This is a genomic window from Telmatobacter bradus (genome assembly GCF_048629425.1).
Taxonomy (GTDB): Bacteria; Acidobacteriota; Terriglobia; order Terriglobales; family Acidobacteriaceae; genus Telmatobacter; species Telmatobacter bradus.
Map to the genome: position 1 here is coordinate 344,211 of NZ_CP184532.1, position 228,443 is coordinate 572,653.

The 228,443-nt window shown below is 55.7% G+C and carries 210 protein-coding genes, 1 tRNA gene, 1 other RNA gene, 7 pseudogenes and 1 riboswitch (1 of these 220 only partly in view); of the genes and pseudogenes, 94 read left to right on the forward strand and 125 right to left on the reverse strand.

The genetic code is table 11. The features are described 5' to 3' along the window. Positions 1 to 171: 171 nt before the first annotated feature. Positions 172 to 1,977, forward strand: a complete 1,806-nt coding sequence (locus ACOBR2_RS01415; protein ID WP_420238299.1) for a L,D-transpeptidase family protein — start codon at positions 172 to 174, stop codon at positions 1,975 to 1,977. Between the two features lie 14 nt (positions 1,978 to 1,991). Here the strand turns inward: ACOBR2_RS01415 and ACOBR2_RS01420 are convergent, their stop codons facing one another. From ACOBR2_RS01420 to ACOBR2_RS01430, 3 genes are all read right to left on the reverse strand, one after another. After that, complete coding sequence (locus ACOBR2_RS01420) at positions 1,992 to 2,537, reverse strand: YcbK family protein (protein ID WP_420238300.1); 546 nt, start codon at positions 2,535 to 2,537, stop codon at positions 1,992 to 1,994. A gap of 144 nt (positions 2,538 to 2,681) precedes the next feature. After that, positions 2,682 to 3,686, reverse strand: coding sequence for a slipin family protein (locus ACOBR2_RS01425; RefSeq protein ID WP_420238301.1), 1,005 nt, complete (start codon positions 3,684 to 3,686; stop codon positions 2,682 to 2,684). Between the two features lie 87 nt (positions 3,687 to 3,773). After that, positions 3,774 to 4,301 carry a general stress protein gene (locus tag ACOBR2_RS01430; protein ID WP_420238302.1) on the reverse strand — a complete coding sequence of 176 codons (528 nt, stop codon included), beginning with the start codon at positions 4,299 to 4,301 and terminating at the stop codon, positions 3,774 to 3,776. A gap of 210 nt (positions 4,302 to 4,511) precedes the next feature. Here ACOBR2_RS01430 and ACOBR2_RS01435 point away from each other — a divergent pair, with 210 nt between their 5' ends. From ACOBR2_RS01435 to ACOBR2_RS01445, 3 genes are all read left to right on the forward strand, one after another. Next, a complete protein-coding gene (locus tag ACOBR2_RS01435) occupies positions 4,512 to 5,024 on the forward strand; it encodes a universal stress protein (protein WP_420238303.1) in 513 nt (170 codons plus the stop codon). 27 nt (positions 5,025 to 5,051) lie between these two features. Next, positions 5,052 to 7,409 carry an HAD-IC family P-type ATPase gene (locus ACOBR2_RS01440; protein ID WP_420238304.1) on the forward strand — a complete coding sequence of 786 codons (2,358 nt, stop codon included), beginning with the start codon at positions 5,052 to 5,054 and terminating at the stop codon, positions 7,407 to 7,409. Between the two features lie 126 nt (positions 7,410 to 7,535). Continuing rightward, positions 7,536 to 8,741, forward strand: a complete 1,206-nt coding sequence (locus tag ACOBR2_RS01445) for a VIT1/CCC1 transporter family protein (RefSeq protein WP_420238305.1) — start codon at positions 7,536 to 7,538, stop codon at positions 8,739 to 8,741. Positions 8,742 to 8,821: 80 nt separating this feature from the next. On the opposite strand, the gene ACOBR2_RS01450 is transcribed toward ACOBR2_RS01445, so the two are convergent. The 9 genes from ACOBR2_RS01450 to pgi all read right to left on the reverse strand — a co-directional run bounded on the left by ACOBR2_RS01450 (position 8,822) and on the right by pgi (position 18,293). Further along, complete coding sequence (locus ACOBR2_RS01450; RefSeq protein ID WP_420238306.1) at positions 8,822 to 9,676, reverse strand: transaldolase family protein; 855 nt, start codon at positions 9,674 to 9,676, stop codon at positions 8,822 to 8,824. A 6-nt stretch (positions 9,677 to 9,682) separates the two neighbouring features. After that, the gene (locus ACOBR2_RS01455) at positions 9,683 to 10,270 is read right to left on the reverse strand and encodes an IS630 family transposase (RefSeq protein ID WP_420238307.1); all 588 of its coding nucleotides are present in this window, start codon (positions 10,268 to 10,270) and stop codon (positions 9,683 to 9,685) included. Next, on the reverse strand, positions 10,168 to 10,716 hold the full coding sequence (locus tag ACOBR2_RS01460; protein ID WP_420236305.1) for a winged helix-turn-helix domain-containing protein: 549 nt from the start codon (positions 10,714 to 10,716) through the stop codon (positions 10,168 to 10,170). The genes ACOBR2_RS01455 and ACOBR2_RS01460 overlap by 103 nt, the downstream gene beginning before the upstream one ends. Positions 10,717 to 10,752: 36 nt before the next feature. After that, positions 10,753 to 11,028 carry a transaldolase family protein gene (locus tag ACOBR2_RS01465; RefSeq protein ID WP_420238308.1) on the reverse strand — a complete coding sequence of 92 codons (276 nt, stop codon included), beginning with the start codon at positions 11,026 to 11,028 and terminating at the stop codon, positions 10,753 to 10,755. A gap of 16 nt (positions 11,029 to 11,044) precedes the next feature. Next, entirely contained in the window at positions 11,045 to 11,503 is a 459-nt protein-coding gene (locus ACOBR2_RS01470; protein WP_420238309.1) for an RpiB/LacA/LacB family sugar-phosphate isomerase, read from the reverse strand. Beyond that, the gene (tkt, locus tag ACOBR2_RS01475) at positions 11,494 to 13,560 is read right to left on the reverse strand and encodes a transketolase (protein ID WP_420238310.1); all 2,067 of its coding nucleotides are present in this window, start codon (positions 13,558 to 13,560) and stop codon (positions 11,494 to 11,496) included. The genes ACOBR2_RS01470 and tkt overlap by 10 nt, the downstream gene beginning before the upstream one ends. Before the next feature lie 293 nt (positions 13,561 to 13,853). Then, positions 13,854 to 15,164: a carbohydrate porin gene (locus ACOBR2_RS01480; protein WP_420238311.1), complete on the reverse strand. Its 1,311-nt coding sequence runs from the start codon at positions 15,162 to 15,164 to the stop codon at positions 13,854 to 13,856. A gap of 82 nt (positions 15,165 to 15,246) precedes the next feature. Then, positions 15,247 to 16,650, reverse strand: a complete 1,404-nt coding sequence (locus ACOBR2_RS01485; protein WP_420238312.1) for a sugar porter family MFS transporter — start codon at positions 16,648 to 16,650, stop codon at positions 15,247 to 15,249. Further along, entirely contained in the window at positions 16,647 to 18,293 is a 1,647-nt protein-coding gene (gene pgi, locus ACOBR2_RS01490; protein ID WP_420240050.1) for a glucose-6-phosphate isomerase, read from the reverse strand. The genes ACOBR2_RS01485 and pgi overlap by 4 nt, the downstream gene beginning before the upstream one ends. A gap of 357 nt (positions 18,294 to 18,650) precedes the next feature. Between pgi and ACOBR2_RS01495 the strand changes: the two genes are divergently transcribed. From ACOBR2_RS01495 to glgP, 15 genes and pseudogenes are all read left to right on the forward strand, one after another. Continuing rightward, positions 18,651 to 19,163, forward strand: coding sequence for a universal stress protein (locus ACOBR2_RS01495; RefSeq protein WP_420238313.1), 513 nt, complete (start codon positions 18,651 to 18,653; stop codon positions 19,161 to 19,163). 154 nt (positions 19,164 to 19,317) lie between these two features. Continuing rightward, on the forward strand, positions 19,318 to 19,482 hold the full coding sequence (locus ACOBR2_RS01500) for a hypothetical protein (protein ID WP_420238314.1): 165 nt from the start codon (positions 19,318 to 19,320) through the stop codon (positions 19,480 to 19,482). A 21-nt stretch (positions 19,483 to 19,503) separates the two neighbouring features. After that, complete coding sequence (locus tag ACOBR2_RS01505; protein ID WP_420238315.1) at positions 19,504 to 20,016, forward strand: universal stress protein; 513 nt, start codon at positions 19,504 to 19,506, stop codon at positions 20,014 to 20,016. A gap of 57 nt (positions 20,017 to 20,073) precedes the next feature. Beyond that, a pseudogene (gene atpD / locus ACOBR2_RS01510) lies at positions 20,074 to 21,462 on the forward strand (F0F1 ATP synthase subunit beta); the annotation flags it as partial. A gap of 148 nt (positions 21,463 to 21,610) precedes the next feature. Continuing rightward, the gene (locus ACOBR2_RS01515; protein WP_420238316.1) at positions 21,611 to 22,003 is read left to right on the forward strand and encodes a F0F1 ATP synthase subunit epsilon; all 393 of its coding nucleotides are present in this window, start codon (positions 21,611 to 21,613) and stop codon (positions 22,001 to 22,003) included. Beyond that, complete coding sequence (locus ACOBR2_RS01520) at positions 21,993 to 22,328, forward strand: AtpZ/AtpI family protein (RefSeq protein ID WP_420238317.1); 336 nt, start codon at positions 21,993 to 21,995, stop codon at positions 22,326 to 22,328. Before ACOBR2_RS01515 ends, ACOBR2_RS01520 begins: the two co-directional genes overlap by 11 nt. After that, on the forward strand, positions 22,321 to 22,629 hold the full coding sequence (locus ACOBR2_RS01525; RefSeq protein WP_420238318.1) for an ATP synthase subunit I: 309 nt from the start codon (positions 22,321 to 22,323) through the stop codon (positions 22,627 to 22,629). Before ACOBR2_RS01520 ends, ACOBR2_RS01525 begins: the two co-directional genes overlap by 8 nt. After that, positions 22,626 to 23,351: a F0F1 ATP synthase subunit A gene (locus tag ACOBR2_RS01530; protein ID WP_420238319.1), complete on the forward strand. Its 726-nt coding sequence runs from the start codon at positions 22,626 to 22,628 to the stop codon at positions 23,349 to 23,351. Before ACOBR2_RS01525 ends, ACOBR2_RS01530 begins: the two co-directional genes overlap by 4 nt. A gap of 27 nt (positions 23,352 to 23,378) precedes the next feature. Further along, positions 23,379 to 23,660 carry a F0F1 ATP synthase subunit C gene (locus tag ACOBR2_RS01535; RefSeq protein ID WP_420238320.1) on the forward strand — a complete coding sequence of 94 codons (282 nt, stop codon included), beginning with the start codon at positions 23,379 to 23,381 and terminating at the stop codon, positions 23,658 to 23,660. A gap of 3 nt (positions 23,661 to 23,663) precedes the next feature. Beyond that, entirely contained in the window at positions 23,664 to 24,506 is an 843-nt protein-coding gene (locus ACOBR2_RS01540) for a F0F1 ATP synthase subunit delta (protein ID WP_420238321.1), read from the forward strand. Then, complete coding sequence (locus ACOBR2_RS01545) at positions 24,503 to 26,068, forward strand: alternate F1F0 ATPase, F1 subunit alpha (RefSeq protein ID WP_420238322.1); 1,566 nt, start codon at positions 24,503 to 24,505, stop codon at positions 26,066 to 26,068. Before ACOBR2_RS01540 ends, ACOBR2_RS01545 begins: the two co-directional genes overlap by 4 nt. Continuing rightward, positions 26,065 to 26,967 (forward strand): F0F1 ATP synthase subunit gamma, encoded by a 903-nt coding sequence (locus ACOBR2_RS01550; protein WP_420238323.1) that lies wholly within the window; start codon positions 26,065 to 26,067, stop codon positions 26,965 to 26,967. Before ACOBR2_RS01545 ends, ACOBR2_RS01550 begins: the two co-directional genes overlap by 4 nt. A gap of 177 nt (positions 26,968 to 27,144) precedes the next feature. After that, positions 27,145 to 28,014 (forward strand): ADP-polyphosphate phosphotransferase, encoded by an 870-nt coding sequence (locus ACOBR2_RS01555; protein ID WP_420238324.1) that lies wholly within the window; start codon positions 27,145 to 27,147, stop codon positions 28,012 to 28,014. Between the two features lie 94 nt (positions 28,015 to 28,108). Next, positions 28,109 to 30,700 (forward strand): phosphoketolase, encoded by a 2,592-nt coding sequence (locus ACOBR2_RS01560; protein ID WP_420238325.1) that lies wholly within the window; start codon positions 28,109 to 28,111, stop codon positions 30,698 to 30,700. A gap of 152 nt (positions 30,701 to 30,852) precedes the next feature. Beyond that, a pseudogene (gene glgP, locus ACOBR2_RS01565) lies at positions 30,853 to 33,312 on the forward strand (alpha-glucan family phosphorylase). 47 nt (positions 33,313 to 33,359) lie between these two features. Here the strand turns inward: glgP and ACOBR2_RS01570 are convergent. The 6 genes from ACOBR2_RS01570 to ACOBR2_RS01595 form a co-directional block, all read right to left on the reverse strand. Beyond that, positions 33,360 to 33,983, reverse strand: coding sequence for an HAD-IA family hydrolase (locus tag ACOBR2_RS01570; protein WP_420238326.1), 624 nt, complete (start codon positions 33,981 to 33,983; stop codon positions 33,360 to 33,362). Positions 33,984 to 34,050: 67 nt separating this feature from the next. Further along, positions 34,051 to 35,157, reverse strand: a complete 1,107-nt coding sequence (locus tag ACOBR2_RS01575; RefSeq protein ID WP_420238327.1) for a hypothetical protein — start codon at positions 35,155 to 35,157, stop codon at positions 34,051 to 34,053. A 34-nt stretch (positions 35,158 to 35,191) separates the two neighbouring features. Next, positions 35,192 to 35,941, reverse strand: coding sequence for an HAD-IIB family hydrolase (locus ACOBR2_RS01580; protein ID WP_420238328.1), 750 nt, complete (start codon positions 35,939 to 35,941; stop codon positions 35,192 to 35,194). Positions 35,942 to 35,987: 46 nt separating this feature from the next. Next, positions 35,988 to 36,977 (reverse strand): type I phosphomannose isomerase catalytic subunit, encoded by a 990-nt coding sequence (locus ACOBR2_RS01585; RefSeq protein ID WP_420238329.1) that lies wholly within the window; start codon positions 36,975 to 36,977, stop codon positions 35,988 to 35,990. Between the two features lie 33 nt (positions 36,978 to 37,010). Further along, positions 37,011 to 37,226 (reverse strand): hypothetical protein, encoded by a 216-nt coding sequence (locus ACOBR2_RS01590; RefSeq protein WP_420238330.1) that lies wholly within the window; start codon positions 37,224 to 37,226, stop codon positions 37,011 to 37,013. Further along, on the reverse strand, positions 37,223 to 38,245 hold the full coding sequence (locus ACOBR2_RS01595) for a class I fructose-bisphosphate aldolase (protein ID WP_420238331.1): 1,023 nt from the start codon (positions 38,243 to 38,245) through the stop codon (positions 37,223 to 37,225). The genes ACOBR2_RS01590 and ACOBR2_RS01595 overlap by 4 nt, the downstream gene beginning before the upstream one ends. 734 nt (positions 38,246 to 38,979) lie before the next feature. Between ACOBR2_RS01595 and ACOBR2_RS01600 the strand changes: the two genes are divergently transcribed. From ACOBR2_RS01600 to ACOBR2_RS01635, 8 genes are all read left to right on the forward strand, one after another. Further along, positions 38,980 to 40,251 carry an HlyD family secretion protein gene (locus tag ACOBR2_RS01600; RefSeq protein WP_420238332.1) on the forward strand — a complete coding sequence of 424 codons (1,272 nt, stop codon included), beginning with the start codon at positions 38,980 to 38,982 and terminating at the stop codon, positions 40,249 to 40,251. Between the two features lie 20 nt (positions 40,252 to 40,271). Continuing rightward, a complete protein-coding gene (rbbA, locus tag ACOBR2_RS01605) occupies positions 40,272 to 43,004 on the forward strand; it encodes a ribosome-associated ATPase/putative transporter RbbA (RefSeq protein ID WP_420238333.1) in 2,733 nt (910 codons plus the stop codon). A 4-nt stretch (positions 43,005 to 43,008) separates the two neighbouring features. Continuing rightward, positions 43,009 to 44,136, forward strand: a complete 1,128-nt coding sequence (locus tag ACOBR2_RS01610) for an ABC-2 transporter permease (RefSeq protein WP_420238334.1) — start codon at positions 43,009 to 43,011, stop codon at positions 44,134 to 44,136. After that, positions 44,040 to 45,620 carry an efflux transporter outer membrane subunit gene (locus ACOBR2_RS01615; RefSeq protein WP_420238335.1) on the forward strand — a complete coding sequence of 527 codons (1,581 nt, stop codon included), beginning with the start codon at positions 44,040 to 44,042 and terminating at the stop codon, positions 45,618 to 45,620. The genes ACOBR2_RS01610 and ACOBR2_RS01615 overlap by 97 nt, the downstream gene beginning before the upstream one ends. Before the next feature lie 570 nt (positions 45,621 to 46,190). Further along, on the forward strand, positions 46,191 to 47,528 hold the full coding sequence (locus ACOBR2_RS01620; protein WP_420238336.1) for a glycosyltransferase family 4 protein: 1,338 nt from the start codon (positions 46,191 to 46,193) through the stop codon (positions 47,526 to 47,528). Positions 47,529 to 47,561: 33 nt separating this feature from the next. Beyond that, entirely contained in the window at positions 47,562 to 48,230 is a 669-nt protein-coding gene (locus ACOBR2_RS01625; protein WP_420238337.1) for a PIG-L deacetylase family protein, read from the forward strand. Further along, complete coding sequence (locus ACOBR2_RS01630; RefSeq protein ID WP_420238338.1) at positions 48,227 to 49,369, forward strand: glycosyltransferase family 4 protein; 1,143 nt, start codon at positions 48,227 to 48,229, stop codon at positions 49,367 to 49,369. The genes ACOBR2_RS01625 and ACOBR2_RS01630 overlap by 4 nt, the downstream gene beginning before the upstream one ends. 203 nt (positions 49,370 to 49,572) lie before the next feature. Next, positions 49,573 to 50,613, forward strand: coding sequence for a glycoside hydrolase 100 family protein (locus tag ACOBR2_RS01635; protein ID WP_420238339.1), 1,041 nt, complete (start codon positions 49,573 to 49,575; stop codon positions 50,611 to 50,613). A 36-nt stretch (positions 50,614 to 50,649) separates the two neighbouring features. Here the strand turns inward: ACOBR2_RS01635 and ACOBR2_RS01640 are convergent, their stop codons facing one another. Together ACOBR2_RS01640 and ACOBR2_RS01645 are read right to left on the reverse strand one after the other, a co-directional pair. Continuing rightward, positions 50,650 to 51,774, reverse strand: coding sequence for an SIS domain-containing protein (locus ACOBR2_RS01640; protein ID WP_420238340.1), 1,125 nt, complete (start codon positions 51,772 to 51,774; stop codon positions 50,650 to 50,652). A gap of 751 nt (positions 51,775 to 52,525) precedes the next feature. Continuing rightward, positions 52,526 to 52,927, reverse strand: a complete 402-nt coding sequence (locus ACOBR2_RS01645) for a hypothetical protein (RefSeq protein WP_420238341.1) — start codon at positions 52,925 to 52,927, stop codon at positions 52,526 to 52,528. Positions 52,928 to 53,154: 227 nt separating this feature from the next. On the opposite strand from ACOBR2_RS01645, the gene ACOBR2_RS01650 reads away from it, so the two are divergent. The 11 genes and pseudogenes from ACOBR2_RS01650 to ACOBR2_RS01700 all read left to right on the forward strand — a co-directional run bounded on the left by ACOBR2_RS01650 (position 53,155) and on the right by ACOBR2_RS01700 (position 64,260). Then, a complete protein-coding gene (locus ACOBR2_RS01650; RefSeq protein WP_420238342.1) occupies positions 53,155 to 53,337 on the forward strand; it encodes a CsbD family protein in 183 nt (60 codons plus the stop codon). A gap of 67 nt (positions 53,338 to 53,404) precedes the next feature. After that, positions 53,405 to 53,662 (forward strand): hypothetical protein, encoded by a 258-nt coding sequence (locus ACOBR2_RS01655; protein WP_420238343.1) that lies wholly within the window; start codon positions 53,405 to 53,407, stop codon positions 53,660 to 53,662. Positions 53,663 to 53,815: 153 nt separating this feature from the next. Continuing rightward, entirely contained in the window at positions 53,816 to 56,509 is a 2,694-nt protein-coding gene (gene mgtA, locus ACOBR2_RS01660) for a magnesium-translocating P-type ATPase (RefSeq protein WP_420238344.1), read from the forward strand. 110 nt (positions 56,510 to 56,619) lie between these two features. Further along, positions 56,620 to 57,318 carry a VIT1/CCC1 transporter family protein gene (locus ACOBR2_RS01665; protein WP_420240051.1) on the forward strand — a complete coding sequence of 233 codons (699 nt, stop codon included), beginning with the start codon at positions 56,620 to 56,622 and terminating at the stop codon, positions 57,316 to 57,318. A 537-nt stretch (positions 57,319 to 57,855) separates the two neighbouring features. Then, entirely contained in the window at positions 57,856 to 59,646 is a 1,791-nt protein-coding gene (locus ACOBR2_RS01670) for an OmpA family protein (protein ID WP_420238345.1), read from the forward strand. 349 nt (positions 59,647 to 59,995) lie between these two features. Next, positions 59,996 to 60,544: a winged helix-turn-helix domain-containing protein gene (locus ACOBR2_RS01675; RefSeq protein WP_420236305.1), complete on the forward strand. Its 549-nt coding sequence runs from the start codon at positions 59,996 to 59,998 to the stop codon at positions 60,542 to 60,544. Further along, the gene (locus ACOBR2_RS01680; RefSeq protein WP_420236306.1) at positions 60,457 to 61,029 is read left to right on the forward strand and encodes an IS630 family transposase; all 573 of its coding nucleotides are present in this window, start codon (positions 60,457 to 60,459) and stop codon (positions 61,027 to 61,029) included. The genes ACOBR2_RS01675 and ACOBR2_RS01680 overlap by 88 nt, the downstream gene beginning before the upstream one ends. A 601-nt stretch (positions 61,030 to 61,630) precedes the next feature. Further along, entirely contained in the window at positions 61,631 to 62,272 is a 642-nt protein-coding gene (locus tag ACOBR2_RS01685) for a response regulator (RefSeq protein WP_420238346.1), read from the forward strand. Between the two features lie 8 nt (positions 62,273 to 62,280). Then, positions 62,281 to 62,724 carry a low affinity iron permease family protein gene (locus ACOBR2_RS01690; protein WP_420238347.1) on the forward strand — a complete coding sequence of 148 codons (444 nt, stop codon included), beginning with the start codon at positions 62,281 to 62,283 and terminating at the stop codon, positions 62,722 to 62,724. 187 nt (positions 62,725 to 62,911) lie between these two features. Further along, positions 62,912 to 63,391: a ferritin-like domain-containing protein gene (locus ACOBR2_RS01695; protein WP_420238348.1), complete on the forward strand. Its 480-nt coding sequence runs from the start codon at positions 62,912 to 62,914 to the stop codon at positions 63,389 to 63,391. A gap of 38 nt (positions 63,392 to 63,429) precedes the next feature. Then, positions 63,430 to 64,260: pseudogene (locus tag ACOBR2_RS01700) on the forward strand (alpha/beta fold hydrolase). 111 nt (positions 64,261 to 64,371) lie between these two features. On the opposite strand, the gene ACOBR2_RS01705 reads toward ACOBR2_RS01700, so the two are convergent. The 4 genes from ACOBR2_RS01705 to ACOBR2_RS01720 form a co-directional block, all read right to left on the reverse strand. Next, the gene (locus ACOBR2_RS01705) at positions 64,372 to 64,518 is read right to left on the reverse strand and encodes a hypothetical protein (protein ID WP_420238349.1); all 147 of its coding nucleotides are present in this window, start codon (positions 64,516 to 64,518) and stop codon (positions 64,372 to 64,374) included. A 50-nt stretch (positions 64,519 to 64,568) separates the two neighbouring features. Next, positions 64,569 to 64,829 (reverse strand): hypothetical protein, encoded by a 261-nt coding sequence (locus ACOBR2_RS01710; RefSeq protein WP_420238350.1) that lies wholly within the window; start codon positions 64,827 to 64,829, stop codon positions 64,569 to 64,571. A 172-nt stretch (positions 64,830 to 65,001) separates the two neighbouring features. Beyond that, entirely contained in the window at positions 65,002 to 65,643 is a 642-nt protein-coding gene (locus tag ACOBR2_RS01715) for a flavin reductase family protein (RefSeq protein ID WP_420238351.1), read from the reverse strand. 999 nt (positions 65,644 to 66,642) lie between these two features. Beyond that, positions 66,643 to 67,230 (reverse strand): hypothetical protein, encoded by a 588-nt coding sequence (locus ACOBR2_RS01720; RefSeq protein WP_420238352.1) that lies wholly within the window; start codon positions 67,228 to 67,230, stop codon positions 66,643 to 66,645. A 667-nt stretch (positions 67,231 to 67,897) separates the two neighbouring features. Here ACOBR2_RS01720 and ACOBR2_RS01725 point away from each other — a divergent pair. Next, positions 67,898 to 68,464: a hypothetical protein gene (locus ACOBR2_RS01725; RefSeq protein WP_420238353.1), complete on the forward strand. Its 567-nt coding sequence runs from the start codon at positions 67,898 to 67,900 to the stop codon at positions 68,462 to 68,464. Further along, the gene (locus tag ACOBR2_RS01730; RefSeq protein WP_420238354.1) at positions 68,458 to 69,174 is read left to right on the forward strand and encodes a hypothetical protein; all 717 of its coding nucleotides are present in this window, start codon (positions 68,458 to 68,460) and stop codon (positions 69,172 to 69,174) included. The genes ACOBR2_RS01725 and ACOBR2_RS01730 overlap by 7 nt, the downstream gene beginning before the upstream one ends. A gap of 230 nt (positions 69,175 to 69,404) precedes the next feature. Here the strand turns inward: ACOBR2_RS01730 and ACOBR2_RS01735 are convergent, their stop codons facing one another. After that, on the reverse strand, positions 69,405 to 70,379 hold the full coding sequence (locus ACOBR2_RS01735) for an IS5 family transposase (protein WP_420238355.1): 975 nt from the start codon (positions 70,377 to 70,379) through the stop codon (positions 69,405 to 69,407). A 236-nt stretch (positions 70,380 to 70,615) separates the two neighbouring features. On the opposite strand from ACOBR2_RS01735, the gene ACOBR2_RS01740 reads away from it, so the two are divergent. Both ACOBR2_RS01740 and ACOBR2_RS01745 read left to right on the forward strand, forming a co-directional pair. Beyond that, positions 70,616 to 72,349 carry an SIR2 family protein gene (locus ACOBR2_RS01740; RefSeq protein WP_420238356.1) on the forward strand — a complete coding sequence of 578 codons (1,734 nt, stop codon included), beginning with the start codon at positions 70,616 to 70,618 and terminating at the stop codon, positions 72,347 to 72,349. Next, the gene (locus ACOBR2_RS01745) at positions 72,346 to 73,767 is read left to right on the forward strand and encodes an argonaute/piwi family protein (RefSeq protein ID WP_420238357.1); all 1,422 of its coding nucleotides are present in this window, start codon (positions 72,346 to 72,348) and stop codon (positions 73,765 to 73,767) included. Before ACOBR2_RS01740 ends, ACOBR2_RS01745 begins: the two co-directional genes overlap by 4 nt. A 142-nt stretch (positions 73,768 to 73,909) precedes the next feature. Here the strand turns inward: ACOBR2_RS01745 and ACOBR2_RS01750 are convergent, their stop codons facing one another. From ACOBR2_RS01750 to ACOBR2_RS01765, 4 genes are all read right to left on the reverse strand, one after another. Next, on the reverse strand, positions 73,910 to 75,124 hold the full coding sequence (locus ACOBR2_RS01750) for a S41 family peptidase (protein ID WP_420238358.1): 1,215 nt from the start codon (positions 75,122 to 75,124) through the stop codon (positions 73,910 to 73,912). After that, positions 75,079 to 76,758: a hypothetical protein gene (locus ACOBR2_RS01755; protein WP_420238359.1), complete on the reverse strand. Its 1,680-nt coding sequence runs from the start codon at positions 76,756 to 76,758 to the stop codon at positions 75,079 to 75,081. Before ACOBR2_RS01755 ends, ACOBR2_RS01750 begins: the two co-directional genes overlap by 46 nt. A 213-nt stretch (positions 76,759 to 76,971) precedes the next feature. Further along, positions 76,972 to 77,553: a DUF6036 family nucleotidyltransferase gene (locus ACOBR2_RS01760; protein WP_420238360.1), complete on the reverse strand. Its 582-nt coding sequence runs from the start codon at positions 77,551 to 77,553 to the stop codon at positions 76,972 to 76,974. Continuing rightward, positions 77,540 to 78,226: a helix-turn-helix domain-containing protein gene (locus ACOBR2_RS01765; protein ID WP_420238361.1), complete on the reverse strand. Its 687-nt coding sequence runs from the start codon at positions 78,224 to 78,226 to the stop codon at positions 77,540 to 77,542. The genes ACOBR2_RS01760 and ACOBR2_RS01765 overlap by 14 nt, the downstream gene beginning before the upstream one ends. Positions 78,227 to 78,322: 96 nt before the next feature. Between ACOBR2_RS01765 and ACOBR2_RS01770 the strand changes: the two genes are divergently transcribed. The 5 genes and pseudogenes from ACOBR2_RS01770 to ACOBR2_RS01790 all read left to right on the forward strand — a co-directional run. Continuing rightward, complete coding sequence (locus ACOBR2_RS01770) at positions 78,323 to 79,864, forward strand: type I restriction endonuclease subunit R (protein WP_420238362.1); 1,542 nt, start codon at positions 78,323 to 78,325, stop codon at positions 79,862 to 79,864. A gap of 112 nt (positions 79,865 to 79,976) precedes the next feature. Next, entirely contained in the window at positions 79,977 to 81,557 is a 1,581-nt protein-coding gene (gene istA, locus ACOBR2_RS01775) for an IS21 family transposase (protein WP_420236272.1), read from the forward strand. Beyond that, entirely contained in the window at positions 81,554 to 82,324 is a 771-nt protein-coding gene (gene istB / locus ACOBR2_RS01780) for an IS21-like element helper ATPase IstB (RefSeq protein ID WP_420236273.1), read from the forward strand. Before istA ends, istB begins: the two co-directional genes overlap by 4 nt. Continuing rightward, complete coding sequence (locus ACOBR2_RS01785) at positions 82,321 to 82,662, forward strand: hypothetical protein (RefSeq protein ID WP_420236274.1); 342 nt, start codon at positions 82,321 to 82,323, stop codon at positions 82,660 to 82,662. The genes istB and ACOBR2_RS01785 overlap by 4 nt, the downstream gene beginning before the upstream one ends. Positions 82,663 to 82,832: 170 nt before the next feature. Further along, positions 82,833 to 83,300, forward strand: a pseudogene (locus ACOBR2_RS01790) (DUF3387 domain-containing protein); the annotation flags it as partial. Positions 83,301 to 83,406: 106 nt separating this feature from the next. On the opposite strand, the gene ACOBR2_RS01795 reads toward ACOBR2_RS01790, so the two are convergent. The 3 genes from ACOBR2_RS01795 to ACOBR2_RS01805 are packed head-to-tail and all read right to left on the reverse strand — an operon-like array spanning position 83,407 to position 85,532. Further along, a complete protein-coding gene (locus ACOBR2_RS01795) occupies positions 83,407 to 84,375 on the reverse strand; it encodes an IS1595 family transposase (RefSeq protein WP_420238363.1) in 969 nt (322 codons plus the stop codon). Between the two features lie 57 nt (positions 84,376 to 84,432). Continuing rightward, positions 84,433 to 85,029: a siphovirus Gp157 family protein gene (locus tag ACOBR2_RS01800; RefSeq protein WP_420238364.1), complete on the reverse strand. Its 597-nt coding sequence runs from the start codon at positions 85,027 to 85,029 to the stop codon at positions 84,433 to 84,435. Positions 85,030 to 85,073: 44 nt separating this feature from the next. Further along, positions 85,074 to 85,532, reverse strand: a complete 459-nt coding sequence (locus tag ACOBR2_RS01805; protein WP_420238365.1) for a ribonuclease H family protein — start codon at positions 85,530 to 85,532, stop codon at positions 85,074 to 85,076. 79 nt (positions 85,533 to 85,611) lie between these two features. On the opposite strand from ACOBR2_RS01805, the gene ACOBR2_RS01810 reads away from it, so the two are divergent. Beyond that, positions 85,612 to 86,403, forward strand: a complete 792-nt coding sequence (locus tag ACOBR2_RS01810) for an MBL fold metallo-hydrolase (RefSeq protein WP_420238366.1) — start codon at positions 85,612 to 85,614, stop codon at positions 86,401 to 86,403. A gap of 20 nt (positions 86,404 to 86,423) precedes the next feature. Here ACOBR2_RS01810 and ACOBR2_RS01815 read toward each other — a convergent pair whose 3' ends face one another. From ACOBR2_RS01815 to ACOBR2_RS01825, 3 genes are read right to left on the reverse strand one after another with little or no spacing between them, the layout of a single operon-like run. Then, positions 86,424 to 87,632 carry a DUF2201 family putative metallopeptidase gene (locus ACOBR2_RS01815; protein WP_420238367.1) on the reverse strand — a complete coding sequence of 403 codons (1,209 nt, stop codon included), beginning with the start codon at positions 87,630 to 87,632 and terminating at the stop codon, positions 86,424 to 86,426. Continuing rightward, the gene (locus tag ACOBR2_RS01820; RefSeq protein ID WP_420238368.1) at positions 87,629 to 88,573 is read right to left on the reverse strand and encodes a hypothetical protein; all 945 of its coding nucleotides are present in this window, start codon (positions 88,571 to 88,573) and stop codon (positions 87,629 to 87,631) included. The genes ACOBR2_RS01815 and ACOBR2_RS01820 overlap by 4 nt, the downstream gene beginning before the upstream one ends. Next, complete coding sequence (locus ACOBR2_RS01825; RefSeq protein WP_420238369.1) at positions 88,570 to 89,580, reverse strand: AAA family ATPase; 1,011 nt, start codon at positions 89,578 to 89,580, stop codon at positions 88,570 to 88,572. The genes ACOBR2_RS01820 and ACOBR2_RS01825 overlap by 4 nt, the downstream gene beginning before the upstream one ends. A gap of 133 nt (positions 89,581 to 89,713) precedes the next feature. Here ACOBR2_RS01825 and ACOBR2_RS01830 point away from each other — a divergent pair, with 133 nt between their 5' ends. Beyond that, on the forward strand, positions 89,714 to 89,983 hold the full coding sequence (locus ACOBR2_RS01830; RefSeq protein ID WP_420238370.1) for a hypothetical protein: 270 nt from the start codon (positions 89,714 to 89,716) through the stop codon (positions 89,981 to 89,983). After that, a complete protein-coding gene (locus ACOBR2_RS01835; RefSeq protein WP_420238371.1) occupies positions 89,980 to 90,222 on the forward strand; it encodes a hypothetical protein in 243 nt (80 codons plus the stop codon). The genes ACOBR2_RS01830 and ACOBR2_RS01835 overlap by 4 nt, the downstream gene beginning before the upstream one ends. Before the next feature lie 260 nt (positions 90,223 to 90,482). Here ACOBR2_RS01835 and ACOBR2_RS01840 read toward each other — a convergent pair whose 3' ends face one another. The 4 genes and pseudogenes from ACOBR2_RS01840 to ACOBR2_RS01855 form a co-directional block, all read right to left on the reverse strand. Further along, complete coding sequence (locus ACOBR2_RS01840) at positions 90,483 to 91,463, reverse strand: DUF362 domain-containing protein (protein WP_420238372.1); 981 nt, start codon at positions 91,461 to 91,463, stop codon at positions 90,483 to 90,485. Positions 91,464 to 91,653: 190 nt separating this feature from the next. Further along, positions 91,654 to 91,899: pseudogene (locus tag ACOBR2_RS01845) on the reverse strand (SDR family oxidoreductase); the annotation flags it as partial. 418 nt (positions 91,900 to 92,317) lie between these two features. Further along, on the reverse strand, positions 92,318 to 93,145 hold the full coding sequence (locus ACOBR2_RS01850; RefSeq protein WP_420238373.1) for a DUF1003 domain-containing protein: 828 nt from the start codon (positions 93,143 to 93,145) through the stop codon (positions 92,318 to 92,320). A gap of 138 nt (positions 93,146 to 93,283) precedes the next feature. Further along, positions 93,284 to 93,577, reverse strand: coding sequence for a hypothetical protein (locus tag ACOBR2_RS01855; protein WP_420238374.1), 294 nt, complete (start codon positions 93,575 to 93,577; stop codon positions 93,284 to 93,286). A 497-nt stretch (positions 93,578 to 94,074) separates the two neighbouring features. Here ACOBR2_RS01855 and ACOBR2_RS01860 point away from each other — a divergent pair, with 497 nt between their 5' ends. The 3 genes from ACOBR2_RS01860 (at position 94,075) to ACOBR2_RS01870 (ending at position 95,528) form a co-directional block, all read left to right on the forward strand. Continuing rightward, complete coding sequence (locus tag ACOBR2_RS01860; protein ID WP_420238375.1) at positions 94,075 to 94,560, forward strand: hypothetical protein; 486 nt, start codon at positions 94,075 to 94,077, stop codon at positions 94,558 to 94,560. Positions 94,561 to 94,688: 128 nt separating this feature from the next. Beyond that, complete coding sequence (locus tag ACOBR2_RS01865) at positions 94,689 to 94,997, forward strand: hypothetical protein (RefSeq protein ID WP_420238376.1); 309 nt, start codon at positions 94,689 to 94,691, stop codon at positions 94,995 to 94,997. Between the two features lie 192 nt (positions 94,998 to 95,189). Continuing rightward, positions 95,190 to 95,528 (forward strand): ferritin family protein, encoded by a 339-nt coding sequence (locus tag ACOBR2_RS01870; protein WP_420238377.1) that lies wholly within the window; start codon positions 95,190 to 95,192, stop codon positions 95,526 to 95,528. Positions 95,529 to 95,565: 37 nt separating this feature from the next. Here the strand turns inward: ACOBR2_RS01870 and ACOBR2_RS01875 are convergent, their stop codons facing one another. From ACOBR2_RS01875 to ACOBR2_RS01910, 8 genes are all read right to left on the reverse strand, one after another. Then, positions 95,566 to 96,102 (reverse strand): PRTRC system protein E, encoded by a 537-nt coding sequence (locus tag ACOBR2_RS01875; RefSeq protein WP_420238378.1) that lies wholly within the window; start codon positions 96,100 to 96,102, stop codon positions 95,566 to 95,568. A 14-nt stretch (positions 96,103 to 96,116) separates the two neighbouring features. Continuing rightward, positions 96,117 to 96,452 (reverse strand): hypothetical protein, encoded by a 336-nt coding sequence (locus tag ACOBR2_RS01880; protein ID WP_420238379.1) that lies wholly within the window; start codon positions 96,450 to 96,452, stop codon positions 96,117 to 96,119. Positions 96,453 to 96,501: 49 nt separating this feature from the next. Beyond that, on the reverse strand, positions 96,502 to 97,323 hold the full coding sequence (locus ACOBR2_RS01885; protein ID WP_420238380.1) for a PRTRC system ThiF family protein: 822 nt from the start codon (positions 97,321 to 97,323) through the stop codon (positions 96,502 to 96,504). Position 97,324: 1 nt separating this feature from the next. Beyond that, positions 97,325 to 98,032 (reverse strand): PRTRC system protein B, encoded by a 708-nt coding sequence (locus tag ACOBR2_RS01890; RefSeq protein WP_420238381.1) that lies wholly within the window; start codon positions 98,030 to 98,032, stop codon positions 97,325 to 97,327. Beyond that, entirely contained in the window at positions 97,983 to 99,239 is a 1,257-nt protein-coding gene (locus ACOBR2_RS01895; protein WP_420238382.1) for a hypothetical protein, read from the reverse strand. The genes ACOBR2_RS01890 and ACOBR2_RS01895 overlap by 50 nt, the downstream gene beginning before the upstream one ends. Beyond that, the gene (locus ACOBR2_RS01900; RefSeq protein ID WP_420238383.1) at positions 99,236 to 99,448 is read right to left on the reverse strand and encodes a PRTRC system protein C; all 213 of its coding nucleotides are present in this window, start codon (positions 99,446 to 99,448) and stop codon (positions 99,236 to 99,238) included. Before ACOBR2_RS01900 ends, ACOBR2_RS01895 begins: the two co-directional genes overlap by 4 nt. Positions 99,449 to 99,496: 48 nt before the next feature. Continuing rightward, complete coding sequence (locus ACOBR2_RS01905) at positions 99,497 to 100,024, reverse strand: hypothetical protein (protein ID WP_420238384.1); 528 nt, start codon at positions 100,022 to 100,024, stop codon at positions 99,497 to 99,499. 161 nt (positions 100,025 to 100,185) lie between these two features. Further along, positions 100,186 to 101,592, reverse strand: a complete 1,407-nt coding sequence (locus tag ACOBR2_RS01910; RefSeq protein ID WP_420238385.1) for a helicase-related protein — start codon at positions 101,590 to 101,592, stop codon at positions 100,186 to 100,188. 189 nt (positions 101,593 to 101,781) lie between these two features. Here ACOBR2_RS01910 and ACOBR2_RS01915 point away from each other — a divergent pair, with 189 nt between their 5' ends. From ACOBR2_RS01915 to ACOBR2_RS01925, 3 genes are read left to right on the forward strand one after another with little or no spacing between them, the layout of a single operon-like run. Further along, positions 101,782 to 103,041 carry a site-specific integrase gene (locus ACOBR2_RS01915; protein ID WP_420236854.1) on the forward strand — a complete coding sequence of 420 codons (1,260 nt, stop codon included), beginning with the start codon at positions 101,782 to 101,784 and terminating at the stop codon, positions 103,039 to 103,041. Then, positions 103,038 to 104,414 (forward strand): tyrosine-type recombinase/integrase, encoded by a 1,377-nt coding sequence (locus ACOBR2_RS01920; protein ID WP_420236855.1) that lies wholly within the window; start codon positions 103,038 to 103,040, stop codon positions 104,412 to 104,414. The genes ACOBR2_RS01915 and ACOBR2_RS01920 overlap by 4 nt, the downstream gene beginning before the upstream one ends. Continuing rightward, complete coding sequence (locus ACOBR2_RS01925) at positions 104,405 to 105,409, forward strand: tyrosine-type recombinase/integrase (protein ID WP_420236856.1); 1,005 nt, start codon at positions 104,405 to 104,407, stop codon at positions 105,407 to 105,409. The genes ACOBR2_RS01920 and ACOBR2_RS01925 overlap by 10 nt, the downstream gene beginning before the upstream one ends. A gap of 50 nt (positions 105,410 to 105,459) precedes the next feature. Here ACOBR2_RS01925 and ACOBR2_RS01930 read toward each other — a convergent pair whose 3' ends face one another. Then, on the reverse strand, positions 105,460 to 106,404 hold the full coding sequence (locus ACOBR2_RS01930; protein ID WP_420238386.1) for a DEAD/DEAH box helicase family protein: 945 nt from the start codon (positions 106,402 to 106,404) through the stop codon (positions 105,460 to 105,462). A gap of 401 nt (positions 106,405 to 106,805) precedes the next feature. On the opposite strand from ACOBR2_RS01930, the gene ACOBR2_RS01935 reads away from it, so the two are divergent. Then, complete coding sequence (locus ACOBR2_RS01935) at positions 106,806 to 107,057, forward strand: hypothetical protein (RefSeq protein WP_420238387.1); 252 nt, start codon at positions 106,806 to 106,808, stop codon at positions 107,055 to 107,057. A gap of 62 nt (positions 107,058 to 107,119) precedes the next feature. On the opposite strand, the gene ACOBR2_RS01940 is transcribed toward ACOBR2_RS01935, so the two are convergent. From ACOBR2_RS01940 to ACOBR2_RS01975, 8 genes and pseudogenes are all read right to left on the reverse strand, one after another. Next, on the reverse strand, positions 107,120 to 107,545 hold the full coding sequence (locus ACOBR2_RS01940; protein ID WP_420238388.1) for a Crp/Fnr family transcriptional regulator: 426 nt from the start codon (positions 107,543 to 107,545) through the stop codon (positions 107,120 to 107,122). A gap of 1 nt (position 107,546) precedes the next feature. Continuing rightward, complete coding sequence (locus tag ACOBR2_RS01945) at positions 107,547 to 107,873, reverse strand: Crp/Fnr family transcriptional regulator (RefSeq protein WP_420238389.1); 327 nt, start codon at positions 107,871 to 107,873, stop codon at positions 107,547 to 107,549. Between the two features lie 394 nt (positions 107,874 to 108,267). Beyond that, on the reverse strand, positions 108,268 to 108,933 hold the full coding sequence (locus tag ACOBR2_RS01950; RefSeq protein WP_420238390.1) for a hypothetical protein: 666 nt from the start codon (positions 108,931 to 108,933) through the stop codon (positions 108,268 to 108,270). Continuing rightward, positions 108,899 to 109,975, reverse strand: a complete 1,077-nt coding sequence (locus ACOBR2_RS01955; protein WP_420238391.1) for a DUF6094 domain-containing protein — start codon at positions 109,973 to 109,975, stop codon at positions 108,899 to 108,901. Before ACOBR2_RS01955 ends, ACOBR2_RS01950 begins: the two co-directional genes overlap by 35 nt. A gap of 66 nt (positions 109,976 to 110,041) precedes the next feature. Next, a complete protein-coding gene (locus tag ACOBR2_RS01960) occupies positions 110,042 to 110,356 on the reverse strand; it encodes a hypothetical protein (protein WP_420238392.1) in 315 nt (104 codons plus the stop codon). A gap of 64 nt (positions 110,357 to 110,420) precedes the next feature. After that, positions 110,421 to 111,071 carry an RES family NAD+ phosphorylase gene (locus ACOBR2_RS01965; RefSeq protein WP_420238393.1) on the reverse strand — a complete coding sequence of 217 codons (651 nt, stop codon included), beginning with the start codon at positions 111,069 to 111,071 and terminating at the stop codon, positions 110,421 to 110,423. Positions 111,072 to 111,075: 4 nt separating this feature from the next. Next, a complete protein-coding gene (locus ACOBR2_RS01970; RefSeq protein WP_420238394.1) occupies positions 111,076 to 111,468 on the reverse strand; it encodes a DUF2384 domain-containing protein in 393 nt (130 codons plus the stop codon). Positions 111,469 to 111,602: 134 nt separating this feature from the next. Beyond that, positions 111,603 to 112,376: pseudogene (locus ACOBR2_RS01975) on the reverse strand (IS5 family transposase). Positions 112,377 to 112,471: 95 nt separating this feature from the next. On the opposite strand from ACOBR2_RS01975, the pseudogene ACOBR2_RS01980 reads away from it, so the two are divergent. Then, positions 112,472 to 113,223 (forward strand): annotated as a pseudogene (locus ACOBR2_RS01980) (IS5 family transposase). Between the two features lie 13 nt (positions 113,224 to 113,236). Here ACOBR2_RS01980 and ACOBR2_RS01985 read toward each other — a convergent pair. The 34 genes from ACOBR2_RS01985 to ACOBR2_RS02150 all read right to left on the reverse strand — a co-directional run bounded on the left by ACOBR2_RS01985 (position 113,237) and on the right by ACOBR2_RS02150 (position 143,342). Next, on the reverse strand, positions 113,237 to 115,435 hold the full coding sequence (locus ACOBR2_RS01985) for an AAA family ATPase (protein ID WP_420238395.1): 2,199 nt from the start codon (positions 115,433 to 115,435) through the stop codon (positions 113,237 to 113,239). Positions 115,436 to 115,752: 317 nt separating this feature from the next. Then, the gene (locus tag ACOBR2_RS01990; RefSeq protein WP_420238396.1) at positions 115,753 to 116,643 is read right to left on the reverse strand and encodes a Rad52/Rad22 family DNA repair protein; all 891 of its coding nucleotides are present in this window, start codon (positions 116,641 to 116,643) and stop codon (positions 115,753 to 115,755) included. Between the two features lie 113 nt (positions 116,644 to 116,756). Continuing rightward, a complete protein-coding gene (gene ssb / locus ACOBR2_RS01995; protein ID WP_420238397.1) occupies positions 116,757 to 117,200 on the reverse strand; it encodes a single-stranded DNA-binding protein in 444 nt (147 codons plus the stop codon). Positions 117,201 to 117,216: 16 nt separating this feature from the next. Continuing rightward, on the reverse strand, positions 117,217 to 117,468 hold the full coding sequence (locus ACOBR2_RS02000; RefSeq protein ID WP_420238398.1) for a hypothetical protein: 252 nt from the start codon (positions 117,466 to 117,468) through the stop codon (positions 117,217 to 117,219). Beyond that, positions 117,465 to 118,133 (reverse strand): hypothetical protein, encoded by a 669-nt coding sequence (locus ACOBR2_RS02005; protein WP_420238399.1) that lies wholly within the window; start codon positions 118,131 to 118,133, stop codon positions 117,465 to 117,467. The genes ACOBR2_RS02000 and ACOBR2_RS02005 overlap by 4 nt, the downstream gene beginning before the upstream one ends. 14 nt (positions 118,134 to 118,147) lie before the next feature. Next, complete coding sequence (locus ACOBR2_RS02010; RefSeq protein WP_420238400.1) at positions 118,148 to 119,113, reverse strand: TOTE conflict system archaeo-eukaryotic primase domain-containing protein; 966 nt, start codon at positions 119,111 to 119,113, stop codon at positions 118,148 to 118,150. Between the two features lie 155 nt (positions 119,114 to 119,268). Next, complete coding sequence (locus tag ACOBR2_RS02015) at positions 119,269 to 119,433, reverse strand: hypothetical protein (protein ID WP_420236834.1); 165 nt, start codon at positions 119,431 to 119,433, stop codon at positions 119,269 to 119,271. A gap of 63 nt (positions 119,434 to 119,496) precedes the next feature. After that, positions 119,497 to 119,856, reverse strand: a complete 360-nt coding sequence (locus tag ACOBR2_RS02020; protein WP_420238401.1) for a hypothetical protein — start codon at positions 119,854 to 119,856, stop codon at positions 119,497 to 119,499. Between the two features lie 47 nt (positions 119,857 to 119,903). Then, positions 119,904 to 120,158, reverse strand: a complete 255-nt coding sequence (locus ACOBR2_RS02025; protein WP_420238402.1) for a hypothetical protein — start codon at positions 120,156 to 120,158, stop codon at positions 119,904 to 119,906. Between the two features lie 685 nt (positions 120,159 to 120,843). Then, on the reverse strand, positions 120,844 to 121,614 hold the full coding sequence (locus tag ACOBR2_RS02030; protein ID WP_420238403.1) for a hypothetical protein: 771 nt from the start codon (positions 121,612 to 121,614) through the stop codon (positions 120,844 to 120,846). After that, positions 121,611 to 122,147, reverse strand: coding sequence for a hypothetical protein (locus tag ACOBR2_RS02035; RefSeq protein WP_420238404.1), 537 nt, complete (start codon positions 122,145 to 122,147; stop codon positions 121,611 to 121,613). Before ACOBR2_RS02035 ends, ACOBR2_RS02030 begins: the two co-directional genes overlap by 4 nt. Beyond that, positions 122,132 to 122,782, reverse strand: a complete 651-nt coding sequence (locus ACOBR2_RS02040) for a hypothetical protein (RefSeq protein ID WP_420238405.1) — start codon at positions 122,780 to 122,782, stop codon at positions 122,132 to 122,134. The genes ACOBR2_RS02035 and ACOBR2_RS02040 overlap by 16 nt, the downstream gene beginning before the upstream one ends. 34 nt (positions 122,783 to 122,816) lie before the next feature. Beyond that, positions 122,817 to 123,581, reverse strand: a complete 765-nt coding sequence (locus ACOBR2_RS02045) for a hypothetical protein (protein WP_420238406.1) — start codon at positions 123,579 to 123,581, stop codon at positions 122,817 to 122,819. Beyond that, positions 123,578 to 125,374 (reverse strand): type IV secretory system conjugative DNA transfer family protein, encoded by a 1,797-nt coding sequence (locus ACOBR2_RS02050; protein WP_420238407.1) that lies wholly within the window; start codon positions 125,372 to 125,374, stop codon positions 123,578 to 123,580. The genes ACOBR2_RS02045 and ACOBR2_RS02050 overlap by 4 nt, the downstream gene beginning before the upstream one ends. Then, the gene (locus ACOBR2_RS02055; protein ID WP_420238408.1) at positions 125,371 to 125,613 is read right to left on the reverse strand and encodes a hypothetical protein; all 243 of its coding nucleotides are present in this window, start codon (positions 125,611 to 125,613) and stop codon (positions 125,371 to 125,373) included. The genes ACOBR2_RS02050 and ACOBR2_RS02055 overlap by 4 nt, the downstream gene beginning before the upstream one ends. Then, entirely contained in the window at positions 125,610 to 126,464 is an 855-nt protein-coding gene (locus ACOBR2_RS02060) for a TrbG/VirB9 family P-type conjugative transfer protein (protein ID WP_420238409.1), read from the reverse strand. The genes ACOBR2_RS02055 and ACOBR2_RS02060 overlap by 4 nt, the downstream gene beginning before the upstream one ends. Positions 126,465 to 126,564: 100 nt before the next feature. Next, on the reverse strand, positions 126,565 to 129,105 hold the full coding sequence (locus ACOBR2_RS02065; RefSeq protein ID WP_420238410.1) for a hypothetical protein: 2,541 nt from the start codon (positions 129,103 to 129,105) through the stop codon (positions 126,565 to 126,567). 261 nt (positions 129,106 to 129,366) lie between these two features. Continuing rightward, positions 129,367 to 129,678, reverse strand: a complete 312-nt coding sequence (locus tag ACOBR2_RS02070; RefSeq protein WP_420238411.1) for a hypothetical protein — start codon at positions 129,676 to 129,678, stop codon at positions 129,367 to 129,369. Between the two features lie 12 nt (positions 129,679 to 129,690). Next, positions 129,691 to 130,410, reverse strand: coding sequence for a hypothetical protein (locus tag ACOBR2_RS02075; RefSeq protein ID WP_420238412.1), 720 nt, complete (start codon positions 130,408 to 130,410; stop codon positions 129,691 to 129,693). A 25-nt stretch (positions 130,411 to 130,435) separates the two neighbouring features. Then, complete coding sequence (locus ACOBR2_RS02080) at positions 130,436 to 131,935, reverse strand: hypothetical protein (protein WP_420238413.1); 1,500 nt, start codon at positions 131,933 to 131,935, stop codon at positions 130,436 to 130,438. A gap of 5 nt (positions 131,936 to 131,940) precedes the next feature. Further along, positions 131,941 to 132,846 (reverse strand): hypothetical protein, encoded by a 906-nt coding sequence (locus tag ACOBR2_RS02085; protein WP_420238414.1) that lies wholly within the window; start codon positions 132,844 to 132,846, stop codon positions 131,941 to 131,943. A 12-nt stretch (positions 132,847 to 132,858) separates the two neighbouring features. Then, positions 132,859 to 133,698 (reverse strand): hypothetical protein, encoded by an 840-nt coding sequence (locus ACOBR2_RS02090; RefSeq protein WP_420238415.1) that lies wholly within the window; start codon positions 133,696 to 133,698, stop codon positions 132,859 to 132,861. Further along, complete coding sequence (locus ACOBR2_RS02095) at positions 133,695 to 136,343, reverse strand: VirB4 family type IV secretion system protein (RefSeq protein WP_420238416.1); 2,649 nt, start codon at positions 136,341 to 136,343, stop codon at positions 133,695 to 133,697. Before ACOBR2_RS02095 ends, ACOBR2_RS02090 begins: the two co-directional genes overlap by 4 nt. After that, positions 136,334 to 136,516, reverse strand: a complete 183-nt coding sequence (locus ACOBR2_RS02100; RefSeq protein ID WP_420238417.1) for a hypothetical protein — start codon at positions 136,514 to 136,516, stop codon at positions 136,334 to 136,336. The genes ACOBR2_RS02095 and ACOBR2_RS02100 overlap by 10 nt, the downstream gene beginning before the upstream one ends. A 21-nt stretch (positions 136,517 to 136,537) precedes the next feature. Further along, a complete protein-coding gene (locus tag ACOBR2_RS02105; protein WP_420238418.1) occupies positions 136,538 to 136,882 on the reverse strand; it encodes a hypothetical protein in 345 nt (114 codons plus the stop codon). A gap of 26 nt (positions 136,883 to 136,908) precedes the next feature. After that, positions 136,909 to 137,358: a hypothetical protein gene (locus ACOBR2_RS02110; RefSeq protein ID WP_420236816.1), complete on the reverse strand. Its 450-nt coding sequence runs from the start codon at positions 137,356 to 137,358 to the stop codon at positions 136,909 to 136,911. A gap of 10 nt (positions 137,359 to 137,368) precedes the next feature. Next, positions 137,369 to 138,025 (reverse strand): hypothetical protein, encoded by a 657-nt coding sequence (locus tag ACOBR2_RS02115; RefSeq protein ID WP_420238419.1) that lies wholly within the window; start codon positions 138,023 to 138,025, stop codon positions 137,369 to 137,371. Between the two features lie 21 nt (positions 138,026 to 138,046). Then, on the reverse strand, positions 138,047 to 138,478 hold the full coding sequence (locus tag ACOBR2_RS02120; RefSeq protein ID WP_420238420.1) for a hypothetical protein: 432 nt from the start codon (positions 138,476 to 138,478) through the stop codon (positions 138,047 to 138,049). A gap of 668 nt (positions 138,479 to 139,146) precedes the next feature. Then, positions 139,147 to 140,439: a TrbI/VirB10 family protein gene (locus ACOBR2_RS02125; RefSeq protein ID WP_420238421.1), complete on the reverse strand. Its 1,293-nt coding sequence runs from the start codon at positions 140,437 to 140,439 to the stop codon at positions 139,147 to 139,149. 26 nt (positions 140,440 to 140,465) lie between these two features. Next, on the reverse strand, positions 140,466 to 141,410 hold the full coding sequence (locus ACOBR2_RS02130; RefSeq protein ID WP_420238422.1) for a hypothetical protein: 945 nt from the start codon (positions 141,408 to 141,410) through the stop codon (positions 140,466 to 140,468). A gap of 6 nt (positions 141,411 to 141,416) precedes the next feature. Then, positions 141,417 to 141,887 carry a lytic transglycosylase domain-containing protein gene (locus ACOBR2_RS02135; protein ID WP_420238423.1) on the reverse strand — a complete coding sequence of 157 codons (471 nt, stop codon included), beginning with the start codon at positions 141,885 to 141,887 and terminating at the stop codon, positions 141,417 to 141,419. Next, on the reverse strand, positions 141,884 to 142,789 hold the full coding sequence (locus tag ACOBR2_RS02140) for an AAA family ATPase (RefSeq protein ID WP_420238424.1): 906 nt from the start codon (positions 142,787 to 142,789) through the stop codon (positions 141,884 to 141,886). The genes ACOBR2_RS02135 and ACOBR2_RS02140 overlap by 4 nt, the downstream gene beginning before the upstream one ends. 93 nt (positions 142,790 to 142,882) lie before the next feature. Next, entirely contained in the window at positions 142,883 to 143,035 is a 153-nt protein-coding gene (locus ACOBR2_RS02145; protein ID WP_420238425.1) for a hypothetical protein, read from the reverse strand. Positions 143,036 to 143,066: 31 nt separating this feature from the next. Further along, positions 143,067 to 143,342 (reverse strand): hypothetical protein, encoded by a 276-nt coding sequence (locus tag ACOBR2_RS02150; RefSeq protein ID WP_420238426.1) that lies wholly within the window; start codon positions 143,340 to 143,342, stop codon positions 143,067 to 143,069. Positions 143,343 to 143,546: 204 nt separating this feature from the next. Here ACOBR2_RS02150 and ACOBR2_RS02155 point away from each other — a divergent pair, with 204 nt between their 5' ends. After that, positions 143,547 to 144,485, forward strand: coding sequence for a hypothetical protein (locus tag ACOBR2_RS02155; RefSeq protein ID WP_420238427.1), 939 nt, complete (start codon positions 143,547 to 143,549; stop codon positions 144,483 to 144,485). Here the strand turns inward: ACOBR2_RS02155 and ACOBR2_RS02160 are convergent. The 10 genes from ACOBR2_RS02160 to ybeY form a co-directional block, all read right to left on the reverse strand. Further along, positions 144,373 to 145,836 carry a tyrosine-type recombinase/integrase gene (locus ACOBR2_RS02160; protein WP_420238428.1) on the reverse strand — a complete coding sequence of 488 codons (1,464 nt, stop codon included), beginning with the start codon at positions 145,834 to 145,836 and terminating at the stop codon, positions 144,373 to 144,375. The genes ACOBR2_RS02155 and ACOBR2_RS02160 overlap by 113 nt on opposite strands. Positions 145,837 to 145,979: 143 nt before the next feature. Then, positions 145,980 to 146,333, reverse strand: a transfer-messenger RNA (tmRNA) gene (gene ssrA / locus ACOBR2_RS02165). 174 nt (positions 146,334 to 146,507) lie between these two features. After that, a complete protein-coding gene (locus tag ACOBR2_RS02170) occupies positions 146,508 to 146,960 on the reverse strand; it encodes a PCYCGC motif-containing (lipo)protein (RefSeq protein WP_420238429.1) in 453 nt (150 codons plus the stop codon). A gap of 658 nt (positions 146,961 to 147,618) precedes the next feature. Then, positions 147,619 to 148,833 carry an HD domain-containing phosphohydrolase gene (locus ACOBR2_RS02175; protein WP_420238430.1) on the reverse strand — a complete coding sequence of 405 codons (1,215 nt, stop codon included), beginning with the start codon at positions 148,831 to 148,833 and terminating at the stop codon, positions 147,619 to 147,621. 718 nt (positions 148,834 to 149,551) lie between these two features. Beyond that, on the reverse strand, positions 149,552 to 150,265 hold the full coding sequence (locus ACOBR2_RS02180) for a DapH/DapD/GlmU-related protein (RefSeq protein WP_420238431.1): 714 nt from the start codon (positions 150,263 to 150,265) through the stop codon (positions 149,552 to 149,554). 281 nt (positions 150,266 to 150,546) lie between these two features. Beyond that, positions 150,547 to 152,022 carry a M16 family metallopeptidase gene (locus ACOBR2_RS02185; protein WP_420238432.1) on the reverse strand — a complete coding sequence of 492 codons (1,476 nt, stop codon included), beginning with the start codon at positions 152,020 to 152,022 and terminating at the stop codon, positions 150,547 to 150,549. Continuing rightward, positions 152,019 to 153,563: a M16 family metallopeptidase gene (locus ACOBR2_RS02190; RefSeq protein ID WP_420238433.1), complete on the reverse strand. Its 1,545-nt coding sequence runs from the start codon at positions 153,561 to 153,563 to the stop codon at positions 152,019 to 152,021. The genes ACOBR2_RS02185 and ACOBR2_RS02190 overlap by 4 nt, the downstream gene beginning before the upstream one ends. 150 nt (positions 153,564 to 153,713) lie before the next feature. Beyond that, positions 153,714 to 154,910, reverse strand: a complete 1,197-nt coding sequence (era, locus tag ACOBR2_RS02195) for a GTPase Era (RefSeq protein ID WP_420238434.1) — start codon at positions 154,908 to 154,910, stop codon at positions 153,714 to 153,716. Between the two features lie 24 nt (positions 154,911 to 154,934). Next, positions 154,935 to 156,233 carry a hemolysin family protein gene (locus ACOBR2_RS02200; RefSeq protein ID WP_420238435.1) on the reverse strand — a complete coding sequence of 433 codons (1,299 nt, stop codon included), beginning with the start codon at positions 156,231 to 156,233 and terminating at the stop codon, positions 154,935 to 154,937. Beyond that, a complete protein-coding gene (gene ybeY, locus ACOBR2_RS02205; protein WP_420238436.1) occupies positions 156,230 to 156,874 on the reverse strand; it encodes an rRNA maturation RNase YbeY in 645 nt (214 codons plus the stop codon). The genes ACOBR2_RS02200 and ybeY overlap by 4 nt, the downstream gene beginning before the upstream one ends. Before the next feature lie 149 nt (positions 156,875 to 157,023). Between ybeY and ACOBR2_RS02210 the strand changes: the two genes are divergently transcribed. Both ACOBR2_RS02210 and ACOBR2_RS02215 read left to right on the forward strand, forming a co-directional pair. Beyond that, positions 157,024 to 157,563 (forward strand): AAA family ATPase, encoded by a 540-nt coding sequence (locus ACOBR2_RS02210; RefSeq protein ID WP_420238437.1) that lies wholly within the window; start codon positions 157,024 to 157,026, stop codon positions 157,561 to 157,563. Between the two features lie 322 nt (positions 157,564 to 157,885). Then, entirely contained in the window at positions 157,886 to 159,088 is a 1,203-nt protein-coding gene (locus ACOBR2_RS02215; protein WP_420238438.1) for an FprA family A-type flavoprotein, read from the forward strand. Between the two features lie 153 nt (positions 159,089 to 159,241). On the opposite strand, the gene ACOBR2_RS02220 is transcribed toward ACOBR2_RS02215, so the two are convergent. Beyond that, positions 159,242 to 160,018 (reverse strand): PilZ domain-containing protein, encoded by a 777-nt coding sequence (locus tag ACOBR2_RS02220; RefSeq protein ID WP_420238439.1) that lies wholly within the window; start codon positions 160,016 to 160,018, stop codon positions 159,242 to 159,244. On the opposite strand from ACOBR2_RS02220, the gene ACOBR2_RS02225 reads away from it, so the two are divergent. Next, positions 160,008 to 160,331 (forward strand): hypothetical protein, encoded by a 324-nt coding sequence (locus ACOBR2_RS02225; protein WP_420238440.1) that lies wholly within the window; start codon positions 160,008 to 160,010, stop codon positions 160,329 to 160,331. The two genes, ACOBR2_RS02220 and ACOBR2_RS02225, sit on opposite strands and share 11 nt — an antisense overlap. Positions 160,332 to 160,403: 72 nt before the next feature. On the opposite strand, the gene ACOBR2_RS02230 is transcribed toward ACOBR2_RS02225, so the two are convergent. Beyond that, complete coding sequence (locus ACOBR2_RS02230; RefSeq protein ID WP_420238441.1) at positions 160,404 to 161,453, reverse strand: PhoH family protein; 1,050 nt, start codon at positions 161,451 to 161,453, stop codon at positions 160,404 to 160,406. A gap of 281 nt (positions 161,454 to 161,734) precedes the next feature. On the opposite strand from ACOBR2_RS02230, the gene ACOBR2_RS02235 reads away from it, so the two are divergent. From ACOBR2_RS02235 to ACOBR2_RS02255, 5 genes are all read left to right on the forward strand, one after another. Continuing rightward, positions 161,735 to 162,085 carry a hypothetical protein gene (locus ACOBR2_RS02235; RefSeq protein WP_420238442.1) on the forward strand — a complete coding sequence of 117 codons (351 nt, stop codon included), beginning with the start codon at positions 161,735 to 161,737 and terminating at the stop codon, positions 162,083 to 162,085. Continuing rightward, positions 162,078 to 163,196, forward strand: a complete 1,119-nt coding sequence (locus ACOBR2_RS02240; RefSeq protein ID WP_420238443.1) for a glycoside hydrolase family 28 protein — start codon at positions 162,078 to 162,080, stop codon at positions 163,194 to 163,196. The genes ACOBR2_RS02235 and ACOBR2_RS02240 overlap by 8 nt, the downstream gene beginning before the upstream one ends. A 267-nt stretch (positions 163,197 to 163,463) precedes the next feature. Next, a complete protein-coding gene (gene cysS / locus ACOBR2_RS02245; protein ID WP_420238444.1) occupies positions 163,464 to 164,942 on the forward strand; it encodes a cysteine--tRNA ligase in 1,479 nt (492 codons plus the stop codon). An 81-nt stretch (positions 164,943 to 165,023) separates the two neighbouring features. Further along, complete coding sequence (locus ACOBR2_RS02250; protein WP_420238445.1) at positions 165,024 to 165,569, forward strand: DUF4337 domain-containing protein; 546 nt, start codon at positions 165,024 to 165,026, stop codon at positions 165,567 to 165,569. 199 nt (positions 165,570 to 165,768) lie between these two features. Then, entirely contained in the window at positions 165,769 to 166,254 is a 486-nt protein-coding gene (locus ACOBR2_RS02255) for a YraN family protein (RefSeq protein WP_420238446.1), read from the forward strand. Positions 166,255 to 166,285: 31 nt separating this feature from the next. Here the strand turns inward: ACOBR2_RS02255 and iscX are convergent, their stop codons facing one another. The 10 genes from iscX to ACOBR2_RS02305 form a co-directional block, all read right to left on the reverse strand. Next, on the reverse strand, positions 166,286 to 166,504 hold the full coding sequence (gene iscX / locus ACOBR2_RS02260; protein WP_420238447.1) for a Fe-S cluster assembly protein IscX: 219 nt from the start codon (positions 166,502 to 166,504) through the stop codon (positions 166,286 to 166,288). Between the two features lie 22 nt (positions 166,505 to 166,526). Further along, positions 166,527 to 166,928, reverse strand: coding sequence for a 2Fe-2S iron-sulfur cluster-binding protein (locus tag ACOBR2_RS02265; protein ID WP_420238448.1), 402 nt, complete (start codon positions 166,926 to 166,928; stop codon positions 166,527 to 166,529). A 37-nt stretch (positions 166,929 to 166,965) separates the two neighbouring features. Beyond that, positions 166,966 to 168,909, reverse strand: a complete 1,944-nt coding sequence (gene hscA, locus ACOBR2_RS02270) for a Fe-S protein assembly chaperone HscA (protein ID WP_420238449.1) — start codon at positions 168,907 to 168,909, stop codon at positions 166,966 to 166,968. A gap of 6 nt (positions 168,910 to 168,915) precedes the next feature. Next, complete coding sequence (gene hscB, locus ACOBR2_RS02275) at positions 168,916 to 169,608, reverse strand: Fe-S protein assembly co-chaperone HscB (protein ID WP_420238450.1); 693 nt, start codon at positions 169,606 to 169,608, stop codon at positions 168,916 to 168,918. A gap of 21 nt (positions 169,609 to 169,629) precedes the next feature. Next, entirely contained in the window at positions 169,630 to 169,995 is a 366-nt protein-coding gene (locus ACOBR2_RS02280; RefSeq protein ID WP_420238451.1) for a HesB/IscA family protein, read from the reverse strand. Between the two features lie 114 nt (positions 169,996 to 170,109). Further along, positions 170,110 to 170,502: a Fe-S cluster assembly scaffold IscU gene (gene iscU, locus ACOBR2_RS02285; protein WP_420238452.1), complete on the reverse strand. Its 393-nt coding sequence runs from the start codon at positions 170,500 to 170,502 to the stop codon at positions 170,110 to 170,112. Positions 170,503 to 170,705: 203 nt separating this feature from the next. After that, positions 170,706 to 171,959, reverse strand: coding sequence for an IscS subfamily cysteine desulfurase (locus ACOBR2_RS02290; RefSeq protein WP_420238453.1), 1,254 nt, complete (start codon positions 171,957 to 171,959; stop codon positions 170,706 to 170,708). A 69-nt stretch (positions 171,960 to 172,028) separates the two neighbouring features. Continuing rightward, entirely contained in the window at positions 172,029 to 172,478 is a 450-nt protein-coding gene (locus ACOBR2_RS02295) for an RrF2 family transcriptional regulator (protein ID WP_420238454.1), read from the reverse strand. A gap of 169 nt (positions 172,479 to 172,647) precedes the next feature. Next, on the reverse strand, positions 172,648 to 172,914 hold the full coding sequence (locus ACOBR2_RS02300) for a hypothetical protein (protein WP_420238455.1): 267 nt from the start codon (positions 172,912 to 172,914) through the stop codon (positions 172,648 to 172,650). Continuing rightward, a complete protein-coding gene (locus tag ACOBR2_RS02305) occupies positions 172,911 to 173,531 on the reverse strand; it encodes a CDP-alcohol phosphatidyltransferase family protein (RefSeq protein ID WP_420238456.1) in 621 nt (206 codons plus the stop codon). The genes ACOBR2_RS02300 and ACOBR2_RS02305 overlap by 4 nt, the downstream gene beginning before the upstream one ends. A 225-nt stretch (positions 173,532 to 173,756) precedes the next feature. Here ACOBR2_RS02305 and ACOBR2_RS02310 point away from each other — a divergent pair. After that, positions 173,757 to 173,833: transfer RNA gene (locus ACOBR2_RS02310), tRNA-Val, on the forward strand. A 182-nt stretch (positions 173,834 to 174,015) separates the two neighbouring features. Here the strand turns inward: ACOBR2_RS02310 and ACOBR2_RS02315 are convergent. Then, positions 174,016 to 176,226 (reverse strand): alpha-galactosidase, encoded by a 2,211-nt coding sequence (locus ACOBR2_RS02315; protein ID WP_420238457.1) that lies wholly within the window; start codon positions 176,224 to 176,226, stop codon positions 174,016 to 174,018. Between the two features lie 220 nt (positions 176,227 to 176,446). Here ACOBR2_RS02315 and ACOBR2_RS02320 point away from each other — a divergent pair, with 220 nt between their 5' ends. Continuing rightward, positions 176,447 to 178,072 (forward strand): DUF5597 domain-containing protein, encoded by a 1,626-nt coding sequence (locus ACOBR2_RS02320; RefSeq protein ID WP_420238458.1) that lies wholly within the window; start codon positions 176,447 to 176,449, stop codon positions 178,070 to 178,072. A 105-nt stretch (positions 178,073 to 178,177) separates the two neighbouring features. Here ACOBR2_RS02320 and ACOBR2_RS02325 read toward each other — a convergent pair whose 3' ends face one another. From ACOBR2_RS02325 to ACOBR2_RS02335, 3 genes are all read right to left on the reverse strand, one after another. After that, entirely contained in the window at positions 178,178 to 179,419 is a 1,242-nt protein-coding gene (locus ACOBR2_RS02325; RefSeq protein WP_420238459.1) for a hypothetical protein, read from the reverse strand. A gap of 2 nt (positions 179,420 to 179,421) precedes the next feature. Then, positions 179,422 to 180,582, reverse strand: a complete 1,161-nt coding sequence (locus ACOBR2_RS02330; protein WP_420238460.1) for a hypothetical protein — start codon at positions 180,580 to 180,582, stop codon at positions 179,422 to 179,424. 190 nt (positions 180,583 to 180,772) lie between these two features. Further along, positions 180,773 to 184,459 (reverse strand): carboxypeptidase regulatory-like domain-containing protein, encoded by a 3,687-nt coding sequence (locus tag ACOBR2_RS02335; protein WP_420238461.1) that lies wholly within the window; start codon positions 184,457 to 184,459, stop codon positions 180,773 to 180,775. Between the two features lie 242 nt (positions 184,460 to 184,701). Between ACOBR2_RS02335 and ACOBR2_RS02340 the strand changes: the two genes are divergently transcribed. Next, the gene (locus ACOBR2_RS02340) at positions 184,702 to 185,757 is read left to right on the forward strand and encodes a LacI family DNA-binding transcriptional regulator (RefSeq protein WP_420238462.1); all 1,056 of its coding nucleotides are present in this window, start codon (positions 184,702 to 184,704) and stop codon (positions 185,755 to 185,757) included. Here the strand turns inward: ACOBR2_RS02340 and ACOBR2_RS02345 are convergent. Both ACOBR2_RS02345 and ACOBR2_RS02350 read right to left on the reverse strand, forming a co-directional pair. Continuing rightward, positions 185,738 to 187,318 carry a sodium:solute symporter family transporter gene (locus ACOBR2_RS02345; protein WP_420238463.1) on the reverse strand — a complete coding sequence of 527 codons (1,581 nt, stop codon included), beginning with the start codon at positions 187,316 to 187,318 and terminating at the stop codon, positions 185,738 to 185,740. The genes ACOBR2_RS02340 and ACOBR2_RS02345 overlap by 20 nt on opposite strands. Before the next feature lie 1,522 nt (positions 187,319 to 188,840). Continuing rightward, positions 188,841 to 190,244, reverse strand: a complete 1,404-nt coding sequence (locus ACOBR2_RS02350; protein ID WP_420238464.1) for a glycoside hydrolase family 28 protein — start codon at positions 190,242 to 190,244, stop codon at positions 188,841 to 188,843. 671 nt (positions 190,245 to 190,915) lie between these two features. Between ACOBR2_RS02350 and ACOBR2_RS02355 the strand changes: the two genes are divergently transcribed. From ACOBR2_RS02355 to ACOBR2_RS02370, 4 genes are read left to right on the forward strand one after another with little or no spacing between them, the layout of a single operon-like run. Next, positions 190,916 to 193,066: a putative bifunctional diguanylate cyclase/phosphodiesterase gene (locus ACOBR2_RS02355; protein ID WP_420238465.1), complete on the forward strand. Its 2,151-nt coding sequence runs from the start codon at positions 190,916 to 190,918 to the stop codon at positions 193,064 to 193,066. Then, entirely contained in the window at positions 193,063 to 195,078 is a 2,016-nt protein-coding gene (locus ACOBR2_RS02360) for a TonB-dependent receptor plug domain-containing protein (protein WP_420238466.1), read from the forward strand. Before ACOBR2_RS02355 ends, ACOBR2_RS02360 begins: the two co-directional genes overlap by 4 nt. An 8-nt stretch (positions 195,079 to 195,086) precedes the next feature. Next, positions 195,087 to 195,635 (forward strand): YfiR family protein, encoded by a 549-nt coding sequence (locus ACOBR2_RS02365; RefSeq protein WP_420238467.1) that lies wholly within the window; start codon positions 195,087 to 195,089, stop codon positions 195,633 to 195,635. 12 nt (positions 195,636 to 195,647) lie between these two features. Beyond that, a complete protein-coding gene (locus ACOBR2_RS02370) occupies positions 195,648 to 197,225 on the forward strand; it encodes an ATP-binding protein (RefSeq protein WP_420238468.1) in 1,578 nt (525 codons plus the stop codon). Between the two features lie 82 nt (positions 197,226 to 197,307). On the opposite strand, the gene ACOBR2_RS02375 is transcribed toward ACOBR2_RS02370, so the two are convergent. Further along, positions 197,308 to 198,165, reverse strand: a complete 858-nt coding sequence (locus tag ACOBR2_RS02375; RefSeq protein WP_420238469.1) for an HDOD domain-containing protein — start codon at positions 198,163 to 198,165, stop codon at positions 197,308 to 197,310. Between the two features lie 342 nt (positions 198,166 to 198,507). Between ACOBR2_RS02375 and ACOBR2_RS02380 the strand changes: the two genes are divergently transcribed. The 4 genes from ACOBR2_RS02380 (at position 198,508) to ACOBR2_RS02395 (ending at position 201,877) form a co-directional block, all read left to right on the forward strand. Next, positions 198,508 to 199,422 carry a bifunctional 5,10-methylenetetrahydrofolate dehydrogenase/5,10-methenyltetrahydrofolate cyclohydrolase gene (locus ACOBR2_RS02380; protein ID WP_420238470.1) on the forward strand — a complete coding sequence of 305 codons (915 nt, stop codon included), beginning with the start codon at positions 198,508 to 198,510 and terminating at the stop codon, positions 199,420 to 199,422. Between the two features lie 85 nt (positions 199,423 to 199,507). Next, positions 199,508 to 199,936 carry a DinB family protein gene (locus tag ACOBR2_RS02385; RefSeq protein ID WP_420238471.1) on the forward strand — a complete coding sequence of 143 codons (429 nt, stop codon included), beginning with the start codon at positions 199,508 to 199,510 and terminating at the stop codon, positions 199,934 to 199,936. Further along, positions 199,937 to 200,632, forward strand: a complete 696-nt coding sequence (coaE, locus tag ACOBR2_RS02390; RefSeq protein WP_420238472.1) for a dephospho-CoA kinase — start codon at positions 199,937 to 199,939, stop codon at positions 200,630 to 200,632. It abuts the gene before it with no gap. Positions 200,633 to 200,722: 90 nt separating this feature from the next. After that, positions 200,723 to 201,877 carry a S1C family serine protease gene (locus ACOBR2_RS02395; protein WP_420239961.1) on the forward strand — a complete coding sequence of 385 codons (1,155 nt, stop codon included), beginning with the start codon at positions 200,723 to 200,725 and terminating at the stop codon, positions 201,875 to 201,877. A gap of 65 nt (positions 201,878 to 201,942) precedes the next feature. On the opposite strand, the gene ACOBR2_RS02400 is transcribed toward ACOBR2_RS02395, so the two are convergent. Next, a complete protein-coding gene (locus ACOBR2_RS02400; RefSeq protein ID WP_420238473.1) occupies positions 201,943 to 202,305 on the reverse strand; it encodes a ComEA family DNA-binding protein in 363 nt (120 codons plus the stop codon). Between the two features lie 230 nt (positions 202,306 to 202,535). Here ACOBR2_RS02400 and hisI point away from each other — a divergent pair, with 230 nt between their 5' ends. The 8 genes from hisI to ACOBR2_RS02440 all read left to right on the forward strand — a co-directional run bounded on the left by hisI (position 202,536) and on the right by ACOBR2_RS02440 (position 209,037). Further along, positions 202,536 to 202,886: a phosphoribosyl-AMP cyclohydrolase gene (gene hisI / locus ACOBR2_RS02405; RefSeq protein WP_420238474.1), complete on the forward strand. Its 351-nt coding sequence runs from the start codon at positions 202,536 to 202,538 to the stop codon at positions 202,884 to 202,886. After that, positions 202,879 to 203,754, forward strand: coding sequence for an ATP phosphoribosyltransferase (gene hisG / locus ACOBR2_RS02410; RefSeq protein ID WP_420238475.1), 876 nt, complete (start codon positions 202,879 to 202,881; stop codon positions 203,752 to 203,754). The genes hisI and hisG overlap by 8 nt, the downstream gene beginning before the upstream one ends. 182 nt (positions 203,755 to 203,936) lie before the next feature. Then, a complete protein-coding gene (gene hisD / locus ACOBR2_RS02415) occupies positions 203,937 to 205,229 on the forward strand; it encodes a histidinol dehydrogenase (protein WP_420238476.1) in 1,293 nt (430 codons plus the stop codon). Further along, positions 205,222 to 206,295: a pyridoxal phosphate-dependent aminotransferase gene (locus ACOBR2_RS02420; RefSeq protein ID WP_420238477.1), complete on the forward strand. Its 1,074-nt coding sequence runs from the start codon at positions 205,222 to 205,224 to the stop codon at positions 206,293 to 206,295. Before hisD ends, ACOBR2_RS02420 begins: the two co-directional genes overlap by 8 nt. A gap of 8 nt (positions 206,296 to 206,303) precedes the next feature. Beyond that, positions 206,304 to 206,957: an imidazoleglycerol-phosphate dehydratase HisB gene (gene hisB / locus ACOBR2_RS02425; protein ID WP_420238478.1), complete on the forward strand. Its 654-nt coding sequence runs from the start codon at positions 206,304 to 206,306 to the stop codon at positions 206,955 to 206,957. 15 nt (positions 206,958 to 206,972) lie between these two features. After that, on the forward strand, positions 206,973 to 207,590 hold the full coding sequence (hisH, locus tag ACOBR2_RS02430; RefSeq protein ID WP_420238479.1) for an imidazole glycerol phosphate synthase subunit HisH: 618 nt from the start codon (positions 206,973 to 206,975) through the stop codon (positions 207,588 to 207,590). Beyond that, positions 207,587 to 208,366, forward strand: a complete 780-nt coding sequence (gene hisF / locus ACOBR2_RS02435) for an imidazole glycerol phosphate synthase subunit HisF (RefSeq protein WP_420238480.1) — start codon at positions 207,587 to 207,589, stop codon at positions 208,364 to 208,366. The genes hisH and hisF overlap by 4 nt, the downstream gene beginning before the upstream one ends. Then, positions 208,360 to 209,037, forward strand: coding sequence for a HisA/HisF-related TIM barrel protein (locus ACOBR2_RS02440; RefSeq protein WP_420238481.1), 678 nt, complete (start codon positions 208,360 to 208,362; stop codon positions 209,035 to 209,037). Before hisF ends, ACOBR2_RS02440 begins: the two co-directional genes overlap by 7 nt. Here the strand turns inward: ACOBR2_RS02440 and ACOBR2_RS02445 are convergent. After that, positions 209,023 to 210,120 carry an FUSC family protein gene (locus ACOBR2_RS02445; RefSeq protein WP_420238482.1) on the reverse strand — a complete coding sequence of 366 codons (1,098 nt, stop codon included), beginning with the start codon at positions 210,118 to 210,120 and terminating at the stop codon, positions 209,023 to 209,025. The two genes, ACOBR2_RS02440 and ACOBR2_RS02445, sit on opposite strands and share 15 nt — an antisense overlap. Before the next feature lie 263 nt (positions 210,121 to 210,383). Here ACOBR2_RS02445 and ACOBR2_RS02450 point away from each other — a divergent pair, with 263 nt between their 5' ends. Continuing rightward, positions 210,384 to 211,337, forward strand: coding sequence for an NAD(P)-dependent oxidoreductase (locus ACOBR2_RS02450; RefSeq protein WP_420238483.1), 954 nt, complete (start codon positions 210,384 to 210,386; stop codon positions 211,335 to 211,337). A gap of 128 nt (positions 211,338 to 211,465) precedes the next feature. On the opposite strand, the gene pnuC is transcribed toward ACOBR2_RS02450, so the two are convergent. Genes pnuC through ACOBR2_RS02465 form a run of 3 tightly spaced genes read right to left on the reverse strand, consistent with a single transcriptional unit; the run spans position 211,466 to position 215,577 of the window. Next, on the reverse strand, positions 211,466 to 212,083 hold the full coding sequence (gene pnuC, locus ACOBR2_RS02455; protein WP_420238484.1) for a nicotinamide riboside transporter PnuC: 618 nt from the start codon (positions 212,081 to 212,083) through the stop codon (positions 211,466 to 211,468). Continuing rightward, positions 212,080 to 213,255, reverse strand: a complete 1,176-nt coding sequence (locus ACOBR2_RS02460) for a phosphotransferase enzyme family protein (protein WP_420238485.1) — start codon at positions 213,253 to 213,255, stop codon at positions 212,080 to 212,082. The genes pnuC and ACOBR2_RS02460 overlap by 4 nt, the downstream gene beginning before the upstream one ends. Further along, on the reverse strand, positions 213,256 to 215,577 hold the full coding sequence (locus ACOBR2_RS02465) for a TonB-dependent siderophore receptor (RefSeq protein ID WP_420238486.1): 2,322 nt from the start codon (positions 215,575 to 215,577) through the stop codon (positions 213,256 to 213,258). It abuts the gene before it with no gap. An 81-nt stretch (positions 215,578 to 215,658) separates the two neighbouring features. Beyond that, positions 215,659 to 215,756, reverse strand: a riboswitch (TPP riboswitch). Positions 215,757 to 216,076: 320 nt separating this feature from the next. Between ACOBR2_RS02465 and ACOBR2_RS02470 the strand changes: the two genes are divergently transcribed. From ACOBR2_RS02470 to ACOBR2_RS02490, 5 genes are all read left to right on the forward strand, one after another. Further along, positions 216,077 to 219,478: a TonB-dependent receptor domain-containing protein gene (locus ACOBR2_RS02470; protein ID WP_420238487.1), complete on the forward strand. Its 3,402-nt coding sequence runs from the start codon at positions 216,077 to 216,079 to the stop codon at positions 219,476 to 219,478. Between the two features lie 165 nt (positions 219,479 to 219,643). Next, entirely contained in the window at positions 219,644 to 220,768 is a 1,125-nt protein-coding gene (locus tag ACOBR2_RS02475; RefSeq protein ID WP_420238488.1) for a hypothetical protein, read from the forward strand. A gap of 3 nt (positions 220,769 to 220,771) precedes the next feature. Continuing rightward, a complete protein-coding gene (locus ACOBR2_RS02480) occupies positions 220,772 to 221,254 on the forward strand; it encodes a ubiquinol-cytochrome c reductase iron-sulfur subunit (RefSeq protein ID WP_420238489.1) in 483 nt (160 codons plus the stop codon). A 74-nt stretch (positions 221,255 to 221,328) separates the two neighbouring features. Then, complete coding sequence (locus tag ACOBR2_RS02485; RefSeq protein ID WP_420238490.1) at positions 221,329 to 222,423, forward strand: cytochrome b; 1,095 nt, start codon at positions 221,329 to 221,331, stop codon at positions 222,421 to 222,423. Between the two features lie 116 nt (positions 222,424 to 222,539). Then, entirely contained in the window at positions 222,540 to 223,904 is a 1,365-nt protein-coding gene (locus ACOBR2_RS02490; RefSeq protein WP_420238491.1) for a cytochrome ubiquinol oxidase subunit I, read from the forward strand. A gap of 56 nt (positions 223,905 to 223,960) precedes the next feature. On the opposite strand, the gene ACOBR2_RS02495 is transcribed toward ACOBR2_RS02490, so the two are convergent. Then, positions 223,961 to 225,262, reverse strand: coding sequence for an MFS transporter (locus tag ACOBR2_RS02495; RefSeq protein ID WP_420238492.1), 1,302 nt, complete (start codon positions 225,260 to 225,262; stop codon positions 223,961 to 223,963). A 454-nt stretch (positions 225,263 to 225,716) separates the two neighbouring features. On the opposite strand from ACOBR2_RS02495, the gene rlmB reads away from it, so the two are divergent. Both rlmB and ACOBR2_RS02505 read left to right on the forward strand, forming a co-directional pair. Continuing rightward, on the forward strand, positions 225,717 to 226,511 hold the full coding sequence (gene rlmB / locus ACOBR2_RS02500) for a 23S rRNA (guanosine(2251)-2'-O)-methyltransferase RlmB (RefSeq protein WP_420238493.1): 795 nt from the start codon (positions 225,717 to 225,719) through the stop codon (positions 226,509 to 226,511). After that, positions 226,508 to 228,443, forward strand: partial view of a hypothetical protein gene (locus ACOBR2_RS02505; RefSeq protein ID WP_420238494.1) — the 5' portion only. 23 nt of this gene lie beyond the right edge of the window; only the first 1,936 of its 1,959 coding nucleotides appear in the window; it begins with the start codon at positions 226,508 to 226,510; its stop codon lies beyond the right edge, outside the window. The genes rlmB and ACOBR2_RS02505 overlap by 4 nt, the downstream gene beginning before the upstream one ends.

The window sequence follows — 228,443 nt, forward strand, 5'->3', positions numbered from 1 at the left end:
TCCTTCATATTTTAATCATTCCGCCGACGGGTTCGAGACCTGGTTGAACAGAACTATTGCGCAGCACGCAGAAGTCGTTATACAGGCATCTGCGCTTATGCGTGCATATCGGAACGTTAGGCCGGCCGGCGAGACCCGGGTCGGACAAGCCCTTTGACCATACCTACAATCATGTTGCGCTCATCGAATGCATCATCTGCAACCACGCCAGAAACCAGCTTATCCAATCGCATTGCTCATCAGTGCGAACCCCACTCTGCCTGTCTATTTCTCAACCGTCCTGCAAATACTGCCACCGCATACGCGTTATTACTGATATTTTGCCTGTTTGCATCCGGTTGCCACTCGCTGAGAGAAGCTTTGCCTGGCATGGGAAGCAAGAACGTAGACCCTGAAGCAGTTGCTGATCGTTTGCGTACACTCACGTCCGCCGAGACGCTTGCTGTGCTCCATTGGGCGAACTTTGACGATTGTCGACAAAATGTTCAATCGATGTATGAGTCTATTCATTACACACCAGCGTGGGTCCGCGAAGGTCAAGCGACACCACAGGCACTGGCCGTTATCTCGGCTCTCGAAGACAGCCAGCATAAGGGATTGAACGCAGAAGACTACGATGCATCGCAGTGGCCGGCCCGATTGGTTGCTCTCAAAGCCGGGTCTGGAAACGCTGATACTGTGGCACAATTCGACGCAGCTTTGACGATCAGTACGATGCGGTATCTCTCTAATCTCCGCACTGGAAGATTAAATCCGAAGCCTGTTGGATTTGGGATTGATCTTAACCAGAAGCACTACGACTTGCCGCAGTTCCTTTCACAATTGGTCCTGACGGCAAGCAATGTGCAGGAAGTATTGAACGAGGTAGAACCTCAATACCTTGGCTATAAGCGCACAGAGACCGCATTGCAAACCTATCTAACCCTTGCAGCCCAGGACCATAGTCAACCGTTGCCTGTTCCGCTGCAAACCGTGCACATTGGCGATACATACAGCAGTGTGGCACAGTTAGGCCAGCGCCTTCGCCTGCTTGGCGATTTGTCACAGAACGCTGCTGTGAATTCGGATGGAACTGCCTACGACAAGCCATTGGCAGATGCGGTAAAACATTTTCAAGCCCGCCACGGATTGAACTCTGACGGCGAATTAGATAAAGAAACACTTCGCCAGTTGAATGTTCCGTTGAGCGTCCGCATAACCCAGTTGGAAGATGCTCTTGAGAGGTGGAGATGGCTGCCGCCAGATTATCCACGATTGCCCGTCACGGTGAATATTCCAGGGTTCATGTTGCGAGTGTTTTCAGACGATCACACTATCGCGATGCGCATGAATGTCGTTGTAGGGAAAGCCTTTCAACATCAGACGCCCGTCTTTGTCAAGGAGATGAAGTACATCATCTTTCGTCCGTATTGGAATCTTCCTTTAGATATTATTCGTGCTGAAATTGTGCCTAAACTTCGCAAGAATCCCGGCTATCTGGCAAGGAAGGGCTTCGAGGCTACAGATCAAAGTGGGAAGGTTGTCAGCGGCGGAACAGTAAGCGCCGCCATGCTGGCTCAGATACAATCCGGGAAGTTGTTGGTGCGGCAAAAGCCAGGACCGTCGAACGCACTTGGATTGGTCAAGTTCATGTTTCCCAATGAATTTGACGTATATCTTCACAGCACTCCGACTCCGCAGTTGTTCAACCGGTCGAGACGCGACTTCAGTCATGGATGCATTCGTGTGGAAAAGCCTGCAGAACTTGCGGCGTGGCTGCTGCATGATCAGCCGAAGTGGACGCTAGAGAAGATAGAAGCCGCCATGCAGTCGGGACCGAACAATCAACAGGTGAACCTCACCAGGCCACTGCCAGTTGTGATTGTGTATCTGACTGCAATCGTCGAGGAAAATGGCGAAGTTTATTTCTACGACGACATCTATGGGAACGATGCCCCGCTCAATGAATCGCTGTCCCATGGACAGCCCTATCATTAGATCGGCGAGCCGCACTACCAGTGGCGCACTGGACCAACATCGACATGCACAAAATCCGACTGGGCGTAATACCCTACGCCGCCTCTCTGAAGAGCGAGCGCTGCATCACGCACCAGGGCAGTTTGAATGCCGGGAATGCGGATGTCGATGGCCTTGGCTTCCATGTGCTGACTGTGTAGTGCAACGCCGCTGCTGCGCTCGCGGAGATAGGTATTACTCCACGGAGTGCGATACCCGCAGACAATGTCGATTTCGTTATCAGGATGCCCCAGTTTTACCAACAGGTCATGTAGCAGATCGAATTCACGGATGTCGTAGTCCTTCACATCGCCGGTGCGGTGGTCACGGAGGAAATGGTCCAACTCCGCAATTCCATCAGGCAGATACTGATTGCCAATGCGGTATACCACATCGAGATGTTCGCCCGTATGGAGATGATAGAGTCGCAGCCTGTAGGTTACTGAATCAGCTGGAACTGCGGCGTTTACCGCCAGCAGAGCAGGGGAAGTAGAGATCGCCAGGACAACTGCAAGACCGATCAGCAACGGTTTCTTGAGCAAGGACGTGTCTCCTTCCGAGGACACATCCATTATAGGCTCGATAGGCAATTGCTGTTGTACGATTGGATCTCGGCGGCATCTGCTTTGAGATTGCCTTCTTTCAGTCCTACGTGCAGAAAGATGCAAGGGAGCCATCTTCCCCCGCTAAAAACTTCCTGTACACGGGTTTCCCAACTGTTCTGTATGGCAAGGTGTGAGAGGAAGTGAACTATCTTCTGGGATTGGCGCAGTAGATGCATGGCTTTGCTCCAATCTCTCTTTGATTGCTCGCTCCTGGCCTAGCCCCATAGTCAACGCTGTCAGACCTGCCAAACCGCCCAATTGCATTGATTCAACTGCGGTGCTGGGGACAATCACGATGGTGGAATTCTGCTTCAATCCCTCGTACAGCATATTCATTGCACGAAGATGCAAGGCGACCGGATTGTTGGTGTAGGTCTTGGCTGCCTCTCCGAATTTTTCTGCAACCTGACGCTCGGAGTCGCCAAGGATTACACGGGCTTGACGCTCGCGCTCGGCCTGCGCCTGCATTGACATTGCGTCTTCCAACGCAGATGGAATCAACACGTCCTTCACCTCGACGGAAATAACATTAATGCCCCACGGCTCAGTACGAACGTCAATGATCTTCTGCAAGTCAACGCTTATCTTGTCTCTTCCCTCGAGCATGTCGGAGAGCATCGTCTTGCCAATCACATCGCGCAGGGCCGTTTGTGAGGCCCAGTTGATTGCGCTCTGATAATCCGCTACATCCAAGGCTGCTTTCTTGGGGTCAATGATTTTCCAAAACAAAACCGCATCCACATCCACTGGCACAGTGTCTTTCGTCAGGGTTTTCTCTGCCTTGAATGAACTTGTCAGGACGCGCGTATCGATCCAGTAAGGAATGGATTCGACAATTGGGATGATCAAGAACAAGCCCGGGCCTTCAAGAGATCTGAATTTCCCTAGCCGTAGAACAACTGCCTTGTTCCATTGGTCTGCAACCTGGATTGCCGAAGCAACAATGTAAGCCAGAACAAGCGACAGACACAGGATGACGATGGCCGCAACATCGGATGAGTTATGATGCAAGGAGAAAGCCGCGAGAGCGCCAGCAGCAAGAATTACCGCAAATATCATGGCCTGGAACGAACTGCTCTGTTTCATTGGTATTACCTTTCACACCAGTTTCGAGCAGGATGACCCGAGACCTTGTCTTGGTGCATCCCGCTCCCAATTGATAGCAAATTGATGTTAAGCAAAGACATTCTCGCTATGTACTGTGTAGTAACTATGTTCGGTCCCCGCGATGATGTCCTTTGCTTTGTCTACTGCATCCGGCGTACCATGAACAATCAGCAGAAACTTGTCAGTCTTCAGCGCCACATCGTATTTCAGAACGCTGTCCTTGGGAATGCCAATGCTCACGAGGCCTGCGCCAACAGCACTGACGCCTCCGACAACGACTGCGCCTTCAAGACCTGCGACGATCCATGCCACGAGCGGACCTGCTACCAAAATAGGTCCGAGTCCTGGTATTGCGAATGCAGCGGAGCCGAATAACAGTCCCCAGAATCCGCCCCAGAATGCTCCGACCTTGCCCCAATACTTCATACGGTCACCAGCGTTGTAATAGCCAACGACATGTTCATCGGTGTGCGTATTCCTGGCTGCAATCGAAAGGCTCTTCATATCAATGCCCGCCTCTTGCAGCTGTTTAATAGCGTTTTCGGTCTGCTCGTGGGTGTCATAAACTGCTACTACAGAGTTTGTCGTGGTCATGATCTTCTCCATTTCAGAATTGACTGTGAATGTCATCAAAATGCAGCTCGCAGCTCCGTTACTCGGCTGCACTCGGTTCAGAGTGAGTCTTCCACCTATAGACCGCAAGTTCTGAGCAATCGGGTACACGACTTGATGCTCAATAGAGAACAGTCATCGCTGAGATGAGCAACGACAATAAAGCCACACTGATTCTTAGAGGAGTGCATCATGTCAGAAGTTCGCGTATTTCCGTCAATTCCAACAAAGATTCTGTTGCCCATTGACTTCAGTCCATCATCAAAGGCTGCATTGGAGATGGCAAGTGACTTGGCACTGCACTTTCACGCCGAGTTGTTTCTCGTCAATGTCATTCCGTTTTTCCCGACCACAACCTTGCCTGATTTTGTTCCAGAAGAATCGTTTCTGAAAGAGGCAAGAACTCAAGTTGAAAAGCATTTGGCGAAGTGCCATGCGGTTCTCTCTGGAAAAGGCATTAAGGCGAAAACCATTCTCGAAATTGGAAATGATGTGGCTGGAAACATCATGGAAGTGGTGGACCGAGAGCATATCGACATGGTCGTAATCTCGACGCACGGAATCTCTGGCTGGCATCCGCTGATCTTTGGCTCGATTGCCGAGAAGGTTGTCAAGCTCGTGCAGTGCCCGCTCTTGCTTCTTCGCTCTGCAAAGCCAAACCCGGATCTGAAGACGCCTTCGACACGCTCGATGGAATGGTGGTAGCAAGATTGCACAATTCGGGGACCAACTTTGAATGCGAATAGCGTGGAAACACCAACCTCATCAGAAAAGAACTTAGCCGACCCAAAGGGCCTCACAAGCGAGGAAGCCAGGGGCCGTCTTGAAAAAGACGGCCCCAACGCAATGCCGGACACGTCGGCTCATCCACTGCGTAATGCACTGGCTAAATTCTGGGCACCTGTACCATGGCTGCTTGAAGCGTCCGTTGTGCTTGAGGTCGTCCTTCATAAGTATTACGAGGCTGCGGTCATAGCTGCTCTGCTTGTTTTCAACGCGGCTCTTGCTTACTTTCAGGAAAGCCGCGCTCAGGCAACTCTTGCCGCTCTCAAATCCCGCCTGGCTCTCAACGCTTCGGTCCAGCGGGACGGTGAATGGAAGACTGTGCCCGCAGCAGAGCTGGTATGCGACGATCTGGTAAAGCTGTCGCTTGGTGGCGTGGTTGCTGCCGATGTGCATTTAATTAGTGGATCGGTTGAACTCGATCAGTCGATGCTTACAGGTGAATCCCTTCCTATTGAGGCAGGTCCTGGCTTAGATACATTTGCTGGAGCTTTGGTTCGGCGCGGCGAGGCCACTGCCATCGTAACGGCCACCGGTACGCGCACTAAATTTGGCCGCACGGCCGAACTCATTCGCACTGCTCATGTGGTGAGCACGCAGCAGAAAGCAGTGCTCAGGATCATCCGCAACCTAGCGATCTTCAATTCTCTCGTTATCGCCGCGATAGGAGCCTACGCCTATCACCATGCGATGCCGTCGAGCGAGATGATTCCGTTGTTGCTGACCTCTGTGCTTGCCATCATACCAGTCGCATTACCGGCAACATTCACGCTCGCTGCCGCGATTGGAGCTCGCGCTCTGGCCAAGCAGGGAGTATTGCCAACTCGGCTTTCCGCTGTGGACGAAGCTGCATCGATCGATGTATTGTGCTCAGACAAGACCGGAACTCTGACACGCAATGAACTAACAGTCACGAGCGTTCGTCCACTGCCTGGATTCGACGAAGCGCACGTTCTCGGAATGGCCGCGCTGGCAAGTTCTGTAGGAGGTCAGGACCCAGTTGACGCTGCCATTCGACTCGCTGCGTCGCACAAGATAGCCACCGGTTTGCCAAACCTGACCGCTTTTGTCCCGTTCGATCCTGTCAAGAAAACCTCGGAAGCAGCAGCGACAGATCCAGAGGGGAATTCGGAACGAATGATCAAGGGAGCGTTCACTGCGGTTGTCGCACTTACCGCGCCTTCGCCTGCCGCTACTGCTATCGTAGAAGAACTCGAAAAGCAAGGTTTTCGAGTATTGGCAGTTGCTGTGGGAGCGCCATCATCAAACCAGATCATTGGATTGATAGCCCTGAGCGACCCGCCGCGGACTGACTCAGCCTCTCTTATCTCGGAGTTGAATGGTCTTGGCGTGCGCACAGTCATGGTGACAGGCGATGCTCCGGCCACTGCTGCAATCGTCGCTCAAGCGGTTGGATTGCAGGGATCAGTCTGCCCGCCCGGCAAGCTACCAGACGGCATTCAACCGCAAGATTACTCGGTCTTTGCAGGCGTTCTTCCTGAAGGCAAAATCGACCTGGTTAAAGCTTTCCAAAAGAGCGGCCACACAGTTGGGATGTGCGGCGATGGCGCAAATGACGCGCCTGCGCTGCGGCAGGCACAGATAGGCATCGCGGTATCGACCGCAACGGATGTCGCTAAGTCGGCTGCCGGCGTCGTGTTAACTGAAGCTGGGCTGGGCGGCATTGTGGCTGCTGTAAAAGAAGGCCGAATCACATTTCAACGCATCCTCACCTATACGCTCAACTCGGTTCAGAAGAAGGTATTTCAGGCGCTCTTATTGGCGGTTGGCCTGGTCATGACGGGGCACGCGGTTCTCACTCCGATGCTGATGGTCATTGTGATGATCACTGGCGACTTTCTCGCCATGTCACTGACCACGGACCGAGTGCGACCATCCAAGATGCCAAACTCCTGGCAGATCGGCCGAATCACGAGTGCGGGAGTGATGCTCGGACTCTGCTTTCTTGCCTTCTCCACGGCAGTCCTGGCAGTTGGCAAATTCAGGTTGCATCTCGGCATTGAGGAACTTCAAACGCTGACCGTGGTCAGTATCGTCTTTGGCAGCCAGGCCACAACCTATGTCATTCGCGGACGACAGCATCTCTGGGGTCTGCGCCCAAGCATTTGGCTCGTACTCTCTTCGGTAGCCGATGTCCTTATCATTTCAACTCTCGCAAGCTTTGGAATCGCAATGAAGCCATTGCCCATTGCAGTCATAGCCGCCGAGTTTGTTGCTGCGGTTGCCTTCGGTGCGGTCCTGGATGTTGTCAAATTTCCAGCTTTCGCACATCTCAATATTTCCTGAACATCCAAGTTGCATGAGCATTCTCCAGCATTCGGCAAACAGAATTGAACGCAGTCCACGATCAATCTTCCACTGACCGGGAAAATGTTAACGACAGACGAACAACCTGCAAAATAGGAGTGAGACTTGGCCAATGATGCGTTGACCGGCGGCGAACTTAAGAAAGTCCTCGATGCACTTGGTGCCAATTGGCAAGCCGAGATGGAGGGGCACTATACCTATCAGACTTTAGCGGAACGCGATAGCGACCCTGTGCGCGCCCAGGTGCTACATCACTTGTCTGACGCCGAATGGGAGCACGCAGCATTGTGGGCTGGTCGCATCCGTGAGTTGAATGGTCTGGCACCGGTTTACAAAGGTAGTGAACGAGGGGAGGCGGACTCGTTGGCCAACCGCGCCGGCGGCATACAGATGGCCTTACGCCGATTGGAGATTGACGAAAGCCGCGACATTGCAAAATACGGCGAACAACTAAAAGAATTGGGAGATGCAGGTTCTCTCGCGATCCTCGATCGTGTTATCGAGGATGAGAAGGGTCACTACCAGGAACTTGGGTCTCTGTTACGCGGACGCTATCCGGTCTTGGGCGGTTCTACTAAACTCGACATCAAAGCGGCGCTCAAAGACTTGCTGGCAAAGAGCGACCAAGGACGCAAGCGGCCTGGTTCTTGGATCGGTGATGCCATCTACGGCGTCAATGATGGTCTCGGTGCTATCTTCGGCATTGTCTCTGGTGTCTCAGGTGCCACCGCCGGCGACAGCAAATATGTTCTTCTCGCGGGTCTCTCGGGCATGATCGCAAGCGCACTCTCGATGGGTTCAGGCGCTTACCTCGCAGCCAAGAGTGAGCGCGAGATTTACCGCGCGGAGGTTGCGCGCGAACGCGAAGCCATCCATATGAACGGCCCTGAGGCACGAGAACTACTTTCCCTCTACTATCAAACCAAAGGCCTTCCAGAGGATGACGCTCAACATATGGTCAACCACATTGCCAGCGACCCTGAGCAGTTGCTGTGCGCTCTGGCGAGCGAACGCCTTGGCTCCTCTGAGGAAGCACTCTCCAACCCGTTGATTTCGGCCAGTTCCGGTGCTCTCTCCACCGCTGTCGGTGCAAGCATTCCGATCATCCCCTTCTTCTTCATGCATGGGATCGAGGCGGTCATTGCTGCGGCTATCATCTCATTGGCTGCCCACTTTGCCGTCGGCGCAGCCAAGTCTCTGATCACTACACGTTCCTTGTGGTCCTCCGGCTTTGAAATGACCATTGTCGGCGCATTGGAAGGCGCCGTGACCTTCGGCATTGGAATACTGCTTGGTAAAGGCGGTATCTGAAGAAATGGATGTGTACGCACTTTGAAGCCACAATTCTCAGAAATTGCGTACACGAGTGAAGATCCCCGCCCGCCCGAAGCTCAGGCAAGCGCTGCTTTGAGCGCTTCGCTCTTCGAAGCAATGCAATCCAAAAGATCGCTCCATGAATTGGCGAACGAAGCGATGCCTTCACTGAGCAACTGGGTAGCGATGGCATCGGTATCAATGCCAGCTATTGCAAATTCAGTGAATATTCTGTCGTTGTTTTCCGGTAGAGCTTCTACCAAATCCTGGTGAGTGGCAAGAGCATTCAAGGTTGCCTCGGGCATTGTGTTGATCGTGGAAGGCAAGGCGAGGGCCTGGACGTACAGAATCTTCGAAGCCATAGGATCCTTGGTTCCTGTGCTGGCCCATAAAAGACGCTGCGGGCGGGCTCCAGCGCTTTGAATTCGCTGCCACCGCGGCGAATCGAGCAGTGTACGATACAACTCATAAGCCTTCTTGGCGATGGCGATTCCTAATTGGTTGTGCAACATCTCAGGCACATTCTGTGCTACTGCAACATCCCAACGGCTGACAAAGAGTGAAGCGACGGAACCGACATCTGGATTCAGTCCGGCGGCTATGCGCCGCTCAATACCGCGCATGTAAGCTTCTGCAGCAGCGACATATTGCGCACCGCTGAACAACAGAGTTACATTGACGGGCACGCCCGCGAAAATTGCTTCTTCAATTGCCGAAAGTCCCTCACTGGTACCTGGAATCTTGATGAAGAGATTGGGGCGGTCAGCGCGCTTGTGGAGAGCCATGGCCGCAGCCAGCGTGCCAGCCGTGTCGCGAGCGAGCAGCGGCGATACCTCCAAGGAAACCCAGCCATCTACACCGTCGGTTCGTTCATAAATGGGCCGGAAGAGATCGGCCGCCTGCCTACTGAGTCTCGCGTAATATGGTGACACGATAGATCAAAAAAAGAGTCCCGCGTGGTGCAGGAAAGAAAACGGCAGTATGGATTGGCGCACTCTCTCCATGCCGCTGCGCACACCGTCTTCAGCCTCGCCAAGTCCGGCAACACATCGGTTGGCCAATTCCTGACCTTTGATGTTGCTCCATAAGTCCTCTACCGGATTCAGATCAGGAGAATAACCTGGCAGCGTCTCTACCTGCAGCCAACTACGCTGGCTCTCCAGATACTGCTTCATCTTCCTGCTTTTGTGTGCAGGCAGTCCATCCCAGATCAGAATCACCTTCTGCCCGCGCAAGTGTTTCTTCAGATCACGCAAAAAGACGGTCAGCCGTTCGTCGTTGTAGCTGCCTGGCCGGGTCTGAAACCACAACCGGCATCGCTTGCCGTCCCAGCGATAGCCCAGTGCCGCGCTGATCGACAGCTTCTTCCAGTTGAAGGCATAAACCAACACCGGAGTCTCTCCCTTCGGCGCCCAAGTCCGTCTTACCGGCGGCCGCTCCGAGACTCCGCTTTCGTCCTGGAAGAGAATCCAGGCTCTTCGCCGCCGGGCGTTTTTTTTATTGCCGGCCACCGCTTCGCCATCCACAGCCGCCGACCTTCGTCATTGCGTTCCCGCGCTCGCTTGGCCGGCCGTTGCAGACTCCACTCAAGAGCGGCAAGAATCTTCCATACATGGCCGGGATGATAGTGAACGCCCGTGGTCCGTTCGATTACTGCCGCCACACGGGGCAATGTCCACAGATCGGTTCCGAAACCATGGGCCTGCGCGCCTTGACGCAACGCCTTGTCCACCTGCTTGAGTTGCGCCCCATCCAGTTTCGGCCGACGACCTGCCCGCCCCGCCCCGCGAATCCAACCCGGCTTATCCTGACGCCAAGCCTCGAACCATCGGCTCACGCTTTGACGGCTGATGAGGAGTTCACGGGCGATCTCTGCCTGTGAACGCTTGCCGGCGGCAAACAGACGCGCGGCGCGGCGGCGGCGTTCTTGCAGGGCTGCGAAGTCACGTCGTGGCGCATTGGATCGTGTCATGCCTGATAGCTTACTGCTACACGACCGACATTGTCACTATATTATGCGAGGTTCAGTAAGATCCTCAAGTGCCAACTCGAAGAACAGCTTCTCGCCAGACTTTCCTTCATCCAACTTTCGCCGGATGACATCGTCATAGTCGCTGCTGTTCTTGATAGCGTGATCGAAAATGGTTGGATTTGATGTGAGGCCGGTAACGGAAAGCTCCTGAATATAACCCATAAGCGTGCCGCTTGCAAGCAGTCGATGTGTGATGTTATCAAGCCATAAGCTCTGACCGATTTCGTGCAGTTTCTGCGTGGTTCGATTCATTTCATTTCTCCTTCATTCAATGCTCGATGGGATGCGTTTCCAATGCCAGCACCTTATCTACTCTGCGCTGGTGTCGCGGTGCTCCGCTGAAGCGCGCTTTCAGAAACGTTTCAATCAACTCCCAAGCCAGAGCCGGCCCAATCACCTGTCCACCGAGCGAAAAGACATTCATGTCGTCGTCTTCAACGCCCTGGTGAGCGGAGAAGACGTCGTGAATGAGTCCGGCGCGCACACCGGCGACTTTGTTGGCGCAAATGGATGCGCCCACACCGCTACCACAGAGCACGACTCCGCGATCTACTGTGCCAGCAGCGACCGCCCTAGCCAGTGGGATAACGTAATCCGGATAATCGTCTCCGGGGTTCGGTTGAGGTGCGCCAAAGTCAATGACCTCGTGGGCAGCAGTGCGCAGCAAATCTGCGATATGCGCTTTCAATGCAAAGCCTCCATGATCTGACGCGATTCCTACACGCATGATGCCTTCTCCTTGAGTTGGTCGAGCACATGATGAGCCTGTCTGCATACGTTCTCCACGGTGAAACCGTAGTGCTCCATCACGACTGGCCCGGGGGCCGATGAGCCAAATGTGTCTATCCCAATGACCGCAACCTTGGGGCCGACAAAGGATTGCCACCCAAGTGGAGAACCAGCCTCAATGACCAGCAGCGGTACACCTGTGGGCAGAACCTTCTCCCGGTAGGCGTCAGACTGCAAAGCAAACAGGTTGGTACTTGGCATACTCACCACTCTCGCGTTCACCCCATCATTCAGCAGTAGGTTCCGTGCCTCGATTGCAAGATGCACTTCCGATCCGGTTGCGATAAGAATGATCTCCGGAGGTTGCAATTCTGGAAAATCTGCGAGAATATATCCACCCTGCGAAACTCCAGCGGAAATAGCCGGATAATAATTGAGGTCGAGAACCGGAAGACTCTGCCGTGTGAGAACCAGTGCGACAGGCCCCTGCTTTCTTCCAATCGCCACTCGCCATGCAGCGACAGTCTCATTGGCATCGGCAGGCCGAAGGACAGTCATTCCCGGAATCGATCGCAGACCGATGAGTTGTTCCACAGGTTGGTGAGTGGGACCGTCCTCGCCCATTCCGATGCTGTCATGCGTAAAAATATAGATCACCGGCAGTGCGTTCATCGCCGCAAGTCGAATGGGAGGACGCATATAGTCGCAGAAGACGAAGAAGGTTCCGCCAAATGGAATTAGGCCACGGTGCAATGCCATTCCATTCAAGATGGCACCCATCGCATTTTCGCGGATGCCAAAGTGCATATTGCGCCCCGCCGAATCTTCGGGCTCAAAGCTGCCTGCCCCGTGAATGTCTGTATGCGTGCTGGGACCAAGATCTGCTGACCCTCCCATCATCTCTGGCAAGCGAGAAACGAGGACATCTATCACATTTCCTGATGCGACCCGCGTTGCCATCGGTCCATCCAACGAAGTAAACGACGGCAGACCGGCATCCCAATTTTGCGGTAGGTGTCCGTCGATTACTCTCTGGAACTCTTCAGCTAGCTTCGGGTGTTCCAGCGCGAAGGATTTGAATTGCAATTTCCAAACCTCTTGCGCAACGCTTCCGCGATTCACCGCTTTTCGGAAATGATCGAGCGCCTCTTCGGGGATATGAAACGAAGGAGAAACTGGCCAATTCATTCCTTCTTTGGTAAGACGCACTTCCTCAACGCCTAGGGCCTCGCCGTGAGCGGCTGCGGTGTCCTGCTTATGCGGGCTGCCAAAGCCTATGTGCGTGCGTACCGCAATCAAGGATGGCCGTCCAGTTTCTTCACGGGCATTGTTGAGTGCGAGCGCCACGGCTTCAACGTCGTTGCTCTGTTCGACTCGTTGCACGTGCCAACCGAAGGCAGCGAATCGCGCCATGCGATCCTCGGTAAACGTCAGTTCTGTACTACCCTCGATGGTTATATGATTGTCGGCGTAAAGAACGATCAGCTTTCCAAGATGTTGGTGACCCGCGATCGATCCAGCTTCCGAGGATATTCCTTCCTCAAGATCGCCATCGCTGACAAGAACGTAGGTGTAGTGATCCACGATCTGGTGACCGGGTCGATTAAAACGCGCCCCGAGCGCCATCTCAGCAATGGCCATGCCAACGCCGTTCGCAAGACCCTGGCCCAATGGTCCCGTGGTAGCTTCGACACCCGGCGTCTTGCCATACTCTGGATGCCCCGGCGTGCGACTACCCCATTGACGAAAGTTTTTCAATTCTTCAAGCGGTAATTCGAACCCCGTGACGTGAAGCAGAGCATAAAGCAACGCGCAACCATGGCCTGCCGACAAAATGAATCGATCCCGATCCGGCCAGTGGGGATCGTGCGGGTTGAACTTGAGTGAGCGATCCCACAGCGCGTACGCCATGGACGCCGAACCCATGGGCAGCCCTGGGTGGCCCGAGTTGGCCTTCTGCACCATGTCCACAGCAAGGAATCGAAGCGTATTGATGCACATCTTATCCAATACGGGTGGAGCAGTTGTTGGTGCGCATGTTGCAGAAGATGCCATGGCGGGTGTTTACCTTTCATAGTTGAAATGGGTTGAAAAACAGGCAGATACTCTTGACTCACCAATGAGTCAAGAGTGATTCGCTGCTACATCTTCAAGCCTGTAGCCTTGCACTCCTTGTGCTTGCATTCGCAGGGGGTCTTTGGACTCTTTGTATCTGCGCAGGTTGTGCTGCAATGCTTCTTGCCGTTTGCGGGTTGACAGTTACAGCCTGGATGTTCGCATTTTGTTGTGGTGGTCATAGAGGCTCCTTTTGTCCGAAGATGCCTTCACACTTTTGAAGGCTCTCTCATTTAGAAAATGATCCGCATTCTCATTCCCAGCAGTGCGGTTGTATAGGTCTTGGCTGCATAGGATGGGTGGTTTGAGAGTTCCAAATCAGGCCCAAGATCGACACTCTTCGTCAAGCGAAGCCGGTAAAAGGATTCCAAGACGCTCTCGTGGTGTTTAGCTCCACTGGTCGGCTCCGAATGGCTCACAGAAATGCCGAACATATCTCCGCGCCGGCCAAATGGCTTTACCTGGTCAAGACCAAGTTCTTCAACCTGCTTGATGGAAGTTCCTTTATCCGAAGCAAAGCCAAGTCTGCCAAACGGAGTCCATCCACTGCGCAACTCATGTTCGAAACCAATGCCGCCGCCAACACCACTGCCAAGCGATTGTGTGTCATCGCGCCAGAAGTTCATGCGGTAATCTCTGAACTTCTTGCCCGGAGAACCTGAAAACCAGCCGGTCTCAATGGATTGCATATACTTTCGATCTGCAAGTGTTTTCAGGTTTCCTTGCGGTGATCCCTCGGTATCGATTGTGAGCGCATGAATGTAGACATGCGAGGTCGCCTGGTACTCGACAGCAGCGCCGCCCGCGTATGCACCATCGGAGGCGAATGTCAGGTTGCCATCGCTGCTTCCGTTCAAGAACTGCGCGCGCTCGTCGTTGTTGAACATGCTCAGGCTGATGTATTCGTTGGGGTGTATTTTTCCGAGATAAAGGGAGAGTCTTTTGTGAAGAAGATCCTGTCGCCAGTAGAGGATATTCACCATGATTGGTTCTTGCGGACCGCCGCCCTGCAAGCAGTTGAGGGTCAGCGCGGAGCCAAGACTATCACTGAGATTGAATTGCTGACTGATGCCAATATTGGTACCTGAACGAACTAGCAGGCTAAGCATGCCAGCAGTGCTGCCATGGTCATAAACTTTTAGAGCTCCCGTAAAATCCGCCCGGCCGCTGACCTGCTCGTGTCGAACGCCATCTGGCGTACTCGTTGCATACTGGCTGACGAAGGTATAGGTCTCGCCGATCTTCAAATGAGCCGATTGGTTGATTCGATCCGTCAACCTTTCAAAGGGATCAAGGAATATTCCAAATGGATCTGGTTTCAGGATTGGATCAGACGGTATCTTGGAGAGCGCAATCGCATCCGCATCGAGTTCTTGTCGAAGATCGTCTGGCTCCTGGTTCAGGTCTACGTATCGTGCAACCTGGTCAGCAGAAACAATGTTTGAAGGAGTGCCGGCGCCGCTCTTTCCATCCTGTCCAACTGCCGACATACTCAATGCAATTAAGAACAATAGCAGTCCATTTCTCACATATCTCTCTTTCATGATTCCTATCGCTCATGCCTCACAAATAGCGGAGAAAGCGGACAAAGCATAATACAGTGCCCGCACTCAATGGATGCCCCAGTCACTGTCCTGTGGGTCTCTTATGCCAGAAGCTCTCAATCTCTTCGAGAGAGCGCCCCTTGGTCTCCGGAACCAGATAATAGGAGAACAACCAAGAACCAATGGCAAGCACTCCATACATCCAAAAAGTCAGGCTAGGTCCAAGCAACTTCAAAAGCGAGAGAAATGTGAGCGAAACCGCGAAGTTTGCAAGCCAATTGGCACCCGCCGCAATTCCAGCCGCAAGGCCGCGAATCTTCAGTGGGTAAATCTCTGCAATCAGCAACCAGAATATCGGTCCCAGGCTGATGGCAAACGATGCGACGTAGAACATAAGAATTACTACGGCAACTCCGGCGAACTCTCCGCCTTTGGCGAGATGAAAGATGTATCCGAGTGCACCGAGGCTGATGATCATGCCGGCAATGCCTGTCAGCAGCAATGGCCGTCGTCCGACGCGATCAATCAACCACATTGAGACCAACGTCATTACTACATTCACTGTTCCAATTCCTGCTGTAGCCAGAATGGAGCCTTGAATCGAGTTGATTCCAGCGGTGCGAATAATGTAAGGCGCGTAATAAATAATGGTATTGATACCGGTGACTTGCTGAAAGATGGCCAGACCGATGCCAATCATCAATGCTGGCCGGAGCGCAGGTAAAAGCAAGTCGGAGACGTGACCGCGCAGCGCGGATTCCTGAGAGGCCGTCTTGATCTCCCGGAATTCCATATCCACGTCTTGAGTGCCACGAATCTTGATCAATACAGTACGGGCAAGATCGAAGTGACCATGGCGAGCAAGGTAGCGAGGAGTCTCAGGCAGGAAGAGCATACCTGCGCCAAGCAGCCCGCCCGGAATCACGGCAAGGCCCAGCATCCATCTCCACGCGGCGGTTGGAGTAAAGGCGTAGTCTGCAAGATATGCAGCCAGAATTCCTACAGTAATTGCCAATTGGAATAGCGATACCTGCCAGCCGCGCGCGTTGGCTGGTGAAATTTCAGAGATATAGAGCGGGACAACAGAGCTGGCAAGACCGATTCCCATACCCACGATGACTCGACCAAGAATGAGTATCTCGATCGACCCTGCCGCAGCACATACCAATGCACCTGCAATGAAGACAACCGAAGTGATGAGCAGCATCTTTCTGCGCCCAAACCTATCCGACAGGCTGCCGCCGGTAATGGCAAGGACTGCGGCGCCAACCAGAACCGAGCTCACGGCAAGCTCTTGCTGAAAGATGGACAGTCCAAAGCTCTGCTTGATGAAGATCAGCGCTCCAGAGATCACGCCGGTGTCGTACCCAAAGAGCAGGCCGCCGATTGCAGCATAGATAGCTGCGATGTAGACGTACCTTTGATTTGCGACTGGGGTTCTGGCTGCGGAATTGGAAACAACGGGTCTAACTGCAGTGGCATTCATTCTGCACATTCTTTCTGGACGCTACGATACTGTTTGATCAATGCGTTAGTCGAGGAATCGTGCTTGAGATCTGAATCATTTGAAGAATCCAGTTCAGGGATGATGCGTTGGGCCAAGACCTTCCCTAGCTCCACGCCCCACTGATCGAAGGAATCAATATTCCAAATCACGCCTTGGGTGAAGACACTGTGCTCGTATAGAGCAACAAGTTTACCCAAAGCCGCAGGAGTCATTCGCTTCATAAGGATAGTGTTGGACGGCCGATTGCCTTCGAAGGTGCGATGAGGTGCGAGCCATGGTGGCGTGCCATCCGCCTCGACTTCCTGCGTGGTCTTGCCAAAGGCCAGTGCCTCAGTCTGCGCGAAAACGTTGGCCAGAAGAATGTCGTGGTGGGGGCCGATCGGATTGAGCGCTTGAGCAAATGCAATGAAGTCGCAAGGGATGAGTCTGGTTCCTTGGTGGATTAGTTGATAGAAAGAATGCTGGCCGTTTGTGCCGGGCTCTCCCCAATAGATCGGCGCGGTTTGATATTCAATTGCTGTCCCATTCACTGTCACGTGCTTGCCATTGCTCTCCATCGTCAACTGTTGCAAATAGGCTGGAAATCGCTTTAGATATTGCTCGTAAGGTAGGACCGCGATGCTTTCTGCTCCAAGAAAGTTGTTGTTATAAATTGCCAGCAGGCCCATCAGAACCGGGATATTGCGCTCGAAGGGGGCCGTGCGAAAATGAACATCCATTTCGTGAAAGCCGCCGAGCATTCTGCGGAAATTGTCTGGACCGATTGCGATCATGGTTGAGAGACCAATCGCCGAATCCATCGAATATCGTCCGCCCACCCAATCCCAGAACCCGAACATATTGGCTGTATCGATACCAAACTTTTCGACTTCTTCAGTATTGGTTGAGACGGCGACAAAATGCCTGGCGATGGAGGCGGAATGCTTCAGAGTCTCAAGCGCCCAGACGCGCGCTGTGTGCGCGTTGGTCATTGTCTCAAGGGTTGTAAAGGTTTTTGACGAGATGATGAAGAGCGTCTCCTCGGCATCCAGATCGCGGGTCGCCTCGTTGATGTCTGTACCATCGACGTTTGAAACAAACCGGAAAGTCAGATCGCGCTGGGAATAGTGACGCAAAGCTTCGTACGCCATGACTGGGCCAAGATCGGAGCCACCAATGCCGATATTGACGATATTGCGGATCGACTTTCCGGTATAGCCCTTCCACTCTCCGCCGCGCACTCTGTTAGAAAAAGTGGTCATCTTGTCCAGAACGTCATGCACTAAAGGCACAACGTCCACGCCATCGACAAGAATCTCGTCTCCGAGTGGCGCGCGCAATGCCACATGGAGAACTGCTCGCTTCTCCGTGACGTTGATTTTTTCGCCTCGGAACATGGCGTCCGTGCGTTGACGTAACCCAGAATCCTCGGCAAGTTGTAAAAGCAGTTTGACAGTCTCATCGGTAATGCGGTTTTTTGAATAATCAAGGTAAATGCCCGCGGCCTCCACCTTCAGACGCTCTCCGCGTGTCGGGTCTTGAGCAAAAAGATCTCTGAGATGAAGAGAGCGGTTCTTCGCAGCATGGGTCTCAAGCGCCTTCCATGTCTCGCCTTCAATGAGTGATGCAATGCCTTTTGTCATCTTCACAACACCTTTGATTGAACTTTGCTGCGATTTTAAGTCGCATCCAACATCTGCTACGGCCAGATTGATCTCGATAGTACAATCGCATACACTTTGCGACGTGCGAAGAATGAGTGCAAACGACAACTCTCAACATTGAGCAAAATCGTTCCTGTGAACTTTGAATATTCGAGACAGATGCGAGACCAGCATCTCATTCGCACTTTTGCATATCTGCCTCTTATTGCTCATGCTGTCGCGGGTTGAGAACGATTGCAGACTTAACCATGACTGTGCAAAAGTGCTCAGCCTCTGCTTTTTCAAAAGAGAACAATCGTGGTTTAGCCGCGACAATGATCCGGCGAGGAGACTGTCATGTCTGAACGTCCTACTTTGAAGTCCATTCCGACAAAGATTCTGTTGCCTATCGACTTCAGTCCATCGTCTCAAGTGGCTTTAGAAACAGCGGCTGACCTAGCTTTACACTTCCACGCAGAACTATTCCTTGTGAATGTGATTCCTCTCTTCTCGGCTTTTACGACTGAATACGCTGCTCCTCAATTGCAGTTACAACAGGAGGAGAAGACTCATTCAAAACAGCGTTTAGCGAGGGCATGTGCAGCTCTTTCTGCTAGGGGAGTAAAGGCTAGCTCCAGCGTCGAGGTTGCAAATGACATCGTGGGAGCCATCATGAATGTAGCTGAACGCGAGCATATCGACTTTGTAGTAATCTCCACACACGGCCTATCTGGATGGCATCCACTTGTGTTTGGATCAATTGCCGAGAAGGTTGTCAAACTCGTGCAGTGTCCACTTCTACTTCTTCACTCTGCCAAGCCCGAGACCATCATTACGACTCCATCAGATCGCTCAATGGAATGGTGGTAGTGAATGAAGCAGTACAGATCACCAATAGGAGAGCGTGATACTTGATCTGAAGAGAAAGCCGATTCTTCCCATGCTGCTGAATTGAGCGATGGAGCAATACAGACCAGATGTTCGTGGGACGAGGGGGGCATTGTAGGAGGAGGAGAAATCAACCATGCCGAAACAATTTGAAAATCCCGACGCAGCACAAATCGAGAACGAAACCGTCTCCGATGTGACTGCAGAAAAACGAATTGACCGTGTTGCTGAGGAAGCTGCGGAGCAAGCATCAAAGACAGAACAACGCTACGACAGCGTTCACACGATTATCTCGCACTAAGATTTTGTTGAGGAGGCCATCGTGTCTGAACATCCAGTACTACGTTCCATTCCGAGAGAAATATTGTTGCCAATTGACTTTAGCCCTTCATCCCAGGCGGCTTTGGACACAGCGGCAGACCTCGCTCTTCACTTCGATTCAGAACTGATTCTGGTAAATATCGTTCCGTGCTTCTCCATCTTCGCTTTGACATATTCTGTTCCTGATGTCGCCCTAGAACTGAAGATGAAGGCGCGGGCCGAGCAACTTCTCACGAAGTGCTGTGCAACTCTTGCAGCCAGGGGAGTTACGTCGCGCTACTCGATCAAGGTTGGCAACAACACGGCGGAGGATATTTTGGAACTGGTCGAGCGCGAGCACATCGATCTATTGGTCATCTCGACGCATGGTATTTCAGGGTGGCATCCTCTGGTTTTTGGATCAGTTGCGGAAAAGGTTGTGAAGCTTGTTCAGTGCCCCCTCTTGCTTCTTCGCTCAGTCAGGCCTGAGACCACTGTGGCAAAGCCGACAGCACGGTCGATGGAATGGTGGTAGGGATTTGGTGCATGGCGCAAACTCTCGCCTAAAAGGATGCTGTGAATTGAGGCCATTGTGACACCGGTATTAGAGAGCAATATCGACCGTTCGAATTATGGATCGGTTGTCTCGGTGCGTGGCGGTGTAGTCGATGTGAGATTTGATCGGCATTTACCTCCAATCTTCTCCGTTCTCCATGCTGGTGCAGAAGGCAAGATTATTGTCGAAGTGATGGCCCAGCTCGACGCAAGCAGGGTTCGTGGCATTGCGTTAACGCCGACTGAGGGCTTGGCCAGAGGAATGCAGGTTGAAGATTATGGTAAGCCGCTACAAGTGCCAGTCGGCCAGGAGATCATGTCGCGGATGTTCGACGTGTTTGGATCTTCCATCGATCGCAAACCTCCGCCTCAAAATGTCCAATGGAGAACCATTCATCGCGCACCTCCGTTGCTTGCTGAGCGTTCGACAAAGTCCGAGATCTTCGAGACGGGCATCAAGGCCATTGATGTGCTCGTGCCGCTAGAACGTGGAGGCAAGGCTGGATTGTTCGGTGGCGCTGGTGTGGGCAAGACGGTGCTTCTTACCGAGATGATCCACAACATGATTGGCCATCAGCAGGGTATGAGCATTTTTTGTGGAATCGGCGAGCGTTGCCGCGAAGGTGAGGAACTTTATCGCGGCATGAAGGACGCAGGCGTCTTGAACAACATGGTGATGGTCTACGGCCAGATGAACGAACCTCCAGGAAGCAGATTTCGCGTCGGCGCAGCAGCCCTGACGATGGCCGAGTATTTTCGCGACGATGAGCATCGGGACGTTCTTCTGTTGGTCGACAACATCTTCCGCTTCATTCAAGCCGGTATGGAAGTCTCTGGCCTTCTGGGCGAAATGCCTTCAAGGCTCGGATACCAGTCAACCATGGGGACCGATCTTTCGGGCCTTGAGGAGCGCATCGCCAATACTCATGCCGGCGCCATCACTTCGATTCAGGCTGTCTATGTGCCGGCTGACGATCTGACCGACCCTGCCGCAGTGCATGTGTTTTCACATCTCTCTGCATCGATCGTCCTATCGCGCAAACGGGCAAGCGAAGGTCTATATCCAGCGATTGATCTGCTTCAGTCCAGTTCAAAGATGGCCACGCCTGGTATCGTCGGTGACCGGCATTACAACCTGGCGCAAGAAATTCGCCGCACGCTGGCGCAGTATGAATCTCTCAAGGACATTGTAGCCATGCTCGGCATGGAGCAGCTTTCACTGGAAGATCGGAACGCCGTTGCACGAGCTCGTCGGTTGGAACGCTTTCTGACGCAACCGTTCTTCACGACTGAACAATTCAGCGGAATGAAGGGAGAGCTTGTAAGCCTGAAAGACTCACTGGATGGTTGCGAACGTATTCTCCGCGATGAGTTCAAAGACTACCCGGAGAGCGGGCTCTATATGATCGGCGCAATTGGGGAGGCCAAGATACCAGAGACAAATCAGCCAACAGAAAAAACGCCTGAAGAGAAGCAACCCGATGTGACTCAGCCAAAGGCAACGAGATCCAACGGAAATAATTCGGAAACCAAGAATACCGATCCGCAACCAAGAATTGCGACTGCGAGCACGCATGAATCTTAGAATCCTGCTCCCTTTTGGTGTCTTCACCGATAAAGCTGATGTGATGCGCATCGTCGCAGAGACGAGCGATGGGTCTTATGGCCTGCTGCCGAATCGACTCGACTGCGTTGCAGCACTTATGCCCGGAATTCTCAGTTACGAAGTGAAAGACAGGGCCACGGTCTATGTCGGGATCGATCAAGGTGTGCTGGTGAAGGCGGGCGCCAACGTGACTGTCTCTGTGCGTCGCGCGATTGGCGGGGCAGATCTGGGACAGCTTAAGGATGCAGTTGAGCGCGACTTTCTGAAGCTGAACGAACAGGAGCGCAATGTTCGAGCCGCGGTCGCGAAAATGGAAAGTGGTTTAATGGGACGTCTGGCGGAGTTTGTAAATGACCGATGAAAAAGAGCGCCATAACTTAACTTCGGACAGAGAATTTATCCAACAAGTCAGCGCAAAAGCTGCCCGTAAGCTGCGTGCGCAACGCAATGGCGAAAGCGTCTGGTTCGGTCTCGGCATGTCAGGGTTGATTGGTTGGTCGGTCGCAGTGCCAACCGTTGTTGGCGCAATGATAGGTCTGTGGTGGGACAACCATCATCCAGGGGGCCATTCATGGACACTCATGTTGCTGACCATTGGCCTTTGCGTGGGTTGCGCAAATGCATGGCATTGGGTGGATCAGGAGAACAAAGCGATCAAAGACGGTCAGGAGGACAAGCATGAATGAGATGTTGATTATGACTGGGAGTCTGCTCGCCGGTGTACTGCTTGGAACATTCTTTTTTGGCGGACTCTGGTGGACAATCCGCATGGGTCCTCCATCGGAATGGTCCGGCCTTGTCTTTGCCGGCAGTCTTCTACTGCGAATGGCCGTCGCCGTCACCGGGTTCTACCTTGTGTCTCACGGCAATTGGCGAAAACTGGTTTTCTGCTTGATTGGCTTCATCCTTGCGCGTATTGCCGTTACGCGGCTAATACGTCTCCCGTCCGCAAAATGCACCCGCATCCTGCAAGAAGGTGGACAATGATTGCTTCTAGCGTGCAACTCACCTCCGACCAGCAGATATTCTGGCAGTACGGTTTTGTCAAACTCAACGAAACTATCGTGACGACTTGGGCCATGATGATCGCAATGACATTGGGATCATTCTTGATTACGCGAAGGCTTGTCACCGGGCGAACCATCTCACGCTGGCAAAGCGCGCTTGAGATCATTGTGACCGGCATCGAGGGCCAAATCAAAGAGGTCGGTCTCAACGAGCCAAGAAAGTATCTCGCATTTTTAGGAACGCTCTTTCTGTTCATTGGAAGTTGCAGCGTGTGCATTGTCTTTCCAGGTTTTACGCCGCCGACAGGTTCACTCTCTACCACGGCAGCTCTCGCATTCTGCGTGTTCATTGCAGTACCACTGTTCGGAATCCGTGAACAAGGAATTGCCGACTATCTGAGAACTTACATCAAGCCGACCCCGATCATGCTGCCGTTCAACATCATCAGCGAGCTTTCGCGCACACTGGCCTTGGCCATTCGTCTCTTCGGCAACATGATGAGCGGAGTCATGATCGTCGGGATTCTTCTGACCATCACACCTTTTATCTTCCCCATCGTCATGACGTTACTTGGTCTGCTGACCGGTTCAGTACAGGCCTACATCTTCAGCATTCTCGCCGCGGTCTATATTGCCGCCGCTACAAGCGCAACCAAACCCAAGCCTGCTGTTGAGGCACAACCGGAGCCGAGTCACGCGTAATTGCTCCACCAAAAAGAGGGACTTTCTATGGATAGCGCGACCATCGTTGCAGTAGTATCCATCGCCACCGCCGGCATCACCACAGGCTTCGGTTGCATGGGGCCGGCGCTGGGTGAAGGCCGTTCCGTCGCCTCGGCCATGACATCGCTCGCGCAACAACCGGATGCCGCGCCCACTATTACTCGCACACTATTTGTGGGCTTGGCAATGATCGAGTCCACAGCCATTTATACCTTTGTCGTCTCTATGATCCTCATCTTCGCCAATCCATTCTGGAATCACTTTCTCTCGCAAACCGTGGGGAAATAGGCGATGCTCATTGACTGGTTCACTGTCGGAGCCCAGATTGTCAACTTCCTCATCCTGGTTTGGTTGTTGAAGCACTTTCTCTACAAACCTATTCTCGATGCCATCGACGCGCGGGAAAAGAACATTGCCGCTGAACTTGCCGACGCAGACACAAAGAGGTCTGAGGCCGAAAAGGAGCGCGCCGATTTTGAAAACAAGAACAAGACATTTGACCGACAGCGGAGCGCACTGCTCGGCAAAGCTACGGATGAAGCGAAGACTGAGCACGAGCGCCTTGTCGATCAAGCCAAAAAGGATGCAGATAGCTCGCGGGCTAGCCAGATGGACGCCCTGCGCAACGATCAAATTCGGTTGGGCAGTGAGATTACCCTTTTGGCCGAGAAAGAGGTCTTTGCCATCGCGCGAAAGACGCTCACGGACCTTGCCACAGTCAGCCTCGAAGAACGCGTTGGGGAGGTGTTCACGCGCCGCCTGTGGGAGTTGGATCCTAAGGCAAAAGAGCTATTAGGCGTGGCGCTCAAGAATTCATCGCAACCGGCTTTGGTTCGCAGTGCATTTGAACTGCCCGCTGACCAGAGAGCCGCAATTCAAAATGCCCTCAACGAAACATTCACAGCAGTAGTGCGGATCAAATTCGAAGAATCGCAGGACGCAGTCTGCGGCATCGAATTAACCGCCAACGGCCAAAAGGTTGCGTGGAGCATCTCGAACTATCTCACCGAGTTGAGCAAGAAACTCAATGACCTTGTAGACACACAATCCCCAGCGACCATCAATGCCACACCAAAGCCAGAGATTGCGAAAGTGGCCGAACCCGAACCTGCTGCACTTGTTGGAGCCAAATGACAACTTCAGCCAATATTTTGCAGCCGGTCATCGAACGCGCCTTTGCACGGCTGCAACAGGGGCGCGAGGAGTTCACGGCCAAACTGACTCCTCATGAAGTGGGCATCGTCACAAAAGTCTCCACGGGGATTGCGACATTCTCAGGTCTTCCCAGCGTTGGTTACGAAGAGATCGTGGCATTCCCCGACGGTCTGCTTGGCATTGCATTCAATCTGGATGAAGATGAGGTCGGAGTTATCCTGCTCGGCGACTACCAGAATCTGCACACTGGCGACGAGGTGCAGCGGACCGGCCGAGTGATGGACGTGCCTGTGGGTGACGGTCTTCTGGGCCGAGTGATTGATCCGTTGGGAAATCCGCTGGATGGCAAGGGTTCAATCGCTGCAGAGAAACGTCTTCCCGTTGAACGTCCCGCTGCACCAATCATGGATCGCGCCGCGGTCAGTGTGCCTTTGCAGACCGGCCTGAAAGCGGTTGACGCACTTGTCCCCATCGGTCGTGGACAACGTGAATTGATTCTCGGTGATCGGCAGACCGGCAAGACAGCCATCGCCATCGACACAATCCTCAACCAGCGTGGTCAGAATGTAGTGTGCGTTTACTGTGCGATTGGCCAACGGGCTGCTGCTGTTGCAAAAGTAGTGACCAACCTCGACAAGAAAGGTGCGATGGAATATACCGTTGTGGTTGTCGTAGAAGACAACAATGCGCCCGGCCTCGTTTATATCACGCCTTATGCCGCAACCAGCATTGCAGAGTATTTCATGGAAAAGGGACGCGATGTCCTGATTGTCTACGACGATCTCACACATCATGCCCGCGCCTATCGCGAACTATCGCTGTTGCTGCGCCGCCCTCCGGGACGTGAAGCTTTTCCCGGCGACATCTTCTATATTCATTCGCGAATGCTGGAACGCTCGACCCATCTCATCAAGGAACGAGGAGGTGGGTCTCTTACGGCGCTGCCTATCATTGAAACCGAGGCACAGGACATTTCTGCCTATATCCCAACCAACCTGATCTCCATCACCGACGGACAGATCTATCTTTCGCCCACTCTGTTTCAACTTGGAATCCTACCAGCAGTTGACGTTGGCAAGTCGGTTTCGCGTGTCGGCGGAGCGGCGCAGAGGGCTGCATATCGCACAGTTGCCGGCAGTCTCAAGCTTGCTTACTCACAGTTTGAAGAACTGGAAGCCTTCGCAAAATTTGGAACCCGACTTGATGAAGCGACTCAAAAAACGATTGACCACGGACAGCGTATTCGTGCCTGCCTCAAGCAATCCGAATCTCACCCCGTTTCCATGATTGAGCAGGTTGTGGTGCTATTGGCTTTGACCGCGGGGCTCTTCGATATACTGCCAATTGACAAAGTGAATGACGCCGAGCGTGCGCTCCAGAAAGCCGCAACTGATATTCCAGCGGATGTGGCGGAGCGGCTAACCTCAGATGATAAGTTCACCGATGACGATCGGAAGACGATCCTTGCAATCGCTCAACGTGCTTTGGCTTCGCTCCAGCCAGTTCCGGTGGCCCAACCTGCTAAGAAGCCTGCACCATGAGTGGAGCGATCGAAAGCCTGACGCGGAAGATCTCCGGAGCGGCTGATCTGGAAGCCGTCGTTCGTTCCATGAAGGCGATTGCCGCATCGAGCATAGGACAGTATCAAAAAGCAGTCCACTCGCTCGATGACTATGCAATCAAGGTGGAACTCGCCTTGACAGCGTGCCTGCGTCAAGCCGGACCTGGTTACGACACGACAGAAACAGGATCACAGAAGAAGCACGGAATTGGAGCCATCGTCTTTGGTTCGGACCAGGGTCTCGTAGGAAGGTTCAATGAGGTCGTCGTTGAATACGCCGTTAATACTCTCAAAGCTCTCCCCGGCACAATCACGAGGATATGGCCCCTCGGAGAACGCATCCACGCCCTTTTGGCCGATACTGAAATGCCGACTGCTGAAATCTTGTCCGTGCCTTGTTCTGTCAATGCCATTACTGAGCTAGTTGGACAGATTCTGATCGATGTCGAAGCGACTCGAGAGCGAGGCGAGGTAGTCGAGGTGTATTTATTTCACAACCACCCAAAATCTGGATCGGTCTACGAGCCCATAAGCAAGCGGCTACTGCCTTTGGATCTCGCCTGGCAGAAACAGCTTGCCGCTGCTCCATGGCCAACCAAGTTGCCTCCGGAAGTTATCCAAGGAGACAAGTCGCCGCTACGGGCGTTCATTCGCGAATACCTCTTTGTCCTGCTCTTTCAAGCCTGCGCTGAATCGCTTGCCAGCGAAAATGCCAGCCGCCTATCAGCGATGCAGCGGGCAGAGAAGAACATTGACGGTATCCTGGAAGACTTGAACCTCAAATTGCATCGCATCCGCCAAGAGTCGATTGACGAGGAACTCTCTGATGTTATATCGGGATACAAGGCCCTGACCGCTGTCCACCGGTTACGGCCTTGAACAAATTGTTACCACTGTTGTTTTAACGGGTCTTGAGCACAACTGCTCAGATTCATGGTCATTCTAAGGCGATACTGAGTCGGAGAGTCTTAACGGCTCGCGCGACTCTTTGCCCCGCTGCCAGGTTCCGAAATAAATTGTCTGCAGCCAATCAGAATTACAGGGAATGTGAACAACATGATGATCGATTCGAAGATCTACCACGTGCCGCCAGGCAAGAAGCTTAACCTGAGCGAATGGCCCACGGCGGTTCCAGCACTGACCAAGACGAAGAAGCACTATCAAAAGCTGCTTGAAGAGCATGTGAAGGATCTCAGCGCGTTACAGCAGCTTCACTATGCATCCAACCGCCATGCGCTTCTGCTTATCTTTCAGGGCATGGATGCTGCCGGCAAGGATGGCGCCATCCGGCACGTCATGTCCGGGGTCAATCCACAGGGATGCGAAGTTACAAGCTTCAAGCAACCGAGCGCCGAAGAACTGGAACATGATTTCCTCTGGCGCACTGTGTGCCATCTACCCCAGCGCGGTCATATCGGCATCTTCAGTCGTTCTTATTATGAGGAAGTACTCGTCGTTCGAGTTCATCCGGAGGAGCTCCGCAACGAAGGGCTTTCAAAGCAGCTACACGATGATAAGTCGAAATGGGATGACCGGTATCGCTCTATTGTGGACTTCGAGAAGCACCTTGACCGAAACAGCACGCGCATCGTCAAGATATTCTTGCACATCTCGAAAGATGAGCAGCGGAAGCGGTTCCTGGAGCGCATCGATGATCCAGAGAAGAACTGGAAGTTGAGTCTTGCAGATATTCATGAAAGAAAGTTTTGGAAAGACAACGCGAAGGCTTACGAAGAGTGCCTCAGCGCGACCAGCACACATCATGCTCCCTGGTATGTTGTTCCCGCTGACGATAAGAATGACGCCCGTCTGATTGTCTCTCAAATTGTCCTTGACGCACTGAATGGATTGAAACCTTCCTATCCAGCAACAACTGAAAAGCACCGGGCCGAGTTGCAATCAATTCGCAAGATGCTTGCCAAGTGAGGCCGTGCCTTATCACGGTTGAAGTTAAACAGTCTGAAATCCGGAAGCTGTTGCCAAGTTGGAAGCAGTTGCGGAGAACGAGAAAGGAAGTGCTATGATGGCCACCACAGAACTCCCCATTAACCTTGAAAAGGACGATACGCCGAAACCTTCCAGCAAGAACTTCGATCAGTTTGGCAATTCCTCCGGATTCATCTTTGACGTGAGTCTGTCAACCGCGATTGCAGCAGATGGAAGACTTGAAGCGAGAGCGCCGGTTCCAAAGGGCCCGCTCTCTTCTGAGATGCTTGACAAGATGAATCGCTATTGGCGTGCAGCGAACTACTTATGTATTGGCCAGATCTACTTATTTGATAATCCATTGCTTCGTTCGCCGCTAAAGGCAGAACAAATCAAGCCAAGGTTGCTCGGTCACTGGGGTACCTCGCCGGGACAGAACTTTATTTATATTCATTTGAACCGGCTGATCAAAGAGCATGATGCGGACATCATCTATATCTCTGGCCCAGGGCACGGCGGCCCTTCGCTCAATGCCTGCTCGTATCTGGAAGGCTCCTACACAGAGGTTCATCCCGAGATCACGCGCGATGAAGACGGCTTGCGGCTCATGTTTCGCAAGTTCTCCACACCGGGTGGCGTGCCCAGTCATTGCGGACCGCACGTTCCCAACTCTCTGCATGAGGGAGGTGAACTTGGCTACTCGCTGGTGCACGCTTTCGGTGCGGCCTTTGACAATCCGGACCTGATTGTCGCCTGCGTCATCGGGGATGGCGAGTCAGAGACCTGCCCGCTGGAGGGAAGCTGGAAGTCGGTCAACTTCGTCAATCCCGTACGCGACGGGGCGGTACTGCCGATTCTTCATCTCAACGGATATAAAATATCGGGGCCAACTGCTCAGGGACGCACCAGCGATGCAGACTTGACAGCCCTTTATGTGGGACGTGGTTACAAGCCATATTTCGTTGAAGGCGACGATCCCGAAGTTGTGCATCAACTCCTCGCTCAAACGCTTGAGGATTGTTATGCAGAGATTCGTGGAATTCAGCAGGAGGCTCGCAAGAACGGATTCAAAAAGCAGCCCGTCTGGCCTATGATTATCTTCCGTACACCGAAGGGATGGACCTGCCCCAAGGAAGTGGATGGCATTCCCATCGAGGGCACCTTCCGCGCACATCAGGTGCCTCTCGCAACAGTGCGTGAGAATCCCGAGCACCTTAAGATTCTTGAATCCTGGATGAAGAGTTATAAGGCTGATGAACTATTCGACAAAGACGGCAAGTTCATTGATGAACTCGCTGCGCTCTCGCCCGCGGGTAATCGACGTATGGGAGGCAATCCGCATGTGAATGGCGGAAGATCTCTGATCACGCTGGCCCTGCCCGACTTTACCGATTACGCGCTCGAAATACCGGGACCAGGACAAGTTCTTGCCGAAGCTCCGCGTAAACTAGGTGATTTTTTCCGCGACATCTTCAGAATGAACCTGACTAACTTCCGTATGTTCTGCCCCGATGAATCAAACTCCAATCGCTTGAACTCCATCTTCGAGGCCACCAAGCGCTGTTCGATGGCAGAGATTGTCTCGATCGACGATGAACTCGGCCCGGATGGCCGCGTCATGGAGGTGTTGAGCGAGCATCTCTGTCAGGGATGGCTTGAAGGCTATCTGCTTACGGGCCGTCATGGAATGTGGTCCTCTTATGAAGCCTTCGCGCAGGTGGTTGACTCTATGACCACTCAACACGCAAAGTGGCTGGAGCAATGCCGCGAGTACCCCTGGCGCAGGCCGCTCGCGTCTCTCAATGTCCTGCTTACAAGTCATGCATGGCGCAACGACCACAATGGCTTCAGCCATCAGGCGACCGGGTATGTTGACAATGCGCTGGCGCGGAGAAGTGAAGTCATTCGCGTGTACTATCCACCCGACTCCAACTGCCTGCTGAGCGTTTTCGACCACTGCCTTCGCAGTCGCGATTACGTGAATGTTGTCACCTGCGGCAAACAGCCACAGCTTCAGTGGTTGAACATGGACGAAGCTTTAGAGCACTGCTCAAAAGGCGCATCCACTTGGAAGTTTGCCACTAACGATGAAGGTGGCGAGCCGGATGTTGTGCTGGCCTGCGCCGGCGATGTGCCCACTATTGAGACCTGCGCGGCTTCGTGGCTGTTGCAGAAGCACGTCCCGGGCATCAAGGTGCGTGTCGTCAATGTTGTCGATCTGATGACGATGATGTTTCCGGACAAACACACGCACGGCATGGACGAAATGTCGTTCAACGCACTGTTCACTGAAGATGCGCCGGTGATCTTCGCCTTCCACAACAACCGTTGGCTTATTCACACATTGGTTCACGGACGCTCCAATGAAGCTCGCTTCCACGTGCATGGTTATATGGATCAAGGCACGACGACTACTCCATTCGACATGGTCGTGCTGAACGAGATGAGCCGCTTCCACCTTGCTCTGGATGCATTGAAGCACATTCCTCGTCTTCGTTTGCAAGCGGAGAATGCCATCAACTTCTTCAATCAAGAATTGCAACGCCACCACGACTATATCCGCGAGCACCTCGAAGATATGCCGGAAATCAGGAACTGGCAGTGGACGAAGGACTTCAGTGATTCCACCGTCCCAGCTCCGCTCGCCAAGGGGCATCCACAAAAGGCCATGTTCACGGATAGTTAAACTTCATCTTGTTAAAATCAACGCGGAGGCCGCTGTCGCCTATAAATTGCGATTGTGGCCTCCACTGATTTGATCCGGCGTACAGGAGACAATATTTGAACGATCCGAAGGCACCATCTGAATGGTTCGCGGTTGATGGAGTTGACACGCTGATGGAGTTGGCGCTAAATCTCCACTGGTCCTGGAATCACGCTGCCGATGAGTTATGGGAAAAGCTTGACAAGGATCTCTGGGAAACTACGCAAAACCCGTGGGTCATTTTGCGAACAGTCTCCCATGAAAAGATCAAGGCTGCATTGGACGATGTGGAGTTTCGCCGCAAGCTCAACAATCTACTTCAGCGCAATCGTGATTCCTATCGTGATGACGCATGGTTCCAGCACAAGCATTCAAATACAAAACTCACGACAGTCGCCTACTTCAGCATGGAGTTCATGCTAACCGAAGCATTACCAATCTATTCGGGCGGCTTGGGGAACGTTGCCGGCGACCAGATGAAGGCCACCAGCGACCTGGGTGTTCCAGTCATTGGAGTTGGGCTGCTCTATGGTCAGGGATATTTTCGTCAGGACTTCGATTCGGAGGGCCGCCAGCAGGCACTTTATCCGGTCAATGATCCGGGCCAGTTGCCCATCCGACCTCTGCGACAAGGGAACGGTGAGTGGCTGCGGTTACAGATTCACCTGTCGGGAGCAATGATCTGGCTTCGCTGCTGGGAAGTTTCGGTTGGAAGAACGAAGCTGTACTTGCTCGATACAAACGACTTTGCAAACACGGCCGCACATCGAGGAATCACCAGTGAACTTTATGGTGGTGATGCGGAGATGCGGTTGAAGCAGGAAATCATTCTCGGAATTGGCGGATGGCGCTTGCTGCGCGCGCTTGATCTGGAACCTGAAGTCTGCCATCTCAATGAAGGCCATGCAGCGTTTGCGGTGCTTGAACGAGCGCGCTTCTATATGGAAGATCACAAGAAGCCGTTTGATCTCGCCCTGGCCGTTACGCGGGCTGGAAATGTCTTCACGACACATACGGCAGTTGCAGCAGGATTCGATCGCTTCGAACCGCAACTGATCCGGCAGTATCTCGATCACTATGCGCAGGATGAACTGCATATTTCACTGGATGAATTGCTGAAGATGGGCAGACAGAATTCTGCTGACAATACAGAACCTTTCAATATGGCTTATCTCGCTCTTCGAAGCAGCGGTCGTGTGAATGGAGTGAGCAAATTGCACGGCGAAGTGAGCCGACATATATTCCAGCCGCTCTTTCCGAACTGGCCTCAGGCAGAAGTGCCGATTGGCTCAGTAACCAATGGCATCCATGTGCCAACCTGGGATTCGGTTCAGGCCGATACTCTATGGACCACAACCTGTGGTAAAAAACGTTGGTGCGAAGATCGCGCAGTTGAAGATGACATCCGTCGCTTATCCGATGAGCAGATCTGGAAGATGCGATCCACGGAGCGAAAGACGTTGATTGATCGGTTGCGGAAACGCTACGCCCGCCAGCTCGCTTCAGAAGGCGGAGACCCATCAAATGCGACTCATATCTTCGATGAAAATACACTGACTCTTGGTTTTGCGCGGCGCTTTGCCACCTATAAGCGTCCTGATCTTCTCCTGCTGGATTCAGAGCGGTTGGTTCGCGTACTCACAGACCCTCAAAGGGCAGTTCAACTGATTCTGGCCGGCAAAGCACACCCACAGGATTTACCCGGACAGGCATTGATTAAAAAGTGGAAGGATTTTATCAGGCGTCTGGAAGTTCGTTAGAGAGTCATCTTTCTAACCGACTATGACATGATGCTGGCGCAGCACATGGTTCACGGTGTCGATTTATGGATCAATACACCGCGACGCCCTTGGGAGGCTTGCGGAACCAGTGGGATGAAGGTTCTCGTGAATGGCGGTTTGAACTTATCGGAGTTGGACGGATGGTGGGCTGAGGCTTACTCCCCCGAAGTGGGATGGGCCATCGGTGACGGCAAAGAGCATGGAGACGATCCTGCCTGGGATCGCACAGAAGCTGAAGCTCTATATGCAGCATTAGAGAACGAAGCCATTCCAGAGTTTTATGAGCGGAATGAAAACTGCCTTCCACTGAAATGGTTAGCGCGAGTTCGCGAGAGTATGGCGCGTCTGACCCCAGAATTCTCAGCAACACGCTCAATTCGCGAGTATACGGAAGATTATTATCTTCCAGCCGCGTCGGGCTATTGTGAGCGTGCTGCGGATGACAACGCGCTTGGCGCAAATCTGCTTCATTGGCAGCAGGAGATCGATAGGCATTGGAGCACAGTGCGATTTGGCTCAGTGGAAATAGAGACGCATGGCGGCCAGCATTATTTTCAAGTCGGAGTTTTCCTGGGACCCCTCACACAGAATCAACTGCAAGTAGAACTCTACGCAGACTCCGTTCAGGGAGGTAAACCTGCTCGCGAAGTGATGGTCGCCGCCACAGCCCACGCGGATTCACAAGATACGATCGTCTATTCGGCCCATGTGTCAGCAGCGCGCCCAGCGAGCGACTATACCGTGCGCATCATTCCCCACCATCCCAATGCTTTTGTGCCGCTTGAGGCAGGTCAGATCAGTTGGCAACGTTGACGACCAAACTCGAATTCATGAAGCGAGCCAGAAGAATTATGAATCACTCATCTCGCATTCAGACCGATTGCGGATAGCTTTGTGCACGTAGTTTTGTAGTCCCTATGGAGAATACCCTGAATACCAAGGCTTTTTGCGATCTGAACAAACATCGGTGTATTGTCGATATAGATCGAGTTCTCAGGCCGCACCTGAGCCAAGTCCAGAGCAAGCTTGAAAATTGCCACGTCGGGTTTGCGCAGGCGAACGAAGCTTGAAGATACAAAGCAATCCGACAGTTTGTCCAAGCCGAACTTGTTGCTTCGAAATGCATTCAGTTCACGAGATTCATTGCTTACAAACACAATCTTCAACCCAAGATTCTGCTTGAGATTCGTAACTAATTCAATCATCTTCGGGAAGGGCTTTGACTGCGCAAACATGAACTGCCGAAACTGATCGTGAGTGAAACATCGCTTTTTATGGAAGACAACCAGATTCAAATATTCTTCGAGAGTTAGTCTTCCCATTTCGAAGACCTCAAAGGTCAGGTGATGACGATCCTCCATCTCAGCCCACTCTAGTCTGAAGTGCTTCACAGCCCGCTTGCGAGCCAGATGATCCCAGCCATCTGTGAGAAGAACATCACCAACATCTACAAATGCGCAGGTGATCTTGGTTGCTTTCTTCATCAACTTTCCTTTCGTCGTTCAATCAGGCGGTGTGATTCTGGAAACTCATTCCGCAGCCACCAGAGGTCTAAACCTTTGCCTCAGGCGCATCAGCGAAAGATTCTGACGGAACTGTCTCAGGCAAGTCAAGGCGCGCAACACCTATCCGGTTGTCTGCCATTCCGTAGTAGACGTCGAAGCGATCTGGAGTTCCAAGATCGTCGCGCCGGTCGATGCCTGTTGGAAAGACAACATTGGCGACGGTCCCGTCGCGTTCCTCGGGAAGCAGTGGCGTCAATACCGGCTGAAGCGAGCGATAGCGAATGACTCGCGGATGCAGCTTTGAAAGCACCATCACTCCCGCCGAATAGCACAACGGATGACCACTACCGACTCTCGGCACCTCGCACACGCCGTGGTACACAATTAGCCAACCATGCCTGGTCAGAATGGGCGGTGTCCCCGCGCCGATCTTAAGCCGCTCCCAGGGTGACACCGGAGTCGCAAGCCTGTGATGAGAAGTAAACCTACCCGGGTGGTCCGCAACACCGCCCTTCAAGGCCGATGTGCAATATGAAATCCAGATACTCTCCCGGTCAAGATCCACATCACGCACTCCAACGTGGCGCGCGGTCTCCTTTGGCTGTGTGCCTGCAAATAGAGGCCTGTGGAGCATACCCAATTCCAGTCTTCCCGTCGAGTTAGGAATTGCAACGGGAAATAGGCTTGCATCCTTGTCGTCCACGTTCGCCAAATCAACGCCGTGCCAATGAGCATAAGTTGCGAGTCCCAACCGCGTCCAGTGGAAGAGATCCTTGGATTCAGCCATCGCAATTCTCGGCCCCAGCTGCGAGAACGCCGTGTACGTCATGATGTAGCGATTGAGCGGTTCAACAAAGGTGACGCGGGGATCCTCGCAACCACCGCTGCCATCGAGCCGATGCTCATAATCAGCTTCAGGCTCTAATGCGACACCAAGTCGCTCCACGCCAGACGGATTGCCGACTTCATTAAAACGCACACGAACTATCCCGATGCGCGAATAGTTTCCCTTCGCAACCAGCCGCGGAAAGAGATATAGTTCGCCATCAGTTCCGCGTACGGCCCCAGGGTTGAGGACCCCTTCCACTTCATGCGGATTACCGGATTCTGGCTCCATGATCATGCCCAGGCGTTGCAACTTGAAGCTGCTCATCGAATCTCCTCGCCCGATTTCTCCATTGCCAGAGTCACTTGTTGCCAAGGCAAGCAAGGATCGTCTTGATGACCACGTTGGTATCGTCAGGCCCATTTACAGGGATCGACACGACACCGGCTTGTTCAGCAGGATAATCGTTCCCGCCTGTAAACAATGCATCCCCGACATAAACCATCTCTTTCAATGAAAGCTGGAGAGTGTCTCGTAACTTACCTATGCCATAAGCTTTGTCAATGCCCGGTTTGGTTACATCAATTGAGGTTGCACCGCCCAGACGAATTGAAAACTCTGGGATAAGAGTCTCCAGGATGGCTGCAATCTTCTTGCGCTTGGCAAAGTCAGTATCCCACTTTTCTTTCTCTGCCAAAGGTGCTTGCTGACCCAGTGCGGAATACGTCACCTGGCTTCCCCGGTCCTCGATCACTTCTCCCCACAACGGTCTAGGACAATAACCTGCCCCTTTCGCTGCCTTATCCAGAGAATCGAAAATCTTCTTTTTCTGCTCAGCTGTAAGATCCTCTGAGTAAAGTTCTGTCCACTTGCCGTCGAATTGAAAGAATTTTGTTCCGCAGGTTGGTAGCAGAGACAGATTTGCACAGAGACTATCTTTGGGCAAATCGGCAAGAAGCTGCTTTTCAAACTGCGCCCAAGCTCCTCCAGAGATAACTGCCACTTTGATGATCCCAAGGAGGTCACGCAACAGTTCTGCAGTTTCTGGGGCGAGCGATGACTTGCTAGGTGCGAGGGTTCCGTCCAGATCAAACACAATGAGCTTTTTCATCCGTCTCCCAGTCTGCGATTCAGTTGCATAATGATTCTCAGCACCATCAAGGGATCGCGATGTCCAGCAGAGTTATCTCTCCTTGGGGTTGAAAGACGCACCTTCCAATCTCCGCCGGCAAGAGCCAAACATCTCCCTTCCCAACCGCGTAAGGATTGCCATCGCACACGATCTGGCCTGAACCCGCAATGCAAGCCAACACGTGCGGCTCCGCCGTTACTCCAACTGGGAACGGATCATGGCCAAGCAATCTCCATAATTGGAATGCATCACAATCGAAGAGTCTCTCGCGCTCAACAGGGACGGTGGTCTCTACGCGGGCCGCGACCAGACAACTATCGCTTGCGTCGAAATTGATGCAGGTAAATGCCTGATCAACTTGTAGCGGCCGCGGTTCTTTGGTCTTCGGGTCAATATGGCCCCAATCGTAAAGTCGAAATGTCACATCGCTATTTTGTTGCACCTCAAAAACCACGACATCATTGCCCAGCGTGTGAACGGTTCCTGCAGGGATGAATACTGCATCTCCGGGCTCCGGAACGATGCTCACGAGGCAATCCGCAATGGAGTCATCTTTGAGAGAATGCCGCAGTTTACTGGCAGTTGTTCCCGGTTTCAGACCAGCATAGATATGGCTTGCCTTTTCAGCTTCGATAACCACCCACGCTTCGATCTTTGCCGCATCGCCACCCGGAGTCAGTTCAGAGCGATGATCGCTGGGATGCACTTGCACAGAGAGCATCTCGTGCGCATCCAGAAACTTGAGCAGAAGTGGGAAGCGCCTGAAGCGTGAAGACAGTTTGCCCATCATCTGCTCCTGATACTGCTCTATGACTCGTCCAAGTGTCTGGCCTTTTAGTGATCCATTCGCAACCACACTTTGATGGTCGGTGCGATCACTCAGCACCCACGCTTCACCGATAGGTCCATCGCCTGGAAGCGGCGTGGAGAGTAATTGTCCCAAGCGCCGACCGCCCCATAACCGATATTGATAGATCGGGTCGAAGCGAAGAGGATACAACTGTCTCAGAGGCATTTGTGCCGCCGTCTGTCTATCTTCATAGAACTCTCAATTCACGGCACTTGCTGGTATTGCAGGCTGCCGATGACCATTTGGAACCCACGCCAGATCGCCACTCAGAACATAGATAGCGAGCGCGCCAGCCATAAAGACGGCACCTACCCAGAACTTCCAGTCGCGATGCATACGTCGCCAATACGGGCCAGGATCCGGTTCACCATTGTCGCTGCTGTTTCCTTCAGGATTGTGCTTGCTTCCGGTCATTGCTTCTCCATATCCGATGAATATTCACCATTGCGTGCGGCCATGTTGCAGTGGGTGCGATGATACAAAGCCTTCTGTGCCGCCCACACGTTTGTTTCCTCTCCGTGCCATATCTCCAATGCCGGCTGCTGTATGGCGCGGGCAAACGAAAATGCCAGCGCCCAGGGAAGCCGCGATTTGAATCTAACATTCATTGCGTTCAAATGAGTAGATGCCAACTCTACGGATTGTCCGCCGGAAAGAAATGCAACGGCAGGAACAGCTGCGGGGACTGCTCGCAGCAGGCATGAGACAGTTGCCTCGGCAACTTCCTCTATCTCCGCTTGCTTGCTGCAATCCGCCCCCGGCAGAACCATGTTTGGCTTTAGAATGATTCCTTCCAGCAAAACCCTCTGCGCAACCAGTGCATTAAAGACTGTTCGCAGTACTTCCTCTGTGACCTTGCGGCAATGCTCCAGCGTATGATCGCCACCCATCAGAACCTCCGGCTCAACAATAGGAACCAGACCCGCCTCCTGACAAAGCGCTGCATAGCGGGCGAGCGCATGAGCATTGGCATCCACGCAACCCAAGCTGGGAATTCCTCGGCCAATCGCGATGACCGCACGCCATTTAGCAAAGCGCGCGCCCATCTGAGAATATTCCGCCAGGCGTTCTCGCAATCCATCCAGTCCCTCGGTGACTGTTTCTCCTGGATGCCCAGCCAACTCTTTTGCTCCTATATCGACCTTGATCCCAGGAATGATTCCCGCATTAATCAGGACTTTGATAAAGGGCGTGCCGTCGCTCTGCTCTTGACGGATCGTTTCGTCGTATAGGATTGCTCCACTGATGCACTCACTGAGTCCAGGAGTGCGGATAATCATCTCCCGATAATCGCGCCGCATTGCAACGGTCTGCGGAATCCCAAGCTTGGCAAATCGCTTGTTGCAGGTTCCGTTGCTCTCATCCATGGCAAGCAGACCCTTGCTGTCAGCAAAAAGAATATTTGCGGTGTCTCTCAGCGTTTGCGTATTCATTTGAACTTGCTCGTTTCTCGTTCCATTTCACGTATCTTGGGCGTACCTCTGAAAAGCATTTCGTCAGCAAGGAATATTATGGCGGAATTGTTACGCGCAGTTTCAGCCAGATATCGCGAGGCCACCATCTGTACTATCAAAGAGAACGCAACGGAGAGTCCGGTCAATTATGACCAGAAGGCTTGGCTGAGCCGAGCTGTGGGAATTGCGCATACAGAGGTTTTAAGACTGAGATTAGCGAAGTGTTCACTATTGAGCAGATTGGGTCTTGCTAACTGCGCCAGTCTTATCTTAGATCGTTCAGGAAACAGTCATATGCAATATCCAACGCATGTTTGAGGTGAGCCAGATGGAAGAGACTCGATGCAGAGTGGCGACATCTGCAACCGAAGATTGTCGTTGCAAAAACCTTCTCGATAGTGGAATCACAGAGTCTCAAGACCCCAGGTACAAGAGCCTCCACCGTCAAGTAGGGTTCGAGATAGAAGACCCTCGGTTCAATCCTGCTGTGATGAATATGGAAGACCCGCGGTGCAGTGGAATTTCCTCGATGTGGTAATTGAAGCGATAAATGCCAGTTATGAAATTCAGCACATCTAGAAGATGCTCTGCAAAGGCGCAAGCATAACGACGTGCGATCTCTTCCATTGACTGGCCGACAAGGTACTTGAGGCTTCCCACCCTTTTCCAGTCCTATCAAAACCACATGGACAGGAATTCCCGTAGCAGACATAGTGCTTGAAGATGCCCGGCTGTCGCCAACTGACAGGCACGAATACCGCAAGGATGGCGCAATGGTCACTGCAACAACCAGCAAAGACGCAACCAAGCAAATGTCCCCCAAGAATGTACCCGGAGATCAGAAAACGAGGGAGGGTCAGGATCCCGCGCGGGTAAAAACCGGTACGACTAACTATTTCAACGTTAGAGACAAGGTACGCCGGTATCTCAAACCTGCCATCGGTACAGCTATACTCGCGATCATCGCCCTTGCTACCTATTTCATCTGGCAGCATTATCGGGCGAAAGGACTGGGAGCAGGTTTTGCCAGCGGGAACGGTCGCATTGAAGCTGTCGAGCTGGATATTGCAGCAAAGGCTCCGGGGCGTATCAGTGAAATGTACGCGGATGAAGGCGACGTGGTTATCGCCGGGCAGGTCGTAGCCAGAATGGACACGCCGGTACTCCATGCACAACTGAGGCAGGCTCAGGCTGAGGAGTTTCAGGCCCGCAATGCAACGAACACGGCCATGGCAATGGTTGCACAGCATGAGAGCGAACAGTCCGCAGAGGCTGCGATGGTCACGCAACGCGAGGCTGAGTTAGCCGTGGCCGAAAAGACTGAGGAACGGACCCATATCTTGTCTGGACAACACGCCGCCTCTATTCAGGAACTCGACGAAGAGATGGCGCGCCGACAAGAGGCTACCGCAGCAGTTGTCGCTGCAAAGGCGCAACTACAAGCATTCCAATCCACAATCAAAGCTGCCAACTATCAGGTTCTTGGAGCGCAGTCGAATGTTGCTGCAATACAGGCATCCGAAAGCCAGATTCAAGCACAAATTGATGACACTGTATTGAAAGCGGTACGAAGTGGAAGGGTTCAATACCGCATTGCTCAGCCCGGTGAAGTTGTCGGAGACGGCGGCAAAGTACTCAGCATGATCGATCTGAGCGATGTGACGATAACGTTCTTCCTTCCGGAATTGTCTGCTGGACGGGTGTCCATTGGGTCCGAGGTTCATATCGTTCTTGATGCAACTCCCGACGATGTGATTCCGGCAACAGTAACTTTTGTTGAGAGTGTTGCACAATTCACGCCTAAGTCTGTGGAGACCCAGAGTGAACGGGAAAAGCTGGTATTTCGAGTGAAAGCAAGAATAAGTCCCGAAATCCTGCATAAGCGTGCCTCGCAAATCAAGTCAGGTGTGCCGGGAATGGCTTACGTTCGTCTTGATCCTACCTTGGCCTGGCCCACTAAATTGGCTGTAAGGTCCCAGCAGTGACTGGCCCTTCAGTCTCAGTTGTGCGCTTGCAGAATGCAGCCCACTCCTATGGTGCAACGGTCGCAGTCGACAATGTAAGTCTGGATATTCCTGTAGGAAAGATGGTTGGTTTTATCGGCCCTGACGGCACGGGAAAGTCTACCCTTCTGGGCCTCATATCCGGTGCTGTAAAGATACAAAAGGGAACAATCGAAGTTCTTGGCGGCTATATGGCAGATCGCTCTCATCGCGAGCGCGTGTGTCCTCGCATTGCTTATATGCCGCAAGGTCTTGGCAGGAATCTATATCCAACGCTTTCCGTCGAAGAAAACATCGATTTCTTTGGGCGACTCTTTGGGCTGACCGGCCGAGAGCGTGAAAAGCACATAGACGAATTACTTGCGGCCACCGGACTTGCTGCATTCCGCGATCGTCCAGTCGGAATGCTCTCCGGTGGAATGAAACAGAAACTGGGCATCTGCTGCTCACTGATTCACGATCCCGATCTTCTGATTCTCGATGAACCAACAACTGGAGTTGATCCACTTTCCCGGCGGCAGTTTTGGGATTTGATCAAAAACATACGCGAACGCCGCTCTGGGATGAGTGTGATCATCGCAACGGCCTACATGGAAGAGGCTGAAGGATTCGACTGGCTCATTGCCATGAATGCCGGAGATGTACTGGCGACTGGATCGGCGCATGAGCTAAAAGAGAAAACTGGCCAGAAGACGCTCGAAGCCGCATTCATCCAATTTCTGCCTGAAGATCAGCGCAAGGGACATCGTGAGCTAGTTATTCCTCCACGTAAGCCAGATGCGCAGGTCGTTATCGAAGCCCGCGGTCTGACCAAGAAGTTCGGCAAGTTCATGGCCGTTGACCATGTAACTCTAAGTGTAAGTCGCGGAGAGATATTCGGCTTTCTTGGTTCGAACGGTTGCGGAAAATCCACGACCATGAAGATGCTCACCGGTCTATTGCAGGCCTCTGAAGGTCAGGCGCTTCTCTTTGGCAAGCCTGTCAGCGCCGGAGATCTTGAAACCCGCCGTCATGTTGGCTATATGTCGCAAGCCTTCTCTCTGTATACGGAACTCACCGTTCGTCAGAATCTACTCCTTCACGCACAGCTCTATGCTGTGCCAGAAGCTGAAATCGATGCACGTGTGGAAGAGCTGACACAACGATTCGGGCTTGAAGCGGTGCTGAATCAATTGCCGGATGAACTGCCGCTGGGCATTCGCCAGCGCTTATCCCTGGCCGTTGCTGTGATCCATCGCCCCTCTATGCTGATCCTCGACGAACCAACCTCCGGTGTGGATCCAATCGCACGGGATATCTTCTGGGAATTGATGCTTGGTCTCTCCCGCAATGATGGGGTGACCATCTTCATCTCTACCCACTTTATGGACGAGGCCGCGCGCTGCGACCGCATCTCGCTGATGAATGCCGGCAAAATCCTGACCACGGGCGAACCGGCTGCGTTGGTGGCGTCCCGCGGACTCGGCACGCTCGAAGCAACTTTTATTGACTATCTCGAAAAAGCCCAAACCCCAACGGAAAAAGCCAACTCTCCCATCGCCATTTCTGCGAACGCGAACAATCCGGCTCAGCTTCCTAGCGATCCTCTGAAACAATCGCAGAGAAATCCCGTATTCAGCCTGCAACGATTATTGACCTATGCGTATCGCGAAATGATTGAACTTCGCCGCGATCCTATCCGCCTCGCGCTCGCTCTGGGCGGAACTGTCTTGCTGATGATTGTCATTGGCTATGGAATCAGTCTCGACGTGAACAACGTCTCCTACGCCATCCTCGACCGCGACCAGAGTGCGGCCAGCCAGGACTATGCGCTCAATCTTTCAGGCTCCCCTTACTTCATCGAAAAGCCCGCCATCACGGACTATGACGATCTTGATCGGCGCATTCGCGATGGCGAACTTACATTCGCTGTTGAGATACCTCCAAACTACGGTCAGGATCTCCATCGCAACGCGCGACCGGCCATCGGGCTATGGGTGGACGGCGCCATGCCACAGCGTGCGGAAACGGTGCTGGGCTACGTGCAATCGATGCACTACATATACCTCATCAATCTTGCCACACACCGCCTGGGAGTGAACGCCAGACCGATTTTCAACCTAGAGACTCGCTTCCTGTATAACCCGAACGTGTCTAGTGTCACCGCCATGGTGCCAGCGGTCATTCCACTACTGCTCATCTTTATCCCCGCCATCCTCACTGCTCTTGGTGTCGTGCGCGAAAAAGAACTCGGCTCCATTCTTAATCTCTATGTAACACCGGTAACCAAGATCGAGTTCTTGATCGGCAAGCAGTTACCCTACATTGCAGTCGGAATGGCGAACTTCGCACTCATGATCCTGTTGGCAATTTTTCTTTTTAAGGTACCTATCTCCGGCAACGTTCTTGCACTGGCAACAGGAGCACTGCTCTACGTCATTTGCGCAACCGGACTCGGCCTGCTTATGTCCACGTTTATGGATAGCCAGATTGCCGCCATCTTTGGAACTGCAATTGGTACGGTCCTCCCCGCCCTACAATTCTCCGGTCTCCTCAATCCCGTTTCCTCCTTGTCAGGCGCAGGCGCGGTGATAGGGCGTCTCTATCCCACCACATACTTCCTTGCCATCGCGCGAGGTGCGTTTTCCAAAGGCATTGGATTCTCGGAACTTTCCACCTCATTTGTCGTTCTGCTCGCAATGATTCCCTTATTGACCATTTTCAGCATTCTATTGCTCAAGAAGCAAGGAGCGTGATCGCATGACGACTCTCATGAACATCTTCCACCTCGGCATCAAGGAATTTCGCAGCTTGTACCGCGATCCGGCGATGCTCATCCTCATTGCATTCGCCTTCTCATTCGATATCTATATTGCAGCCAAAGGCCAGCCAGAAACATTGCAAAGCGCCCCCGTTGCGATTGTCGACGAAGATCGAACGCCTATGTCAATGCGCATTGCAGATAGCCTCTACCCTCCCTATTTCATGCCGCCGGTCATCACCTCACAAGACAACGCCAATAAAGGTATAAACCGGGGAACTTACAGCTTCACACTCGACATACCGCCAAACTTCCAGCGCGATGTGTTGGCCGGTCGAGAACCTGCTATGCAACTCAATGTCGATGCCACTCTGGTCAGCGAAGCCTACATCGGCTCCGTCTATATGCAAAGCATCATTGATGGTGATGTGAGCGATCTCGCGCAGGGATACAGCGCAGCTACACCTCTCCCCGTCGATCTCGATGCGCGTATGCTCTACAATCCCAATCTGATTCAGGCCTGGTATGCAGGCGTCATGGAACTCATTAACAACGTCACCATGCTCTCCATCATTCTTTCCGGAGCGGCGCTGGTGCGCGAGCGCGAGCACGGAACCATTGAACATCTGCTCGTCATGCCGCTCACGCCCTTTGAGATTGTTGCCTCTAAGGTGTGGTCAATGGGTGTTGTGGTCATGATAGCCGCAGTCTTCGGACTTGAAATTGTTGTACGTGGATTTATCGGCGTCAACATCTCCGGCTCCGTACTTCTTTTTCTTTTCGGCTTGTTGATCACTCTCTTCGCTACTACATCCATGGGAATACTCATGGGGACCATCTCTCGCTCCATGCCTCAATTCGGACTTCTTGTCATTCTTGTGCTGCTTCCTTTGGAAGTGCTCTCGGGGTCACTCACACCACAGGCAAGCATGCCCATCCTGGTTCAGAAGATCATGCTTCTGGCACCCACTTCTCACTTCGTCACCATGGCCCAGGCTATTCTCTATCGAGGTGCGGGACTGAGCATCGTATGGCCGCAGTTCCTGGCAATTTTTGGCATCGGTTCTCTATTTTTTTTCGCAGCATTAATAAGCTTTCGACGATCGATTGGCACGGTTCAACCATGAAACAGGCGTATCCAGTTGTCCTGACCCTCAAACATATTCGATGTGCATTACAAAGGATGAGTATGAATCGACTTATACTTCTGGGAAGCACGCTCACGACGGTCGGTTTTCTCTCTGGCTGCATGGTGGGTCCACACTATCAGCGGCTATCCGTAACTGCTCCGCCTGTCTTCCGTGATGCCGCGCCAGCATATGCGCCCGCAGAGAATGTCACGAAGGATTTGGCCCCATCGTTGGGCGATCTGAAATGGTCGGAAGTCTTCAAGGATGAAAAACTGAAGGCGCTCATCGCCGAAGCCCTGACCAACAATTTCGATCTGCAAATTGCCGCAAGGCGAGTGATCGAGCAGCAGGCACGGGTCGGCATCGCGCGGTCGCAGTCTTTGCCTTCAGTCAGCGGAGGCGCGGCCTACAGCACTATCGGAATCCCGACAGACGCACTGAGCGCAGGCTACCCTTCCACTTTTAATGGAGGCGGGATAACCGCAGACGCCGCATGGAACCTAGATTTCTGGGGGCTCTATCGCCGCCAAACCGAAGCTGCGCGTGCCGAGCTTCTGACCACAGAGTGGGGACGCCGGGCGACATTGAGCACTGTCGTCATCAATGTCACAACCTCCTATATTCAGCTGCTAACTCTGGATGCAGAGTTGGAGATCATACGAAATACTCTGGACGCGCAGCAAGAATCTCTTCGCCTCATTTCGCTACGTGAAAACGTCGGGTCGGCAACAATGACCAATGTTCATCAAGCCCAGCAGCTTCTCGATGGCACAAAAGCAGCGATGCCCGGACTCGAAATCCAAATACATCAGGAGGAAAACAACATCAGTCTCCTGCTTGGCCGCGCCCCCGGTCCTATTTCGCGGGGAGCGGAAGCGCTTCTGCTGGCTGACCCTCAAGAGGTTCCCCCTGGCATACCGTCACAATTATTAGAGCGTCGACCCGATATTCAGGCAGCGGAGGCGAAGATGATTGCAGCCAATGCTCGCATCGGCGTGGCGAGAGCACAGTTCTTTCCGCAAGTGAGCATTACGGGTATGGGAGGAACGGCGACCAGCCAATTCGATAAACTCTTCAATACAGATAGCCGCTTTTGGTTTGGAGCAGTCAGCGTAACCCAGCCCCTGTTCGTCGGCGGTAAATTGAAGAGCAATCTGCACCTGGCCGAGGAGACTCAGAAGGAGACGGCGATTGCTTATCGGCAAACGATTGCTGCTGCCTTCAAAGACGTTTCGAATGCCCTGATCGCCTGTCACAATTCAAGAGAGATCCGCGTGGCACAAGAGGACAAGACTAGAGAGGCCAGAGATGTCCGCAATTTGGCTCTGAATCGTTATAACAATGGACGAACGAGTTATCTGGAGGTTCTTGCAAGCGATATGACTCTTTATTCCGAGGAAATGTCTCAAGCAAAATTCCGCCAACAAGAGACGCTTTCATTGGTTCAGCTTTACAGCGCGCTTGGCGGCGGATGGAAATAGCGTGCGAGCGCATTCAAGTCGTTAGTACGCCATCTCTCCACTAAGCAATCACTTGGCATATAGCACATTTGTGAAAGGCGAGTTCGACGTTCATTTGTGACCATACACTTGCGACGTGCTTTACAGATGATGGAAGTGAAAGGCATTTGTCTCCGATTACGAAGAAAATGGGACGGCTTCTAAAAATCACTCTGATCGAAAACACGTTCGTGAGTCAGATATACAAAGTCATTGTGCGATTGTGACCATTCTTTAATATGCGTGCTACTTGATGATTTCAACTGTAAAGAGGCAAGTATCTGAGTAGGATGCCAACACTTTGTTGGCGTTCGATGTGAGCCACACCGAGCATTTATCTGGATCGGCGAACGAGATAGAAGCACTTGGAGCAATTGCCTTTCGTTCTTCCGATGGAGTAGTTTCCTGGCTCAACAGGTTGAAGATTCAAATTGGGTCATCAGTTGCCGGGAATATGAGTACTTGCTTTCATTCGGCTCCGATGTGAACTTTTTGTTTTCTTCCACACTCATGGGTCTTGTTTGACCCAGGACATAACCCAAGGAGGCAGCAATGGCCGCGTCAAATATATTTGCCAGCTCTGCACCAAGCGCTCTATTGCAACGCGAAGCACAACTTCCCGTATTCGGAAGGAATTCTGCATTGTCCATGGAGCGAAGCTCCAACCGATCGAATCCCAAAAAGATAGCGGTAATAGGAAACCATCTTCCTCGTCAGTGTGGGATTGCAACATTCACAAATGATCTGTGTAATGCGATTGCCTCTGAGTATAAGTCCTCTGAATTATCGGTTGTGGCCGTCAACGACCCATTATCGCCATATGCTTACCCTTCCAGAGTGCTATTTGAGATAACAGAGGGCGACATTTCATCCTATCGCGCAGCCGCCAACTTTCTTAACTCTAAAGATGTTGATGTTGTTTGTTTGCAGCATGAGTACGGAATTTATGGAGGGAAGGCAGGCAGCCATATTCTGGAACTGCTCAAGCATCTCAAAATGCCCGTTGTGACAACACTACATACGGTTCTTCGTGAGCCGGATGCAGATCAACGAAGCGTCCTCCAGGAAATCGCCACACGATCCGAGCGGCTTGTTGTGATGAGCGAGCATTCTTCTCAGTTTCTTCAGGACATCTTTGAAGTTTCTGAAAACAAGATCGACCTGATTCCCCATGGCATTCCGGACTTGCCCACTGCAACGCAGAACAATCACATGATCGTCCATGAGGACACAAAGAAAACTGTGTTGCTCACATTTGGCCTGTTGTCTCCCAATAAGGGATTTGAAAGTATGATTCATGCAATGCCGAGAATATTGTCGCAGCATCGCGATGTCGTCTACATCATCGCAGGTGCCACTCATCCTCATGTCCGGCTTTGCGAAGGCGATCAATACAGGTTTCAGTTGCAAGATCTGGCAAAGAAACTTGGAGTCGAAAAGAATGTGATCTTCTATAACCGCTTTGTCAGCCCTCAAGAGATGGCTTCGCTGGTGACCTCAGCCGACATTTACATTACGCCCTATCGATACGAAGCACAGGCTGTTTCCGGAACACTTGCATACGCCATGGGTGCCGGGAAGGCAATCATCTCGACCCCGTACTGGTACGCAACAGAACTTCTGGCTGATGGGCGTGGAACACTGGTTCTCTTTGACAACTCTGGTGCCTTGGCAGGAGCGACGATAGGACTTCTGGACAACGATATCGCTCGGGAGGCTATGAGCAGACGCGCTTACTATTATTCACGGCGTATGGTTTGGAATCGAGTTGCACAGTCTTATATGAGGACCCTTGTCCGTGCTCGCGCCAATTGCATTCAACCTGCTCGCCTGGGGTTTTCTGTACAACCTTTCGAAGTCAGCAATATACACCAAATTGTGAGCGCCTGAGTATTCATGCTCTTTTTGTCATTGAGGAAGCCTATGACCTCCGTTCCGCCCGATCAAGTGAGAGGAGTCGCGCGTCCTCAGGCCGCTGTTGTCGTTGCCCATCCAGATGACGAAATTCTGTGGTGTGGAGGCTACATACTCACACACCCGGAATTCGATTGGCGAATCGTGACTCTATGCAGGGAATACGATTTAGATCGCGCTCCAAAGTTTCGCCGAGTCTTGCAGCAATTGGGTGCTGAGGGTGAGATGGCAAATCTGGATGATGGTCCTGAGCAGACGCCTCTTCCGCCCGACCGAGTACAGGCGGCCATCACCAGCCTACTTAGTGACAACAGTTATCAACTGCTGTTGACTCATGGCCCAAGGGGCGAGTACACACGGCATCGCCGTCATGAAGAATGCAGCCGGAGCGTTATTGAGCTTTGGCGTGCAGCTCATGTCGACTCAAAGCGGCTATGGCTCTTTGCGTACGAAGATGGTGAGCGTGCGTATTTCCCCCGGGTCCGCACAGATGCAGACCGGCGAGACATCTTGGCTGAAAGCGTCTGGATGGAGAAATACAGGCTGATCACCAATGTTTACGGCTATAGAGCCGACAGTTGGGAAGCGCAGGCAACACCCCGAGAAGAAGGCTTCTGGTGTTTTGATTCACCGCAAGCAGCGCTCGATCGCACAGCAATATTGGAGAACAAATCGTGAAAGTACTTGTATTGAGCGAATATCCGGCACCGGCGGCAGGCTTGGCCCTGCAAGGCGAGCTGCTATGCAAAGGTCTGTACGAAATGGGCGTGGATGTCCACCCGGTACATCTGGAATCGACTTTGGAAAAGGAATGGTACTATCGTTGGTTCAAGCCGGACATCGTGGTGGGCGTAGGATTCTGGGGTCATCTCCCCAATCTGATTTTGCATCCGCACAAGTTTGGAATGAAGGCTGTGCCATGGCTTGTGGCCGATGGTTATGTTGCTGAACACCGTGATGTGCTGAATGCTCTGCCGTTGATCCTTGTGACTTCCAACTGGGTAAAGGAGGTCTATATCAGAGACGGCATCCGCGGAGACAACATTGTGGTGTTACCAGTGGGTTGCGGCACGGACCGATACAAACCGCATAGTCAAGATGACCTGAAGGTCCAATCGATCCGAGAGGAGTTTGGAATATCGAAGGATCAGTTGATGATCCTGACCGCTGGCGGCGACGGAACATCCAAAGGCGCGCAGGAAGTAATGAAGGCGCTGGCCATGATTGATGACGAAGCACCTGACTGGAGATATGTCTGCAAGGTCTGGCCTCAACCCCGCACCGAACAACAGAACCTCATCGATCTCAAACTGGCGGCAGATCTAGGCATTGGCGAGAAGGTCATCTACTCGCCCAATGTTGTTTCGCAAAACTTCATGCCTTACTTGCTTTCTGCTTGCGACATCTATGCTGCGCCTTCGCGGTTGGAAGGTTTTGGCATGATTCAGGTCGAGGCGAACGCCTGTGAAAAGCCGGTAATTGCAATCGATGCCATGGCTTTTCGCGACACCATGGTCCACGGTGAGACGGCATTCCTCGCTAATGTAGCTGAGGAAAGAAAGATCACCGAGGCGCTCTACGGTGAAGGTCACGACTACCAGACCAGTCATCGGATTGTGTTTCCAAATCCGCGGACCGTTGAATACCGTGCCAGTGTGCCCGACATCGCAAAGTATCTTTTGCAACTCATGCAGGACAGCGCACTGCGAAAGCGCATGGGTGAAGCGGGTCGGAAACGCGTGGTCGAATTGTTCGACTATCGTCAGGTTGCCAAGCAATTTGTCAAGATAGTTTCCGACCGAATGAGAATTCAGTAGAAAGCTTGAAGGCGCGTGTGCTCGTCTTTTCAACCCAGCATGACAACGAGGCGTCCATGTCTTTCGACGACAAGTCACGAATCTCTATCGAGCAAGCAAAAGAAGCAGCTCTCAACATTCTGCTGCATAACGCACAGGGACCATTTCAAGGACTGCCTCGAACCGCCGGGTGGGGATACCCGGAACCGTATACGCGGGATCTGATGATTTCATCTCTCGGATTTCTGGCATCTGGCAATGAGACGCTGGCGGACGCTCTGGAGCGCACGCTGGTAGCATTGGCCAATAATCAGTCGCCGCATGGCCACATCCCATCTCTCGCGCACGATCCAGCCAATCGTGGCTCAAGCGATTCGACGCCCCTCTTTCTCTTCGGTCTGGCTCTATACAGAATATCCAGCAATCAACCTGAGTTTCTAATGGAGGAAGCGAACAAGGCTCTGCATTGGATGCAGTATCAGAGCCCCGATGACAGGGTGATGATTTCGCAATTACCCACCAGTGATTGGCGCGATGAGCAGTACGTGATGGGCTACGGGCTGTATGTGAACATGCTCGTCTATGCGTATCTTCGCCTTTACGGAGAAGACGACTCCGCGGATCAATTGCGCGGACTGATGAGCCGTCTTGAGGTTAGTTCCACGGAGAAGAATAGTTATGAGCAAGAGGCCCTTGTAGAACCATCTGCTCCTTACTATGCGCTCTATGCATATAAAGTCATGAGCAGCGACCGCTTTGATCTGCTTGGCAATAGTCTGGCGATTCTCACAGGAATTGCTCCACTTGACCGGTCGGTAAAGATGCTGACTTGGATCGAGGCCGAGTGCGAGGCGATGCGAGGCCGTGGAGACCTTGCTGTGGATCTGCCGCCCTGTTTGTTTCCCTACATTCTGCCCCATCATGCGGATTGGCTGCCACGATACGGGCGCTATAACCGACCCGGAGATTATCACAATGGAGGCGTGTGGCCCTTTATCTGTGGTTTCTATATTGCGGCATGCGTAGCAGCAGGGCAGATGGATATGGCAGAGCGCAAATTATTGGCGCTGACGGAACTGGTCAAGCCATGGCATGAAGACGCAGCAGAGTGGGGATTCAACGAATGGATTCACGCACAAACCGGTAAGCCAAGCGGCCGGGATTGGCAGACCTGGTCAGCAGCCATGTACCTATACGCCGCTGAATGTGTGCAGCAAAAGAGTACCCCATTCTTCGACCTGATGCGGGAAGCAATCCATTTTTAGCGGATTAACTTTTTGCTTAAATGTTCGAATGGATCTTTATTCTTCCAGCACCGCTTTGGAGAGATTCCTGGGCCGATCCGCGTCCATGCCACGCTCGATTGCCATAAAATAGGCAAACAGTTGCAGGGGCACAATCTCGACGATCGGAAGCAGATACTCGCTTGCAGACTGCACGTCGACACAATCGCTCACCAGTGTCGGCACATCGCGGTCTCCTCTGTTTATCACGGCGATCACTTTTGCTCCCTGCGTCTTCATTTCGCGCAACAGGTGAACGGTCTTCTCATAGCGCACCACTGAGGCCTCAAGTGCAGGGTCTACGGTAGCTATCACTACGAGCGGCACTTGATCACTGAGTAGTGCATTGGGTCCATGTTTTAGTTCGCCGGTGGGATAGCCCTCGGCATGAACGTACGAGGCTTCCTTAAGCTTCAGAGCGCCTTCGCGGGCAATTGCGTAGTGGATGCCACGGCCAAGGTAGAGAAAGTTGCTGACTGTGTTGTACTTGTGCGCCAGCGCGGCCATCTGATCGCGCCAACCGTCAAGCTGCTCACCGATGCTGCTGGGGAGCAATTGCAGCCGCCCGATGTGGGCCGCTATCTCTGCGGCATCCATTGCACCCAACCGCCGCGCCTCATAGAGCCCCAACAAAAACAGCACCGCCAACTCGCAGGTAAAGCTCTTGGTGGCTGGAATTGCCTTTTCGACCCCTGCTGCCAGAGGCATGGAGACGTCAGCCTCTCGCGCTATGGTGGAGTGGGCCGCGTTGGTAATGGCCAACGTCTTCAAACCCCGCCTCCGCGCCTCAGCCAGTACCGCCAGTGTATCCGAGGTTTCGCCCGATTGAGAGATCACGATCACGGCCGGGAGTCGCTGATCGCGCCCACCCCTGCTACTCAGCTCGCTTGCATATTCCACATCCACGGCCAAGCCGCAGATATCTTCCAGCAGAATTTCCCCGGCCAGGCCGCTGTGGCGACTGGATCCGCTGGCGGCAATCAGTACCTCGCCAGTCGGGTTCACCCATTCCTTCAGGCGTTCTGCCATGTCGGTTCTTAAGTTGTTTCCTTCCAGATAAAGCGCCAGCGTGCGGCCAAGCGCCGTCGGCTGCTCATAAATCTCACGCAACATTTCGTTCTGAAACTGCCGCGAATCGCTCATTCTTGTACTCGCCCGGCGGGCATCAACAACCCGGTGTCGATAATATATGAGCAAGAGCCGGTCATGAACTCTGCGTGAGCAGTCTTTCTACCTTGGTCAGCAAGAGGATAACGAAGTCCATGTAGTGAAGTTCTGCAATGATATGGGAGAGGTATTCGCAGTCCTGATCCTGGCAGCGGAAGCGCTCCAGTTGATTTCGATAGTCTGTTTGAAATCTGTCTCATCGGCGACGCACACTCATCCGTGCCGACGGATCAGTCGCGGCAAGAGCCAAAAGGATGAGTGCTGAACCTATACCCGCAACTGGACCACTGGCCAAGCTTCGAGTGCGAACAGACGCATTTGATCCGCCGTGGCCTCTTCCTTTTGCAACTAGGCGGAAGCAACGCCTCAACACGAAACACCCAACAGCGGCAAGAAATAAATTCCATAATCCTGCCCTGTAGATACGAGTGCGACTGACCATAGAAATCCTCATTGTCCAACCATATTCCAGACAATCTGGATCGAAAGTGCATTCTTGTCGCTGTGAAAGTTCATGCGGGTTCGGCAATAGTTAAAAGGCGTGGCAGCCAGTCTACCCACAACGCGACCACTGTGCGCTGCTTCAGGATGGAGAACAGATTTTCGCCACACCGATCAACACTTGACTCGGTGTGGCGTTTCATGCAATTTTGTTGTCGCAAAACCGGCATCAGCTTACCGCTAGAACAAGGCTGCTACTGCGATTGGACCGCATGCAAGCTGGTTCTTACCGTCTGCCCTTGCCTACATGCCCACGTCCATCGCGAACTTCATTTCCTTTGAAGTGATCGACTTTGTCGAGGCGTCTGGAAGGCTCCGCTCTCTCACCGTGTTGCGGCCTTGGCCCACTATAGCCATGGTCGGGGTGAAAGCGATTGTTGACATGTCCGCGGAAGTTGTCATGACCGTGGAACCATGGGCCAGCGCCAAGAAAAACACCGCCATTAAACCATTCCGACCCATAGTAGCCATAGGGAGCACAGTCATAAGGTGCGGCATCATAGTATCCGTAAGGGCATTCTGGAGCGACGCCAATCTCAATACCGATCTGAGCCGCTGCTTTCGGAGCGGTTGCCATTATGGTGCATCCTGCAATAGCTGTCAGTGCAAAAAGCTTAAATCCTGTCATGTTCCTTCCTTTCATTTTGGACCTTCGAAGGCCCATGAACTTCTCACGATAGCGAGCAGAATTGCAAACGTCTGAGCAGAAGCGATCACATGAACTTTGTGAGAATCGGTGACAGCGGTCCATTGTGACCATACGATCATGGGGAACTTTTCGGATGATAAACATGGCAAAACGACGAGTTACTCGTCTTCCACAACCGTGGTTCACGACGATATGAGGAGAATTCCATGACCAAACTGAGCACAAATGATATGGCAACAGGCAAGCTTCACGAAGTCAAAGGCGCAATCAGACAGCAGGTTGGCAAGATTACAGAGAATCCAGATCTGGAAGCTGATGGTCAGGCGGAAAAAATCGTGGGCAAAGTGCAGACCCTTGCAGGCAAAATCGAAAAGAAACTCGGCGCATAGGCAACGCTTCATCCAATCAATGAACGAGAGAGGTACCGACACAATGGCACACACAGTACTGGAGCAAATGAACGATCAAATTGACGAAACAGCACACATGGCATCACGGGCAGCATCTGCCGTTGGGGATGCACTCGAAGATGGTGTGATCGCGGCTCGGCGAGCTGCAAAGCATGGCGGTGATGTTGCCGTCGAGTTTTATGATGACACCAAGAAGCGAATCCAGCGGAATCCGATTGAAACCGTTATAGCGGCAACGGCAATAGGCATCGCAACTGGGGCAGTTATCAGTTGGATGTTAAGGCGAAAACCCTGTTGCCAATAGATTCGGTGAACAAAAACGGGTTCAGCTTGCTGAACCTGTTTTTGTCTTTCACTCAGCCAGTCATCCAGTTCACAACAATTGTTCCGGTTTTGATCGGGCTCGAATGAATCCCTGACTGGGAATATGGCACAAGCAGGAAAGGGATATTCATAGATGACAACGCCTGAATCGAATCATGAAGTCAAGACAAATTCCGCAGTGTTGAACTCCGGCGCTTCCAGCGCCACCGGCGATATTTCAGCGCCAGACAACTCGCAAATCCCCGCGAAGGCAAAAGAACATAACATTCGCGTCTCTCCAGCCGTCCTCGATGCGGCGAGCAAAGATGGCGATACGCTGCTTCTGACGTTGCGCACGGCTCTCAAGGGTCTGACTCAAGCCGAAGCTGAAGATCGGGCACGCACATCTGGTCCGAACGAGGTTGCGCAAGAGCGTCAACGCGGCTGGTTTGTCAGCCTCTTGGTTATTCTCCGAAATCCGCTGGTCATTCTGCTGGCGATTTTATCGTCCATTTCTTTTGCCACAGGCGATGCCCGAGCTGGCAGTGTCATGGCGGGCATGATCGTGCTGAGTGTGACTCTGCGATTTTTGCAGGAAGCCCGAGCAGGCGCGGCCGCAGCAAAACTGAAGGCCATGATTCATGTAACCGCCACGGTGGTTCGCGATGGTCAAGCTCGGGAGCTTCCACTTCGCGATCTTGTTCCGGGCGACATCATCAATCTCTCCGCCGGAGACATGATGCCGGGTGATGTGCGCGTCATATCTGCAAAAGATCTGTTCGTCAGCCAAGGAACACTGACGGGCGAGTCGCTTCCCGTGGAGAAGTTCCATGATGCAGACCCAAAACCTCTGAACTCACCGACAGAATTAAAAAACATATGCTTCATGGGCACTAGCGTCCAAAGCGGCACGGCAACTGCGGTCGTCGTGGTTATAGGCGTCCACACTTACCTTGGATCGATGGCATCTTCTATTACACAGGAAGGTACGCCAACCAGTTTCGACCAAGGTCTCAGTCGCTTCACCTGGCTCATGATTCAGTTAATGGCCGTCATGGTACCCCTGGTCTTCTTCATCAACGGTTTCACCAAACATGATTGGAAGGGCGCATTCTTCTTCGCAATGGCCGTGGCTGTGGGGCTGACCCCGGAGATGCTGCCGATGATTGTTTCTGTCTGCCTCTCCAAGGGCGCGCTCGCCATGAGCCGCAAAAAGGTAATAGTCAAGCGACTCAATGCCATTCAAAACTTCGGCGGCATGGACGTTCTCTGCACCGACAAGACAGGTACGCTTACCGAAGATCGCGTAGTTCTCCAGCGGCATTGCAATGTCGCTGGACGCGAAACAGATGAAGTACTCCGCGACGGATACCTCATCAGTCATTTTCAGACTGGCCTGAAAAACCTGCTTGATACGGCAATTCTGAACAGCTCCGATTTTCACGAGCAAGCACGGATTGAGAAGTTCAAGAAACTCGACGAGATTCCTTTCGACTTCACGCGACGCATGATGTCTGTGCTCGTCGAGAGTCCAGAAGGAAAAGCCATTCTTCTGACCAAAGGCGCGCCAGAAGAAATCTTCCATCAATGCTCGCAATTCGAGTTGGACGGAAAGCTTTCTCCCATGGACCCCGAGCTGATGAAAGGGTTAAAGGACCAGTATGCAAGCCTGAGCAACGATGGCTTTCGGGTTCTGGCTGTTGCTGTCAAGGAATTGCCCGGTAAAAAGCTTTGCACAAAAGAAGATGAACACGATCTCGTGCTGAAAGGATATGTCGCATTCCTTGATCCGCCCAAGCGAACTGCTGCAGCTGCGATTGAAGCGCTGCACAAACACGGCGTTGTTGTGAAGATTCTTACTGGTGACAACGACCTGATCAGTCGCAAGGTGTGTAGGGATGTGGGATTGGTCGCCGACCCGATGCTTCTCGGCGACGATGTTGAAAAGATGTCCGACGCTGAACTGGCCGATGCAGCCGAAAAGACAACGCTTTTCGCGCGCCTCTCTCCCGCACACAAACAGCGCATCGTGCGCGTACTGCGCGGCAAAGGCCATGTAGTTGGATTCATGGGAGACGGTATCAATGATTCTCCCGCGCTGCGTGCTGCGGACATCGGTATCTCAGTGGATACGGCAGCCGACATTGCCAAGGAATCGGCCGATCTGATTCTGCTCGAAAAAGACCTCATGGTGCTGGAGGGCGGCGTCATCGAGGGCCGTAAAGTATTTGCCAACATCCTCAAATACATTCGCATGGGAGCCAGTTCCAACTTCGGAAACATGTTCAGCGTGTTGGGAGCGAGTGCCTTTCTCCCATTCCTTCCCATGGCGCCAATCCAGATTCTGACCAACAACATGCTGTACGACTTTTCGCAGGTGCCAATTCCCAACGACGCCGTAGATGATGAACAAGTGGCACGGCCGCGGCCGTGGAATATCGGAGAAATCCGGCGATTCATCCTTTGCGTCGGACCTATCAGCTCGATCTTTGATTACTCCACTTTCTTTGTCATGTTATGGATATTCAAGTGCTGGGATCCGTCGCGCACCTCCCTTTTTCAGACAGGCTGGTTTGTTGAGTCGCTGATGACGCAAACACTCATCATCCATGTCATTCGCACCAACAAGATCCCCTTCCTTCAAAGCCGTGCCAGCTGGGCGTTGACCCTCACAACTCTGGCTATCATGCTCTTCGGAGCGTGGCTACCGTATTCTCCCCTGGCCTCTTCACTAGGCCTGACTCACTTGCCTGGGATGTATTGGCCAATTCTACTGGTGACACTCCTTGCTTACACAGGCCTTACGCAAGGAGTCAAGGTTTGGCTATTGAGGATGAAATGGATTTAGAACCGAACAAGCCGCACACGCCTCCTCATAGTTTCATTGCATCCAAAGTGCGTCCTGTGGACAAGCTCTCATTTCAACGCTTTCAAAAGTTATTTGTTCGAAAGCGCTTCATGAAGCCTGTACCGGGAAGGCAACTTCATCGCACCGGTGGCATAGGGCTTCTCCGGGCTGCGGTGCTGGGCGCAAACGACGGCATTCTGTCCACTTCAAGCCTGGTGCTCGGGGTGGCAGCGGCACACGGAACTCACCACAGCATCCTGGTTGCAGGAATTGCCGGCCTGGTTTCTGGAGCTATGTCTATGGCTGCGAGCGAATATGTTTCCGTACACTCGCAAGCCGACACTGAAGAAGCTGAACTGGCGCTCGAACGTACAAAGCTCAAGAAAGATAACAAAGGCGAGCGTCAGGCACTCACGGCAATTTATATGGCTCGCGGGCTTGATCCGGAACTTGCAAATCAGGTTGCACAGCAACTGATTGCCTATGACGAATTGGGCGCGTATGCACGGGACGAACTCGGCATCTCCGAAAAATTTCGTGCTCGCCCGATTCAAGCTTCTCTGGCCGCCGCTTGCAGCTTTGCTGTAGGTGCCATAATGCCGCTTCTGGTTACAGCGATCGCGCCTGGAGCACGATTAATTCCGTTTGTGTCGCTATCGTCACTAGCTGTTCTCGCGCTGATGGGCGGACTTGCGGCACACGCCGGAGGCGCAAAAGTGATCATGGGCGCAATTCGCGTCACATTCTGGGGCGGCTTGGCGATGGCAATGACCTCCGGTATCGGGTGGCTGGTGGGGGCAGTTGCGTAAAGGCATTGAACGCCGCTGACTCCAATTTCTGGATTTTTTCTATCTTCGCTCTTTTCTATAGCAATTATTTCGCGAAATTATCGCTGTTGTGTACAAGAATGCGCACTCACCATTACGCACCTTGAATATCGTCCTCACCAATGACCAAAATAGACCAGATCCTTTTGGAGACGAGTCGTACCTTTCAAGAAGGTACTTTCTTTCCCATGTGAATCAATTTAGTGCTCGCCAATCATCTGGTAAAGATGTTGCATCTTTTTGAGAAGTTCGAAAGGGCAAAGTGCCGAGTTGGTAGCCACGAAGCAACATTCATTGTTTTGTGTTGCTACCTTCGATCGATACAAGTTGTTTCTAGGAACCGGAGAGGTTAAACCCGTCCTTCTTTTCACAAAACGCAGGATGAATAGGTTTGCCTGCACGGTGGGGCGTTTTACGATTATTCAATCGTTGAAGAGTCGAGACAGCCCAAATGGTATCTACGCTTGCAAGCAGCCCTTTGTTTTTCAATGAACATGATTACGTATGGAGGAGTTACACATGAAGTCCAGTTATTTGAAATCAGTGAAACACATCCTTGCATTAGCAATTATCGGGATGGCACCCATTGCCTTGACAGCTCAGGATGCGACCAAGCCGGATGTAAAAACATACGCGAGCAGAACAGCATCTGACAATGCCGCTTCCAAGTGGGACATCTTTGCCGGATTTAGTTATCTGTCGCCACGTGTAGCATCTGACGGGTTTGACAACTTTGACGGTACTGGTATCAGATACGGTGCCATTGGCAGCGTATCGCGCTACTTCAATAGGTACGTGGGCGTGCAGTTTGAGGGAGATTATCACAACGACAATAACGAAGACCGCCCGAATTATGATTTCTCTGGAGGGTCGGGTGGCTTGATCCTGCGGTACCCTACCGCGCATTTCACGCCATTTGTTCATGCTCTGATTGGTGGCGAGAGTGCGGGCAGTAACTATTTTCAAAATCAGTGGGGCGTGGTGGTTACCGGGGGTGGCGGCTTGGACTACAACACTCCGCTATTCAACCACCATTTGGGCATTCGTTTGTTCCAGGCAGATTACCAATTCAACCACCAGGACGTTGACGATTTCAATATGCTTCGCTTGAGCGCTGGTGTCGTGTTTCACATCGGCTCCTTTGAGCCACCTGTGCCAGTGTCTCTGACCTGTTCCGTCAATCCAGAGTCAATCTATCCCGGCGCCCCAATCACAGTTACAGCAAACTCAGGAAACCTGAATCCGAAGTTGCATGCTGTTTACTCCTGGTCGGGAGATGGCGTGACGGGGGACGGTGCAACAGCAACAGTAGCGACTGCAACGCTAGCTCCCGGCACCCACACGGTAAGCGGAAAGGTAAGTGAAGGCAAGGGCGAAAGGGTCGGTCTAAAGCCCGGCGAAATTGCGAATTGCTCAGCCAGTTACACCGTAAAGGCGTTTGAGCCGCCAACGATCTCTTGCTCGGCTAGCCCCAGCACCATTCAACCAAATGAGAGCAGTACGGTAATGGCCAGCGGAATAAGTCCGCAGAACCGGCCGCTTACTTATAGCTACTCGGCCCAGTCTGGCTCCATCAACGGCAACGGTGCAACAGCAACGTTTTCCTCGGCGGGCGCTTTGGCAGGGCCTGTGGGGATCACTTGCAATGTGACCGATGACAAGGGTAACGCTGCGACTGCTGTCGCCACTTTAACAATCGCTAGCCCGCCTGTGGTTGCGGCACCCTCGCCCGAGCAGGTAAGACTTGAAGCTCGTTTGGCATTGCACAGCGTGTTCTTCCCAACCGCACAGCCGAGATCAACGCACCCTGAGGGCGGCTTGGTCGAGAGCCAGAAACTGATTCTGACAACTCTTGCAGAGGATTTCAGGAGCTATCTCGCAATCAAACCAGAAGCCCATCTTATTCTCACTGGCCATGCGGATGCGCGTGGAACGCAAGAATACAACCAAGCACTTACCGAACGTCGCGTAAATCAAGCAAAGCAGTTCCTGGTGGAAAAGGGCATTGCTGAAAACGACCTTGAGACGCGAGCGGTCGGCGAAGAACAGCAACTCAGTCAAGATCAGGTCAAGGATCTTGTTCAGAACAATCCTGAGCTTACAGAGACTGAGCGGCAAAAGGTCTTGGATAATCTGACGAAGATCGTTCTAGCTCAGAATCGTCGCGTTGATATTACGCTGACAACGACGGGACAACAATCTGTGAAGCTGTATCCATTCAATGCCCAGGATTCAATAACCCTTCTGGACGAGAAAGCCACGGCATCCAAGCACACACATAACAGCACGAAGCACGTTCACGCCAAGTAATGCACAATTCACCGGCGAAGCAGGTAATTCGGCCTGCTTCGTCAGTGAAGGGACCGACTTATATATAGAAACCTTTGATGAAAACTTGCTACGAATGTCCTGCCTCAGGTGAATTGTCGATCGTATCTGGCAACCCACGGCACATGACTCACAAACTATCAAAGACTTATCGGTGGACTTCCAGTGCACACCGGACGATCTGCCGCGCAGGAAGATGCCTTACACGACTCAGAGATCGAGAGGAGCAGTTAAGTCGTCCGGCGGGCACCTATCTGAATGCGTCGGATATTCTACTGAACCTCGCATAATATAGTGACAATGTCGGTCGTGTAGCAGTAAGCTATCAGGCATGACACGATCCAATGCGCCACGACGTGACTTCGCAGCCCTGCAAGAACGCCGCCGCCGCGCCGCGCGTCTGTTTGCCGCCGGCAAGCGTTCACAGGCAGAGATCGCCCGTGAACTCCTCATCAGCCGTCAAAGCGTGAGCCGATGGTTCGAGGCTTGGCGTCAGGATAAGCCGGGTTGGATTCGCGGGGCGGGGCGGGCAGGTCGTCGGCCGAAACTGGATGGGGCGCAACTCAAGCAGGTGGACAAGGCGTTGCGTCAAGGCGCGCAGGCCCATGGTTTCGGAACCGATCTGTGGACATTGCCCCGTGTGGCGGCAGTAATCGAACGGACCACGGGCGTTCACTATCATCCCGGCCATGTATGGAAGATTCTTGCCGCTCTTGAGTGGAGCCTGCAACGGCCGGCCAAGCGAGCGCGGGAACGCAATGACGAAGGTCGGCGGCTGTGGATGGCGAAGCGGTGGCCGGCAATAAAAAAAACGCCCGGCGGCGAAGAGCCTGGATTCTCTTCCAGGACGAAAGCGGAGTCTCGGAGCGGCCGCCGGTAAGACGGACTTGGGCGCCGAAGGGAGAGACTCCGGTGTTGGTTTATGCCTTCAACTGGAAGAAGCTGTCGATCAGCGCGGCACTGGGCTATCGCTGGGACGGCAAGCGATGCCGGTTGTGGTTTCAGACCCGGCCAGGCAGCTACAACGACGAACGGCTGACCGTCTTTTTGCGTGATCTGAAGAAACACTTGCGCGGGCAGAAGGTGATTCTGATCTGGGATGGACTGCCTGCACACAAAAGCAGGAAGATGAAGCAGTATCTGGAGAGCCAGCGTAGTTGGCTGCAGGTAGAGACGCTGCCAGGTTATTCTCCTGATCTGAATCCGGTAGAGGACTTATGGAGCAACATCAAAGGTCAGGAATTGGCCAACCGATGTGTTGCCGGACTTGGCGAGGCTGAAGACGGTGTGCGCAGCGGCATGGAGAGAGTGCGCCAATCCATACTGCCGTTTTCTTTCCTGCACCACGCGGGACTCTTTTTTTGATCTATCGTGTCACCATATTACGCGAGACTCAGTAAGTCAGGCTCAATCATCGCGCCCGATTCAGGCCCTTGCAGCGCGGATCTTCCATTTCAGTCACAGCAATCCTGCACCTGGGATCTTCCATCTCTGCTACCAGACCGAGCCACAGCCCTTTATATCGAGGATCCATCTCGACAACAACTCCAGCGATCAGTCTGTTACATCGCGAATCTTCCGTACTCAAAGCAGCGACTCTACACCTGGATTCTTCCATATCAATCACCATCCTCTATGACTTGCACTGATTCAGATTGCTCTTCCTGGCACAGAGTTGAAATCAAGTAGATAGAATGAGCCGATGTGGGCTATTCGATATTGCACACTTTGTCGAGGCATGGCTCAACTGCCTCTATGTTTCCTGGTCCCTTCGCATTGTGTGCAAGAGTGAACAGACTCTGGCTGGCAATCATAGGATGGTAGCTATACACAGGGGCGTATCATTATTTCGCCTGCGGGACAAGCATACATGAGGTCATGTCGCTCTTTGTAACAATGCTGCGCATTGATCGAACCACCACTCCAGTTATCATGAATGGCATTGCAGTTTTATGGAGGGTCCAGAATGTTTGATGATATGTTCAACTCTTCAATGAAACTGCTTGTCGTAGACGATGCTCCTGCGATTCGATCGTCAATATCCGCACTGCTTTCAGAGATAGGCTATCAAGTACGAACCGCTGCTGATGGATTCGAAGCATTGGCCGCGATTCGAATGAACATTCCCAATATTCTGCTCTCTGATCTCAATATGCCTGGAATGTCTGGATTCGAGTTGCTCTCTGTGGTTCGCCGACGATATCCTTCAATTCAAGTAGTCGCCATGAGTGGCTCGTTTTCCGGGGAAGAAGTTCCTTCCGGGGTGATCGCGGACGCATTTTTCCAAAAGGGATACAGCACTCGCTCTTTATTGAGAATCATCGAAAGCTTGGGCCACCATAAGTTGCGGCCTATGATTCACCCAGTCGCCACTGCCCCACTTCTGATCCAGCGAAATGGACTCGACTCATCCGGCAACCCATACGTCACGATTGACTGTCCAGAGTGTTTGCGGAGTTTCCACGAAACGATAGGCGGCTCTCTCGCCCCAGTCCGAGAAGCGAGTTGCAATCACTGCCGGCAATCGATTTACTACGCTATCGCCGATCCTGTCGAGTGGGATCCTGCAATATCTTCAATGATGCCTTCGAATATACAGGGGGCGTAGAGAAATACATGAACAATGGTCCAATCGAGGTAAAGGATCGAACGGTTCACGGCCACTTTGGCCGATTCGCAACAATGGCCTGCGCATGGCTGGGATCGACCTGGGCATTTGCGGGTGCGGGGCTGGTGGTCGTTGTCTGGGGGGCAACTGGCCCTGTTTTCCATTTCTCGCAAACGTGGGCACAGGTCATCAATACCGGGACGGGCATTGCGATCTTCTTGATGGTGTTCCTGATCCAAAACACGCAGAACCGCGATGCGCGCGCGATCAATCTTAAACTTAACGAGTTGATTCGCGCCATGGATAAAGCTCGAAACCAAATGATTGACATTGAAAGACTGAGCGATCTTGAACTGGACGAGATGCAGGCCACATACGAAAAAATCAAGATTGGCTGGAAAGAACGCCAAAAACGAATCCCCAGCGGACCGGTAGAGAATAGAGCAGGATGAAGACCACCTGATATTTAGCATTCAATAGTGATTTCAGCGAAAGACGACTGTGCACAATTGGTCGGTTATCTCAAGGATGCGATTGCTAGAGTAAAGTACGTTACTGCGATTGGGTAGCAATCATGTCTATAATGCCGCCCTGTTGCGACGTACGCCAGATGGTTTATCTGTTTTCAGGAGAGATGATTTGATCGAGGAATTGCTCGTTGATGGAGTGAAACAAGTTTCGAATGCGGAACTGATCGAGTTGCTGAATCAGGATCTTTCGCGCGAATATATGGCAATTATTGCGTATGTTGTCTACTCACAGGTCTTGAAGAGTGCTGAGTTCATGCATGTCGCTGGTGAACTTGAAAAGCACGTTGTACGAGAACTGAACCATGCCCTGATTCTCGGCGAGCAGATCGATTACCTGACCAATACGCTGGTGGATGAAGCAAGCACTCTCAGCACTTCAAAGAAAGCGATTGAGATGCTGCAATTGGAGTGTGATAACGAAGCGGAGATTATTCAGAACTATCGGAAACGAATATGTCAGTGCGAAGATTTGGCCGAGTATGCTGTTTGCGAACAGATTCGTGGAATTATGAACCACAAAATAATTCACCAGAATGCTCTGACGACGGCCTTAAGCAAGAATGCTTCTAGTCAGTACCAGGCTGCGTAGCAATGAGCATTCGATAACCGAAAACACGGAGGTTCTTTATGCCCGCAATTACGACCAAAGACGGCTGCAAAATCTATTACAAGGATTGGGGCACGGGACAGCCCGTGGTCTTCAGTCATGGTTGGCCGCTCAGCGCAGATGCCTGAAAGGACCAGATGGTCTTCCTTGCTGCTCATGGTTATCGCGCGATCGCACATGACCGTCGTGGTCACGGGCGGTCAAGCCAGCCATCGAATGGTAACAACATGGATACCTATGCAGACGACCTTGCTACGCTAACTGAGACGCTGGACTTGAAGAATGCGGTTCTAGTGGGCCATTCAGCGGGCGGTGGAGAGGTGGCGCGTTATATTGGCAGACATGGCACAAAGCGAGTCGCAAAGGCGGTTTTGATTGCTGCGGTTCCGCCGTTGATGCTGAAGACAGAAGCCAATCCCGGCGGCCTGCCAATAGACCTCTTCAACGAAATTCGCACTGGTGTTCTTGCCGATCGATCTCAATTTTTTCACAATCTCACTGAGACTTTCTACGGTGCAAACCGGCCTGGTTCATCCGTCTCGCGGGGTTTGCGCGACTCATTCTGGCTACAGGCAATGCAATCTGGATTCATCGGTGTTCTGGATTGCATCAAAGCTTTTTCTGAGACGGACTTCAGCGCAGATCTGAAGAAGTTCGATGTTCCGACGCTTATTCTTCATGGCGATGACGATCAGATTGTACCGAGGGTACCGATTGCAAATTCAGCCCGGTTGTCGGCCAAGCTCATCCAAGGTTCTACGCTAAAGGTTTACCCTGGCGCATCACATGGACTCTGCTCGACTCACAAGAAACAAATAAATGCGGACCTGTTGCAGTTTATTCGGGAGTAGACCGCTGCCTTTCAACGCACCTCGTCTCCAATGTTGACAGACAACATCATGTGCGTGATTGAGCTATAAAGGTAGTAGATAGCAATGAAACATCTGGCGATGGAAAGCCGATCAGGGTATTTGCGACTTCAGTATTTTCACTTGATCGGCCAAGGCATCGCTAACGCGTGCGGCGTCTTCGATTGGATCGTGGCGGGTTTCAAAGAATACGAAATCTCCATCGAGAAGATTCTTTCGGCTCGCATAGATAAGCTTCATCGCTTTGATTTCTCCTGACTTTCCAATGAAAAAGACACGGACTGGGTTGACTAAAGGGGAAGTCCCGGGCGGATCACATGTTCAGCTTTCACATTATCGCCTGTCCCTGTCTTCACTATGGCAGGTTCAGCCGTTGCCGTATCATCTCGTTCGGATCGCTTCAGGTCTTCCCGAGAAAGTTCGTGATCCAGATTACTGAGTTCGTGTGCGTTTAGATGATCTGCTTTGCCATGGGCCACTGCTGAGACGGCGTGTGCGTGGGATGCAATATTGTGATGTTCTGCGGCCGGATCGTGCGAACTCTGAGGCATGGTGTACTCCTTGTTAGTTTGATGCAAACTGTGGGGTAAAGATCGACATTTAATTGCGAATGATGTGAATGTCCATAAGTGCGGTTTTGCAATTGGGAGTCGCGTTTCGGGCAGTGTCTATGTTTTCCAGTGGCATTGCCTCCCATTGAACATACGTTCTTCGCTGGTGCCATCACTTATTGCTTGTCGCTACCCACTCTTCATATGAGATCCGTGGAATCGTCATGAACGCGTCCTGCGTGCGTACATAGTTTCCCAGCCCGTTCATACGGCCGATAGCGTGTAACTCATCGGCTTTGATGTAAGGCCCCGCTGAATCCACGTACCGGTCCTCAACATATACGGAAACAACGCGTCCAAGAATGATCCGTGAGTGGCCGATCTCTAACGTCGTATACTCGCGGCACTCCAGCGCGGCGTGAGCCTCGGCCAGTCGCGGCGGCTTCACTACCTGCGAAGAGGTTGTAGTGAAACCGGAAACTTCCACCTCGCTCATCTCGTGCGGGAAGTCAACAGCACAGAGGTTCATCTTTTCGGCGATGTCCTCAGTGACCACATTGACCACAAACTCGCCGGTACGCCGAATATTGCGGGCTGTGTCCTTTGGCACAAACGGTTGATTTGGCCGGTTAGTAACACCCACGCCAATGATGGGTGGGTCAGTGCACAGATAGTTGTATGCGCTGAACGGTGCGGCATTCAACCGTCCATCCTCATCCAAGCTGGTGATCAGTGCAATCGGTCGTGGCGCCACCAGGCCCACGAGCAGTTTGTAGGCTAGGTGGCTGGGATCAGCTTCGAGATCGAAATTCATCGGTTAAATCTCCCCTGACGGTTTGATGGTATCCGAACAGACGCAGCAGCGACCGGTCGAAATAGCTCTCAATGTCGTTTCTTTGATCGCTGGTCTAACGCTATTACCCATCAATTGGGCGGCATTGTCTGATTTGTGTTCTGATTCGAGATCAGCCGCAACCTGAGCGATGATCTGTGATCATCCGAGACTGCAAGCATCTCAGATATGTATAAGAGCGCCTTCGCCGATCAGCACGTAAGATACTTCATAGAGCTTGTGCAGTTTCAAATGGTCAAAACGGCACATTTGCGCCGGAGCCTGCCCATGTATATTGAATGGCTAACGCGATGAACTGCGGGATGCATGAAAAGAAGCGGTTTGTTGTAAAGTGCAAACGTTGCCGTCGGTATGTGTCCGCGGGAGTGAAGGATTTCCCCTTCCAATCCGTTGTCGTCTCTCGCCCTCTTTGCGATGAGAAGGAGAGGTACTTACCCTCGGAGGTATTTCTGGGAAAACCTGATTTGCTGAGTAAGTATCCACCGGCAGAGCCGGTGGCTTTACGGTTGCTGGCCCCTCAAAGGGCCCTTTTCGCAACCGTCCGAAGCAAAAGCAAGAACAAAGGCAAAAGCCTCGTGCTGCTGTCTTCACCGCCTAAGCACAGGCAATTCGAGGAAGAACATACTCCCGAAATTCTCAAAGTTCTACTGCCACCCCGGCAGAGCCGGGGGATATCCCTTTTTGATTAGTAAACAACTGAACACCGAATGTCATTCAGGCATTAAGACACCAACTACTCCTCAAGCATAGTATTCGCATAATCCAGCCACGACCAGCGAAACCGCCCTATTCAGCCAATCTGGCTTTTTCTATACACTCCGGCTGCCCCAACGGAACAGATTACTCTCTTTTTGCGGCTTCGCCACGTCGTAGATACGTGGCAGATATATTTAGTAGAGGACCTCTTGATGGAGTTGCTTCCTGTCCACCGAGCAACTCTGAAATGAAACGCAGGGTGCATTAATTGTCAATACCCTCCTCGGATTCCACACCACCGCCAAGACTGATGCGGTATCCTTCTTCGATCGCACCATCATCCTCATCAAGCTCGCTTCCTTCCTGTGTTTCCGCGAATGCCGCGCGCTCCCGCTTGTCCCTGCGAACGGTCAGAAGTTGTGTTCCAATGGTGTGCTTGGGCACGAAGCAGTAGTTGTAGAACGCCTCGAACAGCGCGACGTTCGGAACCCGCTTTTGCTCCAAGAGATCGCGGAGATGATGCGTGTAAAGGGCGCGAAACGCCTCTGGCGTGATGATGTGCGTCAGTCGCTTACCGGCGAGTTTCGCGGTTGCTTCCAGCCAGCCCGCTTCGATCCAGGCGTGGATTTCGGATTTTCTCACGTGAAGGGTCCGCGCCAGCGCCTCGACCGAAAAGCAGTCGCAACGGATTTCCTTGACCTTCAAATCATGCCTGCGCAATTTGCAGCGAATCGCATTTGGGCTGCGGCCAAGGATGTTTGCGGTCTCCTCGACCGAATGCGAGGCCAGTTGCTCGCGTAGTGACTCAACCTCTTCCTCGGTCCAGCGCCGGTGCTCGTCACGGCTGTTCAAACCAGTCTGGAGCACAAATCGCCAACACGCCTCTCTGGACCGGCCGGTTTGCCGTTGCAAGCGGCGAACCAGTTGGTCGAGTTTATGGCCTGAAAGCACACGGGCCTGGATTGCCAAAGCTGTGGCATCTGGGCCCCAAACATCAGACGACCGCAATCTGGGTTTAGCAGTCATGGGGACACCTCGGCAATGGGGAGATGCAGAGAAACCCCTATCCCTATTGATCTTTCCTGTAGCGAACAGCGAGATGCGGAGTCATGCTCCGCCTTATCTTATTTCTCCTTGAGTCAGGTTGATTGAAGGCAACAATTACATGGATTCGCCGCGCCACCGCAGTCGCAGTTAGCTTGGCAAGTCTCTATCTCCAACGGATAACTATCGTCTCCTGTTCGCAAACGAACCGCGGCGAACTCCATCGATTCCTACTTGAAATGCGCCTCCTGTTGTGGCAGAATCTGGATCATGCTTCACCGTGGCTCAACTGCGAAGCGATGTCTTGATTGCTGCGGGACGTTCTGTCGCATCTTTCCCTGTAACTACTAAAGGCACTTTCGTCGGGTGTTTGGGGCAGGCAGGTGAAGTTTTATTGCTACCGTAACAATCTGGCGCCGGTCCAAACATCTCAAGATGTGTGGTGGTTATCCCCAAGTGTGACGGACGCTCTCATATGCAGCCACAAGGCAGCAACTGGAAAGAGCCAACATGGAGCTGGGCACATTCAACCGGAAGCCCGGCTTCAAATGAACAACTGGAGGCCGCTGCAAAGGCAGCTTGGCCTTATGCGATTCGCTGCGCCTGGACATATCTCTACGATCACGCCGCCGCTTATGACCTTATGGATCACGCGGTAGAAAATGCGGCGAGCTACATCCTTCGGCATGCGGAGTGCCCGGAGATGAAGTTGACGGCGCGCATCAAGAGCGTCATCAAACGCCGTGCGCAGCAGCAATCTGCAAAGCGGCGTCTGGAGATTCCGTATGGGTCGTTGATCGATATGGAAAAGTTGTATATTGGTCAACCAGAGGCAGAGAAGAGGGTCTATGGAAGAGAGCTATTTGAACGCCTCTCGCCCCTTGCCAGGTCGATAGTAAAATGGCGCGCTCTGGGGTATTCGTGGCGGAAGATTGCTGAGGATCTCGAAATGGACCACACCGCCGTTCGGCGAGCCTATATCCGGGAGATGGAGTCGTTGCTCCATGATCTCTCCCAGCCTGGAGAATTGTCTCAATGTTGATGAAATTGCGTTGGTTCTCTCGTGCGGAAAATCGCCTTGATGCATGGGTCACAAGGCAACATCAGGAACGTGTCCTCGACGGGAGAACTGCGTCTGTCGGTCCCTGTCCTGATGAAACGTTTCTGGAAAGCGTTGCCAGACAATCCAAACAGATTGCCCTGTCGGACCCGAGAGTGGATCATGCGGCGAATTGTCCCGTCTGCATGAGACGGCTGCTCGAACTGCGGTCCCGACATCAGTCGCGCCGACGAAGACTGCTGTTCACCGCTGCTGTTGGTTGTTGTCTCCTGATTGTCGCCTCATTCGTCGTGGTGGGGTGGCACGGAAAGAACACGCCGCACCCCATCGACAATATGGCCGCAATTCCCGAGACCATAGACCTATCGAACGACGGGACGCTTCGGGGGCTTTCATCCAACTCAGCCGAACCCAGTCCGTTGCTATCGGTGTCATTACCGGCAGCTTTGGTCAGGGTGAAGATCATCCTCCCCCGCTACAGTAGGCCTGGTCAATACACGGTCGCTGTCACACGCGATCAGACGGTCAATGACCCGCTGGCACACGGCGTCGCCGCCACAAACGGTGGTGGAGACCGAGAAGAGGTCTCTGTTGATCTTGATCTGCGGAAATCGAGACCGGGGGCATATTTCCTCTCAACGACCCATGTGCAGGATCAGGCATCGTACTACTACCCGCTTCAAATCAAGTAGTAGGGAGGCCGTGATCCTGGGAACGCGAGTTGGTCTACAACAATCGAAGAATAGATCGCTTGATAAACAAATTAGGGAACCTCTGAACAACCCCCTCCAAAACAACCCACAACAACGGATGCCCAGAAATAAATACGATCAGGCGTATCCAGCGTTGAAAAGTTGCTAAAAGTCGGTTGTCGTGCGGTGTCTATCGCGTGTCCTGAGGCCATTTTCGGCCTCCAGACACACTACGCCCCCAGCGGGGCCTGATTCGGAATTAGCCGCTTGCGGTGTTGGTAGAGATTCACCAGCGCGAAGGCCGTCAGCAGCCACTCGTGATTCTTCTTGATGCCACGGTAGCGCACCTTGGTGTAATGAAATACGCGCTTCAAGATACGGAAAGGCCACTCCACCCGAGCGCGAACCTTGGACTTGGTGCGGTTCTTGCGCTTCTCTTCTTCGTCTACTTTGCCCTTGCTCTTCTTCACCCGCCGGTTGGTCATGTCCTGCGCCTGAGGAGCGGCCTCGTGGATCGCCTCGGTTTGCCCCTGATAACCGGCATCGCCCCAAACCTTTTTCTCATTGCCGTGTAGCAAGTCGGGCAGCATGTGTTTGTCGTGCACTGAGGCAGCCGACGTGCACACCGAATGCACCACATTTTCCTTGCTATCAACGCCGATATGCGCCTTGGCCCCGAAGTAATACTGACCGCCCTTCTTGGTCTGGTGCATCTCCGGGTCGCGCTCCTTCTTCTCGTTCTTGGTCGAAGAAGGTGCAGAGATGATCGTGGCATCGACGATGGTGCCAGTCGAAATACGGATGCCCTGGCTGGCCAGATACAGGTTCACCGTATCCAGAATCTTGCCGTTCAACTCGTGCTTTTCCAGTAGGTGGCGGAAGTTGAGGATGGTGGTTTCGTCTGGCGCGGCCGCGCGACCGAGGTCGATTCCGGCAAAGCCGCGCAGCACCGGAGACTCGTAAAGAGCATCCTCTGCGCCAGGGTCCGACAAGTTGAACCAATCCTGGAGAAAGTAGATTCGCAGCATGATTCCGAGGCCAACGGGCTGACGTCCCTTGCCTGCCTTTGGGTAGAAAGGAGCAATCAATGCTTCAAGTTCTGACCAAGGAACGATGGACTCCATCGAGGTGAGAAACGCCTCGCGGCGGCTCGTTCGTCCATACTTCTCAAAACTCGGCTGGCTGGCAAATGTTATCTGGCGCATCGCGTTCGCTATCCCTCTTCCATTTTATGAAAGAAGGGTGCGGATTTGCGACTTGTTCAGAGGTTCCTTAGGTTGACGCTTGACTACTTGGTAGGTTCCGATCCTGGCACTACCCAAGGACCGAAAATGTCGGCTTGCCTCTCTCGATGAACTACACTGATCAGATAAGGATTTGAGCCCAAGATTCACGGACATATCACGATTGGGTGGGCTCTTCTGATCTAACGGGAGCCGTCATGTCGTTGATGCCAACCGATGAGTTCTTGAGGCTGTTCCCAATTCGATCTTCATCTCTGGCTTGGTTTCTTGGTGCTGGGGCCTCAGCGTCGGCGCGGCTTCCTACGGCCGGGGACCTGGTTTGGCGATTCAAACGTGCCCTCTATTGCACGAGCAAGAAGGTAGACCCGAAAACGTGTCAAGACCTCGGCAATGAGGTGGTACGGGAACGCTTGCAACACTTTTTTGACTCTGCTGGAAGATATCCAGCCATCAATTCGCCGGAAGAGTACGCCACCTATTTTGAGCTGACTTATCCCGACCCCGCCGACAGACGACGTTTCCTCGAAAACATGTTGCATGGAGCCACGCCAGCCTACGGTCATCAAATTTTAGCGGCGCTGATGAAAACCGGCAATGTGCGGTTGGTATGGACGACAAACTTTGATCGGCTAGTCGAGGATGCTGCAGCGGCAGCCTTCGGATCAACGTCGGCGCTCACAGTATCCACGATTGACTCCAGCAGCATCGCGTTGCGCGCCCTGAACGAAGGACGCTGGCCTGTACTCGGGAAGTTACATGGTGACTTCCAATCGGTAGCGCTCAAGAACACAACGGAAGAGCTGAAGACACAAGAGAGCGATCTGCGCGCGACTCTCGTTGAATCATGCAAGCGTTTTGGCTTAATTGTCGCAGGATACAGTGGGCGTGATGAAAGTGTAATGAACGCTCTGGAAGAGGCGGTTTTGCAGCCAAACGCTTTTCCCGCCGGACTGTTTTGGGCCACCAAAACAGGATGGTCTGTGTATCACAGAGTAGAGACGTTGCTCGCCCGCGCAGTGAGCGCAGGTATACAGGCGTCTCTAATCGAGGTTGAGACGTTTGACGAGTTAATGGGAGATCTCGCGCAGCAAATTGAGAGTCTGCCTGTAGATCTACTGGGAACGCTCAACAAGATGCGGTCCAAAATATCGAACGTGCCGCTACCAGGGCCTGGCTCGAACTGGCCGGTCGTTCGCATGAACGCAATTCCGGTGCTCAGCTGGCCCAAGGAGTGCCGCAAATTCGACGCTAAGATCGGCGGCGCGCGGGACGTAAGGCTGCTTCTGGAAACCACTACAGCTAATTTGGTTGCCGTTCGCTCGCAGCACGGCATTCTGGCATTTGGTGCCGATAGTGAAATCCAACGTGTCTTCGCCGACCACAATCCAGAGAAGTTGAACGTACACTCTATAGAGGTTAGGCGTTTGTGGAAAGAAACTAACGAACTGAACCTACTCCGCAGCGCACTGGTCAATGGCTTGGTGGAAGGCGCACCGTTTGTGGTGTGGTCTGGGCGAGGCGTGCATGAAATTCGCCCGGATGATTCTGCCACCATGGCACCGCGCCTCGCGCCTCTCCGAGAAAAGCTGAAAACCATTGCCGGGGTGATTCCTGGAACCAACGTGAGGTGGTCCGAGGCGGTCGCAATCCGGTTGGAGTATCGCTTGGGACGACTTTGGATGCTGCTCGAACCGACAGTATGGTTTGGCAATGCCGCGTCGGACGAGGAGAGGTATGAGTGTGGCGAATTCGTCCGCGAGCGACAGGCGCGGCGGTATAACCGACTGGCCGATACCATTCTGAACGCCTGGCTCCAAGTACTCCTTCCGGGAACCGGCGATGCGGAAGTCCGTGCATTTACGGATGAACCAGGAATGGAAGCCCGATTCACGTTTTCTCGACGTACAGCGTTTGCGAGGCGGAGTTCATGAAACCAGATATTGCAGCCATCTCCGGATACGGCAAGTCCAGTGAACCGCCCCTGCTATTCAGTCCTGAACGACAGGCCGACCGCGACATTCATCCTCTTCGGGGTTTAATGCAGTATGGACCCTACAGCAAGAACTTTATCAACAAAGTCTTCGACCCCATCCGGGTTGCTACGATCTTTCCGGCTGGAATGAATACGCGGGTTCGCTCACTTTTCGATGAGTTCGAGCGCTCTCATACTCCGCAGGAGCGCAAGGATTACCTGATTCCGTTTCCCGGCTTCCGGGCCGTATTCGGGGTGAGCCTCAAGCCAGCAGCAGGAGGATTGCACGCTGTCATCCCAGAAGATGCGGACGAAACCATCCACAACAGTCCGCATCCGCATATTGCACTCGCCCAACTCCTCACCGATGCCATGACCCGGCTAGATACCCGGAGGGGAGAATACGATGTGCTGCTCATCATGCTCCCTGATCGTTGGGAGTATGCCTTCGAAGGAGAAGACGATGGTTTTGACCTGCACGACTATATCAAGGCAATCAATGCATCGCGCGGAACCCCGACACAATTTATCAACGAGAGCGGAGCACTAGACTACCGATGCCGTGCGAGCGTTATGTGGCGTCTAAGCATTGCTCTTTACTGCAAAGCAGGAGGTGTGCCGTGGAAGTTAGCGGACACCGATCCGACAGCAGCATTCATTGGCGTCAGCTATGCTATGAAGGTCGATGCCGTCGGCAAGGCTACGTTTGTGACCTGCTGCAGTCAGGTCTTCGATTCGGATGGGGCCGGGCTGGAGTTTGTAGCGCATGAAACCCGCGATGTGCACCAAGACGGAGAGAATCCATTTTTAAGCCGAAGCGAGATGCGGAGGATAATGGCGCGGAGCCTCAGCCTCTATCAGAGGAGACATGGCGGCCAGTCTCCGCAGAAGATCAGCGTTCATAAAACTACCGAGTTCAAAAAAGACGAGGTTGAAGGCTGCTTCGACGCCTTCGATTCCATTTCTGGCGTCGATCTCTATCAGATTAAACAGAAGGTTCCGTGGCATGGCTTTCTCTATGAGAATTCGTCATCCGCTGCGGCCTATCCTTGTGAACGCGGGATTTTCATTCCCATCGACGAACGGGAGGTTCTGGTTTGGACGCAGGGCGATGTACCCCAAGCGTCCACCAGTAAGCATTTCTACAAAGAAGGAAAAGGCATTCCTCACCCAATCGCGCTACGGCGATTTGCAGGTCACGGGAGCTGGGATGCGCCGGTGCAATCAATCCTGGGACTGACCAAGATGAATTGGAATAACGATCAACTGTACGACCGTTTACCAATCACTCTGCAATATGCAAGTAAGCTCGCTGGAACAATGAAGTCCATGCCGATCATATCGTCGCGACCGTATGAATTTCGATTGTTTATTTGAGCCTAATCCTTCGCACCTTGATTAGAAACGAAAAACGCCGATGTAGCTGGAATGGATATTGGGCTTACGCACAATCGTAATGTCACCCGTTGGGAACTCCATCCGGTTTTGAGGGACGGCGTTTTCCGGAGATTCAACCACCTCATACTTTTTGTCGATTCCCGATAGATTCGATGACATATTTTAGTTGGTTGTCCTTGTCTGCTCGTGCTTTTTGCCATTCGAAACCAACCTGTTCGTCCGGCTCGATAGGCGTGCCTTCAAGTACCGTGCCATTCCATGTGTAGTAGGCGCCAGTAGGCAATGCCAGCCGAAATCCCTGGCCTACCTTCACCGATGTTGCGGACAGGAGCTTGCCAGCGGTCTTTTCACCGACGATCCTGGCCAGATTGTTCTCCCGCGCGAACGCTACAATCATCTCGGCTGCGCTTGCAGTATGGCGGTTCACGAGGATGGTCACCCTTCCGTGGAACTCCTTGCGGCCCAGCCCTTCAGTCTCAAGGACGATGGGCGTCTTGGCCAGCATTGCCGGCGCAAATTTCAAAGCAAGCGGCCAGAGGGACTTCTTGGAAGTGGGAATAGCATTAAACCGCCGAAATCGCGGCTTCTCCGAATCCAGATTGGGCTTGACACGCTTTTTATCGAGGGCGAACCCTACGGGAATCCTGTCGGGCGTGAGCAGGCTCATGATACGAAGGGCTCCGATCCCTCCTCCGGTATTCCCGCGGAGGTCGATGATGAGGCTGTCGATCTTTCCCAACCCCTCAACGGCACACGAGATTTCGTTGGCCACTTCGACGCCGACCTGCCCAGGGAACATCGCGACCTTCAGGTAGCCAAGGCCGTCTTCGAGATGGCGCGCCTCAACCAGCGTCGGCTCGACAAAGTGGAGTTTCTTTCCCTTGGGCCGCGCCACATCGACCGCTACAACGCGCCGCTGATCGTCGCTGCCAACAATCTCCAGACTGGTCTGCTTGCCCATCGCAAAGACAGGATGCTCCGGCGGGGTAATCTCGCGACCATCCACACTGAGAAGAATATCCCCTGACTTGATTCCGGCATTTGATGCTGCGCCGCCTGAGTGAACATCCTGAAATATCCAACGCTTGCCGAAAGGCGTCTCGTCGGCAAGGTAGGTTGCGCTCAGAGCGGCGCGGCTGGAAGCCCTGCGGGCGCTGCCGTGAAAGAAGCCCAGATGCGAGGTATGCAACTCTGCCAACAAATCAGTCATGGCCTGCTCAAAGCCATCTGGCGTGCTGGCCGCTTCAATCAATGGCCGGTGGTGATCGACAGCGGCGCGCCAATCGCCATTCAACTTTTCAGGTTTATAGAAACGCTTGTCCAGGGCAGCCAGCACATTGTCGAGAATGGCGCGGCGGTCGCGTTGGGAAATGCAAGCGCGTAGGAGTGAGGGTTGTCCAGAACATACACCACCAAAAGCTCAGAGGGGCGGAGTTCGCGCTGGAGTTGGCCAAGATCAACCGGCTCTGGCGCTTTGCCTCCTGCGGTCGAATCTGTATCGATCTGTAGTTCCGTATCATAGATGGAGTCAAGGATGTGCCTTCTGGCTGTCGAATCGTCGGTATTGAGCAAGTCGATGTTCAACTTCGTCAATCGCTGCTCGGCGGGAGTCAGTTCGTGTGGCGTCACCACCTCATGGTGCGCCAAGGACTGCGCCTCGACTCGCCCGCGGGCACGCTCGATCACGCGAAACGCGTCCGCTGTCCTGCCCTGATCGCATAGGAACTCGAAATATCCTGAGTAAACCTTACTGAGATCGGCAAGCAGTTGGCGTTCGACGGTTGGCGTCGGCACTCTACTGAGCAGTGCGTCGAGCATGTCGGCGCTCTTCTCATACAGAATGATTGAGGACTTGCTGTCCCCAAGGCGAACCATGATTTCTGCCTTGATTGCAAGATCACGTGGGACAAAGTACAGCTCATCGGGGATTTGTTCGTTGGATGCAATGGCCTCGTTGATTGCAATCAATGCCGGTTGCAACGCTCCTTGATGCAGGTATGCCGCTGCAAGTGAGCCGTCAACCTGCGTCAAGCCGCGCCAGTACGAAAGTTGTTTGGCGTACTGAACGGCCTGACCGTAATCGGTCACTGCTTGATCCCATTGGCCCATTCTCTCGTAGACGCCAGCTCTGGTCTGGTAAAGCTCATAGAGATGCCCGGCAAGGTGGTAGCCGCTCACTCGCCGCATCTCTTCACTGGCCAGCGCCAGAGCTTCCTTGTTCTCCCCAAGGCCACTGAGGGCCTCGACCTTGGCCGTAATGGCAATCGTCGGATACGCCACGCCGCGGGTCTTCTTGGCAACCTTGATGGCTTCATCGAGCGGTCCAAGCGCCTCCTTGTACTTGCGCATTTCCACCAGGCCAGCGCCGTACATACTGGCGTATCGAATGTGAGCTCCTGGGTCGGCGGTCTTCGCAACGAACCATGCCTTAACCACTTTCTTCTTCGCTGTAGCAATGTCGCCGAGCAAGAATGCGGCAATTCCTTGCTCGCCCATTGCCCTGGACGCCAGCAGGTAATGGTGTCGGCGGATTGCCAGTGCCTCCACATCAGCCCATGTCTTCCGTGCCATCCCGGCGTCATAATTCACTTCGAGCATTCCGAGGACGGTCAGAACGCGAAGCCTGGTCTCTGGCTCCTGCGCCTCTGGCAGCGCCAGATCATGCGTCAACAACGCGATCTGCGCGGGGACGCTCGTTGACGACTCGCTGTGTGCCGGCATTTCGCTGACCCGCGCGTAGAGCGCCTGCGAGAGCTGGCGTCTCTGGGTGAAGTGACTTTCCGCTTGTCGGTAAAGAGGTTCGGCCTCAATCCAGCTATTGAGCCACGACATCTCGTCGGCTCGCGCAACGATCGCCTCGGGAGAGACAAGATTCCTCCAGTGGAGGACTTCGCATCCGACCACACCCAACAGGGCGACCAGCAGCAAACCGGCAGCAATGCGAAAGGAGGGGAGGAAAGCGATTCGCATAACGCCTCGTTCACTTTGGACGTTCAGTTTGCCAGAAAGTGAGAGGCAGGACAAGACTGACTGACACACCCTTGTTGCGCGTGACAATCAGACGGCCGCGTTAAAATCCGTAGGTGTTGAGGATCGTGTTGGAAAAAGTTTGGCGGAAATGAGAATGATGGCTGAGTCTGAATTGAGCACCACACAGTTGGGCAAGGTATGGTTGGGGAAACTTTAGAGACCGTTCTGCTCTGTTGCCGCGGGGGCCATGCCGCGGTCCTCGCGGATCGCATCAACCCACAACTGCATGGTCAGATCCTCCCTCTTGGGAACACCGAGTTGCCAGCGTAACTCAGTTGTGTAACGCTCACGAAGAATGTCGAGGTCAAAGGGAATGCTTCGCGCCAGGAAGCGAACGTCGTCGCGGTCTTTCTGGCTGTTTCTTTCGAGTTTCGATAGGGCCAGGTCGTAGGGGTCGAGCGCCATCAGATGGAGGTTGCGGTAGGCACCGGGGAACATCTCGGCAAGACGATCCTCGTAGCTCTCCGGGATGGCGGCGACCGCCACGCGGTCAAGATAGATGTGGTACCTCTGATGCAGCGGCCCGCCGCGAATGCCAAGTTCCATTATGGTCTCTGCGGCGCTGCGTGGCGCAAGCTCGATGACATCGACATCCGCTGTCGGCCGCTCCAGTCCATAGAGCAATGTGACGACGAAACCGCCAATGCAGTCGAGACGCACGGTCGTATCGACTGCCTCATCCAACTCCCTGAAGAAGGAGTTCCACGGTTCCGGCGGCCGGTTAGAGGACGACATGATCGAGTTGCTCTACGGTAAGGTCTGTCAGCAGATTCCAGTGTCCGGCCGACTTCGGTCGATGCTCGCGCAACCAAGCCCGCTCGGCGCGTGTCATAGATTCTCTGCATAGAGTATCTTCTTTCACCAGGCGGGAGGGCTCCAGCTTAGCGACGTGGTTGGCCAGTTCCTCTTCCAACTGGGAGCTTCCACTTCTCGCGGCGGCCTGCCGCGCCAGCTCGACTACAAACCCCAGCCGGTTCTGGCGATCCCGCAGCTTTGCATTCGCGGTCAGCCAATCCCAGTTCAGATTCGGATAGGCCATAGGCAGCCATGCCAGCGCCTCTGTGACTCGCGAATCCAGATCGTCCGAGTCTAGAGCCTCCATCAGAACTTCCACCGGATTCAATCGGGCTGAACCGCGCAGATAGGCAAAGCCCGGATAGCCCAGACTTCCCAGTATCGACTGGAAGAAGCCGGCGTCGCGCGCGCGTTTCTGGTATTCCGTGAGCGGGAGCGCCGTGGCCGGAACCTCGAAGACTTCTACGAATTTTGAGGCAAGTTCTGAGGAGACAGCCCGCTCACCCCGCTCGACCATCGACAGATAGGCCTGGGTCACGCCGAGCCGAGCGGCGGCTTGGGCTTGCGTCCAGGCGGACGCCTTACGGGCGTTTTTGAGTTCGTCGCCTGTCATGTATTGAATATAACATATACTGTTATATTCGTGCGATAATTCTGAACTCATGGCAAGGTCACTGTTTGCATCTGTTTGTAAATACAGTAGATATAGATGAATGGTGCACCAGCTGAAGATCATACTCTGTTCGATCCCTTTTCCTCGGGCGGCATTGTCTTTACTACGATTCAGAAATTCATCCCTGCCGACGATGATCGTGATCCCAAACTGACGGATCGGCGTAACGTCATTGTGATTGCTGACGAAGCCCACCGCAGTCAGTATGACTTTATTGATGGTTTTGCGCGGCATATGCGCGATGCGATTCCCGGCGCAACGTTCATCGGGTTTACAGGTACACCGATTGAGAAGACGGATGCCAGTACAACGGCAGTTTTTGGCGATACCATCTCGGTCTATGACATTCAGCGAGCCGTAGAGGATGGGGCCACTGTCCCGATCTATTACGAGAATCGCCTCGTAAAGCTCAACCTTGACGAAGCCCTGAAGCCGCAACTTGATTCCAGCTTTGAAGAAGCAACTGAGGATGAGGAAGTAGGCAAGCGGGAGCGGCTGAAATCGCGCTGGGCAGCGGTTGAGGCCATTGTCGGAACCGAAACGCGCATCAAGGCTGTTGCCAAGGACATAGTAGACCACTTTGAGGCTCGACAGCAGGGCATGGTGGGCAAGGGCATGATCGTCTGCATGAGCCGCCGCATCTGCGTTGAGCTTTACAAGGAACTGACGGCGCTGCGCCCCAAGTGGCACTCGGACGATGACAAGGAAGGCGCAATCAAGATTGTAATGACCGGCAATGCGACCGATCCCGTTGATTGGCAATCGCATATTCGCAACAAACCCCGCCGTGAGGCCATAGCGGAGCGATTCAAGAATCCCAATGACCCGTTGGAACTGGTCATTGTGCGGGATATGTGGCTGACGGGCTTCGATGTGCCTTGCCTGCATACGATGTACGTTGACAAGTATATGCACGCGCATGGGCTGATGCAGGCGCGGGTGAATCGCGTCTTCCGGGACAAGCGCGGCGGGTTAGTGGTGGATTATCTGGGGATCGCGCAGGAGCTAAAGAAGGCGCTCTCAACCTACACGGAAGGCGGCGGAGAAGGTGATCTCACGCGGCCTCAGCACGAAGCCGTGGAGCTGATGCTCCGACGGCATCAGGAGTGCTGCGCTTTGTTCAAGGGCTTCGATTGGTCAGGATGGGCCGATGCCAAGCCAAGCGACAAGTTGGGGATGCTGCCCTGGGCACAAGAACTCATTCTGGCGCAGCCGCAAGGAAAAGAAAATCTCACCCGATCAGTTGCAGAACTTACTCACGCTTTTGCGCTCGCGGTGCCGCACGATGAGGCTTTGCGGATTCGGGACGATGTAGGTTTCTTTCAGGCGGTGCGGGCGGTGCTGGCAAAGTCGCCGACGCAGCAGGTTGGCCGTGTCGATTCTGAATTGGCCATTCGACAGATTGTATCGAATGCCATCGTGACCGAGGATGTGGTCGATATTTTCGCTGCTGCTGGTTTGAAGAAGCCTGACATCTCGATTCTGTCAGACGAATTTCTGGCGGAGATTCAGGCCATGCCTCAGAGAAATCTGGCAGTTGAACTTCTGCAAAAGCTGCTTATGATTTCGCTACTCTGAATTGGCCCCATTTGATGCTCTGAGTTGGCCCCACCTGGGGCAGAGCCCGTTATCTTGTTTCGGGGTAATATTCCCCGGAAACGAGGACGGCTTGGCCACAAGGAGGAGCAAGGTGGAGCTATACGAGCAGATCCGGCGGGAGTACGAGCATGGCGCCGGGACGATCCGCGCGGTAGCGCGGAAGTTGGGAGTACATCGACGGGAGGTGCGCCAAGCCTTGGCCAGCGCGCTGCCTCCAGAGCGGAAGAAGCCGCAGCGGGAGCGGCCCAAGCTGGGACCGGCAGTTCCGTTCATCGACGCGATTCTCGAAGCGGACCGCAAGGCGCCGCGCAAGCAGCGGCATACCGCGCATCGCATTTGGATGCGGCTGCGGAAAGAGATGCCGGAGATTGTCGTCGGCGAGTCCACGGTGCGCGAGTATGTGTGCGAGCGCAGGCAGGCGATGGGGCTTCTGAAGCATCAGGTCTTCATCGCGCAGTCCTATCACTTTGGCGACGAAGCGCAGGTGGATTGGTACGAGATCCAGGCCGAGTTCGATGGCCAGCCGCGCAAGGTCTACATCTTCTGCATGCGCTCGATGGCCTCGGGAGCGGCCTTTCACCGGGCCTATCCGCACGCCACGCAACAGGCATTTCTAGAAGCCCACGAGTTGGCGTTTCACTGGTTTGGTGGGGTCTTTCATACTCTCAGGTTCGACAACCTGACCTCGGCGGTGAAGAAGATTCTGCGCGGCTATCAGCGGGAAGAGACCACGCGCTTCATCGCTTTCCGCTCGCACTGGGGCTTTCAGGCAGAGTTCTGCACGCCGGGCGAGGGCCACGAAAAGGGTGGCGTCGAAAACGAAAACGGGCAGTACCGGCGCAACTACATGGTCCCCGTGCCGAAGGTGCGCAACCTGGAAGAGTTGAACCAGCTACTGGCCACGGGAGCCGTAGAGGAGCAGGCGCGTCTGATCACTGGTCGCAGCCTGTCGATCGGCGCATTGATGCTGGCCGAGCGCGAGCATCTGCTTCCGCTGGCCACCGAAGGCTTCGATCTGGCCGCGCTGCACTTTCCTCATGTGAACCAGAGCGGCTGCGTCAAGGTGTTGACCAACTTCTATTCGACGCCGTTGCCGGTGGGAACCAGGGCGGCCGCCAAGGTCTACTCGGCTTACGTGGAGATCTGGCACGATGGGCATTGCGTGGCGCGGCATGAACGCTGCTACGAGCGCCATCAACAGGTGCTGGAACTGGACCATTATCTGGATGTGTTCGAGAGGAAGCCGGGGGCGCTGGCCGGATCCACGGCTCTGGAGCAGTGCCGGACACAGGGTCGCTGGCCTGCCAGTTATGATCGCTTCTGGTCCATCGTCAGCGAACGGGAAGACCGTCAGGCCGGAACGCGGACGATGATCGAGGTTCTGTTGCTCAGCCGCACCTGTGGCGCTGGCCGCGTTCGCCAGGCGGTGGAAGAAGCGCTGGCGATGGGCGCTTCCAGCCTGAGCGCGATCCGCTATCTGCTCAGCGTGGACTGCCGGCCAGCAACGGCAGAAGCGCTGGCTGTGGAGGTCGGCGAATTGCACCGCTATGACCGTCCGCAACCCAGCATGGAAGCCTATGAACAACTGCGGCCGAACTGGACTGAGCCTCCACAGACAGACTCAAGTTCCCGGATTGCAGACTGGCCGGTGGCGACGGAGGTGGTCCAGTGAGCACACCCCAGCCGATTGAACAGGCCGCCATTCAGCAGTATGCCCGTCAACTCTATCTGACCACCGTGGCCGACCAGTTTGCCCGTCTGGCCGAAGACGCCGTCCGCAAAAAGCAATCGCATTTGAGTTATCTGGAGGCGCTGCTCGGCGCCGAGGTCGAGGAACGTGAGCGCCGAGCCGTGCTCCGGCGCATCAAGGAGGCCCACTTCCCGGCCGTCAAGACGCTTGAGGAGTTCGATTTTCAAGCGGCACCGCACATCTCCGCGGCGCTGATAAAAAAGCTCAGCGAGGGCGAGTATCTCGAACGCAAGGAACCAGTGATTTTGTTAGGGGAAACGGGCACGGGTAAAAGTCACTTGGCCGTCGCTCTGGCCGTCGCCGCTTGCCGCCAACGCAAGCGGGTGCGCTTCACCACAGCGGCGGAGCTGGTGACGGAGATGATCGAAGCCCAGAGCCAACTGCAACTGACGCGGATGCGCAACCGCTGGATGCGCTACGACCTTGTCGTCCTTGACGAACTTGGCTACGTCGTCATGCCGGACGCCGCGGCGGAGTTGCTCTTCCAGGTGATCGCCGGCCGCGCCGAGCAGGCGGCTCTGATCGTAACAACGAACTTGCCATTTTCCGAGTGGCCCACCAAGATCCCCAACGCACGGCTGTGCAAGGCGATGCTCGATCGCCTGACGGATCGCGCTCACATCATCGAGACCGGAACAGAGAGCTACCGGTTCCGCAGAACCATGGCTAGAAAAGCAGGTAGGGCATGACAGGCAAACAGTGGTACTACGCGCAACTGCGCTGGGCAGTGATGGTGGAAGGCAAGGAAGGGCTGCGAGCGTGGAAAGAGGCCGTTCACATCTTCCTCAGCGAAGATGAGCAGACAGCCTTTCAGCAAGCACTGGAGATCGGAAGCCTGGGCGAGGATATTCACACCGAAGGTCGGCGGGAGGTGGAGACCAGACTGGCAGAGGTGGTAAGACTCGATTGCCTGGGTAACAACCCAACCCAGTTCGAAGTTCGGCTCGGTTCAAGCAAGGCCCGAGAGCGCCTTCCCTTCGAGCACATTTTCAAACCGGAGGACCATATGCCAGAACCGACCTTCTAAAACCGCTTGACCACGGGAGCGGCGCCGCCCCGTGTTGGCCTTGGCTCCAGTCGCCCTACGGGCTCCTTCCGCCAAGGCCAACACGGAATGACAGAACACATGCCTTCAGGTGGGGCCAAATGAGACCGTCAAATGGGGCCAAGTCAAGTTGACGAAATCAGCTTAAGGGCGAGATCAAAACTCGCTCCCGGCGGAATGTGGTTCAGGCGCGCAAATTCTCCGATCTGATCGAGGCTTCTTTACGGCGCTATCAGAACCAGGCAATTGAAACTGCACAAGTGATTGAGGAATTGATCGGCCTGGCAAGGAAACTGAATGAGGCTTTACGGCGCGGTGAACAGCTTGGGCTGAATGAAGATGAACTAGCCTTCTACGATGCCTTGGAGGTCAACGACAGCGCCGTACAGGTGTTGGGGGATACATCCCTACGGGCTATTGCCAAAGAACTCGTCGAAAATGTTCGAAAGAACACGACCATCGACTGGACACAGAGGGAGAACGTCCAAGCCAAACTCCGGGTAATCGTCAAGCGCATTCTGAAAAAGTACGGCTATCCACCAGACAAGCAGGAGAAGGCAACCCAGACCGTATTGGAGCAGGCCGAAGTACTGTCCGAAGGATGGGCAGTATCGCTCTAAACCCAATTCAGTTTGAATAGCATGATGGGTAGACCAAATGTGAACTATGTTATTGGGTCTGCGCAAAATGATCGTAAGTGGGGTAGCTGCCTTAGTACAGTAGCCCCTACAGGTTGTGTTTTGCGGCTATTTGGCTGGCTCTTGAAGGGCGAAACCTCGTGGGCTGTGTTACGGCGGCATTTTCCAGCAAGCGATAGAAGAGCATTCCCCGTCGGCGCGATTTCCTGCGGTTGAAGCGAAAGGCAAACTCGTCCAGGTATGCATCCAGATGCGTGGCGGTAACCGAACCTTGATGTGTTCCCAGCAGCCAGCGTTTCAGCCGCGATGCAATCTTATGGACACCCGGCATGACCACATGCGCCGGATCGCCGCTACTGGAGATACTGACGGCATGGTGCTTGTGGCCTTCTTTTGCCAACCCCGCATAGCCCTTCCAGCCATCGGTGCACACCTGTGATCCCGGCTCAATCGCGAACTGCACAAAGGGAATCAGACTACGCGAGGAGGCATCCGCAACCCGCTTCAGCCGTACCCGCCCGAAGCCTATCGGGGAAAGCACTTCGATCGCGATGGCCACGATAAACTTACGCTCCGCGCCGCGTCCGCGTGTGCCCTGCTCGATTCCCCCCACGTAGGTTTCGTCCACCTCGACTGTGCCTTGGAGTCGCTCGCGGCCAGGACGCACCATGGCTGTCCGCAACTTGCGCAGCATTGTCCAGGCCGTCTGATAGCTGCCCAGGCCGAGAAGTCGCTGTAGACCCAACGCGCTGACTCCATATTTTTGGTTGGTCATGAACCAGATAGCGGTAAACCAGTCGGCCAGCGGTACGCGGCTGCGGTCGAAGATCGTTCCTGCCGTTACAGACACTTTGCGAGCACAGCCAGCACAGGTCCAGCGCCCATCGGACAAGCGCCAGCCCTTCTCACTGGAGCATTTTGGACAATGAAAACCGTTTGGCCAACGGAGCCGCTCCAGGTAGCCAATGCAGGCTTGTTCATCGGGGAACCAAGCGCGAAACTGTTGCCATGTGCCCGGATAATCAAGCCCCAAATCGGGTTTTGCCTCGGATACCACTACATATAGATCCTACTGTACTCAGGCAGCTACCCCACTTGATCGTATACATGTCAATCAGGCTACCCGCAGATGGACGCCTCGTTTTACCTGTGTACCTGGGACTTCCTCAAAGCGGCTCACCGCTTCCTTGATCGCATCGCTGTTCGGTCTGTCGTCGCGGATGCAGCTTGCCAATGCTTTAGAGGTGTCTTCTGAAAGGGATGCAACGACCAACTGCCAGAGGCGTCCTGGAATGCGAAGTTCCAACTCACGGAAAGTCGTCGGAACCTGAGTCGCGTCCGTTATCTCGACTGAATCCTGACTGTTCTTCTGTAGCCGCAGCGTGAACTCCTTTCCTTCGATCTTCCTGAGCCCGCGTGCCGCCAAGAAGTAGAGCACCATATTCCGAGTACTGACGCCCTTTGCTTCGGCGGTGCGCGCGCGTTTCTGGAAGTGTTCTGCCTGCTGGCGGCAGTATTTCAGCCGGTTGTCCATCAGGGTAAGGAACCGCCCGATCCTGTCGACCTTTTGGCTTTCTGCCTCGCAGAACTGCCGAAATCGTTCGAGCAACTCGGAAGAGGCCGTACCGTTCTCCTCCACCTCTTCCTCGATCTGATCGAGCATCGAGTCGAGTTCGCGGTCGATCTCAAAGAGTGTGCTGCCATCGGTCATTGAAGTCCTCCATAGAGTTTGTATCTGGCAGGGTGATAGCGTGGCTACGCAGCCATGGGCAAACTGTTTGCTTGAGTGCGCGCTGCGCGGTAGGCTAGTGCGTCGGCGCGTGATTGGATCGGATGGCCGCCGTGCCCTCTGATCCATCGCCAGCGAATTGTTCGCAGTTCGTTAAGTCGGAGCAACTCGCGCCACAGATCCTGGTGCTGCAATTCAAAGCCACGGCTGTTGCGCCAGCCAAACTGCTGCCAACGAAAAACCAGGAACCGCATTCCGTCGATCAGCAACTCCGAGTCAGAGCGCAGTTCGATTCGCGCGCCGGTCGGTGTTAGGCGCAGGGCCTCAACCGCAGCGCGTAGTTCCATTTCGGAGACGGTTGACCGCGGAACCGATCCGGCGATCTCCTGCCGCTTTGTCCCGTGGATCACGATAGCTGCCCAGCCGGCTGGACCGGGGTTGCCGATGGCCGAGCCATCGGTGAAAATGAAAAACTGCTTGTTCATGGGGTGCTCCGGGCGGGTCGCTTCTCCGCAACGGATGAATGGGACGCTGGTTCCTCTTGTCACTGAGCGATAATATTTCATGCAGATTTCTCCACATTGTTATGCCGTGACCGGGCTCGGATACTTCTCTCCGTGGTGCGTCAATGCCGGCTTTGTGGCAGGCGATACCACCACGCTCATCATCGACACCGGCACAAACTGGATGGCGGCGCAGACGATTCACGGCTACGCTTGCGCGGTTCGTCCCGGCAATCGAATCCTGGCTGTGAACACCGAGAAGCACTTCGATCATGTCGGCGGCAATGGCTTCTTTCGCGACCTCGGAATAGACATCTACGGACACGCCGAGAATCAGCGAACCGCCGAGGAGTTTGCGGCCGAGATTGCCGTGTTCAACGATTCCACTCTCGACCGCCAGCGCCGCGAGCGCCAGGAAGCCCATGCCTTCTTCCATCGCACGGAGTTGACCGCGCCGAACAAGAAGCTCGGCGAAGGAACCGTCTTCGATCTGGGCGGCGTAACTGCGGAGGTGCTCTTCACGCCGGGACACACGCGCACCAACCTCTCCATCTGGATTCCTCAGGAGCGCGTACTTTATACGGGCGATTGCGTGGTGAGCCTGTACCGGCCGAATCTAGAGGCGGGGAGCAGCGAAGACTGGCGTCTTTGGCTTGCCTCGCTCGACCGGATCGAAGGCCTGCGCCCGGCGTTTGTGCTCGGCGGGCACGGCAATCTACTGAGCGCGGCCGAGCTGACCACGGCCATCGAGATCATCCGCGGCGATCTCCGCGAAGCCATTGCGCAGGGTCTGTCGCCCCATCAGCAATTTTGCAAACAGAATCCAGATGGAACAAAGGCCGACTACTTGTAGAACGCCTCTCCGCGCGATGTCTACGCCGCTTGCATGGGAACAACGCTGCCGAAGGGCGCATGACGGCCGCCGGTTGAGGCCCAGAGCACGGGATAGTATGGAGCTTCGTCGGGAAATGTCCCGTAGAGGTCGGTCAGAAAGACCAGCGTCTGCGGTTGAATTCCATGCTCCCTCAGCCAGTCGAAGCACGGACCGAAGTCAGTTCCTCCGCCGCCAACGGGATTGAGATGAACGGTCTCCCCGGCTTGATAGGTCTCCACTTTGTGTACCTCAGTGTCGAAGTACAGGACGTGAACGCACTGTGGCCGTTGGCCTTCGAGGATCGAGCAAACCTCAGCTTCAAAGAGACGCAACAACCGACCATTCACCGAGCCTGAGCAATCGACAGCGATGGCAATCTCTCCGACGCCCTCGCGCACGACTCCAGGCAGATAGAGTCCGTTCCAGATGTGACGGCGGTTGGGCCGCATCCAACTCGAATCGGCAGGGATAGTATCGGACCAGAGCCGGCGCAACAGTTCACGCCAGTCTACTGTTGCCTCTGCGGCTCCTTCGAGAGTGCGGGCCAGACCCGCAGGAGCCTTGCCGGCTTGCTTCGAGAGCGTGACTGCTTGGTTGACGGCAACGCTCCACTCTCGCGCCTGCTCTTCAACACTGGGTGTTTCGTCGTTCGGCAGAGGTGCATCAAGAACCTGGCCGATGCCGCCCTCCGTCACTGGCGCAGTCGGCTCATCGGTGCTGCCTTGCTTTTCTGGCGTTTCGCCCGCGCCAGTTCCGGCACCGTTATTTGAGCTGTTCTGGCCGCCAGACTGCGGCTGTGCTTCTGCATCGCGCAGGTTGTAAATCTGTTCAGCACTCATGCCACGGAAGCGGTGATCGACAAGAACGCCATCCGGCAGACTGAGGCCAGCGTCGAGCAGCAGTGGATTGATGGCGTAATCGCACGCCTCATTCCACCTCTTTGAATCGCGCCCGGAACGCCGCACATGATGCTGGAGCGCGGGGTGCATGACCTCGTGGGCCAACACCCCGGCCAGCGTTGCCGAGTTCAGTGTATCGACGAACTCAGGGTTGTAGTAGAGCGACACGCCATCCGTCGCCATGGTTGGAATCGACCGCTGTTCGCGCCCCTTCAAGCGAAACAAGAGCGAGCCAAAGAATGGATGATCCAACAGAAGCGTAGTCCGCGCCTTCTGAATACGAATGGATGCCGGTGTCTCATGTCTCATGCCGCCGCGGGTGCCTCCATGTACGCAGACATACGGGAGAGGATGTCATCGACCGTTGGAGCGTCTGGCGCCTCCTCCGGCACGCTGGCTTCGCGATCACGCAGAACGCTATCGATCTCAGCGACAATCTCCGCGGCATCGTTTGCCGTTGCCACGCGCAGCAGGTCGTGCTTCTTGAGGTCCTGCGCCGTAAAGCCGCACAGCCGCTGCCTGATCTGATCGGCGAACCGGTTCAGATCTGCGTCACCATTCACGTTCAGGCGCGGCAGCAACTCCACCAGATCGAAGACATTTGTGACCATCGTCGCGTGGAAGCGGGACTCCGGCTCATTCAAGCGGTCCACCATGTGCGAAACCACATCCCTGAGCCGCTTCCACAAATCTTCGGTGCCGCGCGTCAGAGATTCCCGAACATTGGCGTCGATCTCGCGGGCGACACGCGCCTGCTCTTCGGCCGACATCTGTACGCGAAAGTCGTTGCCAGTCGGGATAGGCAAGATCTCCAGCTTCACGCCGAACTTCTTGCCCAGTTTGTCGGCGGCGGGATAGTCTTCCTCACGAAACAGGCCGTTCAGCTCCGGACGCACCTGCTCGATGTACTGCGGATAGACCTGAAGGAAGCTCTCCACGCCTTGCTCAAAGCTGGCCTCGAACTCGCGCATCCTAGCAGTCAAATCGAAATAGAGATTCGACGGTAACAGGCGAAAGCCCTCATCGGACCACGGCAACGTGATCTTGTAGAAGTACTGGCGCACCTGCCCAGCCAGCGTGCGCAGTTCATCGAGTTTGTCGGCGCCACGCAGCAACTGCTTGTTGTAGCGGCCCGCGCCCTGGTGCGCTCCGTGTTGGTCGGCAACGTCGCGGCTGATCTTGCGGTCGTGTTTGATGGCCGTCCAAATGCTGATATGGACGGCGGCGAGCATTGCGCGTTCAGTAATCATCGAACTACCTCCCTATGTTCCACTCCGAAGCGAACGAAATCCGGCGTGTGGGTGATGGCGGTGTCCCGCGCCGCAGCATCGCGCATCGCCATGACGCGCATTTCGGTCGGCATACGGTTCAGATACTTGAGTCCTCTGGCCACCGAGTTGTCAGTCATGGCCCGGCCAAGTGCCGTCGCAATTGCGATCTGCGCCGAGGTCTCCGCCGGGAGGGGAGCCGTCTCCGGGTTGAGCAGAATTTCGTCGATTGACGGCAACTGCCGAAAGAGCCGCAAGAATGCAATCAACTCCGCCGCCGCCGCAGGCCCTACCGTTCCGTCGAGCAACTGCGCCTCGAACTCGCTCGCGCCAGAAAGGAAGGTAGTCTTCTGCCGGTTCGCAATGCCGCGTAGAACATTGGAGGCCATCTCCCAGGATCGGGGAGTGGGCCAGGCATTGGCGTCCGAGGTCGCATCGGCGGTATGCAGCAGGTCAGGCTTGAAGCGGAGAAACGCGATAATCTCCGGCCGCACGCCCGCGCCCACGGCCCATTTGCACCAGTCGTTGAGGTCTGCTTCGAGGTCAAGATGAACAAACCGATTCCGCAACGGACGCGGCATCGAGAAATGCACACCCCGCTCCGAGGCCGGATTGCCGGCGGCAATAACTACCCAGCCGTCAGGCAAAACGTACTCTCCGAGTTTGCGGTCGAGCACCAGCTGGTAGCAGCCGGCCTGCGTCATCTGCGGAGCCGAGGTCAGCTCGTCGAGAAACAGAATGCCTTTCCCGGCGGTGGGAAGAAACTTGGGTGGCACCCACTCGGTCTGGTCCTCTTTGATGCGCGGCAGCCCGCGCAGATCGACCGGATCGAGTTGCACGGCGCGAACGTCAAGAAAATCAAAGTCGAGATCGTCCGCAACTTGTGCGACAATCTGCGACTTGCCAACGCCGCACGCGCCCCAGATATGCAGAGGCACACGTTCGCCGATCAGCGCATGAAGCGCCTCGTAAAGCTTGGATGGTTTCATTTTGATATACCTCTGGCGGAATACTGGTTGGGTGTGAAGAATGGCTGGTCGGCCCTCGATTTGGGGATGCGTTCGATTGCCGTGTTGGCCGCTTTGGGGCGGAGCAGCGACGACGATATAAACTGATTCCTGAATGAATTCATCAAGGGATCAGCAAGTCGAGGCGCTTCAGGCCGCGCTCAAGACGGCCCGTGAGAACGAGAACAGGTGGATGGAAATCTCCGCCGACTTCTCCACTGACCCTGAACGAATGGAGCAGTGGTCCAGCACCGCGAAACTCAGGCGGCTCGAAGTCGAGCGGATCGAGGCGCTCATTGTCGGTGCGTCGGAGCCTACTGGCTTGGCGCAACCGGTGCGCAGTGAGACGATTGAAGCGAAAAATAGATTGGGAGAGACAGCATGAACGAAGCGGAAATGAAAGCGGAGTTGGAGCGCCTGCGGGCAGAAAACGAAAAGCTCAAGAGCAAGGATTCAGCAGGGTTGAGTCTCAAGGTCAGCGAAAAAGGCGCCGTATCCCTCTACGGAATGGGGCGTTTCCCCGTCACTCTTTACAAGGAACAGTGGCTTCGCATACTTGCCAGCGCTCCTGTGATCGAAGCGTTTATCCGCGAAAACGACAGCAAGCTCAAGACCAAGGAGTAGCGACGTCCACATCATTCTTTTGAGCCGCATCCCGAGTGGTAAGGCGATTTTGCATCATTCCAGTACTTCTTCAGGCCACGTGGGCGTTTGCGTGCATTTGCCTATGCGACGCCACAAACGAAGTAACAGGCTTCACTTCATTCCGCGAGCAATGGCCGGCGCTTGATGCGACCGGTCGCATTTGACCTTCATTTCCATCTTCTCTTGATGTGTGTTACCGATGAGCGCGGCGTGCTATTAAATAACAGCGGGCCTGACTCCTAAACCGTGACCAGCTCGTATTCGTCTCTGCCCATCTTCATCTCTTTCATGTAGGAGAGCTGCCGAAGGCCGTGACGAGATTCAATGCGTTCCTTGAGGTCATGAAGTTCAGCTTCAGGCAGCTTGTACACCATGTCGATGGAAGCTTGGTCCACCGCCAGGATGTCGGTGGAAGCCAGAATGCCGAGGTTGTGTGCCTTCGTCGGCGCTGCGCTGACGCCTAAGCAGTCGCAGTCCACGGACATATTGCGCAGCACATTGATGTAGACGATTCTGTTGCCGAAATGATTGATCGTGGCTTTTGCCGACTCCACCATGTTTTCCATGAACGGCTCACCCGTCAACCACTTCGAAATGTCTTCATCATCCGGTGCGGCATGCACCATTTTCTTGCCGATTGCCCCGTCTGCGCAGCCGATGGCGATGTTCTTCAGCGAACCACCGAACCCGCCCATCGGATGCCCCTTGAAGTGAGTGAGCACCACCATTGAGTCGTAGTTCAACATATGTTTGCCGACCGACATCTCTTTGAAATGCTTTCCGCCTTCAACGGGAATCATCACCGCTCCGTCCTCGTCCATAATGTCGACCGGACAGAAATCCCAGCCATTGATCTTGAGCGTCTCGCGGTGTTCGGCCGTCGTGTTGCGCTGGCCCTTGTAAAACGTGTTGGTTTCGACCAGACAGCTATTGGGAATGTGCTGCTGCAAGGCTCTTACCATTTCGCGAGGGACAATATTGGGGCCGTGCGGTTCGCCGGTATGCAGCTTGATCGCGACCTTGCCGCCGATTGTTGCATTGATCTTCAAATAGACTCTAAGCAGCCCATCGCCACTGAGGTCCCGAGTAAAGTAAACGTGCGATTTGTTTCCTTGCGTGGCGGCAAGAGCGGTTGTGGTGCCGAGATGGCCTGCGGTCGCGTGGCCCGCCGCAAGGGCGCTTCCCTTCGGAAATGTTCGGACTTCAATTTTGTCTGTCATGCTTGCCCCATCGTCAACCGCCAATAATACGGACCATTGACACAGTCGTATCCGGCAGTTCCTGAATCAGGCTAGACCTTCGGCAAACAGCATACTGTGCAGATGGGGACACTCTACGAGCGCAATCCGCCAAACCCAACGAAATCAAGGAATCCGTTTATCTTTGGGCGACGATGAGGCTTGCTTTCCTCTATTTGAGAGCAAGGTCGCCGAACCAATAGACTGCCGTCACGCCACCATCCAAAAGGATGTCGCTGCCGGTGATGAAGGCGCCGTCAGGACCCATGAGGAGTGCCCCAACAGACCCAACCTCATCTGGAGTGCCTGCGCGTCCAGCCGCAGATACCTCAAGCATGCGCCGATAGCTTGGGCCGAGCGGCCCCTTCAACTCATCGTTCGCGAGCGGAGTGATGATGATGCCGGGGCTAATCGTGTTGACCCGGGTGTCCGCGCTTTCCCCAACGGACTGCCTCGGTCACCCATGCGCGACATCAAGGCGCGCCATCTGGTCGAAGTCGAACAAAACCGAAACTAGATCAACGGTTAACAGCCCATTGCGCGCAATGAGAACTCTATCGGTCGTCCGCACCGGTCTCGGTTCGGTGGCGGTTCAGCAACGATCCACAATTGGAAGAGCGCACGGTGGTGCGTCCCTTTAGGGCGTGCCCTCCAGTTCTTCAGTTCCTTCCATTGGCTGGCCTCGTTGATCTCTGCAGATCCGAGGTCTTCTTCTGGCTCGGTCGGTACGGCATTGAGTGCGACAGTTGGTAGTAGCCACACATGCATGCCCCTATTCCCACTCAGATTCGTCAAGGCTTAGCTTCGCTCGGGCCGTTGTGTGGTTTGGTTCTTGCTTAGTGACTCGCTGTCTGGCGCACCACCTCTTCCATCTTGCCCATCAGCGAACTCATCTGATGCGACAGCGACTGAATCTCAGCCTCTGCGCGCCGGTTCACCTGGAAATCCAACTCACTCCGCACGCGGTCCTTCACGTCCTGGCGGTTCTGGCTCATCATAATCACCGGAGCCTGAATTGCAGCCAGCATCGACAGAAACAGGTTCAGCAGAATAAATGGATATGGGTCCCACGCCCGGTTGTGAAGCACCACATTCATCGACGAATACACCACGAGAATAACCGCAAAAAGGATGATGAACGACCAAGAGCCACCAAAGCGCGCCACAGAGTCCGCTAGACGCTCACCAAAGGTGGACTCTTCCTCGATGACTTCGTTGGGGTTGCGGCAGATCCGGCTCCGCACCAGATTTTGCGAGGCATGGAGCTGCCGCGCCTGCATGGTCAGCATGTCCATGCCTGCCATCGGCATATGCATCACCAACTCGATAATGTCATCGCGCCCAACCTCCAGGCAGACCGTCTCTTCTATCGCCATCGCCGTCGACTGGTGCTCGGACTGCTGAAGCATCGATGCAAAGCCGAAGAACTCCCCGTGCACCGGCTCCTCAACCACTACTTCCTGCTGGTCTTCGTCCGTCATGGCCACTTGCGCTTTGCCCGACATCACCACGTAACCATGATCCGCGGGGTCCCCGGCCTGGAAGATGCGCTCGCGTGGCGCAAATCGTTTGATCTCCACCTGCGCCGCCAGAACTTCAACTTCATCGTCGTCCAGAAGTTCGAAAAGAGGAACGTGTCGCAACTCGTCGGGATTGCATGGCATGGCTTGCCTCATTCATGACCTGGATTAGGTCGGCTGCGTCTGGTCGTGGGTGACAATATTAGACCTGACAATCAACCGTTACCTCAATCATCATGATATGCGCTTGACGATTCTGTGAAGAATTGGGAAATGGATATCTCAGGCCACGTCATCCAGTTCTTCGGTCTCTTCGATTGGCTCATCGTCGTCAACCTCCGCAAACCCGGGTTCTTCGTCCGATTCTGCAGGCGCGACGGTGGTTGTGGCAGCCGGTGCTGGCATATCGAATAGGCTTGCGGGCTTCTGGGGTGCGGACTTCGATGGCTCAGTGGACTTGGCTGTCGGAGAATACTGAGTGACTTCTGTATTCGGCTGCGTTGTCTTGGTCGGCGTCTTCGACTTTGTGCGCGCCTCGGCCTGGGCATCCTTGGAAGCCGCATCCATCTCGGCCATGGCCTCCTCCAGAATGTCCTCATCTGCAGATGGCAGTCAACGAGACTGACCGCTTTTGGGAGCAACAACGACAACAATATAAATTAATTTCTGAATAGATTCGTCAAGAGATCAGCAAATCAGGGCGTTTCAGGTCTCGGGACGGTGAAGAGCTCCACTCTTGGATTTCATAAAGAAATCTTGATGGAGCGGTCACTATTGACCAGACAGCCTCAATCCGCGGAGGAGATGATTTGAGGAAACAAGTGTGCATCTCTTGCACTCGGAGATGCACTTCTTGGCCCACGTACCACAGCGTCTGCGACTGGCTCAACAACTATTGCAAGCATCCACCACTACTCTCCATTCTCGCTTGCACCACAGCAGGAATGTCCGTTGTGGCTCTCACCCTTGCAATGTTTTCAGCGGCAGCAGAGTCCGGCGTTTGCGCGGCTCTGATCGTCACTTCTATTGGGTAGAAGTCTCAAGGGCGGGAAATAAAGGAGGATGCCAGCAATATGCTTGACCAAGTTAACTTTGTTCGCCACATTGCCCTGCTGGCTCCAATTCCAAAAGAGCACATTGATTTAGCACCCGTGAAATTTCACAAGGTGAATAGGGTGTCTTTCGGAAGCAGAAACAGTGATGTCTTTTTCAAACTAGACCAAGAACGTGATGGCAAACCTGTCGATGTCTATATCTATGAGTCCGACGAGAGCGGTCAATACGATTTCAGGGTCTCATGGCACGCTCGTTTTCTACAAAGCGTAGCCGCGATTAACGGCGCACATCCCGACAAGATGGTGTATCGCCCGGACTCAACTGCCAAGTCCCCCGAAGACATCGAGGGTGAAGACTGGTTGCTCTTTTGGGAACTGGATTCGCTTGAAGAAATTGCTGAAGAAGACCGCGTTCACGTTGGCGCGTTCACGCCCTTCGGAAAGAATGAGCCGTACGGTAATTCCTTCGTGCCGGTAGGGCCGATGCTGATTCAACATCCATGAGTAGCATCATCCACATTCAGAGTTCATTGCCTCCAAGCCAAACCGAATTGCTGCCTCCCAAAGTTTTAGCCACCCTTGACAGATGACCACCTTTTCGCCTCGTGTAGACTTGTAGCGGAGGATTTTGAATGAGCACGAAACAACTACTGGCTGAAATCGAGCGCGGCATCAAAGCCTTACAGAAGGCACAGGCTTTGGTGTTGAAGGCTGAGGCTGTTGCACCGAAGGCTAAGGCGACCACGGCCAAGACAGCCCGCGCGAAGGCGGCCAAGGCAACTAAGGTACCAGCAAAGAAGGCCACAAAGGGCGGAATGAGCGATGAGGGTCGAGCCAAGATTGCCGCAGCTCAGCAGAAGCGTTGGGCGAAGGTCAAGCGGGAAAAGAACAAGGCCGCTAAGGCCGCAAAAGCCGCTCTGGCCGTCCCCGCAGTACTGTAGCCCGCTCTCAACCAAAGACATAAAGGCTACAAGGCTATAGCTCTCAGAGCCTTTATGTTTATTGTGGAGGACTCGCTTGTTCGCTTTGGACGCACATGGCCACGATGGTCAATCCAGCTCAGACCTCCGCACACCACGGAACTACAAACGTGATAGCACACAAAGCCTCAATCCAAGTTTTGATGTGTCAACGTGCATGAAGCAGAGGACGATGATATGCCACAGTTCGGGTCACCTTTTTCGGAATTGGCGAACGGTAGAAAACTCACGGACGAAGAACTGATCAGAGCGATTCGGTTTATGGTCGCCTCCGAGTATGAAGCAACTCAGATGTATATGCAGCTTGCAGAGTCAACTGAAAACAAACTCGCCGTGGCGGTGCTCAAGGACATAGCGGACGAGGAGCGTGTACACGCAGGAGAGTTCTTGAAGCTGCTGTACACCCTTGCTCCTGATGAAGAGGCACTCTATGCCAAGGGTGCTGGAGAAGTAGCTGAAATCGCAAAATCGCAACTTCAGCATACAAAGTAGGTAGGTGAGTTCCTCTTCAAGAGAAGTATGGTGGTCGTTAGGCCGCGTCATCCAGTTCTTCGCTCTCATCGATTGGCTCATCGTCGTCAACCTCTGCAAATCCAAGTTCTTCTTCCGACTCGTTTTGCAAAGTTGTGTCTGTGGCCACTGGTGACGGCATATCGAAGAGGCTTGCAGGCTTCTGTTGTGCGGGCTTCGCTGGCTCGGCGGGCTTGGCGGTCGGAACGTATTGAGTGACTTCCGTATTCGGCGGCGCTGTCTTGGTCGGCGTCTTGGACTTAGCGCGCGCCTCGGCCTGGGCAGCCTTGGAAGCAGCATCCATCTCGGCCTTGACCTTCTCCAGGGTGTTCTTCATCTGAAGATGGGAGCCGACAAAGCTGATGATGGTCGTGGACAACTCGGCGTCCAGATCTTCGGCAGTGCCGGTCACGCTGAGCGGGGTGGTGAGAGCATCATTGTCGCCGTCTTTGAGCTTCTTCGGCACAATGTTCACCCGAATCTGATCTGCATCAACCAGCGTGACCGTGAGCAAAACCGCGCGGTCACGTAGAACTGGAACAAGTTCTTTGAACATGATTACTTCTCCTCTCATGGGTTCCGATATGTGGTTGGTAGTCGCTTTCTCGTGGGCTTCTTGAGTTCCGGTTCATCCCACAGCATGGTGTACTGCTGCCCCAAGGCTATGTTTTCGACAAAAGCCGCCGCGTCGTTTTTGCGCTGCCACAAAAGCCGATAGAGCGTATTGACGGCCGATTTCATCATGGCCTTCATCTCCTCGTCGGAGATGTGGGATACAGCAGGATTTCCACTGCAAACCGTGCACGGTTTCCCTGCGTGCAAAGCTTCAATGGGGCCGTTGCGAAAGGCCAGTGCAACCATCGCTTTTGCTTCGATCGCAAGAGCATGGTCGAGAGTCACTTCCATGGAGAGCCTCCGATACTCTCCAACATACATCCTCCACGGGAATGACGCATCAATGCCTTTTGAATGATTTTTCCTCATGCCGGTAACGGCGCATCGTCTTCGACCAAAGCTTCGGATCAACGGGCAACGGACTTATGAGTCCAGACTGCGCATTAAAGAAGCCGCCGTGGTGCGTTAGTTTTCCATAGCGAAAGAGACGCGCCAGCATGGCCAGTGCACTCGACGCCAAAGTCTGGTTGATAAATGGCTCTTGACGGTCCAGTGCCTCAACGGCAGAACAACTGGGCAGCGGATCTTCGCCAGCCTCAGCGTCGATGATCTCTGGATACAGTTCACTGACTGTGCGCAACCGTGCGGCCTTCCTACGATTGCGCGCATTCAATGGCTGGCCGAGAACGAATTGGCCACTGGCCGCGTTGTTGCCGAGATCGAACCAATACGCAGTGCGGTTCCTGGCTTTGGTCAGTGCGCGCGCAATAATGCTTCGCGCCGCTCTGGTGTCCACGCATCCAATCAGTAGATCGATGGACCTGTCATTGATCCGGTCGAAGGTGTGCTCGCCGAAGTAAGTCGGTTCGGCCCGCCACCGTGTTCCCCAAAATAGGTTGATGCGATTGACGAGGACAGTAGCTTTGTTCTGCCCGATGTCGGAGACCGAGAATGGTTGGCGCACACAGTTCGTCTCAGAGACGGTATCGGCATCCATCATGACCACTTCCAGCCCCGATGACCGGCCCCAGACCCGCATCGCCTGGTCGAGATAGGGCAGGCCCATCACGATGGCGCTGCCGGTCCCGCCCGCGCCGACAACCAGTACGCGCACCGGCTTTTGGCCCAACAGATCGCTTGGAATCGTGTGCTCGATGCGCATATCATCCTCTCTCTCCACGCACGAACTGCGTGAGCGTCTGCGGAAGGACAATGAGCGTTTCGAGTGGGAACTTCTGGTGCTTGCCAGTCAGACCATTCCATAGCCCATCAAATCCGCCCTCATGGCGTGTCAGGCGGCCTACATTGGCGTGTGTGAAGGCGCTCTCGTAGAAGCCGCGCTCCCAGGCTGGAATAGCGGCTACCGAGGCCGAGTCCGGGCGCCGCATCGTGCCTGTGCAGACGCGCCCGTCGTCCGAGAGATTCCAGAAGGGCGGGACGGCGAGTCTTGTTGAGCAATCTGGCCGCTTATTCTCAGTAAGCGCCCGAATGATGAGTTCTCCATTCGATACCTTCCACACTAGAGGAGGCTGCGAAAAGATGCGCCCGTTCAGCTCCGCCGCTTTGCCTTCGGAGTTCTCATAGAACATCTGGCGGCGCCGCGCAGGAACCCACCAGGCGATCATGCGGTCCGCCTTGGCAAGTACGTTGGCCGGCAGCACCTCGGCCTGCACGCTGCCGCTAAGGGATCGCGTCAGAGACTCGATGAATGCTACAGTGAGCGGTTGCGCCGGACCGAGCGTGGGCGGCGCATCCTTGCGTGCGGTCACGTCGTGGCGGGTGATGAAACTGCTTTGGCGGTCGCGATAAATCAGCAGCGCCTCATGCAGCTCGAAGCGATGGTTCTCCCCGATCGATAGATGTACCTGCATCGCGCTTCTCCCATTCCAGGATTTCCTCGACCAATTCAAAGAGCGCGCAGTTAAGCGCAATAAAGCGATCCACGATCCGAATAGCATGACGAACCTGCTCCGGTTGGCGCGGCGAAAAGACAACGCACACGGTCGGCTCGGCGGTGCCTTCCATCATGGACTGGCCCTCTTCGTCGAAGCAGGCGGTAATGGCATCATGCTCTTTGAAAGCGACAAGCAGCGCCGGCAACGGTGGATCGTCGTAGTAGCCGAGTTCGAGGTACTCCCGCGATTGCTTAAGTGAAAGCCGCGACAGGCACTGAATGCCCCGCAACCGCTCAAACCAAGAACTGAATTTGCCATTGCGAAACCTGCGCAAGAGATCGCGGTCCTGTGCTTTCCAATCCGGAGATTCGCGTTTCTGCGTTTTTCGGATGTACTCCGGCAGCGCCTTCTCCACTTCTGGAAATTCATACTGCCCTTGGTTCTCTGCGTCGTCTTCGGCGGCATAGTCGCGCATCCGCTCTTCGTACATCAGCGCATTGTCGTGGTTGTAGATCCACATCACGCGATAAAGTGCGAAGGTCAGTGCCCAATAGAACGCCGCGCCCAGCCCCTCGGCCTCAGCTTCCAGCGCATCAAGCGCCGGACCAATCCTGAAGTACCCCGATCCGCCACACTCGACGGTGACAACCAGTTGCCCGCTTTCGAGTTCCGCATCGCTTCCCGCGCGGCCTAGTTGATCGCTTACTTCAAGGTGATACTCGACATTGCGTTGCAGCAGATCGCGACGCTCAGGGCCAATCGCGCTCATCATGGCGTGCTGCGCAAATAGAAGCACGTTTCCGCCAGATTTCTTCCAGGTCTCCGTAGTTCCCAATCCCTCGCACACCAGCGCCGCGCATAGTTCATAGACCAGTTCAGCATTGACCTCATGGTTATACTCGGCGCGAACATCGGCGAGCAATGGCAATGCCTGTCCGAAGGCTGGTGCAAGCGTTGCTACCCCAGTGGCGGAAGCAGTTCCGGCGGTGTCGGGAGCCGATAACTTCCCGATGCCACATATTTCCTGATCGCTTCTGATACGGCTTGCGCGAGATCGCAGGATTCTTTGCATTGAAGATGCCTCGCCAGTATGAGGTTTGCCTCTGGCGGCGGTTCTGCGGCCTTCTTGAGGAACGCCGCCACCAATTCTTCTTGCGACAATGCGGGCGTGGGCACGGTTCACCCCTTCGAGCCAATCGCTCGACTGAAGGTGTAACGCAGCGTGGTCCCGGTATCTTCCGGACCGGTGAGGGTTGCAGTCGCAATTTCAGGAAATTGTGGAGTGAGGAGGTCGCGAACCTGCTCGACGCTCATCTGCGGCGCCGGATCGGGAATGCGAATGCCGTTGTAGTGAAACTCACGCAACAGGACTTCTGCTTTGAGAGTAGCCATCGTGATTCTTCTCCTTGTTTGCAGGTTCAGGTTGAACCAAAGTTGTGATCAAAAGAGACTGCCCTGTAGTGGCGTCCTCGTGATTGCGATTTCCTGCGTGGATGCTGGTGAAACCTGTCGTGCCAAGTCCTCATCTGGTGTTACGTGAACAACCGCTCGATACTTCGCTTCAAGCATCCTGAGCGTCTCGATTTCGCCGGAACGCACAGCCTCGGCAGCGCGGAGTTCATAGCGAGCAAGATAGTTGCGTTTGCGAATCTCCTGCTGAATCGCGCGCTCAACGTCGCAAAACATGTATTCTGGATCGCCCCAGCACGGCCATTGAAGCGAGTGACGAAGAAATTCAAGCCGGTCAGTATCGGATGCAAACCAAGTGTCATAGAACGTTGCCAAGTTGTAGTGCGCACTATTGCCAAAGCACATTGAAAGGCGGTTATAGAAGCTCTTGGAAAATGCTGTGCGCGCCCACTCTGATTCGATGAAGTGCAAGAAGGCGTTGCCAAAATCAGCTTTGTCCTGAGCCGATGAAAACTTCGTGGGCACAAACTCAGAGGGATGAAACGGTCCTTTCGGCATGGAGAGTCTCCATGCAACAGAGAGGGCCAGCTTTCGCCGGCCCTCTCTGTTGCCTTTGATTGCGCACCGGCTGACGCCGGTATCGCTGGAACGATTCTCCCATTGGATACGCTACCACCGTTCGCAGCCATTGGGAAGTCTTTTGATCCAGGGAGACAACCTCAGCCGAAGAGGCTGAGCTGCACGGCCTGCCCTGTGTCCGTGGACCAAGGCGAGGGCTTCTTGCGCACCTTCACGCCCGCTTGAGATTCAACAAGATGAATGCCAGCGCGTTCGGATGCTGGACCTACCGGTTCGGTGACTGGCAAATCCAAGACAGGATTGTCGTCTTCCACTGCCTTCAACGCAGGCGGCTGTGGCAGCACCCGCTCCCGTTCTCTTTCTAACTCGCGCCATGCGGCGTCTGCTGTTTCCCCAACTCCGGCCTTCTCGACCAACTCGCGCGCCATGGCGCTCATCAGGTCTTCGTCAGTGTCGAGTGATTGCAGACCTTCACCAGAGAACTTGCCCTCCATCATCAGCGCGACGAGCATTTTCTTGCCCATCAATCGGAGGCAGGTCTCTTGCATCGTGCCCGTATAAGTGACGAACTTCACGCGCACCGCGTGCCGCTGGCCAATGCGCCAGGAGCGGCGGCTCGCCTGACGCAACGTATGCAGCGAGTAGCCGGTCTCGTAGAAATAGAGTGTCGAAAAGGCTAACAGGTCGAGGCCAGTCTCCACCAGTTTCGGGTGGCAGATCACGACTTCAACTCCGCCTTTCAGTTGCCGCTCGTACCAATCTTCGCGCTTGTCTGTGGAAACCGAAGAGCGCAACACGGCAACCCGGAATCCTGCCTGCCTGAGCACAGACTCCAGCCGCAGCGTAACATCCTTCTCACCCGTGTAAGTCGCATAGACCTGGCAGCGCCGCCCCTGCCTGAGTTCCTCACGCACGTCGGCGATGAGCGCGCGTTCTTTCGCGTAGAGGCAGTCCTCCTTCAAGTTCTGAGGCGTCGTCACCAGGAACTTCACATACTCTTTGGTCTCCGGGTCAAAGGCCCGCGCCCAAATGTCTTCAAAGCCGTAAGGATGGTCGGGATAGAGCAGCAACGTATTGAGCAGTATGCTCATCAGGCTCTTGTTGCCGCGATGCGCTCGGATCGCAGCCCGGATGTCCTCTTCGAGTTCTTCGTAGGCTTTGGCAAGCTCCGAGTCCATCTCAACCGATAGCACACTCTCGTCGTATCGCGGCAGGTTGTCCGCAATATCTTCGAGCGAAAGAAATGCCGTCGTGTTCATCAGAAACTTGCCGAACAGCAGCGGCGAGGCACCGGGCTTCTTCAGCACCTGGATCGTCTTCTTCGTCGCTCGCGAGCAGGCGTTGTCTATCTCCCGCACCTTCTCGATGGTTTCAAGTACACCGTATTGCTGCTGAAAGTCGCGCCTGCCCTGACCGCCGTAGGCAAAGCCTTCGCCGGCCATGGTGCGCGGTTCCATGCGGTAAAAGATGTTGAACAGATCGTCCGCATAGCCGCCCATCAAAGTGCCGGTAAGAGCGATCAGCCTCTTTGCAGCACGTCCAAGCACACCAAGGCCATTGCCTTGCGCCGTGTCGCCGGCTAATCGTCAGCTGACGATTAGCCGGGTTATCCGCAGGATCGAATAATGGGGAGGAACGCTTCAGCGAGCCTGTCTGGCAGCATTCGGTGGAAACTTCCTGCCCATAATAATCACAGGGTGTGCGATCTTTGGCTGGTCACCAAAGGAGGTGCACACATGTCAACTGAAGAACGTACGATCAATGATCCGTTGATCGTACAACTCGCATACCATTTGAAGGTCTCTGGATACAGCCTGTCAGCTACAGAAAAACGCATGGCAGCAGCACGCGGATTCCTGCTCTATCTAGCCAAGGAGCGCGTCGATGTTGCCAGCGCTACAGGCGCGCACGAACCAGCGTTCCTGGCCTTCAAGTTAAACCTTTACCGAAAACGTCATGGTCATGCGCCGTGCGATATGAGAAGTTGGCGCTGGGGCTATACCAGCGGCGTGCACATTGTTATGCGATTGGCTCAAGGGAAGTGGCCGCCGACTACAGTGCCAGCGAGTCCACAAGAAACATTCCGCCGGGATCTCTGCAATGCATATGCGCAGTGGCTGTCAGACGTTCGCGGCTTGGCGGTTACGACCATTCCAAACCGTAAAGCAGAGGCTTACCGGCTTCTTGAATCGCTGGGTGAGAGAGGCGGAGATGAATTGCTCCTTGCCCAGATCACCGTTGCCGACCTCGATCATTACCTGACGCAGCGTGCTCCGCAACTACGGAGGGCCACTCGTCAAAAGCTGGCGCTGTGTCTGCGTGGATTCCTGCGCTATCTCCAAATCCAGGGACTGATTCAACAGGATCTCTCTGGGACAGTTGTCAGTCCGCAGCGATATGCGTTTGAAAGTATCCCTCCAGCGCTGCGCGCCGACCACGTCGATGCGGTGCTGCAATCGGTGAAGATGGATCATACTCCAAAAGGACTACGTGACCAAGCGATTCTTCTTTTGCTCGCAACCTATGGGCTGCGAGCCGGCGAGGTGACGGCCTTGCGCTTGGACGACATTGATTGGCGCAAGGAGCGACTGCGTGTTCGGCATTCGAAAACAAGGTGTGAGTCTTTTCTGCCGTTGCTTGCTCCTGTTGGCGAAGCCATCTTGGCATACCTGCGCAATGGCAGACCACAAACGAAGGCGCGCGAGGTATTCCTGCGCGTCCGCGCTCCATTTCAATCGCTCCGGGCAGGGTCGAGCCTCTATCACATGGTTGAGCACCGATTGCAGAAAGCGGAGGTCATCCTGAAACGCAAGCATGGCCCCCATGCGTTTCGTCATGCTCGGGCAGTCGGTTTACTCAATGCGGGAGTAACCATGAAGACGATCGGCGATGTGCTGGGACACCGGTCTCCTGATTCAACAGCCATCTATCTGAAGCTTGCGACACCAGAGCTGCGGGCCATCGGACTTGAGATACCTGTGGAGGTGATCCCATGATGAAATGGCCCGATACAAACGATGCAAGCATTCTCCAATACTTCCGGAACACCAGGTTGCGTCCCGCCAGCATAAAGACATACCAACCCATGCTGGAAGAGTTCCGGCAGTTTGTATTAGATCACTCGCCTGAGCTGTGTGTCTCTCGACAGATATTGGAAAAGTGGCTTCGTCACCGGTCGAGCTTTTCTTCGACACACACGATCATGCACCGGGTGTGGCCAATCAATCGTTTTCTCGACTGGCTCGCCAACCACGAACTGATTGCCTCAAATCCGTTTGAGGATTTGCGAAAAGAGGTTGGCATTAGCGACACAGCCCAGATTGTTCGGGCTTTATTGAGTCCCGACTGCGCCGAGGCTCTGAATACTCTCAGGCCAGTATCGGCTTTTGCCAGTCATCTTGGACCCGTAATGCAGAATTACGTTTCTCTCAAACGATCTTTGGGTTACCGTTACTGCACTCAGGAGAAGCAACTGCTTCGACTCGACCGGTTTCTGCAGGAACGCGCCGATCTTGCCGGACAACCGATCTCCATCCTTACCGAAGCGTGGGGCAAGTGGAATCCCACCTCGCAGCACTTGCTCGAGTGTGAACAAACGGGAAGAATACTCGCGAGGGCATTGCAACGCATAGACCCAACAGTTGCCATCCCGCCAGTGGATCCGCGCTTGAACAGGCAGGTCCGACGGAATCAGCGCAAGCCGTATATCTATTCCAAGTCGGATGTATCACTTCTGCTGAAGACTGCGCTGTCGTTTCCCTCGCCAGAGGCTCCGGGGCGGCCTCTGATGCTGTACACGATGATCGTGCTGGGTTACTGCGTTGGGCTTCGCATCGGTGAGATCGTTCGCCTGAAGGTTGGAGATATCGATCTTGCAGACAAAACGATCGAAATCCGCGAAACGAAGTTCTTCAAGTCGCGGCGATTGCCGGTTACAAATTCAGTGAGCGCTGCGCTGGACGATTATCTGAAAGCACGGCGTCTGGAAGGCGCACTCGATGATCCGTCGGCGCCATTGTTTTGGCAACGCCGGGCAGCAAAAGAATATCGTTACTACACAATCCGCGCCTTGCTGGTAAAGATCATTCGACGTGCGGGTTTGAAGCCTGATCCCGGTACTGCTGGACCGCGTATTCATGACCTGCGCCATTCATTTGTGGTCGGTCGCATTTTGACTTGGTATAGGGAAGGTGTCAACGCGCAGGAACGGCTCCCGTATTTGGTCACTTACCTGGGACACAAAGACATCCACTCGACCCTGGTGTACATAACAATCACGCAAGAACTACTGCAGCACGCCAGTGAGCGGTTCCGTTCGTTCGGCGCACACGTCATCCAGGCGAAAGCAGGAGGTGATACATGCAAGTGACCGCCACCTTACCGCAATTGCTGCATGGTTTCTTCCAGAATTGGCTGATCCAGCAACGCGGAACTTCTCCGCACACGGTGATTTCCTACCGGGACACATGGCGACTGTTTTTGCGCTTCGTTGCAGAGCAGCGCCAGCAAACGGTCGCCAAGCTCACAATAGAGCAAATCACAGCGAAGGAAGTGCTCGCCTTTCTGGATCATTGTGAGAAGGGTCGGAAAGTCTCCATCGGTACGCGCAACTGTCGGCTTGCGGCACTGCGAAGCTTCTTTTCATTCGTGACCAGCCGCGAGCCTCTGCTCGCGGCGCAGTGCGCAGAAATCCTTGGAGTTCCGACAAAACGGGCGCCAGTTCGTTCGATACGGTCCATGGAGGTTGAGGAAATCGAAGCAATCCTGGCACAGCCGAATCGAAAAACTCTGGAGGGCCAGCGCGATCATGCACTGTTGGCTCTACTGTACAACACAGGCGCCCGCATTCAGGAGGTGCTTAACTTGTGCCCCCAGGAAATTCGATTTGAACCGCCCGCCCGCGTTCGCATCATTGGCAAAGGGCAGAAAGAACGGTACTGTCCCCTCTGGCCCGAAACGGTGGCCCTATTGAAGGCATTGCTCATCCGCCAGCCCCGAGGCAAGCAAGAGCGGATCTTCGTGAATCGCTATGGCGACCCGCTTGGGGCTTCCGGAGTCCGTTACAAGCTGCGCAACTATGTGATAGCAGCCGCAAAGCAAACACCCTCTTTAAGCTCAAAGCGCGTTTCACCGCACCTATTCCGGCATTCGACGGCTTGCCACCTCCTGGCTTCAGGAGTCGACATCACCGTAGTCCGTGACGTGCTCGGACACGCCCAACTGGATACGACAAGCCATTACGCCCAATCCAATTTGGAAACAAAGCGGAAGGCGCTTGAAAAAGTGGCGGTTCGCCCGGACAAGCCGCCTCGCTGGAAGCGCGACCAGGATCTCTTGGCCTGGCTAGACTCACTCTCAACTTAGCATGCCGTACAGGCAACAAATAATGCGGAGGAAGACGCGGATCAAGAGACTCATAAACACTGTCTTTGAAGTGCCTGAAGCTCCACGCGCCCGCGTTCCTCCCCATTATTCGATCCTGCGGATAAGCCGGCCAACTGGTGCAACTCATCCGCGATGGCAAAGTCGAACCAACCGCCCATATACCGGCCGATGTACTCAATCGGAGCCATCCGCTGAATGCGCTCGCGATCAGCCTGCCACAGTGCCGAATAGCGCGTCGTTCCCCCTTGTGGCAGAGTCAGCAATTCAAAGAGCTTGATCTTGTCGACGAAGTCGAGGTGGGTGAGTTTCTGCCGCTCCGAGTCCAGGATTGCAGCGCCGGTGTCGGGATTGACGATGCCGCCCAGATTCGGACCGGACTTTGCCTTGATGTAGACGTGTTCCCAGTAGTAGCCCTGCTTCCCCTTGTCCTTGCCGGTGATGAAGAAGGCTGGGCCAGAGCAACGCCTCTGCCATTCCTTGCGGCCCATGCGCCGCAACTCGGCGAGCGACAGGCGCAACCCCTCGTACACGATCTTGCCCTTGCGCAGCTTGACTTCGCAGATGCCGTGCGGCTTCTTGGGATCGCCGCCGTTGCGCATATCCTCGATCAGAAAGGTTCTGGCGCGCGGCACAGTCAGCAGAGCTTCACGTGCCCACTTGTGCGTGATGTGCGAGGGGCACATCACCAGTGTTGTACTTGGCCGCCCCTCCGCCAGTACATAGATCGTGCCCAGCGCCATATAGGTTTTGCCGGCCCCACACTCGGCCACAATTCGCGCCGCCTTGGCTTTGCGTAGGTATTTCGCAGTGCCAGTGATGGCCAGTGCCTGAGCAGGCAGCGCCTTGCGCAGAAGCGTTGCAATGCGCGGCGCAACAGGGTCTTTCGTGCCTTGAAGCGGAGGATAGGTTTCGAGAATCCGCGAACCAAGTTCGGCCGCATGGGTGCGGAGATAGCCGTAAACGTCCGTTTCCATCGAGATACCTCGTGGGATGTGTTTGACTGATTTTGTGAGAGGATTATCCAAGGCAGGTGATTGTTTCGTAGCAACATTGATTGAATTCCGGCCACAGTTTGTCAGTCGATTGTTGTCATACATGACGATTACAACCTAGCCCGATCGACCATCCCCCCTCGCCCTGTGAGCAAAAGTGCTCGGCTTGTATGATGTCGAAACTGCAATATATATTCAGGTGCTCACACCAAATGCGAGGGCAGTGATGCCAGATGAAATGGCTATATCCCCATGAGGGCAGCACCCCTTCTACACTGCCTTCGCCCCTCTTCTCTTATTGGTACATTGATCCGAGTTACCTGTCTTGTAGTGAGCAAGAATGCGCATACGCTGTTTCTCGGCTGGAGTAGAGTCACCTCAAGATGAACCAACTTCCTCGCTATTTTCTCAAACTCGTGCAAAACATGCTGACTCTAGCAGCGTCTGCTGTCGGATGTTTTGTCTTTGTTCGTGGTTTCAGTTTAGTTGCCAACGGATATGGAGAATCGGCTGCGATATCAGTGCGTGGCGATGGCGCGGTGCCAAAGCGGTTTTCAAGTATACGAGTTGCACTATTTATTTTGGCCTCAGCTACAGCAAAAGCAATGATGCTGATTCAGCCGTTCTACCGATAACCAGATTGGCGTCTTATCTTTGAAGGCCGCTAGATCAGATCATTGACGCTGCCAGAGTTCCTTCATGACTGACGCGAAGCCGACTTTATCTTCCGTGCAGATGGCGGATTCTGGGTGACAGGCTTCTGAGCGTTATGGCCGGGTAATTGGTCGAGCAGAACCACATTGAGCAGTGCCTTGTGTACCTGAATGCGGCCGTTGTAGTCGATGAAGCCAAGCTTGCGAAACCGGTTCATAAAATAACTAACGCGGGACCGTGTTGTGCCGATCATCTCCGCCAGAGTTTCCTGTGAGACCGGAGGAATGAAGGTTTCCCGGTCGCCTGGCTTGCCAAACTCAGCCATCAATAAAAGAATCCTTGCCAAACGCTTTTCGCTGGAATTGAAGAGTTGATCGACAAGATCCGCTTGGGTGCGCATACTACGTTCCAAGAGGAACTTGAAGAATAGATCGGCGAATACGGGTTCATCATGCATCACGCGGATCATCTCATGCCTGCTGATCCTGAGCACTGAGCACTGTGCAATGTTCTACTGCGGTAGCGGTAGCCAGGTGCAGTCCAGCGATTGCCGCAAGCGACGCCTCCCCGACAAAATCTCCTTTGGAAAGAAGCGTTATCGTAGCTTCTTTGCCAACCGCAGAAACTACAGTGAGTTTTGCGCGGCCCTTTTGAAGATAGAAAACAGCATCTGCTGGATCGCCCTGAGTAAAAAAGGTCTGCTTGGGCTTCAGTTCCACCATTTTCCGCCCCAGACCGGCATTCGCGAGAAAGGCCGCGGCGTCAAAGGTCGATCGTTCTGTATCAATGACAGGCATAGCGCCTCACACAAAGCGGCTTGGAACCGAATAGTGGGCTATGGCGAGTTATCCAAGAGGCACCCCGATCAAGATTCGAGGATATAGTGGAGCATTTTCTGCAAATGAACACCCACAATTCGGTCTCGGGATAAACATGACGAAGACGGCAGAACATTCAAGCAAGAATTGGCCTCTTATGAGCGCGGCTCCGAACGGTCTTATCAATTATCGACTGAAACTCGAACTGTTGTATGTATCGTTTTGCTCATCGCGGAAGTATATTGTTTGTCACAGTTACATCGAGTGTTGGTAGGCGCAATCCGCCAAAGGAACACTTCTTGGTCGGGAAGTGCTTCTTTCAGTGTTCTCTTTCAAGTGGATGAAATGCGTGGGCCACTTGAGCGTTGGCGCACTACGGAATTACCAGCGCGACGGATTCTGGAATCGGATTCAAGGAATTCCGCCAGGACAAGTGCGGCCACGAAATCGAGCCATTCCTGTCGGGAAAGCTTAGTGCTTGAGATTTCAAGCCTTCCCCGATCCACCCAAGCACTTCCTCGGTTGTCGCTGAGATCAGCACCGGTTGGCAGCCAATACCGTCGAGTGGCTTGATGCGTTCTTCCGCCTCGACGACGCCGAGAACGTGCTCGGACCACGACGGCTCGGCGGGGAGTCCAAGAAAGCTCACCAGCGTAGCCCAGGCCTGATCGCGCTGGTATCCGAGCAGAATCGTCCGCCCCACGCCGCCATTGGTGTACAGTGCTTCGGAGACAGCCACCAGATGCCGCACGGGATGCTTCCTGTCCTGTAAGCTCACGGCTCCCTTGTAGCAGGAGGCGTGCTCGCCGAGCGACACCTCTTTCACTTCGCCGTCCGGGAAGGTCAGCGTGAACGTGGCTTTCTCGTGCACCGCCGCCGTGATCGCGCCCACGTCGGAGTCGTTGCCAAAGACGCTGATGAGATGCGCCTGTTCGTCTTCGCCCACATAGCGATCCACCCGCAGTCGAATCCGCGTCGAGGTCTTCTCCGTCATGCGGTGATACTCAAGCGACCCGAGCCTCAGGTGCGCATTCTGCATCTTCCTCTCCTTCCTGCTTTGCCGGCGTCTCGGTCAGCTTCAGTGTTCTTCCGTCGGCATAAACCAGCCGCAGTTCATTCGTCCACCGCTCCCTGTGATGGATGATCTGCTCATCGCCGTCCTCTTCGACGAAGGTGGTCACATGCTTGACCGACCTCCATCGCGCAATGTGCCGGTCATCGCCCTGACCGAAGACACCATTCAGCAGGCCCGCCGTGCAGAGCAACCCCACATGGCCTCCATGCAGCGGCGTGATCGGACGCCCCGTGGCCACGTCCTCGCGTGGCATCAGAAACGGCAACGTCTGCTTCCATGCACCCGACAGCGGCAGCAAGTCTTCCAGCAGGTCATACGGCAGCCCACGGTAACTCAGCGCAGCTTCGCCTGTTGGAGGCACGGGATACGGCTCACATGCACCTGGTGCCAGTTCCGGCAACGCCTGAAAACTGCCATACGGGCTGATGCGTTGAAGCTGTCGCCGCGCCTCCTCGACGGCCGCGCCCCGCACATTGCGGCGCACTCCAAGCACAGCGATCTGCCGGAAGCGGACCGATTCTTCGTCGGTCATGCAAAAGATATTCAGCCGTGCGAAGTGCGAACTGAGCACCCCGGCGCACTCATGCAACCGCTCGAACGGAATGACAAGCACCAGCACGCCCTCCATCACCAGCCAGCGGAAGGTGTGTTCCAGAAATAGGCGCTCCATGCGGCTGTTTCCTATCGAGCCGATCTCGGAGTCGTACGGCGGATTCAGGTACAACAGCGAAAAGGATTCCGGCTTGGCAATTGCGTCAAACGTATTTCCCTGGATCGTCTCGATCCCAGTGGCGCTTGCGGCTAGTGCCCGCTCGGCATCGAGTTCCACACCGTAACGGTGCACATCGGCGCCTTGGGTAATCAAGTTGAGAGCCACACCTTGCCCAACACAGGGATCGACCACCGACGCCGGTCCTGTATAGCTGAGAAGCTGACGAAGATTGCTGCCTTCACTCTTGGGGAGCGGGTAGAAGCCCATCTTAAGTTTTGCAACACTCCTGGCCATCGAGCCTCCTTTCTATCGGGTTTTGTTTTTGTGACTTGAACCATAAAATGGCACCGCATGGCAAGGTCAGGTGCCAAACTTTCCGAAATCGATGCCGAGATTGCTCGTCTCATGCAAGCGACGGCACTTTTGAGTTCCGCGGGAACGACTGGAATCAATCGCAAGACGAGTAGGCCGTCCAAGACGGCGGCCACCGTCGTTCCGAGTATTCTGAAGGCGAAGCAGCGCAAGACGATGAGCGCAGATGTGCGCGAACGCGTCCGTCAAGCGCAGATCAAGCGCCGGGCCGCAGTGAAGCGGGCCGCCCAAGACTTTCACCGCACCATTGTCGAAGGCGAAGAAGAAAACCGCGAAGGCTGCTGCCTGATAGGCATCAGCCAATTAGACAGGAACTTCGCAGTCTATCAGCGTTTGATCAAATCGAAAAATTTCCCTTGGAGAGAATTCAGGCGAGACGAATACCGTGGATGCGGAGAGCTTCCTGGAGATCAGGGTCATCTTCCAACAGTGCATCCGATTGGACATTCTCCAATGGAAATGGCTCGAAGATCGCCCAGTTCTCAAGTGAGTGGCCATACCGAGAGCGATAGAAGATGCCCGCAAAATTCAAGCGGTAGGCTTGCCGTGAAGCAAGTTGTGTAAGCCGCCGCGGTTCGGCGTTTTCCAGCGTGCTCAGGTCGATGTCTTTCACTCCAAGGCGAAGCGCCGCTGCTGCCAGAGATCTCCGCAGGTGACTCACCCACGAGGCAGCATAAATGTCGGCGAAGGCACCTTCGATCTTCGCTTTGCCCATCATCCGAACGGCCAGCCATTCGCGTGGCAGGGTTCCGAGCGGGAGAAAGTCGTCAGCGCCCTCAATTGCTGCCAATTCAGCGAGCAGCGAAAGGTCGGGACGAAAGCGAGCAAGGGTTTCGACAAAGCAGCCCAGCCGTTGCGAAGATGCATAGAGGACTCGATAGTAGCCCTCCGGATCGTCAAATCTGTTTCCGAACGTGCCATCGCTGTGAGCCAGAAACCAGTTCGGTGGCTGCCAGGCATCCGGTCGGCGGCCAAGACGATAAACCAGTCCATCGGGTTGGCGAGTTTCAAGTTCCATCGGCTTACGCTCCGGCAAGGAATGCTCGTGCGGCACTCAGGATTGCAGGCGCAACGGCATCGATTTCACTTTCGCGCAGCAGACGCAGCGGAACGCGGTCGCCAAGTTCTGGATTCACTCCGGTGAGCCAAGCCTGCACCACAGCCGGCGAATCATGCTCACTCAAGGTCCGCACTACCTGAAAGGCAAATCGGAGGCGCGCTTCGGCATCCCCGTAGATTTCGCCGCCGGAAATCCAACGATCCACCGCACGGGCATCCTTCACGCCACCGATATAGGCAGTGAGCTTGCGCCCAACGATCTCCACCAGCTTCGTGATGACCGCCGTTGCTGGAAGCCGTAAGGCCTCTCGATGTGCGAAAAGATCGGGCCTCGGTTGCGATGCTGTTGCCGCCATGACAGACCTCCTCAATATGGTCCCCACAGTGAGTATCGCATAATACCGAATAAATTGCACGTAAATCACGACCAAGTGCCGTGTTAATGACGGATTTAGCAAAATATTCGGATCACTGCATCTAGGCAGTGTCGTCACGAGATTTTAATCCATAACATCAGGCATCGAATGTGTACTGCGGCCAGGTATGAGTCAGCGTGTTTGGCGTAGCGGGTGGCTATTTCGCGCCATTCTTTGAGGTCGCGAAAGGCGTTTTCCACCAAATGCCGCAGTTTGTAGAGGTATTTGTCGTAGTCGCGTTGCTGTTTGCGATTGCTGCGCGGGGGAATTTGCGCCTGCATACCCTGTCGTTCGGCTTGTTCGACGATAGCGTCACTGTCATAGCCCCTTGTCGGCTAGCAGATGCTCGGCCGAAATCCCATCGATCAAAGCCTCAGCCTGGGTACAATCCGCAACGGTACCCGCTGTAACAAGGACTCGGATCGGCATACCATGCGCATCCACGGCCAGATGTAGTTTGGTGTTGAGCCCCCTTTTGTTTTGCCCATTTGCTGATTGCCGCCCACTGCACCAGCAGCGTGAGGATGGACTTTGATGTGGCTGGCGTCAATCATGAGCCATTCAAAATCAGGATCATCAACCAATTGCTCCAGAAGCTTCTCCCATCTGCCCTTGTCGCGCCAGCGGCAGAAACGACGATGAGTATTTTTCCAGTCGCCATAGTCAGGAGGCAGATCTCGCCACGGAGATCCAGTGCGCAATATCCAGAAAACTCCATTGAGGAACCTGCGATTGTCCTTGGCAAGACCGCCCCATTGGCCTGCTTGGCCCGGAAGATGGGACGAAAGCAATTCCCATGCATGATCGCTCAAATCGTGACGGTGATAGGCTGCCTGTTGATTGTTCACATCAGCAGTGTCGCATATTACCCAATCTCGTGACGACACTGCCTAGGGCGCGTTGACGTTCAATTGGTGTTTTCCGATAAATTTGAAGTATCCGTATGAATCGTAAGCAGTTGACAGATACTCAGTGGCAGGCGATAGCGCCTTATTGTCTTGGCAAAGCCGAGGATCCCGGGCAAACAGGCGGGGATGCGCGTGTGTTCATCGAAGGGGTTTTATGGATCGCCCGTACCGGTTCACCGTGGCGCGATCTGCCCAAGGAGTACGGATGCTGGAATTCCGTATTCAAGCGGTTTCGTCGCTGGGTCTTGCGCGGTGCTTTTGAGCGTATCTTTCAAATTCTCTCTGACGATACCGACTTTGAATATGTGATGGTGGATGGAACCATTGTTCGTGTGCATCGTCACGGACAGGGGGCAAAAGGGGGACCCAAAAACAGTCCATCGGCAAGAGTCGAGGCGGATTGACGACCAAAATTCTAGCGCTGGTTGATGCGCTGGGTAATCTTGTTCGCTTTCGCCTTATGCCCGGCCAGCGAGGAGAGACAACTGGCGTGAACGCGCTACTGGAAGGAATCAACTGTGGCGCATTACTTGGTGACAAAGCCTACGATGCGGACTGGCTGCGTGCAAAGTTGCAACTGCGCGGTATCGAAGCAGTGATTCCACCCAGAGCCAAGCGTCTGAATCCTGCAACGTATGACGCCGATAAGTACAAATGGCGACACTTGATTGAAAACTTCTTCCAAAAACTCAAAGAGTTCAAACGCATCGCCATGAGAGCATGCAAAACTGACTCAAGCTTCGAGGCCATGATCTACCTCGCCGCTGCCGTTATTCGCTCTCGGTGAACGTCAACACGCCCTAGAACTGTCCCCCAAAGTCCTCCAGTCCGATGGCGAAGTTCTCTAGTCCGCCATCCCGCAAGGCCCGTAGCAGTGCTTTCTGCTCCGCAGCCTGGACCCAGCCTTCAAGGTCACGGCCGCTCAATGCCTGATCCTTGGTTTGGCCCGCCAGTAGAACGGCGCCGTCGTTCAACGGAAAGCCGATCTTCTTTCCGGTCAGTAGATTCGCCAGCAGACGGATGCGGGCTTGATGGCCCGGCAATGGAATAACGAGTTTCTCCTGAAACCGGCTGCGAACTGCGGCGTCGATCCGCTCAAGGTGATTGCTGGCTGCAACAAGGAAGACATGACTGTCACGGGCGCTGATGCCGTCCATCTCCTGAAGCAGTTGGCCGACGATCTCATCTGTCAACTGGTCATTGCCGCCCGTCGCCGCGCGGTCAGGCGCAATGACATCCAACTCATCCAGAAACAGGATCGCCGGCGCACTGGACCGCGTGCGCTCAAAGAGCAGTTTCACCCGGTTGCCGCTTTGGCCAAGGTAGTTGGCTTTCACATCGGCCGTAGTGGCCGCAATAAAGGTCAGCCCGCTTTCGTTGGCGAGCGTCCGGGCAACCTGCGTCTTGCCCACGCCAGATGGACCGGCCAACAAAAGGCTCCGGGGAATCGAAACTCCCTGCGCCAGCCACTTCTCCGCGTCGCGGAGCAGTGCGCAGACCAGTTTGAGCCGGTCAAGAATCGCATCGTCGAGCACCAGCGTTTCCCAGCCGGCCTTGCAGTCCACCTTGGTATTGTGCGACTTTCTCGCCGCGCCGATGGCATCCAGAAAATGCTCCTGCGTGGGTTCCGCGGGATACGCAACCGAACGCACGGACTGCGCGAGTTGCTTGAGATCCCGGCCACTCATTCCCTGGGTTAGCGCCGCTGCTTCCTGGGGCACCTCTACCGAAAGACCCAATGCTTTGACTTCCTGCGAAAGTATCTGGCGCCGATCTTCCATTCCTGGGAGTTGCAACTCAATCTCCCAGCCGAATCGCGAGAGAATGGCGTCATCGAGCATGTCGCGCCGGTTGGTGGCTCCGATCACCCAGACCTGCGCATTCCCGCAGATGCCATCCCACTCGGCCAGAAATGCGTGGACGATGTCGGTGGCAAACGTATCTGTTTCGGCTGCGCCACGGCGGCCAAGAATCCCTTCGCACTCGTCGATGAAGATGATCGCTGGCTGATGTTTTCGTGCCCGATCCCAAACCTCGCGAACGCGCTTGCCGCTTGCCCCCACGGTCTGCTGCTTCAGGTCAGCCAGAGAAAGCATCTGAAAATCGCAGCTCATCATCTCTCGAAGCGTGCGGGCGACGAAAGTCTTGCCAGTACCCGGAGGCCCAGTCAACAGCAGACCGCGCGGGGCTGCGGGGTCGTTCCGCTCGAACAGTTCCGCCCTGCGCAGGATGTCGAGCTTCTGGCCTTCGGGAATATGAACCTGGCGCCAGGACTCAGCCGCCTTTTCAATCCGCTGTGAACTCGCGGTGGCGCGCGTCAACTGGTCTTTCTTGTTCCAGCTTGCACGAAGAGCTGCGAATCTCTCCTCCGCAAATCGCAACTGAGGTTGAAAGCCGGCAAGCTGTTGGGCGAAGGCTTTGTGCGGCGCCTCCTGCATATTCCAGGAGACACCGTTCTTCGTGTAGATGAACGTTTTGAAATTCACGTATGCGCCCGACTGAAGAATTATGAAGAGGTTATCGCTGCGCCAGTGAACAGCAACGATGGGCTTGCCCAACTCATATTCCTTTCCGTCATCGCTCGGCCAATCGATCACATCGTACTTACCGGTCTTGCCTGGAACACGAACCGCAGTCAAAGGGCTGTGCGAAAACGGCATCCACAGCTCGACTCTTGCGTTTCTCAAGAACGCGCGTCGGGCTTCGCGAATGAGTCCGAAGTGCCACCCCCACAATCGGCGCAAGGGCGCGCCCAGATCGTTCACGCTGCGCTTCAAATACTCGCGCAGAAAGGTTGTGTGATAGGAGCAGAAATAGTCCCAGGCACGCTCGGCATCGACATCCGCGGAGGACTGTTGCAACTGGCCAACAGTCTCATCACAGATTCGCTTGCGCGCTGCCCAGTATTGTTCCAATGCCGTGGTCATGGGGGAAGTCTCCACAACAATACCGTCATTGTAAGACGAAATGACCGCAATATCGTCAGCCAAAATGGTCATGGTGCCTCCCGGACTGTCGGGGTTTGTCGATGGTTCACTCTTACGCCGCCCTGGCCAACCCACCGTACAAGCTTGGAACAGACCTCCCAGCCGATACGGCTGCGGGGCTAGGGTTCGTTGGCGGTTGTGGGACGAACTCAGCCAGCGGCCAAACCGAGATATTGCCACAAAGGCCGCAGCAGCCTCCGACAGAATTCGAGACGCAGGCGCAACTCTCGCAGTAAACGGCCTCGTTGACTGGGATGCTTATGAGGTTGCGCTTCGGACGCAGGATGCTGATCTCTGCCATGATGCACCTCTCTGTGAGAACTGATTTTCTACGCCACTTGCCGGTCGGAGATGGCTTCGAGATCCGCAACCAGTTGCTTCAATGTGGAAAGACTGGGCAAGTGCCTGGTAGAAGCGATGTTCAGATTGCGCAGGATCGCGGTGAACTGCGCATCGCCCGCCAACTCTGCCAGCGCATGAAGCCGCTCATAGCCGCGCGCCGTGGCCTGCATCCACTCCACAACATTCTTCTGACGCTCTGCATTCGGGATCGTTCGTGCATCGCGACTGTGGCCGGCCCGCCGCAATATCTCTGCGTAGATGTGCTCACCCAGCGTGTTGCGGAAGCCTTCGATCTCGGCCGTCAGCTTGTGATCGACAGGACCACGCGCATCGACGGCTTGGCCGTTTGCCGGAGCCATTGTCACTCCCGGCGGCAGCGCCCATGCCGGCAATACCGGGATCGCAACCGGTTCTCCGCGTTGATCCAAATGCACCCAGGTCTCCTCGAAGCGGTAGAGATACCGCCCAAGGCCAAAGCAACTGCAAGCGCGCTTGAAGGCCTGCGCGTCTGCTGCAGTCACGGCGTTTTCCTTGTCCGCCCACTCTTCTCCGGTGCCGGTGTGGCTGCCCAGCCGAGTGATTGTGACGGCGGTGGCAACTAGCACTTTGCTGGTGACAATCACTTTGCCCTTGTCCACGCGAGTCAGCGACGGCACCGTGGAGATGGTGTACTCGCGCGTCCATCCCGCCGGCGTGAAGAGTTGGTTGAGCCGGTCGGTGTACGCTCGCGGATCGGCGAAGGGAAGGATCGCGCCAGACCGTCGATCATCCGATGTGCGCATCACACGCCATTTGATTTGAGCCGGATCGAATGGCTCTTCGAGCTGAGCGAAGAGTTTCTCCCGCTCCACTCCTGCGAATTTTGCTGCTGTTGCCATAGTTCAACTCCTTCCGTGCAAATCCTCCAGTGGGCTTTCTGTTGAACCCAGACGCACCGAGAGCGCCCTGTAAGGCGCTCTCTGTGAATGTGTGAATACAGCGCAACCCAGCTTTAGTAGGGCACTTCTGATGCCTCAATCTCGTGTTCGGCGCTGAACTCCTGCGGTACGAAGCCGTTTCCACTAGCATCGTGCTCCGTTCCGTTCGAGCCATTTGCGGCCGGCGCATGCGACAGGAGGCTGACCTCATGCACGACGACTTCGGTGCGAAACTTCCTCTGTCCTGACTCCCGATCCTCCCAGGAACGGGTGCGTAGTTCGCCCTCTACGAAGATTTGTGCGCCCTTCCTTACATAGTCGCGCAGGATCTCGCCGATCCGTTGAAAGCCAACCAGGTTGTGCCATTCAGTGCGCTCTTGCCACTCGCCTCGGCTATCCTTGTAACCGTCGCTGGTCGCCAGCGTTAGATTGACCAGGGTTCCACTCCGCAGGATGTGGACCTCCGGATCTTTCCCGGCACGGCCCAGTAAGATGACTTTGTTGACGCTCTTGCCCATGATCTTCTCCCTTCCATCAGATTTGTCTTGATCCGTACACGTACTCGATTGCCTGTTCCCGGTTGATCTCGATGTAGTCGCCATCGACGTACTGGAAAAACCGTCCGGTCGCTGCGTCTATATTCAGATACCGCCGTGTATCGCGGTGTTTGTAGAGAACGATCCCGCCGACACTGGCCATGAACATGAAGTCCTCGCAATGCTCCCGCGAGAGGGCACCTTCAAGCGGCTTCCAATCTGGCTCACCAACTTCGATTGCGCGACTCATGAGGCACCGCCAGTTGTGATCGGAGGCGGCACCGCGACGTGCGTATGCTTGCATCCCAAGCACGCAAGCGCGCCAGTGATCTTGCGAATTGCATCATCGAAGCGCTCAGGATGCCGCCGTATCTCGCCAGCCGCGGTATAGAAAACCGGAGCAATCGAGCCAAGCAGTCGCTTGTTCTCCGGACTCCATAGATCGACGGCAAGCGTTCCCTGATTGCCACGGAAGAGCAAGGTTGAAGTTATGACGGGACGGACTCGGCTCCCATTGTTCACGAGCGAGTGCTTCGAAATTGCCACTTCATAGGTGTGGCCGATGCGAAGCATTTCGATTCGGACCAACTCTGGCGCAATCACAATCGCGTGTCGCCCATTGCCGGACAACGAATCGATCGGTTGCAGCCACGGAAGCGGAGTTCCATCGGCGTCGAGATATGCACAGTAGCGGCCCATGTCCGCCACAGCGCCACCGGATTCAGTGGCGCGCAAAACGTATTGTTTGGCCAGATGTTGATGCTCGATCGAAACACTCGACTGGCAGTAGATGCCGCGCTGCTCCAAAGCTTTCAAGATCTGTCGCGGAATCGCCAGACCATACCGCGCAAACCGCGTGGCTTCTGGATCGCCGTTCGCCGCGGCAGAGACCGTTACCTGAGAAGTTGATTTCATCGGGTTTTCCTCCTCTACACTGCCTGCTGTCTGCGAATCGGTTGTCCAAGCGCCGCGCGAATCTCTTCCTTCGTGCAGCCGGCCCAGCATCTGTAGAAGCGCGGATTCTTGATCTGGATTGCCAAGTTGTCGCCGGTGCGGTCCCGCCCAATCTGCGCGCAGGAAGGGCATCTCGCCCACAGATTGCGGCTATCCTTGCGTGTGGCGCGCACGTGTTCGAGGATTCGGAACTCGTGTTGACCAGCGATAGAAGTTGTTGGAATGTACGGCGCGGAGACAACCGGCTTGTACGCTTCGGGCAGGCTCATTCCCTGGATGAAGGTCTTCAGTCCATCCTCGGTGAGTTTCTTCAGGCCGTTGAGGTAGACGAGTTGCGCCTCCGGGGTCACGTCGGCGTCATAGAACCAGTACCGCAGGTTCGTCTTTCGATGCACACCAAGTGGCGCGCGAATGGCATTGCCATACTCGCCGTCTTCGATCCGATCCTGTCGCGGGAAGACTTCAATGCCTTCTTTGAGACCGCCGCCTTTGACTGGAACCCCGAGTCGAAGCGCCAGATTGTAGATGTAGATTCGGCACTCAGCGGCCAACAGTGGCGTGTCGGCAAAGATCCAGAGATGACCACCACGCCGCGATTGCTCCAGCGCGGCTTCGACGCCATCCTGCTTCAGTTCCCACTGCAACTGAAAGAGTGATTGCACGGCGCCATCGAAGTCGGCGTCAATTGCGACCCACTTCGAGCGTTGGGTCTCCGGGTTGATCGCATACAAATTGATAGTGATGTCGCCGTTCAAGTGCATACGCACCACATCCACGTCGAGCGGCTTCGGCTGTTTCGTCTTCCAATCCCGCGCCAGATAATATGGGACGGAACCATTCGACAAGGGCTGGTTTGCCTGCATCCCATACGCGCGCCGGTTCACAAAGAGATGAATAAAGTTGTTTGCCGTCTCCCGGCTCACACAGAATTTCGTGAACATTGCTGGGCCTCCTTTCCTGAGGTAGTGTGGTTGTACCCCGACCTCAAAACTCGGTCAAATTGCGTAGAGGCTCTGTTGGTTCGTGTTTCGTGGCTTGAAATGACGGGAGAAGACGAGGGCCCGGATTGAGTTGGCGAGCCCTCGCGCAGTGCTGGTCACACTTGATGGGCGAAGCGCGGAAAGCTGTGCCGGAATTCGGCAGCGGGTCTCCGGTTGTCGGGAAAGCGAACGCGCTCCGTGCCGATGCCAGGAAAGGCTGCGGCTTCTGCGAGGGCGTAACGATTTGCGAGCGAGCGAATGCGGCTTGCGGATTGACGCATGGTGTTCCTCCAGTTTATGAATTTGGGTTGAGACAGGAAACTGCGATGGGTGTGGCGGGGAGCTTACGCGTGAGCCGGTTGCGTTTGGGCGAGCAACAGGCCGGGCTGCTCGACATAGCTGAACAGCTTGTATTCGGAAAAGACGCGGTCGAATCTCTCCGAAGTGAACCGGTCTTCGCAGCCTTCAAACGACAGCATGTACCAAACCTCGCGTTGACGGTCGAAGACATAGACTGCGCCCGACTCTGGATTTTCGGGAGCCATTTGCAGAAGCAGAACGCCCTTCGGCGTCTGAATCCAGCGGGTGGCAATCGCTTCGCCGAGCTTCAGAAATGCGGAGACTGTCTGTTGAATGGTGCCGGTGACGGAATTGCGCCAGTCGAACATCTGGTATGCGAACATCTTTCCAAGACTGCGTTCCATCGTGATCTCTCCTTCCTGTGTGGATTTGTGGATGGCTTGACCGTGGGCTACGGACGGTCCCTGAAGGTCAGGAACCACATGCGCGCAAGCGACGCGATCAATCCGAGAATCAAAATCACGAAGGCAGCACGCAGGATCGGCGCATTGAAAAGGGCTGAGAATACGGACGGGGCAAACGTCAGGATGACGTCGGCGTCTGCACTCGTGAGCAGAAGCGAGATGGCAAACCTGAGAATGAACTGCTTGGAAAAGGTTGGGACAATTGCGACGCGCGCCGCGGTGATCGGACCAATGTCCGGCATGAGTTCCTCCTTGTGAAGTGAAAGTTATTCTGTTGGGTGGGGTGGAAGACGGCAGCGGTTGAGCAACCGAGGTGCGACAAGAACTGTCCGATCTAGCGCAATTGTGCGATCCTTCGCGCGAGATTCTGCTGTCAGCGGTGACGGCAAGTGAGCAATCAGAGTCAGCAATCAGAGTTCATTGCTGTCACTGCTGCCAACTGAAATGCCACACAGAAACAAACAGCCTGGGCTGTCGATGCAGCACAAAAGCAGCCAATGGAAGTCAACGTCAGCTTCCAACCACGCAGTGACAGACCTGGCATCCGGTCCATCAAGTAGACGGAAGTCAACTCCAACCCATGCCTGACGTGCGCAATCCAGCGCCTCTTGATTGCCGGTCATCTATGCGATAGATCGCAAATCGCACGTCCAGACCTGCTCACCCAGCAGGTTTCCCGTCAACTCCCCATCTATCCAATCATCATCCACACCCAAATCACCACCATCCATCCGACAAACAAAGGGGTAGTCAGTTTCCAACTCCAATTTTCAGAGCAACTTCACAACCTGAAATCTGCACAACAGGAAGGGGCTAGAAGTCTATAGGGAGGCAATGAGAATTCATCCTGCAACCAACCGGAATGCAATCAGAGGTACTGCTTGGTTAAGAATTAGTCGAGGGCGCTACAGATTGCATCAGCTCCTGCTAAAGAGCAATAAAGCTGCGGAACTCGACCACGTCGGCCCCTGCTCCCACCACCAGTGTTCTTGTATTCAGCGTGTCGCGGCGAAACTGATCGCTGAGTGCAATGCCGATTCGTTTGGCAACTCCGCGCAATTCCACTGCAAGCAGGTAGAGAACATCGTGGTCGGAGGTCAGATAGAGAATGGTATCGACTGTCTTGTCACGGCTCAGAACTTCGCGGATTTCCTCGTACCGCGCAGATCCCTTCGCAGTCCTCTCGTACTCGATGGCGAACTTTCTGGATTCTCCTTCGACGTTGATTTCAACCACCGCGTCATAGTCTTTTGCGTACGAGTGCGCCGTTACCAGGTTTCGCGATCGGACTTCCAGGTCCGATTGCCAGGAGCGAAGTATCCCATGCTGCGCCAAGGCCAAACGGATATGGACCAACTCGACAGCATGAAAGAGTTGCGTTCGATGGATGACGCGCTCGACGGTAGAAGGCAAAGCGACCAGCGAATGACCGCGAGATTCAAGAAGCGTCAGACCAAGAGTGGTAATGGCATACACCGGTTGCCCGTAAAGACGCTCCAGTTCAAAGCGCTCGATCAGCTTCGCCTTCGCCAGTCTTGAGACGCGCCAGTGCACCGAGCGCCGCACACTTTCAAGATTGTCATGCGCCAGAAGGCCGCATAGTTGATCAAAGGTGACCGCCCGAGCATTGCGAATATGCAGCAGGGCGGGAATATCCCGCTCATCCGAGATGGCAATATATCCCTTGTAATACCTCATGACTGTCCTTCCTTGCGTGCAACGTCAAGCACCAGACTCCGGCACTTCTCCCCGACAATCCATCGCCCAAGGCCCGTATCGATCCAGTCCTTGGATGTCATCAGCACCATTGCTTCGTAGCGTTGCCCGCGCAGGCTGACTGAGATTGGCTGGACTCCATCGGATATCCATGCCCGAGATGCAAACGAAATCGGCCCGTTCATTCGCTCATTGATTGTGACCAGGAAGCAATCGGGAGCGGCATCTCCAGCCGAAGCGTAAAACAAAAGATGCGTCCGTCCGTGCAGAACGTTCGGCCCGGAGCAGTGAAATGACTTGCCAATGGAGCGCAGTGGAAACTCCGGGTTGAATCCGCTGGTGCGATTGAAGCGAATCTGTCCGGGAAACACCCAGCAGAAACGCAACCGCCGACCTTGCTTGAGGCCAGCGGAATTGAACCAGGCTGCGCGGCGACGAAAGCACATTGGATCGCTCAAGTCGTGGGAGCACGCAGCCCACCAGTTTGTTCCGAAGCTGATTACGCGGACGCGCATGACGCAATCACCTCCAAGAGACCCTGCACGACTGCACGTGCCTGCAGATTGCGTTCTGGTCCACGCAGGCGATGCAGGAATGAGATTCGCTCAAAGTAGAGCGGCGGCAGAGCGAGGTTTCTATAACGGAAGAGAGCCAGCAGTTTGCCCAAGTCTCCCATCAGCAGCGTGAATTCTATCTCGCCTTCGGCGCCGTTTTTGCATTCGTTCGCAACATAGTCTTCCCAGCATGATGGCTCAGGCTGATGCTGGATATACTTTGAGTAGTGACTCCAAAGTGCAAAGCCGGGGTTTTTCCGCGCAAGATTGTCGAGCAGATTGCCGATCAGTTCCCGTGGATTGTCTGACTTACCAGCAGCGCTGGATGCGGCAGGCGTTACGAGAAACTGTGTCATGGCGGCGAGAATTCGGTCATTGAGTGTAACGAGCGACTCGGTTCTTGCTGGATCACTGAGTCCATCAATGCGCGTCAACTCTGCCCGAAACTCCTCTGGAAATCGCTCTCCACGCACCTCGTAGAAACGAAGAAAGAGCGCCGTCCGCCCGGACGCCAGCGTGAAGTCCACATCTTCAGTCGGCACCGTAGCGCGTACATACGCACGCCACTCCTTCGGATCGGAAAAGTCAGTCGGCATCTTCAATGAATGTTTTTCAGTCATAGTTCACCTATCAAGCGTCCTTCAAAGCCTGGTTGCGCCTCCGCTCTTGATCCAACAGAGACGTAGTCTGATTGAGGCGTTCCTTGAGATTCTGTTCCGTGTTCCGCATTGCCTCGACCCGGTGTTCGAGAAGTAGATTGTCTTGTTGCAAACGAACCACCTCGTTTCCGGTTGCCGCAGCTTGTTTTGCGTCAGTGGGAACAGGCTCAAATGACGTTCGAGGAGCGGAGCGATTCTCTGGGCGGGGAGTATCTGTGATCTCACCGGCAGTGCGAATCAGGTTCGCAGCGGACGGGAGTTCGCGATCTACTTCCGGTGCGTTGGTCGTCAACTCTCGCTCGACTACAGCATTGTGCTCATCAACAAGGTTGTTGAACTGCTCAGCTCGCCGCTCGATCTCAGTCCTGTCGCTTACCCGTCCATTCCAGAGTTGCGCTATCAAGGTTGCCGCAATGATCTCCTTCTTGTCAGCGGCGCGCAGGTGGAAGAAGAAGACAGTGGTCACGCCGGTCATCAGTATTAGCGCAACCACATTCGACCAGAAGTAAAGATCGTCGATGGTGTGAGCAACGGTCGTCCCACGCGCCGCATCCAGGGATGCGCCGTAATCTGCGTCGTTGGGGTTAACCTTGCCTAGCGCATAGTCGGCGAATCCCTGCGCCTTGTGCGACTTTTGCGGTTGAGCATTGGGTGTAGAGGCGCGATCCTGTCCATAGATAAAGGCAGAACCGAAGACCAGAACGGTGTACACCAGCAGAGTGCCGAATCTCTTCATGGCCTTACTTCTGACAATGGATCACTCATGGTGACAATGGGACGTCTTCTGGCGCGACGCTCTTTCTCTTCCTGAAAACGCAGGTTGGCGCCGATCTTTGGATCGAGATAGCTGCGCATCTTTGGGTACAGAGTCGAGATGAATCCCTCCAACTGATAGACCGGATGCTTGCGCACGTGAAGATGCGAGTGCCGAGTTCCTTCGCGGGGATCGACCATCAGAATCTCCATCTGGCCGACGGGCAAGTTCTTGATGTGGTCTTCCCGTGCGCGGGTCTCGCGGAAATCGCTCTCGCTTCCGGTGCCGGTTTCGAGGTACTTCGTCGTGAAGATGCCCGTTCTGCGAACGGCCAGGCTGCGGCGTTTCCGCACCACTCGCGACGATGCCTTGAGAAACCACTGCGCCGTATTCTCTTCGGAGCCATTCATGATCATCTTGGTACCGGGAGCAGACGACACCTCATCGGCGAATGCCTGACTCACGCGCTGGAGTTGCGGGATGCTCTGGAAGGAGAAGAGAAACGTGACGCGCGCGCCACGGGCCGTCTGCAATACCTGTGTGAATCCGGGATATGCGAACGGTGCAAACTCGTCGAGGATCACGCTCAACAGAGGCTCATTCCCGTCGCGGTCAGAGCGTGGCCGTGCGTAGCGCTTGCCAACCATGAGCTGAATGTTCTGGAGAAGTATCTTGCCCAGCGCCTCGCAGGCGCGTTTGTTCTTGTTGGTGTTGAGCGAGACGAACAGGATTAGCCCCTTCTCGACGACTTCATCGACCGTCAGCAGATCCTGGTAGGAGCCGGTCACAATCGACAGTTCATCTTCGAGAAAGGCCAGAAGCTCGTTGAGGAGCCCCTGAATCTTCTCGACGCGATCCCGGTCTGCCAGCGAACGCTTGATCATGCGGACCGACATCTCGAAGTTAAGCCGCATCTGCATGGTGACTTCAGGCAACGTCACGATGCGCGCCTTTGCGCGGGAGATCTGTTCGGCCAGCACCTTTTCATCGAGCGCCATCACCAGAACGTCGTAAACGTTGAAGACCTTTCCGGCGTAGTAAAGAATACGGACAAGATCAGAAAGGTATGCCTCCTGGTGGCCTTTGAAGAAGTCTTCCTTCAGCCCGAAGGACTGGAAGATGAAGTTGACATGCTCCTGATAGAGCGCATCGCCGGAGTAAAACGGGTTGTATCGTGCGGACTCACGAGGATTCGATGGGTCGATCACGCGCAAATCCTGCAACCGTCCGGCGGCCTCAATGTGTGGCAGCAGCCTCTCCAGGAACTCCTGATCGCCCTTGCCGTCGAAGATAATCATCGGCATGGACCTGTCGCCGAATCGCCGCTTAAGATCCTGAGCGATGATGTTTTCAAGAAATGTTGTCTTGCCCGCGCCGGTCCCTCCAGCAATGACGCCATGCTTGATGCGCACGGAATCCGGCCAGAGCCACGGTTCTTTATGGACGTTGTAGCCGAGGACTGTGGCCTCGTTGCGAATCGCAGCCTCGACGATGGCTGCGTCTTTCGCGCCGGGAATCGTTACGGCGGGGTGCGGCCACATCTCTTCGCGTTTATCGCGGCGGCCAATGAAGTGCGACAGCAGCAAAGCAATTCCAAAGATGCCGATCACGAGATCAAGGAATATCTCAAGGCACTGGTCGCTTCTCAGGTGGAGGCGCGAAACAGCGATGTACCAGAAGACACCGAGCACGGCACATCCCCCAAGAACAAGAAACCCCGCAAGATCTGCGGGGCCTGATTGATCCCGGCGCGGCGGGTCATAAGGTTGACTCATCGATGGCCTCCAATACTGAAGTAGACAAAGACGCCGGCGAATACCAGCAACAAAGCGCAGCCCAGTACAAGCAACGTGCTGGGCTGCCACTTTCCGTTCTCGTCGACGGGCTTGAGATCGTCGGCGAGCGCACGAGCGAATGCCGTCTGGAGATTGATTTCCGAATCCTTGCGGTAGAGCACGCGCATCGCCTGGCGCGTTTCTTCCGCCGTCACATTGCCACGAATGTCCAAACTCATAGCACCGCCTCGACCGCGATGGGGCCGCTTTGGCTGTTGCCAAAGTGCAACTGATAGAGCTGCGGTTGGCTTCCCTGGGAGACGTGAATGGTGACAACGCCGGTGGATGTTCCGCCCGGTGCAACATCGGTAGCCACGGGAGGATCGGCGATGACAACCGGAATACTCGGTCCAAGTGTTGTCTTGAAAGCGGCAAAGGTCTGTGGAGTAATCTGACGATTGCGCAGGCTCACGAGGGAAATAGGCTGCTGAGTTGGCTGCGGCTGATAAACGTCAGGCGATGTAATCCTGAATGGCGCCGTCGATTGATTGGCAATCGTGTAACGGATGTAGAGCGCATCCTTCGAGCGAAAGACCTGCTCCAATGTCACGTTCACGCCGCTCACTGCATCCTTGCTCTTCTCGCGCACGATGCTCTCGGTGCCCATCAATGCCTGCGTCAAGACGAGCGAAGCGATCTTCTGAATCTCCCGATCGCTTGGCTCTGACATTTCTGCTTCGTGATCCGGCCTGTGCTGCGCAGGCTCTGGCGCATTGCGGACGATGACATTCATCTTGGCCAGATCGCCGGCGGGGTCGATCTCGTAGGCGATCTGCCGCGATGCTGTCCAAATGAAGAGATTGGTGGATACGCCGTCTTTCAAGGGCTTCAAAAATACCTTGTCATCATGGCGCTCGATCTGAATCGAGTCAGGATCTGCGACCGCAACCGTGACAATGGGTTCGGCTAGATCAATCACTGTGAGGTGATTGAGGGCCGTCTCGATGTGCTGAACCTGGTTGAAGTTGGTGGATTGTGCCGCAGCATTGATGGCGGCAAGAGCGAGAACTGCTCCAAGAAACGACTTCATAATCTCCTCCGACTCGCCGCAACAAGGGCGACAGAAGCAACTGCGAAATGAGGCCAAGCACGAATGCTTGAGCCTCATCTCAGCAGGTTAGGAGCGTTCTTTACTGAGGAACGCCCGTGTTTTCGAAGATCAGTGTCCGCTTTCCTTTGTACTGGAAGAGGAAAATCCACTTCTCTCCATCTGGCCCATCCGGGTTCTCGATCCTCTCAACGAGAAATGCTCGTTGCTGATCGTCGAACCGGACGTAGCCGTTGACCATCTTTGGCAAGCGAACCGGAGCATTCTTGCCTCCAGTCTGCTCGGCAAAGACATCGACGACCTCCTGAGGAAAGGTCTGGAAGAGCACGGCCCCCGATCCGCGTCCGTTCGAGACGATCGTGTTCATCGCCTGCGCCCATGCACGCCGGTTGTCCTGCTTTCCCTGCGCCCAGTAGTGCATGAACAGATGCAGGCCACTGAATTGCTCCTTGGCATCCTGTTCAAACTCCCAGAGCGCAGCCTGCGCTTTATTCCGCGCAAGCACAGCCGATCTCCGTTGGTCTTTGTCATCGCCGGTGCGCACAGCTTCCCACAGTGCCTGCGAGTTGCCGTACTCCAGCTTCAGTTGCTCCTCGCGCTCGGTGATCTGAGCCGCAACATCGCCGTAGATCGCATTGACAAGTTGGCACTCCTCGAACATCTCCTTGGTCACTGTGTGGCCAGAGAAGATTCCGCGGAAATCTTCGACCGCCATGCGTTCGTTCAGGATGTCGCCCAGTTCCTTGCGAAGGACGTTGTAAAGACGGCCGACTTTGTCGGTATCGGCGACGTCCAGATGAAGAGGCAAATCCGAAACTCTGCGCTCACGCTTGTATCTGAGCCAGGGCGCCGGACTGACTTCCTTCCGAATATCGCTGATGACCGACTCGTCGATCTCGACCCGATGCTTCAGCGAGTCGAGCGCGTTTTGCAACTGCTCGACAAGCTTGTAAGCAAGATCAGGTCGTCCGGCTGCAAGGCATGAGGTCTTCAGATCGGTGATTGAACCGATCCGGTTTCCTCTGGCCTTCATTGCAACAAGATAAACATTCCACCAGGGAGACTTCGCCTTTTTGTGCTTGGTCTTTTCCTGATGGAATCTCTCTCCATGCGCGATCCTTCCAGCAACGAACTTTGGAAATTGGTCGGATGGCATCGCGCAAATGGTATCGAAGTCGAAGTCGCCGCCATTCCGCTTCGCCGTCTCCGAATGAAGGATGTACGTTCCCTCCATGCGAAGTTGGCGTTTCAGAATGTAGGCAATCAACGGCTCAGGTAGATTCGTCCTGCCCAATGCGCGTGCAAGCATCGGGACAAGTTCCGAATCTGTGATATGACGGACGGGCAGCAAGTCCTCCTGCATTCGTATTGGATAGCGGATGCAAAGACTCTGCTCGGCCGTGACGCTTGTGATGGCGGTGTCTTCCGGTATCCAGTCCGAGGCAGAAAGTATCTTGCCCTCGTGTTCGATCAGGATGCCGTCATCTGCCAACGCAAATGCCGACAACTTGAAGCCGCCACTCGTCAATGTGCGGAAAGCCCAGCGAGCAAGTTTGCGGTTGATCTGGTTCGACACGTAGGGAAACCGGATACTGTTTCCACTTTTGTCGGCCAGGAGAACTGCTTCCGCTGGTTCCCACTCTTCGGAAGGCAAAATACTTCCGCCTTCCAGAGCCTCAGGATCGAAGCTCATGTCGAATGTGGCGTCCTCTTCCGACTTGCCCAGAACGCGAAGCAAGCCCTCATAGTCGCCATCGTCCCAGGCCTTTCTCACCTTGCGAACTTCCTCGATTGCGCGAGGCATGATCTCAAGTTGAAGAGCCTCATCCGAAGCGTGTTCGACCAGTGTGTAACTCGATCCGTATTCAGTAACGCGGGACCATTGTTTGATCCCGAGCACCGCTGGACCAATGTACAGACGACCGGAAGTCCCTATCTGGGGAAGAAAACGGCTTCCTCCCTTGAGATTGGGTTTGCAGGCGCTTTCGGGCAAAATGCAATCGACCGCAAGCCTGTCGGCTACACGATCGCTCATTGCCTTCAAAGCACCTTTTGCCTGCTTCGGTTCGCGCGCATCGAATGCCAATCGAAATTGGCAAAATCGATCCGGCGATAGATGGAGTTTGCGATAGAGCGACTCCCGAATCCATCCGCGGCAATCGTTGGTGCCAAGGACGTGATCCTCGACAACAACGATGCGGAAGTCCGGTTGCTCTGTCACCAGCTTGCAATCGGAGATCAGGATCGAAAAGTACACGATCGCTGCCTCCGGCCAATGCTGAAAACGCTCAGCAATGGGCTTTGCATGCGGCTGATCGACGAAGTAGAACTTACCATCCTTCGCCGAACTGCTTGCACCAACCAGCTTGTACTCCACTCCACCAAATGAGAGTTGTGCCATGCGGTTTTCCACCACCGATTGCTCGTATGGTGTCAACTCCGCTGGCACACTCACGCGCGCTACTCGGATGCCAGGATAGAGTTGCGCAAGGAGCTTTCCCTCGAGCGTATCTTTCCGGCCCAGTTTGCTGGCCTTGCGGGTCACTTCTCCAGTCACATCGATCTTCAGCTCAAGAATGAGCTTCGATTCGCCTGTCGTGTTGTGTGGCCTTGTCGCTGTCATGTTTTCTCCTCACTTGTCTGGCGCGCCAGTTGAGTGCCAATCGAGTGACTGAGAGGTTGAACTAACCCTGTCTGTCATTCCCCGTCGCCTGGTTGCCCGTGTCAGTGGTGAATGTTGACCGAACCCAAGTTTCTGGAATGAAAACCGGGTCAGCATGGAATTCCTCATCGCAGATGCGTTGAGGGTTCAAGAGAGGTTGACAGTGACCTTGAATGAAGGTGTATCTCCTCTTTGAAACTCGTTGCTGACCTCTGATGCCCGCTACTTTTCGAGCGGGCGTTTTACCAAAATCGGATTGCCTCCCTGCACCTCTGCTTCCGCGCGGAAGGCTGTGACGACATAGATCACGCCGCCCTTCGACCGAAAGGCTTTGATCAATGCGTCGCTTTCGCTCTGTGCCTCTTCGCCAAGTTCCGGCTTTGCCGGCGTCGATCCATCCTTGGCCAGGAAGTATCTAGCAACTTCTTCGGACGCACGCGGCTTGCGTGGGCGCTTCGGTGTTGCAGTGCTTGCCAACTGCGGCCTGTCGCTTTGCGGGTGGTCCGGCGTCAACTTTGCAACTGCTGTCTCCATCTCGTTCCTCCGTTACTCCTGTCCTACAACACGGTCTGGCGCGGCCAGAATGCGGTCACGGCGTTCGCCATCAATCGGCCGCTCACTGTACTCGGCAATCCAAAGTCCGTCTGGGTTCACGTCAGTCCTGCGGTCGGCGATCAGGCGAATCCGATACTCATTGACGAAGTGGTCCGTAACCTCCGAGCCGTTCGAAACGTGATGTACGTCCTTGACCCCATACACGAGGTAGGTCAGTGGCTCTCCGGGTTCGGTGTCGATCTCACGCAGATGAAAGACGGACTGGATCTGGTCGTCCTCGACCTTGCCTCTGGTGTTGTCGTCCCCCATCGCCTTCATGGTGTAGCTGCGCAGGTTGCGTGTCATCATGTTGAGGCTTGCGGCCCAACGTTCATCGACATTGGAAGGCGTGTAGTTGAGATAGCTATCAAGAAACCGCTTGACGAATGCTTGGTCGAGAAAAGCATCAGTCCCAGTCGTCGCGGACGCAGCGCCGCTCTTTGTTGGTTGGCCGACAACCACCGCCTCGCCATTCGCACCGATGCGTATCACCGTGGGAGGTTGTAGGCGAACGAAGACCGCAAGCCCTAGTGCAACCAGAGCCACTGGAATCGTCAGGAACGTCAACAGCCACGCCCGGTTTGCGTTTGCCGTCAGCGCTCCATCCACCTCGTAATACTTGGGGCGTACATTGAGTTCACTCTCTTGCGTAACGGTCTTTGCGTTTGCCATCGTTGCTCTCCTCTCGAAGACTCACTCAGTCACTTGCTTTTCCAGCGTTGTCGATTGCATTTCTTCCGGTTACAATGGCCTTCGTAGCCACTCTCGCCGCATGATAGGCGCCCCATGTCGCGATCCCATCCCGGCGTGGATGTGGAGCGTACGAACTCCAGGCCCATGGATTTCCACGATTCACACTCGCGAATGTTGGGGCAGCCGAACCCGACTTGGAGCCGGAACCGGAACCGCGAGCAGGAACAGAACTCTGCTGTTCGCCCGCGCTGTCCTTTCCCGCGCTGACGAGTTCATCTTCCCCGGCAGCACTCTGTATGGAACTGCGGATATGATCCGCATGACCCGCAGCGGTAGGTGAACCACCATTCATCTGCACAGTGCCATCTGCAACTGCAGATGTGTTACTTCCTTTCGTGTCTGCCGCAGGTTGGTTGCCTGCCGTCGAAGAAGAATCTCCCGTATTGATTCCTCTTTGGCCAGGTGTCGGCTGATTGCCAGTGCCTGTCCCTCCCGTATGCTTTGCGTTCGCACCGGCCGCTGCGGCGCTATTTGTCGCATTGCCGGAGGCGCCCGTTGAACTCCCAGCACCGGCTGCTGCCGCGCCAACCGCGGCGCCCTCGATTGCCGCCGTGCCAGCGGTAATGGCCGTAACGGCTGCGCCAATCAGCGCGCCAGCTGTTGAGCCAACATCGCCCGATACAATTCGCTTCGCCATGAATGGAATCACAGCAATGGCCAGCGAGAAGATAATGCTCGCGAAACCGATCAGGACCGATCCTTCCAGGCTGCCAAGGCCGCCCAAAAAACTGTTCTGGCTGAGCATCTGGCCAACCTGGCCCATCTGTATCGCACTTAGCAGAGCGCCGAAGCCGCCATAGAGAATCGGCCATGCATTCCAGATGAAGACGTTCTCGACATAAGCCTTGGCGATGCGGTTGGTCGCTCCCAGCGGCATCAGCGAGATCACCAGCGGTCCGAAGATGTACAAGATGCTCCCGTAGAGGATGTAGAAGAATCCGAAGATCACGATCACCAGCGGATAGAGAAGATAAGCAACCAGAATGAGAACGGCGTCGATCAACCCAGCAGCAGAGCCAGTTACCAAACCCCACAGATTCTGAAAGCCAATCTGGCTGAACTGCGTCTGGATGTCGGTCCTCCAGTTATCCAGCAGGTTGAGGCCCCCTGAAGCATTGCTTATCCAGTTGCCTGCGTTCACAAAGCCTTGGTTGACCGTCGTAAAAACAGCGTGGTAGTTCATCACCACCACCGCCGTTGCAACATACTTGATGAGGTTTGCTCCCAGTCCACGCACATCGCCGCCGTGGAGCGCGGACTGGTAGACCTGCCAGAGAAATCCGACCACAAGAATGATGTAGCCCACGTTCTGCATCCCTGACGTGATGCTGGTAGAGTCGATCCCTGAGACAGCTTGGGTCAGGAATTGCTCAAAGAGATTCAGTTGCGAAGAATAGATCAACGCAAGCGAGGTCACGCCGGGATGGAGGACTGAAAGCATCATCGAAATCACCTGTTCGTCAGAACGCCATTGATGAGGCTATTGCTGTTTGTCGAGTCTGTTGCCGCGAGCTTCGACAACTTGCTCTGGTTCGCAATGTCGATGCCGCGCGTGCGCATCAACTCAGCCAGAGCCGACTGTGTGTACGCATTTGCCCGAACCACCCAGACATCCGCCTCCGCTTCCAGAATCGGAGCGCTCCCCGGAGCAGCCGCGGAGATCTGCTGGCCCATCTTGTCCGCCTCAGCCAGTTCCGCATCGGCCAGGGCGTCGATCTGAATGGCGCGCTTCATCGCGTCCTGCGCCTGCGCGTCTGTCATGTCGGTCATGTTGCGAATCTGCAACGAGGCGGCATTCTGCGCCATCACCACGCCATAAACGTTCTGAAACTGGGGCGAAACCGTAGAGAGATTCCCTGGATTGCGAGAGAGCAGAATCGATTCCAGGTTCTGAGACTGTGGTAGCGTTGCGCTCGATACATTGCCCTTGAAAAGATTGCCCACCTGGCTGAACTGGCTTTCAAACTGCGTGACGAAGTTCCGGGCCTGATTGATTGCGGCGATTGGGTAAATGACTTCCTGCTCATACTTGGCCACAGTCTGTTGTGTTTGATTGATCATCTTGAGCGGCGCTGCCACATAGGTGCTCATCAGCGACTCCACCTTCGACAACGCCGCCATGATGGCTGCAATGTCGATCCCGAACTGTCCGTTGGCACGGCCAGGAAGAAGCATCAGCGCAACCACTGCCAAAGCGGCCGCCTTCCAACCCGTTGGCCGCCACCATGGATGATCCTTGGGTTGATCGGCCTCAATAGCCGGCGCCAGCCGCAATGTTTCTGCGGCGATTGGCTCTCTGCGGCGCCAGAAAAACGGCTTCCGCAACTTGTTAGTTTTGTTGTTCATGTCTGCCATCGAATTTTCTCCTTACCGGCTCAACGTGCCGTTGATAAGACTGTTGATTGCGCCAGCCGCCGTCGATTTCCGCTTCACCAGCACATTGTCATGAGCGATGCGGCCTGCCTCCTGACGGAGTTCCGCAGCGAGCATCTTCTGCATGAATGCCTGGCAACGAAGGTTGGCGACCTGCGCCTGAGCGGTGATGAACGGTGCGGAACCTGGAGTGCTCAACGCAACCTGGTTTTCCATCTGGTTCGTGGTCGCAAGAATGACGTCCTGGCCCTGGTCAGCAATGAGTGTCGTCTTCAAACTCTGCTGGCCCAAGGCGTCATCGATGTCCATCATCACCCTGTCCTGCGGAGAGGCTGTGTTCACCGCCGGCACAGTCCCGTAGTTTGCTGCGAAGCTCGCCTGAAGCGCGGGAATCTGTGCCGACTGCCGGCTGTGCAGAATCGCCTCCAGTTGCTCCGGGCTTGCCAGCGTCGCACTGGGCGATTTCAGCGTGAAGACCTGCGTCATGAAACCGCGATAGCCGTTGATCGAGTTCGATACGAAGCCCCGTGCCTGGTTTACGAGCGCCAGAGGCCACACGATTTGCTGGTGCAACTGCTGCATCTCCTGCGTCAATGCGTTGATCTGGCTGAGCGCAGCTCCCATATCGTTCTGAATGGTGCCGAAGAGTTCACCGAAGATGTCGAAGATGCCAGCTTGAGCACGCGAGGGGAGCACCAGTGCTATCACAAGCGCCAGCATTGCTGTAACCGGCCACTTCCAGCGTCTGCTCTTACGCGTAGATTCATGGTCCGACTGATAGGGCACACCGTTCAGCAAAGATTCATCTTTGATTTGGTTCTCTGTGATGTTCATTGCGTTGCTACCTCCTGAACTTCTTCTGAGAGCTCCTCTGCCAGCGGAGCCAACTCCGCCAATCCGCGCGGATACCGCTCGGCAAGCGCCTCATAGGCCGCAATCAGCGGCATGCCTGCGCGCCTGGCAAGCCACCACCTGCGATAGGTCCGCTCGCGTGCATAGGTCGTTGTGATCCAGTAATCAACCGGACTCGGCACAACGCGGATCGCGTGTGTTGACTCGGCCTTCTCGCCAATGGCGATCAGAAACTCCGCACTGTGGCCCTTCTTCGGGTGAGCAAACGTCTTGATCTGGTTGAGCGCCGTCTCATTCAGGTGAACATGCTCCCGGAGCGCACGCATGTCGCCCGGTTGCTTGCCGATGATCTTGGTTGTGGCATTCTTGACGATGCCCGCGCCATGCTCGTTGGGTTTGTCGGGAGTGCCGACGAAATCCTCCGGTGTTTGGCTGATTCCCCAGACGCTGGCATTGCGCTTGCGGGCAGTGCGAAAGAGTTGCACGACAACAGAGGCCAGGATCGGCGACTCCAGAAGCGCCCAGCACTCATCGAGCAGCACGATGCTGGGTTGCCCGCTCCAGCCCGAAGCCCGGTGCGTAGCCGTATGCGCAATCAATAGGCTCATCGCGCGCTCCAGTCGCGGATCGTCCTTCAGCTTCTCGACATTGAAGTAGAGCCACGGGTTATCGAGCTGAATCGTCGTTGGCCGGTCAAAGAGCTTGGCATACGGTCCTTCATCCACCCAGGCGCGCAACTTGGTCGAGGCCATCTGCGCCATCGCATTGATCTTCTGGTTGCGGTCCCGGTCCTGCCAGTGCGCCAACTCCGCAGCCAGGTCACCAAACAGCGGTATTGGATTTGAGCTTTTGGCGCTGCACCGCTTGTAGGTGGCCGCAATCGCTTCGAGCAGCACACTATCCAACAAATCAATATCAAGGTCGGGCGGCGTGTTCTCGCCCAGCATGTGCCGGGTCAAGTTCTTCAAGAACGAAAGCTGATCGTTCGATGGCTTGTCCTCGCTTTTAGGCAGGTCCCAGGGATTGATCGTCTGGTCGCTATCGAGCGACATCTGAATCATCTCGCCGCCCATCAATTCAACCAGCGGCTGATAGGAATCCCCGCGCTCCAGAATAGAGATCAATGCATTCGAGCGCGCGGCCATCAAGAGCATCTGCTGAGCGGCCAGCGTCTTTCCGCCGCCGCTCTTGGCCATAAGCAGGCCATTCGCATCCGATAGATCAGGATCGAACATTGAATACGGAATCAGTTGCCGGTAAGGCGTCTCGAAGAGAATCAGCGGACTCTTGCGCGTACCCGTCCAGGGCATCTCGACGGGGACGAGGTCAGCGGCGTTCGGTGTGAGCATATCCTGCTCACGCTTGTCGCTTTCGCCCATTCCCGGCAGCGTCCCGATAAAGAGGCGGCGCTTGGCGATAGTCTCGATGACGGCCTTGGCGCCATTCATGTGGGTGAATGCGTTCAATACTTCCTGGGTACGATTGGCCAGATCACGCTCTGCCCGTTCGAGATCCCCGAATGTCACCGCCGGCTGAGAGGTGCGCACCACAACCGACAGGCTCAGCTTCGCGGTTTTCAGCGAACTCGATATGATGTCCCGTTGCACTTGCATCAACTGAGCCTGCGCCACCTCGGCCTCTGGGTTCGATTTGAAGTTCCCGTTGGCGTCCTTTTGCGCGGCAATCATCTTCTGCAGGCGCTTCTTGTATCCCTTGAGAACCTTCACCTGGTCGGGAACAAACACCTGCGCGCTGATGACTACAGGAAATCCCAGGGTCGAGAAGCGTTGCAGCACACCCGGAAAAGTCGCATCAGGCAACTCCTTGAGGCTCACCACTGAATAGAGGTATCCATCGACGTTCAGGTACGTTTCTGTCTCGTTCAGAATGCTGGCTTCGGTCACCTGCTCGCGCGCGGAGCGGTACTGAATCAGATCCTCGCCTGGATAGTAAGGGCGTCGATCGCGCCGCGTGGGGTGCTGTGCGTACTTCAGTTCCTCGAAGAGTTCCTGTGTCGAAAGCCGGCGCGGCGAAAGATTGGCCGTCTCCATCGAGCTTTCAATGCCGCGCAAGATTGATTCCAACTCGGCGAGATAGGTATCGTGCTCCTTGCGACTCCGCTGGATTGCTTTCTTCTGGCTGAGCGTAAAGCCACCAAGACGCCGGTTCTGCTGCGCTGAATGGTAGAGCTTGGCATGAATGCGCGGGTCCCAGATGAAGTACACATGGAGCCGGTTCTCGAAGTAGAAGCCGCTTTGCTCCTTGAGCTTCCAAATCTTGAGCCGATGTGCGTCGAGCGCCATGACCTCTGACTTCTGAGTGCGCTGCTGATTCACATAGTCATCGAACAGAAAGCCCAGATGCTCGGAGATCTCATAGCGGAACTGAATCCTCATGCTCACATCGGGCACTCCGCGGATCAGTGCCTCCAGCATCGACTTTGCCTGATTCCTGTCCTCATCCGTGGCGAAGTAAGAGAGTACGCCCTTCAATTCATAGCCAGCGACAAAAGCGCCGTTCGTGCGCACCATGACGTTCTCGTCCTGGGGCAGATCGCGCAGTGGCAACAGTTCGCACACGGCCGGGACCTTCATTTTCTTGTCGTGCTCCGCATAGGTCATTGGCATAGACGTTCTCCCTTCGCAGCATCGAGTGCCTTTTGCGCAACTGGCACAAGCGGTGTAATCGTGTCATGAAATCGCGCGGCAAAGAGCACACTCGCGAAGATCACGCGGGCAGCTTCGGCATCGGCATCAATTGCCATCGATCCGTCCTTGCGGGTTTGAAATGAGGTCCGCATAAAATCACTCCCCCCCTCTTTTCATTCTTCATCGTCGACGATGTAAGGCTGCACCAACTCCGAATCTCGCTCAAGTGCGCACCACGCACGTGGCGAGATCAAAGACTTGATGAGGTCCGTCAAATAGCCGCGCGGCTTACCGTACTTGAACAAGATCAGGAAGGGTACCGCAAGAAACGGCACAACGAACTCCATAAACAAGCTCAGCGGCATCCCCAGCACCTTCGAATTCCCGGTGACGAAGTGACCAAAGATGTTCATCACCGCCGCAAGCGCCAGCACCAAGATCAAGTCCTCGAACTCCAGTCCAAGAAACGTCACCTTGGTGTGCAGGTTGCGATGAACGGGTGTCAGATCGAGGCTCATGTTCGTCTCCTTCAATTCGTGCTTCCTTAAATTCCATGTGCCTGCGTGACCATCGACTCGGCAAAGCGAACGATTCCAGAGACCATCAGGGCGCCTATTGCCGCGATGAACTTGCGTATCCATGTGGAGCCTGGATAAATCTCCGAAACGACGCCGCCCATGTGCATGGCCATCGCCGCCAATTGCGTCAGCGCGAAGACTGGCAGGATCACATTGGCGACCCAGTTCACCAGGTTCATCACCGCCGTCCAATAGCCGTCCGCGCTTGTCGGACCAGCGTTCTGGACAAAGCCTTCAAGGGCGCGCAACATTCCAGAGCACATCAGCGATGCGAATCCACCATAGAGAAGCTGCTCGAACTGTCCGCCCTTGCTGTAGCGATACACGGCCCCTGCAAAGAACGCGCCGGCCATCGTCGGCATCATGACGTTCCCGGCCCAGGAGGCAAGGTTCACAACTGCACCATCAAGACTCATCGCATCCTCCCTACGCCGCCATCGCCTGAAAGAGTTTGAGCAAACCGGTCACGCACAGAAACCCAATCGCTGAAAAGACAAGCCGCGTCCACGGCCTGTGCCGCACGAAGTTCACAACCGCGCCCACACACGCGAGTCCAGCCGCCGCGGGCATGATCTGCCCCACGATGTAGTTCCAGAGCGAACCAAGCATGTCGGTCGTGGCATATTGGCCGCCGGAGTTCCATCCTTGAAAGAGTTGCATCGTTGCCGAGAGCGACATAAGAAACAGCGCGGCGATGATCGATGGCAACGGATTCTCTCCAGCCGCCGTATCGAGCGTCGCCTTGAGCACGAAATACCCTGCAATGACCGGCACCAACTTGGCGACAATGATTTGATTGACAAAGTTTTTGAAGACCGATTCCATGCTGGCGAGCCAACTCGTTCCAACCGATCCGCTCGCCGATGGAATGGTAATGCCCTGCGCCGCAATCCACGAGAGAAGCTGGGGAAGTGTCAGTAGAATCACAGTCCAAAGCACCCACTTCCCAGTCTTGCCGTTGATGTGGAAGTTGGTGCCTCCTTCATGCCGCAGGCTCACTCCTGCGGCAGCCAGCGTGCAAAACGCCGCTGGCACTGCCAGATCGAACAGCAGTTGAAGAAGATCGGAAAGGAATTGCGGCACAGGCATCGCGTATTGTCCTCGTTATTGAATGCCCTGAGCTTGCGTGATAAAGCCCTCCGCCATCCGTCCGAGGCCGGAAATCACGAGCAGTGCAACGCCTGTAACACCCCACCCCATGTAGCCGCGGCCACTTTTGAAATGCCAGCCAGCAACGCCAAGGCACGCAATCGCAATCACCGGAGCGATTACATTGCAGCCCCAGTTCACAATGTTGAGGACCGTGCCTTCGACCGTGGTCGCCTGCTGACCCTGTACTGCTTTGCCGAACTGTGGTGAGGTGCCGAGGTTTTGCGCGGTCGCCACGAATGGCACTGCGAGATTGCCGGCGAGGATTATCCAAAATGTGAAGAGCAGAGAGATGCGTCTCCAGTTGATGGCACCGGGATGCTGAAAGGTTGATCGAGATACGGCAGGTGCTGTCGAGCCCCGCCAGAAGGCCAATGCGGTTTTCATGACTCACTCTCCTGGACGCGGCTGCTCGGGGCATCCGTGTCAGGAGTGAAGTTGAGGCCAAACCGTGATTCGGTCAAATTGCCTGCATATATTGATAGGTGTCCGTGATGCCCATCTATATAGAGGTAGCGAAGGAAATCGCGGCCGTAGCATGAGCGCACCTCGGCGACAATCTCCGGTCATAGAGCATTTGCACTTCAAACCGACACTCGTAGAGCGGACGATGAGCAAATGCTGCCAAATCCTTGCAATGGCCAAACATAGCCTCACAGAGTATAGATTTCTCTGTCACAGAATCGCTGAGAGCGCCATGCGGAAATATGTCAAACGCACAATGATATATCGGGATCGATTATTGGTCAAACGCACAGTGACACATTGGGACCGGTTATTGGTCAAACGCACAATGACACAACCGGACCGATTTTGAGTCAAACGCACAGTGACATATCGGAAACGGTTTTATGTCAAACGCACAATGACATAACCGGACCGATAATTGGTCAATTGTCTGCCCGAAAGGCCATGCGGCAAGGGCCACGACTGGAGTCTGAATCGTGCCTGTCATGCTGGCTCGCGACGCCACTGTACAGGACTGAGCAGGCCCCATACGGACACATAAATGCCCCGGTTCTGACGCCGGGGCATTCAATGCGGATAATGCGATCCTATTGGCCAGCCACTCTGTGCAATCCAGTCTGGCTCTCTTCGTGCTTGGTAAAAACGATGTAGATCTTCGTATCGGCTGGGACCGAGACGATAATCCTGCTGGTCGCATTCATGCTCATCAATTCAGAGTCGCCCGCGTTGCCGACGTTCTCCGCCACTCTTTGACGCAGAAGGTCGCCCTCTGAGAACGCGCCGCTGTTGTTGTTGCCGACCAGCATTGCGGCCAGTGACCCGACGCCCGACGCGGCCTTGATCAAGAAGTTCTTGCCCGTGTTCTTCCCGTACACGGTTCCCTTGATAGGCCCGAGATCAAGCCCTGCGCCAATGGCTTCGATCTTCTCTCGCTGCCCATCCAGCAACTCGATCTCATCGAACTTCACTCCGACAAATCCAGACCGATCCGCCTGCTGCAACTGCCCATAGACGTGTGCGCCAGCTGGCACAACGACGCGGTCGCCGATCGCATAAGTGTGCTCGACCACGGCCACAACCGGTGCCAGCACCGAGCTCGAAATTTGTGTTTCCAACTTCGCCTCAATCCGCGAACCGGGCGTCATCTCCAGCACCGGCCCCGTATCCGCCGACGCGTGAGTCACAGTGCCCATAGGCTGCGACGGCACAGGCGCGCGCACAAAAACCAGTGATGCTTCCTTCAAAGCATTCTGCGATTGCTGCACCTGAACAGGCGATGCGTGGCCGGTTTCGCCATACGGTTGCGGCTCCTCCCATTTCTGCTGCGTGTCGGAGAACGATGGGATGGCACCCAAAGTGTTTGCGCCCGCCGCGCTCCCCGCATGTGGCTTTGCAGGCACCGCATAGCCCGAGTGATCGCCCGCGCCCGGAGCCGGAGTGCTGGTACGCTTGATGTCGCCCGGATGCACCTGCCCGGAAGTATTCTCCTGAGCGTTGGTCTGAACGGTTTCCATCAAAGGCGTGACGCTCCCCTTGGATGGGCTTGGCGCTTGCTGTTGTGCCGGATGGCTTGGCTGCTTCTCGGTTGCCTTGTTTGTAGTGGAAGAGCGGTTGACGAGGCTCGTGAGAGCAAGGAAGAGCACGGCAGCCAGCAGTCCGCCGCCAAGCATGATCAGCTTGCTCTTCTCTATGCCGGACTTTCCGTTGCTGCCTTTTCTTGTCGCATGGCCCGTGGGTGGTTGCGCATCCGTACGGTCTTCAACCAGTGCAGGCTCCATCGGAAGAGGAGGCCCCGGACGCGGCGCTTCCGCAGAATCCTCGCTGTTTACCTGGGCAATCCCTAATCCAATTCCGGATTCATTGTTCTCGTTGTTGTTCATGGCATCTCCTTTTCCTGGGTCGGGTCCTACCGTACTCTGCCTGCGATGGGCGGCGTAAAGGGTAGACGAATCAGTATCGGCCGGTCCACCTGATCGGCCTGCGCAATCTGGAGGAAGAGCTTCTCCGTCGATTGCTTGAAGTTCGGACGATCGAAGACGACGACTCCATCCGCGCGCGCCCCGGCCTCGATCCTTGTCGTACTTAGCCTGTACTCGCGAATCAATAGCTGATCGGCAGTCAGACTCTTGCCTTCCTTCTTCTTCACCGCACGTCCGCTGATCTGAATCTGCGGTGGCACAACCTCCACGGGCTGAGCCGACGCATTGAGAATCGAGAAAGAAATGACCGTCTGATTGCTCCATTGCCGTATGTCGCCAAGCGAAGTTTCAATCTGCTTGCCCTCCCATTTTGTCCAACCCGGCGCATTGACGCGCATCTGCAACTCATACTCTTCGTCAATAGCGGGGATCGGTTTCGCAGTCGCTGGAATCCGTGGCTGAGTAGATGTTGGCGCGGTCCCTGTGGGTTCCACTCGCACGCGCTCCGCGCCTGCACTGCCAGTGATCAGAAAGCTTCTGGATGTGCGGTACTCAATCAAGAAGTCAACCGGCATTGCAGACCCGCTCGCGCCAATCCCATTGCTCATCAACTCCAGCGTCACATGCAGGCCGGATTTCGTCGCGATCAATAGGTTCGATTCAGCAGCCTCTTTCGTGATGGGCTTCACGTACACATACTCCGGCTCGCCCTCGTTGTGTTCCGCCTTGAAGGAACCGGGGCTGCCGAGGATCACCGACGTGATCTCCTCCGGCATATGGATCGTCGACTCGAACTCTGGTCGCAGGTGCAACGTGATAACCTCCGACGGGTTAATGGTGATCGTCGCAACGCGCGGCTTGACGGCGTTGTCAGCAGCGAACAGACGCAGTGGAAGCAGTACTGCGAAAGGGAAAAACCAGCGAAGTCTCATTTCAAGTTACCTCCTGTGCAATGAATTTGCAGCGAGTTTGCGCGCCGCATAATGACGCCGAACCGATTCGACGTAGGCGATGACATTCGGGTTGTTGTAGTCGAGTTGCCGCTTGCCGACCCATCGATCACCGGCGTAATAGGCAGCAGCCACAAGCCTCAGATCGCCGTGGAACTCCCACATCAGCGTAGTCACATACCGCGTTCCCGCCGCAATGTTCTGCTCGGGATCGAAGGGTTGGTAAGCGCCAAAGCGCCGCGCAGTCGATGGCATCAGTTGCATCAAGCCGAGAGCGCCCTTGCTGGAGACAGCACGCGGATTCCAACGCGACTCGACATCAATGAATGCAGCAACCAACTCCGCAGGCACGCCGTAATGGCTGGCGTAGTGCTGCACGCAGTTCTCCGCAAGAGCTGTGTTTGCCTGCGCCCAGCCAGCACTTGGAGCAAACAGAAAGAGCGCAAGAAACCATTTCATAACGCCGCGCCTCCTGAAGGATGGAGATCCTGTGCATACCGCGCCCCATCGACCAGCAGGCTTTGGAATCCTTCGCGCAGCAGCAGATGACGCCGATCTTTTTCGGTCTTGGCCAGGAAGGGAAGCAGCACATCGCGCTGCTCTTCCGTCACATGATCACTGCCCATCAACCGCAGCGCATTGGCGAAGTCGATCATCTCCGAGACCGAAGGCGGTTTTTCCAGAGAATAATTTCTGAACGAGCGTGCAATGCCGGCGATCTCGCGATGAAACTCCACGCCAGCTCCTGGAGTACGGCTGGCAATGATCTCCGCCTCGCGTTCCGGCGTCGGATGCTCGACCCGCACATACAAACTGCGCCGCCGGATCGGATCGCCCAGCCGCCGTTCCTCGTTGCTGGTGAGCACGACGAACGGAATGCTTTTCGCTTCAACCGTCCCAAACTCCGGAATCGAGAGCTGCCACGCCGATAGAATCTCAAGCAGCAGAGCCTCGAACCCCTCATCCACCTTGTCGAGTTCGTCGATCAATAGCACACATGGCTTCTCGCATTCGAGCGCCCGCATCAGTGGACCAGGCCGAAAGAAATCGCGCCCTTTCAGGTTCGCCTGCAACTCGCGCCAGCTCCCGCTCTCGCCGTTCCCCTTCGAAAACTCCATGTAAAGCCGCTGAAGGCTCTCGTCGAACCGCCCAATCGCCTTGTCCTCAGTGACGCCGCGGTAGCATTGCAGCCGCTCGATATGCGTCCCGGCCGCCTGCGCAACTGAGACCGCGAGTTGCGTTTTTCCGCTCCCCGCAGGTCCTTCAAGCAACAGCGGCTTCTGCAACTTCGCGGCCAGGAAGACAACCTGGGTCATCACGGGGTCAATGAAGTACCCGGTCGCCTTGAGCCGCTCCTTCAATTCGTCAAACGATTCAAACATCGCGTTGTCCCTTTCAGACGGTATTGATCTGAAACTCGATCAAGGAGCGATCCGTGCCCGTGTTCAGCGGTGTTATGCCGAAGATTGGTAATAACCGAGCACCACATCACGCACCATTCCAGCAGAGATGCGAGCATGACGCGGTTCGCGATTTCGGTCAAACGCGTTGATTTGATGCTTGCCGAAATAGGGCAGCGGAGTTTGTGTGGACAGGCCGAGCTGCAAACCTCTTGTTCGGAGACTGCAGATCACGCTCTCAGGCAATTCCTTGCATACGCCTGTGAACACGCAGAGCGATTCGTTCGGGAATTCTCAAAGAGGTGTAGCCCCTCTTGATTCTGGTTTCTTGGCGAGCGATCTTAATCACTCCAGGCTCCTTCGAGAAAAGACGTCTTATTGTGTTCTCGCTGAAGAACCAGAGTTTGGAAAGTTCAGCCACGGTATAGTGCTTTTCCAGTGCGGGAAAACCAGCAGTTCCCTCCTGGAAGCCAGGATTGATTGAAACGTTCTGCAGTTCATGTCGGAGTTCCATTTGGTACCTCTCACGATTTGGGTTTACGCAGATGAAAGAGGATGGGCTTCGGTCGAAGTTGCGGGTTCAACCGTGAACATCCTGAATTGCTCATGTCACAAGTAGCCCAGTTCGGACACTTGGTCAAATCAGCCACTTTCATGAGGCAAACAGCAAAGGAAGGCTCGATCAGGGAACGTACAATGGAATTCGCGGGAGCCTGGAATGACCATTCAGCATGGCGGACGAGGTGGGAAGATTCGAGATGGAATACGACTCGTCCATGGCTCAGGCAGGCAACTGGCCTCTAAAACTGATATTCCAGCGGCAATCGCAGAAGCTCTTCATCAGCAATTCAGCCAGGAAATGATCGTCCTGTTCCGCAGAGCGAATGTGAATCCTGCGTTCATCTATGCGTTCTCGAAAACAGGTCTAGTCGTGACCGAGGAGAATCGAGACCGGCTACCTCCGACTGAATGCCGGGAATGGAAACGCGCGCACCGTGAGTACCAGCGAAGACTGGACGCAGACAGCAAGGCCGTCAATTTTTGCTACACGCTGCATCATGAGCCCGGCCGGTCGGAGCTATCGAAGAAGAAGCGATTCGCCGCGTCCGAACTCGCTGTTGCCGTGCTCAATGCATTGGATGAGGGGATCAGCTCTTTTGCGATAGAAGGCGTCTTCCTCAACGCCTGGCTAACGTTGGCTTGCCGGCGCAACCATGTCCTTGCAGACGACCGGGAAGGGTTACGACTGCAATTAGGTGCGGAAGTGCCTGAAATCCGGAATCTGCTGAACGAAATCTACGATGATCTTCCGAATCCCTCCTGGAGTCCGGCCGTCGAAAAGCGCATTGCACGAATCGAGGCCGCGAGGGCTGTCCCAGAGACCTGGCTCGGGAAGCCGCCCGCCACCAAAGGCGATGCGGAGTGGGAGATGACTCCCGCTTTCGAGCACCTGCAATTCGCAATTGAGTTCTGCAACGCCGCGCAGGTGCCCGAGGATGTCATGGAGGCAATGTTCTTTCGCTTCTGGCTGCGGACGCTCGTTCTCAACGACCGGTTGCCCGAAATCTTTTTCCAGACGCTCGATCGGAACTGGGAACAGGTTCATGCGCAGGCTCAGAGTCATATGGCAAGGTACGCCGGTCCCCGCTTGCAGTAGTCCGTTCTTCATCGGCTTTCGGCCGGTCTGCCGAGCGTATGAGCTGCCAGCCCGCTTTCCTGTGACCGGAACCCGCAGCATTCGACGGACTGTTCTCTGGATCCGGCACGATGGTCGCACCGACATCCCACGCGTTACGAACGCTGTCCTGAAGTTGGATCTGTCTGGCCTTCACAAAAGGAGAGTAGCTTTTCTCGGTGATCTTTACCGAAGCGTGTCCAAGGAGCAGCGAAACCTGGTCGATGGGCACACCTGCAAGCAGCATCTCAACGGCGAAGGTGTCCCGGAACATATGGGGATGGCAGCGCTTCGGAGACCCATCGGCCTGAGTGAGATTGACCAGTTTGAAGAGGCGGCGGTAGCTGCGCTGCCAGTCGGCAACAACGCTCTTTGGCTGCCCATTGCCACTCCAGAAAAAGTAGCGTGGATTCGGCTTCGGACCGGGAGGAACATTTTGGAGAGCCTCGACCACCTGCGGCGGGAGCGGCACATAGACCGGTGTTCCGGTCTTGGCCTGATAGAGCATCAGGCTATCGCCGTGCAGCCTATCCCGCTCAAGAGTGACCGCATCGCGAATGCGGAGACCGCTCCAGCGCATCAGCAGGGTCATGGTGCGAAGCCGTGTCCGGTTGTCCTCTATTGGAACGACGCCGCCTCGCTTGTCTCCACACCTTGAGGTTGCGTCAAGTATTCGCTGGAATTCGTCGCGAGGGAAGTAGTCGGTCGGAACTTGCACGACCTTGATCTTGCCCAGCCCCATGGTTGGATTTTGGCTGATGTAGCCGCGACGGACACCGGCCCAGAAGAAGCCGATCAGACGGTCCTGTTTCTTCTGCTTGGCCAAACCGCCATCCTTCCAGGTACTTCGGAAAGAGAGGAGCGCGTCGAGATCGATCTGATCGAGGTAATCCAGCCCTTGCACTCGAGTCCAGGGAAGGAACTGCTTGCGGAAGATGGTATCAAGCTTTGAAAGCGTTGCAGGTTTCAGCTCCCGGCTGCGGGCGTCAGCCAGGTAAGACTCAACGGCCTTCACGATGGTCACTCTGGGCTTTTGCGGCGGTTGAGTTGAGATTTGGGCGGAGGGAACCGAAAAAACTGGTGCGGGAGAAACGACAGCCGGGTGCTCGGGCATCGGTGCTGACTGCGAAACCGGCTGGGCGGGAACGGACGCTGGATTTTCCAGACGATGGCGGTATTGCTCGGCCTCGTCCCAGAGGCGCGTTTTTGCGCTCAGGCGGTAGAACTCGCCGTCATGTGAACCCCAAATCCATTTGGGGCAGTTGCAGCGGCGCCACAGCTTGTCGCCGTAGTGTTTGCAGTCTGCGGAATGACGTGTGTAGACGGACAGCATCGGGCTCTCCCGCTTCAGACGGGATTCTGCTCGATTCGCCCAAATGGGTCAAACCCGACCGGCTACTGTACAAAATACTGTACAAAAATCGACCCGGTTTTTAGTCCGAAGATGCAAGTCATTAAGAATAAACGACTTGTTTATGGTGGAGGCGGCGGGAGTCGAACCCGCGTCCGAAATCGATGTCAGCCAGGAGAGTTCATGCTTTGTCCGCTTCTAGAAGGTTCGCCTCAGTCGCTATAGAACGGACAAGATACGTCCAAGGCTAGTCCGATTGATCTCGCTTCTGCCGCCCGGACCGAGCCGCTTCAGCCAGCCTACTGTATGACGTCTGCTCACTGCCCATAGGCGAAGCTGTGGAAGACGGCTACTTAGTTAATTAAGCAGCAAGTGCCAGATTGTCGTTGGCAACTTTGTTTTTGTAAGCGATTACGGGTGCCCACCCCCCGACATGTCTCCTGTGCCGCATGCGATACCGTCGAAACCGTGACGCCCCCATCCTGGTGTCGGCCAGAGGAACCTGCCGACGGGCTGGGCGCGAGCCGATGGCTCGTGCTGCATCTCTATTCTATCTCCGTTCTGATCTTTTCGCCGCATCTGTCCAAAACAAAGAAAACGGCCGCACAGACTGCGGCCGTTTCCCTGGAGATGTTTTTGATTTGCCGCCTCGTTTACTGTTGGTCCAGATCGATCTTTTCGTACTCGTGGCGGGCGATGGCGGCACGGATTTGGGCAGGCGTCTTGCCCAGACGCGTCTGCTGGTAGGCAAAGAAGCCTTCCTTGGCGCAGGTGGAGCACTCGGTGCCGTGGTCGGTCTCAAAGCAGCTGCGCAGGCTGGTGTGGCCCAGGGCACGGTCGCAACGGCAGTAGCAGGGCAGTTGATAGACCACGCTGCTGACTTTGGCCACCTGCTGATAGACATGCACCTGCCACGGATAGCGGAAGTGCGATCCCTTGAGCTGCGTACCAGACCAGATCGTGGGCAGGGCAGTGACCTTCAGCGGAGCTGAGGCATGGTAGGCTGGCACGTCGTCGGCTGGGTTGGACCACTGCGCATAGCTGGCCACAGTCAGCAGAAAGACCACAAGACCGAATGCCCAGCGGGCGGGAATCAGCTTTTTCATCTTGTCCTCTTGAGCAAAATTGTACCCGGAGCGCTTTGCAAAGGTACAGTGGGCTGCAATGGTCAGTTTGGCAGGGCGGGATATTTTTAGGGGTAAAGAACGGATGTGTAGGGTGCAAAAAAAGACGGCACGAACGGTCGTGCTGTTCGTGCCGGGAGGCCAGTGACGCAAACTACTTCCAGCGGGGGAGAGGACTTGCCATCTCCTCAGGTGGAATATATACACCATAGCATAGGTTGAGAAGAATGCAAATACAAAATTTGAGATTTATTTTCTCTTTCTTAGGGGTTCTTGATTGTAAATTTATTCCGTTGCAGACTGGATTGCAATGTATCGAGAGGGCGGGCTGGGGAAGGGATGCAGTGGCCTTGTCTTTTATATGTATTTATTTATCAACGTCATGCGGTGGACAATCTGGCAGCGTGGTGGGGCTGGGGTGCCTGTTTGCAGGGGTTTTTCAAAGACCCTTCTTTTTCTAATGTCCATATAAAAGATCCCTTTAGCCCCAAAAAAATTAGATTCTTCTGAGATAAAAGCAGAAAAAAGGATTTTCCAGAATCCATATTTTTGGAGATTGTAGCTTTGTGGCAAGCAGAAGCTGACCGATTCCGAAGCCACGCTGAGGGGTGGCCCCGGAAAGCGGCGGAAATTATTCTTTTTAAGTGCGTTTGTCTTCTGGTTGCGGGGGCGGCGGCTCGGCGGCGGACAGCACAGAGAGTCTCTGGGCTCGGTCGCTGATTTCATCTCGCAGTTCCTGCCAGAGTTCGCTGGGAATCTGCAGGAAGGCTTTGACGACAGCCGGATCAAATTGGCTGCCGACGCAGCGCAGGATTTCGGCCTGTGCATCCTCAAAGCTGCTTGCTTGACGATAGGGCCGATCACTGGTGATGGCGTCGAGCGCATCAGATACGGCAAAGATGCGTGCTCCGATTGGGATTTGATTGCCGCGCAGGCCACGGGGGTAGCCGCTTCCGTCGTAAAATTCCTGATGGCTGTAGACAATCTCCGCTGCTTCGGAGAGAAAGGGAATCTTGCGCACCATCTGGTACCCCCGGTCGCAGTGTTCGCGCATGATCCGTTGCTCATCCGGCGTCAGTTTGCCGGGCTTGCGCAGGATCTTGTCGGGAATGGCCATTTTCCCGATGTCATGCAGAAAAGCGCCGCGGGCAATCACCTTGATCTCGGCCGGCGGCAGGCCCATGGCCCGGGCCAGGGCGATGGTATAGGCTGTCACCCGCTTCGAGTGTCCTTCAGTCTCAGAGTCCTTCAGATCGAGCGCGTCGCCCAGAGCCTCCAGCGTTACGTCGTAGCTGTGCTCCAGGTTTTCCATGGCGTGGCGCAGCATCTCGGTACGGGCCTGTACCATCTGCTCCAGGTTCTGCCGGTAGATGAGGCGCTCCTCCATTTCCTGACGCCGGGCGAGCGCCCGTTCTACGGCTAGCAGGAACTGTTTACTTTCAAATGGTTTGGGCAGATAGTCGCAGGCACCACGCCGCATGGCGTCAATGGCTACGTTCAGATCCTGTACGGCTGAAACCACCACTACCGGCACGCTTGGATACAGATGGCGAATCCGATCCAGCAGTGCCGTGCCATCCATGTCCCGCAGCACAAGGTCAGTTAAAACCAGCAGGAAAGAGTTGCGCTCCAGCGCGATCAGGGCTTCAGCACCACTGCTGACCAATTCGCAGCTGTAGCCGTGGTGTTCCAGGGTTGCGCCTAAAAGGCTTCGAACAGGCAATTCATCGTCTACAACCAGAATGCGGCTGTCTCGTCTGGAGGAGAGGGCAGTATTGGAGTCTTGCGCGTTCGTGGTCGTTTGACTCTGGAAGTCGTGCTTCAGCAGTTCGTATTCTGCACGGGGGGGTAGCAAGCAGTTTTCCTCCTGGAGGTTTGGAGCGTTTTCGGAATACACGTGACTTTTATGCGTTCTTCTGGGGCCCATTATCTTGATGAAAAAGACACAGAAGAGTATTCCTTCGGTCTACAGCTATTTCGAAAATGCTTTTCATTGCCGCAGTCTTTCTCCTCCTGCAAGACAATCCAGTTACCTATATGGTTGCCCTGTCCAGCCAGAGAGGAGAATTGTCGTGGTGCATCAATCCTTTGGCTGTTTGATGTTTTTTTTCGTGTCGAGCGTAAAAAAACAGGTTTTGCTACAGAAATTACTTTTTGCGAACCCGGTTCTACTTGATCCGAGTACGCTGTTTCCCCGTTTTAGTTCCAACCCTGCGTAAAACCGGAAGCAGGGAAAAGTTGTAGTAATGAAAAAACTGAATGTCTACCACTAGGATGCAAAAAGCCGGTTCTGTGGTTGGGCACAGGAAGATCCGACAGGGCATCATTTTAAAGGGGCTGGTTCCTTTATGGAAACGTTCCCAATGGGGGATGTTGTCGTTTTATCCCGGGTGCAGGCAAAAAAACAACCCGCGATGCTCAGACTCTGCGTCGCGGGTTGCTGTTTGAGGGGTGTGTGCAGAGCTTCAACACTTCTTAGAGGAAAATCAGAATAAACATGCCCTTGTTGAGAGCATGCAAGGGGTCTTTTTCTTGAGGGAAAAGACCCTCGATGGAATTGCCTCTGGGTACAGCTACTTTGCTTTAGCTGGAGCTTTGCGGCTTTTGGCCCAGTCTTCCTTGATTGCTTGCCGACTGCGTGCCACGGCCAGCGCATCGTTGGGAACGTTCTTGGTGATGCAGGAACCCGCGCCCACATAAACACCTGTGCCCAGCGTGACCGGGGCAACCAGCGTGGAGTCGCTTCCGATGAACGAACCTGCTCCCACGTCGGTGTGATGCTTGTTTACGCCGTCGTAGTTGCAGGTGATGACGCCTGCACCAATGTTGGTGTCAGCGCCGATTTCGGCATCGCCCAGGTAGGTCAGGTGGCCGGCTTTTACGCCCTTGTGCAGTTTGGCCTTTTTGGTTTCGACAAAGTTGCCGATGTGTACCTGTTCGCCGATCTCGCTGCCCGGCCGCAGATGTGCGAAGGGGCCGATGTTGGCTTCTGCGGCGATGGTGCTTTCTTCGAGTACGCAGCTCTGGCGGATGAGTACGCCCTCGGCTAGCGTGCAGTCTTCAATAACGGAAAACGAACGCACCCGGCAGCGTGCGCCAATTCTAGTTTTGCCGAGCAGTTGTACGAAGGGCTCGATCACCGAGCCTGCCGCCACTTCAACCTCGGGGTCAATCACGCAGGTCTCCGGCCGGTAGAGGATGACGCCGTGTTCAATCAATCGTGCGGCGGCCTGGCTGCGCGCCTTGGTGTCTTCTGCCACGATCTGTGCTGCTGTTTTCGTGCTCATTGTGTTTCTTTCTCTCCTGTGGAAAGGCAGGTTCTAGGTGCTAGGTGCATTGGCTTGGGGGATTTCCCTCAGGGGCTAAAGCCCTTGATCTTTTGGCGGCATTTGCGGCACAGCTGAAGTCGTGCCCTTCAAAACACCGCTTTGACCAGAGGTTCCGCAGTACCTGGTTTCCAGCTTCCAGCCTCTAGCTCCCAGCTCTCAGGTCCCAAAAGCGGGACCTGGGCACCCGGTGTGGGTATAAATTCAAACGGTCAGAAACCTAGCATCTAGAACCTTCATTTCTACTGTTTCGGCATGGGGATGGTAATGTCGATTGTCTGCGCCGGGCCCAGACCAAGCGCGTCCAGTCCGGGTTGAATCTCCGGCTTGTTGCCCACGACCAGAATGGCGAGCTTTTCCGGGTGAATGTACTTCTTGGCTGCCGCGGTTACATCGGCTACGGTTACCTTTTCGAGTGCTGCCTTGTAGGTTTCCAGATAGTCGGGCGGGAAGCCGTAGAACTCCAGCCGTTCACGCTCGGCCAGCACTTTGGCCCGCGTGTCGTAGCGGAAAAGGAAGGAGCTCAGGATGTTGTCCTTGGCGCGTTTCACTTCTTCTTCAGTAAGCGGACGGCTGTTGAGGGCCTGCAGTTCGCTGAGCGTGGCGTGGGTTGCATCCACGGTGGAAGCGCTCTTGGTCAGCACGGCGGCGTCGAAGGTTCCGGGATGATCCCAGCCCGCGCCGTAGGCACCGCTAACGGCATAGGCGTAGCCCAGCTCTGTACGCACTTTCTGGAAGAGACGGCTGGCAAAACCTCCGCCCAGAATCTCGTTCATCACGGCCAGAGCGGGGAAGTCAGGATTGTTGCGCAGTGTGCCCAGCCCTACGATCTGCACATTCGACTGATTCACGTCGCCCTTGTGGATGAAGTAAACACCCGGCTTGGGATCGGTGAATTTCTCCTTGTCAGAAGCAGGCTTTTCCACGGCAGGCATATCCGCAAAGACGGAGCGCACCTGGGCTTCCATGGCCTTGGCGTCAAAGTCACCATAGATGCCCACGATCAGCCTGCCCTTGAGGCTGTGCGTGTGCCAGGCCTTCAGGTCAGAGACACTGACAGCGCCCATGGTGGCCAGCTCGGGCTGGCGGGCGTAGGGGCTGTGTGCGCCATAGACCAACTTGGCGGCTTCGCGGCCGGCGATGGCGTCCTCGTCGTCATTGCGACGCACAATGCCGGTGGCCTCCTGCTGCTGGGCTAGCTGCAGTTTTTCCGCGTCAAATTTGGGATGGAAGAGCAGCTCCATGGCCAGATCGAAGACCTGATCCGCGTCGCCCTTGAGCGAGTTCCAGCTTATGTTGGTGGATTCCAGTCCGCCCCCGGTCTCGATGCTGGCGGCTTTGGCTTCCAGCAGATCGTCCAGCGCGTCGCCATTCATCTTGGCCGTGCCACTGGTGCGCCAGGCCTGTGCGTACAGGTCGATCAGGCCAACCTTGGAGGCGGGTTCATCGTGCGATCCGCCGGGGATCATCACCGATCCGGAGACAAAGGGCAGTTCATGATCTTCCTGCAGGAAGATCACAATGCCATTCTTCAGCTCAATGCGCACCGGCTGATGAGGATGAAATTCATGCAGCGCGGGAACCGGAATCTGCTCCCACGGCTTGGCCTGCTGCGCCTGTGCGGGAATCGTCAGCAACGCCCCCGCGCAAATTGCAGCGGCAACGATCCAGCGTAGAGGGGACACTCTGTTCTCCATGCTCAGTTTTTTGTTCTTCATCGCGCGCCTCCATCCTTTGCGGTAGCTGTTTCGGTGTCGATTTCGGCGCTGGTGCGATTGGAATCCACAAACACCTTATTGGCGACGCGACGAATGTCGGCCTTGGTCACCTTGTCCACACGGTCCAGTTGGAGGAAGAGTTCACGCCAGTCGCCGTAGCGGGTCTGCGCTTCAGACAGAGCGTTGGCCAGCCCCTGATTGTCGCTGAGTCCACGCAGCAGCTCAGCGCGGGTTCTGGTCTTGAACATGGCCAGTTCGGCGTCAGTCACGTCGGTGGTCTTCAACTTTTCAATCTCTTTGTGGATGGCCGTACGCATCTCGGCCGGTGTGTGGCTGGGCAGCGGCACGGCATAGAAGGCGAAGAGGCCGGGATACTTGTCACCGGGAAAGGGACTGAAGCCCTCGGCCTCGGCGGCAATCTGCTGGTCGCGGACCAGGCTGCGATAGAGTCGCGAAACACGCCCGTTGGACATGATGTCGCTGATGGCGTTATAGACGGCGTCGTCGGGATCCTGATAGTTGGGCCGGTGATAGCCCTCAATGTAGAAGGGCTGCGTCTGCTCGCGAATGACGACCGACTTTTCAGCGAACTGGGTCGGCTCAACCGTGGTCATTTCTTCTGGCTTGGGTCCGCCGGGAACCTTGCTGAAGTACTTTTCCAGCAAGGGCATGGCTTCGGCCGCTTTTACGTCGCCCACCACGGCCACCACGATGTTTGCGCCTACATAGTACTTTTTGTGGAAGTCCATGGCCTCGGTGGCCGTGATCTGGCCGACCTCGCTGGGCCAGCCGATGGAACTGCGTCCGTAGGGGTGCGCTACATAAGCTGTGGCCAGAAACTGCTCCACCAGACGGCCGATGGGGTTGGAGTCGGTGCGCATGCGCCGCTCTTCAATCACCACTGAACGTTCCTTGTAGAACTCGCGGGGAACCGTGTCGGCCAGCCGTGCGCTCTCCATCCAGGCCCATAGTTCCAGACGGTTTTCCGGCATCGACCAGAAGTAGAGGGTGTTATCCAGCCCGGTTTCGGCGTTCAGGCCCGCCGCGCCGTTGCGCTCGGCCACGTCGGTGAACTGGTTGGGCACCACAAATTTGTGCGCCGTATCCTCGGCTGCCTTTAGATCGGCTTCCAGCTTTTTGATTTTTTCGGGGTCGCGGCCGACTGGCTTGAGCTGCTCGGCCTGCAGGGCGTTGTTGGCGACTTCCACCTTGTCCAGCGCCAGCTTTTCAGCGGCGTAGTCGGTGGTGCCAATCTGGCTGGTGCCCTTGAAGGCCAGATGCTCGAACATGTGCGCCAAGCCGCTCTGTCCGCTGGGGTCGTTCACATCGCCTGCATCAATAAATGTGGCGTAGCTGAAGACGGGAGCCTCTGGCCGCTCGCAGACGATCAGGGTCAGCCCGTTGGGCAGCACCTTGGTGGTGATGCGCCGCTCAAAGCTCTTCAGGTCCTGGCCATGTGCAGCAACAAACGCTTGCACAAGCACCAGAGCGATTGCCAGAGCCTTCGCCCTAGCCAAAAACGGGGGAATACGATTGCCCACTCTGCAGCCTTCCTCTCTGGCAGAGCCGCACTTGCAGCGGTTCCGCTCTCCCTAACACGCTAGTGGCAGAGGCGAGGCGAGTCAAACGGTAAAGAGGAAGCCGGGGCCTGTTTCCCCCTCTTTTCTGTTTGAAAGGAGGGGGAAGAGCAGCTATTCCACGTCGTCGTTGGCCTGTTTGTTGGCGAGGCGTTCCAGCTCGTTGCGCCAGTCGAGCGACTCAAGGAAGCCCTTGGACTCGCGCCAGTTGGCTTCAACGATCACATGCAGCTCAAGGTAGACGCGGGTGCCCAGCAGGCGTTCAATCTGCAGACGGGCGCGGGTGCCAATCTCCTTGAGCTTGGAGCCGCCCTTGCCGATCAGAATGGCCTTCTGGCCGTCGCGCTCGCAATAAATGGCGGCGGCAATGCGGGTGAGTGGAAGCTTCTCCGGCTGGCCCTTGCGCTTGCGGCCAGTCTGCGGCTGGGGCTCCTCCCACTGCTCAATGACGACGGCAGTGGCGTAGGGAACTTCTTCGCCGGTCTCCACCAAAATGCTTTCGCGGATCAGTTCGCTGGCCATGAAGCGTTCTGGCTGGTCAGTGTACTGATCCTTGGGGTAAAAGCGCTCGCCGGTGGGCAGCTTTGCAATGATCTGCTTGACGAGCAGGTCGAGGTTGTCGCGCTTGCGCGAGCTGACCGGGATGACCTCGGCAAAGTTGTGCTGCGTGACGAGCTTCTGGATGAGCGGCAGCAGCTCTTCCTTTTTGACCAGATCGATCTTGGTGAGCACCAGAAAAACGGGGCAGTCCAGCTTCTGGATCAGGCCGAAGAGGAACTCGTCTTCGCTGGCCCATCCGCCACGTTTTTTGCGGGGTTCTTCCGCAGATTCGGATGTGGTTTCGGCAGCGATCTCGGCAGCGTTTTCTTCTTCGGCTGGGGCTTCGTCGTCTGCTTCAGACTCAGCGGCGATGGCAGCGTCAGTCTTGGCGGCAGCAGCGGCAGCGGCTTCAGCCAGACCTTCCAGCTGCACGCGGCGCGTGGCGTCCATGAGCACCAGCACGAGATCACGCGCTTCCAGAGCGTCGTAAACCTCCTGCAACATGCGGCGATCCAGCTGCGAGCCGGGCTTGTGCACACCGGGCGTATCGACAAAGACGATCTGCGCGGCCGGATGCTGGCCCTTGACGGCGGGGGCTTCCACCACGCCGATGACGCGATTGCGCGTGGTTTGCGGCTTGGCCGTGACAATGGCCACTTTTTCGCCGGTCAAAGCGTTCAGCAGCGTGCTTTTGCCCACGTTGGGGCGGCCCAGAATGGCAACAAATCCTGATTTCAAGCGGTAACAGTCTCCTGACTGAGTGTACGGCATTTTGAGCTGCACGGAACGAATAGCTCAGTCGCCAGCGGGTTTGGCTTCCGCCGGTGGGAAGATGCGCACGCGTTCGACGCGGCGATCGGTGGCCTCAACCACCTCAAAGCGCAGGCCTGCCTGCTCGGCCATCACCACCTCGCCCGCCAGTGGAATGCGTCCGGCCAGCTCGCTGACCAGTCCGCCGAGGGTGGTGGCTTCGTACTCTTTGTCCAGCTCGATGGGCTCGCCAAAGACTTCTTTCAGGCGATCGACCGGAAAGCCGCCGGGAGCTAGCCAGGAGCCGCCAGCCTCACGCAGGGGGTCTTCCACCGGCGCGTCTTCTTCGTGCTCGTCGCGGATCTCGCCCACGATCTGCTCCAGCAGGTCCTCAATGGTGACCACGCCGGCCACGCCGCCATACTCATCAATGACCACGCGCATGTGCTGCTGTTCGCGCTGCATCTCGCGCATCAGCTCATAGCCGCGTTTGGTTTCAGGTACAAATTCTGCTTCGCGCGCGATGGAAGCCACGGTGCGGGTGTGGGCGGCTTCATCGGAGATCTGCAGCAGGTCGTGCGAGAAGGCCAGACCGGTAATGTTGTCGAGCGTGCCCACATAAATTGGAATGCGCGAGTAAGCGTGTTCCTTGAGCAACTCCAGAAACTCTTCGAGCGTGGTTTCAGACTCGACCGCAAAGATTTCGGGCCGGGGCGTCATCAACTCACGCACCAGCTTGTCGCCAAACTCCACAGCGGAGCGCACCAGATCGCTGTCGCTCTGCTCCAGAATGCCCTCTTCTTCGCCGGCTTCGATCAGTGCTTCCACGTTCATGCCTGGTTCTTCCTCGTCGGCGGTGGGCTCTTGGGCCAGCGTACCCACCGAGAAGAAGAAGCGCACGGGCACGGAGACCGGGGTCATTAGCCAGAGCAGAATGCGGATGGGCCAGAGCAGTGCTGCCGCCCAGCGGCCACGTGTACGGGCAAAAAGCAGGGCAGGAATCAGTTGGTTGGTGAAGACAATCACCAGCACCACGCCCAGCATGGTTTGGGCAACTTCTATGGCTGTGGGGCGGTCCATCTGCGGAGCGCGATCATAGAGCAGCGCGCCGAATTCCAGCGCAATCATGGCCAGCGCAAGCAGTTCCAGCAACGAGGCGCAGAGGGAGGCGTGTTCGCGCTCCAGGCCGAGGTGCGGCTCTATCTCCTCTTCCCACGCATCCAGATTGTCCTGCTCTTCCCGCGAAAGGATCTTACCAAACTCGGCATAGATGCGGCGCATGTAGCTGGCCAGCGCACTGATCAGCGCCAGAGCGGCCACCAGCAGCACCGATAGAGGATTCATCGGGATTTCCTCTTTGCGGCAGGTTTTTTCGTCGCGTTTACTGCGGACTTCTTCGCCACGGCTTTTTTAGCGGCAGCTTTCTTTACGGCAGGCTTGGCTGTTTTGGCTGTGCTTTTGGTAGCCGCTTTTTTAGCGGCAGGCTTGGTGCCTTCCACGCGTTCGATCAGGCCCAGCGGCAACTTGAGCGTGGAGCGCAGCTTCTGCTCGCGGCGGGCCATCTGGCCTTCATCGGCCTCATGATCGTAGCCAGCCAGGTGCAGCAGTCCGTGCAGAAGAAGAACCTTCAGTTCCACCAGCAGTGCATGGCCCTGCGCTGCGGCCTGTTGGCGGGCGGTATCAATGCTGATGGCCAAGTCGCCTGCCATGCGCTCGCTTACTGGACCAAAACCCTCATCCAGCGCGGGGAACGAGAGCACATCGGTGGCCTTGTTCTTGTGGCGGAACTCTCGGTTGAGGCGGCGGATGTTTTTGTCGTTCGTCAGCAGCACGCTGACCACGCCGCGCAGGCGCACGGCTTCCTGCGCCTCAGCCAGAAATTTATCGAGGGTGCGGGCTGCGGGAATGCGCTGCGCGGAAAGCTTGCTTGCGCCGTCAGCCGAGGCTACGGGAGCGGAAGATAAGTCGGGATCGATCTGGATCATTCTGCCGCGAAGCTGTCCTTCCCTAAGCTTCGCGCTGGCTCCATTCTAGAGCAGTTTCTATTGAAACTACGCAAACAGATTGCGGCAGGAATCAGAGTTTCCATGCGGCTGTGCTTTGTTGCCAAGTTATGATCAAGCCGGACAGCGCAATGAGTTCCACCACTCACAGCCCGAAGCATTTACCCTTTCACCGGCTGCTGATTCTGGGTTCGCCCGGAGCGGGAAAATCTACCCTGGCGCGCCAACTTGCTGAGGAAACCGGACTTCCCCTGGTGCATCTGGATCAGCTTTATTGGCAGCCAGGCTGGGTGGAACCGGAGCGTGCCGAGTGGCTTGCGCAACTGCAGGAGGAACTTGTAAACCCCGCATGGATCATGGATGGAAATTACGGCGCGACTCTGGAGTTTCGGCTTAAATATGCCGACGCGGCCATCGTCCTGGACTACAGAATGCCTCTTTGCGTGATCAGGGCACTCAAGCGAATGCGGATGACGCGCGGGCGCGTGCGATCCGACATGGGCCGCGATTGCCCGGAGCGATTTGATCTGGAGTTTTTGGCCTACATCGTGCGCTTCCGCCGCGAACAACGCGCACAGTTGCTGCGTGCAGTGCATGCTTTTTCAGGCCGAAAACTGATTCTGGTCTCACCCCGGAAGATGGATGAAGTGCAGAGGTTCCTGGGATACTAAGACCATATTGTGATACCGCGTAACCTATAATGGTACTTCCGTGACTCGGATCACACCCGGGAAACTGCGCCCTTCACTAATCTCAAACCAGACAACGCGGCCGGGGGAGCACGGACAAGTTTGTATAAATGCACCCACCTGTGCCCGATATTTTGCCCACGCGCGATGCGTTCGGCGACCGAGCGCTGCCGAGCATCATCTGCCTCAAGCCTGATTGATTTAGAGCATCTTTCCTGACGCACATCCGCAGGAGAAATGCTCCCGCCGCCGTTCCGATCAGGAGCGTGCTGCACTGGTCTATGTAGAAGGAGAAAACACCACCATGATCGCCCGCGAGATAACACCTGACATTCTTTCCCTGGTTGCCATTGACTGGGACCGTCGGATTTTCGATCAGCTGATGCCGCTGCATGAAGGCACAACCTACAACTCGTATGTGGTGCGTGGCAGCCAGAAGACGGCGCTGATCGAGACGGTCTATCCGCCCTTTACCGCTGACTATCTGGATGCGCTGCGCAAGGCAGGTGTGACGCATCTGGATTACATCATTGCCAACCATGGCGAGCAGGATCATTCCGGCTCAATCCCCGCGATTCTGGATGCCTATCCGGAAGCCAAGGTGGTGACCAATGCCCGTTGCCGCGATCTGCTGAAGGAGTCCATGCCGATTGCCGCCGACCGCTTTATCGAGGTGAAGGAGGGCGACACGCTCTCGCTGGGCGACAAGACGCTCAGCTTCCATCTGATGCCGTGGGTACATTGGCCCGACACCATGGTCAGCTATCTGGTGGAAGACAAGGTGCTGTTCACCTGCGATTTCTTCGGCTCGCATCTGGCCACAAGCGAGTTGTTCGCCACCGAGGAATCGCGTGTGTACACGGCGGCCAAGCGCTATTACGCCGAGATCATGATGCCGTTCTCGATGCACATCCGCAAGCATCTGGTGCGGCTGGATGCGCTGGAGATCAAGGTGATTGCGCCCGGCCACGGCCCTGTGTATCACAAGCCGGAGTTCATTCTGGACCTCTATAAAACGTGGTCGAGCGAGACGCCGCGGGCGGAAGTGATTGTGCCCTACGTCTCAATGTACGAAAGCACGACCCAGATGGTGAATTACCTGATTGACCGGCTGATGGAGCGCGGGCTCACGGTGCGACCTTTCAATCTGGTGGACGCTGACATGAGCATCGTGGCCGAGTCGCTGGTAGAGGCTTCCACGGTGGTTTTTGCATCGCCTGCCGTGCTTGCCGGACCACACCCGGACATTGTTTCGGCTGCGTATCTGGCCAACGCGCTCAAGCCCAAGACCAAGTTTGTATCGGTAATCGGTTCGTATGGATGGGGCGGTGCCATTGTCTCGAAGAGCATCGTGGAGCTGCGGGGCGGCCTGAAGAATCAGATCACCTTCTTTGAGCCGGTGCTGACCAAGGGCCAGCCCAATGCGAACGATTACAAATCTCTGGACCGTCTGGTGGAAGAAATTACCGTGGCCAATCAACCGCTGCAGAAGCCTGTTGCGCTTTAGAACTTTGAATGTGTACCAACGCCGCGTACCCCGGGGCCCGATTTTTGGCCCAGGGCACGCGCACGCAAGGGAGCAATAACTCTAGCTGTTCAGTATTGATTTCGGATTTCGCATCTTATGCAAATGCTTTTCAGGCGTGGCGGGTATCTACAACTATGAACCCAGTTCCTCGATCAGGCAGGCAAGCCGTTCTTTCATGCGCAGACTATTGTTGGAGAACTTCAGGCCCAGCGTGTGGGGATTGGCGACGACCTGTACGGAGGCTGCCAGGCGCAAGGGATAACCGTTTTCCAAAAACTGGATTTCTACCTGCGTCCCAAGAGGAACAGGACAGGGATCCTCAAAAAAAAGCCGACAACCGGTAAGGCTCAGATCAATCATCAGGCACTGCTGAAGCTTGCATTCCCGGATAAATGTGAGGCGCACTTCGCTCTCAACCTCATAACGACAGCAGGCTCTCCGGTCGATTCCGCCGGGGGGAAGTTCGCGGCGGATTTTGCGGGCAAGGCGCTTTAGCAAAGCTTTTTCATCGCCCTTGGGTAGCAAATTGCTCACGTCCTCAATTCCAAGCGGCGAGGGCGTGTAAATCAACGATTTTTTTTCTTCGTCCATCAGGCCAGCCGCGCCCAGAGCCTTTCCCAGGGTGCCCATGGTCTTTCGTGCTACGCTGTCAAATTCGATTTTGAAGGTGTTGTCGCGGCCGGTTGGCTCACTGGTTCCGGAAAGCATGTAGATCACGTCTTCGTAGCGAAAACTGATCTCTGCGTAAACACTGTTACACAGATAAAAAAAGGCGCTGGGTCGAACTCGCGCATAGGTTGCGGTCATTTCTGTTACCTGACCGTTTAACTGCCTGCCAAGCTCGTCAATATTTACCAACACAGGACGTTTGGCCATCTTTGAAAGTGCAGAGATCTGGTTGTTCAACATCCAGACCGGAATCAGTGCGCTGGCCTTCTTAAAGGAACTTGCGACAGGCATAGATATAGCCTCTGATAGCGAGATTCATATCCACGAGAAAGAAAAAATGAGTTCTAATCGATTCATCGTACCAGTAACATTAATAGTTAGCCATGTCCCAAAATGGGACATGGCGGAGAATGTTTCTTACTGGAATCGCCCCGAAAAGAATCATGTAGATTGCCGTGCTGTTTGCCGGGTGTCCTGCAAAAGACAGCTCGGGGAAAAATTCATGCGTGGCAGTTTGTACGACGTGCAGACAAAAAAACAGGCCGGTCTATAGCCGGCCTGTTTTTTTGTTCTGCGTAGCGGAATGTTAGAGGTTTCCTTCGGCCTGCAGCATTGCGGAAATGTTTTATTGCGGTTTTCCGCTGCGGGCTGTCTTTTGTGCCGGAGGGACTTTGCGGGCTTCTACTCCAACGTTAATGGGCTCGCCCTCTTCGAGTGGAAGCTGGGGTTGCTGTTTGCCGGCGCTGTCGTAGGCGCGCACAATGCGCTGTACCAGGGCATGACGCACTACGTCGCCGTCTTCGAAGTGGCAGAAGTGAATGTCCTCAATGCCGCTCAGGATGTTGATGGCATCCACCAGGCCAGACTTGCGCGGGTTGGGCAGGTCGATCTGGGTGATGTCGCCGGTGATGACGGCCTTGGAGTTGTTGCCAAGGCGGGTAAGAAACATCTTCATCTGCTCGATGGTGGTGTTCTGCGCCTCGTCCATGATGATGAATGCGTCGTTCAAAGTACGACCGCGCATGAAGGCTAGTGGCGCAACCTCGATGATGTTCTTTTCGAGCATCTTTTCCACGCGCTCCGGTTCGAGCAGGTCAAAGAGTGCATCGTAGAGTGGGCGAAGATATGGATCGACCTTTTCCTGCAACGATCCGGGCAGAAAACCGAGGCGTTCGCCAGCTTCGACTGCGGGGCGGACGAGCACAATGCGGCTGACTTTTTTGGCGTTCATGGCAGCCACGGCCATGGCTACGGCCAGATAGGTTTTACCGGTTCCGGCAGGACCTACGCCAAAGACCATGTCGTTCTTTTCGATGGCCTCCAAGTAGCGTCGCTGGTTGAGTGAGCGCGGCTGCACACTGCGTTTGATGCCGGCCGAGCGTTGGCGGCCACTGTCGGCCAGGTTCTTGAGTGTGCTGGCCGGATCAGTGACGACCAGACGAAGCATGCCGTTGAGCTCGCCATTGCCCAGCTGTACGCCCTGGCGGCGCAACGCTTCGTAGTCTTCAAAGATGGTGCGGACGCGGCTGACGGCCGGTTCCGCGCCTTCTACATGTACAGAGTCGGAGCGCAGATCAATCCGCACGCCGAGCGCATCTTCCATTAGCTGGAGGTTTTCATCGCGGGTCCCAAACAGGGGCTCAAGGTTGGGCGTAATCTCCAGTTTTGTCTTCAAGGATTCCTTTTGCCTCCGGGTGATCTGGAAAAAACAAAGCCGGAGACCATGCTCCGGCGTGAGGATAAATAAGTTGGAGAGATGGGCGAACCGGAGGCGGGCAGGATCGAGCGCTGGCTCGGAGCCGCCTGGGTGTGCCGCGGATTGGCGTAGGCGATCAATTCCGGTATCTGGCCTGAGAGTAGCGCGGCAGGGCTCAGGCGTCAATGAGAAGAGTTTGAATTTTTTCTACGTGTGCGGCGAGGGATCGGGCAGAGGCGCTTTGCCGAGGTCGTTTTTTCATGCGGGTTATCGACGGCACCAGCAAAGTGCAGGAGCTTTCGATGTCTCATGATCTGGGAAGAGGGGCAATGGCGTGCAAAATGCTTTTTACTGGATGGATCGTGGTTGCGCTTGCAAGAGTGGCGCATATATCGTGCATGTCAATACTGGCAGTCCTGGGCTGGCAGTACCGGGCAGGCAATGCCGGAGGAATGAAGCGGCGAGAACTCCGGCAAGAGAAAAATTGCCGCACGGTAGATTGCCGCGAGAGGAAAGAGAGAGAGACGAGTGAAAAAGTTCTACTTCTTGCTTTGGATGGTTGGTGTTTTGTTGTTGTTTTGTTCTGCGCTGCACTCCCAGAAGGTGTGTGACGTACGCAGTTACGGAGCCGTTGGAGATGGCGTAACCAAAGATACGAAGGTGATTCAAAAGGCCATAGACGACTGCTCGTCGCAGGGCGGCGGCATTGTGAAGCTCAGCGGAGCGAAGATGTATGTGAGCGCTCCCTTGCTGCTGAAAAGCAACATTACGTTAGAAGTTGGCGTAGGAACTACGCTGGCGGCCAGTACGGACCATGAGGATTTTCCGGAAAAAGAGGAATTCCACGATCATGGTCGTCAGGCATTTCTGTATTCACTTAACGCGGAAAACATTACGATCGATGGCGGCGGAACCATCGATGGACGCGGGGACTCCTGGTGGAAGGTTTCGCATACGCCCCGTCCGCGTCTGATCGTCTTTGATCACTCGCGGAATATTCGCATGGAAGATATTACGGTCAAGAATTCTCCCATGTGGCAAATTGTTCCCTACTACTCCGACCATCTGGTTTTTCGCAAGATGAAGGTGCTGGCCGACAATCCGGCAGAGGCGCACAACACCGATGGCATCGATCCGTTTTCTTCCGGCGATGTACTGATCGAAGATGTGCTGATTGATACGGGCGACGACAATATCGCCATCAAAAGCGGGCAGCCCGGCTCTGCCGGCCCGGATGCGCCCAGCCACGACATTACCATTCGCGATTGCACATTCCTGCATGGCCACGGTCTTTCGATTGGCAGCGAAATTTCCGGCGGCGTGCAGCATGTGCATGTGGAGCGCGTTCACTTCAAGGGCACAGGGACCGGAATCCGCATCAAATCCAATCGGGATCGCGGCAATGACATCAGTGATCTGACCTATCGCGATATCACCATGGAGGATGTGCGGACGGCCATACTCATCACCGAGTTTTATCCGAAGATTCCTCCGGTGATTGAACCCGCTCCTGTGACGCGGTTGACGCCGCACTTTCATGATATTTCGATCTCCAACGTCACGGCTACAGGTGTGGAGACGGCAGCGGTCATTGTGGGATTGCCGGAGTCGCCCATTAAAAACCTCAAGCTAGAAAATGTGCACATCAGTGCGCAGAAAAACGCGACCATCAAATATGCCGAAGTGTTGCAGAAGAATCTGACCATTGAGGCAAAGCAGTAACGCTCACGTCGCAGGCAGGGCGTAGGGAGCCGGTGCGTTGCGCGCACCGGCTTTCTGCTTCTGGCGGCGTGGGTGGAAGAATCTTATAGAAAACAAGAAGCTTGCTCGAATACGAGCCTTTCCCGCGCTGGTTGGAGTCAGGCAAAAGTGAAAAAGGCAGGAATCTTCTGGTCTGCCCTCCAGGTGGGGTTTTCCATGCGCTGATACAATCGGAAAGGCCCACAATCCATTGAGATCCCGCACTTTGTGGGCCGGACGCTGGATACGATGACCCTCCGCTTATTCAATACCCTGACTGGCCTGCTTGATCCGATTACTCCTTCGGACGGCAAGGCCTTGCGCATGTACGCCTGCGGGCCCACGGTTTACGACTACGGCCATATTGGCAACTTTCGCACGTTTCTTGCCGTAGACGTGCTGCGTCGCTTTCTGAAGCTGAGCGGCGTGGCCGTGCACCATGTTATGAACATTACCGATGTGGACGACAAGATCATCCGCAACGCTGGGCGTGCGGGCATCTCGATTGGCGAGTACACGCGGCCCTACGAAGCGGCGTTTCTGGACGATCTGGATTCGCTCCGCGTTGAACTGCCCGAGCAGATTGTGCGCGCTACCGAGCACATTGACCAGATGATTGAGCTGATCCAAAAGCTGGCCGCAGCAGGCGCTGCTTACCAGGCCGAGGATGGCTCCTGGTACTTCCGTCTGGCTGCTTTCCCGGAGTACGGCAAGCTCAGCAAGAAGGACCTTTCCGGCATGGAAGACGGTGCCCGAGTCGATGTGGACGAGTACAGCAAGGACTCAGCCCGCGACTTTGCGCTGTGGAAGGCGACCAAGCCCGGCGAGCCGAGCTGGGATACGCCGATTGGCCGCGGCCGCCCCGGTTGGCACATCGAGTGCTCAGCCATGGCCATGAAGTATCTGGGCGAGAGCTTTGATCTGCATGCCGGTGGCGAAGATCTGATGTTCCCGCACCATGAGAACGAGATTGCGCAGAGCGAATGCGTTACGCACAAGCCCTTTGCGCGGCACTGGATGCATGTGCGCTTTCTGCTGGTGGATAGCCGCAAGATGTCGAAGAGCGAAGGCAATTTCTACACCCTGCGCGATCTGTTGCTGAAGGGCTGGAAGGCTTCGGCGATTCGTCTGGCACTGATTTCAGTGCCCTATCGCCATCAGCTCAATTTCACCTTCGACGGTCTGACGGAAGCCACGGCGGCCATCGGTCGGCTGCGCACCTTCCATCAGCGGCTGATGATAGCCAAGCTGAACGAAGGCACTTCGCCTGAGTTGCAAGAGGCCGCCAAGAAGGCAGGCAAACTTTACTTCGAAGCTCTGGAGAACGACCTGAACACGGCCGAAGCGCGTGCGCCCATCTTTGACCTGGTGCGCATGGCCAACACGGCCATCGATCAGGGGCAGATGCTTTCAGGCGACCGCGATGCGGTGCTGGCCGTGCTCAAGGACTTTGACGCGGTTTTTGACGTTCTTGAGGATAAGGACGCCGAGCAGACGCGCAAGGCGCTGGAGTGGGCCGAAAAAGAAGGCCGCATGGAAGAGGTTGCGCCGGAGCTGGTGGCCAGCCAATCGCTTACGGACGCCGACATCGATGCACTGGTGGTGGAACGTACGCAGGCCAAGAAGCAACGCAACTTTGCCCGCTCTGACGAAATTCGCAATGAGCTGCTCGAAAAGGGAATCATCATCGAGGACTCACGCGAGGGCTCACGCTGGAAGCGGAAGTAAGTGGATAGCGGCCAGCGGTGAGTGATCAGAAACAGGAGGCAGGGCAAAAGCTCTGCCTCTGCTTTTTCCGGAGGTAAAAATATGGAAGCGAACGAAGCCCAGGAGTTGCAGGAACACGCCGAGCACGGCGCACATGAGTCGTCGATGCGCCCCGTAGCTTTCACGATGAGTGTGCTGGCCGTGCTGGTGGCTATTGCCACGGTGCTTGGGCACCGTACCCACACCGAGGCTGTGCTGGACCAGAACAAGGCTACCGATCAGTGGAATGAGTATCAGGCCAAGAAGATCCGCGCCTATAACACCCAGCTGGCTGGAGACATGCTGAAGGTGGTGCAGCTTTCCGACAAGAAAGCCGCGGAAAAGATCGCGGAAGGCTATAAGTCTCATCAGGAAAAGTGGACCGAAGATTTGAAGGGAGAGCAGGAAAAGGCCGAGGCACTGGAGACCAAGGTCGAGCAGGTGGAAGCGCGTGGCAATCGTTTCGATTTGGCGGAAACCTTGCTTGAAATCGGCATGGTGATCACTTCGGTGACGCTGCTGACCAAGCGCAAAGCTTACTGGTACGCGGGTCTAGCGGCGGCGCTGGCCGGTATTGGATCGGCGTTGTCGGTGCTGCTTCTGAAGTAGCAGTTTTTTCATGCAAGCAAAAGGAGCGCGATCTGATCGCGCTCCTTTTACTTTTTATCAATGTTTAGGCCTTGCTTTGTTTACGCCTTGCTTTTGGTGGGGCTGGATTCCGAATACGTTCACGCCAGGCGGGACAGAAAAAACACTCACCCAAAGAAATTTCTTGCCAGAAGGCAATCCGCTTCTGACAATGGGGACCATGGACGCACTGAATCGCATTTGGCTGGGTGGGATGGAGCGAAGCCTGGCGTGGCTGGATTATATGGCCGAGCGGCGCGGGCTTGATCGGCAGCCAGCTCACTTGCGCACTGGCCTACGTGGCGAGGATGCGGCCTACTTTTATCTGCGGCGGAAGGGCTACGTAGTCGTTGCCCGACGTTGGACCGATGGCGTTGTGCCCGGTGATCTGGATCTGGTGGCGTGGAAGGGGCATGTGCTGTGCATTGTCGAGGTGAAGACGCGTACTGCGCATGATATTGCCCCCGCCGAAGTTACGGTAGGCAGCCACAAGCGCCGCGTGCTGCGGCGGCTTGTCCGGCAGTACCTGCTCCATCTGCCGCAGGAGGAGTTTCCTGCAGTCCGCTTCGACATTCTGAGCGTCTATCTGATTCCTGGCCAGCCCAAGGAGTTCGTGCACTTTGAAGCGGCCTTCGGCTGGCGTGAATTCGACCCGGACTGGCAGTGATGCTTGCTGCTCCGCGAAGGCTGACGAAGGGTCAGCCTTTGGCGTCTTCGAACTCTTCGTGCCAGGCCATCTGAATGGCTTCCAGCTTGCTCTCGTTCGATTTTTGCGGATCCCCAGCAAAGCCTTCGAGCTCGACTACGTAGCGATGCAGATCGGTAAAGCGCACCGTCAGCGGATCGAGGTCGGGATGTTTTTCCTGTAGCTGAATGCCGATCTCTTCGGCTTCATTCCAGTCAATTTCTTTCGCCATTTTCTCTTCTCGAAGGGGTTGGTTATTCTGCATGGTCCAGGGGTTTGCCTTCGCTCACATAGTTGCGATTCCACTTGGGAATTTCGACTACGTAATTACCGGGGCGAGTAATGACGGCCTGACAGCCAAGGCGGGAGTCGAGTTGCTGATCGGCGGCCATATCCAGACGATCCAGTTCATCGTCTTCGGCTGCGCTCAGGCCATCCGCATCCTCTTTCACGCGAATATGGCAGGTGGAGCAGGCGCAAGCGCCGCCACAGGCATGATCGAGAAAAACATCGAAATTTTCGGCCACATCGAGAAACGACATGGGCTTGCCATGATTGTCATAAGGCAAGGTGCCGTACTCGAATTCAACCGTTTTGCCTTCGGGCTGAAAGGTGACGCGAACTAGTTTTTCTGGGGCGATGTTCTTCTCGCTCATTGCATTCCTTTCCGGGGTTCCCGTTCTGTTGCTGGAGCTACTGCTTGAACTCGGCCGGCGCGAAGGTGTGTGGCGCAGTCACGTTTTCGTGCAGATCTTCGCCAGCCTCTTCCATCGTCTTGCCACGAATGGCAGTGGTGACGGCCGACTCCATCATCAACTCGGCAAAGCGGCGGGTGGACTGATCGAGCGCGGCAATGGCCTGGCGAATCGCTTCCACATCTTCTTTTTCCTTGGCAGCCATCAGAACGCCACGGCAGACGGCCACAGCCTTCTGCTCTTCGTCGCTCAGATGATTCCACGCCGGGTTCTGCGGAGCCTTGGTCACGGCCGTCAGAATTGTTTCGGCCTCGTTGCGGGCTTCGATCAGCAGACGTCGGGCAAAGTCCGACTCGGCATTGTCGAAGGAGTCGATGATCATTGTCTCGACCTGCTCATCGGTCAGGCCATAGGTCGGCTTTACTTCAATTTCGGCTTCCTTGCCAGAGCGCTGCTCGCGTGCAGTCACATGCAGAATGCCGTCGGCGTCGATGAGGAAGCGCACCTCAATGCGAGGCAGGCCCGCGCTCATGGGCGGAATGCCTTTCAGATCAAAACGCGCGAGGGAGCGGCAATCGCTGGCCAGTTCGCGTTCACCCTGCAAGACGTGAATGGCAACGTTGGTCTGGCCATCCACGCCGGTGGTGAAGAACTCGGTAGCGGATGCGGGAATCGTGGAGTTGCGCTGAATGATGCGCGCCACCGTTCCGCCCAGGGCTTCAATGCCGAGTGAGAGTGGTGTTACGTCGAGCAGCAGTAACTCGTTGGTGGTCTGCGAAGATCCAGCCAGAATGTCGGCCTGCACAGCTGCGCCCAGCGCCACTACTTCATCGGGATTCAGCTCGGTGTGGGGCTTTTTGCCGCGCGCGTTCAGCTTGAAGAGATCGTTCACCAATTGACGCACGGCAGGAATCCGCGTGGAACCACCGACCAGAACAACTTCATCCACCTGCTCGGCAGTGAGGCCAGCGTCGGCCAGAGCCTGACGGCAGGGTGCTGCGGTGCGGTCCAGCACAGGCTCGATCAGCAGCTCAAAGACCTCGCGCGGAATCTCGCGCTGATAGCGGTCGCCGTTGGGCAGCTCAATGTCGAATGCTGCCATGGGCTCGCTGGAAAGCTTGATCTTGATGTCGATGACTTCCTTGCGCAGGGCCTGCACGGCACCGGGATGGGTGCGCAGATCCAGACCATGCTCGGCGTGAATTTCATCGAGCGCAATGGCCAGCAGAAGGTTGTCAATGTCGTCGCCGCCCAGGTGGGTATCGCCACCGGTCGACAGCACTTCAAAGATGCCGTCGTTGAGTTTGAGAATCGAAATATCAAAGGTGCCGCCGCCCAGATCGTAGACCGCAATGGTGCCGGTCTTGGCGCGGTCCAGCCCATAAGCCAGCGCGGCCGCGGTGGGTTCGTTCACCAGACGCAACACTTCCAGGCCAGCCATGCGGCCCGCGTCCTTGGTGGCTTGGCGCTGCGCATCATTGAAGTAGGCGGGAACGGTGATGACGGCCTGCGTGACCGGCTGACCAAAGTAGCGTTCGGCATTGCGCTTGAGCTGGCGCAGCACGTAGGCCGAGATTTCCGGCGGCGTGAACTTGAGTTCGCCTAATTGAATGCGCGGCACCTCGCCGGCTTCAACATCTTCCGCAATACGAAAGGGGAAAAACTTGAGCTCTTGGGCAACCTCTGCCAGGCTGCGGCCCATCAGGCGCTTAACGGAGTAGATGACGCGCTCGGGCGTTTCAATCAGAGACTTGCGGGCGCTGTTGCCCACCGTCACGGAGGGACGCCCGCCGCCCTCGGCAGGAGGATCGAGCGCCACTACTGACGGCACCAGATTTGAGCCGTCTACGCCGGGAATCACCACGGGCTTTTCGCCCTGCATATAAGCCACCAGGGAGTTCGTGGTTCCCAGGTCAATACCAACTACGCGTCCATCTGCCATTGTCGTTCAGGCTCCCAATACTTCGTTTACGTCGCGGACCAGATTGCTGAGGTAACGGCGGCGGTCGAGCAGTGCCACCATGGTCTTTTGTGATTGCTTGCGCACTTCGTCGTTGCCCGCTTCCCACACCGACCACTGGGTGCGCAGATCGCTGTCGACTTCGGCCAGTAATGTGGTAAATTTCTTCTTCGCATCCTGCAACTGCGCTTCCAGATCAGCGTCTTTCGCGCCTGCCTTGCGGGCCATGCGCATCTCTTCCAGCTGCATGTTCAGATCGAAGGCTTCTTCCAGCAGATCGGCGGGCACACGCGACGGATCCTTGCGATCCCTGCCGCTGTGCTCTTCTCCAATCGCGGAGCCAGAGAGCTTGAGCAGATATTCGGTGCGGCGGAGGGGATCTTTCAGCGTGCGATAGGCGTCGTTGACCAGCGCCGTATCCGCCAGACTCCACTCGCGCTCATTCTCTAGTGCGCGGGCGTAGCGGTCAGGATGCAGGCGGCGGCTGAGGCGGTGAAACTCCTGCTCCAGCGTATTCAGGTCAAGATTCAGTTTGGGAGCTATACCAAAAACAGAAAAATAATCGCCGCCCGGTGGAGGTTGAATCTTGCTGCAATGCGGACAGAAAAGCGTGGATTCCACATGACTGATCGAGCAGGACCAACAGGCAACCGGGACGGCGTTATTGAGAACATTCAACATGCGAGCACTCTTACTTTGGACTCAGGCGCCAAACGAAGAACCGCATCCACACGAACGCGCGGAATTGGGATTAATAAAATTGAAGCCCTGACGCATCAGCGTCTCTTCATAGTCGAGCGTCATGCCATTCAGATAGACAAACGACTTGGGGTCGACGAAGACGCGCACATCGTCAAAGGTGAAAACACGGTCGCGCTCGCGCGGTTGCGTGTCGAACTTGATGGAGTAGGAAAGTCCCGAGCATCCACCGCCTAGAACGCCCAGGCGCAAACCACCCTCGGCGGGGGAAATGCCTTCCTTGACGATGGCCGTACGAATGCGTTTGATGGCCTTTTCGGTTACCTGAATGCCCGCCACAGGCACCTGCGGTGCGGCAGAGGGCTTCACCGTGTCTCCTGAAGAAGACTGGGGTGAGGCAGACTGAAGATTTACAAAACCTTGCATAACAAACTCCTGCAGGAAAGATGCGTACGCTTATGCGAAGCCGCATCCTTCGAAAAATTATTCACCCTGTCCGTTCTTCTTTTTCCAGTCGCCGATGGCGGCGCGGATAGCGTCTTCTGCCAGCACCGAGCAGTGAATCTTGACCGGCGGAAGCGAGAGCTCCTTGACGATGTCGGTGTTCTTGATCTCCAGCGCGTCGTTTACCGTGCGGCCCTTGATCCACTCGGTGGCCAGCGATGAGCTGGCAATGGCCGAGCCGCAACCGAAGGTTTTGAACTTGGCTTCTTCGATGACCTGCGTTTCAGGATTGACCTTGATCTGCAAGCGCATTACGTCGCCGCACTCCGGAGCTCCGACCAGTCCGGTGCCCACTTCCTGCGCGCCCTTGTCGAGTGCGCCCACGTTGCGGGGATTGTTGTAGTGATCGATGACCTGTTCGCTGTATGCCATGACTCTGTTCTCCTCTGCGATGATGCTGTGGCTATCTGCCCTCAGCTTCATCTTGCTATTGGATGCGACAACGGCGCGCAAAGTACAAAAAAGCTGAAAGCTTTCCTAGCCTCTAGCTGCTAGCCTCCAGCTCCCAGCCTCGCCCAGTTGATCGCGGCTGAATAGGCGACGAAAAGCTGGAAGCTAGCAGCTAGAGGCTGTTTCTAGTGCGCTGCCCATTCGATCTTGGTCAGGTCAATGCCTTCCTTGACCATTTCGTAGAGCGGCGAAAGTTCGCGCAGATGCTTCACAATCTGAATCACCTTGGCAGCTACGTAATCGACTTCGGCTTGGGTGTTGAAGCGGCCCAGACCAAAGCGGATCGAGCTGTGCGCCACATCGTCGCCCAGACCCAAAGCCTTGAGCACGTAGCTGGGTTCGAGCGTGGCCGAAGTGCAGGCCGAGCCGCTCGATACAGCCACATCATTGATGCCCATCAGCAGCGATTCGCCTTCCACGTGGACAAAACTCATGTTCAGGTTGCCGGGCAGGCGATGCTCCCACGAGCCATTGACAACTACATAGTCGAGTTCAGCTTCGAGCTTGGCCCGCAGGCGATCACGCAGGCCCTGCAGCTTTACGGCCTCTTCTGCCATTTCGTCCTTAGCAATCTCGCAAGCCTTGCCCAGGCCCACAATGCCGGGAACGTTCAGCGTGCCGCTGCGCATGCCACGCTCGTGACCACCGCCATCGATCTGCGCGGAAATCTGCACGCGCGGATTGCGGCGGCGCACATACAGAGCGCCCACACCCTTGGGACCATAAATCTTGTGTGCCGAAATCGAAGCCAGATCCACGTTGTCTTCAATCACGTTGAAGGGAACCTTGCCAATAGCCTGCACGGCGTCGGTATGGAAGAGCACACCCTTTTCGTGACAGAGCTTACCGATCTCGCGAATCGGTTGCAGCACGCCGATTTCGTTGTTGGCCGCCATGATCGAGACAAGGATGGTTTTGTCGTCGAGGGCCCGCTTCAGGTCTTCCAGATCGATCAGGCCATCAGCCTTCACGGGCAGATAGGTTACGCGGTAGCCCTGCTTCTCCAGCCGCTTGCAGGTGTCCAGAATGGCCTTGTGCTCGGTCACCTGGGTGATGATGTGATTGCCGCGCTCGCGGTACATCTCCGCCACGCCCTTGATGGCTAGGTTGTCGCTCTCGGTGGCGCCGGAGGTAAAGATGACCTCCTTGGCGCTTGCGCCGATCAGGCTGGCGATCTGTTCGCGGGCCGTCTCCACGGCCTTTTCCGCCTCCCAGCCAAAGCTGTGGTTGCGGCTGGCGGCATTGCCAAAGGCGCTGGTCAAATACGGCATCATTGCCTCAAGCACCCGCGGATCCAGCGGACAGGTGGCATGATTGTCCATGTAAATCGGCAGGCTTACACCAGCTGGGACTTCCACTGTACTGACAAATTCACCCATGATCGTCATCCTCGTTTCTGCATTGGCTCCGCACGCCGGCGGAGGGGGAAAGCCGCCGGAGCGGCGCAGTTACGTTAAAGAAACCAGTTTTTCAAGGGCGGCCGGATGAGTCGCTTCCTTTTCCGTAAGATCCTGAATACTGATGCTTCTGAGCACGGCCGCAATGGTCTCGTTTACCCGCGCCAGAGGCTCTTTGATGGTGCAGTTCGAGCGTAATTCGCAGGACTTTGCGCCCTTATCGCAAGAGGTGATAAAGAACGGGCCGTCAATGGCCAGAATCACCTCAAAGGCCGAGATCGAAGCCGCACTGCGGGCCAGCGCATAGCCGCCGTTCATGCCGGCTTGCGACCGCAGCAGACCCTTCTTGGTCAGCGTTTGCAGAATCTTGGCCAGCAGCTGGGCAGGAATGCCGTAGGCGTCGGCCACATCCTTGGCGCTGAGCGTGGTGGTTTCAGGATGCTCGGCAAGGTACTTGAGCGCCATCAACCCATAGTCGGCTTTTTTGGTAAGCTTGAGCATCGAATCCGGACCTCTTCAGTCCGCGTTCAGTATAGGACTAAATGTGTCGGTATTTCAAGATGCCTTTGTCGTAGGTTGGGAAATAAACTCGATCGGACGGGCAAATCTTTACATTTCTTCGTATGCAATGGGGCGGCTTCCCGCTACAATCTGGCGCAAGAGTATCTTTTCATTCAAAACGATCACGATGTCCAACGCCTGCAGACACCCGAAGGTTCGAATCGTTTCCCGGCACGGAGACAGTGAGTTTGTCGAATGCCTGGAGTGTGGCGAAGTCTTTGATTCCGAAGAATTTCGCGATATGGAAATTGAAAACGCGGCAGAAACCCGGCAGGACGACGAAGAATCCTGAAGACCGGGCGGCAGAACCATTTGCTCCCGAAAATTCTGTCTCCCCTGAGCCTGCCTTGCCGTTGGCAGAGGGATTTGTGTTCATTTTCCTGCAGGAATAGTGGGCTGTGAGCTGCCTGTGGACGTTCCATGACCATTGGCAGGCCGACGTGAAGCCAGCCAGGCATAATGCAGACCAGAAAGTATGGTCAGCACCATCGTCGCATCCAGCGCATATTTGCGCGCGGCCAGCATCCACGGCGTCTGCACCATCTGCAGCAGCAGGATTACGGCCACGGTCAGCACCTGGGCTGCGGTGTTGGCCTTGCCGAAGATGCTGGGCTGGAACTCGCGGCGGCCCACGGCAGCATACAGAATGGCCGCCACCAGCAGAATGCCCACGTCGCGGCCGAAGACCAGCACCGTCACGGTGGTGGGAATCAATCCCTTGTACATCAACACCAGAAAGAGGGTGCTGAGCAGTAGTTTGTCGGCCACCGGATCAAGGTAATGGCCGAGCATGGAGCGCTGCTCCAGCAGACGGGCCAGAGCGCCATCCAGGGCGTCGGTCAGTCCGGCTACCAAAAAGAGTGCAAAGCTCACCCCATAGCGGTTTTCCAGCACCGCTGCCACCAGCACCGGCGCCAGACAGATCCGCAACAGGGTCAGCAGATTGGGCGCTGAACGCAAGGGGTTCAGCCGACGAAAAGATTCTTCTCCCATGGCACTATCGTATATCCGTCAAAAAAATAACCGATTCAGGCCAAATGCACAGCGCGCATCGATTCAAAATCAAGCTCTGCGATTGGCTGCAAGCAACTTGAAGAACGACAGAAAATGCGGCTTGGGCGGACTGCTTTCGGTTTGACAACGATACTACCGCACCTGCCTGCAGGCCTGCACTTTGCAGCCGCTCACATTCCTGTTACACTTATTTTTAGTGGTTACAGGCGCGTAGCTCAGTTGGTTAGAGCGCTTCCTTGACACGGAAGAGGTCGCTGGTTCGAATCCAGTCGTGCCTACCATATATAGAAGCAACGGTTTAAATCTTAAAAAATGCTTTTTCAAAGGGTGATTGCAATCCGTAATCCTCATTTTCTCCATTTTTACTCTTCTTCTGCGGTTGTGTTTTTTCAATTGCTGTCAGGAATAATCTCTGAACTTGCAGTTGCTTGTCCGTAATCCGGCGCGTGTAAGCGCGTCTCTGTTATTTGCGGTCAAGGCGGAAGGCTGCTGCCTGATAATCGCCCCGGAAATTTTCGCCGAAGTAGAGACCATGATTCATCCAGTACGCACCGCTGGCCGTGGTCAGGGTGTTGGGCTGCAGGCTGCCTTCAATCGGTGTGAGTGCATAGATGGCCTGAGGATCAAGGCCCTGGAGTTTGAGCAGTGGAAAGCTCCGTCCCTCTTGTGTGGCATGAATAAAGGCGAAAACGACAGCCTGCGTTTGATTCTGGCTAACGCTCTCCGTTGCCGAGAAGTCGCTGTTCTCGCGCGGTGAAATTAGTCGATAAAGATTGCCCTGCACGATGGTGGGCTGAATCTGGTGATAGGCGGCGATCAGGCGCTTGGCGGTGGCGATTTCTTCGTCGTTCCAGTGCAGGATGTTCGCGCCAATGCCGAGCGAACCCTGCATGGAGCTGATCATGCGATAGGTGAGAGAAGTGGAACGGTGATTGAGCCAATGCGGTGAATCTGTAACCCAGGCCATCATGATCTGCGGCGTGTAGGCGTAGGTAAAGCCGTCCTGCTCGGTGAGGCGGTCAAAGGGGTCGGTGTTGTCCGAGGGCCAGACCTCGTCGGTGTATTGCAGAATGCCCAGATCCACGCGGCCACCGCCCCCGGAACAGGATTCAATTTCAACGTTGGGATGTTTGCTGCGCAGTTCGGCCAGAATGCTGTAGAGGTTGCGGATGAAATCGACATAGACGCGTTTCTGCTCAGCGGCGGGAAGCTGATCCCAGCCGGGCTCGCTCCAGTTACGGTTGTAGTCCCACTTGAGAAAGGCAATCTGGTTTTCACTGATCAGCTTGTCCAAAAAGCCGAAGACGTAGGCGCGCACATCGGGCCGCGCCAGATTCAGCACCAGTTGATTGCGAGCTTCACTGCGGGGCCGTCCGGGAAAGTTAAGAACCCAGTCTGGATGCTTGCGGTAAAGGTCGCTGTCAGGATTGACCATCTCTGGCTCTACCCACAGTCCAAAGTCCATGCCGAGCTGATGAACATGGTCGATGAGTGGCTTGAGTCCATGAGGAAATTTTTCCGGATTCACGTACCAGTCGCCCAGTCCGGCGTGATCGTCCTTGCGTTGGCCAAACCAGCCGTCGTCCATGACAAAGCGATCAACGCCCAGAGACGCAGCCTTTTCCGCAAGCGACCTCTGGCCAGCTTCATCCACATGGAATTCGGTTGCTTCCCACGAGTTGTAGATGACGGGGCGCGGCTTGGGCAAAGGTTGCCCAGCGGTGGCCGCCGTGCGCGGCAGAATATGCTTCAACTCAAAGCTGTGCAGCAGGCGCGAGGCTTCGCCCAGGCCATGCGCAGCATAGCCGCCGTAAAAGACCGGCGTATCCAGTTTTTCTCCGGCGTGCAAAACATAACCAAAGTCAAAGGGATTGAAACCGCCGGTGATGCGCACGGCGTCCAGTTGATCTTCTTCAACTGTGATGCGCCAGTTACCGCTCCAGGCAAGAGCGCCAAACCAGACCTCGCCCTGCTGCTCACTGGCCTCGCCTGCCTGAAGCGCGAACCACGGATTGGCCTGATGGCCGGTGGTTCCGCGACGGCTTTCGAGCAAGCGCTCACCGGGATGTAGTGCTTCCTGCGTGAGCGTCCATTCACCTGCCCAACGACCGGTAAGGTAGTTGAGTGTGTAGTGCGCGGCAGGCAGAGCCCAGGCTGCAGCGGCGGCCTGCTCAATCGTCAGCGCATCTTTGCCGCGATTTTCAATCGTCGCGCTGCGGGCCAGGATGCCGCTCTCCGGGTCGAGGTTGTAGTGCAGGGTCACATAAAGTGGACGATCAATGTCCTTGAGCAGTACGTCGAAGCCATTTTGGGTTGGCTGGTAGCTTTGGTAGTGGAGGACAAGGTCGCGGTTACCGTCGGCAAAACTGATCTTCAAGGCTGGCTCAACAAAGAGTCCTGCGCCCCAGCCCGCGTACTCCTGCGGGGTGGTGGTGACGGATGAGTCAAACGAGGCCCAATCGGGGTTTGCAGCGGCCTGGGGCAGAGCATCGGATGCGCCCAGCCGACCACCCCAGTAGATCTGCTGCAACTCGCCACGCGGATTCACGCCAAACACATAGCTGACCGCACCGCCATCCAGACGAAAGGTCTTGTGGCTGGCGTCGTAGGTGGGCTGAGCGAGGGCAGAGAGGGAAGTGGTGAGAGCCAAAAAGGCTAATGTAATCATTTTCATTTCACTGAACCCCGATCACTGCTTTTGGAAACGAAAACACTCTATCATGCGACAGGAATGGTTTGCCGAGAAGGTTGCACAAGTGCTTTATTTCTCGTATTGAAGCGGTTCTTTGAGCGCGGCTGTACCTACGGGCTTCTGTTCAAGCATCGTCAAAGATTGAGAAAAAATGGGTTGCACAGATAAATGTATCCGGTTACATTGCTGAGGGAGGATTTCCATGCGTTTTGCAGGTTGCTTGCGTTGCCGGCCGATTACGGCCCTGGTTGCCTTGGTTCTTATCGCATTTACCGCGTCTACCCAGTTGAAAGCGGTTGAAGCTCCTCAACTTGTGCAGAAGGACGGACGCTATGCCTTGATGGTGGAGGGGCGACCGTACTTGATGCTGGGCGGGCAGATTCACAACTCCAGCGGATGGCCGAGCGAACTTGGCCAGGTGTGGGATTCGATGGCCGCCCTGCACGCCAACACCGTCGAGGCTCCTGTTTACTGGGAGCAGATGGAAGCCCGGCAAGGGCAGTTTGACTTCAGCAACGTGGACGCGATTGTGGACGGCGCGCGGGCGCACCACTTGCACGTGGTTTTGCTGTGGTTTGGCACCTGGAAGAATGGCAACAACCACTACGCGCCGGAGTGGGTGAAGGCCGATACGAAGAAGTTTCCGCGCACCATCCGGCCCGATGGCGAACCGATTGATGTGCTCTCACCCATTGGCAAAAGCACGCTGGAAGCCGATAAAATGGCCTTTACCATGTTGATGAAGCACCTGAAGGGTATCGATGGCGAGCAGCATACGGTGCTGATGGTGCAGGTGGAGAACGAGTCAGGCAACATTGGCAGCGTGCGCGACAATTCGCCAGAGGCCAACAAGCTGTTTGCCGGACCAGTTCCCGAGGAAATGCTGAAGGCTACTGGCAAGCAAGCTGGTACCTGGAGCCAGGTGTTTGGCGCCGACGCGGATGAGCTTTTTCAGGCCTACCATCAGGCCAAATACATCAACGAGATTGCCGCGGCGGGCAAAAGCGAATTCAACATTCCCTGCTACATCAACGTCTGGATCGACTATCCGGCGGCACAGCTGGCGCAACGGCAGTTGGAGCAGCCCGGAATCGCTTATCCGAGCGGCGGCGCAGTGCAGAAGCTGGTTGGGCTGTGGCGCAAACTGGCTCCCTCCATCGACATGATCGGACCGGATATTTATGCCGATGTGCCGCTTTTCTATCGCAATACGATTCAGGCTTATCATCGGCCCGACAATCCATTGTGGATTCCGGAGACAGGTCGCGCAGACAGCTTTGGCAAGTTCTTTTATCTCGCACTGGGTGAGGGTGCGCTGGGTTTTTCTCCCTTTGGCGTAGATCAATCGGGCTGGAATATTCTGGGCGACCAGCCGTGGAAGGCGCATGGCGAAAACTTTGCCCTGTTTGCCCCCATGGCGCGCACAACTGCCGCGTTGCAATTTGAAGGCAAGGTGAAAACCGCCATTGAGGAGCCGGGCAAGGAGACGCAGGAGATCGATTTTGGCGGTTGGCAGGCCACGGTCGCTTTTGGTTTCCCGCAGGGGGATGGCAGGCTCGCGCCGGGCACTAAGGACGCGCACGGAACGGTTCTGGTTGCACAGATCGGCCCCGATGAATTTCTGGTGACAGGCCAGGACGTGAGTGTCGCCTTCCATCTGCCGGGCAAGCTGCCCTGGATTCACAGTGAGGTGGTGCGTGCCGAGCAGGGGGTTTACGAAAACGACGCGTGGAAGCCATTGCGTCTGTGGAACGGCGATGAGACCGATCGCGGCCTCTGTTTTTATCAAAAGCCCGAAGTGGTTCACATCAAGATGGGTCGCTTCTGAAACACTTCTTCAGCGGCAGAAGTCTGAATCTATTTACCGGGCCGGTGAGCAGAGAATTGCTCTCCGGCCCTTCATTTTTGCGTATGCGACGGGCAAGTCATGAGTTCATACTGCGAGTAACTGAGTAATCCACTTTGCCATTGTTTCGGACGCAATCGGCGTCTGTGCTGACCACGGAGGAGTTTTGTCCTCAGGCGTGATCAGATAAACCGCATCGTGGCGTTCGGCAATGCAAAGGCAGATGGTTTGCTCATGCTCGGGATAGCGCGCAGCGGCAAGCCAGACGTAACGCGCCAGTTCCAGCGCATCTATGGCGCTGCCTTCAGGATCATCTACATCGGGAAGCGTGTTGATGTGCTGCTGATTTTCAAAGATCGCAATTCCGGTGAAGGGTTTTGGTTTGCCGCGCATGCCAAAGCGCGCCACCAATGCTCGCGGACGCGCGCGCCGCAAAGCCTCTGACGATGCCCACTCTACAAATGCGCTAGAAAAGATGAGCGCACCGTTGCCGCTCAAAAATAGATCGACTGAAAAGTTACGCAAGCGGGGCTGATCTTTTAACTCATCGGAACTCCAGCGTTCCCAATTCTGGTGGCGCACCTCGTTCAGCGTATGATCGCTGACCGCAATGTTTTTCGGAATGGTGTTTACCTGCTCCAGAAAACGATCTCGAAAGGGCAGAAGGTGTGCGTAGCGCAATTGCTCGGCCATCGCTGGCGGAAGCTTGGGTAACTCGGCTCCGGCATCAATCAACCAAAGATCGGAGCCTTCGGCTGGCGGAGGGGTACTGAGCGCGGCGGGTAATTCCTGCACAATGCGTTCACTCAATCCGCGCGTGCCACCGGCAACTGTGTAAATACGGCCATGCTTATCCCACGGTTTCCACTGGCTGGGCGCATCCACCGGAAGACTCTCGGGAAGAATCAACAACACCAGACGGGCACGCTGCGAGGAAGGGGGCGCACTCTTCTGCGCTGCCGCTTCAATGGCCTGAAAGAGGCTTTGCACCTGGTCGCGCCACTCAATGTAATCCGCCGATCGCGCCAGATGAGAGGCGTTCTCCATGGTGTCTTCGTCTTCTGAAAAATCCCAGCGCTCCACGCCCATCTTTTTTTCAAGATCAATCAAAGGGCGAGTCTGTGCCTGCCATGCCTGGGGTGAAAAACTCTCCATCCCTTGCAGAAAATCGAGCAGCCGACGATGCTCGTAGGGGTACAGCGAATCCCATCCATGTAATTGCTGGTTCAGCGTGGGCCGCATGGTGAGGGGCAAGCGTTTGATCAGCGCACGCGCGTGTTCTGGGGGATGCAGTTCTGTTGCAGCAATGTCAGCGTTGCTATCAAGCATTCTCATAGCCAAAGTCCCGGTAGCGGACGGCCCACTCCGGCAGGCGTCGCGATTTCAAATAGTTTTCCAAGTGTTGCGCAAAGTTGAATCTGCTCAACGGGATCTTCGATTACCTGTGGCCTGCGCACCGCATCGCCCAGGCAGAGCATCCATGTGAGTCGCGTGGATTCACTATTTTGGCGATGATTGAAGAAGCCGTTGGTGGTGGATCCATCCATGTCGCGCCCAAACTCTGGCAGCACGAGCAGCGTGGTTTTGCCACGATACTCAGGCAGCGACTCGATCAGCGTCCATAACTCCGCAACCAGCCGATCCACGGTGCGAATTCCCGACAGATGCAGGGAGTAGGAACCGAAGTGCGCCACCTCCATGTCAGAAAATGTAATGGTAAGAAATGCCGGTGCAAACCTTCGCATCACTTCGGCACTTACCAGAAAAGTAAACTCGTCCCCCGTGGCGGGAGCCGACGTGCGCACTAGATCGTCAATCGCCTGTTGAACCGCTCCCAGCGTGATTGGATCCAGAGCGGCGGTTTCTCCCACTGACCAGCCCAGACCGTCATAGTTTTCCCGGTTCAGCATCTTTTCAATCTCCGGCTGCACCGTGCTGCGATCCGGACTATGCACGGCCCGGCCCTCGGCAGCGGCGTGCACCACGGCGTTGATCAGCAGTTGCTTGGGGAAGATGACGTTGGCTCCAAACTCCGCGCCATAACCCTGCGCCGTGCTGGCACCAATACGATTGGTCATGGCTTTGTTGCTGGTGATGATCCAGGTCTGGTTGCGCGCCATCTTTGTCTGCTTGCGCAACAATTCAACAATGGTTGGCTCGGTGGGCGAGCTCAGGCCCCAATCGTCCAGCCGCTGCCATGTGCCTGTCAGCAGACTCGAAAGCGTGTTGAAGTGTGAGGTGACTCCCGCATTGCGCATGGCCGGAAAAAAGAGAGCATGGTTGAAAAGATCGTTGCTTAAATGAGGAATGTTGCGCAATCCCTCTTTGGCAAAAGTATCTTCCCGGCGCATGCCGCCACAGGTCACCACAATCACCTTGCGCTGCGCGGCAGCGGTTCCGGCGCTCTGTTGTGCGAGTCCGCGTGCCGCAGCCCACTGCTCTACCAGTAGAGCTGCCGCAATCTTTAGCACATCCCTTCGCGATGCATCCATATCTAGCTCCCTGATGACTCGTTCCCCTGAACCTGAAAGGTTGCAATTAGTCGCCGCCTTGCCTTTAGTGCAAACTTATCAGCTTTTGTTCTGCGGCACGTTGGATTGTGGGGCGAAACTTTCTTACGGAAAAATAAGGAGATCCACTCCAATGGAGTGGATCTCCTCTGTTGTACTGCGGCTCTTTGCGCTAGAAAGCGTAACGCAACGAGAGCTGGAAGAAGCGCGAGTCCGGTGCATGATTCTGCAGCGAACGTGTGCCGGTGATCCGACCGCCGTTCCCGTCGATATTGGTATCGTTCGGGTTGCCAAGGGCCGGGCTGTTGAAGAGGTTGAAGACATCGGTGCGGAAGTCCAGCTTCTGTTCGTGATAAATCTTGAAGCTCTTGAACAGAGAGGCATTCACGCGCTGGTAGCCGGGGCCGGCGATCTGGTTACGGCGTCCGCCCACGTACCCAAGAATGGCCGGGTTGTTGTAGCCGGTCAAATAAGTTCCCTTGGTCAGCGGATGGTCACCGGTGCTGGACGAGTTCCAGGGGTTCTGGAAGGCGCAGGGGTTGAACCAGTGACTGGCGTTCTTGACCGAAGTCGGGCAAGAGATTGAGCTGTTGTTGCTGGGGGCAGATCCACCGCCCGCGTAGGGGTTTCCGATCTGCTCGGCACGTGCACCGATGTTATCCGGAGTGGTGACGCTGTTTGGCCAGACGGTGAAGAAGTTACCGCTCTGGGCGATAAACATCGCATTGACCGACCAACCGCCGACGATCTCATTCAGTACCGCGCTGTGGTTCAGGTAGGTGCGGCCCTTGCCGAAGGGAACTTCGTAGAGGGCGTTGAAGGTCAGGCGGTGACGGGTATCCCACGGCGACTGCGAGCGGTCAAAGTGGAGCGGAACCAGGTTGAAGTTCACATCGCCGGTATCGCCCGAAGAACCGAGCGGCGTATCGATGTCGTCAATGGAGTGCGACCAGGTGTAGGTGGCCAGCAGGTTGTAGCCGTGCGACATACGCTTTTCTAGTTTGGTCTGCAGCGCGCTGTATTCGCTGGAGCCCTGATCGACTACGTTGGCGCTTCCGCCGGCATCCGGGAAGGGGCGCTGATTGTTGGAGCCTTGGCCGGATGCGACGGCAGCCAGCTGACTGTTGGCGTCAACGTTGGTCAGGATGTGGCGTCCGGTGTTACCTACATAGCTGGCCGTAACCACCATATCGTTGGTCAGGCCACGCTCGACTGCCAGGTTCCAGCTTTCGGTGTAGGGGGTCTTGGGCTTGGCTTCCGCGCCACGCATGGTCAGGCCCGTGGTGTTGGAGGCAAAACCGTTGGCGATGATCGATGAGAAGCCGCTGGACAGCGAGATTCCGTCCGTCGAGCAGGAGGTGGTTCCGCAAGCCGACGGGGTGAAAGTCCCGGTGAACTGGAAGGGATAGTTTTCGCCGAGGTTCGGCCAGTAGCCCACGCTCTCCAAGCCGCCGTAGAAGATGCCGAAGCCGGCGCGCAAGGTGGTTTTCGGATCCAGCGAATAGGACAGACCCAAACGCGGAGCGAAGTTGGTCTTCTGCGCCGTCAGCAGATGCGGATTGGAGGTCTCTACCGGAGTGATGTTGTCATACCCGAGCACTGTATTGTAGTTCGGGCTGTATTTGCTGCTGTTCATCACACTCTGGGCATAGGTCCAGGCTTGAGAGGGGATAAGGTATTTGCCTTTGCCGCTGCCGCATCCGGTGGTAGACGCAATGGATGGGTTGGTGCAGGTAGAGGTCGAACTGAAGCTGAACGTGCTCGGGTCAGGCACGAAAGCCGCCTGATAGCCGCCCACATCCTGATAGGGCTGGAAGTACTCCCAGCGCAGGCCGGCATTCACGGTGAGCTTCCGGCTCAAACGCCAGTCGTCCTGGACGTAGAAGGCCCAGTTGGAGCGCTGGTCGCCGTTGGTAACTTCGTTGGAGAGTGCGGCGTCGTGCTGCTGGTCGAGCAGGAAGTCGGCCACGCCCCAGCCGGTGTTCTTGACGGCGGTACCACCAGCGACGTTGGCGGTGAACGCACCGTTGTAGTTGTAGGTGCCGCGCGCATCCTGCGGCTGCAGGGTAGAGAAACGGACGTTGATGAAGGAGACGCCGGCTTTGAGCGTGTGGTTGCCCAGAATCTTGGTTACATTGTCGATGATCTGGTAAACGTTCTCATGTTCGTCCGTGGTGGACCAGGTGGGCGAGCCGAAGCCGCTCAAAGCGTCGTCGCTAGTGTTTTCGTTGTAGTACGTGTTGACCCAGGGCAGACCGCCGTTGAGGGGCTCGGTTGGAATGCCGTTGACGCCGATCGAGGCTGCGAATCCAAGGTCGGCAGCGTTCACGTGCTGGAAGCCGGTGTGCAGGTAGTTGAAGCCGAAGCGGAATTCGTTGGTGAATGTGTCGTTAAACAGGTGAGTTTCCGACGCCATGAAGTTGGCGGCGTAGTCCTTCTGCTTACCGGTGTCGCCAAAGCTGCCACCATCGAGGGTGGAACCCAGCGGAGGCGTATACATGCCAACTTCATTCGAATAGCTGTAGCGGCTGTACGCCGTGTCCTTGGGGCCGATGGTGTAGTCCATACGGGTATCCCACTGGAAGGTATTGTCCGTGATGGGGCGCTGCACAACGTAGTTGTTGTAGACCTTGCTACCGTTGGCATTGGGCGACGGGAAGTAGTTGAGCAATTTCACCGCTTCCGCATTGAGCGTAGGAGCCGAGAAGCTGCTGCTGGTAAAGGTACAGGCGTTGCTGGTAACTAAGCAGTTGTTCGCGTAGACGGCTGCTGCACTGCCCGAAGCCTGATGGTAGAGCTGGTGAGCGTTGCCGTCAGAGGTAAGTGAAGTATTCAGAAGTTCGGAAAAGTTCCCCTGGCGCATATTGGCGGTGGGAACGGTCTCCGTGGTGGTTTCGGCCATGGCGATGCGGGTACTTTGGAAGTCGCCAAAGAAGAAGAGCTTGTTCTTCCAGATCGGGCCACCGAGGGTAGCGCCGAACTGATTGTCGTGATAGGCGGGCACTGCCTGCAAACCATCCACGGCCGTCTTAGACGCATATTCCCAGTCGTGGATGTCGAAAGCCGTGTTGCGGACATACTCCCACAAACTGCCGTGGAAGCTGTTGGAGCCCGACTTGATGCTGGCGATGATCGCCGCGCCTGCCGAGTGACCGAACTCAGCCGAGTAGTTGGAGGTCTGGACCTTGAACTCAGCCAGAGCGTCCGGGGGAGGGTTCACTGAGAAGCTTGCACCGTTGTAGAAGTCCACAACGTTGGCGTTGTTGTCCACGCCGTCTAGAACGAAGTTGTTTTCTTCGGCACGCTGGCCGTTGGCTTCAAAGTCGCCTTTGCCGCCGCCGCGAGCGCCGTCAGCCACTGCGGTACCGGCTGAGAGCTGGGCAATGTAAACCCAGTTGCGGCCGTTTAACGGGACGCTGTTGATGGTCTCGGTGTCCATGGTCTGGCCGACCGAAACATCCTCGGTCTGCATGAGCGGAGCTTCGGTGGTTACCGTGATGGTTTCAGCCGCAGCGCCAGGTTTCAGGGTGAGAACGACACTGAGACGTTGCTGAATGTTGAGCTTAAGATTGGTCTGGGTGGTGGTTTCAAAGCCTGCCGCAGCGGCCGTGATCTTGTAGTTGCCAATCTTTACGGGCGGAAAGGTGAAGATGCCGGCACCATCTGTTTTTGCCTGCGAAATCTGACTGAGGTCGATGTTGGTCAGAGTCACACTGGCATTGTTGACGACTGCGCCGGTCTGATCCAGAACCACTCCTGTGATGGTGCCTTGGTCAGCCTGGCCGAACAAACGGTGAGCGGACGCAAGCAACACTACAAGTGCTAGCGCTGCCATGAACCACTGGCGTTTGATTTTCATGAATTGCCTCCAAGTTACATATGTCCCGAGTTACAGTAAATGGGGTTAAATTTGTTTTTCTTTCCGGCCTTGCCCCCCAACTGCTCAGGAGCAGGGAACTGTAGCCGTGTATACGGTTACATCCGAACAAATCTGACCACGGCGGCAAGGTACGATGGGGAAATGACGACTGTCAAGATGTTTTTCCCAGGCCCAGTGGAAAGCGGTTACAATCAACACAACCTCCGCATGAAGAGGTAAATATGTCCATCAGCATTCACGAGATTGCCAAACTTTCAGGTGTTTCTACCGCCACTGTTTCGCGGGTCATCAACGGGTCAAGCCGGGTTAGCCCAGCCACCGCCGCGAAAGTGCAGGAGATGATTCAGCAGCTGAATTTTGTGCCGGATAATCGTGCTATTCATCTAAGTCGTGGAAAAAGCCAGATTTACGGCATTATCATTCCGGACCTTACCAATCCGTTTTTTACCGAAACGGTCAAGGAGTTCGAGGCTCTGCTCTTTGAAAATGAGCAGGAGATGCTGGTAGCCAACACGGACTTCCACGGAACCCGTCTGCAGCGTTCCGTGCACAGAATGCTGCTGCGCCGCGTGGATGGCGTGGCAATTTTGACCTCGGAACTGGAGGCGGCTTCGCTGGAATCACTGGTGCAGAACCGCATCTCGGTTGTGACTACGGATCATTACAGGACAGCATGCGGAATCAGCGATATAGCCATTGATTTCGGCTCTGGAATCACGCAGATGGTGGAGCATTTGAAGCAGCTCGGGCATCGTAATCTGGGCTTTATTGGCGGTACTGAGGGGCTGATTACATCGCGCGTCCGCCGCGAGAGCTTCATGGACGCCGTGGTCAAGCAGGGGCTCTCGTCCCGCGCTGGCTGGATTGGCGTTGCAGACTTCACCATTGAAAGTGGCTCCCAGGCCATGGCGCGCATTCTTGCCGAGCCCGAAATTCCCACGGCCATCCTCTGTGCCAACGATCTGACCGCCATTGGAGCTCTTCGCACTGCCTATGCAAAAGGCCTCGATGTACCCGGTGACATTTCCGTGGCCGGATGCGACGACATCGACATGGCCGACATCGTTTATCCGCCGTTAACCACCCTGCGCATCTCCCGCCGGGAGTATGCCCGGCTGCTGTATGAGGCACTACGCGACTCCGGCAAGGATCTGACCCAGTCCGGCCGTCAATTGACGCTGCCCCTCTCGCTGGTCGTGCGCAAATCCACCGGACCGGCCCCCAAGCAAGGCGGTGGAAGTACTGAAAAACGCACCCTTACCAGAACCAGAAAGTAAGCAGGCAAAAGCTGATTGCCAGCGCTGTTGCCCAGCTGATCGTTGCCGTAGTAAAGCGCAGTGGAACCCGCATGGGTGCGTTTGTGTGTGCTGTCATAACGCCATCGGGCCTTCGCAGGCGGTGCAACAAGAGCGCCGTTACTGCCGTGACAACATAGCCAAGGACGGCCGCGTAGAAGTCTTCCGCCATACGGCTGCCGTAGTGTAGAAACCCGGCGCAAACCAGACAGTGATGGATGATTCCGCAGCTCAGCCCCACGGCAAGAGCTCCCAAACCACCCCGTCGCACCCTGCCGGGCAGGATGGCCCCCATACTAACCAGAGCAAAGATCGGGGCGTTGAATGTGGCCAGAATCATCTGGATGTACTCCATCAGATTGGCGTAATTCAGCGCCAGATAGGCCGCCCCAACCGAGAGTACAACCGCAGCCGCATTGCTCAATTGGCTGATCCGCAGATAGTGCTGCTCGCTAGCTCCACAATGCAGCCATGGCCGGTAGATGCTTTGCACCCAGACCGAATTGAAACCGGCTACATTGTTGGCGAAGGTTGAAACCAGGCTGGCGGCAATGCCCATCACCCCAATCGTCATTCCCAAGGGGGAATAGTAATGCATCATCAGCATGGGCAGGGTTGCATTCCAGTTGGTTTGACCATGCGGCAAAAGCACCAGCGGCGCAGTGATGCCGGGCAGAACCACGAGGAAGGCAAAGAACGTTTTGACCGTGGCCAGGCTCAGCGGAACCGCAGGCACAGCCTCAGGCCGACGCACGGAAAGTGCCCGCTGCATCTGCACAAAATCTGTACCCCAGTAGCTCAGACTCAGCACCAGCAGCAATCCAAAGAAGACTCCGAAACGGTCCATGGGCGCTCCCGGATCGAGCAGTGGCAGTGTTTTCCATGTATGCAGCCGTGCAGCGGGAATTACTGCTAGCCAGTGTGAAAAGCCGCCAAAGCTACGCAGCATGATCAGAAACAGGGGCACAATGGCCGCCAGCACCACGGCAAAATGGAGTAGTTCGGTGTACACCGTGGCGCGAAAGCCGCCAGCCCAGGTGTAGAGCAACACCAACGGCGCGGTAACCAGCACGCCTGTCAGTACGCTCCAGCCTAGAAAGCTGGCAAGCGCTTGCGTTACTGCGTACAGGCACACACCGGCCAGCAGCATCATCATGACGGCCATGCCCAGAGCGGCCAGCGTGCGTGTTGGCCGTCCGTAGTAGTGTTCAATAAAGTCCAGAATCGTAGGATAGCCGCCACGCGCATAGGCGGGCAGTAGCCAGAAGGCCAGCACGAGCAAGGCAGGAACAGCTCCAGCCCAGTAAAAATGGCAGGCCAGCATCCCATACTGGGCACCTAATGCCATCATCACAAATACGTCCAATGAGCCGCAATTGGCCGCCACGCAGGCTGTGATGCTCACCCAGAGCGGAAGTGAGCCGGTCGCGTTCAAATACTGGTTGGAGTCGCCTTTTTTTCGGCCGCTTTCGTAGCCTACAGCCAGTAGCGCAACAAAGTAGAGTCCGACAAGGATGAAAGGGAAAGAACCATGAGACATCATCTGGTATTCGTTGCCTCTGGAATGACTCCTGCCAACGAAGAGAAATTGTATGCGATGGCCCCGGGAACCAGACCAGTGGAAAATGAGATTTCATGGTTCCTGGATGACAACGGCATCGAATTCTTCGTATTCCACCACCAAGGTTACGAACCCATTTTATGGTTTGATCACCAACGGCAGCCTGGCAGCTTCCACGATTGTAGAAGGCTCGTTGTTGGAAGCATTCCCTGAATTTGGCTCCTGTCCAAACAGAACGCACCCTATGGGCACTCCAATTACTATGTCGATCTGAACGAGAGAAGCTGGTTGTGACGAGCAATCAGATTTTCCAGGAGATCGAATGGACTATCACAGAGTGCCCGATTAACGGTACGTAGTCGAGCCTAAATGGCGCAGATGGTTTTGGAGCAGGGTCGCATGTTGCAGGTTGCCCTGCGGTTTCTACGTGAGCGGGAAGATGGAGGCCAAGTGGATCAGTCTCTATCGGGAGTCTGCTCTGGCTGGCATGAAGAACCTTAGTCCCAAGCCGCATCGCTTTCCCCGGTAAATCCCATCGTCTATACGCTAACTCAGTAGATAACTTCCTATCTTACGGGGAAATCTTCCTCAGCACGAACAGCTATTCTGAGCGGGCTTGCTGGGCTGGATATGGAACAACTTGAAGTGGCGATCCAAGGTCCAGGCAAGTAAGCTGCCTCGTGTAGGCTCAGTATAATTGTGCGCATTTTTGGACATCCTAAGTGTTAGATGGGAAATTTTTACCGGAGGGCAGAAGGCGTGTAAGGAATAGATGCGAGTTAAAATTAGGCACATCTAAATGCCTTCCACTGTATGCCGAATAACAAGAGAACTTGTATCGGGGAATCAATACGTCAAAATCCAGCCGATCATGTGTTGACGGTATTTATTCTGCTTCTCTATCTTGGGCGAATTTCAATATGAGTCACGGTATCATCCTCAGCTTCAAGTGTGTCTGTAACTTGTCTGAATTTGCCTGCCGGTGCTACATGTAGCTATTCTGCTGCAAATCGCCAGGTTTCTATCGCGACATCTGCGACTACTCCAGCCGGAAGCTATGAGGTGACCGTGGTCTTCGGTGAGACGTTGCCTGAAACGTCTTTCCTTCTAGCACCCTTCCTATTGTTGCCGTTGCTCGCGTTGCGGAAGAGACTGGTGTGTCAGGGTGTCTGGATCACAGGATGCCTGGCCCTGATTTTTGCGTTAGGTGCCGTGCTGGCAACCGGTTGTAGCGCAAAGCTGTCTTCCCAGACTTCGCAACAGAGTTCCACCTATCAGGTGACAACCTCTGGCGTGGTTACTTTGGTTGTCCAGTAAAGAGCACTCCAGGAAGCTATCTGTATTCGTAGAGTTCTACGTAGGGAACAATTCTTCCAGGTTGCGGCGCAACCTGGAAGAATTTGTTTGTCAGCTTCACATAGGATCCCTTGCTTGCGATTGGATGCTGTACTTCTTCTCAAATCAAGGATGGGAAAGATATTTTCTGTTCGTTTACAGCTATGCGTTAACGCAGCACATACGGTATGGCCGGCGCCGCAACTTCTTCACCTGCGGGGGGCTCGGGCAGTGGAGCCGCGTCTTTCAGCCCGCTGCCACTCACATGCACTGTGCTCAGCAATGGCCCTTCATAGCCTGTGACCTGAATGCCGTCGAGTACGACATTGCGCATGTTGGCCAGCACTATTCCCTTGCGGCAGGTTCCCGTCACGTTCGTCAGCGAGAAGCCATCAAGCGGCTTGCGCGCGTCGATCTCATCGCCCTTGACCAGCATGGGTACATCTTCAACATGGATGCGGTCAAAGTGAAAATTCCTGACCGTGGGGATTCCGTCCATGCCGGGAACCTGATCCTCATCATGCTTGCCGCTGGACAGGAAATTGAGCCGCAGGAATCCCTGCTGCGCACCGCGCACGTCCAGATCGCTCATTGAAATATCTTCGATGAATGCGCCGCGCCCCGGACGGCTCTTGATGTAGACCGCATGGCTGCGTGCATACAGAAATTTGCAGTGCTCGACGCGTGTGTTGCGAATGCCGCCCGAGGTCTCGCTGCCAATGCCAATGCAGGCAAAGCTCCGGTCGGAAAAGGTGCAGTTGCTGATGTGTACATCCTCAGTGGTGCGCAGCAGGGTGTAGCCTTCTTCGCCGCGGCCGGACTTGAGTGAGATGCAGTCGTCACCGGTATCGAAGGTACAGCCATCAATCACTACATGCTTGCAGGAGTCTACGTCGATGCCATCGGCTCCGCTCTGGATGGTGAGTTGCTTGAAGGTAATGTTTTCGCAGTACACCGGATGAATCGACCACATGCCGTATTGCACGGTCTGGCAGCCTTCTACGCGCACGTTGCGGCAGTTGGTGAACTCCAGCAGCGCGGCCAAGCGATAGCCGGTTTGCGGATCCACGCGGCGCATGAAGGCCGGACTGCCCTCGATCTTGCCCGGGCCGGTGATGGCGACGTTTTCCGCGTCGGTGGCAGAAAGAAAGCCTATGTATCCCTTCACCCATTTGCCTTCCCAGCGCACCTGCGTCAAGGTGTAGTCGGCCAGCTCGGGCGAAGCGTGCAGCGCGGCGTCCTGCTCCAGATGCAGCGTGGTGTTGGAGCGCAGCACCAGCGCACCGGTCAGATAATTGCCGGCCGGTACCACGACTTCGCCCCCGCCCAGCATGCTGCAGCGATCCAGCGTCATCTGTAGTGCCACTGTGTCTTTGGTCTTGCCGTCGCCGACGGCGCCCATCTGGCGCACGTTCAGGCTCACATGGGATGCAGGCTTAGCGTCTTCCGTCTGCCGGGGCGGCTTTGCATTGCCTTCTTCCGCACATAGAGCTGTGGCAGCAAGCGGTATGAGCACCAGACTCTGGCCTGCGGACTTCAAAAAATTACGACGCGACGGTTTCTGGTTTTTCATCCATTTCCCTCAGTCTGGAATCCTGTTTTGGACGCATTGCACAATGCATTTAAGTCCCGCAACAATCCTACTAGAGTGGGGAGGGGGAACTTTGAGCCTCGCCAGGCGTTTGCCGGGGTGCAGCGCCTTGCTGGAGCACGGCCGCTGGATGGGGGCATGAGGATGCAAACGCCCGAGAGGATCGTCTGTCGCAGGTACTTTTGTACCTGCTCTGGAGGAGAGAGTACACCTGTGTGGTTTACGGGAAATCGTCACAATCCTCTATGAAGGAGAAATCATTTCTTAGGAATCACTTATTATCTTGACCTTAGCGGCCTAGCCTGATTTTATGGAGTCGGATTCTTTTCTCTCCCCCTTTTCATGACGGTTTTCTGCTGTCGTACGACCTGCGAGAAGTTAAATTTCACTCTCATTTTCCCTTTTCTTTTGACGATATGTTGCACAGATGACTATTTTCCTTTTTTTTGTCTGTTCCTAATCTGGCAGGACTCAGAAAGGAAACTCGGCTGCATGCAGATCAGGAAAGAGCCCATACCATCAATAGTCTTTCCCTACAGCAGGAAGGGGATGTTGGCTGGGAGGGTAATGCTCTTCTGAAAGTTTTGGATGACCTCCGTGTCCGCCTGGAATGTTCAGTGCGGAGGGTGGGCGGCACTGGAAGATAGGTAGAAATGAACGAACAGATCCGCATCCTGATCGTCGAAGACGAAGAGATGAATATAGATATGCTCTCGCGCCGGCTTCGCAAGGCTGGCTACGAGGTGGCGACGGCCATGAATGGCATTGAGGCTCTGGAGGTCATCGCACAGAGACCAATCGATATGGTGTTGCTGGACCAGATGATGCCGGGTATGAGCGGGCTTCAGGTTCTGGATCAGTTGCGCAGTAATCCGCTGACGCATGATCTTCCCGTCATCATGGTTACCGCACTGGCTGACGGTGCCAGTGTGGCTGAGGCACTCGATCGTGGTGCCGACGATTATGTGACCAAGCCGCTGGACTTCAAGATCGCTCTCGCTCGTATTCGCGCTTTGGCCAGTCGCCATCAGGATCGCCGCCAGCAGCAGAAGCGTGAGGAGCGCTATCAGCTGGCCATGTTGAGCGGTGGCAACATCATCATTGATTGCGACCTGCTCAACGACCTGGTGTATTACTCTCCGGAGTGGTACCAGATGCTCGGGTACGAGCCGGACGGCAGGCAACATACCCGTGAAGAATGCATTTCGCGCGTACATCCTGCGGATCTTCCGTCCCTGATGGAATCGATGCAGGGGTGCGTTCATCCTGTGCAGGTTGTGGGCGATCCGAGCCGGACGCAGTACAACTTCTCTGCAGAGTTCCGGTTGCGCCATCAGAACGGTTCCTATCGCTGGGTGACATTGAAAGGGACAACTGTCGTCAATGCCGAAGGCAAAATGACGCGCCAGATTGCATTCCTGAATGACATTACGGAAAAGAAGACGCGCGATGCGGCCACGGGACTTCCGAATCTTATTCAACTGGAGCAGGAATACGAAAACGCCAAGGCTACACACGTCAGTTTCTCGCTGCTTCTTTTTGAAATCGAGCGTTTCAAGTTGATTGAAGAGAGCCTGGGGCCGGACGGCCGCGATACCTTTGTGCAGCAGGTTTGTCGGCGCGCTCAGAGCGCTCTTTCCGAATACAAGAAACTGGCCGGCGAGCTCCCTCCGGATCTGCGGCTGGCCCGCGTTGGCAACGATGAGTTTGTCCTTTGGAGCGCGCCCGGAATATCTTTGGAAAGCACGACGGAACTGGCGGCTTTTCTGGTTCATGCCATGCGGCAGGATTTTGCTGTGGATGGCCGTGCCATGGTCTGTTCCATCCGGTTGGGGCTGGTGGAAAACTGTGGCGAATCCACCACGCTGCAGGAGATGATTCACGATGCGCGCACGGCGGTTTATGCCGCGCGCTTGCAGGGCAACACAGCATGGAAGGTCTTTGATCCTTCCATGCGCGAATTGCATGAAGACCGTCTGCAACTGGAGTTTGATCTGCGTGTGGCGCTGCCGCGCAAGGAATTCGAAGTCTACTATCAGTCGCGTGTTGAACTCAAAACTGGCCGCATCTGCGGATTTGAGGCGCTGATTCGCTGGAATCATCCGGTGCGTGGCATTGTTCCTCCAACGCAATTCATTCCTCTTGCCGAAGAGGCAGGGCTGGTGCATGAGATTGGCCTCTGGGTTCTGCGCACGGCCTGCACGCAACTGCAGGAATGGCGCAAGAACTATTCGTTGCCGCAGGACTTTGAGGTCTCGGTAAATTTTTCCGCCAGTCAGTGTCGACAGACGGGCCTTGTTGAGGATGTCAGTCAGATTTTGCGTGAAACCGGATTGCCCCCGGCCAATCTGAATCTGGAACTGACGGAAAGCATCCTGCTCGATAATCTGGCCGAGGCGCATGATGTTTTGCAGTCGCTCAGGAATCTTGGAATCGGCATGAAGATGGATGATTTCGGGACCGGCTACTCGAGCCTGAAATACCTTTGCGAACTGCCCTTTGATTGCCTGAAGATTGATCGCTCCTTCGTCTCTGATCTGGGCCTGAACAACCCCGAATCGGTGGCGATGATCGAAACCATTCTGCAGCTTGCCCACAACCTGAACATGGAAACGGTTGCGGAAGGGGTGGAAACCGCAACGCATGCCGAGCTTTTGAAGAATATGGGTTGTGAATTTGGTCAGGGGTACTTCTATTCACGGCCGCTGCGGGCCAAAGATGCGGAATTGCTCTTGAAAGCCAATCTTCTTGCCTTTTCGCAAGCAACAGGCAGTACGACGCGTTCTGAAGGAAATATGGAATGAGGCAATCCTCTGGTTTCATCGCCTGCCTGATAGCGATTCCCTTGTTGATGCACACAGGAAGTAGCGCTCATGCGCAGGCCCCGGTCGTTTCTGGACAGGAGCAGGATCTATCTTCTCTAAGTCTGGAAGATCTGACGCGCATGGAAGTCAGTTCGGTCAGCCGCAAAGATCAGGAGTTGTTTAAAACGCCGGCTGCGGTCTATGTCATCACGCGCGACGACATACGCAACTCCGGAGTAAGCAGCATTCCAGAGCTGTTTCGCATTGTCCCCGGCATGCAGGTGGCGCAGGCCTATGCCAACAAGTGGGCCGTCAGCAGCCGCGGTTTCAATAGCATCTTTGCGGACAAAATGCTGGTCCTGATCGATGGCCGCAGCATCTACTCAGAGATTTATTCCGGCGTCTTCTGGGGGCAGAACGATCTATTGCTCGAAGACATCGAGCGCATTGAAGTCATTCGTGGCCCGGGCGGAACGCTATGGGGCGCCAATGCCGTCAACGGCGTGATCAACATTATCACCAGCAAGGCCAAGGCCCTGAATGGCAGCGAAGTGATCGCCGAAGGTGGCAATATTGACCGTATGGTGGCGGCGCGCACGGGAGGAGAGATCGGCCGCGGTCTTCAATATCGTACCTACTTCAAGGACCTGCGCCGGCTTCCGTTGAAAAGCTCCAGTGGGGGATCTGCCAATGATGCAGCCAACCTGCAGAGCGGGGGCGTGCGTGTGGACTGGCAGGCCCGCGCGAGTGACTGGATCACCGTGCATGGAAGTTTACTTGATGACCGCGAAGACGAGGCAATCATTTCAACAGCAACAGGCAGCGATGTGAACGACAAAGTGTCTGGCTCTTCCGGCAATGTGCTCACCCGCTGGGAGCACCACTTCGCAACCAGTGATTTTGCGTTGCAGGCCTATTTCAGTCAGGAAATTCATAGCGAACTGGAGGGCGAAGGACGGGAGCGTAGTCTCGATTTCGACTTCCAGCATCATCTCCCAAAATTTTCCCGCAACGACGTGAATTGGGGCATCGGTTATCGCCTTACCACAGACCAAATGGGTGGCTCCTTGCTTCCATTCACACATGATCATCATCGCGACGCACTCTATAGCTCGTTTTTTGAAGACGATATTTCGTTGCTGCCAGACCGACTGATTGCAACCTTGGGCGTTAAGCTTGAGCACAATTCCTATAGCGGCCATGAGGCGCAACCCACCGCGCGCCTGCTTTGGTCGCCGCATCCGAATCAGAGTCTCTGGTTTGCCGCATCCCGGGCCGTACGTACCCCATCGGTGCAGGATCTTGATCTTGCGCTGAACGAAATTGTCGGCGAGGAAGAAGGGCTTCCGGTCATTGAAGAAGTGCGTGGAAATCCGAATTTTCGATCCGAGGTTCTGCGCGCCTGGGAAGCTGGTTACCGGCAGAGATATGGAAATCATTTCAGCTTCGATCTTGCCGGATTTATTAATGCCTATTCTGGCCTGCGCAACCGCATAGAAGGCACTTCTTCCATTGTGACCTCTCCCGAGGTTGCCATCGTGGTCCCGCTGCTCTACGACAACGGAATCGGGGCGCATTCCCACGGACTTGAAGCGAATCTAAACTGGAAGCCAATGCGTTCGCTGCAACTGCAATCGGGATATTCCTGGGAGACTGCGCATCTACGCCTTACGGATGGTTCTTCTACCAGCCTGGGCGATGACTGGGACAGCCCGACCCACACGCTGAATGCGCGCGCCAACTGGAATTTTGCTCGTGGCTGGAACTGGTTTACCTCTTATTCGTTAGTTACTAGACTGGACTCACAGGCAGGATCTGGATCTTCGTCCGTGAGCCCTTATATGCGTCTTGATTCGCATCTCTCCTACTCTCTTTCGCACGCCGTTCAACTGCGTGGCGGTGGCGATAATCTGCTGGAAGGCGCGCATGGAGAGTTTGTCTCTAATGATGGCTATTCGGTTTGCGGCCGCATTCCGCGCAGTGCTTATCTCAAGTTGCTCTGGAGCTTTTGATTGTGCGTATGAAAGTGCATCTGCGCGCTGCACTTTGGATCTCCCTGTGGTTGACCACAGGGATGGGGTGCGCCACGGTTGCGCGTGCGCAAACCGAAAACGCAGATCAGGAGCAGATTCGCGCCGCCATGCTCTTCAACCTCACGCGGTTTGTTGATTGGCCGGCCAGTCGTTTGGGTGATTCGCAAAAACCTTTTCTTGCCTGCTACCTGGGCGACAGTGCTTTTGGTCCGGCGCTGAACACGGCCTTCCGTGGCAAGCAGGTGGTAGGACGCCCGGTTTCCATCCTGAATGTTTCCACTTCTGCACAGGCCGAGCAGTGTCACCTGCTCTATGTGCCTTCCAGTGAAAGAAAGTTCTTTCGCGGCTTTGCGGCGAGTCTTTCCCATACCTCTGTTTTAACCGTCAGCGAACGTCAGTTGGGAGATCCTGGCGTAATCATTGGTTTGCCGCTGATTGACAACCACATTCAAATTCAGGTGGACCTGCAACTGGCTCAGGCCAGCAGCCTCACCATCAGTTCCAAGCTGCTGCGCCTTGCTGCAGTGGCCCATTAACAGGAGACGAAGATGCCAGGCTCGTGGCGCACATCCATACGAAAGAAACTGGTGTTTCTGTTTACGGTCAATGCCACGGTTGCGCTCACGCTTTCCTGTCTTATTTTCTGGTTCTATCTGACCATTTCGTACCGTGAAACGCTGGTCTCGGAAGAGTTGGCCACCGCGCAGATTGTGGCCGACAACTCGGTTTCGGCCCTGACCTTTGACGATGAAAAAGCTGCAACAGAGACGCTGAATTCTCTGCGTTCCGAGTCCCGCATTGAGCGCGCCTGCATGTACAGCAAGAATGGTGCGCTGTTTGCCAGTTATCAACGTAAAAGTGACTTTACCTCCTGTCCTGCCACGTTGCGGGAGGATGGCGTGCACTTTACGCTTCGCTCGTTGAATATTGTTTACCCTGTATTGCTTGACAATGAGGTGAGTGGTCAGCTTTTGCTGCAGGTTAGTCTGCAGGAAATGTACTCCAGACTGCTGCGTTTTGGTGCGCTCAGCCTTCTGGTTTTGTTTGGTGTTGCGTTGCTGTCTTTTCTGTTTTCCTTCAGCCTGCAGAAGGTAATCTCTGACCCTATCCTGCATCTGACGGCCATCGCCAATCTGGTGTCGGCAAACGGCAACTATGCCTTGCGTGCCTCCAGCAAAAGCGACGATGAAACTGGCGTCCTGATTGGGAAATTCAATGCCATGATGGAGCAGATCCATCAGCGCGATTTGAAGCTGCAGCACGCCCAGGATGAACTGGAAGAGCGCGTAGGGCAACGCACGCAGCAGTTGCGTCGCGAGATTGCCGAGCGCGAGGTGATTCAGCAATCCCTGCTGAATGCCAAGCTGCAGGCCGAGGAATCGAGCCGCGCCAAGAGTGCCTTTTTGGCGAACATGAGTCATGAGCTGCGTACTCCGCTCAACGCGATTCTTGGCTACAGCGAGATGCTGGAAGAAGATGCCGAAGAACGCGGCGATCAAAGCGAGGCCGACGATCTGCGCAAGATTCAGTCAGCCGGCAAGCATCTGCTCAGTCTGATTAGCGACATTCTGGATCTGTCGAAGATCGAAGCTGGCAGAGTTGAGCTTGCCCTTGAAATGATTTCCATTGACGCGATCGTCAGCGAGGTTTCTTCCACGATTCATCCACTGGCTCGCAAGCAGAGCAACCTCTTTGCCGTGGAAGTTGACGCTCCTTCTCATCGGGTGCAGGTGGATGCGCTCAAGTTTCGTCAGGCTTTGCTGAACCTTCTAAGTAATGCCTGCAAATTCACCGCCGATGGTAGGGTCACACTGCGTGTACGACAGGCTGTGGAAGATGGTGCGAAGTACATTCTCTGGGAGGTGACAGACAGCGGCATCGGCATTGCCAAGGAAGATCTGGGGAGGCTTTTTTCCGCATTCACGCAGGTGGATTCTTCCGCCACGCGACGCCATGGTGGCACTGGGCTTGGCCTGGCCATCAGTCAAAAGTTGATCGAAATGATGGGCGGCTGGATCAGTGTTGATTCCGAGTTAGGTCGAGGGTCAACCTTCTGCATTCACCTGCCGGACACAGAACTGCGCACAAGCGATTCTGTCCCTTCTGCTTCCTCCGCAACGGCCTGAGAGGCTCACAAGGGTTCAGGCGCAGCGCAAGTTCTTCCTGATTTGCATAGGGGGAGTTGTAGGGCCCTGTTACATGGGCAACTTACAGGAATTCGATGGCGTGAATCGCTTTATGTACTTCATCTACCAGTGGATCTGCGATGGTGTAGAAGCGTTCCTGTACAGCCGCGGGCAGCATTTGCCGTAGCGCCTCATAGTCCGCCTGAACGCATCCCGGGAAGGCCGCAAAGCCGATGGCGTTTGCCATGCTGCAGCTTGCATGCGCTACCTCGGCAATCGTCCACGGCGCATCCTGTTGGCGAGGGTCATGATGGTGCGAGACCGCATCGACAAACTCCTGAGGAAGGTTCCAGTTGGCAACCATCTGGCGGCCTGTTTCGCAGTGGTCCCAGCCAAAAAGCTCGCGTTCCTCCGGTAGCAGGCTCTCCGGGGAACCCTGATGCCGGTTCAGCAAGGCCGCATATTCCTGGGGCTGAATTACGGCCAGCGCGGCGCGGCCGATGTCGTGCAGAATGCCTACGGTAAACGCCGTGTCCTTGTCGAGTGAGCTTGCAATGGCCAATTTTTCAGAGATTACGGCGCAGGCCAGATTGTGGTGCCACAGGTGCTTCAATACCGGAAAGCTCATGGCCTTGCCCAGGTAGGCACGCACACCCACGGTTACGCACAGGCCCTGCAGTACGTTGGCACCCAGCACAGCAACAGCCTGCAGGATGTTATAGGCCGGATAGCGCGGAGCATACAGAACGGAATTGGCTACTGTCAGTACTTCGCTGGCAAAGGCAGGATCGGCCGCAATTAGGTCACTCAACTCATGCAGCTGTACGTTTTCATTATTCACCAGCTTCAAAACACGAACCGCTACCTGCGGAAAGGGCGGCAGGCGCAAGTGTGCCCACGGCATATTCGCTTTTGTATTTGTTTTCGGTTCAATGTTCATCAGGATCGCCTTTGGGGAGAATACTTTTGCAAGGTTGAGTCTTTGTAGGCAGGGCAAAGTAGTTTGTCGCCGCACTGCCGGTTTCTTATATGCTTTCTTCGGCAAGAAAGCCCGTTTTCTATAGTGTATGGAATTCAGACAGTAAGACGGCCGCGATTCTCTCTGTTGCAACCGGAGCACTGATCTTCTGTCCTTCCGTACATGCAGGCTTCCTGCAGGGGGGATTTAGCAAGGTTTTTGCGCAGAAAAGGGTAGCCATTTCTTCCCCGCAGGCAGACTTTTGTCCCCTTCCTCTGGAGCTCTGCCCTCCGTCGCGGTACGATGAATCTTTGGGGAGAAAGCATGCCAACGATTCTGGACGGAGCCGCAATCTCGGCGGCCATCAAGCAGGATGTGAAAAAAGAAGTGGAAAAACTGGCCGCCCAGGGCGTCAAGCCCGGTCTGGCCGTGGTGCTGGTGGGCAATGTGGCCGCTTCCGAGATTTATGTGCGCAACAAGGTGCAAAGCTGTCATGAACTGGGTATTCACAGTGAGCAGATTACGCCGCCTGAGTCGGTAACCACTGAGGAGATGCTGGCCCTGATCGCTGAGTTGAATGGCCGCGACGAGATCGACGGCATTCTGGTGCAACTGCCGCTGCCCAAGCATGTGGACACCAAGCGCCTGCTGGACGCTATTGCGCCCGAAAAAGACGCCGACGGCTTCCATCCGATCAGCGCCGGTCGCCTGCAGTCGGGCCGCCCCGCGCTGGCTCCCTGCACGCCAGCCGGCATCATTGAGATGCTTAAGCGTAGCAACATCGCCATCGCGGGAAAACACGCCGTGGTTGTGGGCCGCAGCGACATTGTGGGCAAGCCTGCCGCCATGCTGCTGCTGCATGAAAATGCCACCGTGACGATCTGCCACTCGAAGACCGCCGACCTGCCGTCGATCACCCGTCAGGCCGACATTCTGGTGGCTGCCATCGGTCGGCCCGGCTTCATCACGCCGGAGATGGTCAAGCCCGGCGCAACACTGGTGGATGTGGGCATTAACCGCCTGAACACCCGCGAAGAGTTCGACCGCTTCTTCAAGGGCAATGAGAAGCGTGAAGCCACCTTTGCCAAGCGCGGCTCGGTGATTGTGGGCGACATCGATCCTCGCGCCTTCGAGCTTTCCGGCGCTTATACGCCTGTACCGGGCGGCGTGGGACTGTTGACCGTGGCCATGCTGATGGCCAACACCGCGCGTGCTGCCAGAATGCGGCGCGGGCTTTAGAGATTACACAAAGGATCGGGTGCCCCACCCTCGCCGCGTCTTTATTCTGGCGGTTAGGGGGGGGCAGCAAGTTATAGGAGGCTGAATGGACGACTACCGTAGCGCAAACTCCGCATCTTTGGCGCGCCTGAACGCCTTGCTTGACCGGCTCGGTCCCAACGAGCTGGCGCATCGGCTGGCCAATGGCTGGACGATTGCCGATGTGCTTGTTCATCTTGCCTTCTGGGATGCGTATGCTCTTTCCTGGTTGCATGGTTGGCAGCAGGGGAAAGCTCCCCAAGACAGCACGAATATCGACTCCATCAATGCGGCGATCACTTCCTTGAGCCGCTCGATTCCTCTTGAATCCGCCGGAGCGCTGGCGCGGAAAAATGCTGAAATCATCGATCATGCGCTGGAAGATCTGAATCCAGCGTTGGTGTCTGCCATTGAAGCCAGCGGGCAGAAGCATCTGCTCTTCCGTTGCTGGCATCGCGACGAACACCTGCAGACCCTTGAAAGAGAGCTTGCCTAGATGCTGCGTGTAGGGCTTACTGGCGGGCTGGCCAGCGGTAAAAGCACCGTGGCTGCCTGCCTGCGCTCACTGGGTGCGCAGCTGATTGAGGCCGATGAGCTGGGTCGCACCCTAATGGAGCCCGGTCAAGCTGTTTTTGCCTCCATCGCCCAGCATTTTGGCCCGCAGGTGGTTGCCGCCGATGGTCGTTTGGACCGTGCCGCGCTGGCCCGCATTGCTTTTCAGGAAGACCGTCTGCAGGAACTGAATGCTCTCATCCATCCCGGCGTTTTGCAGGCCCAGCAGGCGTGGATGGATGCGCTCTTCGCCCAAGCTCCGGCGGCCATTGCGGTGGTGGAGTCGGCGCTGATCTTCGAGGTGGAGCGGGACGCCAGACTGCGCGGCGAAACCAGCGGCCTGCTGGCCGACTGGCGTAGCCGTATTGACAAGATCATCGTCGTTACCGCGCCGGAAGAAGTGCGCATTGCCCGTTACATTGCCCGCGTGGCCGACTCGGGGCTTGGCCGGGGAGCTGCGGAAGCCGACGCCCGCCGTCGACTCGCCCATCAGATTTCCGACGCGGAAAAGGCTACCCGGGCCGATTATGTGCTTGAAAATACCGGAGATCTGGACGATCTGCGCCGCAAAACCGCAGCGATCTGGAGTCAACTGCAGTCCGAAAATAACGATTTTGCCTCGCCGCGGTCTTTAGAATAGAGAGCAGCAACGGCCGACCGGCGTGGAACCATCGCGGCGGAAAGCCGTATCTGTTTCTGGAAGCGGAAAAACATGCTGAGTCTGCGAACCATGAACCTGCGCCGTATTGCTTTGATTGTTGTGCTGGGGCTGGGCTTTGCCTTCCTCCTCACGCACCTGCCTGAACGCTTTTCGCTGGCCCGCTTCTTTGGCCACGGCAGTGGATCGCCACTGGAGCTTACCGAGGCCCAGGCCGCCCCTGCCTATGACACCGAAGAGCAGAACAACATCGCTGTCTACAAGCGCGTGCTGCCGAGCGTTGTGAACATCACCAGTACCACGCTGGTCTTCAACTTCTTCTATGGAACGGTGCCGCAACAGGGGCAGGGCTCGGGTTTTATCCTCGACAAGTCCGGCCACATTCTGACTAACTATCACGTCATCGAAGGCGCCAACCGTTCGGGCGCCATTGAAGTGCAGTTGGCCAACAAGCGCAAGTACAAGGCCACGGTGATTGGCAGTGACAAGAGCCACGATCTGGCCCTGCTGCAGATCTCTGCGCCCGACCTGCAGCCGGTCACGCTGGCCGACTCTGCTGACCTGAACGTGGGCCAGAAGGTCTACGCCATCGGCAATCCCTTTGGCCTGGCCGGCACCATGACGCGCGGCATCATCAGTTCCATCCGCTCCATCAAGACCAGCGACGGAGCCCCCATTGAAGACGCCATCCAGACCGATGCAGCCATCAATCCCGGCAACTCCGGCGGACCGCTGCTGAACTCGCATGGCGAGGTCATCGGCATCAACACCATGATCGCCTCGAATGGCGCGGACCAAAGTTCCGGCATTGGCTTTGCGATTCCCATCAATACGGCCAAGGCCGTGCTGGCTGACCTTGCCCGCTACGGTCGCGTCAAGCGTCCCTCGCTCGGCATTGTCTCGTATGCCATCGGCCCTGATCTTGCTTCGCAGATGGGGCTGGCCGCCGACTACGGAGTGCTCATCCAGAAGGTGGTTCCCGGCGGCGCGGCCGAACGCGCGGGGCTGCATGGCGGCAATCAGCAGGCTTACGTGGGCAACACGCCCATCATGCTGGGCGGTGACCTGATTGTGGCCATCGATGGTCAGGATGTGGCTGATCCGCAGGATATTAACGCCCTCATGGATCGTCATCAGGCCGGCGACACCATCAGCGTGACCATCCTGCGCGGCCGCCGCCAGATTAGCCTCAAGCTGATCCTGGGCGAGGCCCACGAGAATAATTAGCGAGTCAGCGAGTCTGCTGGTCCGTTAGCCCGCGGTGTTGGCAGTAGAAGGCTGAGGGCCGGGAGCTACTGCTTTTCGCGGTGCGCAATCACGTCGTTCCGGACGCGTTCGTAGACCGCCTCCGGGACGATTCCTTTGTCCAGTAAATCCTGTTTGGTTCTGTAGGGCCGGTAGCGCACAATGCGTCCGGCCCATGTTTTTGTCAGGCCGGGAACCTTGAGCAATTCATCCATGCTGGCATGATTGATGTCGACCCGGTCTTCTGCCGGAAGCGATTGTGCGGCAAAAGAAGTGCTGCTGAATCGTTCGGTATATTTCTCCTGGCAGAAGGAGGCACTGCACAAGTTATGCAGCAGCAAGCCTTCTGCGAAAAGTAAAAATAAACGGCGCACGGCTAGCATTGTGTTCTGTTTGTTTTCACGATGCAAGAATTTTTATTTGACAGCAAATCGGATTCCATGTAATTTCAAGATCAAGATGCAGACCAGCCTTCATCACGGCCATCACCACCATCATGGACATTCCATGTCGGCGGACTGCTTCGGCCCAAAATAACGCGGCCTCAGAGTTAGGACTACACCCAGCCCGCCGGCGACTATCGCCAGCGGGTTTTTTGCGTTTACGCCACAAAATCTCAATCAGGACCAGGAAAAAGACAATGAGCAACCCTACGATTGATTTCGAAAAAATGGATGGACTCGTCCCGGGCATTGTGCAGGATGCAGGCACGGGCGAAGTGCTGATGCTGGGTTTTCTGAATCCCGTCAGCTATGCCAAGACGCTGGAGAGCGGCTATGTAACCTTCTGGAGCCGCACTCGCCAGAAGCTTTGGATGAAGGGCGAATCGAGCGGCAATCGCCTGAAGGTGATTACCGCGGCCACCGACTGCGACAACGACACCATCGTCTTCCGCGTGGAAGTCGAGGGTGACGGTCTGGTCTGTCACGAGGGTACGGTAAGCTGCTTTACCAAAAAGATCGAACTGAATACGGAGGAAGCACGTGGCTAACAAGCTCAGACTTGGCCTTCCCAAGGGAAGCCTGCAGGACGCAACCATGGCGCTGTTCAAGCGCGCTGGCTGGAACATCTACGCGGACGGACGCAGCTACTTTCCGTCCATCGACGACAGCGAGATTGAGTGCATGCTGATCCGCGCGCAGGAGATGGCGCGCTACGTGGACAAGGGTGTAATCGATGCTGGCCTTACCGGCATTGACTGGGTAGTTGAGTCGGGTCTGGAACTGACCAGTGTTACTTCGCTCACCTACGCCAAGACGAGCCGCCGCAAAGTGCGCTGGGTGCTGGCCGTGCCCGAGGGCTCGGGCTTTGAAAAGGCCGAAGACCTGGAAGGCAAGACCATTGCCACGGAACTGGTGGAAGTCTCGAAGCGCTACTTCGCTCAGAAGGGCGTGAACGTCAAGGTTGAATTCAGCTGGGGCGCAACCGAAGTGAAGCCTCCGATTCTGGCCGACGCTATTGTGGAAGTGACCGAGACGGGTAGCTCACTGCGCGCCAACAAGCTCAAGATCATCGACACGGTGATGGAGAGCGAGACGCATCTGATCGCTGGTAAGCCAGCACTTGCCGACGAGTGGAAGAAGAGCAAAATCGAGCAGATTGCCACCATGCTGCGCGGCGCAATCGACGCGCAATCGCAGGTGGGCCTGATGCTGAACGTGAAGCAGCAGGACTTGCAGAAGGTGCTGGCCGTGTTGCCCGCGCTGAACTCGCCCACGGTTTCGCAGTTGAGCAACTCCGAGTGGGTTGCGGTCAACACTATTGTGGAAGAGCGCGTGGCCCGCGACGTGATTCCTGCGCTCAAGGCCGCTGGTGGCGCGGGTATCGTTGAGTATCCGCTGAACAAGGTCGTGCTGTAGAAAAATGTCCGGGTTGCGCTCTGCGTAGCCCGGATTTTTCTTTCGGGGGATTTGTAACTGGGCATGACTTCAGTCGTGCCGCAAGATTAGCCAGAAAACTTTCGGGGCTTTAGCCCTTGTTTTAAAATTCTTCAAAATTCGATTTTCAACCGTAGTACGCAACTGAACGAACGGAACAAACGATGAAACTGATCCGAACCAAAGGACGGGGAGCGCGGCAAACAGCGGAGTTGCTGGCCACGCTAGAGCGGCGTGGCGGAGCGGCACTCGATACAGTGCTGCCAGCCGTGCGGCGTATTGTGGCCGATGTGCGCAAAAATGGCGACCGCGCACTGTTGCGCTATGCAGCCAAACTCGATGGTGCTCAGCTTGTGAAGAATGCTTCGCTGGAAGCTCTGCGGGTAACGCCCGAAGAGATGCAGGCGGCGTGGGATTCCCTCGACGACGCCATGTGCGAAGCGCTCAACATTGCCACCGAGCAGATTGCCGGTTTTGCCGAACGACAGCTTCCGCAGTCGTGGCACGGATCGCCGATTGAAGGCCTCATCACGGGCCAGCTTGTTCGTCCTCTTGGTTCCGTCGGTTGCTATGTGCCCAGCGGTCGTCATCCGCTGCCTTCCACTTTGCTGATGACTGCGATTCCCGCGCAGGTTGCGGGTGTGGAGCGCATCGTGGTGGTTTCACCGCGACCCGCGCCTGAGACGCTTGCCGCTGCGCACATGCTGGGCATTACCGAGTTCTATCGTCTAGGCGGAGCGCATGCCGTGGCCGCGCTGGCCTACGGTACGGAGTCGCTTGCGCGCGTAGACAAGATCGTGGGTCCTGGCAATCTCTACGTTACTGCCGCCAAGCGTCTGGTCGCATTTGATTGCGCCATCGACATGCTAGCTGGGCCCACCGAGATTGTTGTGACAAGCGAAAAGGGCCGCGCAGTTGACATTGCCAGCGACCTTGTTGCGCAGGCCGAACACGATCCCGAGGCTGAGGCCATCTTCATCACTACGCGCGAAGAACTGGCAAAAGAAGTGATCGAGGAAGCGGATCGCCGTGCCGCGAGCAATGCGGTGGCGAAGGAATCGCTCGATAAAAACGGTCTGGTGATTTTGGCGGAGAGTGTGGAGGAAGCGCGTTCCATCACCAATCGCATCGCACCCGAGCACCTGACGGTGGATGCGGCCAGCGACTCGCAGTGGGTGGTGAATGCGGGCTCGGTATTTGTGGGACGCTGGAGCGCAGAGCCCATGGGCGATTACATCAGCGGCCCCAATCACACGCTGCCCACGGGTGGTACTGCGCGTGTGCGTGGCGGGCTTAGTGTGAACGACTTCGTCAAGCTGATTACTGTGCAGGAGTACAACGCTGCTGCTATGAAGGTGCTTGGTCCCAAGGCCGCATTGCTGGCTGAGGCTGAAGGACTCGTCGGTCATGCTGAAGCCATTCGTGTGCGCCTCGGCAAAGGAGGCAAACGTGGCTAAAGCAACTCTCGCACCGCGCCTGCGTGTGCAGGCCATGAAGGAATATCATCCGCCGCTTGGCAAACGCGATGTGCTGCGTCTGGACTTCAATGAGAACACGCTGGCCTGTTCGCCGCGAGTGCGTGAAGCGCTCAATGCCATCACCACCGGAGCGCTCACGCTTTATCCGGAACGCGAGCCGGTAGAGAAGATTGTCGCCAACACGCTCGGACTCGATCCCGCGCAGTGCGTGCTGACCAACGGTGTGGATGAAGCGATTCACGTGCTCTTCGAGACGTTTCTTGAAGCAGACGATGAGTTGCTGCTGCCCGTTCCTACTTACACCATGTACGAGGTCTATGCTTCGGCCACCGATGCCAAAGCTGTTCCGGTGCTTGCCGACGATGATCTTGCTTTTCCCTATGAAAAGCTGCTGGCAGCCATTACGCCCCGCACCAAGATCATTGCCATCGCCAATCCCAACAGCCCTTCGGGCACGGTAGCCACACGGGAACAGTTGCTGGAGATTGCGCGTCGTGCGCCGCAGGCTGTGGTGCTGGTGGATGAGGCTTACTTCCACTTCTTCGGTGAAACTGTCATTGATCTGATCGGCAAGGTGCCGAATCTGATGCTGGCTCGCACCTTCTCGAAGGCTTATGGGCTTGCAGGTTTGCGTCTTGGCCTACTGGCTGGTCCAGTTGAGCTGATGCAGTGGATTCGTCGCGTACTTTCGCCTTACAGCGTGAACTCGCTGGCACTGGCTTGCCTGCCGCCCGCGCTTGCCGACGAAGAATATCTGAACTGGTATGTGGCGGAGGTCTGCGCTGCACGCAGCGAATTCGAAGCCGCACTCGATGCGCTCAATGTGCGCCGCTGGTCTAGTCAGGCGAACTTCGTGCTCGTCGACATTGGCGCAAAGCACAAGGAATTTGTTGAGCACATGCGTGCTTCTGGAGTGCTGGTGCGTGATCGTTCCGCCGATCCTGGTTGCGAAGGCCGAGTGCGCATCACCATGGGCACTCGCGAGCAGATCAAGGGCGCGATTGCTGCGCTTAAGCAGACCATGGCCGTACTGCGCGCCTCGTAAGGAGACTGATGGCTACGAAGAAAATTCCGACAAAAGCAAAGAAAACTGCCGCGCCCAAAGTCGTTGTGGGAAGTCTGCGCAGTGCTGCGGTAGAGCGCAATACCACCGAGACGCAGATCGCGCTCAAGCTCACCCTTGAAGGTGGAGGCCGCTATAACGTCTCCACCGGCATTCGCTTTTTTGATCACATGCTGGAGCTGTTCACGCGACACGGCGCATTCGATCTTGATTTGAAGTGCACCGGCGACCTTGACGTGGATCAGCACCACACCGTCGAAGATGTGGGCATTGTGCTTGGTGAGGCTTTCGATCAAGCGCTCGGTGACAAACGCGGCATTCTGCGCGCCGGTTACTTTTTGATGACGATGGATGAGACGCTGGCGATTGCCGCTGTTGACCTGAGCGGGCGTGCTGCTTATGTGGTCGATACCAAGGTGCGTACGCGCCTGGTAGGCGATCTGCAGACAGAGCTTGTGACGGACTTCTTCGAAGCGTTTTCTCGCGGCGCACGCGCCAACGTGCATGTGAAGACGATGTATGGCCGATCCAATCATCACAAGATTGAAGCCATCTTCAAGGCATTTGCGCGCGCCATGCGCACGGCCTGCTCACGCGACAAGCAATTAGGAGAAATGCTGCCCTCAACAAAGGGTCTGCTCTAATATTACGGAGACTTCATGCGTGTTACGGTGATTGATTACAAAGCAGGCAATCTGACCAGCGTCTTGAAGACCCTGCACCACTTGGGCGCAGAGACGATTGTCACGGACGGCGATCTTTCTCTGGTTGAAAGCGCAGAGAAGATTATTCTTCCCGGCGTGGGCCACTTTGCAGCGACTGCGCGGCTCGATAATACCGAATTGACGGGCGCGATTCGCGCGTCGATTGCCAAGGGGATTCCATTCCTTGGCATCTGCGTGGGGATGCAGTGGCTCTTTGCCGGGTCAAGTGAAGCGTCCGAGCAGCCCGGTCTTGGCTACTTCGCAGAGCGCGTGGAGCACTTCACGGAGGGCACGGAAAAGATCCCGCATGTGGGGTGGAATTCGCTGGAAACGCGGCCGGATTCAAAGCTGCTTGCTGGAGTTGAACCGGGCGAGTTTGTCTACTTTACTCACTCTTTCCGTGCGCCACTCACAGCGGATACGGCGGCAAAGACTTTTTATATTGAACCTTTCAGTGCTGCGGTTGAGCGTGGCAATGTGATGGGCACGCAGTTTCATCCGGAAAAATCAGGAGCCACGGGATTGAAGATTCTTTCGAACTTCCTGAAGTGGACGCCGAAGGAGGCTGCATGATTACCAAGCGCATTATTGCCTGTCTGGACGTGCGCGATGGCCGCGTGGTCAAGGGCGTGCAGTTCGTTGACATTGTGGATGCGGGAGACCCGGCTACGCAGGCCGCGCGTCATGCCCGCGAGGGTGCGGATGAGATTGTGCTGCTCGACATTACGGCTACGCATGAAGGCCGCTCCACGCTGCTCGACACAGTGCGCCGTACGGCTGCGGAACTCTTTGTGCCTTTCTGTGTAGGCGGCGGCATTCGCTCAGCGCAGGATGCGGAACAGGTCTTCAATGCGGGAGCCGACAAGGTGAGTGTGAATTCTGCCGCGCTCAAAAATCCATTGCTCATCGACGACATTGGCCGCAGCTTTGGTGCGCAGGCAGTGGTTGTAGCCATTGATGCAAGACGCAACCCGCAGGCGGCCGATCCAGTGCGCGATGCGGAAGTTTTCGTGCAGGGCGGCCGCAAGCCCGCGGGGCGTCGCGTTGTGGAGTGGGCGCGAGAGGCCGAGCAGCGTGGTGCGGGCGAGATTCTGCTCACATCGATGGACTCCGACGGCACGCGCGCTGGATTTGATTGCGAGTTGACTGCAGCGGTGAGCGAGGCCGTGAGCATTCCCGTGATTGCTTCTGGTGGTGCTGGAACGGTCGATCATTTTGTAGATGTATTTGGCCGGGGCAAGGCCGATGCGGCGCTGGCTGCGAGCATCTTTCACTTTGGTATTTCGAGCGCGCGTTCGCTCAAAGAAGAGCTGGCCCGGGCCGGCGTTTCCGTGAGGTTGCCATGCTGATTCCTTCGATTGATTTGCTGGGTGGACGCATCGTCCAACTGGTGCGCGGTGAAAAACTCAAGCTCGCCTTCGACGACTTTGACTTCTGGATCGAAAAGTTTTCGCGCTACCCGATGGTGCAGTTGATTGATCTGGATGCGGCCATGCGTCAGGGCGACAACTCTGCGCTTGTGGAGCAGATTGCCAAGCGTTTGCCGGTGCAGGCAGGTGGCGGAATTCACACCGTTGAACGTGCGCAGAAGGTGCTGGCGGCAGGTGCCAAGCGCGTGATTATTGGCTCAAAACTTTTCACTGCGGATGGCAAGGTGGACGTTGCTTTTGCCTCTGAACTTGCAGTAGCCGTGGGCGCGGACAAGATTGTTGCCGGCATTGACACCAAGAACGGACGCATTGCCGTGAAGGGATGGAAGGAGCAGGTGGAGCTGACGCCAGACGCAGCGATTCCTGCGCTCGACCCTTATGTTTCTTCGTTTCTCTACACGCATGTAGATGGCGAGGGTATGCTGCAGGGCTTTCCGTTGGATGTGGCCGAGCGCCTGCGCAAGCTTACTGCCAAGCAATTGATTGTGGCCGGAGGGATTCGCAGCCAGCAGGAGATTGATGCGCTGGCTGCGTTGAACGTGGATGCCGTGGCCGGCATGGCCGTCTATACCAATCTACTCGCAGTTTGAAGTGTTTTGATCGATCTCGGAAGCTGTTTGTTCGCTTGCGGGAGTCGGATGAGATTCGTGCGGCACATGGTTGCCGATTGCGCGCCACGTTTCTACACGCGAGGCGCGCAGTTGGCGGGCAATCTGCTTCAAATGCAACTGTACGGCATAGGCGCGCAGAATCTCGGCCTGCGAAAAGCCAATGCCCTTGTGGCGCACGCTGTCCATGCGTGCTTCCAGGTCAGCGATGTCCTTTTCGAGGTTCATGCCTTGGGGCGAAATATCAAAGCGCCACTTATGAATGCAGCGCGCTACGTGATGAAATCCGGAGCGGATATCGAGTGCCAGATGGCCAAGTTCAGGCTCGAGTTGCTGCGCGTAATCGTCGCTGTGGCTGTCCTGCACTGCGAAATCCAGGGCGCGCAAGGCCTCAAAAAGTCCCAGGCCGAACTGCAGGATCATCCCCAGGCCTTCTCTCCATCCGGGGCCGCCGGAAGGCTCATTGCGTGTGGCCTGAAGCAACTGATTGTTGTCGCGCAGCAGTGCAGAGACTTCGTTACGCAAAGTGGACAGATCTTTGCGGGGTGTGCCGCCAAAACCTTCCAGAATGGCCTCAAAATAGGAGCCGAGCACAAGATATTCCTGCGCCAGTCCATCGCGTAAATGGAGCCGTGCGCGATCAGGAAGAATCACGGTGCTGATCACAAGCGCGGTGGCAATGCCCAGCATTACCTCGGAAACGCGGAAGCAGGCAAGCTGCCAGCGAGGTCCAGATGCATGCACCAGCATGACAACGCAGATGGTGACGCCCGCCAGTCGCATACTGCCGCGAAATCCGATCAGGCCGCAGAAGGTGATGGCGATCAGCAGGGCCAGCATGAAGTTCCACGGTGTAGTGAGGAACAAAGAGCAGGAGAAGCCAACAATCGCACCGATGATGGTTCCCAGAAAACGATCGCGGCTGGCCGTGACCGTAGCTCCAAAGTTAGACTGCAGAACGATGACCGAACTGATCGATCCCCAATAGCCATCAGGGAGCCCGATGCACGTGGCAATCCACCAGCTGATCGAGGCCGCCAGGGCTATCTTGGCAGCGTGAATCATGAGGCGCACATGTTCGGGTGAAATAAATCCGGCGATCTTACTTTTTTTTAGTCGCAGTTTTACGGCAAGTTCATGCTGCGAATAGGTCTTACTACTTCTCAGGCGCATGCGGTATCCTGGTGCAATATTGTCTCATAAAATAGGATGCCGCATGTCGGCATCCCCGCGCTGTGATCCCGCTCATGCTCTTCAGCGCACTTGTCGTTGCTCCGTTCTGGCACTGTGCTGCGATAGCATGAAGGCAAGGAGCGGAGAGATCACCTATGTTGCGTGTTGGTTACCCTGCTGTGATTCCCGTCGAAATGCTCGGCGTATTTCCTGAAGATGTTGAATTGATTGCGTTGCCCGATGGACTGGACCACACTGTAGAACTCGATGTGTGGATTCCTGACCCTTACGCGAATAAAGCTGTGAAGATCTGGCCGCAGCTGCGCGGGGTGAAACTCGTGCTCAGTCTGATGGCGGGCACGGAGTGGATTCCGGGAACCTGTGGCCCTGACGTGATCATCTGCAGCGGCCGCGGTGCGCACTCCACCAGCACGGCGGAGTGGACGTTGACCGCGATTCTGGCCATGCTCAAGCACCTGCCGTTTTATGACGAAGTACGGCGCCAGGGCGCATGGAAGCGGCGCTTCGAATCGCCCGCGCAGTATGCTGTGATGACCGGCGATCAGCGTCCGCTTTATCCTCCTGTGATGCTGGAGGAACTGACTGGCAAGCGCGTGTTGCTGGTGGGCCATGGCTCAATCGGCAAGGAGATCGAACGGTTGCTTGAACCTTTTCATGTAGAGTTGACGCGGGTAGCCCGCAGTCCACGCAAAGATCCTGCCGTGCATGCGGTCAGCGAACTCGACAGTCTTTTGCCCAAGGCAGAGGTTGTCATTCTGATTCTTCCGCTTACCGCTGAAAGCCGTCATCTGATCAGCACGCGCCAGCTAGAGTTGCTGCCACAGGGAGCGCTGGTGGTGAATGCAGCGCGTGGTCCCGTGGTGGATACGGATGCGCTGGTGGCCGCGTTGCAGGCTGGTAAAGTCCGCGCCGCGCTCGACGTGACCGACCCTGAGCCGTTGCCCGAAGGCCATCCGCTGTGGTCCTGCCCGAATCTGTTGATTACGCCGCATGTGGCTGGTTCCACGCCGCAATTTGCGCCGCGTTCGCTGCAGGTTGCCGCGGAGGAACTCGCACGCTATCGCAAGGGCGAGGAGCTTTTGAATTAGGTGCCGAACCCGGGACGTTGATCTTCACTTCTGCAAAAAATCCCCGTTTGGCTGCGTGAAAATACGCGACGAACGGGGATTTTTGCGCGATCTTTTTGAACGTCAATTTTCTGAATGGATGCTGAAACTTAGTCGGCAGCCTGTGCGGTATGCATGTTCAGTGGAGCTCGGCTCCAGTCGCGCAGGCCAAGCACGGCCAGCAAAACCAGCAAGGCGTAGAGCAGGGAAGTTAGATAGAGTCCTTTGTAAATGTATTCGCCGATGTAGATGAGATCGACAGCAATCCAGAGAATCCAGTTGGCCAGATGTTTGCGCGCCTGCCACCAGCTTGCCACCAGACTGTAGGCCGTCAGTGCCGCATCCAGATGGGGCAGCGCCGCGCCCACTCGCACCATCAGCCAGCCGAGCAGCACCGCGCCCATCGCACCCGCGACAAGGCCTTTGATCCAGCCGTGCATGCTGAGTTGTTCCACGCACACTGTGCCGTCTTCCTGCACGCCGCGCGCCCAGTGCCACCATCCGTAGAGCGTGAATGCAACAAAGAAAATCTGCAGCAGCGCATCGGAATAGAGCTGGGCGCGGAAGAAGATCAGCAGATAGAGCAGGTCGGCGGCCAGCACGATGGGCCAGCAGAGCATCAGCCGTCGTGTGGTTAGCCAGATTCCGGCCAGCGTAAAGAGCATGCCTGCGGTTTCCAGCGCATTGGCGGCCAGATAGTGCACGCAGGTAAAAAACAGAGAGGTCATTGCATAGCCTCCGCAAAGGTGCGTTTGGCCGCCCACGTACGAAGGTCTTCAATCAGCCTTGAACCTGCGCCACGGAACCACTGTGCGTGGCCGACAAGATAGGCGTCGTAGGCGGAGGGCGCGCGTTCTTCATTGTGCAGGGGGCCGAGGAAGTAATCGGCTTCGGTGAGTGCGAACTCTGCATGGCAGAGCGCCAGCATAGGCGCAAGCGCGGCAGCTTCTTCGCGGCGGAGTGGCCGCACCGATTCATAGCCTGTGAGCAAGGCTTCAAGGTGGTCGAAATGAATCGCTACCGCTTCGGGATGCACGGGATCGTTCACCAGCGTGAGCCATTCCACGATGTTGCGCTCGATGGCATGGGCCAGGTCGTGCACGGCATTGGTGCGGTCGGCCAAGCCAAAGTCGATGGCGGCCACAGCCTGAGCATCGAATGCGGCGCTGGACCAGAGCATGTTCGAAGCGTGCAGGTCGTTGTGCGTCCACAGGGGCCGAAGCGCAGGCAGCAGCGGCTGTAGTTCCGCAGCAAAAGGCGCGAGCAGGTCGAGCGCTTCGAGCGCGCAGCGGCGCGCATTGGCGTGGCGCGTAAGCGCGGGCCGTGCGGCCAGGTAGTGCTCCAGAGCATGCGCGGGATCTTCTGACGCAAAGATGGAAAAGCTGGCCACTAGCGGCTGCATGGAGCGTGCTGGTGCGGAATAGCCCTCGGCGGCAAGGTGCAGGCGGGCTAGCATGAAACCGGCAGAGTGGGCATGCGCGGCGGTGTGAAAGGGCGTCCAGGAAATCGCCTGTTGGTAGGCGTCCACACCCTGAGGAACCTCGTGTACTTCGCAGGTCCACTCGCCTTGCGCGTGCGCGGTGTGGCCCTCTTCACTGCTGTAGACGTGGGGGACAGGCGCTCCATGGGCCCGCAGATGGGCCATGAAGCGATGCTCCTGCTCCAGGCCATCGACCGAGCGCACCGAGCGCGGATGGCGCTTGACGAAGATGTGGCTCGCGTTGGTTTCTACCACGCAGGCCGCGGAAAAGGGGCGTGGGCTCACGGAAAGGATGCGCCGGGGCTGGCCGCAGCCAGGCAGACGTGCAAAGAGCGTGGTCAGCTCGTCGAGCGTGATCGGCGGCCAGTCGCATGCAACCAGCGAGCCATCCATTCCGTGAACCTGTGCAGCAGTGCTCATCTAGAAAGTGTAGTGCGCCGAAAGGCGAACTGTCGTGGGGGCCCCCAGATGGACAAAGGTGTCGCCGTAGCTTGAGCCAGTGTCCTTCCAGTAGCGTTTATCGGTAATGTTGTCGGCGTAGATGCGGTAGGTGATGTGCCCCTGATCGCCGCCGGGTGTGTAGCGCGCGCCCAGATTGAAGATGTTGTAGCCGGGTGCGCTTATGCTGTCGTCATTGGCGGCTTCCTTGCGGCCGGTGTAGCTCCAGCCGGGCAGCAGATGCAGACCCCTTGCGTGCGGCAGCAGCACATCGGCAAAAACGGTTGTGCGCAGATGCGGCTGATTGGTTACCTGCTTGCTATTGTCGGTGGGCGTGGATGTATCGACCGATTCTGCATTCATGGCCGTGGCCGAGCCCGTCAAGCGCAGCCAGCGCGTGGCCTTGCCTTCCATGTTCAGCTCGATGCCTTCGTGGTGCTCATGGCCATCGGCTTCAAAGCAGAAGTCGCCTGCCGCGCCCGTGGGGCAGTAGCTGTCGGCTACAGTAAGCACACGCGGATAAAAGAAGGGTGCATGCATGCGGAAGAGTGCCACAGTGGCCAGTAGACGCTGGTTGAAGCCGTACTTGGCGCCCACTTCCGTTTGCCGGGTGAAGAAGGGAGCAAGATACTGGTTGGCATTGTCGACCCACCATGCAGCCTCGGGCCCCAGTGAGAGCAGCACACCATAGTTGGAATAGAAAGTCAGATTTTCAGTCGGGTTATAGGTGGCGGCAAACTGCGGAAGCCAGATGTTTTTGTCGGTGAAGACAGGCGAATTCGTCGGGTGCGTAGCCCAGTTCGAATAGTTGTGATCGTGCAGCGCATCGTAGCGGCCGGCAGCGATCAGTTGAATATGGCCGGGCAGGCGCAGGCGATCCTGCAGAAGCAGCGCGGCCTGATGATTGTCTTCGTACAAACGGCGCGGGCCGGCCTGCTGGTGGGGATTCTCGACCACGCTCAAGTCGAGCGGTGTGACGGGTTGATAGATGTTGTCGGAGCCGATGTAGGCGTCTACCCCGCCATCCTGAATAACGCCATCGGTTGAGGATGGATTGCCGTAGGTATAGAAGCCAGGCATGCGCACGTTGCGCAGAAAGAGTTCGCCGCCGGCGCTGATCTCATGCGTGAGAGTGCCGGTGTGCAGTTGCCCGCTCACCACTGCTTGTGCCACGGCGTCGATGCGTAACTCGCCGGGATTGCGGTAGTCGTAAATATCGTAACCGCCATCGGGAGCAAAGGTGTTACCGGCGGTGCCAGCGCAGGCAGCCTCGTAGCTGCAGCCGTAGGCGTAGATCACGTTATCGTCGATGAGCGAGTGGCTGTAGCTTCCGGCCGCCTGGGCGCGCCAGCCGTGGGTCAGATCGCGGCTATAGCGGGCCGAGGCGTTGTAGGTGTCAAAGGTGTTGGGCTTGGCCCAGCTCTGGAAGCCGAGCATCGTCGAGGGATAAATCTGCGTAATGTCGGGCAGTGCGGTTCCGTTCAGTAGTTCATAGCCGCTGACCGAGCGTTCGTTCTTGTGCTGGTACTCAAAGTCGGCGGTCAGTGTGGAGTGGGAGTCAATCTTCCAGTCCGCCGCGCCCGTGCCCACAGCGCGCCAGCCGTCGGCACCATTGACGTAGCTCTGGATGCGTTCTCCGGCCAGATTGAGCCGTGCGCCCACTTGCTTGCGCGCGCCAAAGAGGTGGCCAAGATCGGCGGCGCCGTAGCTGGAACCGCGCTGATCGGTGGCTAGATCCACGGCTTCAATGGTTGTGGGGCGTTTGGTGACGTAGTTGATCAGTCCACCGGCCGAGGCCACGCCGCTCTCCACGCCAGCTAGTCCCTTCAGGAATTCGACGCTCTGCTTGTTTTCGAGCGGAACGTCCTGCTCACCGGCGATGGTCAGACCGTTGATTTGCAGCCCGGTGGCCAGGTCGAGAGGAAAGCCACGCATCTGGAAGTTGCCGTAGTAGCCCACCGGGGCGTAGTCTTCGCCCACCGAAGCATCGTTTTTGATGACGTCGCTGAGCACGCGTGCGCCCTGGTCGGTGAGCAGTTCGCGGGTGACGGCCGTGACCGATAGCGGAGCGTTCTTCATCTCCATGCCGTCGAGTGTGCCCACGGTGAGCGTCTCCGGCAGGTAATCGTCCTTGCTTTCGCCATGCACGACGACGGTGGTGGTTACGCCGGGCAGTTTGGTTTGCGTGGCACCGGGTGCATTTTGCGGCGGGGCTGCCGTCTGCGCGCCTGCGGAAAAGAGCGCAAGCTGCAATGTGGTGGCAAGAACCGCGGACAAACGCAGGGTATGAGTTCTGGAAGACATGGGGACCCCCTTCGACAAAAACGGATCGAAGCAGGGGAACACGGAAAGGAGGAAGAAGAGGAGGCCAAGCGGCATATAGAGCCACAAAGCCCTGAAAGCTTCCCACGCCGGCATTATCCGGATCGGGTTCTAGGGTGTTTTCTCAGCCCCACCACAGTGGAGCACCCCTGTTTCAATAAGCTCATTGAAACACTTCCCGAAAGTGGATGCAAACGGGTGGAAAATAACTGCACCAAATATGTTGCATTTCGTCTCTTGTGAAAACCGGGGAATCGCCGCTTGGGGCGCGGGTTTGGTTGTGTTTTTTCGCATGGCCGTTTTTTTTTAAAAAAGCCGTCCCGTTCAGGCAAAGGAACGATAAAGTATTGAATGAACCCCCGATTAAAAAATTGTAAAAAACGGGTCGATTCTTCATTCCCTTCTGAAAGGCCATCTATTGATGCATTTGCTGTCCCTCCCTGTCCGTTGTTGTCGCACGTGTGTGCTTTTTCTGTTGTTGTTGCTGATTTTTGCGGGCTGCATGGCGCAGGCGCAATCCACCTTTGGCACGATTCAGGGTACGGTGCGCGACACCACGGGAGCGCTTGTTCCCGGAGCTTTGGTGACACTGACGGACGTGGGCACTACCGTTCAGCGCCACATGACCACCGATGCCGCGGGTAACTACTCTTTCAAGAACATGGAAGTGGGCCAGTACGCGCTGCTCATTTCCGAGCAGGGCTTTGAGAGCGTTACGCTGCCGACCTTTGCGCTGAATGCCCGTGAAAGCCGCCGCGCCGATGTGGCGTTGAAGCCGGGCGCTGAGACGCAGACGGTGATTGTGGCTGATGAGGCCATTCCGGTGATCAACACTGACGTCTCGAATCTGGCCGAGACCAAGGTGGGCGAAGAGCTGGTGAGCCTGCCCATCGCCATTTACTCGCGTTCTGCCGGATCCACCAGCCCAATTTCCACGCTGACCACCGAGGCCGGTGTGCAGACTGACGACAGCGGCGAACTGGCCGTGATGGGCACTACTGCCGCACTGCTCAGTGTGACCATCGACGGCATCTCCAGCGTGGGCGTGGAGTTTTCCGGTCCGGTCAACGAAATGTTTCCGAGCTTCAATTCGATTGAAGAGATCCGCGTCTCGGAATCGAACAACAACGCAGAATTCAGCGGCGTGGCCGACATCACCACCGTCAGCAAGGCAGGCACCAACGGCCTGCATGGTGGGGTCTTTGAGAATCACGAAAATACCGTGCTGAACGCCAATGATCCCTTCGCGCTTTCGAAGCCGAAGGTCATCATGAACGACTTTGGCGGCACGTTGGGTGGACCGTTGCATGTTCCCGGTTTCTGGCAGAACGATCGGCCGTCGTTCTTCTTTGTCAGCTTTGAAGGCCTGCGCCTGCCGCGTGAAACGCCGCTGCTGTTGAGCGTTCCTTCGAACGAGATGCGGACGGGCAACCTAACCAACTACCTTGCCGGGCAGGGCGTAAGCAACATCTACCAGCCCGATGGCGTGACGGCGCTCAATCCGGGTAGCGTGCCGGTCAGCACGGTTTCGGCCAAGCTGCTGAACCTGCTGGTGCCCACGCCCAACTACGGCGCGGACGGCTCTTACTCGAACAACTATCAGAACAACTTCCGTGCGCCGATCTCGGCTAATCAGGGCGACGTGCGCATCGACAAGACGCTCAGCAGCCGCCAGAGCGTCTTTGCGCGCTTCAGCTACAAGAATCGTCAGGTGATTACCGCACCGTCGGAAGGCTGTGTTGTGACTTACTGTGCCGAGGCTGGTAGCCCGTTGCTGGGCGGCTTCAATACGCCGGAGATCGACGAAGGCCTGACCTTTGCGCATAACTTCGTCATCACGCCGCAGTTGCTGAATGAGTTCCGTGGCGGCTTCAACGCGCAGCACACCAGCGAGACGCAGACCTTTTCGACGGCCAACATCCTGCAACAGACCGGCATGCCTGCATTGCAGGTGGATCAGACTTACTCGGAAGCCCCGGAGATTCAGATCACGGGTTTCATGTCGACCGGCGCGGGCAATCCCGGCACGCAGCGTGGGCAGGTCGTCGAGCTGCTCGACAATCTGTCGTGGACGCACCATAATCACTCGTTCAAATTCGGCATGGACTTCAAGCGCATTACCGATCATGACGACAACGTCTTCGGTAATTACCGTTCGGGCTGGTATGTCTTCGATGGTTCTTCCACAGTGGGCGAAAACATCGGCGATCCCTACACGGCTTTCCTGCTGGGCTATCCCGATCACGATGAGGTTAGTTCTACCAACAATCCATTGATGAATGGCCGTGGCTACTCCTATGCGTGGTTTGCGCAGGACGACTGGAAGGTTACACATAACTTGACGCTGAATCTGGGCCTGCGTTATGAACTGCATCCGCCTATTCACGAGACCAGCGGAAACACGGCCACTTTTGTTCCGGACTGGACCGGCAAGGGAACCGATGGTTCCACGGTGACCGGTGCGGTGGTGGTGCCGAACGCTGCGGCGCTGGCTGATACGTCCACGCAGTTTGCCAGCTCGATTGCGCCTACGCCGGTGATTACCGCAGCGCAGGCGGGCATTCCTTCGGCCTTGCGTTCCACCAACTACAGCGACATTGCTCCGCGCATTGGTTTTGCCTGGAGGCCGTTTGCCACCGACAAGACGGTAGTGCGCGGCGGTTGGGGACGCTTCATTGAAACGCCACTTGGCTTTTCTCTCTACACTGGATGGGCTGTTCACTCCAGCTTTTTGCCCACGTACGTGAACAGCTTGGATGCGAACAACAATCCGCTGCTCTCGTTCCCAAATACGACGGGCGAAACGCCCTTCAACGCATCGACTGCGGCCACGGCCAATTTTGATTACGCCTATCCGGTGCACTACAAGGAACCCACGGTGCAGCAGTGGAACCTGACCGTGGAGCAGGACCTTGGAAAGCAGATTGGCGTGCGCGCCAGCTATACCGGTAGCAAGGGGTGCGATCTGGATGCCATGGTGGATCTGAACCAAGTGCATGCCAATACGCTCGGCTACAGCGCGGTAAGCAGCACGCGGCCCTTCTCTGACTTTGCCGTGATTCAGAGCGTGCAGAACGCTTCGTTCAGTAACTACAACAGTGGTACGTTGGAGCTTTCGCGCCACGGCGGCAAGGCTCTGACCTTCGATGCCAGCTATACCTTCACCCGCGACCTGTCGAATGCCGGCGGTGCTACGCCGAATGCCTTCGCGATTGCCGGTGGCAGCTTTCTGACCGACCGTTTTCATCCCGGTCTGGATTACGGCAACGTGGTCTATGATCGCCGTCATCGCTTTCTGGCCACCTATCTGTACGATCTGCCTTTCGGTGCCAAGCAGCGCTGGCTGAATACCGGCGGACTGACGAATGCAGTGCTGGGCGGCTGGCAGTGGGGAGGCGTGATCGTGTTGCAGAGCGGCCCGTTCATGACGCCGTACGAAACCACGGTTGATCCGGCCAACACCAACATCCTGACCACCGTGGGCCAGACACGCACTGACCAGGACCGCAGTGTTTCGCCCTACGCCGCGCATCGCACTACCGCGCAGTGGCTCAATCCGGCGGCCTTTCCGTATGCGAATCTGCAGACCACCGACTTGAATGGCGACACCATCGGCATTGGTCGCTTCGGCAATGCTCCGGTGGGTGGCGTGGTGGGCCCGGGCAGCCAGATCAGCAGCTTCTCGCTCTCCAAAACCGTTCCGCTGACGGCTCGCAGCAGCTTTCAATTGAGCGTGGAGGCGGCCAACGCCCTGAACCATCGCAACTATGAACCGCCCAACATGCAGGCGGACGCGGCGGGTTTTGGCACCATTACGGCGCTGCAGCAGGCCGAGGGCGCAGGCCCCCGCAGTTTGGAGTTGGCGGGAAGAATCACTTTTTAGGCTCTTGCTGTTCCGATACGTCGTATTCCATGTGGCCTTGTCTTTCCCGGGTTTGTATTTTTGACCTGGAAGAGACGGGGCCATATTTTTTCAAGAATTCTATTTCGCATTCATACAAAACGGGATTACAGTTGAGGCACAAAAATTGGAGTCCTGAGGGGGTCTATGCCTCTGTATCCCGCAGTTGATCCTATTCCCTTGCCCGCACCGGTATGGCTGCTCAAAGCTCTGCACATCGTAACTTTGGCGCTGCACTTTGTGGCCGTGGAGATGCTTCTTGGCGGTCTTCTTCTGGCCATTTTGCTCAGCCTCTTCCGGAACAATCCGGCGGCGCTGGTGGCGGCCAGGGCTCTTGCCCGTCGGCTCACCGTGGTCATGACCTATGTGATCAATCTGGGCGTGCCTCCGCTCCTGTTTGCACAGGTGCTCTACGGTCGCGCTCTCTACACGTCGAGCGTTCTGATCGGCGTCTACTGGATTGCCGTGGTCTTTCTGCTCATGGCTGTCTACTGGCATCTGTACCGCTTCAGCGCCAAGCTGGAAGCGGGCCAGAGCGCCTGGGTGACGGGTTCCGTGGCTTGGTTGCTGGCCGGTTGCGTGGCCAAAATTCTCACCACCAACATGACCCTGATGCTGCGGCCCGAAGCCTGGAAGCAGATGTATGAAGCCTCGGCGCTGGGGGCGCTTCTGCCCCATGGCGATCCGACGGCCGAGCCGCGTTTTCTGCTGATGCTGGCGGGCGGTTTGTTCGTGGGTGGTCTGTGGCTGGTCTATCTGGCGGCGCGTTCCACCTTTACGGCTGAGGAGCAGAAGTTTCTGGCCGGACTGGGCGGCAAGGTGGCGGCGCTGTTCGGCGTCGTCTATCTGATCGCCGGTCTGTGGGCGAACGCGGTGCAGCCGGGAACCGTGAAAGCCGCTCTGGCCGCTCCTTCGGCGGGCTACGAGTTCTATCGCTTCTATGCGCTCACCGGTTATGGATGGCTGGCGCTGGTGGTGGTTGCCGTGTTGCTGGGCGCACTAGCAGGCTTTGGCAAAATTGCCTCCAATCTGCTGGCCTGGAGCGGAGCTGTTCTGGTATTGCTGATCGAGCTTACGCTGGTCATCTACCGCGATGCAGTGCGCGACCTGACCCTGCTCGGCAAGGGCTACAACGTGTGGGACCGTGTAGTGGTTACCAACTGGAGCGTTGTCGGGCTCTTCCTGTTGCTGTTTGTGGCTGGTCTGGGTGTGGTGGGCTGGCTGATTTCAGTGGTTGCGCGCGCGCAGAAAACCATGGAGGGGGCGGCCTAGACCATGAGCGAACTGGAAAATTCCTCAAATCTTGTGGAAGAGCGCGGCGAGCAGAATACCCGCCGGGCATTTCTGGCTGTGGCTACCGTGGCTGGTGTTGGCTATGCGGCAGCCTTGGCCTATCCCATCTATCGCTATCTGGCCTCGCCGGTGGAGCAGGCGGCCAGCATGGCAGCCGTCACCGAGGTGACGCTGAAGGATGCGCAGAAGCTGCCCAAGGGCAGTGTGCTGATGTTCAAATTCGGCAGCCGTCCGGCCATGCTGATTCACCATGCGGATGATCGCTGGATTGCGCTGACAGCCGTCTGCACGCATCTGGGCTGCACGGTGCAGTACGAACCCGACCAGGATCGCATTCATTGTGCCTGTCACGGAGGGGTCTATAACCCCTACACCGGCGCCAATGTCAGCGGACCTCCGCCCAAGCCGCTCACCCTCTACAAAGTAGCAGTCAGCGACGCCGGGGTTCAGGTTTCGCGCACCTAGCAGGGTCCTTGCAAAAGTTTCTGCGGGGACGCACTCACGGAAAATGCAATGGCAGGCGCACAAAGGATAGAAGCATGAGCACAAAGAGCATCACGAGCTCCGTGTACGAATGGGTGGACGAACGGCTGGGAGTCACCGATCTTCTTGCCTTCGCCCGCCACAAACAGGTACCGGTGCACAAGCACACCTTCTGGTACTACTGGGGCGGAATCTCGCTCTTCCTTTTCCTCGTCCAGTGCTTCACGGGTGTGTTGCTGCTGGTCTACTACCGGCCGGGCGCGGACGCCTACGAGTCGGTCCGCCAGATCACCTTTACCATGCACTTTGGCTGGCTGATTCGTTCGGCGCACTCCTGGTCGGCCAACCTGATGATCTTCTCCATCATGGTGCACATGTTCTCGGTCTTCTTCATGAAGGCTTATCGCAAGCCGCGGGAGTTCGGCTGGTTCAGTGGCCTTGGTTTGCTGGCTCTGGCTACGGTCTTTGGCTTCAGCGGCTATCTGCTGCCCATGGACGAGCTCAGTTACTTTGCCACCAAGGTGGGCTTGGAGATTCCGGCGACCATTCCGTGGATCGGCGTGGGGATTGCCAACATGCTGCGGGGCGGCATCGAAGTGGGCGACTTCACGGTACAGCGCTTCTTTGCCCTGCATGTGGTGGTTCTTCCGGCGCTCTTCCTGCCGCTGCTTGGCTTCCACTTGTGGTTGGTGCAGAAGCATGGCAACGCCGCGCCGCCCAGCGTGGACGCGCTGCCCCCCGAAGAGCGCAAATCCATGCCGTTCTTTCCCAACTTCCTGCGCAAGGATCTGGCCATGTGGCTGATCACGCTGAACATCCTTGCCCTGCTGGCCAGCGTCTTTCCATGGGAACTGGGCAAGCAGTACGATTCTCTGGCTCCGGCTCCCATGGGCATTCATCCCGAGTGGTACTTCATGAGCCCTTTTGAGCTACTCAAGCTGCTGGGGCAAGTGCCGTTTCTGCGAGGGGAGGCGGGTGAAATCGCCGGAATGCTGCTGTTCACCGTGGGCATTGTGCTCTGGTTGTTGATCCCCTTCTACGACAAGGATAAGGAGAGCGGCCAGCGCGGACGCACCGCCCACTACTTCGGCCTGTTCGTCATCCTTGCCGTGCTGTTCACCACGATTTTTGGCTACTGGACGATCCGGTAGGCAGCTTCTAGATGTTAGCTATTAGCTTCTAGCTCATCCTGCTGCAACAAAGGATTCTTATTGAGCAGGGACGAGCGGAAGCTAGTAGCTGGAAGCTAGAAGCTAGGAGCTAGTACATGAACTATCCTTTCTGGGAAATACCTATTCTCGGCTCCGGTTGGGTGATTGGCATCATCGCCATCTTCCACGTCATGATCTCGCAGTTCGCCGTGGGCGGCGGACTCTTCCTGCCCATGGCCGAGCGCAAGGCCCTGGCCACCAAGGATCCGGCATTGCGGGCCGCATGGCTCAAGCAGATTGCCAAACACTCCAAGTTTTTTCTGCTGCTGACCGGCGTCTTTGGCACGGTTTCAGGCGTGGGCATCTGGTTCGCCATCGGTCTCACCCATCCCGAGGCCACCAGCACGCTGATCCACAACTTCGTTTTTGGCTGGGCCATTGAGTGGGTCTTCTTCATGGTCGAGCTATCCACCATTGCGGTCTATTACTACACGTGGGACCGCATCGACGAGAAGCTGCACCTGACCGTGGGCTGGGTTTATGCCGGGGCGTCGATTGCCACGCTGGTCATCATCAACGGCATCCTTACCTTCATGCTTACGCCGGGCGCAACCTGGCTGGGTGTGGCAGGCACGGGCGCTGAGGCCAGCAAGTTCTGGAACGCCTTCTTCAACCCGACCTACTGGCCGAGTCTGCTGCTGCGTAGCTGCGTCTGCTGCTCGCTGGCCGCCGTCTGGGCGTTGGTCACCTCCAGCCGCATCGATGGTGACAAAGAACCCGCGCTGAAGACCACCTTTGTGCGCTGGAGTGTGAAGTGGCTGGTGCCGTCGTTCGTGGCCATGCCCTTCCTGATGCTCTGGTACTACCTGATGGTGCCAGCCTCGCAGCAGGCGCTGCTTACGCTGGGCATTGATACGGTGAATGCCGGAACCTTCTCCACTGTCACACGCATGGCGTTGGTCATCATCATGGTTTCGGCCACCATTATCTGGGTGGCTTACTTCCTGGCTTACCGCAATCCGCTGGACTTCAACCTCTCGCATGCGCTGGCCATGGTGCTGCTGGCGTTGATTGCGACTGGCGCGGGCGAGTACTCGCGTGAGATGCTGCGCAAGCCGTATGTGATCGGCAACTGGATGTACTCGAATGGCGTGCGCGTTCCGTATGTGGAGCGCATCAATCACGAGGGCTACCTGAAGAACTCGCTGTGGACCTACGGCGGTGGCGCAACCAGCTACTCGCGAGGCGAGGCCATCTTCCGCGGCGAGTGCCAGAGCTGCCACACGCTCGATGGCTACCGCCCGGTGCGCAAGCTGCTGGCCGGGCGCGACCGCGCCAACATCCACAACTTCATCACCATGCTGCATGACTACAAGCCCGATATGCCCTACCGCAAGTTCATGCCGCCCATGGCGGGTACGCAGCAGGATGTAAATGATCTGGCCGACTACCTGAATGCGCAGGTGAATACGCACAAGTAGCCGCGTGTTTCAACCCAACGAAAAGGCCCGCTGCAAGCGGGCCTTTTCGTTGGAGTCTATTCGTTGCGCACGTGGGCCTTCAAGGCTTCCGCGGTGAGCTGGTCGGCATTGCGCAGGCTGGGGAAGCAACTGGCCCACAGGCCGCTGACCACCATGGCTCCCACGCCGCCGAAGATGGTTGCCCGCACCGCGCCCCACCACTGCGCGGTCAGGCCGCTTTCAAATTCGCCCAGCTCATTGGATGCGCCAATGAACAGCGAGTTGACGGCGCTCACGCGGCCGCGCATTTCGTTGGGTGTGGCCAGTTGCAGAATCGAGCCGCGAATCACCACACTCACCGAATCCACCATGCCGGTAATGAAGAGCGCCAGCAGGGAGCAGGCCAGATTATGGGAGAGCGCGAAGGCCACCGTGGCCGCACCAAAGATGGCCACGCAGGTAAAGAGTTTGGGCCCCGCATGGCGGCGCAACGGAAAGCGCGCCATTAGCAGAGACATGGCCACTGCGCCAGCGGCCGGAGCCGAACGCAGCAGGCCCAGTCCGCGCGGCCCGGTGTGCAGAACCTCACTGGCAAAGATGGGGGTGAGTGCCACGGCTCCGCCCAGCAGAACAGCAAACAGGTCGAGCGAGGCCGCGCCAAACAGGATTGGCGAGCGGCCCATGTAACGGAAGCCGGCCAGCAGCACATGCAGTGACAGATCCTTCTTTTCCATGCGGCCGATGCGCACCTTCATGCCGCTGATTAGAAAAATGGACCACAGCAACACCAGCAGGTTAAAGACGTAGACGATTCCTGCGCCTTCAAACGACGCCAGCGACACAAAATGCACCAGTGGTAGTGCAAAAAGCACGCCGCCGGTGGCTGGCCCCAGAATGGTGGTGAACTGGAAGCAGGTTGCGCCCCAGGTGACGGCATTCACAAAGTATTTTTCCGGCACCAGATGCGGAATCAGCGACGTGTTGGCCGGTCCCGCGAAGCTGCGCGCCGTGCCCAGCACAAATAGCACCGCATACACCGGAAGAATGCTGTGCAATCCCCTGAGCGTCAGCGTCAGGAGTGCCACGGTGCACACCATCTGCAGGCTGTAGCAGAGCAGGATGATTTTGCGGCGGTCGAAGCGGTCGGCGGTGTGGCCGGCGGGCAGCAGGAAGATCAGGCCGGGCAGAAACTGCGCCAGTCCGGTAAAGCCCAGGTCCAGTGGCCGGTGGGTGATGGAGTAAACCTGCCAGGCCACGGCTACGGACTGCGCGGCTGATCCGATGGTCTGCATGACGCGCGCCAGTTGAAAACGCCGGAAATCAGCGGAGGCGAAGGCCTCTAAACCTCGTCGGGGGGTACTTCGGGAAGAAGATTCCATCTTCCTATTAGGGTATCGTGACTGGGGCGCGATTTCCACGGGTGGGTGAATACAGATGTCAGATGTCAGCTTTCAGCCGTCAGCTCATTCTGCAAATTGCTGCAGAATCGGCAGTTGCCATGCACGCCCGCAAGATTAGCCACGCGAAGCAATTGGCCCCACCGCAGGTGGTATTTCGCAAATTACTGCAGAATCGGCAGTTGCCATGCACGCCCGCAAGCTTGGCCACGCGAAGCGATTGGCCCCACCGCAGGTGGTATTTCGCAAATTACTGCAGAATCGGCAGTTGCCATGCACGCCCGCAAGCTTGGCCACGCGAAGCGATTGGCCCCACCGCAGGTGGTATTTCGCAAATTGCTGCAGAATCGGCAGTTGCCATGCACGCCCGCAAGATTAGCCACGCGAAGCAATTGGCCCCACCGCAGGTGGCCGAAGGTGCTCTACACTAAGGTCTATGGACGTTCTTTTTGGGCTGCACTCCGTAGAGGAGGCCCTGCGCGCCGGACGGCGCAAATTCGATCAAGTGATTGTGGCACGCGAGCGGCAGGATCCTCGCTTGGCCCGCATCGTCAGTCAGTGCAAACTAGCCGGAGTGCGTACGCGCACCGAGCCCCGCGAGCAACTGACCCAGATTGCCCAGACCACCGCCCATCAGGGTGTGGTGGCGCTGTGCCGCCCGCAGGAGTTCCTCGCCATCGAGGATCTTTTTGAGGCACCGGCCAGTGGCGCAAAGCGGCTGCTTCTTGCGCTCGACGGCGTGGAAGATCCGCAGAATCTGGGTGCACTTTTGCGTGTAGCCGATGGTGCAGGCGTGGATGGTGTTTTGCTCACCGAGCGTCGTGCCGCGCCGCTCAGCCCCGTGGCCGTAAAGGCCAGCGCCGGAGCCACCGAACACTTGCGCATTGCCTGCGTGGTGAATCTGGTGCGCTCGCTGGAGCAGTTGAAAGAGAAAAACATCTGGGTGATCGGCCTGGACGAGCGTGGTGAAACCGACTACGACCGCTTTGACCTGACCGGAAACTGCGTGCTGGTGATGGGCCGCGAGGGCGCTGGCCTGCACGATCTGGTGAAGAAGACCTGCGATCACATGCTCAGCATCCCGATGGCCGGTGGAGTCAGCTCTCTGAATGTGTCGGCTGCCGCCGCCGTGGTGCTCTATGAGGCCGCCCGGCAGCGCCGTCAGGCTGCTCTTCCCGCAGCGGAGTCTGTGTCCAAACCCCGTAAGAAGCAGAAAGGTTTGGGTTCATGAAATTTTCCTCGGCTCTGGTGGCCGTCTCGGCCGTGCTCTGGCTCAGTTTGCCGGTGCGCGCTCAAAGTTCGCACGATCTGCCTCCGCCGCCCGTGCAGGACGGCCAGACCGAGTCGCATGGCAAGGTGATCTTTTCCCGTTCGACCGACGAAAACGGCCAGACCACAACGCAGACCGCTCTGCCCGCAGCGGCGCAGGCTGTGACCGCGCCCATCGCCACGGATGCGGAACGGGCGGCGATCACCTTTACTGCCTACGACATGGACGTGCGTCTGCGCCCATCTGACCAGCAGATTGCGGTGCGCGCCCTGCTTACCGTGCGCAACGATGGCAAGGCTCCGCTGAATCGCCTTCCGCTGCAGCTTTCGTCGTCGCTCAATTGGGAGCGGGTCCGTGTGGCTGGCCGCAACGTCAGCTTTCCGGTGGCTACGCTGAACTCCGATGTGGACCACACCGGCCAGTTGCATGAGGCGGCGGTACCACTGGCCACGCCGCTGGCTTCTGGCGCAAGCCTGCAGATCGACGTCACTTACTCCGGCACGATTCAGCAGTCGGCCCAGCGCCTGATGGCCATCGGCACGCCCGACCAAGTGGCGCTGCACTCCGACTGGGACCAGATCGGCGTGGAGTTCACCGGCCTGCGCGGCTTCGGCAACGTGGTCTGGTACCCGGTGGCCAGCGTTGCCTCCATTCTGGGCGACGGAGCCAAACTCTTTGACGAGATGGGCGAGCACAAGATGCGGCTGGCAGGAGCTGACTTCCGCCTGCGCCTGACCGATGAATTTCCGCACGGCCATCCGCCCACGGTAGCGCTTATCAACGGCCATTCGGTGCCGCTGGAACTGACTACGGTGGAGAGCGTCGGCCCAGAGGTGAATGGCGTGGCCACGGCCACTCTGCCCGGTGCGCCGCTCGGCTTTGATGCGCCCAGCCTCTTTGTGGCCGAGCGTACCGCCCATCCGGGCACCAACACCACCTTCTGGGTGCTTCCGGCCAGCGACGCTGCAGTCTCCAGTTGGGCGGAATCCACGGCGCACGTTACGCCCTTCCTGCAGGGCTGGCTTGGCCAGCGGCCCCGTGCTGAGCTGACCGTGCTGGATCTTCCTGACCCCGAAGACGCGCCCTTTGAAACAGGCGCTCTGCTGGCTACCAGTGTTCGCATTGCCGCGCCCGAGCAGTTGGACGGCATTCTGGCTCACGCTTTGACCCATGCCTGGATGCAGTCGCCCCGCGCCTGGCTGAGCGAGGGCGTGGCTCACTTCATGGGTACGCTCTGGCTGGAAAAGCAGCGCGGTCGGCAGGAGGCTCTGGAGTCGCTGGAGTCCACGCGCAACGCTCTGGCTCTGGCTGAACCGTCCAGTCCTGGCGTGGCTGCGGGCCAGCCGCTGGCGCAGGCCATTGCACCCATCTACTATCGTACAAAAGCAACCTATGTGCTTTGGATGTTGCGGGATGTGGCGAGCGACGCAACGCTTTCCGCGGCTCTGCGCGCCTACAATCCGCAGGCCGACGTCAGCCCCGGCTACGGTCACGATAATGGTCCCAGCCCCTTCCAAAAGCTGCTGGAACAGGCCGGAAGCCGTGCCAATCTGGACTGGTTCTTTGCCGACTGGGTGAACAATGACCATGGTCTGCCCGATCTGACCATCGAAAGCGTCTACCCGTCCACCGCCAATGCCGGCAATTGGCTGGTTTCAGTGAATATTGCCAATGCTGGCTATGCCGCGGCCGAGGTCCCAGTGACGGTACGCAGCGATACCGCTTCCGTCACCCAGCGTGTACTGGTTCCGGCCCACGGCAAGGCCGTACAGCGTCTGCTGATTCAGGGCAGGCCGGTGCAGATACAGGTGAATGACGGCACCGTTCCCGAAGCTCAGGCCAGCATCCATCTGAGCGATGTGCCGGACAATGTGAACACTACGCCTGCAGTTC

What these genes read in the sequence shown, in the direction of transcription:
- ACOBR2_RS01415 (WP_420238299.1), top strand. Translation starts at nt 172, where the DNA reads ATGTTGCGCTCATCGAATGCATCATCTGCAACCACGCCAGAAACCAGC.
- ACOBR2_RS01425 (WP_420238301.1), bottom strand. Translation starts at nt 3,686, where the DNA reads ATGAAACAGAGCAGTTCGTTCCAGGCCATGATATTTGCGGTAATTCTT.
- ACOBR2_RS01430 (WP_420238302.1), bottom strand. Translation starts at nt 4,301, where the DNA reads ATGACCACGACAAACTCTGTAGTAGCAGTTTATGACACCCACGAGCAG.
- ACOBR2_RS01435 (WP_420238303.1), top strand. Translation starts at nt 4,512, where the DNA reads ATGTCAGAAGTTCGCGTATTTCCGTCAATTCCAACAAAGATTCTGTTG.
- ACOBR2_RS01460 (WP_420236305.1), bottom strand. Translation starts at nt 10,716, where the DNA reads ATGACACGATCCAATGCGCCACGACGTGACTTCGCAGCCCTGCAAGAA.
- ACOBR2_RS01465 (WP_420238308.1), bottom strand. Translation starts at nt 11,028, where the DNA reads ATGAATCGAACCACGCAGAAACTGCACGAAATCGGTCAGAGCTTATGG.
- ACOBR2_RS01470 (WP_420238309.1), bottom strand. Translation starts at nt 11,503, where the DNA reads ATGCGTGTAGGAATCGCGTCAGATCATGGAGGCTTTGCATTGAAAGCG.
- tkt (WP_420238310.1), bottom strand. Translation starts at nt 13,560, where the DNA reads ATGGCATCTTCTGCAACATGCGCACCAACAACTGCTCCACCCGTATTG.
- ACOBR2_RS01480 (WP_420238311.1), bottom strand. Translation starts at nt 15,164, where the DNA reads ATGAAAGAGAGATATGTGAGAAATGGACTGCTATTGTTCTTAATTGCA.
- ACOBR2_RS01485 (WP_420238312.1), bottom strand. Translation starts at nt 16,650, where the DNA reads ATGAATGCCACTGCAGTTAGACCCGTTGTTTCCAATTCCGCAGCCAGA.
- pgi (WP_420240050.1), bottom strand. Translation starts at nt 18,293, where the DNA reads ATGACAAAAGGCATTGCATCACTCATTGAAGGCGAGACATGGAAGGCG.
- ACOBR2_RS01495 (WP_420238313.1), top strand. Translation starts at nt 18,651, where the DNA reads ATGTCTGAACGTCCTACTTTGAAGTCCATTCCGACAAAGATTCTGTTG.
- ACOBR2_RS01500 (WP_420238314.1), top strand. Translation starts at nt 19,318, where the DNA reads ATGCCGAAACAATTTGAAAATCCCGACGCAGCACAAATCGAGAACGAA.
- ACOBR2_RS01515 (WP_420238316.1), top strand. Translation starts at nt 21,611, where the DNA reads ATGAATCTTAGAATCCTGCTCCCTTTTGGTGTCTTCACCGATAAAGCT.
- ACOBR2_RS01520 (WP_420238317.1), top strand. Translation starts at nt 21,993, where the DNA reads ATGACCGATGAAAAAGAGCGCCATAACTTAACTTCGGACAGAGAATTT.
- ACOBR2_RS01525 (WP_420238318.1), top strand. Translation starts at nt 22,321, where the DNA reads ATGAATGAGATGTTGATTATGACTGGGAGTCTGCTCGCCGGTGTACTG.
- ACOBR2_RS01530 (WP_420238319.1), top strand. Translation starts at nt 22,626, where the DNA reads ATGATTGCTTCTAGCGTGCAACTCACCTCCGACCAGCAGATATTCTGG.
- ACOBR2_RS01535 (WP_420238320.1), top strand. Translation starts at nt 23,379, where the DNA reads ATGGATAGCGCGACCATCGTTGCAGTAGTATCCATCGCCACCGCCGGC.
- ACOBR2_RS01540 (WP_420238321.1), top strand. Translation starts at nt 23,664, where the DNA reads ATGCTCATTGACTGGTTCACTGTCGGAGCCCAGATTGTCAACTTCCTC.
- ACOBR2_RS01545 (WP_420238322.1), top strand. Translation starts at nt 24,503, where the DNA reads ATGACAACTTCAGCCAATATTTTGCAGCCGGTCATCGAACGCGCCTTT.
- ACOBR2_RS01550 (WP_420238323.1), top strand. Translation starts at nt 26,065, where the DNA reads ATGAGTGGAGCGATCGAAAGCCTGACGCGGAAGATCTCCGGAGCGGCT.
- ACOBR2_RS01555 (WP_420238324.1), top strand. Translation starts at nt 27,145, where the DNA reads ATGATGATCGATTCGAAGATCTACCACGTGCCGCCAGGCAAGAAGCTT.
- ACOBR2_RS01560 (WP_420238325.1), top strand. Translation starts at nt 28,109, where the DNA reads ATGATGGCCACCACAGAACTCCCCATTAACCTTGAAAAGGACGATACG.
- ACOBR2_RS01570 (WP_420238326.1), bottom strand. Translation starts at nt 33,983, where the DNA reads ATGAAGAAAGCAACCAAGATCACCTGCGCATTTGTAGATGTTGGTGAT.
- ACOBR2_RS01575 (WP_420238327.1), bottom strand. Translation starts at nt 35,157, where the DNA reads ATGAGCAGCTTCAAGTTGCAACGCCTGGGCATGATCATGGAGCCAGAA.
- ACOBR2_RS01580 (WP_420238328.1), bottom strand. Translation starts at nt 35,941, where the DNA reads ATGAAAAAGCTCATTGTGTTTGATCTGGACGGAACCCTCGCACCTAGC.
- ACOBR2_RS01585 (WP_420238329.1), bottom strand. Translation starts at nt 36,977, where the DNA reads ATGCCTCTGAGACAGTTGTATCCTCTTCGCTTCGACCCGATCTATCAA.
- ACOBR2_RS01590 (WP_420238330.1), bottom strand. Translation starts at nt 37,226, where the DNA reads ATGACCGGAAGCAAGCACAATCCTGAAGGAAACAGCAGCGACAATGGT.
- ACOBR2_RS01595 (WP_420238331.1), bottom strand. Translation starts at nt 38,245, where the DNA reads ATGAATACGCAAACGCTGAGAGACACCGCAAATATTCTTTTTGCTGAC.
- ACOBR2_RS01610 (WP_420238334.1), top strand. Translation starts at nt 43,009, where the DNA reads ATGACGACTCTCATGAACATCTTCCACCTCGGCATCAAGGAATTTCGC.
- ACOBR2_RS01615 (WP_420238335.1), top strand. Translation starts at nt 44,040, where the DNA reads ATGGCCGCAGTTCCTGGCAATTTTTGGCATCGGTTCTCTATTTTTTTT.
- ACOBR2_RS01620 (WP_420238336.1), top strand. Translation starts at nt 46,191, where the DNA reads ATGGCCGCGTCAAATATATTTGCCAGCTCTGCACCAAGCGCTCTATTG.
- ACOBR2_RS01625 (WP_420238337.1), top strand. Translation starts at nt 47,562, where the DNA reads ATGACCTCCGTTCCGCCCGATCAAGTGAGAGGAGTCGCGCGTCCTCAG.
- ACOBR2_RS01635 (WP_420238339.1), top strand. Translation starts at nt 49,573, where the DNA reads ATGATTTCATCTCTCGGATTTCTGGCATCTGGCAATGAGACGCTGGCG.
- ACOBR2_RS01640 (WP_420238340.1), bottom strand. Translation starts at nt 51,774, where the DNA reads ATGAGCGATTCGCGGCAGTTTCAGAACGAAATGTTGCGTGAGATTTAT.
- ACOBR2_RS01645 (WP_420238341.1), bottom strand. Translation starts at nt 52,927, where the DNA reads ATGACAGGATTTAAGCTTTTTGCACTGACAGCTATTGCAGGATGCACC.
- ACOBR2_RS01650 (WP_420238342.1), top strand. Translation starts at nt 53,155, where the DNA reads ATGACCAAACTGAGCACAAATGATATGGCAACAGGCAAGCTTCACGAA.
- ACOBR2_RS01655 (WP_420238343.1), top strand. Translation starts at nt 53,405, where the DNA reads ATGAACGATCAAATTGACGAAACAGCACACATGGCATCACGGGCAGCA.
- mgtA (WP_420238344.1), top strand. Translation starts at nt 53,816, where the DNA reads ATGACAACGCCTGAATCGAATCATGAAGTCAAGACAAATTCCGCAGTG.
- ACOBR2_RS01665 (WP_420240051.1), top strand. Translation starts at nt 56,620, where the DNA reads ATGAAGCCTGTACCGGGAAGGCAACTTCATCGCACCGGTGGCATAGGG.
- ACOBR2_RS01670 (WP_420238345.1), top strand. Translation starts at nt 57,856, where the DNA reads ATGAAGTCCAGTTATTTGAAATCAGTGAAACACATCCTTGCATTAGCA.
- ACOBR2_RS01675 (WP_420236305.1), top strand. Translation starts at nt 59,996, where the DNA reads ATGACACGATCCAATGCGCCACGACGTGACTTCGCAGCCCTGCAAGAA.
- ACOBR2_RS01685 (WP_420238346.1), top strand. Translation starts at nt 61,631, where the DNA reads ATGTTTGATGATATGTTCAACTCTTCAATGAAACTGCTTGTCGTAGAC.
- ACOBR2_RS01690 (WP_420238347.1), top strand. Translation starts at nt 62,281, where the DNA reads ATGAACAATGGTCCAATCGAGGTAAAGGATCGAACGGTTCACGGCCAC.
- ACOBR2_RS01705 (WP_420238349.1), bottom strand. Translation starts at nt 64,518, where the DNA reads ATGAAGCTTATCTATGCGAGCCGAAAGAATCTTCTCGATGGAGATTTC.
- ACOBR2_RS01710 (WP_420238350.1), bottom strand. Translation starts at nt 64,829, where the DNA reads ATGCCTCAGAGTTCGCACGATCCGGCCGCAGAACATCACAATATTGCA.
- ACOBR2_RS01715 (WP_420238351.1), bottom strand. Translation starts at nt 65,643, where the DNA reads ATGAATTTCGATCTCGAAGCTGATCCCAGCCACCTAGCCTACAAACTG.
- ACOBR2_RS01725 (WP_420238353.1), top strand. Translation starts at nt 67,898, where the DNA reads ATGCAGCCACAAGGCAGCAACTGGAAAGAGCCAACATGGAGCTGGGCA.
- ACOBR2_RS01730 (WP_420238354.1), top strand. Translation starts at nt 68,458, where the DNA reads ATGTTGATGAAATTGCGTTGGTTCTCTCGTGCGGAAAATCGCCTTGAT.
- ACOBR2_RS01735 (WP_420238355.1), bottom strand. Translation starts at nt 70,379, where the DNA reads ATGCGCCAGATAACATTTGCCAGCCAGCCGAGTTTTGAGAAGTATGGA.
- ACOBR2_RS01740 (WP_420238356.1), top strand. Translation starts at nt 70,616, where the DNA reads ATGTCGTTGATGCCAACCGATGAGTTCTTGAGGCTGTTCCCAATTCGA.
- ACOBR2_RS01745 (WP_420238357.1), top strand. Translation starts at nt 72,346, where the DNA reads ATGAAACCAGATATTGCAGCCATCTCCGGATACGGCAAGTCCAGTGAA.
- ACOBR2_RS01755 (WP_420238359.1), bottom strand. Translation starts at nt 76,758, where the DNA reads ATGCGAATCGCTTTCCTCCCCTCCTTTCGCATTGCTGCCGGTTTGCTG.
- ACOBR2_RS01760 (WP_420238360.1), bottom strand. Translation starts at nt 77,553, where the DNA reads ATGTCGTCCTCTAACCGGCCGCCGGAACCGTGGAACTCCTTCTTCAGG.
- ACOBR2_RS01765 (WP_420238361.1), bottom strand. Translation starts at nt 78,226, where the DNA reads ATGACAGGCGACGAACTCAAAAACGCCCGTAAGGCGTCCGCCTGGACG.
- ACOBR2_RS01770 (WP_420238362.1), top strand. Translation starts at nt 78,323, where the DNA reads ATGAATGGTGCACCAGCTGAAGATCATACTCTGTTCGATCCCTTTTCC.
- ACOBR2_RS01785 (WP_420236274.1), top strand. Translation starts at nt 82,321, where the DNA reads ATGACAGGCAAACAGTGGTACTACGCGCAACTGCGCTGGGCAGTGATG.
- ACOBR2_RS01800 (WP_420238364.1), bottom strand. Translation starts at nt 85,029, where the DNA reads ATGACCGATGGCAGCACACTCTTTGAGATCGACCGCGAACTCGACTCG.
- ACOBR2_RS01805 (WP_420238365.1), bottom strand. Translation starts at nt 85,532, where the DNA reads ATGAACAAGCAGTTTTTCATTTTCACCGATGGCTCGGCCATCGGCAAC.
- ACOBR2_RS01810 (WP_420238366.1), top strand. Translation starts at nt 85,612, where the DNA reads ATGCAGATTTCTCCACATTGTTATGCCGTGACCGGGCTCGGATACTTC.
- ACOBR2_RS01815 (WP_420238367.1), bottom strand. Translation starts at nt 87,632, where the DNA reads ATGAGACATGAGACACCGGCATCCATTCGTATTCAGAAGGCGCGGACT.
- ACOBR2_RS01820 (WP_420238368.1), bottom strand. Translation starts at nt 88,573, where the DNA reads ATGATTACTGAACGCGCAATGCTCGCCGCCGTCCATATCAGCATTTGG.
- ACOBR2_RS01825 (WP_420238369.1), bottom strand. Translation starts at nt 89,580, where the DNA reads ATGAAACCATCCAAGCTTTACGAGGCGCTTCATGCGCTGATCGGCGAA.
- ACOBR2_RS01830 (WP_420238370.1), top strand. Translation starts at nt 89,714, where the DNA reads ATGAATTCATCAAGGGATCAGCAAGTCGAGGCGCTTCAGGCCGCGCTC.
- ACOBR2_RS01835 (WP_420238371.1), top strand. Translation starts at nt 89,980, where the DNA reads ATGAACGAAGCGGAAATGAAAGCGGAGTTGGAGCGCCTGCGGGCAGAA.
- ACOBR2_RS01840 (WP_420238372.1), bottom strand. Translation starts at nt 91,463, where the DNA reads ATGACAGACAAAATTGAAGTCCGAACATTTCCGAAGGGAAGCGCCCTT.
- ACOBR2_RS01850 (WP_420238373.1), bottom strand. Translation starts at nt 93,145, where the DNA reads ATGCCATGCAATCCCGACGAGTTGCGACACGTTCCTCTTTTCGAACTT.
- ACOBR2_RS01855 (WP_420238374.1), bottom strand. Translation starts at nt 93,577, where the DNA reads ATGGCCGAGATGGATGCGGCTTCCAAGGATGCCCAGGCCGAGGCGCGC.
- ACOBR2_RS01860 (WP_420238375.1), top strand. Translation starts at nt 94,075, where the DNA reads ATGCTTGACCAAGTTAACTTTGTTCGCCACATTGCCCTGCTGGCTCCA.
- ACOBR2_RS01865 (WP_420238376.1), top strand. Translation starts at nt 94,689, where the DNA reads ATGAGCACGAAACAACTACTGGCTGAAATCGAGCGCGGCATCAAAGCC.
- ACOBR2_RS01875 (WP_420238378.1), bottom strand. Translation starts at nt 96,102, where the DNA reads ATGTTCAAAGAACTTGTTCCAGTTCTACGTGACCGCGCGGTTTTGCTC.
- ACOBR2_RS01880 (WP_420238379.1), bottom strand. Translation starts at nt 96,452, where the DNA reads ATGGAAGTGACTCTCGACCATGCTCTTGCGATCGAAGCAAAAGCGATG.
- ACOBR2_RS01885 (WP_420238380.1), bottom strand. Translation starts at nt 97,323, where the DNA reads ATGCGCATCGAGCACACGATTCCAAGCGATCTGTTGGGCCAAAAGCCG.
- ACOBR2_RS01890 (WP_420238381.1), bottom strand. Translation starts at nt 98,032, where the DNA reads ATGCAGGTACATCTATCGATCGGGGAGAACCATCGCTTCGAGCTGCAT.
- ACOBR2_RS01900 (WP_420238383.1), bottom strand. Translation starts at nt 99,448, where the DNA reads ATGGCTACTCTCAAAGCAGAAGTCCTGTTGCGTGAGTTTCACTACAAC.
- ACOBR2_RS01905 (WP_420238384.1), bottom strand. Translation starts at nt 100,024, where the DNA reads ATGCCGAAAGGACCGTTTCATCCCTCTGAGTTTGTGCCCACGAAGTTT.
- ACOBR2_RS01915 (WP_420236854.1), top strand. Translation starts at nt 101,782, where the DNA reads ATGTCAACTGAAGAACGTACGATCAATGATCCGTTGATCGTACAACTC.
- ACOBR2_RS01920 (WP_420236855.1), top strand. Translation starts at nt 103,038, where the DNA reads ATGATGAAATGGCCCGATACAAACGATGCAAGCATTCTCCAATACTTC.
- ACOBR2_RS01925 (WP_420236856.1), top strand. Translation starts at nt 104,405, where the DNA reads ATGCAAGTGACCGCCACCTTACCGCAATTGCTGCATGGTTTCTTCCAG.
- ACOBR2_RS01930 (WP_420238386.1), bottom strand. Translation starts at nt 106,404, where the DNA reads ATGGAAACGGACGTTTACGGCTATCTCCGCACCCATGCGGCCGAACTT.
- ACOBR2_RS01935 (WP_420238387.1), top strand. Translation starts at nt 106,806, where the DNA reads ATGAACCAACTTCCTCGCTATTTTCTCAAACTCGTGCAAAACATGCTG.
- ACOBR2_RS01940 (WP_420238388.1), bottom strand. Translation starts at nt 107,545, where the DNA reads ATGATCCGCGTGATGCATGATGAACCCGTATTCGCCGATCTATTCTTC.
- ACOBR2_RS01945 (WP_420238389.1), bottom strand. Translation starts at nt 107,873, where the DNA reads ATGCCTGTCATTGATACAGAACGATCGACCTTTGACGCCGCGGCCTTT.
- ACOBR2_RS01950 (WP_420238390.1), bottom strand. Translation starts at nt 108,933, where the DNA reads ATGCAGAATGCGCACCTGAGGCTCGGGTCGCTTGAGTATCACCGCATG.
- ACOBR2_RS01955 (WP_420238391.1), bottom strand. Translation starts at nt 109,975, where the DNA reads ATGGCCAGGAGTGTTGCAAAACTTAAGATGGGCTTCTACCCGCTCCCC.
- ACOBR2_RS01965 (WP_420238393.1), bottom strand. Translation starts at nt 111,071, where the DNA reads ATGGAACTTGAAACTCGCCAACCCGATGGACTGGTTTATCGTCTTGGC.
- ACOBR2_RS01970 (WP_420238394.1), bottom strand. Translation starts at nt 111,468, where the DNA reads ATGGCGGCAACAGCATCGCAACCGAGGCCCGATCTTTTCGCACATCGA.
- ACOBR2_RS01985 (WP_420238395.1), bottom strand. Translation starts at nt 115,435, where the DNA reads ATGACCATTTTGGCTGACGATATTGCGGTCATTTCGTCTTACAATGAC.
- ACOBR2_RS01990 (WP_420238396.1), bottom strand. Translation starts at nt 116,643, where the DNA reads ATGGCAACAGCAGCAAAATTCGCAGGAGTGGAGCGGGAGAAACTCTTC.
- ssb (WP_420238397.1), bottom strand. Translation starts at nt 117,200, where the DNA reads ATGGGCAAGAGCGTCAACAAAGTCATCTTACTGGGCCGTGCCGGGAAA.
- ACOBR2_RS02000 (WP_420238398.1), bottom strand. Translation starts at nt 117,468, where the DNA reads ATGAGTCGCGCAATCGAAGTTGGTGAGCCAGATTGGAAGCCGCTTGAA.
- ACOBR2_RS02005 (WP_420238399.1), bottom strand. Translation starts at nt 118,133, where the DNA reads ATGAAATCAACTTCTCAGGTAACGGTCTCTGCCGCGGCGAACGGCGAT.
- ACOBR2_RS02010 (WP_420238400.1), bottom strand. Translation starts at nt 119,113, where the DNA reads ATGTTCACGAAATTCTGTGTGAGCCGGGAGACGGCAAACAACTTTATT.
- ACOBR2_RS02015 (WP_420236834.1), bottom strand. Translation starts at nt 119,433, where the DNA reads ATGCGTCAATCCGCAAGCCGCATTCGCTCGCTCGCAAATCGTTACGCC.
- ACOBR2_RS02020 (WP_420238401.1), bottom strand. Translation starts at nt 119,856, where the DNA reads ATGGAACGCAGTCTTGGAAAGATGTTCGCATACCAGATGTTCGACTGG.
- ACOBR2_RS02025 (WP_420238402.1), bottom strand. Translation starts at nt 120,158, where the DNA reads ATGCCGGACATTGGTCCGATCACCGCGGCGCGCGTCGCAATTGTCCCA.
- ACOBR2_RS02030 (WP_420238403.1), bottom strand. Translation starts at nt 121,614, where the DNA reads ATGAGGTATTACAAGGGATATATTGCCATCTCGGATGAGCGGGATATT.
- ACOBR2_RS02035 (WP_420238404.1), bottom strand. Translation starts at nt 122,147, where the DNA reads ATGCGCGTCCGCGTAATCAGCTTCGGAACAAACTGGTGGGCTGCGTGC.
- ACOBR2_RS02040 (WP_420238405.1), bottom strand. Translation starts at nt 122,782, where the DNA reads ATGCCGACTGACTTTTCCGATCCGAAGGAGTGGCGTGCGTATGTACGC.
- ACOBR2_RS02045 (WP_420238406.1), bottom strand. Translation starts at nt 123,581, where the DNA reads ATGAAGAGATTCGGCACTCTGCTGGTGTACACCGTTCTGGTCTTCGGT.
- ACOBR2_RS02050 (WP_420238407.1), bottom strand. Translation starts at nt 125,374, where the DNA reads ATGAGTCAACCTTATGACCCGCCGCGCCGGGATCAATCAGGCCCCGCA.
- ACOBR2_RS02055 (WP_420238408.1), bottom strand. Translation starts at nt 125,613, where the DNA reads ATGAGTTTGGACATTCGTGGCAATGTGACGGCGGAAGAAACGCGCCAG.
- ACOBR2_RS02060 (WP_420238409.1), bottom strand. Translation starts at nt 126,464, where the DNA reads ATGAAGTCGTTTCTTGGAGCAGTTCTCGCTCTTGCCGCCATCAATGCT.
- ACOBR2_RS02065 (WP_420238410.1), bottom strand. Translation starts at nt 129,105, where the DNA reads ATGACAGCGACAAGGCCACACAACACGACAGGCGAATCGAAGCTCATT.
- ACOBR2_RS02070 (WP_420238411.1), bottom strand. Translation starts at nt 129,678, where the DNA reads ATGGAGACAGCAGTTGCAAAGTTGACGCCGGACCACCCGCAAAGCGAC.
- ACOBR2_RS02075 (WP_420238412.1), bottom strand. Translation starts at nt 130,410, where the DNA reads ATGGCAAACGCAAAGACCGTTACGCAAGAGAGTGAACTCAATGTACGC.
- ACOBR2_RS02080 (WP_420238413.1), bottom strand. Translation starts at nt 131,935, where the DNA reads ATGATGCTTTCAGTCCTCCATCCCGGCGTGACCTCGCTTGCGTTGATC.
- ACOBR2_RS02085 (WP_420238414.1), bottom strand. Translation starts at nt 132,846, where the DNA reads ATGGCAGACATGAACAACAAAACTAACAAGTTGCGGAAGCCGTTTTTC.
- ACOBR2_RS02090 (WP_420238415.1), bottom strand. Translation starts at nt 133,698, where the DNA reads ATGAACATCACAGAGAACCAAATCAAAGATGAATCTTTGCTGAACGGT.
- ACOBR2_RS02095 (WP_420238416.1), bottom strand. Translation starts at nt 136,343, where the DNA reads ATGCCAATGACCTATGCGGAGCACGACAAGAAAATGAAGGTCCCGGCC.
- ACOBR2_RS02100 (WP_420238417.1), bottom strand. Translation starts at nt 136,516, where the DNA reads ATGCGGACCTCATTTCAAACCCGCAAGGACGGATCGATGGCAATTGAT.
- ACOBR2_RS02105 (WP_420238418.1), bottom strand. Translation starts at nt 136,882, where the DNA reads ATGAGCCTCGATCTGACACCCGTTCATCGCAACCTGCACACCAAGGTG.
- ACOBR2_RS02110 (WP_420236816.1), bottom strand. Translation starts at nt 137,358, where the DNA reads ATGAGTCTTGATGGTGCAGTTGTGAACCTTGCCTCCTGGGCCGGGAAC.
- ACOBR2_RS02120 (WP_420238420.1), bottom strand. Translation starts at nt 138,478, where the DNA reads ATGAAAACCGCATTGGCCTTCTGGCGGGGCTCGACAGCACCTGCCGTA.
- ACOBR2_RS02125 (WP_420238421.1), bottom strand. Translation starts at nt 140,439, where the DNA reads ATGAACAACAACGAGAACAATGAATCCGGAATTGGATTAGGGATTGCC.
- ACOBR2_RS02130 (WP_420238422.1), bottom strand. Translation starts at nt 141,410, where the DNA reads ATGAGACTTCGCTGGTTTTTCCCTTTCGCAGTACTGCTTCCACTGCGT.
- ACOBR2_RS02135 (WP_420238423.1), bottom strand. Translation starts at nt 141,887, where the DNA reads ATGAAATGGTTTCTTGCGCTCTTTCTGTTTGCTCCAAGTGCTGGCTGG.
- ACOBR2_RS02150 (WP_420238426.1), bottom strand. Translation starts at nt 143,342, where the DNA reads ATGGAACTCCGACATGAACTGCAGAACGTTTCAATCAATCCTGGCTTC.
- ACOBR2_RS02155 (WP_420238427.1), top strand. Translation starts at nt 143,547, where the DNA reads ATGACCATTCAGCATGGCGGACGAGGTGGGAAGATTCGAGATGGAATA.
- ACOBR2_RS02160 (WP_420238428.1), bottom strand. Translation starts at nt 145,836, where the DNA reads ATGCTGTCCGTCTACACACGTCATTCCGCAGACTGCAAACACTACGGC.
- ACOBR2_RS02170 (WP_420238429.1), bottom strand. Translation starts at nt 146,960, where the DNA reads ATGAAAAAGCTGATTCCCGCCCGCTGGGCATTCGGTCTTGTGGTCTTT.
- ACOBR2_RS02180 (WP_420238431.1), bottom strand. Translation starts at nt 150,265, where the DNA reads ATGAGCACGAAAACAGCAGCACAGATCGTGGCAGAAGACACCAAGGCG.
- ACOBR2_RS02185 (WP_420238432.1), bottom strand. Translation starts at nt 152,022, where the DNA reads ATGAAGAACAAAAAACTGAGCATGGAGAACAGAGTGTCCCCTCTACGC.
- era (WP_420238434.1), bottom strand. Translation starts at nt 154,910, where the DNA reads ATGCCGTACACTCAGTCAGGAGACTGTTACCGCTTGAAATCAGGATTT.
- ACOBR2_RS02200 (WP_420238435.1), bottom strand. Translation starts at nt 156,233, where the DNA reads ATGAATCCTCTATCGGTGCTGCTGGTGGCCGCTCTGGCGCTGATCAGT.
- ybeY (WP_420238436.1), bottom strand. Translation starts at nt 156,874, where the DNA reads ATGATCCAGATCGATCCCGACTTATCTTCCGCTCCCGTAGCCTCGGCT.
- ACOBR2_RS02210 (WP_420238437.1), top strand. Translation starts at nt 157,024, where the DNA reads ATGAGTTCCACCACTCACAGCCCGAAGCATTTACCCTTTCACCGGCTG.
- ACOBR2_RS02215 (WP_420238438.1), top strand. Translation starts at nt 157,886, where the DNA reads ATGATCGCCCGCGAGATAACACCTGACATTCTTTCCCTGGTTGCCATT.
- ACOBR2_RS02220 (WP_420238439.1), bottom strand. Translation starts at nt 160,018, where the DNA reads ATGTTGAACAACCAGATCTCTGCACTTTCAAAGATGGCCAAACGTCCT.
- ACOBR2_RS02235 (WP_420238442.1), top strand. Translation starts at nt 161,735, where the DNA reads ATGCGGGTTATCGACGGCACCAGCAAAGTGCAGGAGCTTTCGATGTCT.
- cysS (WP_420238444.1), top strand. Translation starts at nt 163,464, where the DNA reads ATGACCCTCCGCTTATTCAATACCCTGACTGGCCTGCTTGATCCGATT.
- ACOBR2_RS02250 (WP_420238445.1), top strand. Translation starts at nt 165,024, where the DNA reads ATGGAAGCGAACGAAGCCCAGGAGTTGCAGGAACACGCCGAGCACGGC.
- ACOBR2_RS02255 (WP_420238446.1), top strand. Translation starts at nt 165,769, where the DNA reads ATGGACGCACTGAATCGCATTTGGCTGGGTGGGATGGAGCGAAGCCTG.
- iscX (WP_420238447.1), bottom strand. Translation starts at nt 166,504, where the DNA reads ATGGCGAAAGAAATTGACTGGAATGAAGCCGAAGAGATCGGCATTCAG.
- ACOBR2_RS02265 (WP_420238448.1), bottom strand. Translation starts at nt 166,928, where the DNA reads ATGAGCGAGAAGAACATCGCCCCAGAAAAACTAGTTCGCGTCACCTTT.
- hscA (WP_420238449.1), bottom strand. Translation starts at nt 168,909, where the DNA reads ATGGCAGATGGACGCGTAGTTGGTATTGACCTGGGAACCACGAACTCC.
- hscB (WP_420238450.1), bottom strand. Translation starts at nt 169,608, where the DNA reads ATGTTGAATGTTCTCAATAACGCCGTCCCGGTTGCCTGTTGGTCCTGC.
- iscU (WP_420238452.1), bottom strand. Translation starts at nt 170,502, where the DNA reads ATGGCATACAGCGAACAGGTCATCGATCACTACAACAATCCCCGCAAC.
- ACOBR2_RS02290 (WP_420238453.1), bottom strand. Translation starts at nt 171,959, where the DNA reads ATGGGTGAATTTGTCAGTACAGTGGAAGTCCCAGCTGGTGTAAGCCTG.
- ACOBR2_RS02295 (WP_420238454.1), bottom strand. Translation starts at nt 172,478, where the DNA reads ATGCTCAAGCTTACCAAAAAAGCCGACTATGGGTTGATGGCGCTCAAG.
- ACOBR2_RS02300 (WP_420238455.1), bottom strand. Translation starts at nt 172,914, where the DNA reads ATGAACACAAATCCCTCTGCCAACGGCAAGGCAGGCTCAGGGGAGACA.
- ACOBR2_RS02305 (WP_420238456.1), bottom strand. Translation starts at nt 173,531, where the DNA reads ATGGGAGAAGAATCTTTTCGTCGGCTGAACCCCTTGCGTTCAGCGCCC.
- ACOBR2_RS02315 (WP_420238457.1), bottom strand. Translation starts at nt 176,226, where the DNA reads ATGAAAATGATTACATTAGCCTTTTTGGCTCTCACCACTTCCCTCTCT.
- ACOBR2_RS02320 (WP_420238458.1), top strand. Translation starts at nt 176,447, where the DNA reads ATGCGTTTTGCAGGTTGCTTGCGTTGCCGGCCGATTACGGCCCTGGTT.
- ACOBR2_RS02325 (WP_420238459.1), bottom strand. Translation starts at nt 179,419, where the DNA reads ATGCTTGATAGCAACGCTGACATTGCTGCAACAGAACTGCATCCCCCA.
- ACOBR2_RS02330 (WP_420238460.1), bottom strand. Translation starts at nt 180,582, where the DNA reads ATGGATGCATCGCGAAGGGATGTGCTAAAGATTGCGGCAGCTCTACTG.
- ACOBR2_RS02335 (WP_420238461.1), bottom strand. Translation starts at nt 184,459, where the DNA reads ATGAAAATCAAACGCCAGTGGTTCATGGCAGCGCTAGCACTTGTAGTG.
- ACOBR2_RS02340 (WP_420238462.1), top strand. Translation starts at nt 184,702, where the DNA reads ATGTCCATCAGCATTCACGAGATTGCCAAACTTTCAGGTGTTTCTACC.
- ACOBR2_RS02345 (WP_420238463.1), bottom strand. Translation starts at nt 187,318, where the DNA reads ATGATGTCTCATGGTTCTTTCCCTTTCATCCTTGTCGGACTCTACTTT.
- ACOBR2_RS02350 (WP_420238464.1), bottom strand. Translation starts at nt 190,244, where the DNA reads ATGAAAAACCAGAAACCGTCGCGTCGTAATTTTTTGAAGTCCGCAGGC.
- ACOBR2_RS02355 (WP_420238465.1), top strand. Translation starts at nt 190,916, where the DNA reads ATGAACGAACAGATCCGCATCCTGATCGTCGAAGACGAAGAGATGAAT.
- ACOBR2_RS02360 (WP_420238466.1), top strand. Translation starts at nt 193,063, where the DNA reads ATGAGGCAATCCTCTGGTTTCATCGCCTGCCTGATAGCGATTCCCTTG.
- ACOBR2_RS02365 (WP_420238467.1), top strand. Translation starts at nt 195,087, where the DNA reads ATGAAAGTGCATCTGCGCGCTGCACTTTGGATCTCCCTGTGGTTGACC.
- ACOBR2_RS02370 (WP_420238468.1), top strand. Translation starts at nt 195,648, where the DNA reads ATGCCAGGCTCGTGGCGCACATCCATACGAAAGAAACTGGTGTTTCTG.
- ACOBR2_RS02375 (WP_420238469.1), bottom strand. Translation starts at nt 198,165, where the DNA reads ATGAACATTGAACCGAAAACAAATACAAAAGCGAATATGCCGTGGGCA.
- ACOBR2_RS02380 (WP_420238470.1), top strand. Translation starts at nt 198,508, where the DNA reads ATGCCAACGATTCTGGACGGAGCCGCAATCTCGGCGGCCATCAAGCAG.
- ACOBR2_RS02385 (WP_420238471.1), top strand. Translation starts at nt 199,508, where the DNA reads ATGGACGACTACCGTAGCGCAAACTCCGCATCTTTGGCGCGCCTGAAC.
- coaE (WP_420238472.1), top strand. Translation starts at nt 199,937, where the DNA reads ATGCTGCGTGTAGGGCTTACTGGCGGGCTGGCCAGCGGTAAAAGCACC.
- ACOBR2_RS02395 (WP_420239961.1), top strand. Translation starts at nt 200,723, where the DNA reads ATGAACCTGCGCCGTATTGCTTTGATTGTTGTGCTGGGGCTGGGCTTT.
- hisI (WP_420238474.1), top strand. Translation starts at nt 202,536, where the DNA reads ATGAGCAACCCTACGATTGATTTCGAAAAAATGGATGGACTCGTCCCG.
- hisD (WP_420238476.1), top strand. Translation starts at nt 203,937, where the DNA reads ATGAAACTGATCCGAACCAAAGGACGGGGAGCGCGGCAAACAGCGGAG.
- hisB (WP_420238478.1), top strand. Translation starts at nt 206,304, where the DNA reads ATGGCTACGAAGAAAATTCCGACAAAAGCAAAGAAAACTGCCGCGCCC.
- hisH (WP_420238479.1), top strand. Translation starts at nt 206,973, where the DNA reads ATGCGTGTTACGGTGATTGATTACAAAGCAGGCAATCTGACCAGCGTC.
- hisF (WP_420238480.1), top strand. Translation starts at nt 207,587, where the DNA reads ATGATTACCAAGCGCATTATTGCCTGTCTGGACGTGCGCGATGGCCGC.
- ACOBR2_RS02440 (WP_420238481.1), top strand. Translation starts at nt 208,360, where the DNA reads ATGCTGATTCCTTCGATTGATTTGCTGGGTGGACGCATCGTCCAACTG.
- ACOBR2_RS02445 (WP_420238482.1), bottom strand. Translation starts at nt 210,120, where the DNA reads ATGATTCACGCTGCCAAGATAGCCCTGGCGGCCTCGATCAGCTGGTGG.
- ACOBR2_RS02450 (WP_420238483.1), top strand. Translation starts at nt 210,384, where the DNA reads ATGTTGCGTGTTGGTTACCCTGCTGTGATTCCCGTCGAAATGCTCGGC.
- pnuC (WP_420238484.1), bottom strand. Translation starts at nt 212,083, where the DNA reads ATGACCTCTCTGTTTTTTACCTGCGTGCACTATCTGGCCGCCAATGCG.
- ACOBR2_RS02460 (WP_420238485.1), bottom strand. Translation starts at nt 213,255, where the DNA reads ATGAGCACTGCTGCACAGGTTCACGGAATGGATGGCTCGCTGGTTGCA.
- ACOBR2_RS02465 (WP_420238486.1), bottom strand. Translation starts at nt 215,577, where the DNA reads ATGTCTTCCAGAACTCATACCCTGCGTTTGTCCGCGGTTCTTGCCACC.
- ACOBR2_RS02475 (WP_420238488.1), top strand. Translation starts at nt 219,644, where the DNA reads ATGCCTCTGTATCCCGCAGTTGATCCTATTCCCTTGCCCGCACCGGTA.
- ACOBR2_RS02480 (WP_420238489.1), top strand. Translation starts at nt 220,772, where the DNA reads ATGAGCGAACTGGAAAATTCCTCAAATCTTGTGGAAGAGCGCGGCGAG.
- ACOBR2_RS02485 (WP_420238490.1), top strand. Translation starts at nt 221,329, where the DNA reads ATGAGCACAAAGAGCATCACGAGCTCCGTGTACGAATGGGTGGACGAA.
- ACOBR2_RS02490 (WP_420238491.1), top strand. Translation starts at nt 222,540, where the DNA reads ATGAACTATCCTTTCTGGGAAATACCTATTCTCGGCTCCGGTTGGGTG.
- ACOBR2_RS02495 (WP_420238492.1), bottom strand. Translation starts at nt 225,262, where the DNA reads ATGGAATCTTCTTCCCGAAGTACCCCCCGACGAGGTTTAGAGGCCTTC.
- rlmB (WP_420238493.1), top strand. Translation starts at nt 225,717, where the DNA reads ATGGACGTTCTTTTTGGGCTGCACTCCGTAGAGGAGGCCCTGCGCGCC.